This window comes from Pseudonocardia sp. OZ21 (assembly GCF_059359135.1).
This window is the reverse complement of the sequence record NZ_JCADBN010000005.1, coordinates 57255-284475: the sequence shown is the minus strand read 5'-3', so window position 1 is coordinate 284475 and position 227221 is coordinate 57255. Positions and strand designations below refer to the sequence as shown.

The 227221-nt window shown below is 72.2% G+C and carries 209 protein-coding genes, 1 tRNA gene and 1 pseudogene (2 of these 211 only partly in view); 137 read left to right on the top strand and 74 right to left on the bottom strand.

Going from position 1 to position 227221, the window contains the following annotated elements; all coding sequences use genetic code 11:
• From AC5L35_RS14320 to AC5L35_RS14290, 7 genes are all read left to right on the top strand, one after another.
• A protein-coding gene (locus AC5L35_RS14320; RefSeq protein WP_495060106.1) for an NAD(P)H-binding protein crosses the window boundary here: on the top strand, positions 1–257 show its 3' end. The gene continues 670 nt to the left of window position 1, outside the view; 257 of the gene's 927 nt are visible here — the last part of the coding sequence; the start codon falls outside the window, past its left edge; its stop codon occupies positions 255–257.
• The gene (locus AC5L35_RS14315) at positions 254–730 is read left to right on the top strand and encodes an anthrone oxygenase family protein (protein ID WP_495060105.1); all 477 of its coding nucleotides are present in this window, start codon (positions 254–256) and stop codon (positions 728–730) included. Before AC5L35_RS14320 ends, AC5L35_RS14315 begins: the two co-directional genes overlap by 4 nt.
• A 196-nt stretch (positions 731–926) precedes the next feature.
• Positions 927–1817, top strand: a complete 891-nt coding sequence (locus tag AC5L35_RS14310) for an ABC transporter substrate-binding protein (RefSeq protein ID WP_495060104.1) — start codon at positions 927–929, stop codon at positions 1815–1817.
• Positions 1818–1888: 71 nt separating this feature from the next.
• Entirely contained in the window at positions 1889–2785 is an 897-nt protein-coding gene (locus AC5L35_RS14305) for a LysR family transcriptional regulator (protein WP_495060103.1), read from the top strand.
• A gap of 301 nt (positions 2786–3086) precedes the next feature.
• Positions 3087–3845: an alpha/beta fold hydrolase gene (locus AC5L35_RS14300; protein WP_495060102.1), complete on the top strand. Its 759-nt coding sequence runs from the start codon at positions 3087–3089 to the stop codon at positions 3843–3845.
• Positions 3846–3888: 43 nt separating this feature from the next.
• Positions 3889–4761: an alpha/beta fold hydrolase gene (locus AC5L35_RS14295; RefSeq protein WP_495060101.1), complete on the top strand. Its 873-nt coding sequence runs from the start codon at positions 3889–3891 to the stop codon at positions 4759–4761.
• Between the two features lie 183 nt (positions 4762–4944).
• Complete coding sequence (locus AC5L35_RS14290; protein WP_495060100.1) at positions 4945–6360, top strand: MFS transporter; 1416 nt, start codon at positions 4945–4947, stop codon at positions 6358–6360.
• On the opposite strand, the gene AC5L35_RS14285 is transcribed toward AC5L35_RS14290, so the two are convergent.
• From AC5L35_RS14285 to AC5L35_RS14275, 3 genes are read right to left on the bottom strand one after another with little or no spacing between them, the layout of a single operon-like run.
• The gene (locus AC5L35_RS14285) at positions 6340–7275 is read right to left on the bottom strand and encodes a hypothetical protein (RefSeq protein ID WP_495060099.1); all 936 of its coding nucleotides are present in this window, start codon (positions 7273–7275) and stop codon (positions 6340–6342) included. The genes AC5L35_RS14290 and AC5L35_RS14285 overlap by 21 nt on opposite strands.
• A gap of 8 nt (positions 7276–7283) precedes the next feature.
• Positions 7284–8027: a CbtA family protein gene (locus AC5L35_RS14280; protein ID WP_495060098.1), complete on the bottom strand. Its 744-nt coding sequence runs from the start codon at positions 8025–8027 to the stop codon at positions 7284–7286.
• A 16-nt stretch (positions 8028–8043) separates the two neighbouring features.
• Entirely contained in the window at positions 8044–8262 is a 219-nt protein-coding gene (locus tag AC5L35_RS14275; protein WP_495060097.1) for a CbtB domain-containing protein, read from the bottom strand.
• 89 nt (positions 8263–8351) lie between these two features.
• On the opposite strand from AC5L35_RS14275, the gene AC5L35_RS14270 reads away from it, so the two are divergent.
• The gene (locus tag AC5L35_RS14270; RefSeq protein WP_495060096.1) at positions 8352–8963 is read left to right on the top strand and encodes a histidine phosphatase family protein; all 612 of its coding nucleotides are present in this window, start codon (positions 8352–8354) and stop codon (positions 8961–8963) included.
• A 297-nt stretch (positions 8964–9260) separates the two neighbouring features.
• Positions 9261–9803 (top strand): dihydrofolate reductase family protein, encoded by a 543-nt coding sequence (locus tag AC5L35_RS14265; RefSeq protein WP_495060386.1) that lies wholly within the window; start codon positions 9261–9263, stop codon positions 9801–9803.
• Positions 9804–9929: 126 nt separating this feature from the next.
• On the opposite strand, the gene AC5L35_RS14260 is transcribed toward AC5L35_RS14265, so the two are convergent.
• The 7 genes from AC5L35_RS14260 to AC5L35_RS14230 all read right to left on the bottom strand — a co-directional run bounded on the left by AC5L35_RS14260 (position 9930) and on the right by AC5L35_RS14230 (position 20278).
• The gene (locus AC5L35_RS14260) at positions 9930–10355 is read right to left on the bottom strand and encodes a hypothetical protein (RefSeq protein ID WP_495060095.1); all 426 of its coding nucleotides are present in this window, start codon (positions 10353–10355) and stop codon (positions 9930–9932) included.
• A gap of 178 nt (positions 10356–10533) precedes the next feature.
• The gene (locus AC5L35_RS14255) at positions 10534–12696 is read right to left on the bottom strand and encodes an eCIS core domain-containing protein (RefSeq protein ID WP_495060094.1); all 2163 of its coding nucleotides are present in this window, start codon (positions 12694–12696) and stop codon (positions 10534–10536) included.
• A gap of 117 nt (positions 12697–12813) precedes the next feature.
• Complete coding sequence (locus AC5L35_RS14250) at positions 12814–13068, bottom strand: hypothetical protein (RefSeq protein WP_495060093.1); 255 nt, start codon at positions 13066–13068, stop codon at positions 12814–12816.
• Positions 13069–13193: 125 nt separating this feature from the next.
• Positions 13194–14774 carry a hypothetical protein gene (locus tag AC5L35_RS14245; RefSeq protein WP_495060092.1) on the bottom strand — a complete coding sequence of 527 codons (1581 nt, stop codon included), beginning with the start codon at positions 14772–14774 and terminating at the stop codon, positions 13194–13196.
• A 226-nt stretch (positions 14775–15000) separates the two neighbouring features.
• Entirely contained in the window at positions 15001–17334 is a 2334-nt protein-coding gene (locus tag AC5L35_RS14240; protein WP_495060091.1) for a putative bifunctional diguanylate cyclase/phosphodiesterase, read from the bottom strand.
• A 395-nt stretch (positions 17335–17729) separates the two neighbouring features.
• On the bottom strand, positions 17730–19481 hold the full coding sequence (locus AC5L35_RS14235) for a sulfatase-like hydrolase/transferase (RefSeq protein ID WP_495060090.1): 1752 nt from the start codon (positions 19479–19481) through the stop codon (positions 17730–17732).
• Between the two features lie 38 nt (positions 19482–19519).
• Positions 19520–20278 carry a CDP-alcohol phosphatidyltransferase family protein gene (locus tag AC5L35_RS14230; RefSeq protein ID WP_495060089.1) on the bottom strand — a complete coding sequence of 253 codons (759 nt, stop codon included), beginning with the start codon at positions 20276–20278 and terminating at the stop codon, positions 19520–19522.
• A gap of 68 nt (positions 20279–20346) precedes the next feature.
• On the opposite strand from AC5L35_RS14230, the gene AC5L35_RS14225 reads away from it, so the two are divergent.
• From AC5L35_RS14225 to AC5L35_RS14200, 6 genes are read left to right on the top strand one after another with little or no spacing between them, the layout of a single operon-like run.
• A complete protein-coding gene (locus AC5L35_RS14225) occupies positions 20347–21327 on the top strand; it encodes a zinc-dependent alcohol dehydrogenase (RefSeq protein WP_495060088.1) in 981 nt (326 codons plus the stop codon).
• A gap of 21 nt (positions 21328–21348) precedes the next feature.
• Positions 21349–21747: a 6-pyruvoyl trahydropterin synthase family protein gene (locus tag AC5L35_RS14220; RefSeq protein WP_495060087.1), complete on the top strand. Its 399-nt coding sequence runs from the start codon at positions 21349–21351 to the stop codon at positions 21745–21747.
• Entirely contained in the window at positions 21744–22853 is a 1110-nt protein-coding gene (locus AC5L35_RS14215; protein WP_495060086.1) for a glycosyltransferase family 4 protein, read from the top strand. Before AC5L35_RS14220 ends, AC5L35_RS14215 begins: the two co-directional genes overlap by 4 nt.
• A 2-nt stretch (positions 22854–22855) precedes the next feature.
• The gene (locus AC5L35_RS14210) at positions 22856–23698 is read left to right on the top strand and encodes a class I SAM-dependent methyltransferase (protein ID WP_495060085.1); all 843 of its coding nucleotides are present in this window, start codon (positions 22856–22858) and stop codon (positions 23696–23698) included.
• Positions 23698–24756: a lysylphosphatidylglycerol synthase transmembrane domain-containing protein gene (locus tag AC5L35_RS14205; RefSeq protein WP_495060084.1), complete on the top strand. Its 1059-nt coding sequence runs from the start codon at positions 23698–23700 to the stop codon at positions 24754–24756. Before AC5L35_RS14210 ends, AC5L35_RS14205 begins: the two co-directional genes overlap by 1 nt.
• On the top strand, positions 24750–25367 hold the full coding sequence (locus tag AC5L35_RS14200; RefSeq protein WP_495060083.1) for a histidine phosphatase family protein: 618 nt from the start codon (positions 24750–24752) through the stop codon (positions 25365–25367). Before AC5L35_RS14205 ends, AC5L35_RS14200 begins: the two co-directional genes overlap by 7 nt.
• 7 nt (positions 25368–25374) lie before the next feature.
• On the opposite strand, the gene AC5L35_RS14195 is transcribed toward AC5L35_RS14200, so the two are convergent.
• Positions 25375–26142: an FkbM family methyltransferase gene (locus AC5L35_RS14195; protein WP_495060082.1), complete on the bottom strand. Its 768-nt coding sequence runs from the start codon at positions 26140–26142 to the stop codon at positions 25375–25377.
• Between the two features lie 46 nt (positions 26143–26188).
• Positions 26189–26647: a DUF2231 domain-containing protein gene (locus AC5L35_RS14190; protein WP_495060081.1), complete on the bottom strand. Its 459-nt coding sequence runs from the start codon at positions 26645–26647 to the stop codon at positions 26189–26191.
• Between the two features lie 338 nt (positions 26648–26985).
• Between AC5L35_RS14190 and AC5L35_RS14185 the strand changes: the two genes are divergently transcribed.
• The 9 genes from AC5L35_RS14185 to AC5L35_RS14145 all read left to right on the top strand — a co-directional run bounded on the left by AC5L35_RS14185 (position 26986) and on the right by AC5L35_RS14145 (position 40835).
• On the top strand, positions 26986–28566 hold the full coding sequence (locus AC5L35_RS14185; protein ID WP_495060080.1) for an ABC transporter substrate-binding protein: 1581 nt from the start codon (positions 26986–26988) through the stop codon (positions 28564–28566).
• 4 nt (positions 28567–28570) lie between these two features.
• Positions 28571–29563, top strand: coding sequence for an ABC transporter permease (locus tag AC5L35_RS14180; protein ID WP_495060079.1), 993 nt, complete (start codon positions 28571–28573; stop codon positions 29561–29563).
• A 3-nt stretch (positions 29564–29566) separates the two neighbouring features.
• A complete protein-coding gene (locus tag AC5L35_RS14175) occupies positions 29567–31504 on the top strand; it encodes a dipeptide/oligopeptide/nickel ABC transporter permease/ATP-binding protein (protein ID WP_495060078.1) in 1938 nt (645 codons plus the stop codon).
• Positions 31497–32498, top strand: a complete 1002-nt coding sequence (locus AC5L35_RS14170; RefSeq protein WP_495060077.1) for an ABC transporter ATP-binding protein — start codon at positions 31497–31499, stop codon at positions 32496–32498. The genes AC5L35_RS14175 and AC5L35_RS14170 overlap by 8 nt, the downstream gene beginning before the upstream one ends.
• Positions 32495–35866 carry a serine hydrolase gene (locus AC5L35_RS14165; RefSeq protein WP_495060076.1) on the top strand — a complete coding sequence of 1124 codons (3372 nt, stop codon included), beginning with the start codon at positions 32495–32497 and terminating at the stop codon, positions 35864–35866. Before AC5L35_RS14170 ends, AC5L35_RS14165 begins: the two co-directional genes overlap by 4 nt.
• Positions 35867–35944: 78 nt before the next feature.
• Complete coding sequence (locus AC5L35_RS14160; RefSeq protein ID WP_495060385.1) at positions 35945–37084, top strand: M20/M25/M40 family metallo-hydrolase; 1140 nt, start codon at positions 35945–35947, stop codon at positions 37082–37084.
• Complete coding sequence (locus AC5L35_RS14155; RefSeq protein ID WP_495060075.1) at positions 37081–37974, top strand: GNAT family N-acetyltransferase; 894 nt, start codon at positions 37081–37083, stop codon at positions 37972–37974. Before AC5L35_RS14160 ends, AC5L35_RS14155 begins: the two co-directional genes overlap by 4 nt.
• Positions 37971–39077, top strand: a complete 1107-nt coding sequence (gene menC / locus AC5L35_RS14150) for an o-succinylbenzoate synthase (protein ID WP_495060074.1) — start codon at positions 37971–37973, stop codon at positions 39075–39077. Before AC5L35_RS14155 ends, menC begins: the two co-directional genes overlap by 4 nt.
• Positions 39078–39179: 102 nt before the next feature.
• Positions 39180–40835: a PucR family transcriptional regulator gene (locus tag AC5L35_RS14145; protein ID WP_495060073.1), complete on the top strand. Its 1656-nt coding sequence runs from the start codon at positions 39180–39182 to the stop codon at positions 40833–40835.
• A gap of 19 nt (positions 40836–40854) precedes the next feature.
• Here AC5L35_RS14145 and AC5L35_RS14140 read toward each other — a convergent pair whose 3' ends face one another.
• Positions 40855–41637, bottom strand: coding sequence for a methyltransferase domain-containing protein (locus AC5L35_RS14140; protein ID WP_495060072.1), 783 nt, complete (start codon positions 41635–41637; stop codon positions 40855–40857).
• Between the two features lie 112 nt (positions 41638–41749).
• Here AC5L35_RS14140 and lexA point away from each other — a divergent pair, with 112 nt between their 5' ends.
• Entirely contained in the window at positions 41750–42412 is a 663-nt protein-coding gene (gene lexA / locus AC5L35_RS14135; RefSeq protein WP_495060071.1) for a transcriptional repressor LexA, read from the top strand.
• A gap of 5 nt (positions 42413–42417) precedes the next feature.
• Here the strand turns inward: lexA and AC5L35_RS14130 are convergent, their stop codons facing one another.
• Complete coding sequence (locus tag AC5L35_RS14130; protein WP_495060384.1) at positions 42418–42846, bottom strand: pyridoxamine 5'-phosphate oxidase family protein; 429 nt, start codon at positions 42844–42846, stop codon at positions 42418–42420.
• 32 nt (positions 42847–42878) lie between these two features.
• A complete protein-coding gene (locus AC5L35_RS14125; protein WP_495060070.1) occupies positions 42879–43715 on the bottom strand; it encodes an NAD(P)H-binding protein in 837 nt (278 codons plus the stop codon).
• 82 nt (positions 43716–43797) lie between these two features.
• On the opposite strand from AC5L35_RS14125, the gene AC5L35_RS14120 reads away from it, so the two are divergent.
• A complete protein-coding gene (locus AC5L35_RS14120; RefSeq protein ID WP_495060069.1) occupies positions 43798–44817 on the top strand; it encodes an AraC family transcriptional regulator in 1020 nt (339 codons plus the stop codon).
• Here AC5L35_RS14120 and AC5L35_RS14115 read toward each other — a convergent pair.
• Both AC5L35_RS14115 and efeU read right to left on the bottom strand, forming a co-directional pair.
• Positions 44757–45992, bottom strand: coding sequence for a Dyp-type peroxidase (locus AC5L35_RS14115; protein WP_495060068.1), 1236 nt, complete (start codon positions 45990–45992; stop codon positions 44757–44759). The genes AC5L35_RS14120 and AC5L35_RS14115 overlap by 61 nt on opposite strands.
• Positions 45993–46077: 85 nt before the next feature.
• Complete coding sequence (gene efeU, locus AC5L35_RS14110) at positions 46078–48258, bottom strand: iron uptake transporter permease EfeU (RefSeq protein WP_495060067.1); 2181 nt, start codon at positions 48256–48258, stop codon at positions 46078–46080.
• 248 nt (positions 48259–48506) lie between these two features.
• Between efeU and AC5L35_RS14105 the strand changes: the two genes are divergently transcribed.
• From AC5L35_RS14105 to AC5L35_RS14085, 5 genes are all read left to right on the top strand, one after another.
• Positions 48507–48740: a hypothetical protein gene (locus AC5L35_RS14105; RefSeq protein WP_495060066.1), complete on the top strand. Its 234-nt coding sequence runs from the start codon at positions 48507–48509 to the stop codon at positions 48738–48740.
• Positions 48741–48917: 177 nt separating this feature from the next.
• Positions 48918–49856 (top strand): alpha/beta hydrolase fold domain-containing protein, encoded by a 939-nt coding sequence (locus AC5L35_RS14100; RefSeq protein WP_495060065.1) that lies wholly within the window; start codon positions 48918–48920, stop codon positions 49854–49856.
• Between the two features lie 46 nt (positions 49857–49902).
• On the top strand, positions 49903–50652 hold the full coding sequence (locus AC5L35_RS14095; RefSeq protein WP_495060064.1) for an SDR family NAD(P)-dependent oxidoreductase: 750 nt from the start codon (positions 49903–49905) through the stop codon (positions 50650–50652).
• Between the two features lie 56 nt (positions 50653–50708).
• Positions 50709–51392 carry a TetR/AcrR family transcriptional regulator gene (locus AC5L35_RS14090; protein WP_495060063.1) on the top strand — a complete coding sequence of 228 codons (684 nt, stop codon included), beginning with the start codon at positions 50709–50711 and terminating at the stop codon, positions 51390–51392.
• Positions 51393–51414: 22 nt separating this feature from the next.
• Positions 51415–52209, top strand: a complete 795-nt coding sequence (locus tag AC5L35_RS14085; RefSeq protein ID WP_495060062.1) for an IclR family transcriptional regulator — start codon at positions 51415–51417, stop codon at positions 52207–52209.
• On the opposite strand, the gene AC5L35_RS14080 is transcribed toward AC5L35_RS14085, so the two are convergent.
• Entirely contained in the window at positions 52185–53159 is a 975-nt protein-coding gene (locus AC5L35_RS14080) for an aldo/keto reductase (protein WP_495060383.1), read from the bottom strand. The genes AC5L35_RS14085 and AC5L35_RS14080 overlap by 25 nt on opposite strands.
• A 260-nt stretch (positions 53160–53419) precedes the next feature.
• Between AC5L35_RS14080 and AC5L35_RS14075 the strand changes: the two genes are divergently transcribed.
• Positions 53420–53971, top strand: a complete 552-nt coding sequence (locus AC5L35_RS14075) for a P-loop nucleotide/nucleoside kinase family protein (RefSeq protein ID WP_495060061.1) — start codon at positions 53420–53422, stop codon at positions 53969–53971.
• Between the two features lie 145 nt (positions 53972–54116).
• Here AC5L35_RS14075 and AC5L35_RS14070 read toward each other — a convergent pair.
• The 3 genes from AC5L35_RS14070 to AC5L35_RS14060 all read right to left on the bottom strand — a co-directional run bounded on the left by AC5L35_RS14070 (position 54117) and on the right by AC5L35_RS14060 (position 55750).
• Positions 54117–54191 (bottom strand) — tRNA-Arg (locus tag AC5L35_RS14070).
• A gap of 36 nt (positions 54192–54227) precedes the next feature.
• Entirely contained in the window at positions 54228–54968 is a 741-nt protein-coding gene (locus AC5L35_RS14065; RefSeq protein WP_495060060.1) for a DUF305 domain-containing protein, read from the bottom strand.
• Positions 54968–55750, bottom strand: coding sequence for a thioredoxin-like domain-containing protein (locus AC5L35_RS14060; RefSeq protein ID WP_495060059.1), 783 nt, complete (start codon positions 55748–55750; stop codon positions 54968–54970). Before AC5L35_RS14060 ends, AC5L35_RS14065 begins: the two co-directional genes overlap by 1 nt.
• A 121-nt stretch (positions 55751–55871) precedes the next feature.
• Between AC5L35_RS14060 and argS the strand changes: the two genes are divergently transcribed.
• The 10 genes from argS to AC5L35_RS14010 all read left to right on the top strand — a co-directional run bounded on the left by argS (position 55872) and on the right by AC5L35_RS14010 (position 68405).
• A complete protein-coding gene (gene argS, locus AC5L35_RS14055) occupies positions 55872–57527 on the top strand; it encodes an arginine--tRNA ligase (RefSeq protein WP_495060058.1) in 1656 nt (551 codons plus the stop codon).
• Between the two features lie 224 nt (positions 57528–57751).
• Complete coding sequence (lysA, locus tag AC5L35_RS14050) at positions 57752–59194, top strand: diaminopimelate decarboxylase (RefSeq protein WP_495060057.1); 1443 nt, start codon at positions 57752–57754, stop codon at positions 59192–59194.
• A gap of 66 nt (positions 59195–59260) precedes the next feature.
• Positions 59261–60586 (top strand): homoserine dehydrogenase, encoded by a 1326-nt coding sequence (locus AC5L35_RS14045; RefSeq protein WP_495060056.1) that lies wholly within the window; start codon positions 59261–59263, stop codon positions 60584–60586.
• A complete protein-coding gene (gene thrC / locus AC5L35_RS14040; RefSeq protein ID WP_495060055.1) occupies positions 60583–61659 on the top strand; it encodes a threonine synthase in 1077 nt (358 codons plus the stop codon). The genes AC5L35_RS14045 and thrC overlap by 4 nt, the downstream gene beginning before the upstream one ends.
• Before the next feature lie 70 nt (positions 61660–61729).
• The gene (thrB, locus tag AC5L35_RS14035; RefSeq protein ID WP_495060054.1) at positions 61730–62632 is read left to right on the top strand and encodes a homoserine kinase; all 903 of its coding nucleotides are present in this window, start codon (positions 61730–61732) and stop codon (positions 62630–62632) included.
• Between the two features lie 327 nt (positions 62633–62959).
• On the top strand, positions 62960–65251 hold the full coding sequence (gene rho, locus AC5L35_RS14030; protein WP_495060053.1) for a transcription termination factor Rho: 2292 nt from the start codon (positions 62960–62962) through the stop codon (positions 65249–65251).
• Between the two features lie 128 nt (positions 65252–65379).
• The gene (gene rpmE, locus AC5L35_RS14025; RefSeq protein WP_169398733.1) at positions 65380–65601 is read left to right on the top strand and encodes a 50S ribosomal protein L31; all 222 of its coding nucleotides are present in this window, start codon (positions 65380–65382) and stop codon (positions 65599–65601) included.
• 79 nt (positions 65602–65680) lie between these two features.
• Positions 65681–66745 (top strand): peptide chain release factor 1, encoded by a 1065-nt coding sequence (prfA, locus tag AC5L35_RS14020; RefSeq protein WP_495060052.1) that lies wholly within the window; start codon positions 65681–65683, stop codon positions 66743–66745.
• A gap of 88 nt (positions 66746–66833) precedes the next feature.
• Positions 66834–67712 (top strand): N5-glutamine methyltransferase family protein, encoded by an 879-nt coding sequence (locus tag AC5L35_RS14015; protein ID WP_495060051.1) that lies wholly within the window; start codon positions 66834–66836, stop codon positions 67710–67712.
• A 45-nt stretch (positions 67713–67757) separates the two neighbouring features.
• Positions 67758–68405: an L-threonylcarbamoyladenylate synthase gene (locus AC5L35_RS14010; protein WP_495060050.1), complete on the top strand. Its 648-nt coding sequence runs from the start codon at positions 67758–67760 to the stop codon at positions 68403–68405.
• A gap of 9 nt (positions 68406–68414) precedes the next feature.
• Here AC5L35_RS14010 and AC5L35_RS14005 read toward each other — a convergent pair whose 3' ends face one another.
• Complete coding sequence (locus AC5L35_RS14005) at positions 68415–69110, bottom strand: TetR/AcrR family transcriptional regulator (RefSeq protein ID WP_495060049.1); 696 nt, start codon at positions 69108–69110, stop codon at positions 68415–68417.
• Between the two features lie 101 nt (positions 69111–69211).
• Here AC5L35_RS14005 and glyA point away from each other — a divergent pair, with 101 nt between their 5' ends.
• From glyA to AC5L35_RS13945, 12 genes are all read left to right on the top strand, one after another.
• Positions 69212–70522, top strand: a complete 1311-nt coding sequence (gene glyA, locus AC5L35_RS14000; RefSeq protein ID WP_495060048.1) for a serine hydroxymethyltransferase — start codon at positions 69212–69214, stop codon at positions 70520–70522.
• 28 nt (positions 70523–70550) lie between these two features.
• Entirely contained in the window at positions 70551–71699 is a 1149-nt protein-coding gene (locus AC5L35_RS13995; RefSeq protein WP_495060047.1) for a glycosyltransferase family 4 protein, read from the top strand.
• Positions 71696–72136 carry a Cg1360 family ATP-synthase-associated protein gene (locus AC5L35_RS13990; RefSeq protein WP_495060046.1) on the top strand — a complete coding sequence of 147 codons (441 nt, stop codon included), beginning with the start codon at positions 71696–71698 and terminating at the stop codon, positions 72134–72136. Before AC5L35_RS13995 ends, AC5L35_RS13990 begins: the two co-directional genes overlap by 4 nt.
• 477 nt (positions 72137–72613) lie before the next feature.
• Positions 72614–73408, top strand: a complete 795-nt coding sequence (gene atpB, locus AC5L35_RS13985; RefSeq protein ID WP_495060045.1) for a F0F1 ATP synthase subunit A — start codon at positions 72614–72616, stop codon at positions 73406–73408.
• Positions 73409–73474: 66 nt separating this feature from the next.
• Positions 73475–73681: an ATP synthase F0 subunit C gene (gene atpE / locus AC5L35_RS13980; RefSeq protein ID WP_433275534.1), complete on the top strand. Its 207-nt coding sequence runs from the start codon at positions 73475–73477 to the stop codon at positions 73679–73681.
• A gap of 39 nt (positions 73682–73720) precedes the next feature.
• Positions 73721–74281 (top strand): F0F1 ATP synthase subunit B, encoded by a 561-nt coding sequence (locus AC5L35_RS13975; protein WP_495060044.1) that lies wholly within the window; start codon positions 73721–73723, stop codon positions 74279–74281.
• A complete protein-coding gene (locus AC5L35_RS13970; protein WP_495060043.1) occupies positions 74281–75111 on the top strand; it encodes a F0F1 ATP synthase subunit delta in 831 nt (276 codons plus the stop codon). The genes AC5L35_RS13975 and AC5L35_RS13970 overlap by 1 nt, the downstream gene beginning before the upstream one ends.
• Positions 75112–75162: 51 nt before the next feature.
• Complete coding sequence (gene atpA / locus AC5L35_RS13965) at positions 75163–76821, top strand: F0F1 ATP synthase subunit alpha (RefSeq protein ID WP_495060042.1); 1659 nt, start codon at positions 75163–75165, stop codon at positions 76819–76821.
• Between the two features lie 12 nt (positions 76822–76833).
• Positions 76834–77856 carry a F0F1 ATP synthase subunit gamma gene (locus tag AC5L35_RS13960; protein WP_495060041.1) on the top strand — a complete coding sequence of 341 codons (1023 nt, stop codon included), beginning with the start codon at positions 76834–76836 and terminating at the stop codon, positions 77854–77856.
• On the top strand, positions 77856–79304 hold the full coding sequence (atpD, locus tag AC5L35_RS13955; RefSeq protein ID WP_495060040.1) for a F0F1 ATP synthase subunit beta: 1449 nt from the start codon (positions 77856–77858) through the stop codon (positions 79302–79304). The genes AC5L35_RS13960 and atpD overlap by 1 nt, the downstream gene beginning before the upstream one ends.
• A gap of 11 nt (positions 79305–79315) precedes the next feature.
• Complete coding sequence (locus AC5L35_RS13950) at positions 79316–79690, top strand: F0F1 ATP synthase subunit epsilon (protein ID WP_495060382.1); 375 nt, start codon at positions 79316–79318, stop codon at positions 79688–79690.
• 20 nt (positions 79691–79710) lie between these two features.
• Positions 79711–80157: a DUF2550 domain-containing protein gene (locus AC5L35_RS13945; protein ID WP_495060039.1), complete on the top strand. Its 447-nt coding sequence runs from the start codon at positions 79711–79713 to the stop codon at positions 80155–80157.
• 3 nt (positions 80158–80160) lie between these two features.
• Here AC5L35_RS13945 and AC5L35_RS13940 read toward each other — a convergent pair whose 3' ends face one another.
• The 5 genes from AC5L35_RS13940 to AC5L35_RS13920 all read right to left on the bottom strand — a co-directional run bounded on the left by AC5L35_RS13940 (position 80161) and on the right by AC5L35_RS13920 (position 85350).
• Positions 80161–80742 carry a cob(I)yrinic acid a,c-diamide adenosyltransferase gene (locus tag AC5L35_RS13940; protein ID WP_495060038.1) on the bottom strand — a complete coding sequence of 194 codons (582 nt, stop codon included), beginning with the start codon at positions 80740–80742 and terminating at the stop codon, positions 80161–80163.
• A gap of 147 nt (positions 80743–80889) precedes the next feature.
• A complete protein-coding gene (locus AC5L35_RS13935) occupies positions 80890–82137 on the bottom strand; it encodes an alpha/beta hydrolase family protein (RefSeq protein ID WP_495060037.1) in 1248 nt (415 codons plus the stop codon).
• An 83-nt stretch (positions 82138–82220) separates the two neighbouring features.
• Positions 82221–82886 (bottom strand): response regulator, encoded by a 666-nt coding sequence (locus AC5L35_RS13930; RefSeq protein WP_495060036.1) that lies wholly within the window; start codon positions 82884–82886, stop codon positions 82221–82223.
• Positions 82883–84514, bottom strand: coding sequence for a sensor histidine kinase (locus tag AC5L35_RS13925; protein WP_495060035.1), 1632 nt, complete (start codon positions 84512–84514; stop codon positions 82883–82885). Before AC5L35_RS13925 ends, AC5L35_RS13930 begins: the two co-directional genes overlap by 4 nt.
• Before the next feature lie 95 nt (positions 84515–84609).
• Positions 84610–85350 carry an SDR family NAD(P)-dependent oxidoreductase gene (locus AC5L35_RS13920; protein WP_495060034.1) on the bottom strand — a complete coding sequence of 247 codons (741 nt, stop codon included), beginning with the start codon at positions 85348–85350 and terminating at the stop codon, positions 84610–84612.
• A gap of 98 nt (positions 85351–85448) precedes the next feature.
• On the opposite strand from AC5L35_RS13920, the gene AC5L35_RS13915 reads away from it, so the two are divergent.
• From AC5L35_RS13915 to AC5L35_RS13900, 4 genes are all read left to right on the top strand, one after another.
• Positions 85449–86060 (top strand): TetR/AcrR family transcriptional regulator, encoded by a 612-nt coding sequence (locus AC5L35_RS13915; protein WP_495060033.1) that lies wholly within the window; start codon positions 85449–85451, stop codon positions 86058–86060.
• A gap of 31 nt (positions 86061–86091) precedes the next feature.
• Positions 86092–87360 carry a UDP-N-acetylglucosamine 1-carboxyvinyltransferase gene (gene murA / locus AC5L35_RS13910; RefSeq protein ID WP_495060032.1) on the top strand — a complete coding sequence of 423 codons (1269 nt, stop codon included), beginning with the start codon at positions 86092–86094 and terminating at the stop codon, positions 87358–87360.
• A 91-nt stretch (positions 87361–87451) separates the two neighbouring features.
• Positions 87452–88144, top strand: a complete 693-nt coding sequence (locus AC5L35_RS13905; protein WP_495060031.1) for a DedA family protein — start codon at positions 87452–87454, stop codon at positions 88142–88144.
• Positions 88145–88251: 107 nt separating this feature from the next.
• Positions 88252–89073 (top strand): DUF1206 domain-containing protein, encoded by an 822-nt coding sequence (locus AC5L35_RS13900; RefSeq protein WP_495060030.1) that lies wholly within the window; start codon positions 88252–88254, stop codon positions 89071–89073.
• A gap of 157 nt (positions 89074–89230) precedes the next feature.
• Here the strand turns inward: AC5L35_RS13900 and AC5L35_RS13895 are convergent, their stop codons facing one another.
• On the bottom strand, positions 89231–89557 hold the full coding sequence (locus AC5L35_RS13895; protein WP_495060029.1) for a hypothetical protein: 327 nt from the start codon (positions 89555–89557) through the stop codon (positions 89231–89233).
• Between the two features lie 165 nt (positions 89558–89722).
• On the opposite strand from AC5L35_RS13895, the gene AC5L35_RS13890 reads away from it, so the two are divergent.
• From AC5L35_RS13890 to AC5L35_RS13865, 6 genes are all read left to right on the top strand, one after another.
• Positions 89723–91720 carry a protein meaA gene (locus AC5L35_RS13890; RefSeq protein WP_495060028.1) on the top strand — a complete coding sequence of 666 codons (1998 nt, stop codon included), beginning with the start codon at positions 89723–89725 and terminating at the stop codon, positions 91718–91720.
• 195 nt (positions 91721–91915) lie between these two features.
• Entirely contained in the window at positions 91916–92911 is a 996-nt protein-coding gene (locus tag AC5L35_RS13885) for an ABC transporter permease (RefSeq protein ID WP_495060027.1), read from the top strand.
• A gap of 57 nt (positions 92912–92968) precedes the next feature.
• Positions 92969–94711 (top strand): ABC transporter substrate-binding protein, encoded by a 1743-nt coding sequence (locus AC5L35_RS13880; RefSeq protein ID WP_495060026.1) that lies wholly within the window; start codon positions 92969–92971, stop codon positions 94709–94711.
• Positions 94712–94810: 99 nt separating this feature from the next.
• Entirely contained in the window at positions 94811–95824 is a 1014-nt protein-coding gene (locus tag AC5L35_RS13875) for an ABC transporter permease (protein WP_495060025.1), read from the top strand.
• A 192-nt stretch (positions 95825–96016) separates the two neighbouring features.
• Positions 96017–97054, top strand: coding sequence for an ABC transporter ATP-binding protein (locus tag AC5L35_RS13870; protein WP_495060024.1), 1038 nt, complete (start codon positions 96017–96019; stop codon positions 97052–97054).
• A 38-nt stretch (positions 97055–97092) separates the two neighbouring features.
• The gene (locus AC5L35_RS13865) at positions 97093–98145 is read left to right on the top strand and encodes an ABC transporter ATP-binding protein (RefSeq protein ID WP_495060023.1); all 1053 of its coding nucleotides are present in this window, start codon (positions 97093–97095) and stop codon (positions 98143–98145) included.
• Between the two features lie 8 nt (positions 98146–98153).
• Here AC5L35_RS13865 and AC5L35_RS13860 read toward each other — a convergent pair whose 3' ends face one another.
• Positions 98154–99023 carry a hypothetical protein gene (locus AC5L35_RS13860; RefSeq protein WP_495060022.1) on the bottom strand — a complete coding sequence of 290 codons (870 nt, stop codon included), beginning with the start codon at positions 99021–99023 and terminating at the stop codon, positions 98154–98156.
• A gap of 197 nt (positions 99024–99220) precedes the next feature.
• Between AC5L35_RS13860 and ehuB the strand changes: the two genes are divergently transcribed.
• Genes ehuB through AC5L35_RS13840 form a run of 4 tightly spaced genes read left to right on the top strand, consistent with a single transcriptional unit; the run spans position 99221 to position 102260 of the window.
• Positions 99221–100120, top strand: a complete 900-nt coding sequence (gene ehuB, locus AC5L35_RS13855) for an ectoine/hydroxyectoine ABC transporter substrate-binding protein EhuB (protein WP_495060021.1) — start codon at positions 99221–99223, stop codon at positions 100118–100120.
• A 7-nt stretch (positions 100121–100127) separates the two neighbouring features.
• Positions 100128–100832, top strand: a complete 705-nt coding sequence (gene ehuC, locus AC5L35_RS13850; protein WP_495060020.1) for an ectoine/hydroxyectoine ABC transporter permease subunit EhuC — start codon at positions 100128–100130, stop codon at positions 100830–100832.
• Positions 100832–101491, top strand: a complete 660-nt coding sequence (gene ehuD, locus AC5L35_RS13845; protein WP_495060019.1) for an ectoine/hydroxyectoine ABC transporter permease subunit EhuD — start codon at positions 100832–100834, stop codon at positions 101489–101491. The genes ehuC and ehuD overlap by 1 nt, the downstream gene beginning before the upstream one ends.
• A 4-nt stretch (positions 101492–101495) precedes the next feature.
• Entirely contained in the window at positions 101496–102260 is a 765-nt protein-coding gene (locus AC5L35_RS13840; protein WP_495060018.1) for an amino acid ABC transporter ATP-binding protein, read from the top strand.
• Positions 102261–102345: 85 nt separating this feature from the next.
• Here the strand turns inward: AC5L35_RS13840 and AC5L35_RS13835 are convergent, their stop codons facing one another.
• Complete coding sequence (locus tag AC5L35_RS13835; RefSeq protein ID WP_495060017.1) at positions 102346–103026, bottom strand: response regulator transcription factor; 681 nt, start codon at positions 103024–103026, stop codon at positions 102346–102348.
• Positions 103014–104312, bottom strand: a complete 1299-nt coding sequence (locus AC5L35_RS13830; RefSeq protein WP_495060016.1) for a sensor histidine kinase — start codon at positions 104310–104312, stop codon at positions 103014–103016. Before AC5L35_RS13830 ends, AC5L35_RS13835 begins: the two co-directional genes overlap by 13 nt.
• 129 nt (positions 104313–104441) lie before the next feature.
• Between AC5L35_RS13830 and AC5L35_RS13825 the strand changes: the two genes are divergently transcribed.
• From AC5L35_RS13825 to AC5L35_RS13815, 3 genes are read left to right on the top strand one after another with little or no spacing between them, the layout of a single operon-like run.
• Positions 104442–105215: an ABC transporter ATP-binding protein gene (locus AC5L35_RS13825; protein ID WP_495060015.1), complete on the top strand. Its 774-nt coding sequence runs from the start codon at positions 104442–104444 to the stop codon at positions 105213–105215.
• Complete coding sequence (locus AC5L35_RS13820) at positions 105200–106921, top strand: hypothetical protein (RefSeq protein WP_495060014.1); 1722 nt, start codon at positions 105200–105202, stop codon at positions 106919–106921. Before AC5L35_RS13825 ends, AC5L35_RS13820 begins: the two co-directional genes overlap by 16 nt.
• Positions 106918–108090 carry a DUF418 domain-containing protein gene (locus AC5L35_RS13815; RefSeq protein WP_495060013.1) on the top strand — a complete coding sequence of 391 codons (1173 nt, stop codon included), beginning with the start codon at positions 106918–106920 and terminating at the stop codon, positions 108088–108090. Before AC5L35_RS13820 ends, AC5L35_RS13815 begins: the two co-directional genes overlap by 4 nt.
• Positions 108091–108145: 55 nt before the next feature.
• Here AC5L35_RS13815 and AC5L35_RS13810 read toward each other — a convergent pair whose 3' ends face one another.
• Positions 108146–108919 carry an enoyl-CoA hydratase-related protein gene (locus AC5L35_RS13810; RefSeq protein ID WP_495060012.1) on the bottom strand — a complete coding sequence of 258 codons (774 nt, stop codon included), beginning with the start codon at positions 108917–108919 and terminating at the stop codon, positions 108146–108148.
• Positions 108920–109078: 159 nt separating this feature from the next.
• Here AC5L35_RS13810 and AC5L35_RS13805 point away from each other — a divergent pair, with 159 nt between their 5' ends.
• Entirely contained in the window at positions 109079–109786 is a 708-nt protein-coding gene (locus AC5L35_RS13805) for a TetR/AcrR family transcriptional regulator (RefSeq protein WP_495060011.1), read from the top strand.
• Positions 109787–109822: 36 nt separating this feature from the next.
• The gene (locus tag AC5L35_RS13800; RefSeq protein ID WP_495060010.1) at positions 109823–111061 is read left to right on the top strand and encodes a cytochrome P450 family protein; all 1239 of its coding nucleotides are present in this window, start codon (positions 109823–109825) and stop codon (positions 111059–111061) included.
• Positions 111062–111065: 4 nt separating this feature from the next.
• On the opposite strand, the gene AC5L35_RS13795 is transcribed toward AC5L35_RS13800, so the two are convergent.
• The 5 genes from AC5L35_RS13795 to AC5L35_RS13775 form a co-directional block, all read right to left on the bottom strand.
• A complete protein-coding gene (locus AC5L35_RS13795; protein ID WP_495060009.1) occupies positions 111066–111680 on the bottom strand; it encodes a DUF302 domain-containing protein in 615 nt (204 codons plus the stop codon).
• Entirely contained in the window at positions 111677–112927 is a 1251-nt protein-coding gene (locus AC5L35_RS13790; RefSeq protein WP_495060008.1) for an MFS transporter, read from the bottom strand. The genes AC5L35_RS13795 and AC5L35_RS13790 overlap by 4 nt, the downstream gene beginning before the upstream one ends.
• Positions 112924–113445, bottom strand: a complete 522-nt coding sequence (locus tag AC5L35_RS13785) for a MarR family winged helix-turn-helix transcriptional regulator (protein WP_495060007.1) — start codon at positions 113443–113445, stop codon at positions 112924–112926. The genes AC5L35_RS13790 and AC5L35_RS13785 overlap by 4 nt, the downstream gene beginning before the upstream one ends.
• A 652-nt stretch (positions 113446–114097) precedes the next feature.
• Positions 114098–115261 (bottom strand): acyl-CoA dehydrogenase family protein, encoded by a 1164-nt coding sequence (locus tag AC5L35_RS13780; RefSeq protein ID WP_495060006.1) that lies wholly within the window; start codon positions 115259–115261, stop codon positions 114098–114100.
• A 61-nt stretch (positions 115262–115322) separates the two neighbouring features.
• On the bottom strand, positions 115323–115853 hold the full coding sequence (locus AC5L35_RS13775) for an NUDIX domain-containing protein (protein ID WP_495060005.1): 531 nt from the start codon (positions 115851–115853) through the stop codon (positions 115323–115325).
• A gap of 43 nt (positions 115854–115896) precedes the next feature.
• Here AC5L35_RS13775 and AC5L35_RS13770 point away from each other — a divergent pair, with 43 nt between their 5' ends.
• The 9 genes from AC5L35_RS13770 to AC5L35_RS13730 all read left to right on the top strand — a co-directional run bounded on the left by AC5L35_RS13770 (position 115897) and on the right by AC5L35_RS13730 (position 125896).
• The gene (locus tag AC5L35_RS13770) at positions 115897–116868 is read left to right on the top strand and encodes a helix-turn-helix transcriptional regulator (RefSeq protein WP_495060004.1); all 972 of its coding nucleotides are present in this window, start codon (positions 115897–115899) and stop codon (positions 116866–116868) included.
• 73 nt (positions 116869–116941) lie between these two features.
• Positions 116942–118264: an MFS transporter gene (locus AC5L35_RS13765; RefSeq protein ID WP_495060003.1), complete on the top strand. Its 1323-nt coding sequence runs from the start codon at positions 116942–116944 to the stop codon at positions 118262–118264.
• Between the two features lie 4 nt (positions 118265–118268).
• Positions 118269–119438, top strand: a complete 1170-nt coding sequence (locus tag AC5L35_RS13760; RefSeq protein WP_495060002.1) for an anhydro-N-acetylmuramic acid kinase — start codon at positions 118269–118271, stop codon at positions 119436–119438.
• Positions 119435–120373, top strand: coding sequence for a MurR/RpiR family transcriptional regulator (locus tag AC5L35_RS13755; RefSeq protein WP_495060001.1), 939 nt, complete (start codon positions 119435–119437; stop codon positions 120371–120373). The genes AC5L35_RS13760 and AC5L35_RS13755 overlap by 4 nt, the downstream gene beginning before the upstream one ends.
• On the top strand, positions 120364–121260 hold the full coding sequence (gene murQ / locus AC5L35_RS13750) for an N-acetylmuramic acid 6-phosphate etherase (RefSeq protein ID WP_495060000.1): 897 nt from the start codon (positions 120364–120366) through the stop codon (positions 121258–121260). The genes AC5L35_RS13755 and murQ overlap by 10 nt, the downstream gene beginning before the upstream one ends.
• A 110-nt stretch (positions 121261–121370) precedes the next feature.
• The gene (gene nucS, locus AC5L35_RS13745; protein ID WP_433275494.1) at positions 121371–122030 is read left to right on the top strand and encodes an endonuclease NucS; all 660 of its coding nucleotides are present in this window, start codon (positions 121371–121373) and stop codon (positions 122028–122030) included.
• A 153-nt stretch (positions 122031–122183) separates the two neighbouring features.
• Positions 122184–123683: an aldehyde dehydrogenase family protein gene (locus AC5L35_RS13740; protein WP_495059999.1), complete on the top strand. Its 1500-nt coding sequence runs from the start codon at positions 122184–122186 to the stop codon at positions 123681–123683.
• Between the two features lie 104 nt (positions 123684–123787).
• Entirely contained in the window at positions 123788–125572 is a 1785-nt protein-coding gene (locus AC5L35_RS13735) for a 3-hydroxyacyl-CoA dehydrogenase family protein (RefSeq protein ID WP_495059998.1), read from the top strand.
• Between the two features lie 15 nt (positions 125573–125587).
• A complete protein-coding gene (locus AC5L35_RS13730) occupies positions 125588–125896 on the top strand; it encodes an Rv1322 family protein (protein ID WP_495059997.1) in 309 nt (102 codons plus the stop codon).
• A 19-nt stretch (positions 125897–125915) separates the two neighbouring features.
• Here AC5L35_RS13730 and AC5L35_RS13725 read toward each other — a convergent pair whose 3' ends face one another.
• The 4 genes from AC5L35_RS13725 to mce all read right to left on the bottom strand — a co-directional run bounded on the left by AC5L35_RS13725 (position 125916) and on the right by mce (position 130537).
• Positions 125916–126788, bottom strand: a complete 873-nt coding sequence (locus AC5L35_RS13725; protein ID WP_495059996.1) for a helix-turn-helix domain-containing protein — start codon at positions 126786–126788, stop codon at positions 125916–125918.
• A gap of 480 nt (positions 126789–127268) precedes the next feature.
• Positions 127269–128576 carry a hypothetical protein gene (locus tag AC5L35_RS13720; RefSeq protein ID WP_495059995.1) on the bottom strand — a complete coding sequence of 436 codons (1308 nt, stop codon included), beginning with the start codon at positions 128574–128576 and terminating at the stop codon, positions 127269–127271.
• Between the two features lie 91 nt (positions 128577–128667).
• On the bottom strand, positions 128668–129999 hold the full coding sequence (ccrA, locus tag AC5L35_RS13715) for a crotonyl-CoA carboxylase/reductase (RefSeq protein ID WP_495059994.1): 1332 nt from the start codon (positions 129997–129999) through the stop codon (positions 128668–128670).
• A gap of 100 nt (positions 130000–130099) precedes the next feature.
• Complete coding sequence (mce, locus tag AC5L35_RS13710) at positions 130100–130537, bottom strand: methylmalonyl-CoA epimerase (RefSeq protein ID WP_495059993.1); 438 nt, start codon at positions 130535–130537, stop codon at positions 130100–130102.
• 140 nt (positions 130538–130677) lie between these two features.
• On the opposite strand from mce, the gene AC5L35_RS13705 reads away from it, so the two are divergent.
• Entirely contained in the window at positions 130678–131868 is a 1191-nt protein-coding gene (locus AC5L35_RS13705) for an acetyl-CoA C-acetyltransferase (RefSeq protein ID WP_495059992.1), read from the top strand.
• Between the two features lie 24 nt (positions 131869–131892).
• The gene (gene meaB / locus AC5L35_RS13700; RefSeq protein WP_495059991.1) at positions 131893–132864 is read left to right on the top strand and encodes a methylmalonyl Co-A mutase-associated GTPase MeaB; all 972 of its coding nucleotides are present in this window, start codon (positions 131893–131895) and stop codon (positions 132862–132864) included.
• Here meaB and AC5L35_RS13695 read toward each other — a convergent pair.
• Both AC5L35_RS13695 and AC5L35_RS13690 read right to left on the bottom strand, forming a co-directional pair.
• A complete protein-coding gene (locus tag AC5L35_RS13695) occupies positions 132851–133969 on the bottom strand; it encodes a helix-turn-helix transcriptional regulator (protein WP_495059990.1) in 1119 nt (372 codons plus the stop codon). The two genes, meaB and AC5L35_RS13695, sit on opposite strands and share 14 nt — an antisense overlap.
• On the bottom strand, positions 133966–134883 hold the full coding sequence (locus AC5L35_RS13690) for a pentapeptide repeat-containing protein (protein ID WP_495059989.1): 918 nt from the start codon (positions 134881–134883) through the stop codon (positions 133966–133968). The genes AC5L35_RS13695 and AC5L35_RS13690 overlap by 4 nt, the downstream gene beginning before the upstream one ends.
• Positions 134884–134994: 111 nt before the next feature.
• Here AC5L35_RS13690 and AC5L35_RS13685 point away from each other — a divergent pair, with 111 nt between their 5' ends.
• Positions 134995–135216: a hypothetical protein gene (locus AC5L35_RS13685; RefSeq protein WP_495059988.1), complete on the top strand. Its 222-nt coding sequence runs from the start codon at positions 134995–134997 to the stop codon at positions 135214–135216.
• Positions 135217–135240: 24 nt separating this feature from the next.
• Here the strand turns inward: AC5L35_RS13685 and AC5L35_RS13680 are convergent, their stop codons facing one another.
• Positions 135241–135744, bottom strand: a complete 504-nt coding sequence (locus AC5L35_RS13680; RefSeq protein WP_495059987.1) for a MarR family winged helix-turn-helix transcriptional regulator — start codon at positions 135742–135744, stop codon at positions 135241–135243.
• A gap of 73 nt (positions 135745–135817) precedes the next feature.
• On the opposite strand from AC5L35_RS13680, the gene AC5L35_RS13675 reads away from it, so the two are divergent.
• Positions 135818–136126, top strand: a complete 309-nt coding sequence (locus AC5L35_RS13675) for a thiamine-binding protein (protein WP_495059986.1) — start codon at positions 135818–135820, stop codon at positions 136124–136126.
• A 78-nt stretch (positions 136127–136204) separates the two neighbouring features.
• Here AC5L35_RS13675 and AC5L35_RS13670 read toward each other — a convergent pair whose 3' ends face one another.
• On the bottom strand, positions 136205–136498 hold the full coding sequence (locus AC5L35_RS13670) for a hypothetical protein (protein WP_495059985.1): 294 nt from the start codon (positions 136496–136498) through the stop codon (positions 136205–136207).
• A 267-nt stretch (positions 136499–136765) separates the two neighbouring features.
• Between AC5L35_RS13670 and AC5L35_RS13665 the strand changes: the two genes are divergently transcribed.
• On the top strand, positions 136766–137656 hold the full coding sequence (locus AC5L35_RS13665) for an SCO6745 family protein (protein WP_495059984.1): 891 nt from the start codon (positions 136766–136768) through the stop codon (positions 137654–137656).
• A gap of 158 nt (positions 137657–137814) precedes the next feature.
• On the top strand, positions 137815–138729 hold the full coding sequence (locus AC5L35_RS13660) for a tetratricopeptide repeat protein (protein WP_495059983.1): 915 nt from the start codon (positions 137815–137817) through the stop codon (positions 138727–138729).
• A gap of 110 nt (positions 138730–138839) precedes the next feature.
• On the opposite strand, the gene AC5L35_RS13655 is transcribed toward AC5L35_RS13660, so the two are convergent.
• On the bottom strand, positions 138840–139283 hold the full coding sequence (locus AC5L35_RS13655; RefSeq protein ID WP_495059982.1) for a MarR family winged helix-turn-helix transcriptional regulator: 444 nt from the start codon (positions 139281–139283) through the stop codon (positions 138840–138842).
• Positions 139284–139391: 108 nt separating this feature from the next.
• Between AC5L35_RS13655 and AC5L35_RS13650 the strand changes: the two genes are divergently transcribed.
• A complete protein-coding gene (locus tag AC5L35_RS13650) occupies positions 139392–140615 on the top strand; it encodes an FAD-dependent monooxygenase (protein ID WP_495059981.1) in 1224 nt (407 codons plus the stop codon).
• On the opposite strand, the gene add is transcribed toward AC5L35_RS13650, so the two are convergent.
• Together add and AC5L35_RS13640 are read right to left on the bottom strand one after the other, a co-directional pair.
• Positions 140612–141634, bottom strand: a complete 1023-nt coding sequence (gene add, locus AC5L35_RS13645) for an adenosine deaminase (protein WP_495059980.1) — start codon at positions 141632–141634, stop codon at positions 140612–140614. The two genes, AC5L35_RS13650 and add, sit on opposite strands and share 4 nt — an antisense overlap.
• Before the next feature lie 187 nt (positions 141635–141821).
• The gene (locus tag AC5L35_RS13640) at positions 141822–143201 is read right to left on the bottom strand and encodes a neutral zinc metallopeptidase (RefSeq protein ID WP_495059979.1); all 1380 of its coding nucleotides are present in this window, start codon (positions 143199–143201) and stop codon (positions 141822–141824) included.
• Between AC5L35_RS13640 and AC5L35_RS13635 the strand changes: the two are divergent.
• Positions 143113–144192, top strand: a pseudogene (locus AC5L35_RS13635) (glycosyltransferase family 87 protein); the annotation flags it as partial. The gene AC5L35_RS13640 and the pseudogene AC5L35_RS13635 overlap by 89 nt on opposite strands.
• A 200-nt stretch (positions 144193–144392) precedes the next feature.
• Here AC5L35_RS13635 and glgB read toward each other — a convergent pair.
• The 3 genes from glgB to treS all read right to left on the bottom strand — a co-directional run bounded on the left by glgB (position 144393) and on the right by treS (position 150207).
• Positions 144393–146960: a 1,4-alpha-glucan branching protein GlgB gene (gene glgB / locus AC5L35_RS13630; protein ID WP_495060381.1), complete on the bottom strand. Its 2568-nt coding sequence runs from the start codon at positions 146958–146960 to the stop codon at positions 144393–144395.
• Positions 146961–147061: 101 nt separating this feature from the next.
• Positions 147062–148459, bottom strand: coding sequence for a maltokinase N-terminal cap-like domain-containing protein (locus AC5L35_RS13625; RefSeq protein WP_495059978.1), 1398 nt, complete (start codon positions 148457–148459; stop codon positions 147062–147064).
• A complete protein-coding gene (gene treS / locus AC5L35_RS13620) occupies positions 148456–150207 on the bottom strand; it encodes a maltose alpha-D-glucosyltransferase (protein ID WP_495059977.1) in 1752 nt (583 codons plus the stop codon). The genes AC5L35_RS13625 and treS overlap by 4 nt, the downstream gene beginning before the upstream one ends.
• Before the next feature lie 283 nt (positions 150208–150490).
• On the opposite strand from treS, the gene AC5L35_RS13615 reads away from it, so the two are divergent.
• Positions 150491–151102, top strand: coding sequence for a hypothetical protein (locus tag AC5L35_RS13615; RefSeq protein WP_495059976.1), 612 nt, complete (start codon positions 150491–150493; stop codon positions 151100–151102).
• A gap of 31 nt (positions 151103–151133) precedes the next feature.
• Here the strand turns inward: AC5L35_RS13615 and AC5L35_RS13610 are convergent, their stop codons facing one another.
• Complete coding sequence (locus tag AC5L35_RS13610; RefSeq protein ID WP_495059975.1) at positions 151134–153113, bottom strand: alpha-1,4-glucan--maltose-1-phosphate maltosyltransferase; 1980 nt, start codon at positions 153111–153113, stop codon at positions 151134–151136.
• A gap of 225 nt (positions 153114–153338) precedes the next feature.
• Here AC5L35_RS13610 and glgP point away from each other — a divergent pair, with 225 nt between their 5' ends.
• Positions 153339–155897 (top strand): alpha-glucan family phosphorylase, encoded by a 2559-nt coding sequence (gene glgP / locus AC5L35_RS13605; protein ID WP_495059974.1) that lies wholly within the window; start codon positions 153339–153341, stop codon positions 155895–155897.
• Between the two features lie 23 nt (positions 155898–155920).
• On the opposite strand, the gene AC5L35_RS13600 is transcribed toward glgP, so the two are convergent.
• Positions 155921–156637 carry a TetR/AcrR family transcriptional regulator gene (locus AC5L35_RS13600; RefSeq protein WP_495059973.1) on the bottom strand — a complete coding sequence of 239 codons (717 nt, stop codon included), beginning with the start codon at positions 156635–156637 and terminating at the stop codon, positions 155921–155923.
• Between the two features lie 91 nt (positions 156638–156728).
• On the opposite strand from AC5L35_RS13600, the gene AC5L35_RS13595 reads away from it, so the two are divergent.
• Both AC5L35_RS13595 and AC5L35_RS13590 read left to right on the top strand, forming a co-directional pair.
• A complete protein-coding gene (locus AC5L35_RS13595; RefSeq protein ID WP_495059972.1) occupies positions 156729–157592 on the top strand; it encodes an NmrA family NAD(P)-binding protein in 864 nt (287 codons plus the stop codon).
• A 121-nt stretch (positions 157593–157713) separates the two neighbouring features.
• Complete coding sequence (locus tag AC5L35_RS13590; protein ID WP_495059971.1) at positions 157714–159075, top strand: FAD-binding oxidoreductase; 1362 nt, start codon at positions 157714–157716, stop codon at positions 159073–159075.
• 12 nt (positions 159076–159087) lie between these two features.
• On the opposite strand, the gene AC5L35_RS13585 is transcribed toward AC5L35_RS13590, so the two are convergent.
• The 3 genes from AC5L35_RS13585 to AC5L35_RS13575 all read right to left on the bottom strand — a co-directional run bounded on the left by AC5L35_RS13585 (position 159088) and on the right by AC5L35_RS13575 (position 161135).
• On the bottom strand, positions 159088–160089 hold the full coding sequence (locus AC5L35_RS13585; protein WP_495059970.1) for a DUF6454 family protein: 1002 nt from the start codon (positions 160087–160089) through the stop codon (positions 159088–159090).
• Positions 160090–160246: 157 nt separating this feature from the next.
• Positions 160247–160474, bottom strand: coding sequence for an FmdB family zinc ribbon protein (locus AC5L35_RS13580; protein ID WP_495059969.1), 228 nt, complete (start codon positions 160472–160474; stop codon positions 160247–160249).
• Between the two features lie 31 nt (positions 160475–160505).
• A complete protein-coding gene (locus tag AC5L35_RS13575) occupies positions 160506–161135 on the bottom strand; it encodes a TetR/AcrR family transcriptional regulator (protein WP_495059968.1) in 630 nt (209 codons plus the stop codon).
• 81 nt (positions 161136–161216) lie between these two features.
• Here AC5L35_RS13575 and AC5L35_RS13570 point away from each other — a divergent pair, with 81 nt between their 5' ends.
• Positions 161217–162056 carry an alpha/beta fold hydrolase gene (locus AC5L35_RS13570; RefSeq protein ID WP_495059967.1) on the top strand — a complete coding sequence of 280 codons (840 nt, stop codon included), beginning with the start codon at positions 161217–161219 and terminating at the stop codon, positions 162054–162056.
• 18 nt (positions 162057–162074) lie between these two features.
• On the opposite strand, the gene glgX is transcribed toward AC5L35_RS13570, so the two are convergent.
• Positions 162075–164078 (bottom strand): glycogen debranching protein GlgX, encoded by a 2004-nt coding sequence (gene glgX, locus AC5L35_RS13565; protein WP_495059966.1) that lies wholly within the window; start codon positions 164076–164078, stop codon positions 162075–162077.
• A gap of 155 nt (positions 164079–164233) precedes the next feature.
• Between glgX and AC5L35_RS13560 the strand changes: the two genes are divergently transcribed.
• The 6 genes from AC5L35_RS13560 to AC5L35_RS13535 all read left to right on the top strand — a co-directional run bounded on the left by AC5L35_RS13560 (position 164234) and on the right by AC5L35_RS13535 (position 169429).
• Positions 164234–164998, top strand: coding sequence for an ABC transporter ATP-binding protein (locus tag AC5L35_RS13560; RefSeq protein WP_495060380.1), 765 nt, complete (start codon positions 164234–164236; stop codon positions 164996–164998).
• A gap of 50 nt (positions 164999–165048) precedes the next feature.
• Positions 165049–165828, top strand: a complete 780-nt coding sequence (locus AC5L35_RS13555; protein WP_495059965.1) for an enoyl-CoA hydratase/isomerase family protein — start codon at positions 165049–165051, stop codon at positions 165826–165828.
• A 25-nt stretch (positions 165829–165853) separates the two neighbouring features.
• The gene (locus AC5L35_RS13550) at positions 165854–166810 is read left to right on the top strand and encodes a class I SAM-dependent methyltransferase (protein WP_495059964.1); all 957 of its coding nucleotides are present in this window, start codon (positions 165854–165856) and stop codon (positions 166808–166810) included.
• A gap of 41 nt (positions 166811–166851) precedes the next feature.
• Entirely contained in the window at positions 166852–168006 is a 1155-nt protein-coding gene (gene macS / locus AC5L35_RS13545; protein ID WP_495059963.1) for a MacS family sensor histidine kinase, read from the top strand.
• Entirely contained in the window at positions 168003–168668 is a 666-nt protein-coding gene (locus AC5L35_RS13540) for a response regulator (RefSeq protein WP_495059962.1), read from the top strand. Before macS ends, AC5L35_RS13540 begins: the two co-directional genes overlap by 4 nt.
• Before the next feature lie 86 nt (positions 168669–168754).
• The gene (locus AC5L35_RS13535) at positions 168755–169429 is read left to right on the top strand and encodes a response regulator transcription factor (RefSeq protein WP_495059961.1); all 675 of its coding nucleotides are present in this window, start codon (positions 168755–168757) and stop codon (positions 169427–169429) included.
• Positions 169430–169492: 63 nt separating this feature from the next.
• On the opposite strand, the gene AC5L35_RS13530 is transcribed toward AC5L35_RS13535, so the two are convergent.
• Genes AC5L35_RS13530 through AC5L35_RS13520 form a run of 3 tightly spaced genes read right to left on the bottom strand, consistent with a single transcriptional unit; the run spans position 169493 to position 171550 of the window.
• Positions 169493–170422 carry a nucleoside hydrolase gene (locus AC5L35_RS13530; RefSeq protein ID WP_495059960.1) on the bottom strand — a complete coding sequence of 310 codons (930 nt, stop codon included), beginning with the start codon at positions 170420–170422 and terminating at the stop codon, positions 169493–169495.
• Positions 170419–171255, bottom strand: a complete 837-nt coding sequence (locus AC5L35_RS13525; RefSeq protein WP_495059959.1) for a ribokinase — start codon at positions 171253–171255, stop codon at positions 170419–170421. The genes AC5L35_RS13530 and AC5L35_RS13525 overlap by 4 nt, the downstream gene beginning before the upstream one ends.
• 43 nt (positions 171256–171298) lie before the next feature.
• The gene (locus AC5L35_RS13520; protein ID WP_495059958.1) at positions 171299–171550 is read right to left on the bottom strand and encodes a hypothetical protein; all 252 of its coding nucleotides are present in this window, start codon (positions 171548–171550) and stop codon (positions 171299–171301) included.
• A 57-nt stretch (positions 171551–171607) separates the two neighbouring features.
• Here AC5L35_RS13520 and AC5L35_RS13515 point away from each other — a divergent pair, with 57 nt between their 5' ends.
• Together AC5L35_RS13515 and AC5L35_RS13510 are read left to right on the top strand one after the other, a co-directional pair.
• Positions 171608–172384, top strand: coding sequence for an acyltransferase (locus AC5L35_RS13515; protein ID WP_495059957.1), 777 nt, complete (start codon positions 171608–171610; stop codon positions 172382–172384).
• A gap of 107 nt (positions 172385–172491) precedes the next feature.
• Positions 172492–172650: a hypothetical protein gene (locus tag AC5L35_RS13510; RefSeq protein ID WP_495059956.1), complete on the top strand. Its 159-nt coding sequence runs from the start codon at positions 172492–172494 to the stop codon at positions 172648–172650.
• Here the strand turns inward: AC5L35_RS13510 and AC5L35_RS13505 are convergent.
• The gene (locus AC5L35_RS13505; protein WP_495059955.1) at positions 172628–173920 is read right to left on the bottom strand and encodes a glycosyltransferase family 4 protein; all 1293 of its coding nucleotides are present in this window, start codon (positions 173918–173920) and stop codon (positions 172628–172630) included. The two genes, AC5L35_RS13510 and AC5L35_RS13505, sit on opposite strands and share 23 nt — an antisense overlap.
• 10 nt (positions 173921–173930) lie before the next feature.
• Complete coding sequence (locus AC5L35_RS13500) at positions 173931–174428, bottom strand: MarR family winged helix-turn-helix transcriptional regulator (protein ID WP_495059954.1); 498 nt, start codon at positions 174426–174428, stop codon at positions 173931–173933.
• Positions 174429–174522: 94 nt separating this feature from the next.
• Here AC5L35_RS13500 and AC5L35_RS13495 point away from each other — a divergent pair, with 94 nt between their 5' ends.
• Positions 174523–175608, top strand: a complete 1086-nt coding sequence (locus AC5L35_RS13495; protein WP_495059953.1) for an epoxide hydrolase family protein — start codon at positions 174523–174525, stop codon at positions 175606–175608.
• Between the two features lie 12 nt (positions 175609–175620).
• Here AC5L35_RS13495 and AC5L35_RS13490 read toward each other — a convergent pair whose 3' ends face one another.
• The 5 genes from AC5L35_RS13490 to AC5L35_RS13470 all read right to left on the bottom strand — a co-directional run bounded on the left by AC5L35_RS13490 (position 175621) and on the right by AC5L35_RS13470 (position 179529).
• Positions 175621–177123 carry a 1,4-alpha-glucan branching protein domain-containing protein gene (locus tag AC5L35_RS13490; protein WP_495059952.1) on the bottom strand — a complete coding sequence of 501 codons (1503 nt, stop codon included), beginning with the start codon at positions 177121–177123 and terminating at the stop codon, positions 175621–175623.
• Positions 177120–177854 (bottom strand): class I SAM-dependent methyltransferase, encoded by a 735-nt coding sequence (locus tag AC5L35_RS13485; RefSeq protein WP_495060379.1) that lies wholly within the window; start codon positions 177852–177854, stop codon positions 177120–177122. The genes AC5L35_RS13490 and AC5L35_RS13485 overlap by 4 nt, the downstream gene beginning before the upstream one ends.
• A 157-nt stretch (positions 177855–178011) precedes the next feature.
• Positions 178012–178323 carry a hypothetical protein gene (locus AC5L35_RS13480; protein WP_495059951.1) on the bottom strand — a complete coding sequence of 104 codons (312 nt, stop codon included), beginning with the start codon at positions 178321–178323 and terminating at the stop codon, positions 178012–178014.
• A gap of 16 nt (positions 178324–178339) precedes the next feature.
• A complete protein-coding gene (locus AC5L35_RS13475; protein ID WP_495059950.1) occupies positions 178340–179317 on the bottom strand; it encodes a DUF302 domain-containing protein in 978 nt (325 codons plus the stop codon).
• 80 nt (positions 179318–179397) lie between these two features.
• The gene (locus AC5L35_RS13470; RefSeq protein ID WP_495059949.1) at positions 179398–179529 is read right to left on the bottom strand and encodes a hypothetical protein; all 132 of its coding nucleotides are present in this window, start codon (positions 179527–179529) and stop codon (positions 179398–179400) included.
• A gap of 255 nt (positions 179530–179784) precedes the next feature.
• Here AC5L35_RS13470 and AC5L35_RS13465 point away from each other — a divergent pair, with 255 nt between their 5' ends.
• From AC5L35_RS13465 to AC5L35_RS13405, 13 genes are all read left to right on the top strand, one after another.
• Entirely contained in the window at positions 179785–180570 is a 786-nt protein-coding gene (locus AC5L35_RS13465; RefSeq protein ID WP_495059948.1) for an electron transfer flavoprotein subunit beta/FixA family protein, read from the top strand.
• A gap of 29 nt (positions 180571–180599) precedes the next feature.
• Positions 180600–181547, top strand: a complete 948-nt coding sequence (locus tag AC5L35_RS13460) for an electron transfer flavoprotein subunit alpha/FixB family protein (RefSeq protein WP_495059947.1) — start codon at positions 180600–180602, stop codon at positions 181545–181547.
• A gap of 131 nt (positions 181548–181678) precedes the next feature.
• Positions 181679–182443, top strand: coding sequence for a GNAT family N-acetyltransferase (locus AC5L35_RS13455; protein ID WP_495059946.1), 765 nt, complete (start codon positions 181679–181681; stop codon positions 182441–182443).
• Entirely contained in the window at positions 182440–183342 is a 903-nt protein-coding gene (locus AC5L35_RS13450) for a lysophospholipid acyltransferase family protein (RefSeq protein ID WP_495059945.1), read from the top strand. Before AC5L35_RS13455 ends, AC5L35_RS13450 begins: the two co-directional genes overlap by 4 nt.
• A 90-nt stretch (positions 183343–183432) precedes the next feature.
• Positions 183433–184644: a cysteine desulfurase family protein gene (locus tag AC5L35_RS13445; protein ID WP_495059944.1), complete on the top strand. Its 1212-nt coding sequence runs from the start codon at positions 183433–183435 to the stop codon at positions 184642–184644.
• Positions 184641–185717 (top strand): tRNA 2-thiouridine(34) synthase MnmA, encoded by a 1077-nt coding sequence (gene mnmA / locus AC5L35_RS13440; RefSeq protein ID WP_495059943.1) that lies wholly within the window; start codon positions 184641–184643, stop codon positions 185715–185717. Before AC5L35_RS13445 ends, mnmA begins: the two co-directional genes overlap by 4 nt.
• 85 nt (positions 185718–185802) lie before the next feature.
• On the top strand, positions 185803–186612 hold the full coding sequence (locus tag AC5L35_RS13435; protein WP_495059942.1) for a DUF1206 domain-containing protein: 810 nt from the start codon (positions 185803–185805) through the stop codon (positions 186610–186612).
• A gap of 116 nt (positions 186613–186728) precedes the next feature.
• The gene (locus AC5L35_RS13430; protein ID WP_495060378.1) at positions 186729–187799 is read left to right on the top strand and encodes a uroporphyrinogen decarboxylase/cobalamine-independent methonine synthase family protein; all 1071 of its coding nucleotides are present in this window, start codon (positions 186729–186731) and stop codon (positions 187797–187799) included.
• Positions 187800–187836: 37 nt separating this feature from the next.
• Positions 187837–188937, top strand: a complete 1101-nt coding sequence (locus AC5L35_RS13425; protein ID WP_495059941.1) for a pyridoxal-phosphate-dependent aminotransferase family protein — start codon at positions 187837–187839, stop codon at positions 188935–188937.
• Between the two features lie 129 nt (positions 188938–189066).
• Positions 189067–191466 carry an NAD-dependent DNA ligase LigA gene (gene ligA / locus AC5L35_RS13420; protein ID WP_495059940.1) on the top strand — a complete coding sequence of 800 codons (2400 nt, stop codon included), beginning with the start codon at positions 189067–189069 and terminating at the stop codon, positions 191464–191466.
• Positions 191467–191579: 113 nt separating this feature from the next.
• Entirely contained in the window at positions 191580–192299 is a 720-nt protein-coding gene (locus tag AC5L35_RS13415) for a 3-keto-5-aminohexanoate cleavage protein (RefSeq protein WP_169394414.1), read from the top strand.
• Positions 192300–192388: 89 nt separating this feature from the next.
• Positions 192389–193462 carry a ferredoxin reductase gene (locus AC5L35_RS13410; protein ID WP_495059939.1) on the top strand — a complete coding sequence of 358 codons (1074 nt, stop codon included), beginning with the start codon at positions 192389–192391 and terminating at the stop codon, positions 193460–193462.
• A 10-nt stretch (positions 193463–193472) separates the two neighbouring features.
• The gene (locus AC5L35_RS13405; RefSeq protein ID WP_495059938.1) at positions 193473–194648 is read left to right on the top strand and encodes a fatty acid desaturase family protein; all 1176 of its coding nucleotides are present in this window, start codon (positions 193473–193475) and stop codon (positions 194646–194648) included.
• 184 nt (positions 194649–194832) lie between these two features.
• On the opposite strand, the gene AC5L35_RS13400 is transcribed toward AC5L35_RS13405, so the two are convergent.
• On the bottom strand, positions 194833–196092 hold the full coding sequence (locus AC5L35_RS13400) for a PucR-like N-terminal domain-containing protein (protein WP_495059937.1): 1260 nt from the start codon (positions 196090–196092) through the stop codon (positions 194833–194835).
• A gap of 14 nt (positions 196093–196106) precedes the next feature.
• On the bottom strand, positions 196107–196763 hold the full coding sequence (locus AC5L35_RS13395) for an ACT domain-containing protein (RefSeq protein WP_495059936.1): 657 nt from the start codon (positions 196761–196763) through the stop codon (positions 196107–196109).
• A gap of 324 nt (positions 196764–197087) precedes the next feature.
• Between AC5L35_RS13395 and gatC the strand changes: the two genes are divergently transcribed.
• From gatC to gatB, 3 genes are read left to right on the top strand one after another with little or no spacing between them, the layout of a single operon-like run.
• Positions 197088–197417 (top strand): Asp-tRNA(Asn)/Glu-tRNA(Gln) amidotransferase subunit GatC, encoded by a 330-nt coding sequence (gene gatC, locus AC5L35_RS13390; protein WP_495059935.1) that lies wholly within the window; start codon positions 197088–197090, stop codon positions 197415–197417.
• On the top strand, positions 197414–198925 hold the full coding sequence (gatA, locus tag AC5L35_RS13385) for an Asp-tRNA(Asn)/Glu-tRNA(Gln) amidotransferase subunit GatA (RefSeq protein WP_495059934.1): 1512 nt from the start codon (positions 197414–197416) through the stop codon (positions 198923–198925). The genes gatC and gatA overlap by 4 nt, the downstream gene beginning before the upstream one ends.
• Positions 198922–200454 (top strand): Asp-tRNA(Asn)/Glu-tRNA(Gln) amidotransferase subunit GatB, encoded by a 1533-nt coding sequence (gene gatB, locus AC5L35_RS13380; RefSeq protein WP_495059933.1) that lies wholly within the window; start codon positions 198922–198924, stop codon positions 200452–200454. The genes gatA and gatB overlap by 4 nt, the downstream gene beginning before the upstream one ends.
• A gap of 152 nt (positions 200455–200606) precedes the next feature.
• On the opposite strand, the gene atzF is transcribed toward gatB, so the two are convergent.
• Together atzF and AC5L35_RS13370 are read right to left on the bottom strand one after the other, a co-directional pair.
• Positions 200607–202304 carry an allophanate hydrolase gene (gene atzF, locus AC5L35_RS13375; protein WP_495059932.1) on the bottom strand — a complete coding sequence of 566 codons (1698 nt, stop codon included), beginning with the start codon at positions 202302–202304 and terminating at the stop codon, positions 200607–200609.
• Positions 202301–203035: a GntR family transcriptional regulator gene (locus AC5L35_RS13370; protein ID WP_495059931.1), complete on the bottom strand. Its 735-nt coding sequence runs from the start codon at positions 203033–203035 to the stop codon at positions 202301–202303. Before AC5L35_RS13370 ends, atzF begins: the two co-directional genes overlap by 4 nt.
• Positions 203036–203160: 125 nt before the next feature.
• On the opposite strand from AC5L35_RS13370, the gene AC5L35_RS13365 reads away from it, so the two are divergent.
• The 10 genes from AC5L35_RS13365 (at position 203161) to AC5L35_RS13320 (ending at position 215140) form a co-directional block, all read left to right on the top strand.
• Entirely contained in the window at positions 203161–203751 is a 591-nt protein-coding gene (locus AC5L35_RS13365) for a nitroreductase family protein (RefSeq protein WP_495059930.1), read from the top strand.
• A 106-nt stretch (positions 203752–203857) separates the two neighbouring features.
• Positions 203858–205072 carry an ROK family protein gene (locus AC5L35_RS13360; protein ID WP_495059929.1) on the top strand — a complete coding sequence of 405 codons (1215 nt, stop codon included), beginning with the start codon at positions 203858–203860 and terminating at the stop codon, positions 205070–205072.
• Positions 205073–205179: 107 nt separating this feature from the next.
• Positions 205180–207003 (top strand): peptide ABC transporter substrate-binding protein, encoded by a 1824-nt coding sequence (locus AC5L35_RS13355; RefSeq protein ID WP_495059928.1) that lies wholly within the window; start codon positions 205180–205182, stop codon positions 207001–207003.
• Positions 207000–207953 (top strand): ABC transporter permease, encoded by a 954-nt coding sequence (locus tag AC5L35_RS13350; protein ID WP_495059927.1) that lies wholly within the window; start codon positions 207000–207002, stop codon positions 207951–207953. Before AC5L35_RS13355 ends, AC5L35_RS13350 begins: the two co-directional genes overlap by 4 nt.
• Positions 207950–208849 carry an ABC transporter permease gene (locus tag AC5L35_RS13345; protein WP_495059926.1) on the top strand — a complete coding sequence of 300 codons (900 nt, stop codon included), beginning with the start codon at positions 207950–207952 and terminating at the stop codon, positions 208847–208849. The genes AC5L35_RS13350 and AC5L35_RS13345 overlap by 4 nt, the downstream gene beginning before the upstream one ends.
• Positions 208846–210552 (top strand): ABC transporter ATP-binding protein, encoded by a 1707-nt coding sequence (locus tag AC5L35_RS13340; protein ID WP_495059925.1) that lies wholly within the window; start codon positions 208846–208848, stop codon positions 210550–210552. The genes AC5L35_RS13345 and AC5L35_RS13340 overlap by 4 nt, the downstream gene beginning before the upstream one ends.
• A gap of 3 nt (positions 210553–210555) precedes the next feature.
• Positions 210556–211473: an ROK family protein gene (locus tag AC5L35_RS13335; protein ID WP_495059924.1), complete on the top strand. Its 918-nt coding sequence runs from the start codon at positions 210556–210558 to the stop codon at positions 211471–211473.
• A 68-nt stretch (positions 211474–211541) separates the two neighbouring features.
• Complete coding sequence (locus AC5L35_RS13330; RefSeq protein WP_495059923.1) at positions 211542–213047, top strand: M81 family metallopeptidase; 1506 nt, start codon at positions 211542–211544, stop codon at positions 213045–213047.
• 10 nt (positions 213048–213057) lie between these two features.
• Positions 213058–213804 (top strand): copper homeostasis protein CutC, encoded by a 747-nt coding sequence (locus AC5L35_RS13325; protein ID WP_495059922.1) that lies wholly within the window; start codon positions 213058–213060, stop codon positions 213802–213804.
• Between the two features lie 160 nt (positions 213805–213964).
• A complete protein-coding gene (locus AC5L35_RS13320) occupies positions 213965–215140 on the top strand; it encodes an esterase-like activity of phytase family protein (protein WP_495059921.1) in 1176 nt (391 codons plus the stop codon).
• A 15-nt stretch (positions 215141–215155) separates the two neighbouring features.
• Here the strand turns inward: AC5L35_RS13320 and AC5L35_RS13315 are convergent, their stop codons facing one another.
• Positions 215156–216307: a PQQ-dependent sugar dehydrogenase gene (locus tag AC5L35_RS13315; protein ID WP_495059920.1), complete on the bottom strand. Its 1152-nt coding sequence runs from the start codon at positions 216305–216307 to the stop codon at positions 215156–215158.
• Between the two features lie 81 nt (positions 216308–216388).
• Here AC5L35_RS13315 and AC5L35_RS13310 point away from each other — a divergent pair, with 81 nt between their 5' ends.
• Together AC5L35_RS13310 and AC5L35_RS13305 are read left to right on the top strand one after the other, a co-directional pair.
• Entirely contained in the window at positions 216389–217306 is a 918-nt protein-coding gene (locus tag AC5L35_RS13310) for a 2-hydroxyacid dehydrogenase (RefSeq protein ID WP_495059919.1), read from the top strand.
• A gap of 60 nt (positions 217307–217366) precedes the next feature.
• Positions 217367–217975 carry a DoxX family protein gene (locus AC5L35_RS13305; RefSeq protein ID WP_495059918.1) on the top strand — a complete coding sequence of 203 codons (609 nt, stop codon included), beginning with the start codon at positions 217367–217369 and terminating at the stop codon, positions 217973–217975.
• 69 nt (positions 217976–218044) lie between these two features.
• Here the strand turns inward: AC5L35_RS13305 and ilvD are convergent, their stop codons facing one another.
• Both ilvD and AC5L35_RS13295 read right to left on the bottom strand, forming a co-directional pair.
• A complete protein-coding gene (gene ilvD / locus AC5L35_RS13300) occupies positions 218045–219886 on the bottom strand; it encodes a dihydroxy-acid dehydratase (protein WP_495059917.1) in 1842 nt (613 codons plus the stop codon).
• Between the two features lie 5 nt (positions 219887–219891).
• The gene (locus AC5L35_RS13295) at positions 219892–220305 is read right to left on the bottom strand and encodes a PH domain-containing protein (RefSeq protein WP_495059916.1); all 414 of its coding nucleotides are present in this window, start codon (positions 220303–220305) and stop codon (positions 219892–219894) included.
• A 332-nt stretch (positions 220306–220637) separates the two neighbouring features.
• Here AC5L35_RS13295 and AC5L35_RS13290 point away from each other — a divergent pair, with 332 nt between their 5' ends.
• The 5 genes from AC5L35_RS13290 to AC5L35_RS13270 all read left to right on the top strand — a co-directional run.
• Positions 220638–222596 (top strand): acetolactate synthase large subunit, encoded by a 1959-nt coding sequence (locus tag AC5L35_RS13290; protein ID WP_495059915.1) that lies wholly within the window; start codon positions 220638–220640, stop codon positions 222594–222596.
• Positions 222596–223105, top strand: coding sequence for an acetolactate synthase small subunit (gene ilvN / locus AC5L35_RS13285; protein ID WP_169394448.1), 510 nt, complete (start codon positions 222596–222598; stop codon positions 223103–223105). Before AC5L35_RS13290 ends, ilvN begins: the two co-directional genes overlap by 1 nt.
• Before the next feature lie 27 nt (positions 223106–223132).
• Positions 223133–224137, top strand: a complete 1005-nt coding sequence (gene ilvC / locus AC5L35_RS13280) for a ketol-acid reductoisomerase (protein ID WP_495059914.1) — start codon at positions 223133–223135, stop codon at positions 224135–224137.
• Between the two features lie 262 nt (positions 224138–224399).
• On the top strand, positions 224400–226007 hold the full coding sequence (gene serA / locus AC5L35_RS13275; protein WP_495059913.1) for a phosphoglycerate dehydrogenase: 1608 nt from the start codon (positions 224400–224402) through the stop codon (positions 226005–226007).
• Positions 226008–226641: 634 nt separating this feature from the next.
• Positions 226642–227221 carry the 5' portion of a 3-isopropylmalate dehydrogenase gene (locus AC5L35_RS13270; protein WP_495059912.1) on the top strand. 464 nt of this gene lie beyond the right edge of the window, so 580 of the gene's 1044 nt are visible here — the first part of the coding sequence; it begins with the start codon at positions 226642–226644; its stop codon lies off the right edge, out of view.

Genomic DNA, 227221 nt, shown 5'->3' with positions numbered 1-227221 from the left:
TCGCCCAGGCCACTGCCATTCTCGGTGCGGCGATCGGCCGGCCCGACCTCGAGTACGTCCGGCTGCCCGACGCGGAGATGGTGGCGGCACTGACAGAGGCCGGATTCTCGCCCGACACCGCCGCACTGCACGTGGAGATGGGTCGGGCACTGTCCGATGGCACGATCGTCACGCGTGAGGGCCGGAATGCCGCGACGACCACCCCGACCCCGTTCGAGGCGGTTGTCGCGGGACTGGTCCAGGATCCGGTGGCATGACGATCGACGCGTTGATACCCGGTGCCACTCTGGTCGCCACTGTCGGATCCGGTCTGATGGCGGGGCTCTTCTTCGCCTTCTCGGTGGCCGTGATGCCGGCTCTGCGGCGGCTGCCACCAGCCGTCGGCGCCGCGACGATGCAGTCGATCAACAGCGCGATCCTCAACCCGTTGTTCGGCGTGGTGTTCGGGGGGACGACCGTGCTGTGTGTCCTGCTGGCCATAGGGGCGCCGTTCTCGGCGCAGCGCGGAACCGGGTGGATCATCGCCGGTGCCGTTCTCCATGTGGTCGGTTCGTTCCTCGTGACGGCGGCGCGGAACGTTCCCCTGAACATCCGACTGGCCGCCGTGGGCCCCGATGCTGCAGTTGCTGCCGGCACCTGGAGCGACTACCTCGTCCGCTGGACGGCGTGGAACCACGTGCGCACCGTCCTGTGCACGGCATCAACGGCAGCGCTGGCGCTGGCGGTGTGACAGTGGCACCGACGGGCGGGGACGGCTGAACGGTTCGAGCCGCATGTACCTGTGGGGCCGGGCTCGGCGGCTCTTTCCCTTTTGTCCCATAGGAAAGCGCGATACTGCCATCGATCGGGGCCCGTTGCTCGGGTCCGCTGCGGAACATAACGTGGGGTGCGGAAAACATTACACACGATCCGGCAGGAGGTCGACAATGGGAAAGTATGTGATCCAGCCCCATACCCGGCTACAGGAGTGGGTGGCGGAGGAGCACGGCTATTTTGCCGCCGAGGGCCTCGACTACGAATTCCAGGCCAACGGCCTGTCCGGCAGTTCGCGTACGACATCGGCGGTCCGTTCCGCGGACAGCGTCCCGGAGGAGGTCCGGTCCGGGGCGTTCGAGGACATGTCGGCCACGCGGTCCTGCGACATCTCGGCGGCCTGCCACTGGGCGGTGAACGCGGTGGCCGCGTCCGGTGCCGGCAAGATGTGGGGCAGCGCCTACTCGATCACTCCGTCGGCGGTTTTCGTCGCTCCGGGCTCCGACCTGGTCCGTCCCGAGGATCTCGCCGGTGTCGAGGTGGCCGTGGGCTACCACTCGGGCAGCCACTACGCCACGATTCAGGCGCTGGAGCCCTTCCTGTCGCCCGACCGGCTCACGCTCACCTTCCAGGGGCTGCCGAACGACCGCCTGCGGCGGCTCCTCCGCGGCGAGGTGCCTGCCGCGACCCTGTTCGGCCAGCAGTTCTACGTCGCGGAGCAACTGGGCTACCGGAAGCTCGTCGATGCCACTTTCGCGGTCGGCTTCCTGGTTGCCGAGGGCGCCGACCACGAGGAGACGAAGAAGTACTTCCGTGCCCTGGAGAAGGCTCAGCGGGACATCGACCTCCAGCCGCAGAGCTACCTGCGGTACTGGAACCGCGAAATGCCTGACGACATCGCGGCCCTCGTCGACGTCCGCCGCTTCGGGCCGGGCGAGCGGATCGTGTTCGAGCCCTACACTCAGGAGATGTACGAGACCACCCAGCGGTGGATGAGTGACCACGACCTCCTGGACTCGCGGCTCGAGAACACGTCGACGTTCGACAGCGTCGTCCTGGTCTGATCGGCCGGTCGAGCTGAGCCCGACGGAAACCGCCGCCGCAGGGGCACTCGCCTCAACGAGGGGTGTGGCGTGTGAATCTTGATCTGTACCGCCTTTCCGTCTTCGTCACCGTTGTCGATCGCAACGGGTACTCGGCGGCGGCCCGTCGGCTCAACCTCAGCCAGTCCACGGTGTCCCATCACGTCAGCGAACTGGAGCGGACCTGCGGCACCGAACTCCTGCGCTACCACGAGAGGGCCGTCCACCTCACCCCCGCGGGTCGGGAGGTCTACCTGACGGCGATCGCGATGCTCACGGAGCAGAACCGTCTGCAGGACTCGCTGGCCGACCTCAGGCAGGGCCGCCAGGGCCGGGTGCGGCTGGGCGTCAGCATGGCGTTCGAACAGCGATGGTTCTTCGACGAGGTGGTCGCGCCGTTCAGCCGGTCCCACGGGGGAACGCTGCTCTCGGTGCGGTTCGGGCACAGCGCGCGGGAGGCCCAGGCCGTGCTGGACCGCGAGTTGGACCTCGCCTACGTGATGCGTTGGCACCTGCCGGTCGAAGCGCGCTTCGAGCCGCTCCTGGACGTGGAGTTGACCTTCCTGGCGGCCCGTGGCCACCGGTTGGCCGGCCAGGAGTCCGTCACGGCCGACGAGATCGTCGAGGCGGGCCTCATCACAGCGCCCCTGACCGGCGACGAGGAGAACTTCTACCGCGCGGTCCTCCACGAGTTCGGCATGACGCGGTTGCGGTCGGTGCTCGAGGTCGGGGGGATGCAGACCAGGTTCCTCGCCGCCGCAGCGGGTCTCGGCGTGATCGCGACCTTCCTCCCGACGCGTCCGGGACCGGTGGACGCCGATCTCGTGGCACTGGCGGTGGCCGGGACGCCGATCAGGGTCCAGGCCGGGCTCGTCCGGCGCGCCGACGATCCACCGGCGAGTGGGACCGACGACCTCGCCACCTGGCTGCGGAGGGTCGCCGCCCGCTGACGGCGGCGGTCGGGTGTCGGCACAGATCAGGCGAATGTGGCGATAAGGATGTTCCGGTCGGTTCCGAAATCGGGATCGAGGAGTTCCTCTGACCGACAAATCCGGAGTTCGAACGGATCGCTTACGGATCCGGTGCCAGTGGAGAATCGACCTGGATCTGATCTGTCGGATTTGGTAGCGTCGGGCCGCGGATCTTTCCGCGGCCTGTTCGCGTTCGCCGGCACTCGCTTCCGAGGTGTTCTTGTTCATGCTGAATCGACGCATGTTTGGCAAAGCCATAGCGGCCACGGGGATGACGGCAATGGCCGGGGCAGCGACGTCGACCGCCGTGGCGTCGGCTGCCACCGGTGGGTCCGCCGCCGCTCCTGCCGCGGCGCCGGAGGACGGCCGCAGGGTGGTGCTGGTGCACGGCGCCTACGCCGACGGCTCCTGCTTCTCGGACGTCATCCCGCACCTGCAGGCGGCCGGCGTCACGGTCACGTCGGTGCAGAACCCGCTGACTTCGGTGGACGACGATGTCGCTGCGGTCCGTCGCATCCTCGACCTCCAGACCGGGCCCACGGTTCTCGTGGCCCATTCGTACGGCGGCACCGTGATCAGCCAGGCGGGTGACCACCCCAAGGTGCGCTCGCTGGTCTACCTGTCGGCCCGCGCACCCGAGGCGGGTGAGGACTACGCGGCACTCTCCAAGAAGTTCTCCGCTCCACCCGCGAACGCCGGCCTGACGTACGAGAACGGTTTCGGCCAGCTCACCGAGAAAGCCTTTCTCGACGACTTCGCCAATGGCGTGCCGGTGGAGCGGGCCCGGGTGCTCTATGCGGCCCAGGGCCGAATCGCCCAGACGTTGTTCACCACCAAGACGTCCGCGGCGGCCTGGACGTCGAAGCCGACCAGGTACGTGATCACCACCGAGGACCGCACGACAAATCCCGAGCTCCAACGTTTTCTCGCGAAGCGGATGAAGGCGAGGACCATCGAGGTCAAGTCCGGGCACCTCTCGTTCATCACCCACCCGAAGACGATCTCCACGTTCATCCTGGACGCGGTGAACAGCAAGTGACGGCTGGGGCTCGAGGGCTCACCGGAGCGGTACGTTCGCGATCATGACAGAGGTCGGTCTGCCCGACGGCAGAACGCTGGAGTACGTCACCGCGGGCCCCGCAGACGGAGTTCCGTTGGTGCTACACCACGGGACGCCCTCAGCGGCGGTGGTCTTCGGGCCATGGGAAGAGGCGGCGGCGAAGCACGGGTTCCGCCTCGTCATGTACTCCCGCCCCGGGTACGGGGGCTCCACCCCGAGGCACGGGCGCACGGCCGCCGACGCGGCGGACGACGTCGTGGCGGTGCTGGACGCGCTGGGAGCCGAGCGCTTCGTGACGGTCGGCTGGTCGGGCGGGGGTCCGCATGCGCTGGCGTGTGCGAAGTTGCTGCCGGAGCGGTGCCGGGCCGCCGCCCTGATCGCCGGGGTCGGGCCGTACGGCGTCGACGGGCTGGACTTCCTGCGTGGCATGGGCACCGAGAACCTCGAGGAGTTCGGGGCGGCTCTCGAGGGAGAGCCCGCCCTCACCGCCTACCTGAACGAGCACGGTCCGGCGTTCGCCACGGCGCAGGGTGCCGAACTCGCCGTCGCCTTCGGCGACCTGGTGTCCGAGATCGACCGGGCCCAGCTCACCGGCGAGTTCGCCGACTACCTCGCCGAGTCGATCCACGCGGCGTTGCGCCCCGGCATCGAGGGCTGGCGCGACGACGACCTCGCCTTCGTCACGGGCTGGGGCTTCGGGCTCGGCGACGGCCGGGTGCCGGTCGCGGTCTGGCAGGGCGGCGAGGACCGCATGGTGCCCTACTCGCACGGTGGGTGGCTGGCCGAGCACGTGGCCGGCGCGGAGGCGCACCTGTCTCCCGAGGAGGGCCACCTGTCCCTGGCGGTGGGTGGCTTCGAGTGGGTCGTCGCCGACCTGGCGCGCCTCGCCGGCTGAGCCGTCGCCCCCTCGGAGCGCGGCCGGAACGGAAGCGGGGGAGGATGACCTGGTGCGCCGTAGGGCCGATGCCGCCCCGATGTGCGCTTCCACCGCAACTCCCGTGATGAGCACATCGTCGGGACCCCACCGCGCACCGCGGGGGGCGGGGACCGTCGATCGACCTCTCTCCTGGAGCACGTGATGCGCAAGTGGTGGCCACTGATCGCGGTCGGTCTGGGCGCGTTCATGCTGCTCATCGACGTCACCATCGTCAACGTCGCGTTGCCGGACATGGCCACCGACCTCGGTGCGTCGTTCAGCGGCCTGCAGTGGGTCGTCGACATCTACGCGCTGACGCTGGCCGCGCTGCTGCTGGGCACCGGCACGATCGCCGACCGCTTCGGACACCGCCGCGTCTACATCGGTGGGCTCGGGCTGTTCGGGCTGGCGTCGCTCGGCTGCGCGCTGGCTCCGTCCACGGAGTTGCTGATCACCGGCCGGGCGGTGCAGGGCGTCGGCGCGGCGGCGATGTTCGCGGCCACGCTCGCGCTGCTCAGCACCACCTACCAGGGCCGGGACCGCGCCGTCGCGTTCGGCGTGTGGGGCTCGGTCAACGGCGCCGCCGCGGCGGCGGGGCCGATCATCGGCGGGTTGCTCACCCAGCACCTCGGGTGGGAGTGGATCTTCGCGGTCAACATGCCGGTCGCAGTCGTCGCCGTCGTGATCACCTGGCGCACCATCGCGCCGGACCACGCGTCCCGCTACCGCCGCTTCGACGTGCCGGGAATGGTCGCGTTCACGGTGTCGGCCGCAGGCCTGACCTACGGCCTCATCCACAGCGGGGAGGCTCCCTGGAGCGCCCCGGGCGTCTGGGGGCCGGTCGCGGCGGCAGCGGTGGCGCTGGTGGCCTTCGTGGTCATCGAGCGGCGTTCGGCGTCGCCGATGCTGGATCTCGCGCTCTTCCGGAACCGGACGTTCGTGGGCCTGGTGGTCGGTGGCGCGCTGCTGTCGCTGGCGGCCTGGTCGATGTTCCCGTACGCGTCGCTGTGGATGCAGAGCCGACTCGGCCTCGGACCGGTGGCCACCGGTCTGGTGATCATGCCGATGTCCGTCGTCTCGTTCGTGGTGCCCCTCGTCATGGGGCGGTTCGGGCACGCGATCGCGCCCCGGTACTCGGTGACGGTGGGGCTCCTCTTCATCGCGGCAGGCTCGTTCCTGCAGGCCCGCGTGCAGGTCGACTCCACGGCGGGCGTGCTGATCCCGGGGATGTTGTGCATCGGTCTCGGCGCCGGCCTGGCCCTGCCCCCGCTCTCGTCCGCGGTGATGGGTGCGGTGCCCGGCGAGCGGGCCGGCATGGCGGGCGGCGCGCTGAACTCGGCCCGGCAACTCGGTCTGGCGGTGGGAGTGGCGGTGCTCGGCGCGGTGTTCTCGGCCGCCGCGCCCGGTGGCGTCACCGGCACCGCCGCGTCGGTCGCGACCGCGCTCAACACCAGCTACACGGTGGCCGGCGTCATCGCCGTGGTGGGCGCGGCCGTGGTGTTCGTCCTGGTCCGGCCGAGCCGTCCCGCCCCACCCGACGTTGCAGCAAAGCCACGTTCACGCAACGTCGTTGCCTGAAAGTGGCTTTGCTGCAACGGGGGCGGCGGTGGTGGGGAGCGCCGCGCAGCCCGTGAGGAACAGGCCGACCCCGCCCCCGACGGTGACGACGGTGGTGGCGCGGTCGAGGTCGAAGGCCCAGCCGAACGCGAGCACGGCGCCGTGGAAGCCCGCGACGTCGAAGACCGTGACGAGGGCGGCGAGCGCGCCGGCGGCCGCGCACGTGGCCAGCCCCATCGGGTGCCTGGCGAGGGTCAGGGCGACCCCCAGCACGCCGAGCACCCAGCAGACGACGCCGATGCCCGCCGCGGCGAGGACGACACCGACGGAGGCGGGCCGGTCCAGCACCAGCGACGAGCCGATCACGTGCAGCACGTGCGCCCCCACCACCAGCAGGGTCACCCCGGCCACGGCGGTCGACGCCGTGCTGCGCCTGCCGCGTTCCGCAGCGGCGGCGCCGAGGCTGAAGGTGCCGAGGGCCGCGGCCACCGTGACCGACCACCACGGCACCGGAGCGGGCGGGGCCGGCCACGTCCGGTCGCCGTGCACCACCACCGGCTGGTCCCCGACGAGGAGCGGGATCAGCCAGGCCGACGTGCCGTCCGGGGGTGGTGACGCCGGTGCTCCGGCCAGCCGGGGGTCGGCCCACGCGGCGCTGTTGCCTGCCGGCACGAGCGGCTCCTGACCGCGGGCCGAGTCCGGCGGCGGCAGGACGTCCACCGTGACGCCGGTGTGGTTGTCGAGCCGCACCCTCGTGCCGCCGTCGATCACGACGAGCGCGAGCCCCGGTACGGCGGGCTCGACGGCGAGGACGCGGGGGATGCTCGTGCCGGGCGCCGCGTCGCCTCCACCGTGGGCCGCCGCGACCCCGGCGCCGAGCGGCAGGAACAGCAGCGCGAGGAGGAGCCCTGCAGCGACCCGCGCGACCGGGCCCATGGGGCCTCTCAGCTCGCCAGGGTGGGGACCGCCCCGGCCGACGTGGACGGCCGGGTGGCACGGTCGGCGAGGGTGGCGAACACGAGAGTGAGCGCGGTCCAGAGCACGACGTGACCGCCGAGCGAGGCCAGGCGGAAGTCGTAGAGCACGGCGGCCGGGAAGTCGGGCGGTGTCTCGGAGATCGCGGGCAGCAGGACGGCGGCCAGGCCGACGAGCACGACGTAGCCGCCCGCCGCGCTGAGCACCGCGTTCCACCAGCCGAGCCGGTCGGCCAGCCGCCGGCACAGGGCGGTGGCGGCCACCGCGCCCGCCACCGAGACCACGATCATGACGACGAAGAGGCCGGTGCGGGCGCCGATGGTGTCGTCGAGGCTCGACGCGGGAGGGTTGGCGGGGTACTTGAGGAACGGCACCAGCACCGCGGAGGTGAACCCGACGAGCGCCACGACGACGGCGGTGCCACGCACCCCGAGCCGCCCGAGCCTGCCCTGCGCCGTGGCGTGGACCAGCGCGAGGATGCCGCCGACGGCGACACCGTAGATCAGGTAGCCCACCGCGAGCCCGATGCTGCTCTGTACGCCCCGGCTCACCAGCGCGGGGCCGCCCTCCTCACCGGAGGCGGCGGAGACCATGTCCTCGTAGGCGATGCCACCCTCGAGCGCGGGCTCGCCGAACACCCACGCGAAGACGAACGCGATCAGGCCTGCGACCAGTCCGGCGATCATCCCGCGGACCAGCAGCGATCTCACCATCGTGTGCTGCGCCCGCTCAGTGGCAGGGGAAGCCGAGCAGGTGCCGGCCGTCGTGGACGAACTCGTGCAGCATCTCCCCCGAGAACACGGAGGTGGCGCCCTGGTCCATGCCCACCAGGTACAGCAGGGCCAGCAGGACGACCCCGGCGAAGATCGCCCACGGCGCGATCTCGCGCAGGGGGATCGGGGTGGGGGCGAGACCGGCGATCGGGGACTCGGCAGTTGCCTGCGACATCAACACTCCTCGGCCACACACATGCACATCTGATGAACTGCTCAGGTGAGTGTTCTGTCCGTACCCGGAGGTGTCAAGGTGAGGACGACGTGAGCGGGCGTGTCACGCTGATCACCTCCGCCCCGACCGCGGCGACGGCGGCCGCGGCCTTCTCCGCCGACGAACCGCTCGACGCGCGGGGCCGGGCGTGGGCCGGGGCCGCGCGCGAACACGTGCCGCGGGCCGACCGGGTCCGCCACGCGCCCGAGCAGGCAGCCCGGCAGACCTGTGAGGTCCTCGGCCTGGCCGGCGACGTGGATCGGTCGCTGCGCGGCTGGGACGTCGGGCGGTGGGCGGGTCGCAGGCTCGACGACCTCGCCGCCGACCGGCCCGACGACGTGGCCGCCTGGTTGGCCGACCCCACGGCCACACCGCACGGCGGCGAGGCGCTCACCGGGCTGCTGGACCGCGTCCGGCAGTGGCTGGCGAGCCTGGAGGCCGGGCATGTTCTGGCCGTGTGTGACCCGGCGTGCGTGCGTGCCGCGATCGTCTCGGTGCTGGACGCACCGGCCTCGGCGTTCTGGCGGGTGGACGTGGCGCCGATGACGCTCACCGATCTGCGGGGCGGTCCGGGCCGGTGGACGGTGCGCACCACGGCCGTCCCCCTCGGCAGAGGGGACCGAGATCACGCCGCGATGGCCAGTCGAATGACGGAGGGCTGACCGGGCGACTCCCACCAGCGTCCGGAAGGACGTGCCGAGCATCGGCTGGGTGCCCCTGACGTGACCGGAGGGAACGGCCACAGTGGGCCTCGAGATACCTGACTGGCTAGCACGCTCCGCCGAGTTCGAGGAACTCGCTCGCCGACTCCGTCACCACGCGCGGCCGGACGATTTCCGCCATCCGCCGGTTCGCCCGGACGGACTGTCGCGCTCCGAGTGATCCCCGGCGCCGCACTAGTATCGCCGCGCCGCGAGACACCGGGACGTCCGGAAGCGCGCCCACCAGGGAGGTCGGCCATCGCCAAGCTGCTGTACTCGGCCACGATGTCGCTCGACGGATTCATCGCCGGCCCGGGTGGTGACATGTCCTGGCTGGCCGAATACCTCGGACCGAACCCCGCGGTGGACGACCTCGTCCCCCAGATCGGCGCCTTCCTCGTCGGCAACAGCACATTCCGCGGCGACGATCCGTACAAGGACACGCCTGCGGAAGGCGAAGCGTTCGGCGGCGCGTGGACCGGACCGCAGTTCGTGCTCACCCACCACGCGCCGAGCAATCCGGTGCCGGGAGTGACGTTCGTCGGCGACCTCGACAGCGGCGTCGCCGCGGCGAAGGCGGCCGCCGGCGGGAGGTACGTCAACGTCCTGGGCGCGAGCATCGCTGCGCAGTGCCTCGACGCGGGTGTGCTCGACGAGATCTTCGTGTCGATCGCGCCGGTGCTGCTGGGCGACGGGGTCCGGCTCTTCGACCGGCCGGGCGGAGCCGACGTCACCCTCGAGCGCATCGATCTCACGGACGCGCCGCAGGCCACGAACATCTGGCTGCGCGTCGTCCGGTGAAAGCAGGGAACGGCCCCTCATCCGGTGAGCGATGAGGGGCCGTTCCTGCGGTCCCGCCGAGCCCTGGGGTGATCTCCCCTTCATCCCAGAGTTCGCAGCGGAGACCGGATGGGGTGGTGGCAGCGGTCAGGACGCCGCGGGCCGGGCCGGTGCAGGCTGGGACGGCGTGGCCGGGGTCGGTGTGGCCCGAGTGGCTGCGTTGTCGCCGATGAAGATCGAGACGGTCTTGCCGAAGCCGAGTGCGTTCAGGTCCGCCACATCGTGGTCGACGACGAGCGACTTGCCGGTGTCGCAGTTCGCTCCCGTCCACAGCGTCATGGTTCCGGTGACGAACTGAATCGACCCCGTGTTGCCCAGTTGCACCGCAATGCATTCACCCGGCATGCCGCTGATTCCCTGGGACCCGTCGGGCTCGGAGAAGTTGGTACCGGAGTCGAGAATCGCACTGGCGCCCGAGGGGGCGGGGGCCGCCTGGGCGACACCGATTCCGGTGAAGAGTGCGGCTCCCACCGCACCGATGGTGGCGAGGGACAGGACAGTCTTGCGCAGCATGGGATTCTCCGTTGCTTGAGCGGTTCCGGTGATTCGGAACCGACAGCGCATACACGGAGCGGGCTTCCCAGAGGGTTCATAAGGCGTACTGAGACGGCGATCACTCTCCAGAACCGCTGGCCAACGGTTTTCGGGAGTATGACGAAAACTGTTGGCGCGATGCGGTGTGCCGGAGGCGTCAGGGGATGCGACTGGCGCCGACGGCGTCGCGGTCGTCCTCGGTCAGACGATCCTCGATGCGCTTGGCCTTCACCACGTCGCAGAGTTGTTGGTAGATCTCGATGGTGTGCTGCAGCGCGGCGTAGAAGTCGGTCTTGAGCTGTTCCACCACCTGGGGGGCCGTGTTCGCGTCGGCGTTCTCCAGCGCGGCGCGCGCGTGGTCGCTCCGGGCGAGCGCCGCCGTGTAGTTGCCGAGGAGGGTGTCGGCCAACCGCTTGCGTCCGGTCTGTCGCATCGACCCCAGGAAGCGGGACTCGATGTCGCTCTTCATGCTCGCGACCGCGTTGCGGAGCGGCGAGACCTGGCTCCGCAGCTTGTCGCTGGTGCGCTTCGCCCGCCTGGCCACCACCTGCGGGTACTGGTTCGACGCACGCTGGGGGACCTTCATGTTGTACGCGAGCCCGAAGTTGGAGGCGATGTCGAGCACCTCGTGCAGGGTGTGGGCGGCGAGGTCGACGGTGTGGTCGTAGTCGATACGCCACAGGGCGAAGATGCTCAGGGCCATCGCGTTGAGCTCGTCGGCAGTCGCGCCTGCCTCCTTCCCGAGGTGGAGGAGGCGGGCGGCCGTGAACGACTGTCCGGCGGTCACGGGAATGCGGTTCTCGCGAGCCATCCGGGTGGACGGGGCGTTCTCGTCACGCACCGTCGTCTTCGAACCGCGATCCGAGCCCCCCACCTTCCGGGTCCCGTCGGGATTCATCTCCTGCGTGCTGATGAGCCTCGAGCTGTCCGGAGTATCGGGCAGCACACCCCGGCCTGCGGTGTCGGCCTCGTCTCTTCTGCTGGTGTTCTCGGGCTTGAAGTAGTCGGTCAGGTCGTGCAGCACGATGATCTTGTCGCGGACGGGATACCGGTCCGGGTGGTCGAGAACATCGAGGAAGTTGCCCTGGAACTTCGTCGGATTGGGTGAGAAGGCTCTGTCGAAGTGTTCCTGGTACCGGCCGAATGCCTTCGGGTTGCGGTTGAGCACCCCCATTCCGCTGGTCAGCTCGGACAAGATCCTGCCCTGGTTGACGGTCATGGTGGGGTCGTGCAGCTTGCTCGGATCGCTGCCGAGGGTGATGATCCAGGCCCGCACCTTGGTGAGCGCGCTGTCGAGATTCGCGGCCAGGTCGGGATCGTCCATCAACTGGTTCGCGAACTCCTTCTCCTCGTGCCGGCCGGGCTTCTGGAGCACCCACCCGACCAGGGCGCGCCCGGCCTCCTCGTACGTCTTGTAGACCCGCTTCTGCTTCTTCCTGCCATACGCGTGGGTGCTGAGCTTCTGGCTGCCCGGCCCGGACCACGTCCCCACCGACGAGTCGCCCACCCAGTTCTTGGCCTGCGCGTACACCTTGGCGCGGTTGGCGGTGAACTGTGCGATGAGCGCCCGGTCGTTCGACGCCTCGATCGCCCTGGTGACGTTCTGCATCAGTTCGTCGGCTGATCTCCGAGGGGTGCCCGACGGGCTCGGTAGGTCGCTGTAGGCCTCGACGTTGTTCACCGTGACGAGCCGTTGTACGGAGACGGACGCCGAGCGCTGCACGGCGTGTTCCTCGTCCATGGGTTCCGCCACCGGCACCGAGCCTCTGAGCGCCCGAGCGGCGTTCGCCTCGGCCGCGCGTTCGAAACGGTCCGACGGGTCGCTGATCGAGAGTCCCGATGCGTCCGTCGTGCCGGACACGGGGCCCGAGCGCTGCTGGATGACGTGGGTCAGTTCGTGGGCGAGCGTGTGCTTGTCGCGGCCCTGACGTCCGACGACGACATGCTCTCCCGAGGTGTAGGCGCGGGCCCCGATCTCCGCGGCGGAGCGATCCGCCGCCGCGGTGTCGTGCAGGCGCACGCTGCGGAAGTCCGCTCCGAGCCGGGCCTCCATCTCCGTGCGCAGGGAGTCGTCCAACGGGCGTCCCGGGGAGCCCAGGACGTCGTGCACGCCGGCGCGCCGAACGTCGGTGGAGACTGCGGGGACGTCGTCCTCCTGCTGCGCCAGCAACTGGACGACCGCCGAGTTGCCCGCGGTGCGTTGCAGGGCCGTGACCGGCGGCAATGCCGCGCCGGTCGGCGCGGCGGGCGGCCGTGCGGTGGTGCGCCGACCGTCCTGGCGCGCGTCGCTCCTGTCCGGTCGCCGTCCCTGCTCCCGCATCCGTTCCACCTCTCACGCATGGCGCGACCGGCCGAAGTCACACGTCCTCCGGGTCTACCCCAGTGACGGCGGGGCGGGGAAGGACCGCGAGGGCAGACGCGGAGGCAGTCCTGCAGGTCACCGGTCCGGTCCGGCAAGGGTGGGGGCGACCCAGCCGAGTGCTTCTCGCAGGACGTCGGCCAGCGGCCGGTCGGCGGCGACGACGAGGAGGGCGCCGCTCTCGGGATCCGACCGTCGGGGGTCGACCGCAGCCATCGAGGCGAGGGGCTGTTCGCACGCGGCAACCGTGTCGAGGAACTCGGCGCGTAGGCCGATGTTGCCCGTGAGGAGCGCGAGCGTGTCGCTGCCGGGTTCACCGCGCGCAGCGCCCACGCGCAATGCCCGCTCCGTCGTGATCGCGGCCAGGGCTTCGACGCGGCCACCGGTGAGTACAAGGACCTGATCAAGGCCGGGATCATCACCCCGCCAAGGTCACCCGCTCGGCGCTGCAGAGGCGGTCAGTCCCGCACCGGCGCCTCGTCCATGCGTTCCCGAGCGGTCGGCCGCCTGGGCCGCACCGTCCTGGCCGCCTCCTGCCGCGCGGACGGCCGTCGCCCGTACCGGACGGCGGGTTCGGGAGCCGCCTCACCGCGTTCGAGCGCGATCTCCTGACGCAGCGCGGCGAGGATCCGTTCCGTGCTGTCGCCGCTGCCGAAGAGCCGGTGCACGTTGTCCCGCTGCTGGGGCTGCAGGGGGTCCGGGTCGCCCGCGAGGAACGTCTCGGCCAGGCTGCGCACATCGTCGACGGTGTGCACGGTGTGGACGCCCGTGGCGACCTGCTCGCCGATGGCGTTGAACGGCCGGTGGCCGTCCCGCTCGAAGAAGATCACCGGCTTGTCGAAGAGCTGGTACTCCACGAGCATCGACAGCCCGTCCGTCACCATCAGGTCCGAGGCGGCGAGCGTCGGGCCGTAGTCCGCTTCGGACAGCACCGCGGTGTTGGGCAGCGCTGCCCACTTCTCCATCCAGGCGTCGAAGTCCGAGCGGCTGACCGGGGAGGCGTCCGACCCGGGGAACGGCAGCAGCGCCGGATGCGGCATGAACACGAACTGGACGTCGGAGCGCTGCGCGGCCCACGCGAGCATGTCCTCGCTCATCAGGTGGAAGGCGCCGAAGTCCGTCCACCCCTCCGCGATCGAGTGGTGTGCCGACCAGACGATGCGGCCGGGGCGGCCGGCATCCTTCTCCGGTGCGCGCACCGGCCACTCCGGCCGTGCCGCCAGCAGGTGGTCGGCCTTGGGGTGGCCGACCACCCGGAACTGCCCGCCGCCGCGCGCACCGTCGCGGCTCGCGGTCTCGAGCATCATCTCGTTGGTGCAGAAGACCAACCAGGCGGCGCGGTGGTAGTCGCTGTCGACAGCGGTGTTGGACGTCCGGGGGTTCGGGACGTTGACGACGATGTTCATCGTCTCGTACGGGACCAGGCAGGTGCGGGCGAAGCCGAGCCGGTCGGTGCCCAGCTCGTCGGGGATGTCGGCGTCCCACTGGGACTGCCGGAAGATCACGTCGGGTTCGATCGCCTTGATCAGCCGGAGGAGGTCACGCGGGTCGCCGTCGGAGAAGCGCAGGTGCGGAACCCCCCGCTCGCTCAGGCCGCGGTGCACGTCCTCCTCGCTGCCCAGCCCGTCCGAGCCGGGGAACCTCCGCGGGATCGACGCGACGATGGGCTCGAAGTCGTCAGCGGCGGCCATCTTCCGGACGAGTGCGTGGTAGGAGTCCCAGGCCCCGATCACGTGCACCAGGAACAGCACGCGGGTCGGCCGTCGCCGTAGCGCGGTGCGCCGGGCGGTGACGTGGACGGAGTCCCGCAGCTCGATGACACCCTCCCGGGACTCGCCGACGGTCTCGACGACCCGGTCGAGCCGGGACTGCACGGCGCCGACATCGTCACGGGTGGCGTGCAGCTCGGCGTCGATGGCCGTGAGCTGCTTGTCGAGTGCGTCCATCCGGTGCGGCAGCTCCTTCGCCGCCCACCGCAGCAGTTCACGCACCATGCCGATTCTGGCGCGGAGGATCTCGCTCCGCCGTCTGACCCCCATGACCACCCCTGTTCGCGTCCGACCGCCGGCGTCCTGCCGACCGGTGGCCGTCCTTGCCCGTTCGTCCGGCGAGGCGCCGCGCCGGCGTTCTGGCGGTGAACGACGGACGCACGCTGCCCGGCTTTTCGGTGACGAGTGCGTGAATCCGGGCCTCACGTTACGGCGGGTCGGAATCCGGCATCAGACGGGACCGTTGGTCACTCCGGTCACCTGGGCGGACGTGCCCTCAGCCGGTCCGGCGCGGACCGATCCGCGTGACGCCGTCGGCCTCTCGCCGTGCGGCGTTCTCCTGCTCCAGCCAGCTCCCGAACTGGGGTGCCGGCGTCGGGCGCAGGTGCAGGTAGCCCTGAGTGGCGTCGGCACCGGCGCTGCGCAGGAACTGCAGCTGCTCGATGCGCTCGACGCCCTCCGCCACGACCTTCAGCTTGAGCCGTCCGGCCATCTGGACGATGGCCTCCACGACCGCCTGGTCGGCGGCACGTGACGGGCCGGTCGACAGGAAGGACTTGTCGATCTTGACGATGTCCAGCGGCAGGGTGCGCAGCGTGCTCAGCGCGGAGTAGCCGGTGCCGAAGTCGTCGATGGCGATCGTGACGCCCAGGGCGGCGAGCGCCGCGAGCGCGGTGCGGATCGCCGGGGAGTCCAGCACCATGCCCTCGGTGATCTCCAGAACCAGCCGGTCCGGCGGCATCGCGAAGTCGGCGATGCAGGACCGCACGACCGCGGCGAAGTCCGGGTCGGTCAGCTGGGCGGCCGACACATTGACGTGCACCGCGAGCGGTCCGGACGGGCCGGACCACGAGACGGCGTCGGAGCAGGCGCGGCGCAGGACCAGCGCGCCGATGCCGACGATCGCCCCCGTGCGCTCGGCCGTGGGGATGAACTCCGCCGGCTGCAGCAGCCCGCGCGTCGGGTGCTGCCACCGCACGAGCGACTCGACCGCCACGCACCAGTCCTCGTGCACCGAGACGATCGGCTGGTAGTGCAGCACGAGCTCATTCGCCCCGGCGGCCGCCGCCAGCTCGGCCTCGAACTGGAGCCGGCCGTCGTCCTGCAGGAGGCTCGGGTCGTACATCTGCACCCGGTTCTTGCCCTTGGCCTTCGCCGCGTACATGGCGATGTCCGCTCGCTGCACGAGCTGCTCACCCGTGGAGTGTCCGCCGCCGGCGAAGGCCAGCCCCACGCTGGCGCCCACGTGCGCGAGCCGCCCCTTGATGGATACGGGCTCGGCGATCAGCTCGACGAGGCGCTGCCCCACCGCAGCCGCCTCGTGGTCGCGGTCGCGGAGCAGGACGGCGAACTCGTCGCCGCCGATCCGGGCGCACATGTCGTCGGAACGGACGCCGGCGCGGAGCCGGGTGGCCACGCTGCACAGCAGCTCGTCGCCTGCGGAGTGGCCCAGCCCGTCGTTCACGGTCTTGAAGTCGTCGAGGTCGAGGAACAACAGCGCGAGCCGTCGCTCGGGGTCGGCGATCCCCGCCGCCAGCGCGGCATTGAACGCGGCCCGGTTGGCCAGCCCGGTCAGGGGATCCTGGCTGGCCAGGGTGGAGAGATCGAAGTGCGCATCGCTGTTGCGCAGGGCCAGCGCCACCTGGTTGGCCATCGAGCGGACCGCCACCACCGCCTCCGTGGGGACCTGCGGCTCGGCCCCGAGCAGGATCCAGCCGCCGGTCTCGGGGAGCGGCACGCCGATCCACGTGCCGCTGATGCCGGTGAGCTCCGTCAGTGGGCCACTGTCGGGCAGCGGTTGCACACCGAGGTCGAGGTTCGCGGGGAGCACCGACATCGGCACCGTGCACGGGCTCTGCTCCGAGATTCCCGCGTGCCCGACGACCGCCGCCCTGTTCCCGGACGGGACGACGATCAGCAACTGCATGTCGGGGGTCGCTTCGCAGATCGCACGGGCGCACTCGCTCCCCGTCTCCTGGATCTCGCGGCGCTCGGTGACGCCGATGAGCCGGCTGCCCAGCCGGACGAGCGCGGCGGCGCGCTTCTGGGCCTGCTCACGGGCGAACAGGCTGAGAACCAGGTACCGCGCCACCCCGGCCGTCACGAACATCACGGGCACCACGCTGACGATGTTCGCGGCCGTGCTCGTCGGTTCGAGCCCGTCCCGGCCCGGGAGCAGGTGCCACACCTGCAGCGAGCCCAGGACGGCCGCGGCGAGGAACGCGGTGTGCAGGAGGACGCCGCGGGTGGAGCCGTACAACGCGTGCAGCCACAGCGAACCGAACATGAACGTGAAGACGGTGGCCGGGGTGGGCCCGGCGGCCGCCGCGACGAGGACCAGCGCCGCCTCCGCGATGCCCAGCAGGATGGGGGCGCGTCCGGACAGGTAGCGGTAGGTCCACACGACGAAGAGGCCGGCGAAGGCGGCGATGACCAGGAGCCAGGCGAGGAGACCCCGGGTGCCGATCATGCCGGGCAGCGACAGCAGGATCAGCGCCAGCACCATGATGGTGAACAGCCACCGCGTCTGCGCCACCAGATCCTGCGGGCGCCCGAAGCGCGCCCAGTTCGTCGGCGGCGCTGCGGTCGCCTCATCGCTGTATGCGTGCACGCCGCCATCCCGACCTCGGCCCCGGACTCGGGCCGGGGGCCTGCAGCCCACGAGCCCGCCCGGTACGGCCTAAGGGCACGTTCGGACCAGGCCGGGCCGCGTCGACATTCGGACGCAATAGCCGAGCCTACGGGTAAATGCCCCGTAACGGTGTGTCGACCTCGGCGAACGGGTTTCCCCGGCAGCCGGAGGAGATTCTACGGAATGACCTTGTGGACTTCCGGATCGACTTTCAGGCCCAGGTCGGGCAGCCCCAGCCAGTCCAGCCGAACTGCCGCCGTGTCCGCGCGCTCCGCCAGTTTCAGCTGCATTCCGTACACGGACAGCAGCAGGGACTGCAGGGAATCGACACCGAAAGAGGCCTCAGGCGGCCCCTCGCGGCGTTGGCCACCGCACTAGTTACTGAACTCGCCCTCCGGGCCGAAAGCGGTCAGGAACCGGTCGCGGAAGGCATCCATCCGCCACACCGGAGCGTCCGGCCCGGGCTTCAGGCCCTCCTGCCACTTCCAGCTGGAGATGCGGTTCAGCACCTTCTTGTCCTTGGCGACGATCGTGATCGGGACGTCGTGGCTCGCGCCCTCCCCGCTGACGAGCGAAAGGGGCTGGTGGTCGCCGAGGAAGACGAGCACCAGGTTGTCGTCGCCGTAGTTCTCCACGTACGAGACGAGGGTGTTGATCGCATATCCGATCGAGCGTGCGTACGCGTCGCGGACGGCGGGGGTGCCCTTCGCCCACACGGCGTCACGCGGCGGGGCCCCTGCCGCAAGGGCGGTGTAGACCGAGCCGTCACCGATGCTGTTCCAGTCGAGGACCGGTGGGATGAACGGCCACGGCGCGTGGCTGGAGACGGTGTCGATCTCCGCCATCACCGGGGTGTGGTCCGGAGCGTCGCGCTCGGCGCGGTGGAAGGCCGACAGGATGTACTGGTCGGGAACCGTCGCCCAGCCGAGGTCCGGTCCCTTGTAGGCGAGCTTCGGGAAGTCGTACACCTGGTCGAAGCCGTAGAACGCCGCCTCCGGCCACGCCCCGGTGGTGCCCGGCGCGACGGCGGCGGTGCGCCACTTCGCGCGGTGGAAGGCGCTGGTGAAGGTCAGGCGATCGCTGTCGACGAGGGTGTCGTAGCGCTGCTGGTTGTCGACCCAGAGGCCGGAGAGGAACGTGGCGTGCGCCAGCCAGCTGGAGCCGCCGAACGTCGACGAGGTGAGGAAGGCGCTCTCGGCCGAGAACCCGGCCGCGGCCAGGCGCCGCGTCCCGTCGTCGAGCACGGGGTCGACCACCGCCGCGAGATCCGGGTTCTCCACCGCGCTGCGCCCGTAGCTCTCGACGAACGTGAGGATGACGTCCTTGCCCCGCAGCCCGGTCAGCAGCTGGTCGGCAGGCGTGTCGCCGAAGGGGTCCGCGGCGACCTGCGCGGCGAACGCCCGCTGGTCCAGCAGGCCCGCCCGCACCTGGACGGCGTGGTCGTAGGCGAGTGTCGTCGCGCTCGTGCCGGCGACCGGCACACCCGGGACGAGCTGCGTGCCCAGCAGGGCGCAGGTGATCCAGACGACCCCCAGCCCCAGCGCGGCGCGGGTGGCGAAGACCCGGCGGCGCACCACGAGCCTGGTCAGCCGCACGACCGCCATCGTCATGAGGACGACCAGGGCGATCGCGAGAACCACGACCCCGACCACGGCGGCATCCGTGCCGACCTGGCCGATCGAGCCCCTGACGAACTCGAGGCCTGCGCTGAGCAGGGGCCAGTCGATCACCGGGTCGAACGGCCGGGCGAGCACCGCGACGAATCCGATGTCGAGGATCTTCAGGATGGTCAGGCCGCCCAGCGCGGCTCCGCCGAGCACTGCCACCACCCGGCGCGCCTTCGCCGGCAGGACGAGGAGGAGCGCGACGCCGACGAGCGCCTCGACGGGGATGCGCACGAACGCGGCGGGGGTGAGGTCGGTGAGCTCGTCCGGGGCGACGAGCGCGAGGAACACGAGCAGGGCGGCCAGCGCGGTGACCACCTGCGCCACGACCCGGCGGCCCGCTCCACGGCTCCCGGCGCCGGGCGCCACGTCATCCCGGACCTCGCCCGCCTCGTCGGTAGAGGGGGCGTCCTCCGGTGTGCGCGCCGGTCCGCCGTCCGTCGGCGGGTCGTCCTTCCGCAATGCTCTGTTCCTTCTGTTCGAATTGCCGTGGTCGCTGCTCACTCCCGCGGGAGCGGCCCGACCATCGCAGCGGCTCCCGAGCTTGCAGCAAGGCAGGAGTTGCGCCACAGCCACACCACGGATTCGCCGAACGACCAGGCCAGCAGGATCAGCGCCACCGCTACCAGCGCCACCGCGAGCAGGTACGGCAGAACCTCACTGGCGGCCACGACGAGGGCGATCCCCTGCAGCGCGGCCACGGTCTTGGCGGAGTACCTCGTGGGCAGAGCCGACCGCATCCACGGCGCCAGCCAGCTCGCCGCGACGAATACATACCGCATGGTGCCGATGGCCAGCACCCACGGGCCCAGCAGCAGCGAGACGTGGATGCTGAGCACCAGTACGAGGAACGCGTCGACCTCCATGTCGAACCGTGCACCCAGTGCGGAGACCGTGCCGGTGCGCCGGGCGACCTGCCCGTCGACCGCGTCGAGAGCCAGCGCCGTGGCGGCGATGACGACGAGCGGCACGACCGGAGCGTCCCCGGTCGCGAGGCCGTCCGCGACGAGTGCGGTGACGCCTCCGACGAGCCCGGCCCGCCCCAGCGTGACAAGGTCGGCCGGGCCGAGCGTGGTGGTTCCGGCGCGGCGGACGGCCGCGGCCAGAACCATCCAGAGCACCAGGATGTACGCGGTTCCGACGAGCCAGCCGACCTTGCCGAGGCCACCGCCCGCCCACAGTCCGACGAGCAGGACGACCTGGACACCTGCCCCGATGGCCTGCTGCTGCGTGATCCGCTGCCGGTCTACGGTCGACATCGAGCCTCTGCGCACACACTCAGCACGCGTCCGGAGCCGCGGAGGTTCAGCACGAATTGGAGGGATGTGTGGATCGCACCGCTCGCGCCTTTTGGCTCCGTGCCCCGGGTGAGGGCGAGATTCGCCCTGTCGAGGTGCCCCGACCGGGTCCCGACGACGTGGAGGTCCGAACGCTCTACTCGGGGGTCAGCCGCGGCACCGAGACCCTGGTCTTCCGCGGGGGCGTGCCGGAGAGCCAGTTCGCCACGATGCGCGCACCGTTCCAGGACGGCGACTTCCCCGCGCCGGTCAAGTACGGATATCTGAACGTAGGAGTGGTCGAGCATGGTCCTCCTTCGCTGCTCGGCCGTACCGTTTTCTGCCTCTATCCACATCAGACGCGCTACGTGGTTCCGGCCGCCGCTGTGACGCCGGTCCCTGACGGTATGCCGCCTGGACGTGCCGTGCTCGCTGGCACCGTCGAGACGGCGGTGAACGTGCTGTGGGATGCAGCGCCGCTGGTGGGGGACCGGATCGCCGTCATCGGGGCCGGGATGGTCGGGTGCAGCGTCGCCGCGGTGCTCGCGCAGTTCCCCGGGGTCGAGGTCCAGCTCGTCGATGTCGATCCCGCGCGCGCAGCCGTCGCCGACGCGCTCGGCGTCCGGTTCGCCGCTCCGGAGGAGGCCGTGGGGGAGTGCGACCTGGTGGTGCACGCCAGCGCCACGGAAGCGGGGCTCGCGCGAGCCCTCGAACTGCTCGCCGTCGAGGGCGAGGTCATCGAGATGAGCTGGTACGGCGACCGGCCGGTGCGCGTGCCGCTCGGCGAGGCCTTCCACTCGCGGCGCCTGGTGGTGCGCAGCAGCCAGGTGGGGGCCGTCGCGCCTGCCCGGCAAGGGCGTCGGAGTTTCTCCGATCGATTGAGTTTGGCACTGCGTCTGCTGGCAAACCCCGTGTTCGACGTGCTGATCACGGACGAGCGACCCTTCGAGGACCTGCCTCGGCTGATGCCGGAGCTCACGGGCGGTGAACTTTCCTCGCTGTGCGTCCGTGTCGTGTACGGACAGCAGTAGGAGACGCCGGAAGGGCAGGTCTTGTTCACCATCACCGTTCGGGATCACGTCATGATCGCTCACAGTTTTCAGGGAGAGGTGTTCGGTCCGGCCCAGCGCCTGCACGGCGCGACGTACGTCGTGGACGCCTCGTTCCGGCGTGCCGACCTCGACGCCGACGGCATCGTCGTCGACATCGGCCTGGCGACCGAGGAGCTCGGCGCCGTACTGGCCGACCTGAACTACCGCAACCTGGACGACGAGCCGGCGTTCGCCGGCGTCAACACGTCCACGGAGTTCCTCGCCAAGGTCATCGCCGACCGGCTCGTCGAGAAGGTGCACGCCGGTGCGCTCGGTGCCGGCGCCCGCGACCTGGCCGGGATCACGGTCGTGCTGCACGAGTCGCACATCGCCTCAGCGAGCTACGAGCGCTCCTTGTGAGACCGGGCGGCCTCACCGCAGGCCTCCGCTCCGTGCACGTCGTCGTCCCCGCTGACATCGACGACGCCACCGTGCCCAGCGGCGGCAACGCGTACGACCGGCGGGTCTGCCTCGGCCTGGTGGGCACCGGCTGGTCGGTGCACGAGTTCGCTGTCGCCGGGGCGTGGCCCCGACCCGACAGCGACTCGCGCGCGGCGCTGGCCCGTGCCCTGTCCGCCGTGCCCGACGGAGGCGTCGTCCTCGTCGACGGTCTCATCGCCTGCGGCGTGCCCGACGTCGTCGTCCCGCAGGCCCGCAGGCTGAAGCTCGTGGTTTTGGTGCACCTGCCCCTCGGCGACGAGCTGGGGCAGGCGCCTGCGCTCGCCGCGGAGCTGGCCGCGCTCGAGCGGGAGACCCTGCGCGCCGCGAGCGCGGTCGTGGCCACCAGCCCGTGGGCGGCGCGCCGGCTCGTCGCGCACCACGGGCTCGTCGCCGATCGGGTCCACGTCGTCCCGCCGGGCGTCGACCCCGCACCGATCGCCCCCGGCACGGACGGTGCGACCCGCCTGCTGTGCCTCGGGTCGATCACCCCGACCAAGGGCCAGGATCTGCTCGTCGAGGCGCTGGCCGCCGTCGCCGACCTGCCGTGGACGTGCGAGCTCGCCGGGCCGGTGCGCCGCGATCCCGCGCACGTGGCTGCGGTCCGGTCCACGATCGAGCGACACGGGCTCGGCGAACGGGTGCAGCTGACCGGTCCCCGGACAGCCGCCGAGGTCGCCACGTCCTACGCTGCGACCGACCTGCTGGTGCTGCCGTCCCGCGTCGAGTCCTACGGGATGGTCGTCACCGAAGCGCTGGCCCGGGGAATCCCGGTCCTGGCGGCAGCTGTCGGCGGAGTGCCGGGCGCCCTCGGCGACGCCCCGGACGGCGGAGTGCCGGGACTTCTGGTGTCCCCGGACGACGCCCCGGCACTCGCCGGGGAGCTGCGCCGCTGGTTCGGGGAGCCGGCGCTGCGGGACCGACTCCGCCGCGCCGCGAGAGGGCGCCGCAGAACTCTGAACGGATGGGAGGTGACGTCACGATGTCTGGCCGTGGTGCTGGAGCCGCTGAATGGGACGCTCGGTTGAGCGTGCCCGGATCGCCCGTCTGTGCGCCGGACTGGCTGACGCTGCGGGAGGGCGCCGACGCGTCGGCCCGGTCCACTGAGCTGGTCGAGCTGGTCCGCGCGCACCTGGAGGCCACCGCCCGGCCCGGTGTTCCCGCGGTGATCCGGGACCTCGGCTGCGGCACCGGCTCGATGGGCCGCTGGCTCGCCGGCCGCCTGCCCGGACCGCAGCTCTGGATCCTGCGCGACCGAGACACCGGACTCCTGTCCTACGCCGGGGCCAACACGCCGGGCGAGGCAGCCGACGGCGCTCCGGTCACCACGCGGACGGAGGAGGGGGACCTCACCGACCTGCGCGCCACCGAGCTCGACGGGACGTCGCTGCTCACCGCGTCCGCCGTGCTCGACCTGCTCACCTCCGACGAGGTGGACGGCCTCGCCACCACGTGCGTCGAGGCCGGATGTGCCGCGCTGCTGACGCTCACCGTCAGCGGGAGTGTCGACATCGCCCCCTTCGACCCGCTGGACGCCGTGTTCGCGGCCGCCTTCGACGCCCATCAACGGCGCCCCGTCGACGGCAGGCGACTGCTCGGGCCGGACGCCGGTTCCGCCGCGGCCGCCGCGTTCGCCGCGCGGGGAGCGGTGGTGGAGACCAGGCCCAGCCCGTGGCGTCTCGGTGCGGAGCAGGCCGAGCTCGCGGAGGAGTGGTTGCGGGGCTGGATCGCCGCAGCGTGCGAGCAGCAGCCGGACCTCGAGCGGCATGCCGCCGCCTACCTGCGGCGCAGGCTCGAGGCCTCCGTGGACGGTGAGCTGCTGGTCGAGGTCGGCCACGTCGACGTGCTCGCGGTCCCGGGTGGTGCGTCGTGATGGGGTGGCTCTGGCGCTACGTGCGGGTACTCGCGGGCATCGGCATCCTGGCCGCACTCGCGGCGCACCTCGGTACCGGCGCCGTCGTCGACGGACTCCGGTCGATCGGCTCCGGGTCGGTGCTCGCCGCACTCGGCATCGGCCTGCTGACCACGGTGTTCAGCGCCTGGCGATGGTGCCTCGTGGCGCGCGGTGTCGGCCTGCGGTTGCCGTTGGGCACGGCGGTGGCGGACTGCTACCGGGCCCTGTTCCTCAACTCCGTACTGCCCGCCGGTGTGCTCGGCGACGTGCACCGCGCGGTGAACCACGGCCGGCTGTCCGGCGACGTCGGGCGCGGCGTCCGTGCGGTGGTGTTCGAACGGGTCGTCGGTCTGGTGGTGCTGATCGTCGTCGGGATGGGTGTGCTGCTCGCGCAGCCGACCCTGCTCGCGGCCACGGTGGGCGGCCTGGACATCGGCCACGGAGCCCTCGTCTGGACGCTCGCCGCGCTCGCCGCCGTCGTCGCGCTCGGGATCTGGACGATGCGCGGGGCCCGCGCGTCGCGAGTCCGCGTCGCGTTGCGCACCGTCCTCGCGGACGTCCGGACCGGAGTGCTCTCCCGCGGCATCCTGCCCGGGCTGGTCCTGCTGTCCGTGGCCGCTCTGGTCGGCTACCTCGCGCTCTTCGTGGTCGCCGCCCGCGCCGCGGGATCCGAGGCGCCGCTCGGTGACCTGCTCCCGTTGCTGGTGCTCGCGCTGTTCGCCATGGCGCTGCCACTCAACGTCGGAGGCTGGGGTCCTCGCGAAGCCGTCACCGCGGTCGCGTTCGGCGCGGTGGGGTTCGACGCCACGCAGGGGCTCACCACCGCCGTGGTGTACGGGGTGCTCAGCCTGATCGCGTGTCTTCCCGGTGTCGGCGTGCTGCTGCTGCGGCGTCCGATCGTCCGGCTTCTGCGCTCGTCGTCGGCTCGCCGGCCCGAACTGGTTGCCGCTGAGGTGGTGGCAGCTGTGGAACCCGTGACGGAGAGCAGCGTCGAATGGACGCCGCGTCCCACGCGACTAGTGTGGCGCGAGTGCTGATCCTCGTCCGGCATGGACAGACGGACGCCAACGCGCAAGGGCTCCTGCTCGGCCGCGCCGACCCGCCGCTGAACGAGTTCGGGGAGCGGCAGGCACGCGCACTGGCGAAGGCGCTCCCGCGTCCGTCCCGGATCGTGTCCAGTCCGCTCGCGCGCGCCCGGCACACCGCCGCCGTGCTGGCCGGTGCCCCTCCCGGCGTCATGGACGCCGAGGACGTGGAGGTCGACGCGCGGTGGATCGAGATGGACTACGGCGAGCTGGACGGCAGGCCGGCCACAGCACTCGACGAGGGGTCGTGGCGGACCTGGCGGGAAGACGCGGAGTTCGTGCCCGCAGGCGGCGAGTCCCTCGCCACGGTGTGCGCGAGGGTGCACGAGGCCTGTGCCGAGCTCGTCGACGACGCCGCGCGCGGTGACGTCGTGGTGGTCAGCCACGTCTCCCCGATCAAGGCTGCTGTCACCTGGGCGTTGGGGGTGAGCCACGAGGTGGCCTGGCGGATGTTCCTCGGCGACGCCGCGATCTGCCGGATCGACACCAGCGGCCGGGTGCCACTCCTGCTGGCGTTCAACGACCCGTGTCCCTTCGACGGCCGCGACACGGCCGACTGCTGACGTCCGGTCAGGCCGCTGCGGCCGGCCGGACCAGGCGGGCGTACACGTCCCCGGACCGGCCCAGCGGCCGGAAGCGGTCGAGCAGCGACACCAGCTCGGCCGCGTCGAGCCAGCGGTCACCTGCGAACCGCATGGTCTCGATCGGCGAGTAGTTGTACTCGTACCCGCCCGCCGCGGTCCCGAGCTGTTCCACGAGGTCCAGCGCGGCGAGTGCGGCGTCGTGCGCGGGGGGCAGGTACTCGAAGGACAGCGCGCGCAGCGGCCGCGTGAGCCCACGGAGCACGTCGACCTCGAAGCCCTCGACGTCGATCTTGCAGAACGCCGGCAGGCCGTGGGTCTCGATGAGGTCGTCGAGGGTGGCCACCTCCACCTCGACCGCGCGGTCCCACCGGACCCGGGCGAAGCTGCTGTCGGTGGTGACCGAGTCGATCCAGTCACGTGACATCGAGGACACCGTGGGCGTGGCGGTGGACAGGCCCAGCTGCGCCCGCCCCGCCCGGGCCCCGACAGCCTCCGGCACGATCGTCACCCCGCGGTCGCGGCCGAAGAAGAGACGCAGGACGCGCAGGCAGTCGGGCTGCGGCTCGACCGCGATCACCCGCGCCCCCAGCTTCCGCCACGCGCGCACCCGGCTGCCCACGTGGGCACCGATGTCGAAGGCGATGTCACCCGGCCCGAGGAACTGGCCGTAGAACTGGACCATCCGTCGGTGCCTGCCCGGCACCCCGTGGTACATGGCCAGAGATCGCGCGATCCCGCGGACGCGGCGGAGCATGCGACGACCCTACTCGGAGCCCGCGAGGCGAAAGATCCAGAACGGGTCAGCCCGTGACCGAGCCCCAGACGGCTGCCGAACCCGAGTGCCCCGCGAGGACCGTGACGGTGATCGCGACCAGGCCCGACGCCGCCGACAGCGCCCCGACGACCCGCGCCGCCGCACCGCTCCTCCGGCGTCCCAGCGCGGCCGCCGCGGTCGCGAGCACCGCGAACGGCCACGCCGCAACGACCGTGAACAGGCCGAACTGCCCGTGCTGCGCGATCACCGGCGCGAACTCCGCGGTGACGTCGATCGCCGCCTCCAACTGGTCGCCCGCCAGCTTCGCGAGCGTCGCCGTCACGGCTCCCGCCAGTGCCACCGCGGCGACGAGCAGCCCGTACGGCCGGACCCACGCCGGTCGCACCGCGAGAACGACGGCGCCGAGCACGGCGAGCGGGATCAGGACCACCACCGCGTGGACGAGGAGCGGATGCGCTGGGACGCCTGCGACTGTGAAGAGCACGGCAGCATCCTGGACCATCGGCGGCCCCCCGTAACGGACGAAATCCCGTGCCCCGCGAGTCGCCCGTTTCGGGTGTGCGAGTCGCCCGGTTTGGGAGCGGGGGCCCGGTGATCGTTGCGAGATGCGGGTCTTGGCCCTCGCGGGGGCGAACGCGTGCGTCTCGGGGTGGTCCGGGGCCCGGCGGGCCATCTCGTCAGCCTGGGCGCCCTGGGCGGCGGAGCGGCGTGCGTGTTGGTTGTGGCGGACGAGAAAGACGCTTCCGGTTCGTGTCCCGGGACCAGGACAGCCGCGATCTGTCCCGGCATGCTCCGCATCCACCGATCTTGAGTGGAGGCACGATGCGATCTTCCGCGGCCCTCGCTGCTGCCGGCGCGCTGGCGCTGACCCTTGCCGCGTGCGGCAGCGGCGGCACGGCCACCGGAGGAGGGGCCGCGGCCGACGGCACGTTCGTGATGGTGCTGCCCGCCGACCCCGGCAACCTCGACCCGCACTTCACGTCGCTGTCGAGCGCGTTCCAGGTGGGCCAGTTCCTCTACGACTCGCTGGTCGACATCGACGAGAACGGCGAGATGGTGGCGGGCCTCGCCGAGAAGTGGGACGCGACCACGACCACGGCGACGTACACCCTGCGCGAGGGCGTCACGTGCTCGGACGGCAGCCCGCTGACGGCAACGGACGTGGCGGCGAACATCAGCTTCGTCGGCGACACGCGCAACGCGTCCACCCGCGTGGGCGTCTTCGTGCCGCCCGGTGCGAGCGCCACCGGCGACAACGCGACGCGCACCGTGACCGTCACGTCGCCGGTGCCGGACGCATTCCTCGGCCGCAGCGTCGGCGGCCTGCAGATCGTGTGCGCGAAGGGGATCGCCGACCGGAGCCTGCTCGCCCGCGGTGCCGTCGGCAGCGGGATGTACACGATGACCGAGGCCGTGCCCGGCGACCACTACACGCTGACCCGGCGCCCGGAGTACGCGTGGGGTCCCGGCGACTGGAGCCCCGCTCAGCCGGGGCTGCCGGACAAGGTCGTGCTGCGGGTGGTGGCCAACGAGACCACCGCCGCCAACCTGCTCGCCTCCGGCGAGGTGCAGGCCGCGGCGGTGCTGGGTCCCGACCGGCAGCGCCTGCAGGGCATGGGGTTGTTCGCGCGGGACGCGCTCGCCCCGGCAGGCGAGCTCTGGTTCAACCAGGAGGCCGGGCGGCCCACCGCCGACCCGGCGGTCCGGCGGGCGCTGACGCAGGCACTGGACCTCGGCCAGCTCGCGCAGGTGCTGACCAGCGGGGCGGGTCTGCCGTCCAGCGGGCTCGTGTCCACCGGCCGTGGCCCGTGCAGCACCGGCGCGGTCGCACAGAACCTCCCGGCGCACGACCTCGACGCGGCACGGGCAGGCCTCGACGCCGCCGGCTTCCCGGCCGGACCGGACGGAGTGCGCACGCGGGACGGCGTGCGGCTGTCGATGTCGGTCTTCTACCCGACCTCGGTGCTCCCGGGCATGCAGGCCACCGCCGAGCTGCTGCAGCAGGCCTGGGCCGCCGTCGGCGTGGAGGTCACGCTCCGGGGTGGCGCGGACGCCGAGACCGGCCAGCTCGTCTCCGGGCAGGCCGACTGGGACGCCGCCTTCCTCCCGTTGAGTGTGTCGCTGCCCAGCCAGCTGGTGCCGTTCCTCTCCGGTCCGACGCCCCCCGGCGGCACCAACTTCGCCGGCATCCAGAACGCCGGCTACACGGCCGAGGCCCAGGCGGCGGCCGCGATCCCCGGCGCGGACGGCTGCGACAGGTGGGCCGCGGCGGAACGGGAGCTGCTGCGGAACGTGGACCTCGTGCCGTTCGCGGACGCCACGAGACCGGTGTTCGGGAACGGCGTGACGTTCGAGCTGAGCGACGGCAGCGTCGCGCCTGCCACGATCCGATTCAGCGGCTGATCCGGTGACCAACGCGATCGCCGGAGCTCCTGGCGCTGCGTGCCGCACCGAGAACGTGTGGCTGCGCTTCGCACTCCGCAGGTCGGGCCGGTTGCTGGTGTCGGTGTGGGTGCTGGTCACCGCGGCGTTCCTGATGCTCCACCTGATCCCCGGCGACCCGGTGCGGGCCGCGCTGGGGCCTACCGCGTCCGCTGAGCTCGTGGCCGCCCGGCGGACCGCGTTGGGCCTCGACGCCCCGCTGTGGCTGCAGTACGGGAGGTACGTCCGGGGCCTGTTCACCGGGGAGATGGGCACGTCGCTGACCTCCGGGCTGCCGGTGTCGTCGATCATCGGGGACCGCCTGCTCGCCACCGTCGAGCTCGCGGTCTACGCGTTCGGGCTGGCCGTACTCGTCGCCGTCCCGCTCGGGCTCGGGATGGCGGTACTGACCCGCGGCGGCCGGCGGCACCGGGCCGAGCTGGGGTTCACCGCCACCAGCGTCGTGGTGGCGGCCGTTCCGGAGTTCCTGCTGGCCGTCGGGCTGGTCTACGTGTTCGGCGTCCGGCTCGGCTGGGTGCCGGTCGCGGGGCAGTCCGGCCCCGCCTCCTACGTGCTGCCGGTCGTGGCGCTCGCGCTCGGCCCGGCGGCGGTGCTCGCCCGGATCGTGCGGGTGGAGACGCTCACCGTGCTGCAGGCCGACTTCATCCGCACGGCGCGGGCGAAGCGGCTGCCGGACCGGCTCGTGCTGCTGCGGCACGCCCTGCCGAACGCGCTGACCGCGACCCTGACGCTCGGTGGGCTGATGCTCAGCGGGCTGGTCGTCGGCACCGTGCTGGTGGAGAGCGTCTTCGCGTGGCCGGGGCTGGGCAGCTCGATGGTCGCCTCGATCGTGGGCCGGGACTACCCGGTCGCCCAGGGCGTCGTGCTCGTCTACGGCGCGGGTGTGCTGCTGGTGAACCTCCTCGTCGACGTGGCGCTCGCGCTGCTCGACCCGCGTTCGACGATCCGGGAGGGCTGAGCGGTGGAGTCACGGTCGGCGGCCCGGTGGGCCGGGGCGCTGCGCAGCCCGTTGGGCCTGACCGCGGTGGTGCTGCTGGCGGCCGTGCTGCTGCTCGCCGTGGTGGCCCCGGTGCTCTGGTCCGGCGTTGCGGACGCCCCGGACACCACCCGGATCCTGCACGGCCCCTCCGCCGCACACTGGGCCGGCACCGACGCACTCGGGCGCGACATCCTGTTCCGGGTCCTCGTCGCGACCCGGCTGTCGATCGTGCTGGCGCTGCTCGCGACCGCGATCGGGGTGCTGGCCGGGATCCTGCTCGGGTCGGCGCCGGTGCTGCTGGGCAGTCGCGCGGGCCGCTGGGTCACCGCCGCGCTGAACATCGCCGTCGCCTTTCCCGGCCTGCTGCTCGCGCTGTTCTTCGCGGTGGTGTTCGGGGTGGGCACGAGCGGGGCGCTGCTGGCGATCGGGGTGGCGGTGGCGCCCGGCTTCGCCCGGCTCACCCAGACCCTGGTGGCCGGGGTCGCCGGTCGCGACTTCGTCGCGGCGGCGCGTCTGGCCGGCGTCGGGCGCGTCCGGCTGCTCACCCGGCACGTCCTGCCCAACATCGCCGAGCCGCTCGTGATCAACGCGACGATGACGGCGGGCGCGTGCCTCCTGGCGTTCGCGGGGCTCTCGTTCCTCGGCATGGGGGTGCAGGCCCCCGCCTACGACTGGGGACGGCTGCTGGGCGACGGGCTCACCGGTATCTACGCCAACCCGGCCGCGGCACTGGTCCCCGGCGCCGCGGTGGTGGTCGCGGGGCTGGCGTTCAACCTGTGCGGCGAGGCGATCGCGAAGGGTGTCGGGATGCGCGCCGCGGTCGTTCGGCGCGGCCGGGAGGTCGGCGCGGACCTCGGCCCGGACCTGGTGGCGCCGCCCGTGCCGGCGGCCGGGGACGAGGACGCCGTCCTCGTGGTGGAGAACCTGCGGGTCGGCTTCCCCGGCCCGGACGGCCCCATCACCCCGGTGCGCGGGGTGAGCCTCACGGTGCGGCGCGGCGAGGCCGTCGGGATCGTGGGGGAGTCGGGGTCGGGAAAGAGCCTCACCGCGCTGGCGATCGCCCGGCTCGTCGACGACCCGGGCCGGGTGCATGCCGACCGTCTGGAGTTCCTGGGTGAGGACCTGACGACGGCGACGCAGGTGCGGGAGGTGCGGCGGCTGCTCGGCACGTCGCTGGCGATGGTCTTCCAGGACCCGATGACCTCGTTCAACCCGGCGATGCGGATCGGGCGCCAGCTCGCCGAGGTGGCCGAGCAGCACCAGGGCATGGACCGCAGACGGGCGTGGGCGCACGCCGTCGACCGGCTGCGCGCCGTCCGGATCCCGGGGGCGCCGCGGCGCGCCGCGCAGTACCCGCACGAGTTCTCCGGCGGCATGCGGCAGCGGGCGATGATCGGGATGGGCCTGATGGGCAGCCCCGCGCTCCTCGTCGCCGACGAGCCCACCACCGCGCTCGACGCCACCGTGCAGCGGCAGGTGCTGGCGCTGCTGGACGCGGTCCGCGCCGCCGACGACGCCGCGCTCCTGCTCATCAGCCACGACATCGGCGTCGTCCGCGAGACCTGTGCCCGGGTGCTCGTGATGTACGCCGGGCGCATCGTCGAGGATCTGCCCGCCCCGGAGCTGCGCACCTCGGCCCGGCACCCCTACACGCGGGCCCTCCTCGCGGCGGTGCCGGACATGACGACCGACCGGGAGCGGCCGCTCGCCGTGATCCCCGGCCGGCCGCCCGACCCTGCCCGGTGGCCGGACGGCTGCGCGTTCGCCCCGCGCTGCGGCCTCGCCGACGACCGCTGCCGGGAGATCGAACCGCCTCTCCTGGCAGACGACCGCGGCCGGCGGGTCGCGTGCTGGCACGCCGACGTCGCGGGGCGTCCGGGCACGCCCGTCGCCGTGCGGATCGGCGGCGTCCATGAGTGAGCTGCGCCTGGAGGACGTCACCGTCCGGTTCGGCAGCCGCAGGCGTGGCCTGACCGCGGTCGACCACGTGGACCTCACGGTCCCGGCCGGGTCCGTCGTCGGGCTCGTCGGGGAGTCCGGGTCGGGCAAGTCGACGCTCGCGCGGGCCGCGGTCGGCCTCACCCCGATCGCGGGCGGTGCCATCCTGCTGGACGGGAAACCGCTGGGGCACCACGCCAGGGGGCGCCGCCCGCTCCAGATGGTGTTCCAGGACCCGTACTCCTCGCTGGACCCCCGCATGACCGTCGGTGCGTCGATCGCGGAGGCGCTGCCCCGCGGCAGCGTGCGCGGCCGGGCGGGCCGGCAGGCCGAGGTCATCCGGCTGCTCGACCTGGTCGCCCTGCCCGCCGACCGGGCCGGCGTGTACCCGGCGCAGCTGTCCGGCGGGCAGCGCCAGCGGGTCGCGCTGGCCAGGGCGCTGGCCGGGCGCCCGGACGTGGTCATCGCCGACGAGATCACCTCGGCACTGGACGTCTCCGTGCAGGGCACGGTGCTGAACCTGGTCCGCGACCTGCAGCGGCGGCTCGCGCTATCGATGTTGTTCATCTCGCACGACCTCGCCGTCGTGCGGTACGTCAGCGACTACATCGCGGTGATGCACCTCGGTCGCATCGTCGAGCACGGGGCCGCCGACGACGTGCTCCTCGACCCGCAGCACCCCTACACCCGCGAGTTGCTCGCCGCCGTGACCGGGCCCGTCGCGGAGCCGCCCGCCGGCCTCGACGGGGAGCCTGCCGACCCCCACCAGCCGCCGCCCGGGTGCCGGTTCCACCGCCGCTGCCCGCGGGGCCCGCTGGTGCTGGCCGACCGCGAGGTCTGCCGGACCACCGAGCCCGTGGCCGACGGCCACCGCCACCGCGCCGCGTGCCACTTCGCGGCGCCCGACACCACCGAGCACGCAGACCGCGTCGACGTTCCCGTCGACGCCGCCATCGATCCGAGGAGCACCCGGTGACCCGACGCCAGCTGATCGACGACCTCACGACGATCGCCGTGCCGGAGCAGCCCGCGCTGTCCCCGGACGGCAGCCGGGTCGTCTACGTCCTCCGCACGGTCGACGCCGACGCCGACCGCACCGTCCGGGGGATCTGGGGTGTCGGCACCCGCGAGGGGCGGCCCCGCCGGCTCACCCGTGGCCCCGCCGACACGGCGCCCGCGTGGTCGCCCGACGGCACCCGCATCGCGTTCCTGCGCGCCGCCGACGGCGCCCCGCAGGTGTGGCTGCTCGACGTCGAGGGCGGCGAGCCCGAGCCGCTGACCACGCTGCCGACGGGTGCCGGGGCGCCCGTGTGGAGCCCGGACGGCACGCGGATCGCGTTCGCCGCTGCCGTCGACCTCGCCGCCGACGCCGGGGAGAGCGACGAGGCGCGCGCCCGGCGGGACACCGCGCCCGTGGTGGCCGACCGCCTGGACCTCCAGGTCGACGGTGCCGGGCTGCTGCGCTCGGTGCGTACCCATCTGCACGTGCTCGACCTCGCCACCGGGCGGTGCCGCCGCGTCACCGACGGGGACTGGCACGCCGGGCGCCCGTCCTGGTCGCCCGACGGCACGCGGCTCGCGTTCTCCGCGGCGACCGCCCGGGATGCGGACCTGGTGCTGCGGGTGCCGGTGCACGTCCTCGACGTCACGGCAACCGCCGCCACCCCCGAGCCGGTCGGCCTGACCGAGGGGGTCGGCGGGCCGGTCGGGTGGACCGCCGACGGGTCGGCGCTGCTCGTCGTGGGCACGACCGGCGCACCGACCGGCCACAACCGGCTGCTGCGGCTGCCGCTCGACGGCGGCGAGCCGGTGGACCTCGCCGCACCGCTCGACCGCAACGTGATGCCGGGCGGCCCGGCCTACCCGGGAGCGCTTCCCCAGCTCGTGGACGAGGGCAGCACCGTGCTGTTCTGCGCCAGGGAGCGGGGCTGCACGCACCTCTACTCGGTGCCTGTCGACGACGGCGGTACCCCGCGGCCGGTGCTCGGCGGGGCCGGGCGCAATGTGCAGGGCCTCTCCGTCGCGGGCGGCGCGGCCGTGGTCGTGCTGGGCACCCCGACCTCCTTCGGCGAGATCGTGGCGGTCGACCTCGCCAGCGGTGTGGAGACCGTCCGGACCGAGCACGGCGCGGGCCTCGCGGACGTCGAGCTGTTCGCCCGGGAGGAGCGGGAGTTCACCATCTCCGACGGCACCGTCGTGCACGGGTGGCTGATCCGGGACCCGGCTGCCGAACCGGGGCCGCAGCCGCTGCTGCTGGACGTCCACGGCGGCCCGCACAACGCGTGGAATGCCGCTGCCGACGACGTGCACCTCTACCACCAGGAGCTGGTCGCCCGGGGCTGGACGGTGCTGCTGCTCAACCCGCGCGGCAGCGACGGCTACGGCGAGCGGTTCTTCGACGCGGTCCGCGGCGGGTGGGGCGTGGCCGACGCGAAGGACTTCCTGGAGCCGCTCGACGACCTCGTCGCCGACGGGACCGCCGACCCGCGACGCCTCGCCGTGGCCGGCTACAGCTACGGCGGCTTCATGACCTGCTACCTGACCAGCCGCGACGACCGGTTCGCCGCCGCCGTGGCGGGTGGCGTGGTCACCGACCTCACGAGCATGGCGGGCACCTCCGACGAGGGGCACTTCCTCAGCGAGTACGAGCTGGGCGCCCGCCCGTGGGGGGAGGACAGCGAGCGGTACGCCGCGATGTCCCCGCTGACCCACGTCGACCGGGTGCGCACGCCGACGCTGATCGTGCACGGCGGGGCCGACCTGCTCTGCCCGGTCGGCCAGGCCCAGCAGTGGCACACGGCGCTGCGGGAGCAGGGCGTCCCGACCCGGCTGGTGCTCTACCCGGAGGGCTCGCACATCTTCATCCTCGACGGCCGTCCCTCCCACCGGATGGACGTCAACCGCCGTGTCCTCGACTGGGTCGAGCAGTACGCCGGTGACGCCACCGGCCCGCGCCGTCCGCGCATCGACGCCGCGCACTGGCAACGGCGGCTCACCGCACTGGCCGCGCGCTACGGCGTCCCCGGCGCCACCCTCGGGATCCTGCGCCTGCACCCCGGCGGGGACGACGAGCTGGTCGAGGGCGCGCACGGCGTGCTGAACGTCGACACCGGTGTCGAGACCACAGCCGACTCGGTGTTCCAGATCGGGTCGATCACCAAGGTCTGGACGACGACCATCGTGATGCAGCTCGTCGACGAGGGCCTGCTGGACCTCGACGCCCCGATCGTGGAGGTGCTGCCCGAGCTGCGGCTCGCCGACCCCGACGCCACGAAGGGGGTGACGATGCGGCACCTGATGACCCACACCAGCGGGATCGACGGTGACGTCTTCACCGACACCGGGCGCGGCGACGACAACCTCGAGAAGTACGTCGCCCAGCTCGTCGACGTCGCGCAGAACCACCCGCTCGGCGCCACCTGGTCGTACTGCAACTCGGGGTTCTCGCTGGCCGGGCGGGTGATCGAGAAGATCATCGGCGGCACGTGGGACGAGGCGGTGCGCACACGGATCTTCGAGCCGCTGGGGCTGCGGCGCACGAGCACGCTGCCGGAGGAGGCGCTGCTGCACCGGGCCGCGGTGGGACACGTCGGCGAGCCCGGCGCCGAGCCCGTACGCGCCCCCGTCTGGACGCTCCAGCGGTCGGCAGGTCCGGCCGGGCTGATCAACTCGACCGTCGCGGACCTGCTCGGCTTCGCCCGCCTGCACCTGACCGGTGGCCTCGCGCCCGACGGCTCCCGGCTGCTCAGCGAGGCGGCCGCCGCGGAGATGGCGTCCAAGCAGGCCGACCTGCCCGACAAACACACGCTCGGCGACTCGTGGGGCCTCGGGTGGATCCGGAACGACTGGGGTGGCCACCGCGTCATCGGGCACGGCGGCAACACGGTCGGGCAGGCGGCGTTCCTGGAGCTGCTGCCGTCGAAGGGGTTCGCCGTAGCGCTGCTCACCAACGGCGGCAACAACCGTGACCTGCACGAAGATCTCTACCGTGAGATCTTCGCCGAGCTCGTCGACGTCGAGCTGCCCCGGCTGCCCACCCCACCGGCCGAGCCCGTGTCCGTGGACGTCTCCCGGCACCTGGGCACCTACGAGCGGGCGGGCGTCCGGGTCGAGGTCGCCGAGGCCCCCGACGGGCCCGTGATGCGGACGACGGTGATCGGCCCGCTCGCCGAGCTGGTCCCCGAGGAGACGCAGGAGTACCCACTGGTGGCGGTCGAGGAGAACGTGTTCCTGGTGCGGCTGCCCGGCTCGGAGCAGAGCTGGATCCCCGTGACGTTCTACGAGCTGCCCACCGGCCAGCGGTACGTGCACTTCGGTGCGCGCGCCACCCCGAGGGTGAGCTGAGTGCCGGGCTCCGAGACGGTGCGGGACGGTCCGGACCGCACCACGATCCTCGCGCGCATGCACGCCGCGCTCCCCGAGATGCTCGCCGACGTCGAGGAGCTGGTGACGTGCGAGTCGCCATCGTCCGACCTGGCCGCGGTCGCGGCGAGCGCCGACGCCGTGGCTCGGGTCGGCACGCGGCTGCTCGGCGTGGCGCCCGAGCGGCTCGTCTCCGAGGGCCGCACCCACCTGCGCTGGCGGCTGGGCGACGGCCCGCCGAGGGCGCTGCTGCTCGGCCACCACGACACCGTGTGGCCGGTCGGCTCGCTCGCCACCCACCCGTTCCGCGTCGACGCCGGGGTGCTGCGTGGGCCGGGCTGCTTCGACATGAAGGCCGGGCTGGTCATCGGGATGCACGCGCTGCGGCTGGCGGGGGCGACGGCGCCTGGACGTCCCGGGGTGACGCTCCTCGTCACCGGTGACGAGGAGCTGGGTTCGCCCACGTCGCGCGTGCTCGTGGAGGCCGAGGCGGCCGGGTGCGCCGCGGCGCTCGTGCTGGAGGCCGCGGCCGACGGGGGCGCGCTCAAGACGGAGCGCAAGGGCGTGTCGCTGTACCGGATCACCGTCACCGGCCGCGCCGCCCACGCCGGGCTCGATCCCGAACGCGGGATCAACGCGACCGTCGAGCTGGCGCACCAGGTGCTCGCCGTGCACGCACTGGCCGACCCGGGGCGGGGCACGACGGTCACCCCGACCCTCCTGTCGGCCGGCTCTGCGGCTAACACGGTCGCCGCGTCGGGCGAGCTGACGGTCGATGTCCGCGTCCGGGACACCGCCGAGCAGCGGCGGGTGGACGCCGGGATCCGCGCGCTGCGACCGGTGCTTCCCGGTGCGCGGGTCGAGGTGGCGGGCGGGCCGAACCGCCCGCCGCTCGCGGCCGCGGCGTCGGAGGAGCCGTTCGCGCGCGCGGTCCGGCTGGCCGCGGAGCTGGGGCTGCCGATGCCGGCCCGCGCCGCGGTGGGCGGCGGTTCGGACGGAAACTTCACCGCGGGCGCCGGCACCCCCACACTGGACGGGCTCGGCGCGACGGGCGGGGGCGCACACGCCGACGACGAGCACGTCCTCGTCGACGAGCTGCCGGGGCGCGCCGCGCTCGTCGCCGCGCTGGTGGACGACCTGCTCGCCGAGCCCACGAGCGGTGCGGAGCGCGGACGAGGACGGACACGGGCGGAACCATGACCATCGACCACGGAGAAGAAGACGGGGCCACCCGGGCGGGGGTGGCAGCCGAGGCCGCCGCGGCCACGGCCGGCGTGCGGATGCGGGAGATCGCCGACCTGACCGGGCTGGAGGCGGTCTACCGGCTCTACGACGCGATCTGGCGGCCGGACCCGGCCAACCCGCCGGTGACCACGGAGCTGCTGCGTGCGCTCGCGAAGGGCGGCAACTACGTCGCGGGCGCGTTCGACGGGGCGGAGCTGGTGGGCGCCTGCGTCGGCTTCTTCGGCGCGCCCGCTGACGGGATGATGCACAGTCACATCGCCGGCGTGGCCGCGTCCGGGCGCGGCCGCCACGTCGGGTACGCGCTGAAGCTGCACCAGCGCGCGTGGGCGCTGCGGCGGGGGGTCTCGGCGGTCACCTGGACGTTCGACCCGCTCGTCCGCCGCAACGCGTACTTCAACCTGGTCAAGCTCGCCGCCGATCCCGTCGAGTACCTGCCCAACTTCTACGGCGGTGTGCACGACAGCATCAACGGCGATGACGAGACCGACCGGCTCCTGCTGCGTTGGGACCTCGAGGACCCGGCCGTCGTCGCGGCCTGTTCCGGGTCGTTCCGGTGGTGCGACGCGCGGGCCGAGCAGGCCGCCGGGGCGGTGGTCGCGCTGGGCCGCTCGGAGCGCGACGGGCCGGTAGCCGGGTCGCTCGACGGAGAGACCCTGCTGGTGGCCGTGCCGCGCGACATCGAGGAGCTGCGGGCCGCCGACGCGGGTTCCGGTAAGGAGTGGCGGGTGGCGATGCGCGAGGTGCTCGCCCCGGCGATCGCGGGGGGTGCCCGCGTAGCGGGGTTCGACAAGACCGGGTGGTACGTCCTCACCCACAACCGTGACGCCGGGAGGGCGGTCCGATGAAGCTGACCGGGGTGGAGCTGCGCAGGGTCCGGATGCCGCTCGTGGCGCCGTTCCGCACGTCGTTCGGCGTCGAGACGACCCGCGATGTGCTGCTCCTGCGTGCCGTCACCGACGAGGCGGAGGGCTGGGGCGAGTGTGTGGCGCTGACCGACCCGCTCTACTCCTCCGAGTACGTGGACGGCGCTGCCGACGTGCTGCGCCGCTACCTCGTCCCGGCGCTGGCGGCGCACGAGCGGCTGGACGCGAACGCGGTGGCGCCGGCGCTGCACCGGTTCAAGGGCCACCGGATGGCGAAGGCGGCGCTGGAGATGGCCGTGCTCGACGCCGAGCTGCGGGCGGCGGGCCGGCCGCTGGCCCGGGAGCTGGGCGCCGTCCGCGAGCGGGTGCCGTGCGGGGTGTCGGTCGGGATCATGGGCTCGGTCGGTGAGCTGCTCGACGCCGTCGACGGGTACCTGGACGCGGGCTACGTCCGCATCAAGCTCAAGATCCAGCCGGGGTGGGACGTGGAGCCGGTGCGGGCCGTGCGCGAGCGCTTCGGTGACGACGTGCTGCTCCAGGTCGACGCGAACACCGCCTACACCCTGGCCGACGCACGCCACCTCGCCCGGCTCGACCCGTTCGGCCTGTTGCTGATCGAGCAGCCGCTCGACGAGGAGGACGTGCTGGGCCACGCGGAGCTGGCCAGGACCCTCGACACGCCGGTCTGCCTCGACGAGTCGATCACGTCGGCAAAGGCCGCGGCGGACGCGATCCGGCTGGGCGCGTGCTCGATCGTCAACATCAAGCCGGGACGCGTCGGCGGCTACCTCGAAGCGCGCCGCGTCCACGACGTGTGCGTGGCGCACGGCGTGCCGGTGTGGGCTGGCGGCATGCTGGAGACCGGGCTGGGCCGGGCGGCCAACGTGGCGTTGGCCGCGCTGCCCGGCTTCACGCTGCCCGGCGACACGTCCGCGTCCGATCGCTACTACCTCACGGACATCACTCCGCCGTTCGTGCTGGAGGACGGCCACCTGCCGGTGCCGACCGCGGCCGGTCTCGGCGTCGAGCCGCTTCCCGACGCGCTGGCCGCGGTCACCACGAGCACGGAATGGCTGACCCTGTGAGGTGCCGCGGTCACCGCGATGATCTTTCTCCGGCACGAGGAAGCAGCGCGATCTAGACTCCCCGACCGGCTCCCTATGTCGGCCCCGGGCGGTGCTGCTTCGATGGACCTGCGATCGCAGCGCGGCCTCGGCCGTGTGCTGGCCGACCTCGGCACGCTGCTGGAGCTCCTCCACGGTGACCCGGGCCGGGCCGGCCCGATCGGGGGCGTCGCGATCCACGACCCGTTCGAGGACCCGGTGCTGCCGCGGCACGCGCTCGTGCTGGGTGTGGGCGTCGGCGCGGCAGCGGAGATCGAGCAACTGCTGTGCACGCTCGGCGGCCACGGCGCCGCCGGGCTCGTTGTCCGCGGGCCCGTGACCGTGTCGCCCGAGGTCGCCGCCGCGGTCGAGGAGTCCGGTGTGGCACTGGTGGGACTGACCCCCGGCGCGTCCTGGGCGCAGCTCGCGGCGATGCTGCGCGCGCTGCTGGGAGAGGGCGACGTGGGCGACGCCGGCGCCGAGACCCTCGGCGGGATCCCGTCCGGTGACCTGTTCGCCCTCGCCAACGCCATCGCCTCGCTCATCGACGCGCCGGTGACCATCGAGGACCTCAGCTTCCGGGTCCTGGCGTTCTCCGGGCGCCAGGACGAGGCCGACGCATCGCGCGTGGAGACGATCCTCGGCCGCCAGGTCCCCGAGCGCTTCTCCCGGGTGATCGCCCAACGAGGGGTGTTCCGGGAGCTCTACGGCAGCGACCGGCCGGTGCTCGTCGAACCGCACCTCCTGGGCCTCGACGGGGTGGACCTGCCGCGTGTAGCGGTCGCTGTCCGCGCCGGTGACGAGGCGCTCGGCTCGATCTGGGCCGCCGTGCGCGCCCCGCTCAGCGCCGACCGCACCCAGGCACTGGCGGATGCGGCGCGGCTCGTGGCGCTGCACCTGCTGCGGATCCGGGCGGGCGCCGACGTCGAACGCAGGCTGCGCGCGGACCTCGTGAGCACCGCGCTCGAGGGCGGAGCAGGCGCCCGCGAGGCCCTCGACCGGCTGGGTCTGGCCGACCAGCCGGTGGTCGTTCTCGCGATGGCGACGCTCGGCCGCGCCGACGCCGACCGCTCCATCGCGGGCGACGCCGACCTGGCCACCGAACGGCAGCGGCTGGCCGACGGCCTCGCCGTGCACCTCAGCGCGGTACACCCGCGCTGTGCCGCTGCGCTCGTCGGGGACGTCGCGTACGGGCTCGTGCCCGTCGCCCCCGACGTCGACGGCGAGGCGCGGGCCGAGCGGATCGCCGCCGACTTCCTCGACCGGGTCGGCGACCGGGCCCGTCCCGTCATCGGCGTCGGTCCACCCGCGCAGGACGCCGCCGGCCTGGCCGGGGCGCGGGCCAGCGCCGACCGGGCGCTGCGGGTGCTCCGCGTGGAGGGCGGCCGCGGCCGCCGGGTCGCCCGGCTGTCCGACGTGCAAGTCGAGGCTCTGGTGCTGGAGCTGCGCGACCTCGTCTCGGCGCGCGGTGACCGCCCGACCGGCCCGGTGGCCCGGCTCTTCGCCTACGACCAGCACCACAACACGAACCTGGTGGAGACCCTGCGGGCGTGGCTCGAGGCCTTCGGTGACGTCGTCGCTGCCTCCGCAGCCCTCTACGTCCACCCCAACACCTTCCGCTACCGGCTGCGCCGCCTCACCGAGGTCGGCGGCATCGACCTGACGGACCCGGAAGCGCGGTTCGCCGCGATGCTCCAGCTGCGGGTCGTCATGCCGACGCCACCGCGCCGCCGGCCGTGACCACCGGCATGGAGTGAGGTCAGGCTGCGGTCGCCGAGAACAGGTACCGGTTGACGCTGAACAGGTAGTCGCCCTCGTCGCTGCGCGCGTGGAGGTCGGCGAGCCACGTCGCGGCGTCGGCCTCGGTCAGGCCCTGCCGGCCGGCGACGAACCGCGCGATCGTCTGCATCATGTGGGCGCTGTACGAGTCCTCCGTGGGCTGCGGGTTGAACATCACGTGCACGTCCTGCCCCGTGACGAGGAATCCGGCGCGGCGCAGCAGCCCGGCCAGCGTCTGCGGGAGGCGCGGGTGCACGAGGTGTTCATCCCAGGCCGTGAGGACCCGTCGACTCAGCTCGCGGTCGGCCGTGTGCCACACCAGCGAGTCGAAGTCCGTGTCGAGGATCAACGCCCGCCCACCGGGCCGCAGGACCCGCCGCAGCTCGCCGAGCGCCCCTGATATGTCGGCGACGTACTCGTAGACCTGGGTCGACACGACGGCGTCGAACGAGCCGTCGGCGTACGGCAGCGACACGGCGTCACCCTCGTCGAGGTGGACCCACGGCATCGCACCGGTGCGAGCAGCGGCGAGCGCGTGCATCGCCGGGCTCGGATCCAGGCCGTGCACCACACCCGCCGGGCCGACCGCCTCAGCGATCGACGCCAACAGATAACCCGGCCCGGATCCGACGTCGAGAACCCGCTCTCCTGGTTGCGGGGCAAGCAAGGACAGCACGTGTTCCCGTTGCGCCACGACGTCGGGGCTCGCATATGTTCGCTCGGTTCGTCGCGCCGCGTCCCCGTCGAACCGAAGCGTCGTCATGGACCGACCCTAGAAGTTGAGAAGCACCGGATGGGCCGTGGGCGCCATCTCCTGGGTCACGTCGTCGCCCACCGGGGCTCGACCCGCCTGCCCCCGCCTCTACCATCCGCAGGTGCCCGTCTCCGATGATCTTGATGTGTTCGAGCACCTGGACACCTCGACGCTGCCGCCGCGCCAGCAGCGGATCCTGGTCGCGATCCGGGACTGGGTGGTCCGGTACGGGTATCCGCCGAGCACGCGCGAGATCGGGGACGCCGTCGGACTGCGGTCACCGTCGTCGGTGTCGAAGCACGTGGCGAGCCTGGAGGAGAAGGGTTTCCTCCGGCGCGGCTCGGCGATGTGCCGGCCGATCGACGTGCGCGTCTTCCTGCAGGAGCCCCGAGCGCGGGAGGCCGTCGACGACTCGGTGGCCGTGCCGGTGGTCGGCGATATCGCCGCGGGGACTCCCATCGTGGCCGATGAGCACGTCGACGACGTTCTGACGCTGCCCCGCGCCCTCGCCGGGCGCGGCACCGTCTTCGCTCTGCGGGTCCGCGGCGACTCGATGATCGACGCCGCGATCTGCGACGGCGACACGGTCGTGGTGCGCCAGCAGTCCGAGGCCCATTCCGGTCAGATCGTCGCCGCGATGATCGACGGCGAGGCCACGGTGAAGGTGTACCGCCGCCGCAACGGGCACGTCTATCTCGAACCGCGGAACCCGGCTTACGACGTCATCGACGGCGACGAGTCCGTTGTGCTGGGCGTCATCGTCTCGGTGTTGCGCAGCGTGTGAAGAGGTCAGTACACGTAGCGGCTCACGGTCTCCGGGTGGATGACGAGGCGAACCTGCTCGGCGGCCAGGATCTCGGCGAGGTCGTCGGCTCGGGCCGGGTTGTCGAGTCCCCAGTAGTGGGCGGCGAGGCGGGCGGCCAGATCGTGCCCTCCGTCAGGCTCCACCGTGGTGGGGCCGGCGACCGACACCCAGCGCTCCCGTTCACCGACGGGGGCGGCGACGACGATCGAGGCGCGGGGGTCGCGGCGCAGGCGCCGGACCTTCAGCGAGTCCGGGGCGGTGAACAGCTGGATCGTGCCCTCGGCCGTGGCCTCGAACCACACCGGCCGGGGCTGTGGCGGGAGTGGCCCCCCGGCCACGGACAGGAACCCGTGCAGGGGGCGTCGGAGGAACTCGAGGTCCTGGGCGGTCAGTGAACTGGCGTCGGTGCTCATCACGGCCTTCCGGGAAGAGGGATCGGGTCCGGTCATCGTCGCCAGGCTCCCGCCGCTGCGGTCCGCACGACGTACTCCTCGAAGGTCCTGGGCGCCCGTCCCAGCACGGTGGCGAGGTCGTCCGTCGTCGCGGCGATCAGCCCGCGTTCCATCAGCACGAACATCTCGGCCACGTGGTGGGCGTCGCCCTCGCTCACGCCGTCCTCGATCAGGGCCGCGGTGTACTCGGCGGGGGAGATCTGCTTGTAGGTGATGGGCAGCCCGGACGCCCGGGAGATCAGGTCGACGGCCTCGGCGAAGGTGAGCGCGCGCGGTCCGGTCAGCTCGTAGATCCGTCCGGCGTGCCGGCCGGGCTCGGTCAACACCACGGCCGCGGCGTCTGCGACGTCGTCGATGTCGATGAACGGCTCGGGGACGGCACCGGCCGGGAGCGCCAGTTCGCCGGCGAGGAGCGGGGCGTGGAAGACGTCTTCGTCGAAGTTCTGGTCGAAGTTCGACGACCGAAGGACGGTCCACTCCAGCGCCGAGCCGCGTACGGCGTCCTCGGCCGAGCGCATGTCCAGCCCGAACGGGGAGTCGCCCCAGGTGTCGGCGCCGCGGCCGGAGAGCAGGACCAGGCGCTGCACACCGGCGGCCTCGGCCCGGGCCACGAACTCGTGCGCCGGACCGGGCTCGCGCGGGGCCACCACGTAGACGGCGGTGACGCCCTGCAGGGCTGCGTCCCAGCCGCCGGGTTCGGACCAGTCGAACCGAACCCGGCTGGACCGGGAGGCAGCGCGCACGGGTGTGCCGTGCACCCGCAGCCGGGGGAGGACGCGCCGGCCGGTCTTGCCGGTGGCGCCGAGGACGAGGGTGGTGCCGTTGCTCATGACACCGATTGAACGGGGCAGGCTCGGACGATTCCATAGGTGAGGAGCCGGATCGCCTGTCCATTCGTCTAACCTCGCGGAGGTGGACGTGTTCGACGACCTGATCCGAGGCGTGCGGGCCCAGGGCTCGCTGTTCGGCAGTTCGACGCTGACGCCGCCCTGGGCGCTGCACTTCGTGGACGGCCCGCCGCTGACCTTGTGCACCGTCCTGACCGGGGCGGGCTGGATCGTGCCGGAGCACTGCCCGCCGGAACCGCTCCGCGCCTACGAGACGGTCGTCGTGCGGGGACCGGGGACGTTCACCTTCGTCGACGAGGTCGGGACCCGGGCCGAGCCGGTTGCCTGCGGCGAGCACTGCGCGGCGCCCGAGCAGGGCGGCACCCGGCATCGGCGCGGTTGGAACGACTGCGGCGACGACGGCGACGGCGCGACGACCCTGATCGTCGGCGCCTACCCGGTGCGCGGCGAGATCAGCCGCCGGCTGCTGGACGCACTGCCCGTCGTGCTGCGCGTCGACCCGGGGGACACGGGCGACCCGGTGCTGGACCACCTCGCCGCCGAGGTCGCCACCGACACCCCCGGCCAGCAGGTGGTGCTGGACCGGCTGCTGGACTGGCTGCTGGTCTGCACGCTGCGCACGTGGTTCGACCGGCCCGGCGGCGAACCTCCGGCGTGGTGGGCCGCCCAGCGGGACCCGGTGGTCGGCGAGGCGCTGCGCCTGCTCCACGCCGACCCGACGGCGCCGTGGACGGTCTCCGCGCTGGCCGAACGCACCAGGGTGTCGCGGTCGACGCTGGCCAAGCGGTTCGCCGACCTGGTCGGAGAACCGCCACTGACGTACCTCACCCGCTGGCGCATGACACTCGCGGCCGACCTGCTGGTCGAGCGGAGGACGGCCACCGTCGCGGAGATCGCCCGCGCCGTGGGTTACTCCGACCCCTTCGGGTTCAGCGCGGCGTTCAAGCGGGTCCGAGGGGTCAGCCCGAGCGAGTTCCGGCGCACCGCGACCGCCGCCTCCCCGACGTCGACGGACGCCCTTTCCTATGAGAGCAGTTCGCGCGCGTACCAGTCACCGGGGTCGGCGACCCCCGGCAGCGCGTAGAAGTAGCCGCCGCCGAACGGCTGGACGTAGTCGACCAGTGGTTCGTCGACGAGCCGGGTCTGGATCGTCTCGAACTGGCGGTGCACGTCCTGCTGGTAGGCGACGAAGATGTGGCCGGACTGGAGGTCGCCGTTCGGGTCGACGCCGAGGTCGTAGTTGTAGGAGCGCCGGATGAGCCGCTGGTTCGCCGTCGCGTCGGTGCGCGGGTTGGCCAGGCGGATGTGCGCGTCGAGGGGGATGACGTCGCCCTGGGGGTCGGCCGCGTAGTCGGGAATGTCGAACTCGGCGTTGCCGTCGAGGGGAGCGCCGCTGTCGCGCCGACGACCGAACATGGTTTCCTGCTCGTTGATGGAGACCCGGTCCCAGAACTCCACCAGCATCCGGATCAGCCGGATCACCTGGTACGAGCCACCGCGGGCCCAGCCCGGCTCGGCGGGGTCGTCCACCCAGATGAGCTCGGCGGCCTGGGGGCCGACGGGGTTGGCGGTGCCGTCCTTGAAGCCCAGCAGGTTGCGTGGCGTGCCGGACGGTCGTGGCGGCGAGTTGTAGCCCTCGATCTTCCACCGCGGTTGCATGGCACCGCGGGTGTGCCTGGCGATGTCACGGATCGCGTGGTGGACGGTGTCGGGGTGGTTGGCGCACAACTGCAGCGACAGGTCGCCGTGCAACCAGGCCGGGTCGGGCGAGTCGTTCGGGAAGACCGTCATCGGCGTGAGCGAGCGCGGTTTCTGACCGGCCAGACCGAACCGGTCGTCGAACAGGCTCGATCCGAGCCCGACGGTGACGGTCAGGCCGTCGGCCGGCATGTTCGGGCCGAGCACGTCGCTGTCCGAGGGCGGTTGCGACACGCCCAGGTCTGGTGGCGGACCGCCGGCGGTGAGCAGCCGCGCCCGCCCCGTGAGTGTCTTCATCAGGCCCACGAGGTCCGGTTTCGCGGTGCCCTCCACGACGTCATAGGCGGCGACCACCGAGTAGCCCTGCTTGATCTGGGGACCCGGGGTGAGGATGCCGGCCTGGTGTTCACCGTGGAACGGGTAGGAGGCGTCGACCTGGGGACCGCCCGCGGCCGGGCGGGAGTCGACGTGCTCCCCTTCGAGCAGCACGCCGCCGACCAGCGCGCTGCCTGCCGCCCCCGCCGCGGCGCCCTTGAGAAAGTTCCGTCGGCTCACACTCACGCCGGTCCCCTGTCGTCCGTCACCACTGGTTTCACGACCCCTCCCATCTGTTCTCGTCGGTCGCCCTGGTCGGGCCACGGGTGTGTCAATGGCTCGGTGGAACCTCGAGCAGGTCCGGTTCGATCGACAGCGACTCCAGTACCGCGCCGATCGCGGCGTCCACGCGCCGGCGAGCCGCAGGCGGTACCGCGCTGACCGGTTGCCATCGGCCGTCCGCTCGGGTTGACAGCAAGGCGGTCTGCAGGGTGTCGAGCTGCGTGGTGATCGTCGGGACCAGCGACGGGAGGCGCGCGTCGATCAGCCCGGAGACCTCGCCCAGGACGGTGCGGGTCACGTGCAGGTCCGCGTCGGTTTCCGGATAGGCCATGCCGGACCCCTCGTCGTCGATCCCCGAGAGGTGGTCACGCAGGGCGTCCTCGAGGATCTCGTGGACTCGCAGCGTCAGGTTCGTCGGATCGCCGGCCTCGTCGTCGGTGGTGAGTTTCTGCTGCACGGTGCTCACGTCCGAGGCCAGCCGGTCCGCCACGGGCAGCAGCGATGCGGGGCTCTGGCCGTGGTAGAGGCCGAACTCGATCCTGTGCAGCCCGGTGAAGGCGGGGTCGTTCGCCCCTCCCGGCAGGCCGTCCGGGAGCCCGTCCACGGCGGTCCCCTCGTCGCCGAAGCTGTCGTAGGAGGCGCCGACGCGTTCCCAGTCCAGCTGCGCCGCCAGCCAGGCCGCCTCGGAGGTCGGCACGTTGCCGGCGGCGAGGTCGGCGCGCAGCGTTCCGACGTCGCGGGCCAGGGTGACCAGTTCCGCCGCGGCGTAGGCCTCGTACTGCGTGTTCGGTCCGGTCAGGTCGTCGAGGGTGACGGGCTTGACGGGCGTCGTGGTCGAGGCCTGCTGCCCGGCCACCTCGACCGGGCTGCCGTGGATCGTGCCCCCGGACATCAGGCAGACGAAGCTGTACTGCCCCGGCCCGAGCGTGGCCGACATGTCGGCGCTCGTGGCCGGTCCGATGGTCTCGATCTCGGCGACCACGCCGCCCGAGGCGTCGTCGAGGTTGATCTCGCCTGCCTCGCCGGACTTGTTGTCCACCTCGAACGTCTGGGTACCCGTGTGCCCGGACGTCCATCCCCGTCCGCAGTCCTCCTTCGTGACGGTCAGCGCCGTCGTCGACGCGGATGCGCTGCTCGTCGGCAGCGCGACGATCACCAGCACCGCGACCACCACGGGCACCGCCACCAGCACCCCGGCCACCGGCCACGGCCGCCGCGCCGCCACCCGCTCCCACCGGCTCGGACCTCGCGTGTCGGCTCCCGCCGGGGCGGTGGGGGCAGCGGGGTGCAGATCCGTGCGCAGGAACACGGGTATCACGATCGCCAGGTAACCGATCCATGCCACCACCTGTAGGACCGTCATCCTCGGCGCCAGATCGGTGACTCCACTGATGATCGAGACCCACCACGCGTTCGGATCCACGTGCCCGGTCAGGTCGAAAGCGATCCACTGCTGTCCCGGCAGCCAGCCAGCGTCCTGCAGATCGCCCAACCCGTAGGACAACACCCCGGCGGCGATCACGATCAGCACGATCGCCGTCCGGTTGAAGAACTTTCCGAGGTCGAGCCGAATTGCGCGCTCGTACAGCAGCCAGCACAACACCACCGCTGCGGCCAAGCCGATCGCGGCACCGATCACGGGGGCCACGGTCGACCCCGACGCCTTCACCGCCGTCCAGATGAAAAGGGTGGTCTCCAGCCCTTCGCGTCCCACCGCGAGGAACGCGGTGACCGTCAGTGCGCCCGCGCCGACCTCCACCGCGCGGGCGACCTCCCCTCTCAGCTGGGCCGTCAGCGTGCGGGCGGTGCGCCGCATCCACAGCACCATCCCTGTCACCAGGCTGACCGCCAGCACGCTCAGCAGGCCACCGACGGCCTCCTGGAGCGAGGACGAGAGCACGTTCGTCGCGTAGGTCAACACCGTGGCGAAGCCGGCGGCGACCATGACGGCACCGAGCACCCCGAGCCATATCGCCGACGAGGAGATCCGGTGCCCGGACGCGCCGGCGGCGTCGTTCGTCTGACGGAGCGCGGCCAGCAGAATGCTGATGACCAAACCCGCTTCCAGGCCTTCTCGGAGCCCGATCAGCAGATTCGGAATTGCATCGGCCCACATCACGACGTACAGGTTAGCCATTCCTAACTTGCGCAGTGGGCACAGTTTCGGTGACGTCGCACTCAGCGAGCGATGCGGTACGCGCGGAAAAGGCTCCGTCAGGAATATAGCCACATTCGGTCGGTTCTGTGGAGTTGGTCCGAGAACGGCGGATCGCTGTGTATTCGAGGCTGACGCGCCGGTTGGCCGGACTGGCTGACGAGGGCCGGCCGGGGCGTCCGGTTCGCGGGTGAGGACGGGGCGCCACCGGCGGCATGACGCTGCGCACCGTGCGGGTCAGGATGCCGTCGCGTTCGAGACCGCGCAGCGTGACAATGAGCATGCGTTCTCACGATGTCGACTTATCTGCTGGTACACGGCGCATGTCGGTGCTCTGCCTGCGGCAGCCGGTCCACCTGGACCGCCCGGCCGCCCGGCCGATCCCCCGAACCCACAGCCACAACACGGTCGCGCCCGACTCGGTAGTCCGCCGCCCGGTCTCGGCCCGGCAGCCCAATGGCGCCCCGACCGAGGTGTGGGAGCTGCCGACCGGCCACGACTGCATGATCACGATGCCGGTCGAGCTGAGCGAGCTGCTGCTCAAGATCGCCTCCTGACGCGGCTCGGACGCGTCGGATGGACAGGATCGGCCGCAGCGATCATGAGGCGGGCCTCATGTTGTGCTACTGTCCCGAACATGAGGCATGACTCGACTTCGTTTCCGGCGAGGGCGGTATGCCCGTGAAACCAGAGTCGTGCCGAGGCAACGAGAGACGCCGCATCGGAGGATCAGAGTGCTCGATATCGACGACGAACTGGCCCGCGTGGTCAGCGTGATTGCGTCAGCTGTGCCACCCACGCCACCCCCCGTGGGTGACTGGAAATCCCGGCGGACGACCATCGACGCCCTTTTCGAAGGGTTGTCCATCTCCGCGGAGCACCATGACGGCGTCGAAATGGTCGACTTCGCGGTGTCGTCCGCGGACGGCTATGCTGTCCCGCTCCGCCTGTACAAGCCGACGGTCGTGCCAAGCGTCCTCGTCGTCTATGTCCATGGTGGCGGTCTGATCGCCGGAAACATCGATCTCTACGATCACGTCTGTCGCCGCTACACGGCGGAGGCCGGGGTCGCTGTTGTCGCTGTCGACTACCGGCTGGCCCCTGAGTCGCGGTTCCCGGCGGCTGTCGAGGACTGTGTGGCGGCGGTCGAATGGACGATCGCACACGCGCGAGAACGGGCGCCCGGAGCGCGCGTCGCGATCATGGGCGACTCCGCGGGCGGCGGCCTCGCCGCTGCGACAGCTCTGACATGCCGTGATCGGGAGATCGGCCCGCTGGCCGCGCAGATCCTCATCTACCCGATGCTCGATGACCGGACGGCCCACGCCGACCCCCGCGTCGAGCCGTTCCTGACATGGTCGGTTGCCGACAACGTCACCGGCTGGCAGGCCTACCTCGGTGAAGAGTACGGCTCCGACGACCTGTCCGCTTCGGCATCGGTTGCCCGTGCGCGTTCCCTCGACGACCTGCCGAGTGCCTACCTCGAGGTCGGGCAGCTTGACCTGTTCTGTGCGGAGGCCGTTACCTACGCGACGCGGCTCATGGAGCACGGGGTGCCGGTGCAACTCTCGGTTCGGCCGGGCGTCTTCCACGGCTTCGATCAGTTCGCGCCGGGAGCGCTGGTGGCGCGCGACGCGTTCGCCGACCGCGTCACCTTTCTTCAACGCCTGTGACGCAGCCACGTATCGATTTCCGGACACAGTCGAAGAAGGAGAACAAGTGGTAGAGAAGACTGCCCTCATCACGGGGTCGACGAGTGGGATCGGGCGTGCCACCGCACTCAAGCTCGCCAATGACGGCGCACGTGTCGTCGTCTCCGGCCGTGACGCCGAGCGGGGTCTGGAAGTCGTGGAGCAGATCCGCGCTGCGGGCGGGAACGCCCATTTCGTCCGCGCTGATCTGCGCGACGCCCGGTCGGCGGCCGAGCTGGCGGCTGAAGCCACTGCAATCGCCGAGGAAGCCGGCGGGTCACTTGACATCCTGGTGAACAACGCCGGCATCGGGGCCGGCGGACCGACGGCCGGGACGGAGGAGTCGACTTTCGACGCGGTACTGGCCACGAACCTGAAAGCGCCGTTCTACCTGGTGGCCAATATTGCACCGGGAATGGCCGCACGTGGCCATGGCGCGATCGTCAACGTGTCGACGTTGGCGGCCGAGCGCGCGCTCCCGGGCCTGGCGGTCTACGGGGCGAGCAAGGCGGCCCTCGACCTCCTGACGAGGAGCTGGGCGGCCGAGTTCGGCCCCGCTGGAGTGCGGGTGAACTCGGTGAGCCCCGGCCCCACCCGCACGCCCGGAGCCGAGGCGGGCCTGGGGGAGATGCTGCAGCAGCTGGCGGAGCAGGCCCCGCTGGGCTTCGTCGCCGACCCCGAAGACATCGCCGCGGCCATCGCGTTCCTCGCCGGCGACGAGGCGCGGTTCGTCACCGGCACGGTGCTCGACGTGAGCGGTGGCCGCATGGTCGTCTGAGGTCGGCCGGGCGTCCACGCGGTGATGAGGGGTCCCTCACCTTGTAGGCTGGAGGTGTGGGAGGAACACGACAGGGCGCGGCCGATGCGCCGCCCCTGCGCCGCGACGCAGCGCGCAACCGTGAGCGAATCCTGCAGGCCGCGCGCGAGTCGTTCGCGGCGCAGGGCGTCGACGCCTCGTTGGAGCACGTCGCCAAGAGTGCCGGGGTGGCGATCGGGACCCTGTACCGCCACTTCCCGAAACGCATCGATCTGCTCCTGGCAGCCTTCGACGAGAAGTTCAGAACGTTCATGGCTGCCGCCGAGGCCGCGTTGAGAGCCGACGATCCCTGGGTCGGCTTGAGCTCCTACGTCGAGACGCTCTGCGGGATGCAGGCAGGTGACCGCGGGTTCAACGACTTCGTCTCGATGCGGTTCCCGTCCAGCGAGCGCACCGAGGCAATGCATGACCAGGTCTGTGAGGCGATGGAGAAGATCTTGGGGCGGGCGCAGGACGCCCGAGTCGCCCGGAGGGATCTCACCATCGGCGATCTCATCGCAGTGACGTGGGCGAACAGCCGGATCATCGAAGCCACCACCGGCATCGCCCCGCGTGCGTGGCGCCGCCAGCTGATGTTGACGCTCGAGTCCTTCCGCTACCGCGGCGAGGTCGAGTTGGACGAGCCGCCGCTCACCAGGCAGCAACTCTACGACGCGATGGCCCGGTTGGGCGCGCCGCATCGGGCCGCCGAGGGGTCATGAGCCGCCTGCCGACCGGTCGAACGTGAGTACGAGCCGCCGCCCCGTCGAGCGTGATGAGCGGGCCGTCATCGACAAGGCTGCCGACCTGCTCGCTGCGCTCGCCGGGGAGCCGGCTGGGGTCGGGGTCAGTGAGCTGGCCCGCCGCGCGAGACTGAGCAAGTCCACGACCTTCCGGGTGCTGGGCGCGCTGGAGCGCACCGGGATGGTCGATCGCGTCGGCACCAGCTACCGCGTCGGGAACGTTCTGCGCCGGCTGGGTCGCGACGCGGTGCTACCTCGGCCGGAACCCGTCCGCGACGCGCTCGTCCCGTACGTCGCGGACCTCTTCGCGCTCACCGGGCAGACCGTGCACGTCGCCGTGCTGGACGGGCCCGAGGTCGTGTACCTGACGAAGGTCTTCGGGCACCGCCAAGCGCCGACCCGTCCGTGCCCGGGGGACCGGTTCGCCGCACACGGTGTCGCCATCGGCAAGGCGCTGCTCGCCCACGACCGCGACGCCGAGAGCACCCTGCGTGCAACGCCGCTGCGCGCGTTCACCTCGCGCACCGTCACCGACCCCGCGACGCTGCTGACCGAGCTCGCCGGGGTCCGCTCGGCCGGGATCGCGTTCGACACCGACGAGGCCAGAGTCGGCGTCAGTGCCGTCGCCGTGCCCCTCCGTGGCCCGAACGGTGCCGGTGTCGCGGCGTTGTCGATCACGTACGCGAGCGCCGATCCGGCCGCGGCCCGCTACGCCGAGCACGTGCGCAACGCCGGAGCAGCCGCTGCTCCGGCGTTGCGGCGGGCGCTGGCTCAGCCGCGTCCGGTCTCGGGGTAGCGGCCGCCCGGTACCTGTGCCTGGTCGAAGAGCGCGCCCAGCTGGGCGACCTCGTCCACGCTCAACGCGACCCGGGTTGCGGCCGTGTTCTCGCGCAGGTACGACGCACGCTTCGTGCCCGGGATCGGGACGACGTCGAGCGGCTGGGCGAGCAGCCAGGCCAACGCGACCTGACCGGGGGTGACGCCCTTCTCCGCGCTGAACTTCTGCAGGACCTCCACGAGGTCGATGTTCCGATCCAGGTTCTCACCCTGGAACCGGGGGAGGGTCGAGCGGAAGTCGGTGGTGTCGAAGACCTGATTCCGCTCGATCCGGCCCGTCAGCATCGCGCGGCCGAGCGGGCTGAAGGGCACCAGCGTGATCCCGAGCTCCCGGCAGGTCGCCACCACCCCGCCTGCTTCGACCGAGCGTTCCCACAGCGAGTACTCGCTCTGCAGCGCCGAGAGGGGGAAGGTGGCGTGCGCGCGGCGCAGCTGGTCGGCGGGCAGCTCGCAGTGCCCGATCGCGCGCACCTTGCCCTGCGTGACCAGCTCGCCCATCGCGCCGACCGTCTCTTCGATCGGAACCGACGGGTCCTGTCGGTGGCAGTAGTACAGGTCGATGTGGTCGGTGCGCAGCCGCCTGAGACTGGCCTCGCACGCCCGGGCGACGTAGGCCGGATCGCCGACCAGCCGCACGTCGCCATCGGCGCTGATCTGTACGGCGAACTTGGTCGCCACAACCACCTCGTCGCGACGGCCCGCGACGGCCTCCCCGATCAGCTCCTCGTTGTGCCCGAAACCCTTGCTCGGCGCGCCGAACGCGGCGTCGGCCGCACCGTAGACATCGGCGGTGTCGAGCATGCCCACGCCGAGGTCGATCGCCTCGCGCACCGTCGCGATGCTCTCGTCGCGGTCAGCGGCCCCGTACGACTGGGACATCGTCATGCAGCCGAGCCCGATCGGCCGCATGACGATGTCCGAGTGCCCCAGGGTGACGCGGGCGTACGTCTGGTCGTCCAAATCCGTCATGCATACGACGCAATCAGGGGCGCTGTGCCCCGCTCAACGCATCGTGCCGAAGAACGGCACGCGCGTCGTGTGGAGAGCACCACCCGCCGTGGTCCCCCGGATCTCCGAGCGGTGCCGGGGTCGGGCGGAGCCCGGTTCTAGGCTGGTCACGTGCGTCGACAGTTCATCCGCTACGAGAGCCCGAGCGCACGGTGATGCCCGTGGGTTCACGGCCGACAATGCATCTCACGGTCGGCTTGCCTGGGGCGGGCAAGACCACCTTTGCTCGCGAGCTGGAGCGGGCCAGCGGCGCCTTGAGGCTGACACCAGACGAGTGGATGGTGCCCCTGTTCGGGCTGCGATGGGTTGACTCCGATGGAAAGCGCGACGTCCTCGAAGGCCGGCTCGTCTGGGTTGGACACCAGGTGTTGCGAGCGGGCGTCTCCGTAATCCTCGACTTCGGCTTCTGGTCCCCCGAGGAGCGATACGCCCTCCGTGCGATCGCCGATCTCGCCGGCGCCGACTTCCAACTGCACTACGTGACTCTTCCCGAGGATGAGCGGAGGAAGCGGGCGACAGCGCGGTGGCGCGAGGCTCCCCTGGAGACCTTCGAGATGACCCTCGACGACCACGAACGGTTCCGCGACCAGTTCACGCCACCCACGATCAACGAGGTCCAAGGCGGCCCACTTCCTCCGCCTCCGATGCCGTTCGAGAGCTGGCCCGCTTGGGCTTCTGATCGTTGGCCTTCGCTCCCGCGCCTGGACAGCTGACCGCGGCTTCTGCTGATGCGCTCTGAGCATGGGTGCTGCTCTGGTGGTTGGGCCGGGTAACCGGGCCGGGCACGACCGGACACAACAAGATCGGCCCCTCACCCTGTTGGCGCAGGTGAGGGGCCGTTTCCGCTGGTGATCCGGATGGTGCCCCCGGCAGGATTCGAACCTGCGCCACCGCCTCCGGAGGGCGGTGCTCTATCCCCTGAGCTACGGGGGCCCTTGCAACGCTGCAAACCCTAGCGCACGCCCAGAGCTAGCTCGGCAGGGGCTGCCCACCGCGTTCGGCGAGCAGTTGGCGCATGTAGCCGGCCTCGGTGGTCTGGGAGCTCAGCATCTGGGCGGCGAGGTTGCGGACCTGCGGCGTCTCGGCGTGCTGGGCGCCGTACTGCAGCATCGAGGCGCCTCCCTCGTGGTGGCGGAGCATCAGCTGCAGGAAGAGCACGTCGAGCTGGGGGCCCGTGGCGGCGCGCAGGGCGGCGAGGTCGGCGGTGCTGGCCATCCCGGGCATGGTGGCGACTCCGCCGCCGTCCATGGGGGCACTCATGTGGCCGTGGCCGTCGGGGGCGGACATCCAGGCCATGTGCCCGCCTACCGGGAGTGCTCCGGCTCCCCACATCTCGAGCCAGCCTTGCATGCGGCCGACCTGGGAGTTCTGGGTGGCCTCGATGTCGGAGGCGAGCTGGGCGAGCACGGGGTCGGTGGTGTGGTCGCGCTCCCAGGAGGCCATCTCCACGGCCTGCTGGTGGTGCACGGTCATGTCCTGGGAGAACCCGACGTCGACGGAGTCGGCAGCGGGGGTGGCGGGGGTGCGGGAGGAGCCGGGCAGCCCGACGAGGAGCCCGCCCGCGGCGCCGAGCAGGAGCAGGGCCACCGCAGCGGCGACGGCGAGCAGCGGCCGTACCCAGCGCGCCTCGCCGGGCGCCGCGTCGGGGGGCGTGGGAGGGCGGCCGCCGGCGTCGGCTGAAGGGGCGCTCGGCGTGCTCACCCTTTCCATCATGAACCCGTGTCGGGTGTGACCGCTGACCCCGGCGTCGTCTCCGGCTGCGAGCCCGGCGAGCCGGGTGCGGGGGCCGGGACGAACGGCGGCGGGTTGTCCTGGGAGAAACCGCCAGGGCCGATCTCGTTGCAGCTCGCGCCCGGCTCCGGGTACGTGTACTGGTTCAGGCGCAACGCGGCGATGAACTGGTCGACCCGCGGGTCGGCGGCGTCGGCCAGCTTGAGCTGGTGGCCCCACGACTGCAGCGAGATCGGCTGGTCGAGACCGGGGTAGGGCGACATCACCGTGTAGGGCTGGTTCTCGACCTTGCTCTGCAGCGCCTGGAGTGCATCCCCGGTGACCTGGTCGGGGTTGTAGGCGATCCACACCGCCCCGTGCTCGAGCGAGTGGACGAGGTTCTCGCTGCGCACCGCCTGCGGGTAGACGACGCCGTTGCACGCCGCCCAGCTGCCGTCGTGCGCGCCGCCGAAGGGCGGGCTGTGGGTGTAGGCGATGCGCACGTCCGGGGCGACGTGCTGACCACCGGCGTACCCCTGCCTCACGACGCCCGCGATCTGCGTCGACGGATCCTGGTTCTGCGCCGTCGGCGTGAACGGCGCGAGGGCCTCCACCTTCGCCGCGTTCTCCTGGTTGCGCAGGAACGCGTAGCCGAACACCGCGCCCGCGAACAGCACGATCGCCACCACGGCCGCGATCAGACCCCACGGTGTGGACTTCTGGCTGACGACGGCCTTGCGAGATCCGCTGCGAGCCGCCTTGCTCTTGTTGCCGCTGACCATGAACCGTCCAGACCTCGGGGCTGAGAGACAGCGCGGCCGTCACCCGGACGGCCCTTGCCGCAGGCGAGTGTAGGAGTGAGGCGTGAAAAGGCAGTGAGCAGTACCTCCTAGACTGGGCCGGGTGAATCCCGCCGTGCTCGCCGACCTGGTCCGTGCCACCGCGTCCGACGTGCTCGAGGACCGTGGCCTGGACCTCGCCGCGCTGCCCGACGACGTGGGCGTCGAGCGCCCGCGCAACCCCGAGCACGGCGACTACTCCACCAACGTGGCTCTGCGTACGGCGAAGAAGGTCGGTGTCCCGCCGCGGGACCTGGCCGGCTGGCTGGCCGACGCCCTCGCCACCCGCGACGGCATCGCGAGCGCGGAGATCGCCGGCCCCGGGTTCATCAACCTGCGGCTCGCCGCCGACGCGCAGGGCGCGATCGTCGGCGAGGTGCTCCGTGCGGGCGACGCCTACGGCACCGGCGACGACGTGGGCGGGAAGTCGATCAACCTGGAGTTCGTCTCCGCCAACCCCACGGGGCCGCTGCATCTCGGCCACACCCGCTGGGCCGCCGTCGGCGACGCGCTCGGCCGGGTGCTCGCCGCCCGCGGCGCCAAGGTCACCCGCGAGTACTACTTCAACGACGCCGGTGGCCAGATCGACCGGTTCGTCGACTCGCTGATCGCCGCGGCGAAGGGCGAGCCCACGCCCGAGAAGGGGTACGCGGGCGCCTACATCGGAGAGATCGCCACGCAGGTGACGGCGGCCGAGCCGGGGGCGCTCGACCTGGCCGGCCCGGAGCAGCGCGAGGTGTTCCGCCGGATCGGCGTCAACCTGATGTTCGACGAGATCAAGCGCTCGCTGCACGCCTTCGGCACCGACTTCGACGTGTGGTTCCACGAGAAGTCCCTGCACGACTCGGGCGCGGTCGAGTCGGCGGTGCAGCGGCTCAAGGACTCCGGCAACCTCTACTTCGCCGACGGCGCGTGGTGGCTGCGCTCCACCGACGAGGGCGACGACAAGGACCGCCCCGTCATCAAGAGCGACGGCAACCCGGCGTACATCGCCGGCGACCTCGCCTACTACCTGGACAAGCGCAAGCGTGGCTTCGACCTGTGCATCTACATGCTCGGCGCCGACCACCACGGCTACATCGCCCGGCTGCGGGCCGCCGCCGCGGCGTTCGACGACGACCCCGACACGGTCGAGGTCCTGATCGGTCAGATGGTCAACCTGTACCGCAACGGCCAGCCGGTGAAGATGAGCAAGCGGGCAGGCACCGCCGTGAGCTTGGACGACCTCGTGGACGCCGTGGGTGTCGACGCAGCGCGCTACACGCTGATCCGGTCGTCGGTCGACTCCACCCTCGACGTCGACCTCGACCTGATCGCGCGGCGCAGCAACGACAACCCCGTCTTCTACGTGCAGTACGCCCACGCGCGGCTCGCGTCGCTGGCCCGCAACGCCGCCGACCTCGGCGTCACCGTGCCCGACGAGCCCGACTTCGGGCTGCTCGACCACCCGCGCGAGGGTGACCTGATCCGGACGATCGGCGAGTTCCCCGCTGTGGTCGCGTCGGCCGCCGAGCTGCGTGAGCCCCACCGGGTGGCCCGCTACCTGGAGCATCTGGCGAGCGCGTACCACAAGTTCTACGACGCCTGCCGCGTGCTGCCGCTGGGCGACGAGGAGATCTCCGACCTGCACCGCACCCGGCTCGCACTGTCCGTCGCCGCGCGCCAGGTGCTCGCCAACGGCCTCGGCATGCTGGGCGTTTCGGCGCCGGAGCGGATGTGACCGCCGACGTGCTTCTTCCCGCGGAGGCGAGATCATGACCGCCGACGTGCTTCTTCCCGCGGAGGCGAGATCATGACCGCCGACGTGCTTCTTCCCGCGGAGGCGAGATCATGACCGCCGACGTGCTTCTTCCCGCGGAGGCGAGATCATGACCGCCGACGTGCTTCTTCCCGCGGAGGCGAGATCATGACCGCCGACGTGCTTCTTCCCGCGGAGGCGAGATCATGAGAGCGCACCCGGCCGGCCCGCTGCACGCCGGCATCCAGGTACCCCCGGAGACCGCGGGGCCCCGGCCCGTCGACGCCTCCGGGCTCGACGAGCTGGCCCCGTCGGTGTGGCCGCGCGGCGCCACCCGCAGCGCGGACGGTGCGGTCGAGATCGCCGGGGTCGACGTGCGTGAGCTGGCCGAGACGTACGGCACGCCGCTCTTCGTCGTGGACGAGGCGGACTTCCGGTCCCGCGCCGCGGAGTTCGCCGCCAGCTTCGGTGCGGGTTCAGTGCACTACGCGGCCAAGGCGTTCCTGTGCACCGAGGTCGCCCGCTGGGTCGCCGAGGAGGGGCTCAGCCTCGACGTGGCCAGCGGAGGAGAGCTCGCCGTGGCGCTGCGCGCCGACTTCCCGCCCGAGCGGATCGCGATGCACGGCAACAACAAGTCCGTCGCCGAGCTCGTCGCCGCCGTCGAGTCCGGGGTCGGCCGGGTGGTGATCGACTCGTTCCACGAGATCGCGCGCCTGGACGCCATCGCGCGCGAGCGTGACGTCGTCGTGCCGGTGATGATCCGGGTGACGGTGGGCGTCGAGGCACACACCCACGAGTTCATCGCCACGGCCCACGAGGACCAGAAGTTCGGGTTCTCCATCGCGGGGGGCGAGGCGAGCGCCGCGGCGGAGGCGGCCCGGCGCGTGTCCGGGTCCCGCGGGCTGCGGCTCGTCGGGCTGCACAGCCACATCGGGAGCCAGATCTTCGACACCGAAGGCTTCCGGGTGGCCGCCCACCGGGTGGTGCGGTTCCTCGCGCAGCTGCACAAGGAGCACGGTGACGAGGCTCTGGACTCGGTCACCACGCTCGACCTCGGCGGCGGTTTCGGCATCGCCTACCGGGCCGCCGAGCGGCCGCTCGACGTGGCCGAGCTGGCCGAGGAGCTGCGCGGGATCGTCAAGTACGAGTGCCACGAGGCCGAGCTGGACGTCCCCGAGATCGCCGTCGAGCCCGGGCGGAGCATCGCAGGCCCCGGCACCGTCACGCTCTACGAGGTGGGCACGCTCAAGGACGTGCCGCTCGGCGGCCACGCGCAGCGCCGCTACGTGAGCGTCGACGGCGGCATGAGCGACAACATCCGCACCGCCCTCTACGACGCGGTCTACGACTGCCGGCTCGTGTCCCGCTCCTCGGAGCGGGACGGCAGCGGCCAGGCCGTGCTGTCACGGGTGGTCGGCAAGCACTGCGAGAGCGGCGACATCGTCGTGCGCGACTGCTGGCTCCCCGCCGACATCGCGCCCGGCGACCTGCTCGCGGTGGCCGCCACGGGGGCGTACTGCTACTCGATGGCGAGCTCCTACAACCGGCTCCCGCGCCCCGCGGTGGTCGCGGTCCGCGACGGTGTCGCCCGCGTCCTGCTGCGCCGGGAGACCCTCGAGGACCAGTTCCGGCTCGAGGTGACCGCGTGAGGCCGCCCACCCGGGCTTCGTCCACGTCCTGCCAGCAGCGATGATCGGGGCCGTGATGACGGGAGTATGGCTGTGACACCGATCCGCGTCGCGATGCTGGGGTGCGGCACCGTCGGCCGTGAGGTGGTGCGGCTGCTGCGCGACCACGCCGACGAGCTCGCGGCGCGTGCCGGTGCGCCCGTCGAGCTGGCCGGGGTGGCCGTGCGCCGTCCCCACAAACACGCCGACCTGGGGGATCTCCTCACCGGCGACGCGGCCGGCCTGGTCACGCGCGACGACGTCGACGTGGTCGTCGAGGTGATCGGCGGGATCGAACCGGCGCGCACGCTGCTGCTGGAGGCGCTGAAGGCCGGCAAGTCGGTGGTCACGGCCAACAAGGCCCTGCTCGCCGAGGACGGTCCCGCGCTGGCCGAGGCGGCCGACGCGTCCGGCGTCGACCTCTACTACGAGGCGGCCGTGGCCGGGGCGATCCCGTTGCTGCGCTCGCTGCGTGAGTCGCTGGCAGGCGACCGGATCACCCGGGTCGCCGGCATCGTCAACGGCACCACCAACTTCATCCTCTCCGCGATGACGGCGTCCGGGGCGAGCTTCGCCGAGGCGCTGGAGGAGGCCACCCGGCTCGGCTACGCGGAGGCCGACCCGAGCGCGGACGTCGACGGCTACGACGCCGCGTCCAAGGCCGCGATCCTCGCCTCGCTCGCGTTCCACACCCGGGTCACCGCCTCCGACGTGCACTGCGAGGGGATCCGCTCGGTCACCTCGTCCGACATCGCCGCAGCGGCGGGGATGGGCTGCGTGATCAAGCTGGTGGCGATCTGCGAGCGGGTCCCACCGGACGGCGACACCCCGGAGTCGGTGTCGGCCCGCGTCTACCCGGCGATGATCCCGGCGGTCCACCCGCTCGCGTCGGTCGACGGCGCGTTCAACGCGGTGTTCGTCGAGGCCGAGGCGGCAGGCCAGATGATGTTCTACGGCCAGGGCGCGGGGGGTGCGCCCACGGCGAGCGCAGTGCTCGGCGACCTGGTGGCGGTGGCGCGCAACCGGGTGGGCGGCGGGCGCGGCCCGCGCGAGTCGGCCTATGCCAGCCTGGCCGTTCGGCCGATGGGCACCGTGCGGACGCGCTACCACGTCAGCCTCGACGTCGACGACCGCGCCGGCGTGCTCGCGGCGATCGCGGGGGAGTTCTCCCACCGCGGGGTGAGCATCGCGGCGGTCCGGCAGACCGGCGGCGGCAACGGGGGAGAGGCGGCGCGGCTGGTAGTCGTCACGCACGCCGCACCGGAGGCGGCCCTCGCCGCCACGGTGGAAGTGCTCGCAGGACTGGACGTCGTACGCGGCGTCGACAGCGTGCTCCGGGTCGAGGACCTGGGCCGGAAGGGTGTTGCCGGGTGAGCTCTGCCACGAAAGCGACCCGATGGCCCGGGGTGATCGAGGCCTACCGGGATCGGATGCCCGTGGAGCCGGGCTGGACGATCGTCACGCTCGGGGAGGGCGGCACGCCGCTGCTGCCCGCGCCGCACCTCTCGCGGCGCACGGGCTGCGAGGTGTTCCTCAAGGTCGACGGCGCCAACCCGACGGGTTCGTTCAAGGACCGCGGGATGACGATGGCGGTCACCGACGCGCTCGCGCAGGGCAAGAAGGGGGTGCTCTGCGCCTCCACCGGCAACACGTCGGCGTCGGCCGCCGCCTACGCGGCCCGTGCCGGTCTGAGCTGCGCCGTTCTGGTGCCGCAGGGCAAGATCGCGCTCGGCAAGCTCGCTCAGGCCGTGGCGCACGGTGCGCGCATCCTGCAGATCGACGGCAACTTCGACGACTGCCTCGAGCTGGCCCGAAAGACCGCGGCCGACTACCCGGTGGCCGCGCTGGTCAACTCCGTCAACCCCACCCGGATCGCCGGGCAGGCGAGCGCCGCCTACGAGATCTGCGACGAGTTGGGGCGCGCGCCCGACGTGCACTGCCTGCCGGTCGGCAACGCGGGCAACATCACGGCCTACTGGGCGGGTTACCGCGCCTACCGCACCGACGACCTGATCACCGAGACCCCGCGGATGTTCGGCTACCAGGCGGCGGGCGCCGCTCCGCTCGTGCACGGCGCGCCCGTGCGGCATCCCGAGACGATCGCCACGGCGATCCGGATCGGGGCGCCGGCCTCGTGGGCGGCCGCGGTCACCGCCCGCGACGAGTCCGGCGGGCAGTTCGCCGCGGTCACCGACGACGAGATCCTCGCGGCGTACCGCCTGCTGTCCGCGCAGGAAGCCGTGTTCGTGGAACCGGCCTCCGCGGCGAGCGTGGCCGGGCTGCTCCAGTCGGCGGCCGACGGCACGCTCCCGCGCGGCTCGCTCGTGGTCTGCACCGTCACCGGGCACGGGCTGAAGGACCCCGACACCGCGCTGCTCGCGGCACCCGACCCCCGGGTCGTGCCGATCGATCCTGGTGCCGTCGCCGACGCGCTGGAGCTGCGATGACGGCCGCCGCCGACATGGATGACGTGACATCGCCGATGTCCGAGCCGGCGTCCGCGCACGGGACGGGCTGATGGGGCGTCCCGGCGAGGTCCGGATCCGGGTGCCGGGATCCTCGGCGAACCTCGGGCCCGGATTCGACTCGCTCGGCCTCGCTCTCGGGCTCTACGACGACGTCGAGGTGACCGTCGCGGCTCACGGCGTCGAGGTCGAGGTCGAGGGGGAGGGCGCCGGGCAGGTGCCCTGCGACGAAGCCCACCTCGTGGTGAAGGCCATGCGCGCCGCGTGGGCCATCGTCGGTGACGCGCCACCCGGCATCCGGATGCGCTGCCGCAACGCGATCCCGCATTCGCGGGGCCTCGGCAGCTCCGCCGCCGCGGCAGTGGCGGGTGCCGTGGCCGCCGTGGTGCTCTCCGGGCGAGATCTGGAGCTGGAACGCGACACCGTGCTGCAGGTCACCGCAGGCATGGAGGGCCACGCCGACAACGCGGCGGCCAGCCTGCTCGGTGGCTTCGTGGTGGCCTGGGAAACCGTGGGGAATACCTCGGAGCGGTTCCACGCTGTACGGCTCGAGTTGCACCCGGGGATTCGCCCGGTTGTGCTCGTCGCGGGAACGGAATCTTCCACCAGCGCCACTCGGGGCCTGCTGCCCGACCGGGTGCCTCTCCAGGACGCGGCCTTCACCGGCAGCCGTTCCGCACTCGCGGTGCTGGCCTTCACGCAGCGGCCCGACCTGCTGTTACCCGCCACCGAGGACCGCCTGCACCAGGGCTACCGGCGACCGGCATACCCGGAGTCGGCCGATTTGGTGGACGCGCTCCGCGCCCGGGGTGTCCCGGCCGCCATCTCCGGTGCCGGCCCCTCGGTACTGGCTCTGACCACGGACGGAACGGTGCCCGGCGATCTGGACCTGAACGGGTTCACGGCCGTCGCGTTGCCCGTCGATCTGGGCGGAGCCAGGGTGGAGGTCGGATAACCCCTTCCGTCGACCGCCGTCCGGCGCGTCGAACAGGGGGGTTGTTGCCGCACCGTGGGGTGAACGTCTACTCTCGTCACCGCAACGGCGATCCACGCGTCATCCGCGTGGCCACTCGAGCCGGAATCTGCGCATCCATTGGATCAGTTCTGATTTCGACTCGGGCGGCCTTCAGTCGCGACCGTCGCGCCGATCGCCCCCCTTGCCTGTCGGGGCGGCCGCTCTTCCCGCGACCCGTTGACCGACATGTCGTCCGGCACACCGTCCGGGCGAGTGTGTGAATCCAGCTGACCAGGGACAGACCCGGGTTGGTCAGGAAGGACATCAGTGAGCGAGACCGATCTCGTCAGCACCGAATCAGCTCCTGCGCCGCGCAAGCGCGGTGGCCTGACCGGCATGGTGCTGGCGGAGCTCCGCCAGCTCGCCGGGGAGCTGAACATCCCGGACACCTCCGGGATGCGTAAGGGCGATCTCATCGCCGCCATCAAGGAGAAGCAGGGTGCCGCCCCCACCCGTAAGCCGGCTGCCGCGCAGCTCTCGCTTCCGGAGAACGGCACGTCCTCCACCTCCACCTCCGCCCCCGCCCCCGCCCCCGCCGAGAAGCCGACCGTCACCGACGGTCCGCCCACCAACGGTTCCGCGCCTGCCGCCCCCGCGGCCGAGGCCGCTCCCGCCGCCACCACGCCCACCCGGCGTCGCCGCACGGCGTCGCGCCCGGCCGGTGCGCCCGACGTCGTCACCGCTGTGGAGACACCCGCGCCGAGCGGCAGCCCCACGGTGAACGGCTCGCCGGCCCCCGAGGTGGCTCCGCCGGTCGACACGGCCCCCACCAGTGTCGCGCCTGCCGTCGACTCCGCGCCTGCCCCGAGCAGCGCTCCCGAGGCACCTGCGCCCGACGCCGAGCCCGAGCAGGGCAGCCGCCGCACGCGGCAGAGCCGCCGGAACCGCGCCGAGCAGTCGTCCGCCGATACCGCCACCGACTCCGGAGCGGGCGAGAGCCCCTCGGAGGACCGGCAGCGGGGCCGCACCCGCGGCGAGAGCCGCGACGACCGCGCGGACAACCGCAACGGCGACACGCGCGCCGAGCGCGCCGACCGCGGCGAGAGCCGCAACGACCGGGCCGAGCGCAACGACCGCGCCGACAACCGGGCCGAGCGCAACGACCGTGCCGACAACAGGGCCGAGAACCGCGCCGAGCGCAACGACCGGACGGACAACCGTCCCGACAACCGCCAGGACGGCAACCGTTCGGGCGGCCGCCCCGACAACCGTTCGGACAACCGCGCCGACAACCGCGCCGACAACCGCGCCGACAACCGCGGTCCTCGCGACAACCGGCCCGACGACGATGACGACGAGGGCGACGGCCGTGGCCGTCGTGGCCGTCGCTTCCGGGACCGCCGCCGGGGCCGCGACCGCGAGCGCCCGGCCGGTGGCCAGGGTGGTGGCCAGGGCAACGTCGACACCGAGGTGCGCGACGGCGACGTGCTGCTGCCCGTCGCCGGCATCATCGACGTGCTGGACAACTACGCGTTCGTCCGCACCACCGGGTACCTGTCGGGCCCCACCGACGTCTACGTGTCGCTGTCGATGGTCCGCAAGTACGGGCTGCGCCGCGGCGACGCGATCACCGGCGCTGTGCGCGAGCCCCGCGAGGGCGAGCAGTCGCGGCAGAAGTTCAACCCGCTGGTGCGCGTCGACTCGATCAACGGGCAGGACCCGGAGAACTCCCGCAACCGCCCGGAGTTCACCAAGCTCACGCCGCTGTACCCGAACGAGCGGCTGCGCCTGGAGACCGAGCCGTCGAAGCTCACTCCGCGCGTGATCGACCTGGTCATGCCGATCGGCAAGGGCCAGCGCGCACTGATCGTCTCGCCGCCCAAGGCCGGCAAGACCATGATCATGCAGTCGATCGCCAACGCGATCACCACCAACAACCCGGAATGCCACCTCATGGTCGTCCTCGTGGACGAGCGGCCGGAGGAGGTCACCGACATGCAGCGGTCGGTGAAGGGTGAGGTCATCGCCTCCACGTTCGACCGTCCGCCGTCGGACCACACCACGGTCGCCGAGCTGGCCATCGAGCGGGCCAAGCGCCTGGTCGAGATGGGGCACGACGTGGTCGTGCTCCTCGACTCGATCACCCGCCTCGGCCGGGCCTACAACCTGGCCGCGCCCGCGTCGGGCCGGATCCTGTCGGGTGGTGTCGACTCCACGGCGCTGTACCCGCCGAAGCGCTTCCTCGGCGCGGCGCGCAACATCGAGGACGGCGGCTCGCTGACGATCTTCGCCACCGCGCTCGTCGAGACCGGGTCCACGATGGACACGGTGATCTTCGAGGAGTTCAAGGGCACCGGCAACGCCGAGCTCAAGCTGGATCGTCGGATCGCCGACAAGCGGGTGTTCCCCGCCATCGACATCGACGCGTCCGGCACCCGCAAGGAGGAGCTGCTGCTCTCGCCCGACGAGCTGGCGGTCACCGTCAAGCTCCGCAGGGTGCTCTCGGCGCTGGACGACCAGCAGGCACTCGACCTGGTGCTCACCCAGCTCCGCAAGACGCGCACCAACATCGAGTTCCTGATGCAGGTCGCGAAGAGCACTCCCGGCTCGGACGACTGAAAGACCGACCACTCGGGCCGCCCGCGGGAATCCGCGGGCGGCTCGGGTGGTTGAATGAACTGTCACGCTCCGGTTCCGGTTCACCTCGCAGTAGCGAGGACCCGGCGCCACATCGAGAGGAATCCACCGTGCGCTCCGGTATCCACCCCGAATACGTCGAGACGCAGGTCACCTGCGGCTGCGGCAACCAGTTCACCACCCGCAGCACCAAGACCAGCGGCACGATGACCGTTGAGACCTGCTCGGCCTGCCACCCGTTCTACACCGGCAAGCAGCGCATTCTCGACTCCGGCGGTCGCGTCGCCCGGTTCGAGGCGCGCTACGGCAAGCGGGCCGGCAAGAACTCCTAGCTTCGTCGACGGCGCCCACCGATCGTGGTGGGCGCCGTCCGCATGTCCGGGACAGCACAGGGAGCAGCGAGGGAGTGCGATGAGTGCACCAGCGGTTGAGGCGGTGCTCGCGGAGCACGCCGACCTGGAGTTGCGCCTCGCCGACCCCGAGATCCATGCCGACGCGGCCACCGCGCGCAAGCTCGGCCGCCGCTACTCGCAGATCGGGCCGATCGTGGCCGCCGCCCGTGAGCTCGCCGCGGCCCGCGACGACGAGGCCGCGGCCCGTGAGCTGGCCGCGGAGGACCCGAGCTTCGCCGCGGAGGCCGCCGCACTGGCCGAGCGGCTCCCCGAGCTGGAACGGCGCCTCGCCGACCTGCTGGTGCCCCGGGATCCGCACGACGGCGACGACATCGTGCTCGAGGTCAAGTCGGGTGAGGGCGGCGAGGAGTCCGCGCTGTTCGCGGGCGATCTCGTGCGCATGTACCTGCGTTACGCCGAGCGCCGGGGCTGGACCACCGAGGTCCTCGACGCCGTGCCGTCGGACCTCGGCGGCTACAAGGACATCACGCTGTCGGTGCGTTCGCGCACACCGGCGGCCGACGGGGTATGGGCGGCGCTGAAGTTCGAGGGCGGTGTGCACCGCGTGCAGCGCGTTCCCGTCACCGAGTCGCAGGGCCGCGTGCACACCTCCGCCGCGGGCGTGCTCGTGTACCCCGACACCGGCGAGGACGCCGCGGTCGAGGTCGACGAGAACGACCTGCGGGTCGACGTGTTCCGTTCCTCGGGCCACGGCGGACAGAGCGTCAACACCACCGACTCCGCGGTCCGGATCACGCACCTGCCCACCGGCATCGTCGTGAGCTGCCAGAACGAGCGGTCACAGCTGCAGAACCGGGCCAGGGCGATGGAGGTGCTGCGGTCGCGGCTGCAGGCACTCGCCGAGGCGGAGGCGGCCGCGCAGGCCTCGGCCGACCGGCGCTCGCAGGTGCGCACGGTCGACCGCAGCGAGCGGATCCGCACCTACAACTATCCCGAGAGCCGCATCTCCGACCACCGCGTCGGCTACAAGGCCCACAACCTCCCCGCCGTCCTCGACGGCGACCTCGACGACCTCCTGGCCGCGCTCGCCACCGCCGAGCGTGCGGAGACGGTGGGCGCGTGAACGGCCTCCCGCATTGCAGCAAAGCCACTTTCATGCCATCTCGTTGCGTGAAAGTGGCTTTGCTGCAACCGGGGGGAGGGGGCACCGCGTGAGCCGGCAGCCGCTGCGGTTGGCGATCCTCGAGGCCGAGCGCACGCTCGCGGCCGCGGGCATCGGCTCGCCGCGGGTCGACGCCGAACTGCTCGCCGCCCACGTCGTCGGGGTCGAGCGCGGCCGGTTGATGCTCCAGCCGCTGGTGGACCCGCCCGTGGTGGACGCGTTGCGCCACCTCGTGGAGCGGCGCGCCGCCCGCGAGCCGCTGCAGCATCTGCTCGGCACCGCCGTGCTCGGCCCGGTCACCGTCGCCGTCGGACCGGGGGTGTTCACCCCGCGCCCGGAGACGGAACTGCTGCTCGAATGGGGCCTGCACGCGATCGACGGCATCCCGTCGCCGCTGGTGGTGGACCTGTGCACGGGATCGGCGGCCCTCGCGCTCGGAGTGGCGGCGAGCCGTCCGGACGCGGTGGTGCACGCCGTCGAGGTCGACTCCGTAGCGCTGACGTGGGCGCAGCGCAACATCTCCGACCACGTCTCCGCCGGTGGCACGCCGGTCACGCTGCACGCGGCCGACGTCCGGTGGACCGACCTCCTCGTCGAGCTCGAGTCGCACGTCGACCTGGTGCTCTGCAACCCGCCCTACGTCCCCGACGGCACGCCGCTGCCCCCGGAGGTCGTCGACTGGGACCCGCCCGACGCCGTGTACGGCGGCCCGGACGGCCTGGAGATCATCCGTGGGGTCATCGCCGCCTCGGCCGGACTGCTGCGCTACGGCGGCTACCTCGGCATCGAGCACGACGACACCCACGGCGAGGTGGTGCCGGCGCTGCTACGCCGCCGGCGCGTCCTCACCGACGTCGAGGAGCATCACGACCTCGCCGGCCGCCCCCGGTTCGCCACCGCACGGCGGCGGGACACCGCGCCGTCGTAGGTACCGGCGCCGTCGGAGGTTTCGGGTCCCTCGTACGCTCGTGGCGTGGCCTTCACCTACGACTGCAGCGATCCGGACGCCCGGGTCGAGGGACTCGCCGCCGCGGCCCGCTCCGTACGGGCCGGGCGACTGGTCGTACTTCCCACCGACACGGTCTACGGGATCGGCTGCGACGCGTTCAGCAGCACCGCGGTCCGCGGCCTGCTCGCGGCGAAGCGGCGTGGTCCGGACATGCCCGTGCCGGTGCTCGTCGGCTCCTGGTCCACGATCGACGGTCTGGTGCTGGGGGTGCCGAAGACCGCACGTGACCTGATCGAGGCGTTCTGGCCAGGTGGGCTGTCGCTGGTGCTCCCGCACGCGCCGTCCCTGGACTGGGACCTGGGGTCCACCAAGGGCACGGTGATGCTGCGGATGCCGCTGCACCCCGTTGCGCTGGAACTGCTGCGTGACGTCGGGCCGATGGCGGTGTCCAGCGCGAACGTCTCGGGGTCGCCGCCTGCCGCGGCAGCCGACGAGGCGCATGCCCAGCTCGGCGACTCGGTGTCCGTCTACCTGGACGGCGGTCCGTCGGGCGAGCCGATCGCGTCCACGGTGGTCGACCTCACCGGCGACCAGCCCCGGGTGCTGCGCGAAGGCGCGGTGAGCACGGCAGCCGTGGCCGAGGTGCTGGGCCGCGAGGTCCTCACGGTGTAGCCGGGTGCCCTACGGCAGGCCGACCATCGTGGCCAGGCGCCCCACGGCATCGTCGAAGTAGCGCCCGTTGTCGGCCACCACGTTGTGGCTGTGGCCGAAGAGCTCGAAGCTGATCATCCCGAAGAGCGTGGTCCAGGCCAGGACCGTGCGCGCGGCCAGCGACGAGCCCGGGTCGTCAGCGGGCAGTCCGACGCGCACGGCGAGACCGGGGGCCAGGGTGGTGTCGGCGCCCGTGGCGTCGGCGGTGGGATCGACCGTCCCGGCGGCCACGCCGTCGGCGATCACCCGGCTGAGCGCTTCCCCGACGCGCGCCGCAGGCCCGGTGGTGGCCTCGGGCGCCGCGTAGCCCGGCACGGGCGAGCCGTAGATGAGGGCGTACTCGTGCGGGTGGGCCACGGCCCACTCCCGGGTGGCGGAGCAGACGGCCAGCCAGCGCGCCCGGAGGTCGGTGCGGGGGACAGCGGTCTCGGCCTGCTCGGCGGCGGCTCCGAGCGCGTCGTAGGCGTCGACGATCAGCGTGGTGAGCAGGTCGTCGCGGCTGGGGAAGTACCGGTACACGGCGGACGACGCCATCCCCAGCTCGCGGGCCACGGCCCGTAGCGAGAGCGCGGCGGCTCCTTCGGAGGCTAGGTGCCTGCGGGCGACGTCCGCGATCTCGCGGGTCAGTTCGGCGCGCACGCGGGCGCGGGTACCGGCGGCGGTCATGGCGGAAGTCTGGCACGAACGCAGAGCATCGGCAACAATAGCGAGCAGTGCTCTTGATGCCCTGACCGGCTAATAGCCCGGCCCGGGTACCGTTGTCCAGCGTGAGCGAGTCCATCGAGCAGAGCCGTGAGCAGCACACCCCGTTCTGGGGCCCGGACTTCGGCGCGCTGCAGCACCAGGATCCCGAGATCGCGGGAGTGGTGCTCGACGAGCTGGCCAGGTTGCGCGGCGGCCTGCAGCTCATCGCCAGCGAGAACCTCACCAGCCCCGCGGTGCTTGCCGCACTCGGCTCGACGCTGTCGAACAAGTACGCCGAGGGCTACCCGGGGCGCCGCTACTACGGCGGTTGCGAGGTGGTCGACCGCGCCGAGGAGATCGGCAACGCCCGCACGAAGGAGCTCTTCGGTGCGGAGCACGTCAACCTCCAGCCGCACTCCGGCGCGTCGGCCAACTTCGCGGTGTACGCGGCCTTCACGCAGCCCGGCGACACCGTGCTCGCGATGGACCTCAAGCAGGGTGGCCACCTCACCCACGGCAGCAAGGTCAGCTTCTCCGGCAAGTGGTTCAACGCCGTGTCCTACACGGTGCGCGAGGACTCCGAGCTGATCGACTACGACCAGGTGCGCGACCTGGCCCGTGAGCACCAGCCGAAGATGATCATCGCCGGCGCCACGGCGTACCCGCGGCTGATCGACTTCGCGGCCTTCCGGGAGATCGCCGACGAGGTGGGCGCCAAGCTCGTGGTCGACGCCGCACACTTCATCGGCCTGGTGGCCGGGAAGGCCATCCCGTCGCCGGTGCCGTTCGCCGACGTGGTCACGGCCACCACGCACAAGGTGCTGCGCGGTCCGCGCGGCGGCATGATCCTCGCCCGCGCCGAGCACGCGAAGGCGATCGACAAGGCCGTGTTCCCGTTCTCCCAGGGTGGCCCGCTCATGCACGCCGTCGCCGCCAAGGCGGTGGCGATGAAGGAAGCCGCTGCACCGGAGTACCAGGCCTACGCCGCTCAGGTGATCGCCAACGCGCAGGCACTGGCCAAGGGCCTGGAGGCGGAGGGCATGCGGGCCGTGTCCGGCGGCACCGACACCCACCTCGCGCTCGTCGACCTGCGGCCCATCGGCGTCACGGGCGACCAGGCCGAGACGCGCTGCGACGCCGCGCGCATCACGCTCAACAAGAACGCCATCCCCTACGACCCGGCCCCGCCGCTGAAGCCGTCGGGTCTGCGCGTGGGGTCGCCGAGCGTCACCACGCAGGGCATGGTCGAGTCCGACATGGCCGAGGTCGCCACCCTGCTGGGCAGGGCCGTGCGGGCCGAGCACGGCACCCCCGCGGGCGACGCCGAGCTCGCCGACGTGGCCGAGGCCGTGTCGACGTTGGTGGCCCGCGCCCCCGCGTACCCGCGGCCCTGATCCACATCGGCTGACCGAGAAGATCGTCGTGGTCCCCACGTTCGTCCTACCCATCCGGGAGTACCTGCTCACGGGACTGACGGCGGCAGTGGTCACGTTCCTGCTCGTCGGTCCGGTGCGGGTGCTGGCGCTGCGCCTCGGCGCGGTGGCCTGGCCCCGCGGCCGCGACGTGCACGTGACGCCGACTCCCCGGTGGGGCGGCCTGGCGATGCTCGGCGGGGTGCTGGCCGGGGTCGGGATGGCCTACCAGCTACCCGCGCTGCGGCTGGCGTTCGACAACAACGCCTACGAGGTGCTCGGCGTGTTCGGCGCCGCGGTGCTCTTGGCCGGTGTCGGCGCACTCGACGACCGGTACGAGCTCGACGCGCTCACGAAGTTCGCAGGCCAGACCACCGCGGCCGGCATCCTGGTGATCTTCGGCGTGCAGTGGACCGTGTTCTACGTCCCGTGGGGCGGCGGCGGCACGGGGGTCTCCGGGTCGTTGCTGATCCTCGGCCAGGAGCAGGGCGTGGTGCTCACCGTGCTGGTCACGGTGGCGCTGGTGAACGCGATGAACTTCGTCGACGGCCTGGACGGGCTGGCGGCCGGCATCGGCCTGATCGCCGCGGCCGCCACGGGCCTGTTCGCGATCGGGCTGGTGCAGCGGGTGGGCAACGACCCGTCGGCGTACTCGCCCGCTCTCATCGCGGCCGTGCTCGCCGGAGCGTGTCTCGGCTTCCTGCCCCACAACTTCAACCCGGCCCGGATCTTCATGGGTGACTCGGGGTCGATGCTCATCGGCCTGTTGCTCGCCGCCGCCACCACGAGCGCCTCCGGGAAGATCTCGATCATCGGCGCGGACGGCAGCGACGTGCTGGCCCTGTTCGCTCCGCTCCTGGTGCTCGCCGCGGTGGTGTTCGTCCCGCTGCTGGACCTGCTCATGGCGGTGGTCCGGCGCACCCGCAAGGGCATGAGCCCGTTCTCGCCCGACAAGATGCACCTGCATCACCGGCTGCTCGAGATCGGCCACAGCCAGCGGCGTGCGGTTCTGCTGATCTACCTGTGGGCCGGTGTGCTGGCGTTCGGTGCGGTGGCACTGGCGCTGATCGACGACCCGTCCGTCGTGTTGTGGGCGGTGGGGATCGGCCTTGTCGTGGCCGTGCTCGCCACCGCCATTCCGAGAGTGAGGGCCAGATGACAGACCCGGACCCCCCGGTGAAGGACGCTCCGCACGTCGCATCGGTGCTCAAGCTGGCGGCCGCCATGCAGCGCACCGCCGCGATCCTGTCGGTGGTCGTCGCCGTCGTGGCGATCGTCGTGGCGTTGGTGCTGCGCGGCACGCCGGGAGCGATCGGCGCGGTGGTCGGGAGCGTGATCGGCGTTGCGCTGGGCTGGCTCGGCACGTTCGTGATGGCGAAGACGGCCAGGGCCACGCCTGCGGGGGTGATGATCGGGGCGATGACCGCGTTCACCGGGAAGATCGCGTTCCTCCTGGTGTTCCTGCTGCTCTTCCGCGGCACCACGCTGTTCGACAACCAGTCGTTCGCGTTCACGATGCTCGCCGTGACAGCAGCGTGGATCCTCGGAGAGGTGATCGGCTTCGTGCGCACCCGCATCCCCGCGGTGGATCTCTGACCGTCACCGGACCGGGTGACACGATGGTGTGATCAGCGTCTCTCTGAGGTGCAGGTCACTCGTCGTTAAGGTTCTACACGCGATAGAGCCATGTCGGCGTGGTTTCCGGGACACCGGAGTGGGGGCTCCCGCGACGAGCGGTCGTCCGCCGAGGTCATCCCTGGTAAACCAGCGCTAACACTCCTGATATGGTCCTGTGCAATGGAGCCGGGCCAGTCGCGTGGGGGCGGCACTCAACCGCCACCCCCGAGCGACGCGTGGACCGCTCTGTCCTACCTGCTGTCCGGTTTCTTCCTCTTCGGGGGGATCGGCTGGGGGTTGGACGCACTGCTGGGTACACGAGTGTTCACGCCGGTCGGTTTGCTGTTCGGCGGGGCGGCCTCGATGTACTTGATCTACATCAGGTACGTTAAGTCCTGATCGTCACGATTCTGCCGACCCGGACCGCCCGGTCGACGGAACCGGAAGGAGCATTGGGTGACCATCCTGGCCACCGCCCCACCACCTCCGGCCCCCAATCCGGGGTTCGAGTCACCGGGTGTCGCCGACTTCCAGCTGCCACCGATCTTCGGTCCCGTCACGAAGCCGGTTCTGGAGCTCGTGCTCGCCGCGATCATCGTGTACGCGTTCTTCGCCTACACCACGCGGCGTCCGCAGCTGGTGCCGAGCAAATCGCAGTTCCTCGGCGAGTCCTTCCACGGCATCGTGCGGAACAGCATCGCTCGCGACAACATCGGGCCGGAGTTCCTCAAGTACGTCCCGTTCCTCACCACGCTGTTCGCCTTCATCCTGGTGAACAACCTGTTCGGGATCATTCCGTTCATCCAGTTCCCCACGTTCGCGCACCCCGGTGTGCCCTACGCCCTCGCCGGCGTGGTGTGGCTGATGTACAACATCATCGGCCTCCGCAGGCACGGCTTCGTCGGATATCTGCGGATCTCCACCTGGCCACCGGACGTGCCGTGGTGGGTGCGGATCGTGCTCACGCCGATCGAGTTCCTGTCCAACATTCTGCTGCGTCCGGTCACGCTGTCGCTGCGACTCTTCGGCAACATGTTCGCCGGCCACCTGCTGCTGCTGGTGTTCATCCTCGGCGGCGAGTACATGCTGCTGCACTCGCAGTCGGTGTTCCTCGCGGTTCTCTCCCCGGCGGCCTTCGGGCTCGGCATCGTCTTCACGTTCTTCGAAGCCTTTGTGCAGGTGGTGCAGGCCTATATCTTCACCATCCTCACCGCCTCCTACATCGGCGCCGTGCTCGCCGACGACCACTAGGTCGCCCCGCCCCACGAACTGACGGGTCCGCGGGACGTACCGCGGACCGGACGAAAGGAAAGTGCAATGGTCACCGGTAACCTGAACGTCATCGGGTACGGCCTGTCCGCCATCGGCCCGGGTATCGGCGTCGGCATCGTCTTCGCTGCCTTCATCAACGGTGTTGCCCGCCAGCCGGAGGCTCGCGGTCAGCTGCAGGGCATCGCGTTCATCGGGTTCGCGCTGTCCGAGGCGCTGGCGATCCTGGGCCTCGTGCTCGCGTTCGCCCTCTAGTCACATGCCGAGCGCCGGCAAGGCGAGGAGACACATCCCATGAACACCGTGATCGCGGCGGAGGAGCTGAACCCGCTCACACCCCACCCGGTCGAGATCATCGTCGGTCTGATCGCGTTCGGATTGCTGTACCTGCTCCTGCGGCGCACGGCCTTCCCGCAGTTCGAGCGGGTCTACGCCGACCGCAAGGACAAGATCGAGGGCGGGTTGAAGCGGGCCGAGGAGGCTCAGCAGCAGGCCGACGACCTCAAGCGGCAGTACGAGGAGCAGCTCGCCGGCCTGCGTGCCGAGGCGGCTCGCATCCGCGACGACGCTCGTGCCGAGGGCCAGCAGATCAAGGCAGAGCTGCGGGCCCAGGCCGAGGAGGAGGCCGCGCGCATCCGCCAGCGGGGCGAGGAGCAGATCGCCGCGCAGCGGGAGCAGGTGGTGCGCCAGCTCCGTGGGGAGATCGGCGGGCTGTCCGTGCAGCTGGCGGAGCGCATCATCGGCGACTCGCTCGCCGACGACACGCGCCGCTCGTCCACCGTCGACGCGTTCCTGTCCGAGCTCGACGGTCTCGCGGAGCGCCGTGAGGCCACCCCGGCGAGCGGGGCGAGCTGATGGCCACCGTCCTGCAGGCGGCCAGCCGGGAGGCGATGGCTGCGGCCCTCGGCCGGCTGAACGCCTACGTGGACAGCGCCGACGCTCGCGCGCTCACCACCCTGGGCGACGAGCTGTTCGCGTTCACGCGGCTCGTCGCCGGCGAGAGGGCACTGCGGCGCATCCTCGCCGACCCCTCCACTCCGGAGTCGGCACGTGCGGGGCTCGCCGAGCAGGTGCTCGGCGGGCAGCTGTCGGAGTCCGCACTGGACTTCGTGAAGCTGCTGGTGACCTCCCGCTGGTCACAGGCGTCCGACCTGGTCGGGGCCGCGGAGACGCTGGCCCGCCAGGCCACGCTCGCCGTGGCCGAGAAGAACGGCAAGCTCGACGACGTCGAGGACGAGCTGTTCCGGTTCGGCCGGATCCTCGACCGCGAGCCCCAGCTGAACACGCTGCTCTCCGACGCGAGCACCCCTGCCGACGGCCGCATCAAGCTGCTCGACCAGGTGATCGGCAAGCGGGTCTCCCCGGTCGCCGCCTCGTTGCTGCGTCAGACGGTGCGGCTGCCCCGCAGCAGGCACCTGGACATCGTGGCCGAAGAGCTGGCGGAGATGGCGGCGGAGCGCCGCGACCGGTCGGTCGCGCGGATCACCGCACCCATCGCGCTCACTCGGGTACAGGAGCAGAAGCTCACCGACTCGTTGAGCCGGCTCTACGGACGGCCGATCTCCCTGCAGGTCGAGCTGGACGAGCGCCTGCTGGGCGGACTGGTCGTGCAGGTCGGCGGCGAGGTCATCGACGGCAGCGTCGCGGGCAAGCTGGCCGCCGCGCGGCGCACGCTGCCGAGCTGACCCCCGCCCAGAGACGTTTAACCGACCGAAAAGAAGGAACAGACGACAGCCATGACAGAGCTGACGATCTCCTCCGAGGAGATCCGGAGTGCGATCTCCAGCTACGTCTCCTCGCTGGAGACGGAGACCTCCCGCGAAGAGGTGGGACACGTCTCCGACACCGGCGACGGCATCGCCCACGTCGAGGGACTGCCTTCGGCGATGACCAACGAACTCCTCGAGTTCCCCGGTGGCGTGCTGGGTGTCGCCCTGAACCTCGACGTCCACGAGATCGGCGCGGTGATCCTGGGCGACTACGCCCACATCGAGGAAGGCCAGCCGGTCAAGCGCACCGGCAACATCCTCTCCGTGCCGGTCGGGGACAACTTCCTGGGCCGGGTCATCGACCCCCTGGGCACTCCCCTGGACGGGCTCGGCGACATCGAGGCCGAGACGCAGCGTGTGCTCGAGCTGCAGGCGGCGTCCGTGATGCAGCGCCAGAGCGTCAGCGAGCCCCTGCAGACCGGCATCAAGGCCATCGACGCCATGACGCCCATCGGCCGCGGCCAGCGCCAGCTGATCATCGGTGACCGCAAGACCGGCAAGACCGCGGTCTGCGTCGACACGATCATCAACCAGAAGCAGAACTGGGCCAGCGGCGACCCGAAGCAGCAGGTCCGCTGCATCTACGTCGCCATCGGGCAGAAGGGCTCCACGATCGCCGGTATCCGGCAGTCGCTGGAGGACGCCGGCGCGCTGGAGTACACGACGATCGTCGCGTCCCCGGCCAACGACCCTGCCGGCTTCAAGTGGCTCGCGCCCTACACCGGTTCGGCGCTGGGCCAGCACTGGATGTACCAGGGCAACCACGTCCTGATCGTCTTCGACGACCTCTCGAAGCAGGCTGAGGCGTACCGCGCGATCTCACTGCTGCTGCGCCGCCCGCCGGGCCGCGAGGCCTACCCGGGCGACGTCTTCTACTTGCACTCCCGGCTGCTGGAGCGCTGCGCGAAGCTGTCCGACGATCTCGGCGCGGGGTCGATGACGGGCCTGCCGATCATCGAGACGAAGGCCAACGACGTCTCGGCCTACATCCCCACCAACGTCATCTCGATCACCGACGGCCAGGTGTTCCTCGAGTCGGACCTGTTCAACCAGGGTGTCCGGCCGGCGATCAACGTCGGTATCTCGGTCTCCCGAGTCGGTGGTTCGGCGCAGGTCCGGGCCATGCGCACGGTGTCCGGCTCACTGCGGCTGGACCTCTCGCAGTACCGCGAGCTGGAGGCCTTCTCCGCCTTCGGTTCCGACCTGGACGCGGCGTCCGCGGCGGCGCTGGGCAGGGGCGCCCGGCTCGTGGAGCTGCTCAAGCAGTCGCAGTACCGGCCGCAGCCCGTCGAGGAGCAGGTCGTCTCGATCTTCCTCGGCACGCGCGGGCACCTCGACTCGGTGCCGGTGAGCGACATCCGCCGCTTCGAGTCGGAGTTCCTCGACCACGTGCGGCGCAACCAGGAGGGCATCCTCGCCGAGATCCGCGACACCGGAAAGCTGTCCGACGAGCTGGCCGAGCGGATCACCGGGGTCGTGAAGGAGTTCAAGGACAACTTCACCGCGTCCGACGGGTCGTCGGTGGTGCCGAAGGAAGCCCAGGCCGAGGCGCTCGACGAGGAAGACGTCGACCGCGAGTCGGTGAAGGTCAACAAGCCTGCTCCGGCCGGCAGCTCCTCAGAGTAGGCGAGTAGATCAATGGCGGCACAGATTCGCGTGCTGCGGCGGCGGATCCGGTCGACGCAGTCCATCAAGAAGATCACCCGGGCGATGGAGCTGATCGCGACCTCCCGGATCGCGAAGGCCCGTGCCCGGGTCGACGAGGCCAAGCCCTACGCCGAGCAGATGACCGCGGTCCTCACCGAGCTGGCCAACAACTCGGCGCTGGACCACCCACTGCTGGTCGAGCGGGAGAACGCCAAGCGCGCCGCGGTCCTGGTGGTCACCAGCGACCGTGGCCAGGCCGGCGGCTACAACGCCAACGTGCTCAAGGAGGCGGAGCAGCTGCAGTCCCTGCTCCGTGAGCAGGGCAAGGAGCCGGTGCTCTACGTCATCGGCCGCAAGGGTGTGAACTACTTCCGGTTCCGGCACCGCAAGGTCGAGGCGTCCTGGACGGGGTTCTCCGAGCAGCCGAGCTACGCCGACGCCGCGGAGGTGGCCCGCACGCTCGTCGCGGCCTTCATGGCAGGCGTGAGCGACTCCGACGGGGAGCAGGGTGCCGAGGGCACCGACGGCGAACGCGACACGGACGACGTGCAGGCCGTCGACGAGCTGCACCTCGTGTACACGCAGTTCAAGAACATGGTCACCCAGACGCCGCAGGCGCGGCGGATGGCGCCCATGGAGGTCGAGTACTCGGGGAGCGAGACCGAGCGGATCGCCGAGGGCGAGACCGTCGGCCGTACCGCGGAGGAGACTGCGACCCAGGCCGCGTCGGACGTCCGTCCCCTGTACGAGTTCGAGCCGGACGCCGACACGCTGTTCGATGCGCTGCTGCCCAAGTACGTCGGGGCGCGGCTGTTCGCGGCCCTGCTCGAGTCGGCAGCGTCGGAGTCGGCCGCTCGCCAGCGGGCGATGAAGGCCGCAACGGACAATGCGAACGAACTGATCCGTACCCTGACACTGGAGGCCAACCAGGCCCGTCAGGCTCAGATCACCCAGGAGATCAGTGAGATCGTCGGTGGCGCCGACGCTCTCGTGAGCGTAGGAAGTGAGAACTGATGACCGCCACCGCTGATACCGGCACCCCATCCGCTCCGACTGAGGCCAGGACCGGGCGGGTTGTGAGGGTCACCGGCCCGGTCGTCGACGTCGAGTTCCCACGCAACGAGGTTCCGGAGCTCTACACGGCGCTCACGGTCGACGTGTCGATCGGTGACCTCGCCAAGACGCTGACCCTGGAGATCGCCCAGCACCTCGGCGACAACCTGGTGCGCACCATCTCCATGCAGCCCACCGACGGTCTCGTCCGCGGCCAGGAGGTCACCTCCCTCGGCCGTCCGATCTCGGTGCCGGTCGGCGACCAGGTCAAGGGCCACGTGTTCAACGCGCTCGGGGAGTGCCTGGACAAGCCCGACCTGGAGATCACGGGTGACCTGTGGGGCATCCACCGCTCGGCGCCGTCGTTCGACAAGCTCGAGGGCCGCACCGAGATGCTGGAGACCGGCATCAAGGTGCTGGACCTGCTCACCCCGTACGTGGTCGGCGGCAAGATCGGCCTGTTCGGTGGCGCGGGCGTGGGCAAGACCGTGCTCATCCAGGAGATGATCCAGCGTGTCGCCCAGAACTTCGGTGGCACCTCGGTGTTCGCCGGCGTGGGTGAGCGCACCCGTGAGGGCAACGACCTCATCACGGAGATGACCGAGAGCGGCGTCATCGAGAACACCGCGCTGGTGTTCGGTCAGATGGACGAGCCGCCGGGCACGCGTATGCGGGTGGCCCTGTCCGCTCTCACCATGGCGGAGTTCTTCCGCGACGAGCAGGACCAGGACGTGCTGCTCTTCATCGACAACATCTTCCGGTTCACGCAGGCCGGCTCCGAGGTGTCCACGCTGCTCGGCCGCATGCCGTCCGCGGTGGGGTACCAGCCCACCCTGGCCGACGAGATGGGCGAGCTGCAGGAGCGGATCACCTCGACCCGTGGCCGCTCGATCACCTCGATGCAGGCGATCTACGTGCCCGCCGACGACTACACCGACCCGGCGCCCGCCACCACGTTCGCGCACCTCGACGCCACCACGGAGCTCTCCCGCCCGATCTCCCAGAAGGGGATCTACCCGGCGGTCGACCCGCTGACGTCGACGTCCCGGATCCTCGACCCGCAGTACGTCGGCGAGGAGCACTTCCGGGTCGCCAACGAGGTGAAGCGGATCCTGCAGAAGTACTCCGACCTGCAGGACATCATCGCGATCCTCGGTATCGACGAGCTCTCCGAGGAGGACCGCCAGCTCGTGGGCCGCGCACGGCGCATCGAGCGGTTCCTCTCGCAGAACCTGCTGGTCGCCGAGCAGTTCACCGGCCAGCCGGGCTCCACGGTGCCGCTGAAGGAGACCATCGAGGCCTTCGACAAGATCGCGAAGGGCGAGTTCGACGACGTCCCCGAGCAGGCGTTCTTCCTCTGCGGCGGCCTCGATGACCTCGACAAGAACCGCAAGAAGCTCGAGGGCTGACCGTGGCGGACATGACGGTAGAGCTGGTCGCGGTCGAGCGGCGGATCTGGTCGGGTCAGGCCAGCTTCGTGCTCGCCCGCACCACCGTCGGCGAGATCGGTGTGCTGCCGGGGCACGAGTCCACGCTCGCGCAGCTGGAGGAGGCCGGCGTCGTGCGCATCGACGGCACCGACGGCACCTCCACCACGCTCGCGGTGCACGGCGGCTTCCTCTCGATCACACCGGATAACGTCACGGTGCTGGCCGAGTTCGCCGAGAAGGCCGAAGAGATCGATGTGTCCCGTGCTCGCTCCGCACTGGATCGGGCCGACACGTCCGAGCCAGAGGGTGCAGCTGCCGCTGCCCGCGCCAACGCGCGGCTGAAAGCCGCCGGCGCGGCTGAGTAGCTGGGGCCGCGTTGGGAGCAATGGCGCTGGTCGTCGGAATCCTGCTCCTGATCGCCTGTCTCGGCCTGGGATACCTGGCCTTTCGGCGAGTACGACTCATGCGGGGCGGTGGCGTGGACGTTTTTCTGCGCCGCCGCCCCGCTGTCGGTTCCCAGAAGAAGGACGACTCCGCGGGATGGCACTTCGGTGTCGGGCGCTACCGGGGCAATGAGCTCGCGTGGTTCCGCCTGACGTCCTTCCGGCTCGGGCCCACCGCCGTCGTCGACCGGACGCACCTCGAGATCGTCGACCGGCGCAGCCCGTCCGGTGGCGAGATCTACCTCCTGCCGCCGACGGCATCGGTGCTGCGCTGCCGGGTGCAGGGGGAGGACCTCGAGATCGCCATGGGGCAGGGGGTGCTCACCGGTTTCCTGTCATGGCTGGAGGCGACCCCACCCGGGCGCACCGGGTACCGCCAGGCCTCCTGACGCTCAGCGCTGCGCCTGCGGGCCGCCGGGCCGCCAGAGCACGTCACCGCCGGGGTTGGCGACCCGGCCGAGGATGAACAGCAGATCCGACAGCCGGTTGAGGTACTTCGCCGTGAGCGGGTTGGTGCGCTCGGCGTCGGCTTCGAGCAGTGCCCACACCGATCGTTCGGCCCGGCGGGTGACGGTGCGCGCGACGTGCAGGTACGCCGCCCCCGGGGTGCCGCCCGGGAGCACGAACGAGTCGAGCTTCGGCAGCCCCTCGTTGAACTCGTCGCACCAGCCCTCCAGCCGCGTCACGTAGTCCTCGGTGACGCGCAGCGGCGGATACTGCGGATTCTCGACGATCGGCGCGCAGAGGTCCGCCCCCACGTCGAACAGGTCGTTCTGCACCTGACGCAGCGGTACCAACAGCTCGGTGGCGAGGTCGCCGACCGTGACCGCCACTCCGAGCGCGGCGTTGCACTCGTCGGTGTCGGCGTACGCGGCGAGCCGGACGTCGGTCTTGGGGACGCGGCTGAAGTCGCCGAGCGCTGTGGTGCCGTCGTCGCCGGTCCTGGTGTAGATCCTGGTCAGGTGCACGGCCATGGGCCCAGCCTAGGGGCGGGGTGCGTGGAGTGTTCGCGGAGGCGCTGTGCTGATGATTCGCTCGCACGCCCGCTCATCGCACGCCCTCGCTGCGCTCGGCCGGCGCTTCGCGGAGGCGCTGTGCTGATGATTCGCTCGCACGCCCGCTCATCGCACGACCTGGGCGTCCGGGTGCGCGGGGGAGTCCCCGTCGAACAGTGCGGAGGCGCGTCCTTCGAGGTGGTGGTCGAAGAATGCGGTGAGGTACGCGCGCTGTGCGGCGAGGCTGCGTTCCGGATCGACGGTTCCGATCGTCCTCGCGACAGCGCCGTCGAGGAGCGGTAGCGCCGCGTCGATCTGGGGCAGCAGCATCTGCTGGTCGGTGAAGCTCATGTGCTCGGCGTCCGGGAGGTGGACATCCCGCTTCCAGCCCGTGGAGTGCTGCCAGAAGTCGGCCCAGTCCGGGCTGTGGAGGTGGTTGTGGGGGTGCGCGTCGTCACCGCTCGTTCCACCACCCATCAGGAGGAAGGGACGGCTGCTGCCCCGGCGCGCGGCCTCGCCGTAGTCCGGGTCCATGCTCCCGTCGAGGTTCGCGCCTGCGTCGATCCGCTCGTCGACGGTCATGGCCTCGGCAGCGGTGAAGCCACCGGCCGAGTGGCCGAACATGCCGATGCGCGACAGATCGAGTGCGGTCGCGAGACCCGCGGGCAGGCGGTGTCGTTGCGCGTCGGTGCCGGCGCGGATCCCGGCGAGGTGGTCGATGACGAAGCCGACGTCGAGGACCCGGTCGCGCATCATCCGCGCCAGATCGGCCGGGGGTCCGGGTACGTCTGCGCGGTCGGGGAACGCGATGGGCCCGCCGGCCGGATGGTCGATCGTGACGACGACGTAGCCACGGCTGGCGAGCTCCTCCACCAGGGTGGTACCCATCGCGCGCGACTGCCCGCCGCCGGGGGAGTACAGGAGCACGGGAAGACCGAGGGCGTCGGCCGCCACGGGGGCGTCTGTGGCGGCATGGGTGCGCGTCCCGGCGAAGTCGACCGTGCCACGGGGGCTCCCGAGCGTGCGGGCCGCCAACTCGTCGTAGAACGCCGCTATGCCGGGCCGGAGATACGGTGCCACGGCACCATCCGTGCCCGGCGCCGCCGGGTACCAGAGCGACACCATGAGCTCACGCCGCCGGTCCGGTGAGCCCGACGGGTCGGGACGGGTCTGGTCGACGAGGTGCAGCTCCCGGGTCCCGATCTGGTGCGGGCCCGTGGGCGCCGGGAGCGTGAGTGGGACGGCGTGCCCGGCGGGGGCCGGGTGCGCCGCGGGGGTTACCTCTTGCGCCGGGGCGGCGCACGCAGGTCCGGCCGACAGCAGTGCGCCGAGTGCGATGGCGGTGGCGGTCCGGCGGAGGGGTGTTCGTGTCATGGGCCCACGTTCGCGGCCGGCCCGGCGGACATCATCCGACGATCGCTATGGACGGGCGTGCCGAAAGTGATAGACGCCGGGCGTCAGGCCCGGTCGACCAGACCCGCCTCGTACGCGACGATCGCGGCCTGAACCCGGTTCCGGACCTCGAGCCCGCGCAGCACCGCGCTCACGAAGACCTTCACGGTGCCCTCCGCCACATGCAGCCGCCGTCCGATCTCCGCGTTCGACAGGCCGCCTCCGACCAGGGAGAGCACCTCCTGCTCTCGGGACGTCAGGCCCTCGATCTGCTTGCGGGCGCGCGCCGCGCTGGACATCCGGTCCGCGCCGCGGCTGCCGAGCTGGCGGATGACCCGCTGGGCGACTGTCGGCGACAGGAACGCCGCACCGGCGGCGACGGCCCGGATGCCGCGGAGCAGCTCGAGCGGATCGCCCGACTTGACCAGGAAGCCGCTCGCGCCGTCGCCGAGAGCACGCGCGATGTGCTCGTCCTCGGAGAAGGTGGTGAGCATGATCACCGCGGTGACCGGCACGGTGCGGGTGATCTCCGCCCCGGCGGACAGCCCGTCCAGGCCGGGCATGACGATGTCGAGCAGCGCGACGTCCGGCCGGTGCGCCTGCACCTGCGTCAGTGCCTCGCGCCCGTCCGACGCCTCGGCGACCACCACGATCCCTGGATCGGCGCTCAACACGGCCCGAATACCGGCCCGGGTGAGCGGCTCGTCGTCGGCCAGTACGACCCGGATCACGGCACGTCCTCCTCGGGTGGCGAGCCGGAGAGCGCGGCGCGCTCCACCGCCTCCTTGGCCACCAGCCGTTCGCCCTCGAAGCACAGCCGGAAGACCAGCCGGTGGTCTGTCGGTTCGCTCGACCAGTAGTACCGGCACCAGCCGTTGCGCGGCGGCGGGGCGAGAGCGCGGCCCGGTTCGCCCAGAACCTGGAACGGGGGCAGCTCCGCCTCGACGGCCGCGCGGGCCGCCCCGGTCGGCAACCGTTCGAACGTCCCCGGGTCGAGCCGGTTGGCTGTGCCGACCAGGAGGAAGAGCGCGAGCGCCAGCACGGTGACGGCGGTGCCGGCGAGTACGGGAACCCGCACGGCGACGACGACGCTGCGCCGCACCTCCCCACGGGCGCGCGCGAGGTCTCGCGCCGACTCGCTGCGGGGCTCGTCCGGCGTGGGGTCGGCCGGCCTGCCGTCGTGCGGCAGGACGGCGACGACGGTGAAACCCGTCCCGGCCGGAGCTGCATGCAGCGTGCCGCCGAGCAGCCGCACGCGCTCGCGCAGGCCGACGAGTCCGCTTCGAGCACCGCGCGGGGCTGCCGGTGGGACGGTGCAGGCAACCCCGTTCGTGACGGTGACGGTCGTAGCCCCCTGCCCGTGCTCGACCCCGACGGTGACCTCGGCGCCCGGAGCGTGCTTCGCCGCGTTGGTCAGCGCCTCCTGGACGACGCCGTGGACGGCGCGCTGCACCAGCACGGGCAGGGCCACGGGCTCGGGTTCGGCGTCCCACTGGACCCTCATACCGGCGGTGGTGGCGCGTTCGACCAGCGCGGCGAGGGTGTGACCCTCGCCGGGGTCGGCCTCGGCGTCCGGCCGCAGCACCCCGATGACGTCGCGGAGCCGCTCCGTGGCGACGGCGACGCCGGAGCGCAGGTCCCGCGCCGCGGCGCGGGTGTCGTCGTCGAGCTGCGGGGACACCTCCAGCGCGGCGGCCCGCAGGGCGATCAACGTCCACTCGTGGCCGAGCGAGTCGTGCATGTCCCGAGCGATGCGAGCGCGTTCCGCCAGGCGCGCCTGGTCGGCCTCGAGCCTGTGCTGGCGCTCCAGCAGCGCGGCGCGTTCCCACCCGGCCGCGACGAGCGCTGCCCGCTGCCGCCGGTAGCGGCCCAGTAGCCAGGGAAGCGCGACCGCCAGCAGCAGGACGAGCACCAGCGCGGACCAGTCGTAGACGGCGGACAGCAGACCGAAGCCGCCGCGGCTCCCCCCATCGACGACGAGGCCGGCGACCAGAGCGACCGGCAATCCGGCGACGGCTACCCCGGCGAGCGCTGCAGGTACCGGCTGCGCATCGGGGATCCTGCGGCCCGCGACGCAGGCGAACACCGCGATCGCGGCGAAGGGCCAGATGCGAACGGGGCTGAACGTCGTGGGCGCGAGCACGACCTCGACCGCCACGGCCGTTGCCACGGTTGCGCAGAGCACGGCCAGCGGGGCGCGGCCACTCAGCGCAACCAGGGTGGCGAGCAGCGCGGCGCCACCGACCAGCTCGGCAACGCGTGGGCCGTGCCCCGACGATGTGTCCATGACGAGCGGGATCAGCAGGCCACCCCAGAGCACCGCCGCCTGCCGGAGCTGCGACCACGACGGCGTCCGCACCGGCCGATGCTATCGGCTGTTCAGCACTCGCCCGATCCGAGCGACACCCTGCCGCGGCCGTCCAGGGAGTGGCACCCTCCCCGCTCCGGGGGCCGTCAGGCGTTCGCCCCGGAGTCGACGAGCAGCGCGGCGCCGGTGATCGTGCGCCCGTCGTCGCCCGCCAGGTGGGCCACGGTGGCGGCGACGTCGTCGGCGGACTGGAACCGGCCCAGCGCGGTGATCGCGCGCTGGTGGTCGGCTCCGGGGGCGCCTGCCGGGTTCATGTCGGTGTCGGTGGAACCCGGGTGCACCACGTTGACGGTGATACCGCGCGGGCCGAGCTCGCGGGCCAGCCCGCGCGTGAGACCGGTGAGGGCCGACTTCGTCATCGCGTAGAGGGTGACGCCCGGGCGTCCCACGAGCTCGGCGAGGTTGCTGCCGATGCTGATGATGCGTCCGCCCGGTCCGAGGTGGGGCGACGCGGCCTGTGCGGCGACGAACGCGGACCGGACGTGCACGGCGAGGGCGCGGTCGAGCTCGTCCGCGCCGACCTGTTCGAACGGGCCGAACGGGAAGATGCCCGCGTTGTTCACGAGGATGTCGAGACGCCCGAGCCGTTCGACGGTGGTGTCGACCGCGGCCGTGACGGCGGCGGAGTCCGCGCTGTCGGCCCGCACCGCGAGACCGCGCCTGCCGAGTGCCTCGATCTCCCGCACCACGGCGGCCGCGCGGTCCTCCGCGGCGAGGTAGGTGAGGGCGACGTCGGCGCCGTCGCGGGCGAGCCGCAGTGCGATCGCCGCCCCGATACCGCGGCTGCCGCCGGTCACGAGGGCCACCCGGCCGGTGAGATCACTCATCGATGAGTCCATTCTGTAGTAGTCGCTCAAGAAGTCTGGAGGACGGCTCGCGCGTCGGTCAAGAGGTATATTTAGGGAACGCTACAGAAAGGGCGGCGATGACTGAGCGAGGACGGCCGCGCGGTTTCGACCGCGCCGAGGCACTCCGCCGGGCGATGGAGACGTTCTGGGAGCACGGCTACGAGGGCACGTCCATCGGCGACCTGACCGCCGTGATGGGCATCCGTCCGCCCAGCCTGTACGCCGCGTTCGGCAGCAAGGAGACCCTGTTCCGGGAGGCCGTGGCGCTCTACGAGGAGCGTGAGGGCGAGCCGACGCTGCGCGCCATGTGCGACGCGCCCACCGCGGTGGGGGGCATCGAGGCGTTGCTGCGCGCCAACGTGGTGGCCTACACCGACCCGACGAAGCCGAGCGGCTGCATGATCGTGCTGGCCGCCACCACGTACACGCCCAGCACCGCCGGGATCCGCGACTTCCTCGCCGAGCAACGGCGCGCCGCCACCGCGGAGGTGCGCGACCGGTTGGTCAGGGGACAGGCCGACGGGGACGTGCCGCCTGGCGCCGACATCGGCGCGTTGGCAGCGTTTGTGAGCTCCGTGCAGTTCGGGATGTCCCTGCAGGCCCGCGACGGCGCGACCCGCCAGGACCTGTCCGCCGTGGTGGACCAGGCAATGATGGCGCTCGATCGGCTGGCGCGGCCCACCGAGTAGTCCCCGGCCCCAGGGGATAGCGTCGGTGCTCGTGGCAGAGCATTTCGCGGTCAACGGTGGCGCCCGGCTCCTCGGCGCCGTCGATGTGGTGGGGGCGAAGAACAGCGTCCTGAAGCTGATGGCAGCAGCGTTGCTGGCCGAGGGGACGACGAGGATCCGGAACTGTCCGGAGATCCTCGACGTCCCGCTCATGGCGGACGTGCTGCGCAGTCTCGGCTGCACCGTCAGCATCGACCACGACACCGTCACGATCGACGTCCCGGCGGAGCCCGGTGCGCAGGCCGACTACCGGTCGGTGTCGAAGCTACGGGCATCGGTCTGCGTGCTCGGCCCGCTGGTGGCCCGGTGCCGGCGTGCGATCGTGCCGCTGCCGGGCGGTGACGCCATCGGCTCCCGCCCGCTCGACATGCACCAGGCCGGGCTGCGCAAGCTCGGTGCCACCACCGAGATCGAGCACGGCCGGGTGGTCGCCCACGCCGAGGAACTGCGCGGGGCGCAGATCTGGCTCGACTTCCCCAGCGTCGGCGCCACGGAGAACATCCTGATGGCCGCCGTGCTCGCCGACGGCACCACGGTGATCGACAACGCCGCCCGCGAGCCGGAGATCGTCGACCTCTGCACGATGCTGCAGCAGATGGGCGCCAAGATCGACGGCGTCGGCACCTCCACGCTCACCGTGCACGGCGTCACCGGGCTGCAGCCCACCGAGCACCGCGTGATCGGCGACCGCATCGTCGGCGCCACCTGGGCGTTCGCCGCCGCGATGACTCGCGGGGAGGTGACCGTGCGCGGTGTCGACCCGCACCACATCGACCTGGTGCTCGACAAGCTGCGTACGGCCGGCGCCGACACCACGATCGGCCCCGACGAGTTCACCGTCCGGATGGACGGGCGCCCGCGGGCCGTGGACTTCGTGACGCTGCCCTTTCCCGGTTTCGCCACCGACCTGCAGCCCATGGCGATCGCACTGTCCGCCGTTGCCGACGGCACGTCGATGATCACGGAGAACGTGTTCGAGGCGCGGTTCCGGTTCGTCGACGAGATGGTCCGGCTCGGTGCCGACGCGCGCACCGACGGGCACCACGCGGTCGTGCGGGGTGTCGAGCGGCTGTCCAGCGCGCCGGTCTGGGCCAGCGACATCAGGGCAGGGGCGGGGCTCGTGCTCGCCGCGCTGTGCGCCGACGGGCAGACCGAGGTGTGGGACATCGAGCACATCGACCGCGGCTACCCGCGTTTCGTGGAGAACCTGCGCGACCTCGGCGCCGAGATCCAGCGCGTCGAACGCGAGCCCGACCGCTGAGCCCGACCCAGGGTGACCCGGGGGGCATCCCCACCCGGGTTCAGGGGTTGTCCGGATGGGCGTGGAGCGCCCGCCGGACCACTCTGGACCGGTGATCAGCGACTGGCTCGGTTCCTTCTTCGCGATGCTCGATGCTCTGCCCGCCTGGCAGCTCTACGCCGTGGTCGGCGTGCTGCTGGTGCTGGAGACCACCGTGCTGATCGGTCTCGTGACGCCCGGGGAGGTCGTCCTGCTCGCGGCGGCCACCACGGTGGGCAGCGCCGGTGAGTACGCGGCGCTGGCCGGCGTCGCCGCCGGCGCGAGCCTCGTCGGGCAGACCGGTGGCTACCTGATCGGGCGGCGCTTCGGACCGCGCCTGCGGGTGAGCCGGGCGGGCCGGTGGATCGGCGAACCGAACTGGGCCCGTGCGGAGGCGGTGCTGCAAGGCGGCACCGGCCGGGCGATCGCGGGCTCCCGGTTCCTCGCCGTGGCGCACTCGCTGGTGCCCGTGCTGGCCGGGACGCTGCGGATGCCCGTGCGCCGGTTCGCCCGCTACACGGCGATGGGCGCCGTGCTCTGGGGCCTGGTCTACGTGGGGCTCGGGAGCGCGGCGTCGGCGGCACTGCGGCAGGCCGCCCACCTCGTCGGCCCCACCGTCACCGGCGTCGCGGTGGCCGCGGTGGTCGTCGTCCTGGTCGTTCGGGCCGTCCGGCGGCGGCGTGCGGAGCAGGCTGCCCGGACGGCCGAGACGACCGTGCTCGACGGGGTGGAGCCGGGCGGGCGCCCGGTGGGGCCCCGCCGCTAGGGGCAGACGACGGTTCGCCGCCGCCCGATCGGGGGACAGAGCAACAGCGGCTGCGGCGCGGGGACTTCCGTGCGACGGTGCGCCCGCACGTACGGAGAGGATCAACCATGACGAGTGCCGCCGAGTCGGCCAACCGGTCCGCGAAGCAGGCCGCCGACAGCCAGCCGTTCAAGATCGGTGTGAGGGTGGGGATCGGGGCCTATGGGGTCACCCACCTCCTGATCGCGGTGCTGGCCCTGCAGGTCGCGTTCGGCAACAGCGGTGAGCGCGCCGACCAGACCGGCGCGTTCCAGGACCTCGCGCAGCAGCCGTTCGGCCAGGTGCTGCTGTGGGTGCTCGTCGTCGGGTTCGTCGCCGTGGCACTGTGGCGGCTCTCGCAGGCGCTCTGGGGCTTCGGCTACGAGTCCGACAGCAAGAAGAAGATCCGCAAGCGGGTGACCAGCGGGGGCAACGCGGTGGTCTTCGTGGCGCTGGCCGTGCTGGCCGGGACAACGGCGGCGGGCGGCGGAGGCGGCGGGGGCGGCCAGCAGAGCGCCACCGCCGGGGTGCTGGGACTACCCGGCGGCCAGTTCATCGTCGGGGCGGTCGGGATCGGGATCCTGGTGGCGGGCATCGTCAAGATCGTTGAGGGCTACCAGAAGAAGTTCCTCGAGGACATGAGCGCTCCGTCGGACCGCCACGCGCGGCAGACCCTCGAGCGCACCGGGCAGTTCGGCTCCGTCGCGAAGGGCGTCACCATCGGGCTCATCGGGGTGCTCGTCGTGATCGCGGCCATCCGGTTCCGGCCGGACGAGGCGTCCGGGCTCGATGTGGCGCTCAAGACGCTCGCCGCCCAGCCGTTCGGGCCCTACCTGCTGATCATCGTCGCCATCGGGCTGGCCGCCTACGGCGTGTTCTCCTTCTTCGACGCGCGCTACCACCGCGTCTGACGCTGTGCGGGCGACTCGCCCACCGAAACGGGGCGACTCGCGGGTACGGATCGGGCGACTCGCGGGCGGAAACCGGGCGACTCGCGGGGCAGTGGTCGCGCGGCCCCGCGAGTCGCCCGGTTCGGGTGCGCGAGTCGCCCGGCTCACGGCCGCCTGATCAGTCGAGGGCGCCTCTGCTCAGCACCACCCGGGCGTTGACGGCGTCCGAATGGAAGACGAGCAGGCGGTAGACGCCGTCGGCGCGGCCGACCGTCGCGCGGATGCCCGCGCTGCCGAGGCGGGACCGGAGCACCAGGGCGGCCGCCTCGGTCGGCACCCGGGCGACCTCCTCGAGCAGGCCGTCGCCGGTGGGGTCGTCGGGGTCCGGGAGGAGCGGCGCGGGCTGGTTGCGGCCCGTGCCGAACGTCCAGCGCAGCGCCAGGAAAAGGACTGCACTCATCAACAGCGCGCCGATGAGGGCGACGGCCGGTGTCCCCTCGAGCATGTCGGACATTGTGCGCCACGGACGTCCCAACCGCGCCCCCAGCGACTCTGGATCGATCCCTCGTCGCTGTCCGGTGTGACGCCGCGCCGTTCGTCCTCTCGGGAAAGCTACGCGCCAGTAGGCTGGGCCGGTCCGCCCGCCGGATCCACGACGCGGAGGTGTCCGGTGCCCTACCCGACCGACCGTCAGCGCGACCGTCCCTGGGTGATCAGGACCTACGCCGGCCACTCCTCGGCGGAGCGGTCCAACGAGCTCTTCCGGCGCAACCTCGCCAAAGGGCAGACCGGCCTGTCGGTGGCGTTCGACCTGCCGACCCAGACCGGCTACGACCCCGACGACGAACTGGCGGCGGGTGAGGTCGGCAAGGTCGGGGTGCCGGTGAGCCACATCGGCGACATGCGCGCGCTGTTCCACGACATCCCCGTGGCCGAGGCCAACACCTCGATGACGATCAACGCGCCCGCCATGTGGCTGCTCGCGCTGTACGTGGCGGTGGCCGACGAGCACGACGCCCCGCGGGCGACGCTGGCCGGGACCACGCAGAACGACATCGTGAAGGAGTACCTCTCGCGCGGGACGTACGTGTTCCCGCCTGCGCCGAGCATGCGCCTGATCACCGACATGATCGCCTGGTCGGTGGCCAACATCCCGAAGTGGAACCCGATCAACATCTGCAGCTACCACCTGCAGGAGGCGGGGGCCACGCCGCCGCAGGAGCTCGCCTACGCGCTGTCCACGGCGATGGCCGTGCTGGACGCGGTGCGCGACTCCGGCCAGGTGCCGCCGGACCGGTTCGGCGACGTGGTCGCGCGCATCTCCTTCTTCGTCAACGCTGGCCTGCGGTTCGTCGAGGAGATGTGCAAGATGCGGGCTCTGGGGCAGCTCTGGGACGGGATCACCCAGGAGCGCTACGGCGTGCAGGACCCCAAGCAGCGGCGCCTGCGCTACGGCGTGCAGGTCAACTCGCTCGGGCTCACCGAGGCGCAGCCGGAGAACAACGTCCAGCGGATCGTGCTGGAGATGCTCGCGGTGACGCTCTCCCGCGACGCCAGGGCCCGCGCGGTCCAGCTTCCGGCGTGGAACGAGGCACTGGGCCTGCCCCGGCCGTGGGACCAGCAGTGGGCGCTGCGCATGCAGCAGGTGCTCGCGTACGAGACCGACCTGCTGGAGTACGAGGACCTGTTCGCGGGCAGCCATGTGGTCGAGGCGAAGGTCGCCGAACTCGTGGCCGACGCGCGCGCGGAGATCGAGCGGGTGCGGGAGATGGGTGGCGCCGTCGCCGCCGTCGAGTCCGGCTACATGAAGGGCAGGCTGGTGGGCTCGCTGGCCGAGCGCAGGCGTCGGATGGAGTCGGGCGAGGACGTCGTCGTCGGTGTGAACAGGTTCGACACCACCGAGCCCAGCCCACTGCAGGCGGAGGGCGCGGCAGCGATCGAGACGGTCGACCCCGCGACCGAGGCCGCGGCGGTCGAGGCGATCCGGGCCTGGCGCGCGTCGCGTGACGCCCCGGCCGTCGAGAGCGCGCTCGCCGCGCTGCGCGACGCGGCCAAGACCGACACCAACCTCATGGACGTCTCGATCACCTGCGCCAAGGCGGGCGTCACCACCGGGGAGTGGGCCGGGGTGCTGCGGGAGACCTTCGGCGAGTTCCGGGCGCCGACCGGCGTGTCCGCAGCGCTCGCGTCCGGCGACGCGGCAGGCGAGCTCGGGGTGGTGCGCGAGCGCGTCCGGGCCACGGGGGAGGAGCTGGGCTCCCGCCTGCGCATGCTCGTGGGCAAGCCCGGGCTCGACGGCCACTCCAACGGCGCGGAGCAGGTGGCCGTGCGTGCGCGCGACGTCGGCTTCGAGGTGGTCTACCAGGGCATCCGGCTCACGCCTGCGCAGATCGTGGCTGCGGCCGTCCAGGAGGACGTGCACGTCGTCGGGTTGTCGGTGCTGTCGGGCTCGCACCTGCAGGTGGTGCCTGCCGTGGTGGAGGGCCTGCGGGCCGCCGGAGCCGACGACGTGCCGGTCGTGGTGGGCGGCATCATCCCGCCCGACGACGCTGCGACGCTGCGGGAGAAGGGTGTGGCCGCGGTGTTCACGCCGAAGGACTATCGGCTCACGGCCATGATGGACGAGATCGTGACGCTGATCCGGAAGGTGCATCAACTCGGCGATTGAGCGCTTCTCATGATCTGAACAAGGCAATTACGCCAGCTATGTCCGGTTTATGTGCACTGGCTTACGAAATCGTTACCGTTCGTAGGCGTACCCATCGGTAGTCCACCCGATAGTGTTCGCGAACCCAGGTCGCCCGGCCCCGAATCGGCAGCGATCTGGATAACGACGTGAAGGTGGACGCATGCCGGTGCGGCAATGACGGCCCCCAGCGACGTACCCGGCTCGGCGGTGCACGCCGAGCCCGAGGCCGTCACGGTGGGCATGGGAACGACGATCCAGGGACGGTCGCTCGGCGCGATCGCGTGGCGCCGTCTGCGTCGCGACAAGGTCGCGCTCGGCGGGGCGGCCGTGATCGTGCTGCTGGTACTCGTGGCGATCTTCGCGCCGCTCATCGTGGCGTTGCTGGGGCACCCCCCGCTCGACTTCCACTACGAGAAGATCGACCCCGACCTGCAGGTGGCCAACGGCCCCTCCGGCGGGATCAGCCACGACTTCCTCTTCGGGGTCGAGCCGGTGAACGGCCGTGACATCTTCAGCCGGGTCGTCTACGGCTCCCGGATCTCGCTGCTCATCGCGTTCCTCGCCACCCTGCTCGCGGTGCTGATCGGGGCCGTGCTGGGCGTGGTGGCGGGGTACTTCGGCGGCTGGGTCGACACCCTGATCAGCCGCACGATGGACGTCTTCCTGGCGTTCCCGATCCTGCTGTTCGCCCTGGCGCTGGCCGGCATCATCCCGGACAAGGCCTTCGGCCTGGAGGGCGACGCGCTGCGCATCGCGCTCATCGTGGTGATCATCGGCTTCTCCAGCTGGCCCTACATCGGCCGCATCATCCGGGGCCAGACGCTGTCACTGCGCGAGCGGGAGTTCGTCGACGCCGCCCGCAGCCTCGGCGCCCGCAGCCCCCGGATCCTGTTCACCGAGATGATGCCCAACCTGGTGGCACCGATCCTGGTGTACGCCACGCTGCTGATCCCGACGAACATCCTGTTCGAAGCCGCGCTGTCGTTCCTCGGGGTCGGTATCCGGCCCCCTACCCCGAGCTGGGGCGGAATGCTGTCGGATGCCACGCACTGGTTCCAGATCGCCCCGAACTTCATGCTCTTCCCCGGGCTCGCGATCTTCGTAACGGTCCTCGCCTTCAACCTGTTCGGCGACGGCCTCCGCGACGCGCTCGATCCGCGTTCGCGGTAATTGGTCCCATTTTCCCGGTACGACCGGGAGCTCCCCGATGAGAAGTAGGCGGAAAGCGTGAGAAGTAGGAAAGTGGCGGCGGCCGCGGTCATCGCGGTCGCGGCGCTGGCCCTGGCGGCCTGTGGAGGCGGTAGCTCGGGCGGGAGCTCGTCGAGTGGCGGCGGGAGCGACGCGGGCGGCGTCCACAACGTCTCGGACGTCACGGGCGGCACGATCCGGTACGCCAACTCGGGTGACTGGGACTCGCTGGACCCGGGCGACACGTACTACGCGTACTCCTGGGACTTCGCCCGGCTCTACGCCCGTGCACTGGTGATGTTCAAGTCGGCCCCGGGCAAGGAGGGCGCCACCCTCGTGCCCGACCTGGCCGAGTCGCTCGGCAAGCCCAGCGACGACGCCAAGACGTGGACCTACACGCTGCGCCAGGGCGTGAAGTTCGAGGACGGCACGCCGGTCACCAGCAAGGACGTCAAGTACGCCGTCGAGCGGTCGCTGGACAAGACCACGTTCCCCAACGGGCCGACCTACTTCAACGACTTCCTCGACCTGCAGGGCTACACGAGCCCGTACGCGGACTCGGACCCGAACAAGCTGGGCCTCAAGGCGATCGACACCCCGGACGACCGGACGATCGTGTTCCACCTGAAGCAGCCGTTCAGCGGGTTCGACTACTTCGCGCAGATGCCGAGCACCGCGCCGGTGCCCGTCGCCAAGGACACCGGGTCGAAGTACAAGGAGCACGTGGTCTCCACGGGCCCGTACATGTTCGACACCAACGACCTCGGCAAGAGCTTCACGATGAAGCGCAACCCGAACTGGGACCAGGCGACCGACCCGAACCGCAAGCCGCTGCCCGACCGCATCGAGGTAGCGCTCAATGTGAACTCCGACGACATCGACAACCGGCTGCAGTCCGGTGACCTCGACGTCGCGATCGAGGGCACGGGCGTCGGCCCGGCCGCCCAGGGCAAGGTACTGGCCGACCAGACGCTCAAGGCGAACACCGACTCGGCCATCAGTGCGCGGCTCTGGTACACGTCGATCAACTCTGACGTCGCACCCCTGGACAACATCCACTGCCGCAAGGCGGTGGAGTACGCGGCCGACAAGACCGGCTACCAGCGCGCCTACGGCGGGGCGACCGGCGGCGAGATCGCGACCAACCTGCTGCCCCCGGTGATCCCCGGTACCGAGAAGTTCGACACCTACGCGACCCCCGGCAACGCCGGTGACGCGACGAAGGCCAAGGACGAGCTCGCCCAGTGCGGGCAGCCGAACGGCTTCACCACGGGCATCTCCTACCGCGCCGAGCGGCCGAAGGAGAAGGCCACGGCCGAGGCCCTGCAGCAGTCGCTGGCCAAGGTCGGCATCAACCTGGAGGTCAAGCCCTACCCGCTCGGTGACTACGCGAAGCTCTACGCCGGCAAGCCGGACTTCGCGAAGGCCAACTCGCTCGGGCTGAACGTCTTCGGCTGGGCCGCCGACTGGCCCGACGGGTACGGGTTCCTCGCCCAGATGGTCGACAGCCGCGTGATCCGCGCCTCCGGGGGCAACACGAACTTCGGCGTCAAGGACCCCGAGGTCGACGCGATGCTCGACAAGGCGCTGGTCACGACCGACACCACGGCCCGGGAGCAGCTCTGGGTCGACATCGACAAGAAGGTCATGGACGACGCCTACATCCTTCCGGGCGTCTGGGCCAAGGGCCTGCTGTACCGACCGCCGAACCTGACGAACGTGTTCATCACCGACGGTTTCCAGATGTACGACTACCTGGCGCTGGGCACCACCCGCAAGTAGGTGTTCCCCGCGGACCGACCTGGAGGTAGGTGAAGGCACGTGGTGGGCCGGTGGGCCGCACCCGACCGGTGCGGCCCACCGGCCACCGAGCCGTAAGTGATGGCCATCTACATCGTGCGGCGGCTGGTCGCGGCAGTGATCCTGCTGCTGATCGTCACGGCCGCCGTGTTCGCGATCTTCTTCCTGGTGCCCCGGCTCGCCGGGGCCACCCCCGAGGATCTCGCGTCGCGCTACGTCGGCAAGACCGCGGACGCCGAGCAGATCCACGTGATCGCGGTGAAGCTCGGCTTCACCGACCCGATCTGGGTGCAGTACGGCCGGTTCCTCAAGGGGCTGGTGGCCGGCGCCGACTACAGCACCGGTCCGACGACCGTGCACTGTCCGGCGCCGTGCTTCGGGTACTCGTTCCTCACCCAGAACCCCGTGCTGCCCGACCTGCTCGACCGGCTCCCGGTGACCCTCTCGCTGGCCGCGGGGGCCGCCCTGATCTGGGTGGTCGTCGGCGTCGCCACCGGTGTGGTGTCGGCGCTGCGTCCCGGCAGCATCTTCGACCGCGCCGCCATGGGCGTTGCGCTCGCCGGGGTGTCGCTGCCGATCTTCTTCACCGGCCTGCTGTCACTGGCGGTCTTCAGCTACGCACTCGGCATCACCGCGCCCGGCGGCAGCTACACGCCGATCGAGGACAACCCCTTCCTCTGGGCGTACGACCTGATCCTGCCGTGGATCACGCTCGCGTTCCTGTACGCCGCGGGCTACGCCCGGCTGACCAGGGCGGGAATGCTCGACACGATGGGCGAGGACTTCATCCGCACCGCCCGCGCCAAGGGCCTCCCGGAGCGGACGGTCGTGGTCAAGCACGGCCTGCGCTCGGCCCTCACTCCGATCCTGACGATCTTCGGACTGGACCTCGGGCTGCTGCTGGGCGGCGCGATCCTCACCGAGAGCACCTATTCACTGCCCGGTATCGGCAAGTACTCGGTGGACGCCGTGGTCAACAACGACCTGCCGAAAGTGCTCGGCGTCGTCATGATCGGGAGCATCTTCATCATTCTCGCCAACCTGCTCGTGGACCTGTGCTACGCCGTCGTCGACCCACGGGTGAGGTACTCATGACATCCACCGCCGACGTGCTCTTCCCCGCGGAGGCGACATCATGACCGCCGACGTGCTCTTCCCCGCGGAGGCGACATCATGACCGCCGACGTGCTCTTCCCCGCGGAGGCGACATCATGACCGCCGACGTGCTCTTCCCCGCGGAGGCGACATCATGACCGCCGACGTGCTCTTCCCCGCGGAGGCGACATCATGACCGACGCGCCCCCGCCCGCCTTCCTGGACGTGCGTGACCTGCGGGTGCACTTCCCGACCGACGACGGTGTGGTCAAGGCCGTCGACGGGCTGTCGTTCAGCCTCGAGCGGGGCAAGCGGCTGGGCATCGTGGGCGAGTCCGGCTCGGGCAAGAGCGTGACCAGCCTGTCGATCATGGGTCTGCACAAGGCAGGCGCTGCGAAGATCTCGGGCGAGATCTGGCTGGGCGGCCAGGAGCTGGTCTCGGCCGGCCCCGAGCAGGTCCGCAAGCTGCGGGGCCGGACCATGGCGATGATCTTCCAGGATCCGCTGTCGGCGATGCACCCGTACTACTCGGTGGGCCAGCAGATCGTCGAGGCGTACCGGCTGCATCACGACGTGAGCAAGCGCGACGCCCGGACCAGGGCGGTCCAGCTGCTCGACCGCGTGGGGATCCCGCAGGCGGCGTCGCGCTTCGACGACTACCCGCACCACTTCTCCGGCGGGATGCGCCAGCGCGCGATGATCGCGATGGCGCTGTCGTGCAACCCGGAACTGCTCATCGCCGACGAGCCGACGACGGCGCTGGACGTCACGGTGCAGGCACAGATCCTCGACCTGATCCGCGACCTGCAGGCCGAGTTCAACTCCGCGGTGATCATCATTACGCACGACCTGGGCGTGGTGGCCGAGCTGGCCGACGACATCCTGGTCATGTACGGCGGCCGCGCGATCGAGACCGGCTCGGCTGCGAGCGTCTTCGAGACGCCCCAGCACCCCTACACGTGGGGCCTGCTGGGTTCGCTGCCCCGCTGGGACCGCGAACGCTCCGACCGGCTGATGCCCATTCCCGGCAGCCCCCCCAGCCTGATCAACGTGCCGTCGGGCTGCGCCTTCCACCCTCGATGTGCCTACGACGAGCTCACCGACGGCCTGGCCACCACCGTGCGCCCCGAGCTGCGGGCGGTCGGGACGAACGGGCACCGGGTCGCCTGCCACCTGTCCGACGAACGGCGGCGGCAGATCTTCGACGACGAGATCAGGCCGAAGCTGTGAGCCGACCGATGAGCACCGACCGAACGGGTACCGAACCGATGACGACCGGATCGACCATCACGGGGTCGACGCCCGACCCGGAGTCGGCGGAGCCGGCCCCGACCGAGCGCGAGGTGCTGCTCAGCGCGTCCGGGCTGCAGAAGCACTTCCCGGTGCGTCGTGGCCTGCTGCAACGCCAGGTGGGTGCGGTGCAGGCCGTGAGCGGCCTCGACTTCGAGGTGTTCCGCGGCGAGACGCTGTCGCTGGTGGGCGAGTCCGGCTGCGGCAAGACCACCACCGGGCGCCTGCTCACCCGGCTCATCGAGCCCACCGGCGGCTCGATCGTCTTCGACGGGCGCGACATCAGCCACCTGCCGCAGCGGGCGATGCGACCGTTGCGCCGGGAGATCCAGATGATCTTCCAGGACCCGTACTCGTCGCTCAACCCGCGGCACACCGTGGGGACGATCGTCGGGGCTCCGTTCCGCATCCAGGGGATCGAGCCGCCCGGCGGGGTCCGCAAGGCCGTGCAGGAGCTGCTGCAGCTGGTGGGGCTGAGCCCCGAGCACTACAACCGCTACCCCCACGAGTTCTCCGGCGGCCAGCGCCAGCGCATCGGCATCGCCAGGACGCTGGCGCTGCGGCCCCGGCTGATCGTCGCGGACGAGCCGGTGTCGGCGCTCGACGTGTCGATCCAGGCGCAGGTGGTGAACCTGCTCGAGGACCTGCAGGACGAGCTCGGGCTGACCTACGTGCTGATCGCGCACGACCTCTCGGTGGTGCGGCACGTGTCCGACCGCGTCGCGGTGATGTACCTGGGCAAGATCGTGGAGCTCGGCGAGAGCGACGCCGTCTACACCCGCCCGATGCACCCCTACACGGTCGCGCTGCTCTCGGCGGTGCCCGTGCCGGACACGCAGCGGCGGACCAAGCGGGAGCGCATCCTGCTCACCGGGGATGTCCCCAGCCCGCTGAACCCGCCGCCCGCCTGCCGGTTCCACACCCGCTGCTGGAAGGCGAAGGACATCTGCGGCACCCAGGAGCCACCGCTGGTGGAGCTGGCGCCCGGGCAGCGGGTGGCCTGCCACTTCCCGGAGAACGTCCCCGCGTAGCCCAGGAGTCAGCCGCCGTTCTCGGCGTCCTCGCGCTCCCCGCGCCTGCGGAAGTACCCGAGGCCGGGGATGCCCTGGATGGCCTGGCGCATCTCCTTGAGCTGCTCGAGCAGCTCGTGGACGTCCGGGCCGACGCGGTCGAGCGTGGCGAGGATCGGCATGATGTCGGTCTCCATGTGCTCGGTGAGCTGGGGGAGCTGGTCGATGAGCCGGATCGCCGCCTGCACCTCCTCCTCGGAGAACTCCTCGACGAAGCGCCGGGCCAGCGGCGCGGCCTGACGGGCGATCGGCTGGTAGACGGCGAGCAGCTCCGAGGCGCCGTCGGCGGCGCCCGCCGCCTGGTCGACCACGGTGGTGGCCCGCTCGGCGACCGCGGTGGCCTTCTCGATCACGCCGCCCGCGCGGTCGGCGACGCTGCCCGCTCCGGCCACGAGCTCCGCGGCTCCCTCGGCGACCTCTCCCGCGCGTCCGACGAGTCCGGCCGCGTCGTCGGCCACCACGCGGGCGTGCGTGACGAGCTCGGCGGCGCCGCCCGCTGCGGTGCGCACCTCGGCGAGCAGCGGGTCGATCCGCCGGACGAGACCGTCGGCGTCGGCCAGCACCGTGTCGACCCTGGCGACCGCGGTGCGCACACCGACGAGCACCTCGTCGACCGAACCGACGATGACGTCGGCCCGGTCCGCGATGACCTCCACTCGGTCGGCGACCGCGGAGATCCTCGCGACGAGGGCCTCGACGTCGTCGAGCAACGCGGACGCCCGCGCGGGCAGCGACGCCGCGACCTCGACGGCCTCCTCCGTCCAGCCCATCACCGCTCTGGCCCCGGCGACGACGTCGGAAGGGCCGACCAGCACGGGGAGCCCGGCGATGCGCAACATGCGGCCGATCCTCGCGCATGGGCCGCCGGTCGGCTCGGGGGACCGGCGTACCGGACACCGAGGCTGATTGCGTTCGGATAACGAGTGGCCTCCGCCCCCTGCAGACACCGATCCGTCAGGAGGGGTTGACCTACGTTCGACTGGCGACGTCGGTGACCGACGAAGGTCCCGACGGTTCGATCCGGAAGGGAACCACCATGAAGCAGCGATCATGGAGCAGGCGTGACTTCCTCCGCCGCACCGCCGCCGCAGGCGCGGTGGCATTGGGAGGAACAACGGCGCTCGCGGCTTGTACCAGCACGAACGCGGGCGGCGGCAGCGTGCTGGAGAGCGCGCGGAGCAGCGGCACCATTCGCATCGGGATTGCGGGCGAGGAGCCCTACGGCTTCACCGGCACAGACGGGAGGGTCACCGGCGAGGCGCCCGAGGTGGCCCGTGCGGTCCTGCAGGGCATCGGCATCCGTGACGTGCAGGCAGAGCAGGTCGACTTCGGCTCGCTCATCCCTGCGCTCAACGCCAACCGTTTCGACATGGTCTGCGCCGGCATGAACATCACGCCACAGCGGTGCCAGCAGGCGGCGTTCTCCGTCCCGGACTACACCGCCCTCACCGCGTTCCTCGTGCCGAGGGGCAACCCGGAAGGCGTCACCACGTTCTCGGACATCGCGGCGAAGAACCTGAAGCTCGCCGTGCTCGGCGCGGCCGTCGAGCAGGGTTACGCCGAGGCGGGCGGCGTCCCGGCAGGCAACATCAGCCCCTTCGACGACCAGAACGCGCTGCTGCAGGCCGTCACCGCGGGCCGGGTCTACGCCGCGGCGCTCACCGACATCTCGCTGAAGTGGCTGGCAGGCAAGAACCCGGAGGCGGGTGTCGAGGTCACCCCCGGGTTCACCCCCACCCAGGACGGGCGCCCCGTCGTCTCGGCGGGCGGCTTCGTGTTCCGGCAGGGCGACAACGACCTGCGGCAGGCGTTCGACACCGAGTTGCAGAACCTCCACGGGAACGGGCGCTGGGTGCAGATCGCGAGCCCGTTCGGGTTCTCCGACGCCAACCTGCCCGCCGCCGGGCTGACCACCGAGCAGCTCTGCGCGGCCTGAGGCGGCGGTGGACAACCTCACAACATTCCTGTCCGTCCTCGCCCAGGGCCTCCCCGAGACCCTGGGCGCCACCGTCGGCGGTATCGCACTGACGATCGTGCTCTCGTTCGCGGCCGGGCTCGCGCTGCTGTCGTCGTCGCGGACGGTGCGCGTGATCAGCCGGATCTACGTGGAGGGCCTGCGCGGCACGTCGGAGGTCGTGCAGCTGTTCTGGATCTTCTTCGCGTTGCCGGTGCTCGTCGGGTTCGAGATCGTGCCGATCTGGGGCGGCATTCTCGTGCTGGGCCTCAACCATGGCGCGTACGGAGCCGAGATCGTCCGCGGTGCGATCCAGTCGGTGCCGCGGGCGCAGTACGAAGGTGCGCTGGCGCTCAGCCTCTCCCCGGCGCAGCGGATGTTCCGGGTGATCCTCCCGCAGGCGGTGGTCGAGATGATCCCGCCGTTCAACAACCTATTCATCCAGTTGCTGAAGAGCACCTCGATCCTGTCGTTCGTCTTCATCAGCGAGATCACCCGGCAGGCGACGCAGATCCTCGTCCCGCGGTTCAACCCGCAGGTGCTGCAGATCTTCCTGCTCCTGCTGCTCTTCTACCTCGTGCTGTCGCTGGTCATCACCGCGGTGATGCGGTTCCTGGAACGGAAGGCCGCGGCCCGGCTCGGCCGGGTCGCGTCCGTGCGCGCCCGGCGCAGCGCCGTCACGGGAGCCGTCTGATGCCACAGCAGATCTGGGACTGGAACTACGCCTTCTCGATCCTGCCCGCGCTGCTCGAAGGGCTGGGCCTCACCCTGGTGGCGACGGTGCTCGGCTCGATCGTCGCGATGATCCTGGGCCTGGTGCTCGCGGTGCTGCGGCGCGGCCCGCGGCTGCTCGCGATCGCGGTGGGCGGCTTCGTCGAGTTCGTGCGCAGCACGCCGCTGCTCGTGCAGATCTTCTTCCTGTACTTCGTGCTGCCGCAGTTCGGCATCGTGCTGAGCGCGCTGACGGTCGGCGTGATCGCACTCGGCGTGCACTACGCGTGCTACACGTCGGAGGTCTACCGTGCCGGTATCGAGGCCGTTCCGCGCGGGCAGTGGGAGGCGGCCACGGCCCTGAGCCTCCCGCGCTCGCGGGTCTGGACCGGCGTGGTGTTGCCGCAGGCGGTTCCGCGGGTCGTCCCCGCGCTCGGCAACTACGTCATCTCGATGTTCAAGGAGGTGCCGTTGCTCACCGCGATCGGGCTGCTCGACGTGGTCGGCCGCGCCCAGGAGGCGGGCGACACCTACTTCCGCTACGTCGAGCCGTACACCATCGCGGGGCTGCTCTTCCTGCTGCTGAGCTACCCCGCCTCGCTGCTCTTGCGGAGATTGGAGCGCCGTGTCGGAACCATCTGATCCGATGATCGTCTTCGACGGGGTGGAGAAGCGGTTCGGCGACAACGTCGTGCTCTCCGACCTCGACTTCACCGTCGCCCCCGGTGAGCACGTCACGCTGATCGGTCCGTCGGGATCGGGCAAGACCACGATCCTGCGGCTGCTCATGAGCCTGGAGGCGGTGAACGCAGGCACCATCACCGTCGCCGGGCGCTACCTCTCGCACATGGAGAAGGGCGGCAAGCTCGTCCCCGCCGACGAGAAGCACAACCGGGAGGTGCGCAAGCACATCGGGATGGTGTTCCAGCAGTTCAACCTGTTCCCGAACATGACGGTGCGGGGCAACCTGATCGAGGCACCCACCCGGGTGCTCGGCCTGTCGAAGGACGAGGCGAACACCAGGGCCGAGGAGCTGCTCGACCTGGTCGGGCTGCAGGAGAAGATCGACGAGCACCCGTCACGGCTCTCCGGTGGGCAGCAGCAGCGGGTGGCCATCGCGCGGGCGCTCGCGATGCGCCCGGACGTCCTGCTGCTCGACGAGGTGACCTCGGCGCTGGACCCCGAACTCGTCGCCGGGGTGCTCGCCCTGCTGCGGGACATCGGCGAGACCACCGACATCACCATCCTCTGCGTCACGCACGAGATGGGGTTCGCGCGCGACTTCTCCCACCGGGTGATGATGTTCGACGGCGGGCAGGTGATCGAGGACGCCCCGCCGCAGCGGCTGTTCAGCGAGCCGGAGCACCCGCGCACGAAGGAGTTCCTGAAGGCGGTGCTGGAGCGGGGATAGCGACCCGGTCCGCGAGATCGACGCCAGAGTTGTCCGTCGCGCGTGGAACAACTCTGGTGTCCATCTCGCGGTGCCGTGCGCCGGCTCAGCGTCCGGATTCGTGGGCCAGGATCGCGAGCTGGATGCGGTTGGTCAGGTCCAGCCTGGTCAGGGCGCTGGAGAGCGTCGCCTTGATGCTCGACGCTGACAGGTGCAGGCGTTCGGCGATCTCGGCGTTGCTCAGCCCCTCCGCCACCGCCAGCGCGACCTGGCGCTCGCGGGCGGTCAGCAGGCTCATCCGGGCGACGGCGTCCGAGTGGCTCGATGCGCCGTGGCCCGGCAGGCGGGCGGCCATGGCGATCACGCTGCGGGCGACGCTCGGGGAGAGCACGGGGTCACCCGCGGCTGCGCGACGTACGGCGTCGACGATCTGGGCGGGCGCGGTGTGCTTGAGCAGGAAGCCCGCGGCGCCCGCTCGTAGTGCGGCGAGCACCGTCTCGTCCGTGTCGAACGTCGTCAGCATCACGACGGCGGGGCGGGGGGCGTGGTCGTCGCGGCGGCGGTGGAGAGCGGCCGTGGCGGCGACGCCGTCGAGCACCGGCATCCGGACGTCCATCAGCACGACGTGCGGGGCGGACCGGGCCACCGCGTCGACCACGTCGGCGCCGTCGGCGGCCTCGCCCACGACCTCGATGTCCCCCGCGCCGCCCAGCATCATCGTGAGCCCGCTGCGGACGAGGGGATCGTCGTCGACGACGAGTACCCGGATCACGGTCACTGCGTCCACGGCATTCTCGCGCGCAACCGGAACCGACCGTCGGTGATCTCGTGGGTGAGCGTGCCTCCGTGCAGGGCGACGCGCTCGGCGAGCCCCGTCAACCCCGACCCGGCTCCCGGGATCTCGCTCGTGGTCACCCCGAGCGGCACGGGGTTGTCCACCTGCACCACGACGTCCCCGCCCGGCCCGCCCCGCACGGTGACGTGGACGGCGGCGGCGGGAGCGTGCTTGCGGGCGTTGGTGAGGCCCTCCTGCACGATGCGGTAGACGGTGCGCTGCAACTGCGGACGCAGGGCGGCGAGGTCGCCGGCGAGATCCGTGTGCACCTCCTGGCCGCTGCGGCGCGCCTCGTCGACGAGCGCGGGGAGCCGTTCCGCGGTGGGCTGCGGCGCGGCCCTGATCTCCTCCCGGTCGACGTCGGCCGTCGCGGCCGGGTCGCGCAGCAGGTGGAGCACCTCGCGGAGCTCGTCGAGGGCCTGGTTCGCGTTGGACCGCACCACGCTCACCGCGCTGTGCACCTCCGCCGCGGTCGGTGGCGGCGCGGTCCCGCTCTCCGCCATGGCGGTGCGGTACTCGAGGGCGCCCGCGTGCACCGACAGCAGGGAGATCCGGTGCGCGAGCACGTCGTGCATCTCCCTGGCGATCCGCTGCCGCTCGGTGTGGCGGCTCTCCTCCAGCTGTCTCGTGTGCTCGCGCCGTTCGGCGTCGGCACGCATCCCCAGCGCGAGCACGAGCCGGCGGCGGGCGCGGACGCCGAGCCCTGCGGTGACCACCAGCGCCCCCAGCAGCAGGAGCACGAGGACCCACGGAACGGGCGGGCCGAACACGGGCGGGAAGTACGTGGCCATGTACGGCACGCCGAGCAGCACCATGCCGAAGCTGACCGGCACCGCGTACGTCCAGCCCCGGTGCAGGGCGAGCGAGAACAGCAGCAGGAACACGGCGCCGGTCGCCGTGTTGGACATGGACGCGGCGACGGCGGCCAGTATCCCGGTGGCCACCGGGAACCGCCTGCGCCACCACAGCGCTAGGCACGCCGCTGCGCCGAGGAGCGGATCGACGATCCGGAGCCAGGTGGGCAGGCCGAACAGGTCGGGCAGCAGCACGAGCGTCTGCTCGGACGCCCCGGCGAGTACGGCCACCAGGAACATCGCGAGGTCGACGGCCCAGTCGCGGGGCGTGCGCCTGGCCGAACCCGTGGTGGTGCGGCCGTCCGGGTCGACGGCGCGGGCCAGCTCCCCGGGAAGCATCCAGCGGTCCACCGGGGGCGCGTCCGGCCGGGCGGTGTCGACCATGGGACGAACTGTACGGAAGGGACGTATACCCGAGTGGCTTGATTTTCCGGCCGGACGCGGGCCGATCGGCCAGGGGGACTGTCCGGTCGGCCGCAGTACGGGGCGTGCCGGCCGGGCAGCGTTGCGGCCATGTCGATCGACACCCCGGTGGCCCTGCACCTGGACGGGCTCACGAAGGTCTTCTCCGGGAAGCCGGCTGCCGACCAGGTGAGCCTGACGGTTCCGGTTGGCTCGCTGACCGGGCTCGTCGGGCCCAACGGCGCCGGCAAGACCACCTCGCTCGCGATGACCGTCGGCCTGCTGCGCCCGGACGCCGGTACCGCCGCGGTCCACGGCGTCGACGTCTGGACGGATCCCACCCGCGCGAAGGCGCTGCTCGGCGTGCTGCCCGACGGTCTCGCGCTCCCGGAGCGGCTCACCGGCGGTGAGCTGCTCACGTACTGGGGATTGCTGCGCGACATGCCCGCTGACGTGGTGCGCGCCAGGGCCGTCGAGCTGATGCGCATCCTCGAGCTCGACGAGGCCGAGGACCGGGGGTTGCAGGTCATCGAGTACTCGACGGGCATGCGAAAGAAGATCGGGCTGGCCACCGCACTGCTGCACGCACCGAAGGTGCTGGTGCTCGACGAGCCGTTCGAGGCGGTCGACCCGGTCTCGGCCCGCGTGCTGCGCGGCATCCTGTGCCGTTTCGTCGCTGCCGGGGGGTCGGTGGTGATCTCGTCGCACGTGATGTCGCTGGTCGAGGACCTCTGTGACCGGGTGGCCATCATCGCGGCCGGGCGGGTGCTGACCGCAGGAACCCTGGCCGACGTCCGCGGCGACTCGACGCTCGAGGACACCTTCGTCCGGCTCGTCGGGGAGCGCGAGATCGGGGAGGAGGAGCTGGCGTGGTTGGCGAGCTGATCCGGCTCAAGTTCGCGATCCAGCGGCACACGCTCAGCTGGAAGCGGGTGCTCGGTCTCGTGCTGGGCGTGGTGGGCGCGCTCGCCACGTGGGTGGCCGTGCTGGTCGCGGCCCCGTCGGCCCGGTCCGACGTGCTGCTGTTCATGCTCGCCGCCTGGCTGGTCGGCTGGCTGGTCGGGCCGATACTGACCTCGGGCGCGGCCGTGCTGCGGCCGGAGTACTTCACGCTGCTGCCGCTGTCCCCGCGGCGGCTGGGGGTCGGGCTGCTCGCGTCGGTGTTCGTCGGCGTCGGTGCCGCCGTGACCGCGGCGGCCGTGCTCGCGCTGGTCGGCTACGCGGTCGTGACGGCCGTACCGGACGTCGCGTCCGTGGCGGCCGCCGTCGGTATCGCGGTGGTCGGGGCGGCGCTGCTGCTCGTGTTCACCGTGGCGCTCTCGCGGGTGGCGTACGCCCTGCTCGGCGCGGCCATGCGCACCCGGATGGGCGTCGAGATCGCGGCGATCCAGTACGGGCTGCTGCTCGCGTCGATGTTCGTCGGGTGGGTGATCGTCTCGCCTGTGGTGAGCGCCCTGCCCGTGTTCCTGCGCGACGGGTTCGGCGCGTCGGGGGTCTCGGGGGTGCTGGCCCTGTTCCCCAGCAGTTGGCCCCTGCTGGCCGTCGACGCCGTGGCCGCGGGCGACCTTGCGTCGGCCGTGGGGCTGATCGGCGCGCTGGCGCTGGTCACGGCGCTGGCGGTGCTGGCCGCCGTCGCACTCCTGACGCCCTACGTGGGCAACCGCACCGTCCGCCGCCGCACCCGCCCGTGGGGGAGCCGGGTGCTGACCCGGGGACGGCTGCTGCCCGGCACGCCGCTCGGTGCCGTGGTGGGCAAGGAGCTGCGCACCTGGTGGCGGGACCCGTGGCGGAGCCTGGAGGTCCGCTCGTCCATCTGGTTCGGGATCTTCGTCGCGATCTACGGTGTGATCGCCGGGATCCCGCAGCTCGCCGGTCTGGCCGGCATCGCCGTCGCGCTGATGGTCGGCCTCAGCGGGGCGAACCTGTTCGGCCAGGACGGCACCGCACTGTGGCTGCTCATGGTCGGGCAGAGCCCCCGTGCCGTGCGGGCCGACATCCGGGGCCGTCAGATCGGGCTGGTCGTGGCGCTGGGTGTGCCCGCCTTCGGCCTGTCGACGCTGATGATGGCGCTGACCAGGGTGTTCGAGTTCGCGGTGCCGATCTACGCGGCCATCCTGGCCACGCTCGGGGTCGGCAGCGCCGTGGCCGTCGTGATGTCCGTGGTCGGCGTGACTCCGGGGGTCGACCCGCACCGCCGGGTCAACGCCACCGACGCCGGGGAGAACGGCTTCGCCATCCAGGTGGCGCTCTGGGCGGTGCTGCTCTTGATCGCGCCGACGGTGGCGGTGGCGGTGCCGCTGGCGTTCGGTGCCCACCCGCCGCTGTGGCTCGCGGTGGTGACTCTCGCGGTGGCGCTCGGGAACGCCGTGGCCGCCGGCTGGGCGGGTGGTGCCGTGGCGGTCCGTCGCCTGGAGTCCCACCTGCCCGAGACCTTCGCCCGGCTGCGCTACCCGGGCACGACGATGGCGAAGGGCCGCGGCGGCGGGTTCCTCGACTACCTGTCCGGCCACGCCGAGAGTGCCGCGCTCGCCGCCGCGGCGGCAGCCAAGGGCGAGAAGCCCGCCGAACGGACGAAGGAGACCGTCGGATGACCGCGACCGGCCCCCTCGCAAGTGCCGGCTACGGCGCCACTCCGCCCTCGGAGCGCAAGCTCGCCCCCGACCTGGCCCGCGGGGTGATGCTCCTGCTGATCGCGATGGCCTACGCCGGGGTGTACGCGGGGGTCGCGTTCGGTGGCCGGCTCCCGGACGGGACCTCCGCGGCCGACACCGTGGCGCGGTTCGTGGTGATGCTCGTGCTCGACAACCGCGCGTTCCCGATGTTCGCGATGCTCTACGGCTACGGGCTGGCCTGGATGGTGGCCCGCAGGCGCCGGGCGGGCGTGCCGGACGCCGAGACCCGTGGCCTGCTGCGCCGGCGCAGCCTGTGGCTCCTCGCCTTCGGCGCCGTGCACGCGTTCCTGGTGTTCCCCGGCGAGATCCTCGCCTCCTACGGGCTGGCCGGGCTCGTGCTCGGCGGTCTGCTGTTCCGTTCCGACCGCGCCGTCACGCGCACGATCGCGGTGCTCGTGCCCTGCTACGCCGTCACCGTGACGCTGGCGATGGTCTCCCTCGCGGCTGCGCCCGACGTCGCCGCGGTCGCGATGCCCGGGTACACCACCGCGGCGGACTGGCTGGCGCGCGCGGTCGCCGTGCCGTTCAACCCGATTTTCGTCGCCCTGGCCTTCCCGCTGTTCCTGCTCGTCGTGCTGGGTTTCCGGGCCGGGCGCATCGGGCTGCTCGACGAGCCGGCCCGCCACCGCCTGCTCCTGGTCCGCATCGCGGTCGGCGGGATCGCCACGTCGTTGCTCGGCGCGTTGCCCGCGGCGCTGATCGCGGTCGACGCCCTACGGCCCGGCGTCGTGTCCACCGGCGCTCTGCTCGCCCTGCAGGTGCTGACGGGCGTGCTCGGCGGCGCCGGCTACGCGGCGGCGTTCGGCCTGCTCGCCCTGCGCCTGGACGAGCGGCGCGGCCCGATCACCCGTGCCGTGGCCGCGGTGGGACAGCGGTCGCTGACCTTCTACCTGCTCAACTCGGTGCTCGTCGCCGTGGTGCTGCACCGCGGCCTGCTGGGTCTCGGGGAGCGGGTGGACAGCCTCGGCGCGCTGGCCGTCGCCCTCGCCGTCTGGCTCGTCGCGCTGGCCGTGGCGGCCTGGATGGACCGCACCGGGCGTCCCGGTCCGATGGATGCGCTGCTGCGCCGGCTCGTCTCCAAGCGCTGAACGCATGATCAACGCGCACTGGTTCACCCGCGATCATGAACCACTGCGCGTTCGGTCAGTCCGGCCAGACGGGCGCGCGCTTCTCCAGGAACGACGCCATCCCCTCCCGCGCGCCGGGGCTCTGTGACAGCGACGCCATCACCTCCACGGCGATCGCGTACGCGTCGGCCTCCGGCCGGTCCAGCTGGGCGTAGAGGGTCTGCTTGCCCACGCCCTTGCCGAAGCGGCTGCCGCGGGTGGCCCGCGCCAGCAGGTCGTCGACCCGGGCGTCCAGCTCGGCGTCCGGCACCGCGTAGTTGACCAGCCCCCACTCGGCGGCGGTGGCCGCGTCGACCGCGTCGCCGGTGAGGGCCATCTCCATCAGCCGCTTGCGTCCGATGGTGCGGGCCACCGGGACGGCAGGCGTGTGGCAGAACCAGCCGCCCTTGCCCCCGGGCAGCGCGAACGCGGCCGACTCCGCCGCCACCGCCAGGTCGCAGGACGCCACGAGCTGGCAGCCCGCCGCGGTCGCGATGGCCTGCACCCGCGCGATCACGACCTGCGGCACCTCCTGGACGGTCTGCATGACGCGGGTGCAGAGCTTCAGCAGGTCGCGCACCCCGCCGAGGTCCCGGGCCGCCACGTCGGAGAAGTCGTGGCCCGCCGAGAACGCCTTGCCCTCGGCGCCGAGCACGATGCCCGTGGCGCTGCTGCGCCCTGCCGTCTCGAACGCGTCGAGCAGCTCGCGCAGGTGGCCTTCCGACAGTGCGTTGCGCCGGTCCGGCCGGTTCATCGTGATCCGGACGGTGTCGCCCTCGTGCTTGACCAGCAGATGTTCGTAGTCGGCCATGCCGCAACGGTAGTCCGGGACGGGGGTCGTGGCACTCGGGTGAGTCCGACGAACCGGGCTTGTCGGACGCTGCCACCCCGCGTACGGTGACCTCGTGACCGGATCGGGAGATCTGGTCACAACGTCAGATGGTCAGGGCGTCACGACGAGGAGGTCGGCGTGGCCGCGCCGGAGTTCGCGAGCAGCCGCATGGAGCGGGTCCTCGACACCGCAGCCGAGCTGCTCGTGCGATGGGGCTACCAACGGGTCACCATCGACGAGGTCGCGCGGCACGCCGGAATCGGCAAGGGCACGGTCTACCTGCACTTCCGCACGAAGGAAGCGCTCTTCCTCACCGTGCTGCTGCGTGCCAACCGCCGGATCGTCACGGCCATGGCCGACCGGATGGAGGCCGAGCCCGCGCACGTCCTGCCCTCCCGGCAGCTGAGCTCGCTCTACCTGGAGCTCGCGGCCGACCCGATGTCCCGCGCGCTGTACCTGGCCGACGCCGAGGTGCTCGGCCGGCTCGCACACGAAGCAGGGGAGACCCTCGGGGGGCTGGCCGCCGCCCGTGCGGAGACGCTGACCGAACACCTGCGGCTGCTGCGCGACGCGGGATGTGTGCGCACCGACCTCGACATCGACGCGCTGCTCTACATGTTCGGGGCGATCGGGGCCGGGTTCTTCTTCGTGGGCGGTGCGCCGGGGAGCCGTCCCGACCTCGACGTGGACACCCGCGCCGGTCTCCTCGAACGGGCCATCGCCTCCGCCGTGCAGGTGCCGGACCCGCCGTCCGCCGAGCTCGAGCGCCTGGCGCCCGTCATCGCCGAGCTCTACCGATCACTCATCGAGCACATCGACAACGAGTGGCGCCGCCGCGTCCGGTGAACCCGGACGGACGGCACCGGAGAGAAGGAGCCAGGAATGACCACGACACCGTCGTCCGTCGAACCGAACCTGATGGACCCTGCCCTCATCGCCGATCCGTACGGGGGCTACGGACGCCTGCGCGAGCAGGGCCCGGTGCTGCGCGGACGCACGATGGACGGCGGAAGCGCCTGGTACGTCACGCGTCAGGCGGACGTGCGCGTGGTGCTGGGTGATCCGCGTTTCGTGAACGACCCGGCGTCGGTGCCGGATGTGGAGGTGAACAACGTCCGCGAGAAGATGCTCGAGGAGGCGCTGGGCCTCCCGCCGGAGCTCTCCCGCTACGTCATCACCTCGATCCTCGACAGGGACGGAGCCGACCACACCCGGCTGCGCAAGCTGGTGTCGCGGGCGTTCACGGTTCGGCGGGTCAACGACCTGCGCCCCCGGGTCGAGGCGATCACCGCGACTCTGCTCGACGGCCTCGCGTCCCCCGCCGAACTGATCGAGCAGTTCGCCTATCCGCTGCCGATCACGGTGATCTGCGAGCTGGTCGGTGTGCCCGAGGCCGACCGGCCCGCCTGGCGGGAGTGGGGCGTCGGCCTGGTGTCGATGGACCCGAAGATCTTCCCGGTGGTGATCCGCGAGATGGTCGCCCACGTGCAGGACCTCATCGGGCGCCGCCGGGCAGAGCCGGCCGACGACCTCCTGACCGCCCTCATCCAGGCGCAGGAGGCGGACGGCGACCAGCTCAGCGACGACGAGTTGGTCACGATGGTGCTCACGCTGGTGCTCGCGGGCCACGAGACGACCGCCCACCTGATCGGGAACGGCATCGTCGCCCTGCTCACCCACCCCGACCAGCTCGACCTGCTCCGTCACGACCCGAGCCTGTGGCCCGGCGCCGTGCACGAGCTGATGCGGTTCTGCGGGCCGGTGCACATCACGAGACTGCGCTACGCCGCGGAGGACGTCGATCTCGGCGGGGTGCGGATCCGAACGGGTGAAGCCGTCCAGGCCGTGCTGGTGTCGGCCAACTTCGATCCCCGGGAGTACACCGACCCCGAGCGGTTCGACGTGACCAGGCGGCCGGTCGGGCGCGGGGAGGGGCACGTGGGGTTCGGGCACGGATTCCACTACTGCCTCGGTGCGGCGCTCGCCCGTCAGGAGGGGGAGGTGGCGTTCCGCGCTCTGTTCGAGCGGTTCCCCGACCTGGCACTGGTCAACGAGGAGCAGGAGTGGGCGCGGTTGCCGGGGTCGCGCAGGCTCACGCGGCTGCCGGTGCGGCTCGCCTGACGCGTCACGGCGTGGTGACGCCGAGGAACTCCAGGAGCGCGTCGAGCCTGTGGTCGAGATCCTCGCCGTAACGCACGATCCGGGGGTCACCGAGGCTCGCCAACCGCGCGCTGGGCCGGTCGGTCACGAATCGCACCTGCCCCGCCACGTCCTCGTGGATAGCCGCGCGCAATGGCGCGCGGAACAGAACTGCCGGGCTGTCCAGCAGGTACGCCCGGCACCGGCGGCAGTTGCTCTCGGGGCACAGCATCGAGCTGATGTCGCGGCTCCAGTGAGTGACGAAGCCGTGGGGAGCCTTGTCCGCCACCGCGCGGACAAGGGCGTCCCAGTTCGCTTCCGCTCTCGTGAACTGCGTGAACCCTGGTGTGTCGAACCGCGGCACGGCCTGCTCGAACCGGGCCCGGAACTCGGCGAAGGACGTGTCGACCACAATCCTGTGCACCTTGCGGGCCGCCACATCGATCTCGCGTCGTTGCGGTGGTGTCATGGCTTCTCCCTGGGGAGGAACCTTAAACCCGCCGTCCGTCATTTCAATACAGATCCTGACGGCGGATCGCCTGTCCGCCAAATGCCGACGAATCTGGAGAACGATATCGACCGGGCCGAGAATGGTGATCAAGCTCGGGGCGCCGCCGACGTCTCCCGTGGGCTCCAGCGCCGCAGCGCGGGGTTGGTGACGGCCAGTGCGACCACCACGAGGGCGCAGGCGAGGCCGCCCGTCACCGCGGCCGTCGACGCCGAGGTGAGAGCGGCCACGGCCCCGGCCCTGGCGTTGCCGATACCCGGGCCGCCGACGCCCACGACGTTCTCGACGGAGCTGACGCGGCCGAGGTAGGTGTCCGGGGTGGCCAGCTGGACCAGGGTGCCGCGGGAGATGACGGAGATGGTGTCGGCGGCCCCGGCCACGGCGAGGCACGCGAAGGTCGGCAGCAGCGTGTCGGAGAGGCCGAAACCGGCGAGCGCCAGACCCCAGGTGGCCGCGGCGACCAGGGAGACCATCCCCGGTCTGCCGACGCGGACCATGAGACCGGAGGTGAGGCTGCCGGCGATCCCGCCCACCGCGATCGCCGACAGGAACAGGCCGAGGGTCTCCGGGTTCCCCCCGAACCGTTCCTGGTTGATCATCGGGAAGAGCGCGATGGGCATCGCGAGCACGGTGGCGGCGAGGTCGGTGGCCATGGCGCCACGCAACGCCGGGCGCCGCACGAGGAACCGCCAGCCGTCCCAGGTCGAGCGCAGGCCGAACCGCGCCGCGCCGTCCGCGGGCCGCATGCTCGGCAGCCGGGCCACCCCGTACAGAGAGACCGTGATGGCCGCGGCGTCGAGGACGTAGGCCCAGGTGAGGCCCCAGCGGGCCAGAACCAGACCGGCGACGGCCGGCCCGACCAGCATCGCGGCCTGGAAGCTGACGTGGTTCAGGGCGATGCCGGCCGGAACCTGGTCGCGCGGGAGCAGCCGGGCCACGAAGGTGCGGCGGGCTGACGACCCGAGCGCTCCGCACGACGTCTGCGCAGCCACCAGAAGCAGCACGAGTGGCAGTGACTGCATACCGACGGCGGCCTGGACGGCGAGCAGCGCGGCCGCGGTCACCGCACCCGCACCGGAGATCATGACGAGCGTGCGTCGGTCGACGGCGTCGGCCAGCGCGCCACCGAGCAGTCCGAACACGATCGTCGGCACGGCCGTGGCGACTCCGATGGCGCCGACCCACACCGGGCTGTGCGTGAGCTCCCAGACCTGGTAGAGCACCGCGACCACGGCGACCTGGCCGCTGAAGCTCGACGCCGTCGTGCCGACCCAGAGGCGGCGGAACGCCGGGTGCGACCGCAGCGGGCGGGTGTCGACGATGCCGTCCAGCACGCTCACGCCCCGTGCCCCGGTCCGTGACCCTCGAGCTGCTGCGTGATGCGGTCGAGGAAGGAACGACGCTGCAGAGCCGCTGTGATGTCGTCGACGACGCGGGTGAGGGGGTAGGGCAGCTCCTCCTCCAGCTCCGCCAACGCGCGTTCCGTCGCGCGCCACTCGTCTTCGAGAAACGGCACGAGCTCACGGCCGCGATCGGTCAGCGAGACGGTGCGGGTGCGGGCGTCGGAGCCGGGTGAGCTCTCGACGAGCCCGTCCCCGCGCATGGCGGTGACGGTCTGGCTCATGGCCGAGTGCGTCACGTCGACCTGTTCGGCCAGCTCCTTGACACTCATCGGGCCGAGGTGGTGCAGGCGGATCAGCGCCATGCTGAACCGGGTGCGGACGGGCACGCCGCGCTGCGCGTACAGCCTGCCGATGTCGTCATCCATCGCCGAGAGCAGAACCCGCAGGGGCCGGATCGCGCTCTCGAGGGTCGGGTCGGCGCCCCGGGCCGGCTGGGGCTGATCAGGGGATGTCACAGCGCTAATGTAACAGCGCTGATATGACAGTGCTCACGGGTTTTAGACCGGCGCCGGGCCGGGCGCGGCAGCCGGTGACCGCAGCCGGTCGAACGCCTCCCGGAAGGCCGCCTGGTCGCACGGGACGACCAGGACGAGCGTCCGGGAGAGCCGGCTGGCAGCGGAGACCCCACCCCCTGCGAGTCGCCCGAATTACGCCCGCGCGGGGTGATCGCTATGAGATGCGGCTGTTGGCCCCGCGGAGAGCGAACACCTGCATCTCGGAACGATCAAGCGCACCGCGCGCCCCGCCCCTGATGGTCCTCGCAGAGGGGGTGGGTTCCTCGCAGGTGCTGTGGGGTCTGCGAGGAGCACGCGCGGTTTGCGAGGACGCGCCTGGTCCCGCGAGTCGCCCGGTTTGGGGGCGCGAGTTGCCGGGTTCTCGTTGTGGCGCGACCCGTGGCGCGACTCCTGCGTGGGCGCGTGGGCGCGTGGGTGCGTGGGTGCGTGGGAAACGGGCGACTCGCGCCCGCGATCCGGGCGACTCGCGCGCTGGAACCGGGCGACTCGCGGGCACAGCGGGGGGTGATCGCTGTGAGATGCGGCTGTTGGCCCCGCGGGGGGCGGACCCGTGGATCTCGGAACGATCAACCGCGCCGCGCCCCGCCCCCGTCTAGTACGACCGGGGGAGGCCGAGGGAGTGCTGGGCGATGTAGTTCAGGATCATCTCCCGGCTCACCGGGGCGATCCGGGTGGCGCGGACGGCGCCGACCAGCGTGCCCACCCCGTACTCGACCGACATCCCGTTGCCGCCGTGCGCCTGCACCGCGGCGTCGACGGCGTTGATCGCGGCCTCGGCGGCGGCGTACTTGGCCATGTTCGCCGCCTCGCCCGCGGCGGCCTGGTCGCCCTCGTCGTAGAGCCAGGCGGCGCGGGTGGTGGCGAGGCGGGCGAGCTCGACCTCGACGTGGGCCTTGGCGAGCGGGTGGGCGATCGCCTGGTGGCTGCCGATCGGCGCCTGCCACACGGTGCGGTCCTTGGCGTAGGCGGCGCCCTTGCGCAGGGCGTAGCGGGCGAGGCCGTTGACGTAGGCGGCCACGGTGATCCGCTCCGGGTTGAGGCCGGCGAACAGCGCTGCCAGGCCGGCCTCCTCCCCGCCGACCAGCGCGTCGTCGGGCACGAACGCGTCGTCGAAGTAGATCGTGAACTGCTTCTCGGGGCTGTGGATGGCCATCTCGATCGGCTGGTAGGTCATGCCCGGTGTGTCGGTGGGCACGATGAACATCGCGGGGCGGAGGGTGCCGGCTGCCGCGTCCTCGAGGCGGGCGACCACGAGCGTCGCGTCCGTCTCGTCCACGCCGGAGATGTAGTACTTGGTGCCGCTCAGGCGCCACCCGCCGCCGTCGGGGTCGCGGCGGGCGGTGGTGGTGATCCGGTGCGAGTTCGATCCCGCGTCCGGCTCGGTGATCGCGAACGACATCCGGACGGAGCCGTCGGCGAAGCGGGGGAGCCAGCGCTCCTTCTGGTCGGCGGTGCCGGACTTCGCGATCACCGAGGCGGCGATCGCGGGCGAGACCACGATCAACAGCAACGGGCAGCCCGCCGCGGCGATCTCCTCGGCGACGATCGTGAGCTCGACCATCCCAGCGCCGCCGCCTCCGTACTCGGCGGGTACCGCCACGCCGAGGTAGCCGGCCGCGGCGGCGTCGGCCCACAGCTCGGTGGTCTTCGCGCCGGTACGCGCCTTGTCCATGAGGTAGTCGTGGCCGTACTTCGCCGCCATCGCGGCGACGGAGGACCGCAGCAGCCGTTGCTCGTCGGTCTCGCGCAGGTCCATGCGGTGGTCCCTTTCCGGTCCGGTCGGTCGCGTTGGGGCAGATCATGCCCCGTCGCCGAGCTCAGGCCCGATCGTGCAGCTGCAGGAGCAGGTAGGCGGCGAGGCTCTGGGAGTCCGTCATCTCGCCGGACCGGGCCATCGCCTCGAACTCCGCCGTGGTGAACCAGGCGGCGCGCATGTCCTGTTCGGTGTGCTCGCGTTGCGTGGGTCCCTCGTTGAGCTCGGTGGCCAGCCAGACGGTGCCGGTCTGGCTCGACATCCCGGGCGCCACCTCGAGCCTGCCGATCAGCTCCATCCGGCCGGCCACGAGGCCGGTCTCCTCGCGCAGCTCCTGCACCGCCAGGTCGGCGGTGTCGACCTCCGTCCGGCCGGGGGCCGTGCCTGCCGGGAACTCCCAGCGGCGTCGGCCCACCGGGTAGCGGAACTGTTCGACCATCTGGAGCCGGTCGCCGTCACGCGGGATCACCAGTGCGAAGGTCGGCTTGTCGATCACGCCGTAGATGCCGTTCGAGCCGTCGGGGCGGCGCACGGCGTCCTCACGAACGGACATCCAGTTGTTGGCGTAGACCTGGCGGGTGCTGAGCGTCTCCACCTGACCACCGTGCCGGTTTGCGGGGATCGGGCACGATCCGGGGGTGCGCGCGTCCCGGTTGGTCACCCTGCTGTTCACGCTGCAGCGCCTGCGCGGGGCGACGGCGGCCGAGCTGGCGCGCGAGCTGGAGGTCTCCGAGCGGACGATCTACCGGGACGTCGCTGCACTTTCCGCAGCGGGGGTGCCGCTGTTCGCCGAGCCCGGCCGCGGCGGCGGCATCCGGCTCGTCGAGGGCTGGCGGACCCGGCTGGACGGGCTCACGGCACAGGAGGCGGCTGCGCTCTTCGCGGTGGGCGCCCCGCAGGTGCTCGCCGAGCTGGGTATGAGCGCCGCGCTGGCCGGGGCGCAGGCCAAGCTGCTCGCCACCCTGCCCGCGGAGCTGCGGGAGCACGCCCGGATCGTCGCGGAACGGTTCCACCTCGACGCGCCCGGCTGGTTTCACACCCCGCAGCAGGTGACGCAGCTCGCCGCTGTCGCCGAGGCGGTGTGGGAGCAGCGGCGGCTGCGCATCTCCTACCGCCGGCGCTCCGACGTCGTGGAGCGGACGGTCGACCCGCTCGGGCTCGTGCTGAAGGCGGGGACGTGGTACCTCGCCTCGCGGAGCGCGGAGGCCGTGCTCACCTACCGGGTCGACCGGATCGCCGCGGCGGAGCCGACGGGCGAGGGTTTCGCCCGGCCGGACGGGTTCGACCTCGCGGAGTGGTGGGCGGGGGCGGCGAGCCGGTTCGAGAGCCGGATGCTGCGCGAGACGGTGCGGTTGCGGCTCGGGCCGCGGGGGCTGAAGTGGTTGTCGCACGTCGCCGACCCCGACGCGGCGGTCCGTGCCGTGGCGCACGCCGGCCCGCCGGACGCCGAGGGCTGGCGCGAGGTGGAGCTCGACGTGGAGGACGTCCCGGTCGCGGCGGGCCAGCTCACGGGGCTCGGCGGGGAGGTGGAGGCGCTGGAGCCGCCCGAACTGCGGGTTGCGCTGGCGGCCGCGGGTGCCGCGCTCGCGGCCCGCAACGCGCCGATGTGACGCGCGTGTCAATCGTTGACATCCATGCGGTCCGATTGTGAGCATTATTGCCATCGAGGGAGGCGAGGTCCGGATGACCACCACGCGCAGCGCCGGCGAGACCGGCACCGGGAGTTCCCGGCGGGCGGTCGTCGCGGGCACGGTCGGCAACTTCATCGAGTGGTACGAGTTCGGCGTCTACGGTTTCTTCGCCACGATCATCGCCGCCAACTTCTTCAGCCCCGACGGGGCAGGCGGCCTGGAGAGCCTGATCAAGACCTACGCGTCGTTCGCGCTCGCCTTCTTCTTCCGGCCGATCGGGGCCGCGCTCTTCGGCCGGGTCGGCGACCGGATCGGCCGCAAGCCCACTCTCGTGCTCGTCCTGCTGCTGATGACCGCGGCCACCTTCCTGATCGGCGTGCTGCCCACCTACGCCACCGTCGGTGCCGCGGCCCCGTGGCTGCTCACGCTGGTCCGGGTGCTGCAGGGCCTCTCCGCGGGCGGCGAGTTCGGCGGCGCGGTCTCGGTGATGACGGAGTTCGCGCCCGCCGGGAAACGCGGGCTCTACGGCTCGTGGCAGTCGTTCACCGTGGCGCTCGGGCTGCTCGCCGGCGCCGGGCTCGCGGCGATCATGGGCGCGGTGCTCACCGCGGACCAACTCGCGCTGTGGGGGTGGCGGGTGCCGTTCCTGCTCGCCCTGCCACTGGGCCTGGTGGCGCTCTGGCTGCGGCTGCGGCTGGAGGAGACGCCGTCGTTCCGGCGGGCGGCCGCGGCCCCGGAAGCAGCGGTGGGGGGCGAGCCCGTCGCGGTGCCCGGTGCCGCTGCCACCGCGCGTGCCATCGGGGTGGGGGCCGCCCGGTTGATGGGCTGGTCGGCGGCGGGCTACACGTTCCTCGTGGTGATGCCCGCCTACCTGCAGTCGTCGCTGGGTGCCTCGTTCCAGCAGGCGCTGGTGGCCACGGTGCTGGCGAACGCCGGGTTCGCGCTGACGATCCTGCCGGCGGGTGTGCTCAGCGACCGGATCGGGCGGCGCCCGGTGATGCTCACCGGCACCGTGCTGATCGTCGTGCTGGCCCTGCCGTTGCTGAACATCCTGCAGGACCGCGGCAGCGGCACGTTCCTGCAAGGCCTCGCCGTGCTGGTGGCGGGCGCGGTCGTCGGCCTCATCGCCGGACCGGGACCGGCGATGCTGTCGGAGATGTTCCCGACCGGCGTCCGCTACACCGGGCTCGGCCTGGCCTACTCGTTGTCCAACGCGGTCTTCTCCGGCTCCGCCGGGCTGATCATCACGGCGCTGATCGCCCAGACGTCCGATGTGGACATCCCTGCCTACTACGTGATGGCCACCTGCGTGGTCAGCGCCGTCGCACTGGCCACGCTGCGCCGGGACAGCCACCGCAGGCCGCTGGGGGAGTGAGCGCGTGCGGGTGATCGGGATGATGTCCGGGACGTCCTTCGACGGGATCGACGCTGCGGCGGCCGACCTCGAGTTCGACGGCGACCGGATCGTGCTGCGCCTGCTCGGCGGGGTCAGCACGCCCTACCCGGACGACCTGCGCGCCCGGATCGCCGCGGCGCTGCCCCCGGCCGCCACGACTATGGAGGAGGTCTGCCGCCTGGACGCCGGCATCGGGCAGGCCTTCGCCGGGGCCGCCGCCGAGGCGAACGCGCAGCTGTGTGGCGGGCGTGCGGACCTCGTCGTCGCACACGGTCAGACCGTCTTTCACTGGGTCGACGGCGGCACCGTCCGCGGCACGCTGCAGATCGGTCAGCCCGCCTGGATCGCCGAGCGCACCGGCTGCGCGGTGGTGGCCGACCTGCGCAGCCGCGACGTCGCGGCAGGCGGCCAGGGCGCCCCGCTGGTGAGCATGGTCGATGTGTTGTGGCTGCGCGGACGGCCCGGCGTGCCGGTGGCGCTCAACCTCGGCGGCATCGCCAACGTGACGGTCGCCCCGCCCGGTGCGGACCCGATCGCGTTCGACACCGGTCCGGCCAACGCGCTGCTCGACCTGGCGGTGTCCGACCGCACCGGCGGCAGACTGACCTGCGACGTCGACGGGGCGATGGCCGCGCGTGGCCGGGTGGACGCCGCCCTGCTGGGGCGCCTGCTCGACGAGCCCTACTACGCGCGCGAAGCGCCGAAGACCACCGGCAAGGAGCTCTTCCACCGCGGGTACCTGGACGCCGCGTTGGCGGGCCGCCCACCCGTCGCCGACGACGACCTGGCGGCCACCCTGACCGCGCTGACCGCCCGCACGGTCGGGGACGCCGTTCGTACCGTCGGGGGCACCGAGGTGATCGCCGCGGGCGGCGGCACCCGCAACCCCACGCTGATGCGCATGCTCGCCGGGGAACTGCCCGGCGTTGCGGTGCGCACCTCGGACGAGCTCGGCCTCCCCGCGCTGTGGAAGGAGGCCTACGCGTTCGCGTTGCTGGGCTTCTGCACGGTGCACGACATCCCTGCCACCGTGGCGAGCTGCACCGGGGCGCGGCACCCGAGCGTCCTCGGCGCGATGCTGCCCGGCCGGGACGGGTTCCCCTGGCGGCAGCGGCCCGAGCGGCTGCCCCGGATGCTGGAGCTGGCGTCGTGACCGACCTCGCCGCCCGGATGCGGGCCGTGCTTCCGGAGCTTTCACCGGCCGAGGCCACGGTCGCCACGCGCCTGGGCGCCGATCCGGTTGCCGCTGCCCAGCTCACGATCACCGAGCTGGCCCGGGAGACCGCGACGAGCACGGCGACGGTCGCCAGGGTCGCACGGCGGCTCGGTTACCCGGGCTACCCCGCGTTGCGGCTGGCGCTGGCCGCGCTGGCCGCGCTGGACAGCGGCCAGGGTGCCGGGCTGCCGCTGGACTCGGGTGTCGCCGACGACGACCCGATGCCCACGGTGCTGCGCAAGCTCGCGGCGTTCGAGGGCGAGCAGCTCGCCGGCACCGCCGAGCTCGTCGACGGCGACGCGCTGGAGGCGGTGGTGGCGGCCATCGCCAGGAGCGGGCGGATCGACGTCTACGGGATCGGAGCCTCCGGCCTGGTGGCACAGGACCTCGCGGCCAAGCTCGGCCGGATCGGCGTGCTGTGCCTGGCCCGTCCCGAGCACGACGCCGCCGTGGTGAGCGCGGCCCTGCTCCGCCCCGGCGATGTCGCGATCGGCATCTCGCACTCCGGGGAGACGGCGGGGGTCGTGCGGCCCCTGCAGGCCGCGCGGTCGGCGGGTGCGGTCACGGTGGCGGTCACCGGGGCGTCGCGCTCCGGGCTGGCCAGGGCCGCGGACCACACGCTGCTCACCGCGGGCCGCGAGTTCGGGTTCCGCTCCGCGGCGATGGGCAGCCGCACGAGCCAGCTGTTGGTGGTCGACACCGTGTTCGTCGGCGTCGCCTACCGCACGCCGGGGGCGCTCGCCGCGCTGGAACGCACGCACCGGGCGGTCTCGGGTGGCAAGGGGGGTCCGGCGCGGGAGCGTGTCGAGCCGCCCGACGGCGCCGGACCCGGCCCGGATCGATCCGATGTGGATGGACAACCATGGACCTGACGACGCTCACCACCGAGGCCCCGAACCCGGCCACCACAGACCTCGACCGGATGCCCGTGGCCGACCTGCTCGCGCTGATGAACGCCGAGGACCGGCGCGCCCCCGAAGCCGTCGCCGCGGCACTGCCGCAGGTGGCCGAGGCCGTCGAGCTGATCGTCGCGGCGCGGGCGCGGGGCGGCAGGCTGGTCTATCTGGGCGCAGGCACCAGCGGCCGGCTCGGTCTGCTCGACGCCGTGGAGTGCCCCCCGACGTTCGACGTCGACCCCGCCGAGGTGGTCGGGCTGATCGCGGGCGGGCGCCGGGCGTTCACGGAAGCCGTCGAGGGCGCCGAGGACGATCCCGCGCTCGCCGCCGAGGACCTGCGCGGTATCGGGCTCGGGCCCGACGACGCCGTGGTCGGCCTGACGGCGAGCGGGCGCACCCCGTACGTGGTCGGCGGGCTCGACCACGCGCGTTCGGTCGGTGCGGCGACGGTGTCGGTGGCCTGCAACGTCGGTGCCGTGGTCAGCGCTCACGCCGACGTCGCGATCGAGCTCGACACCGGCCCCGAGGTGCTCACCGGGTCCACCCGCCTCAAGGCGGGTACGGCGCAGAAGCTCGTGTGCAACATGCTCTCGACCGCCGCGATGGTGCGCGACGGCAAGGTGTTCGGGAACCTCATGGTGGACGTCCGGCCGACCAACGCCAAGCTCGTCGACCGGGCGCGGCGGATCGTGGCCGCCGCCGCGGGCACCGACGCCGCCACCGCCGCGGCCGCGCTCGAGGCCGCGGGCGGCCAGCCCAAGGTCGCGGTCGTGATGCTGCTGGCCTGCTGTTCGCGCGTGGCGGCGCTCGACCGGCTCGCCGAGGCGGGAGGACGGGTGCGCGAGGCCGTCGGGATGTCCTGACGGCCGGCGTCGCACCGGCGCGGGGTCCTCGCAGAGGCCGGGGGGCTCTGCGAGGACCGGCGTACTGCCCGGGCGCCGTCCCCCGATTTCGGGGCACTAGGGTCGCCCTGGTGCGTCTCGTCATCGCCCGCTGCCAGGTGGACTACGTCGGCAGGCTCACCGCACATCTTCCGATGGCCCCGCGCCTGCTCCTGGTCAAGGCCGACGGATCGGTGAGCATCCACGCCGACGACCGCGCCTACAAGCCGCTCAACTGGATGAGCCCTCCGTGCTGGCTGGAGGAGCAGCCCGGCGTGTGGACGGTGCGCAACAAGGCCGACGAGTCGCTCGTGATCACCATCGACGAGGTGCTGCACGACTCGAAGCACGAGCTGGGCGTCGATCCGGGCCTGGTGAAGGACGGTGTGGAGGCGCACCTGCAGGAGCTGCTGGCCGCCCACCCCGGCGTGCTGGGCGAGGGCTACACGCTCGTGCGGCGGGAGTACATGACCGCGATCGGCCCGGTCGACCTGCTCTGCCGGGACGCCGACGGGCGCAGCGTCGCGGTGGAGATCAAACGCCGCGGCGAGATCGACGGCGTCGAGCAGCTCACCCGGTACCTGGAGCTCATGAACCGGGACCCGCTGCTCGCGCCGGTGGCCGGGGTGTTCGCCGCACAGCAGATCAAGCCGCAGGCCCGCACGCTGGCCGAGGACCGCGGCATCCGGTGCGTCGCCGTCGACTACGACGCGCTGCGCGGAACCGAGAGCAAGGACCTGCGCCTCTTCTGAGCCGCCCCGCCCCCGCCCGCCCGCCCGTTGCAGCAAAGCCACTTTCATGCAATCTCGTTGCCGCAAAGTGGCTTTGCTGCAACTTGCTGGGCCCCGGACCCCGGGGGCGTGAGGGTCCTGCAGGCTTGGTGCTGCTGCCCCTACTCTTGAGTAATGACCGCCACCGACACGCCCGCTCCCGGCGTCAGCGGGGCCTCGGCCACGTTCGAGTCGCTCGACCCGCGGACGGGCGACGTGGTCGGCACGCACCCGGTGCACGACGCCGCCGCCGTCGAGGCCGCCGTGGCGCGGGCCGCCGGCGCCGCGCAGTGGTGGGCCGAGCTGGGCTTCGCCGAGCGCCGTCGCAGGCTGGGTGAGTGGCGCAAGGCGCTGGTGCGCCGCATCGACGACCTGGCCCAGGTCGTGTCCGACGAGACGGGGAAGCCGCTCGACGACGCGCGCCTCGAACTCGTGCTGGCGATCGACCACCTGGACTGGGCGGCGAAGCACGCCGAGAAGGTGCTGCGCCGCCGCACGGTGTCGGCCGGGCTGTTGATGAGCAACCAGGCCGCCAGCATCACGTACGTGCCGATCGGGGTGGTCGGCGCGATCGGCCCGTGGAACTACCCCGTGTTCACCCCGATGGGTTCCATCGCCTACGCGCTGGCGGCCGGGAACGCGGTGGTCTTCAAGCCCAGCGAGCTGACGCCCGGCGTGGGCGTGGCGCTGGCCGACACCCTCGCCGAGATCGTGGACGGTCAGCCCCTGCTGCAGGTGGTCACGGGCTTCGGCGAGACGGGTGCCGCGCTCTGCCGGGCCCCGGGGGTCGGCAAGATCGCGTTCACGGGCTCCACCGCCACGGGCAAGCGCGTGATGGCCACCTGCGCCGAGACGCTCACCCCGGTGGTCATCGAGTGCGGCGGCAAGGACGCGCTGATCGTCGACGCCGACGCCGACCTGGGGGCGGCTGCCGACGCCGCGGTCTGGGGCGCCATGTCCAACGCCGGCCAGACCTGCGTGGGTGTGGAGCGCGCGTACGTGCTCGACGCGGTCGCCGACGCGTTCACCGAGAAGGTGGTGGCCGCGGCGCGCGGCCTGCGTTCCGGGTCGACCGGGGACTTCGGGCCGATGACGATGCCGTCCCAGGTGGACGTGGTGCGCCGCCACGTGGATGACGCGCTCGCCCGCGGCGGACGTGCGGTGGTGGGTGGGGCGGAGTCCGTCCAGCGGCCGTTCGTGGAGCCGGTGGTGATCGTCGACGTGCCCGAGGACAGCTCCGCGATCACCGAGGAGACGTTCGGGCCGCTGCTCGTCGTCAACCGGGTGCCCGACGTCGACGAGGCCGTGCGCCGGGCCAACGCCACCGGGTACGGCCTCGGCGCCACGGTGTTCTCGAAGAGCCACGGCGAGGAGATCGCGGCGCGGCTGCGCTGCGGGATGGTGTCGATCAACGGGGTGATCTCGTTCGCGGGCATCCCCAGCCTGCCCTTCGGGGGTGTCGGCGACTCCGGTTTCGGACGCATCCACGGTGCCGACGGGCTGCGCGAGTTCACGCGCCCCCAGGCCGTGGCGCGCCAGCGGTTCGCGCTGCCCATCCGCGTCACCAGCTTCCGGCGCACCTCGCGCGGGATGAAGGCACTGCTCGGGATCGTGCGGCTGCGACACGGCCGGTAGGCGGCAACCGGTGCGCCCGGGTCGGGGCAGTCACACGGCCGCCCGTGCGCGCCCCTGTAATGCGAGGATCCCGGGGATTGTCCTCGGTGAACGGGAGGTGGACGGTGGCACGGGAGTTCCGGACGGTCGGCGTGGTCGGTCTGGGCACGATGGGTGCGGGCATCGTCGAGGTGTTCGCTCGCAGCGGGCTCCACGTGGTCGCCGCGGAGGTGGACGACGAGGCGGTCCAGCGGGGCCGCACGCACCTGGAGACGTCCACCGCGCGCGCTGTCGGCCGCGGCAAGCTGACGCAGCAGGACGCCGACGAGCTGCTCGCCCGGATCGCCACCACCACGTCACTGGCCGACCTGTCCGACGTCGACCTCGTGGTCGAGGCGGTGCCGGAGCACCTCGACCTCAAGGCCACGCTGTTCGCGGAGCTGGACGCGGTGTGTCGCCCCGACGCGATCCTCGCGTCCAACACCTCGTCGCTCTCGATCACCGAGCTGGCGGTGCGTACCGGGCGCCCCGGCAAGGTCATCGGGATGCACTTCTTCAACCCGGCACCCGTGCAGAAGCTCGTGGAGCTGGTGCGCACCGTCGTCACGGAGCAGGACGTCGTGGACGACGCCAGGGCGTTCGCCGCCACGCTCGACAAGGTGCCGGTCGTCATCGGTGACCGTGCCGGGTTCATCGCCAACGCGCTGCTGTTCGGGTACCTCAACCACGCCGCGCAGATGTACGAGGCGCACTACGCGAGCCGCGAGGACCTCGACGCCGCCATGCGGTACGGCTGCGGCTACCCGATGGGCCCGCTGGCCCTGCTCGACCTGATCGGGATCGACACGAGCTACGAGATCCTCGACACGATGTACCGGGAGTCGCGCAACCTGATGCACGCGCCCGCCCCGGTGCTCCGGCAGATGAGCACCGCCGGCCTGCTCGGTCGCAAGACCGGCCGTGGCTTCTACTCCTACGCCAAGCCGCACAGCTCCGAGGTCGTGCCCGACGCCCTCACCCCGTCCGGTGCCGCTGCGCCCGACGTGGCCGGCCGCGACGTGCAGCGTGTCGGCGTGGTCGGCACCGGCACCATGGCCACGGGGATCGTCGAGGTCTTCGCCAGGGCCGGGTTCGACGTGATCGTGCGGGGGCGCTCGAAGTCGAAGATCGACAACTGTGTGGCCACGGTCCGCAAGTCGCTGGACAAGGCGGTGGTGCGCGGCCGGGCCACCGAGGCCGACCGCGACGCCGCGCTGGCCCGGATCACCGGCACCACGCACCTGGAGGGCCTCGCCGACGTCGACCTGGTGGTGGAGGCGATCGCCGAGGAACTCGACGTCAAGCGGGCGGTGTTCGGGGCGCTCGACGAGGTGTGCAAGCCGGGCGCGATCCTCGCCACCACCACGTCGTCGCTTCCGGTGGTGGAGTGCGCCGCCGCCACGTCCCGCCCGCAGGACGTCGTCGGGCTGCACTTCTTCAACCCCGCGCCGCAGATGAAGCTCGTCGAGGTGGTCTCGACGATCACCACCGCCCCCGAGGTGGCGACCTCGGCGCGCGCTCTGTGCGAGCGGCTGGGGAAGGTGCCGGTGTCGTGCGGTGACCAGGCCGGGTTCATCGTCAACGCGCTGCTGTTTCCCTACCTCAACGACGCGGTGAAGATGCTCCAGGCCCACTACGCCACCGCCGACGACATCGACGCCGCCATGAAGACCGGCTGTGCGCTGCCGATGGGGCCGTTCGAGCTGCTCGACGTGGTGGGGCTGGACGTCTCGCTGGCCATCCAGCGTTCGCTCTACCAGGAGTTCCGGCTCTCCGGTCTCGCCCCGGCCCCGCTGCTGGAGCACCTGGTCACCGCGGGAAGGCTGGGCCGCAAGACCGGGCACGGCTTCCGGGACTACGCGGCGCGCTGAGGCTGTTGCGTCGCCGTGCCCAGATCCAACCGTCCGCGACGTCCGACGCCGGGGCGCACCGAACACGTCCCGCTGCGGTCGGCGTCCCTCACGAGGATCGAGAGCGCAGCCGACGGCGAGTGGATGGTGCGCAGCGTCCCGGGTTCGTCGTCGGCGAAGACCTACCGCTGCCCCGGCTGCGACCATCTGATCCCGGCAGGCGCCCCGCACGTCGTGGCGTGGCCCGCCGCCGAGTTCGGGTCGGTGGAGGAGCGCAGGCACTGGCACGCCCCCTGCTGGCAGGCCCGGGACCGGCGCGGCCCGGGCCGGCGGCGATGGCGCTGACGCCGGCCGTCGCTCGAGATCAGCGAGGCCCCTTCGGGGAGGGGAGAGCGGACATGATCTTCTCGAGCAGGTCCCGCGACTCGTCGGGGCCGTGCGCCAGGTGGCACAACCCGTCGAACATCCGCAGATACTCCTGGACGCTCGCTTGTTCCTTCAGGTAACGCTGCCCGGAATGGGTCTCGATCGCGACGATGTCGCGGTCGATGTCGTCGGCGAACTGGAAGACGGTGAACATGCCGAACAGGCCCGCGTGCACCCCGGCGTCGAAGGGCAGGATTCGGATGGTGATGTTGCGGTGCAGGGAAAGGCGATGTAGCTGATCGAGCTGCGCGCGCATCTCCTCGGGGGATCCGACCTCACGGTGCAGCGCGCCTTCGTCGATCACGGTGATGAGCCGGGTGCGGTTCCGTGAGGCCAGCAGCAGTTCCTGTCGCCGCCCGCGGATCTCGATCAGCCGCTGGATCTGCTCGACAGTTCTCGGCGGCGGCAGTTTCCCGAGAAGGTGGCCGGCGTGCTCCGGCGTCTGAAGCAGGCCGGGAATCAGCGAGAGAGCGAACGCCCTGATCGTCGACGCTCCCGACTCGAAGTCGAGATAGGCGTTGAGCGGCGGCGACACGACGTCGGAGTACTGCTTCCACCAGGCCTGCCTCCGGCCTGCCCCCGTCCACTGCCGCAGCCGGTCGGCGGTGGCGGTGTCGACGCCGTAGAACACGATGAGGTCGCGGATGTCGCGGAGCTGAGGGGCTCCCTGCCCGTTCTCCAGCCTGCTGAGCTTGGACGTGGAAATGAGGGTGGCGTCGGCGACCTCGTCGAGAGTGCGGTGGCCCCGGATACGGCGAAGCTCCGCACCGAGTCGTCGGCGGGGCAGCAGGGGACCCTCGTCCGGCGCCATTTCCCGCCTCCGATCATGTCCGGATGCGGAGTGTCCACTCTGGCGGTCCAATGATGACAGCGCCGATCAGGTACTTGCGTTTTGGAATCCCATCGGAGGGTGACGTACGGGTGCGGCGTACAGGTGGAACGGTGTGGGATTCCCAGTATTGCCTTGCAACTGGAGGATTCCGAAGCGCAACCTGGATCTGCGGCTCCCGACCCGGACCCGGGGCGGGCAGCGGGGTCGCCCCTCGACGAAGGGGGCACGTACCATGTTGACCATGATGGCGGTCGTTGGAATCGCCGCACTGGTAGGAATTGCCCTGATCATCGGGCGAATGGACACCGTGGCGCGGCACGGGGCGTGGAGGAGAATCGCCGCCGCCCGCCACCAGGTGTGGCTCGACGAACAGGATCTTCGGAACTCGGCAGACCAGCCCAGGTGCGCGGACTGCCCGACGAACCGGCCGGGAGGTCAGCGGCTGGGCCGCTGACACGCTCAGCGGCGGCCGGCAGCCGCCCGGGTGCGGCGACCAGAGCGCGCACCGTTGGCGTCGTCGCTGTTGGTGTCGCTGCCGGTGTCCCTGTTGGTGTCCCTGTTGGTGTCGCTGCCGGCGTCGCTGCCGGCGTCGCCGGCAGGGCCCGGGTCCGAGCCGTTCTCGGCGGTAGCGGCAGCGGCCGCGGGATCCCGAGGCGCAGGCACCACACCGTTGTCGGACCTGCCCGGATCCACGGCAGGCTGTTCCCGCGGGGCGGTCAGGGTGACGAGCGCGCGGTCGAGGACCACGCGCGCGTCGCCCAACTGCTCACTGATCCGCTTGCGCAGCTCGATGAGCTCGCCGAGCCGGTTCTCCGCGTCGCCGACGACAGCGCGGCCGATCGCCTTCGCCTTCGCCTCTTCCTCGCGGTAGCGCTCTGCGGCCGCTGCGCGCAGCTCCTCCGCCTGGCGGTGGGCTTCCTTCCGTTCCGCGGCGATCGCGGCCAGGGCCTCGGTGCGGCGCTGGTCCAGGGCGATCACGAAGTCCTCTTCGGCCACGGCGCGCCGTGCCTCCGACTCGGTCCAGGCGCGGGCCCTGTCCTGCTCTGCCCTCGCGACCTCGTCGGCGAGCGTCTGCTGCGCATCGCGTCGCTCCGCGGCGAGCTGCTCCTGGGTCATCCTGCGCTCGAGCTCGAACTCGGTGCGGGCCTGCGCGAGATCCTGGGTGAGCACCTCGGCCTCGGCCTTCGCCGCGGCGACGATCGCCTCCGCCTCGGTCCGGGCGTCGGAGAGGATCTGCGTCCGCTCCGCCGTGATCTCCTCCGCCTCGGCCTGGGCGGCGCCGATGATCTCCGACCGCTGCGCCGTGATCGCTTCCGCCTCGGCCTGCGCCTCGGCGAGGGCCTGCGTTCGCTGCGCCTCGATCGTCTCCGCCTCGGCCTGCGCCGCGGCGATGATCTGTGTCTTCTGCGCCTCGGCCTCCGAGATGCGCCTGCTGACCTCGGTCTCGGCCCGGCCGAGCATCTCGGCGACCTCGTCCTGGGCCAGCCGCAGCATCGTGCGCATCCGCTCGCTCATGCCCTGCACGTTGTGCCCCGGGCTCACCAGCGTGCGGACCTGCGCGCGCAGTTTCTCCGCCCGGACCCGCGCCTCGTCGAGCTCCCTGGCGAGCTGGCCCGCCTGCTCGAGCGCTGCGTTCCGGTCGGTGACGAGGATGCTGACGTGCGCGTCCAGAGTGCGCAGGTGAGTGTCGACCTGACCCTGGTCATAACCCCTTCGCACGACCTCGAAGCCGGTGTCGGTCGAGGGCGGAACGGGGTCTGCGGGCATGGAGGTCACCGTACCGGGCACACCTGGGAGCGTCCCCAGGTGCAACCACGATGGTGAATGCCCTCACCCGCTCGTGCGACGGACGTTGCAATCAGACGCCGCGGAAGCGGTTGATCGCGTGGAGGTGCTTCGCTCGCTTCTCCGGGTCGGTCACGCCGAGTCCTTCGGAGGGGGCGAGCGCCAGCACCCCGACCTTGCCCTGGTGGCTGTTGGTGTGGACGTCCATCGCGGCCTGGCCGGTCTCCGCGAGCGGGTACACCTTGGACAGCGTCGGGTGGATGAGGCCCTTCTCGACCAGCCGGTTCGCCTCGAACGACTCCCGGTAGTTGGCGAAGTGCGAGCCGATGATCCGCTTGAGGTTCATCCAGAGGTACCGGTTGTCGAAGGTGTGCTCGTAGCCGGTCGTGGACGCGCAGGTGACGATCGTGCCGCCCCGGCGGGCGACGTAGACGCTGGCGCCGAACGTCTCCCGGCCCGGGTGCTCGAAGACGATGTCCGGGTCGTCGCCACCGGTCAGCTCACGGATCCTGGCCCCGAGCCGCTTCCACTCCGTCGGGTCCTGGTTGTGCTCGTCCTTCCAGAACCGGTAACCCTCCGCACTGCGGTCGATGATCAGCTCGGCGCCCATCGCGCGGCAGATCTCGCCCTTCTCCGGCGAGGAGACGACACAGACCGGGGTGCCGCCGCCGTTCAGCGCGAACTGCGTGGCGTACGAGCCGAGCCCGCCGGACGCCCCCCACACGAGCACCGTGTCGCCCTGCTTCATGCCGGCGCCGTTGCGGGAGACGAGCTGTCGGTAGGCCGTGGAGTTGACGAGCCCGGGGCTCGCCGCCTCCTCCCACGTCAGGTGCCGGGGCTTGCGCAGGAGCTGGTTGGACTTGACCAGTGACAGCTCGGCCAGGCCGCCGAAGTTCGTCTCGAACCCCCAGATACGTTGCTGGGGGTCCATCATCGTGTCGTTGTGCCCGTCGGAGCTCTCCAGCTCCACCGACAGGCAGTGGGCCACCACCCGGTCGCCGGGCTTCCAGAGGTTGACGCCGGGGCCCACGCGCAGCACGACACCGGCCAGGTCGGAGCCGACCACGTGATAGGGCAGGTCGTGCCGCTTGGTGAGCGGCGAGAGCCTGCCGTAGCGGCGCAGGAAGCCGAAGGTCGGCATCGGCTCGAAGATCGAGGTCCAGACCGTGTTGTAGTTGATGGCGCTGGCCATCACGGCCACCAGCGCCTCGCCGGGTCCCGGTTGTGGGGTCGGCACGTCGTCGAGGTGGAGGCTCTTGCGGGGGTCCTTCTCGCGTGCCGGGATGCCCGCGAACATCTCCGTCTCGTCGGCGTGCACGGTGATGCCGCGGTAGTGCTCCGGGACGTCGAGCCCGCCGATGGCGGCGTCCTGGTCGGCGAGTATCGCGTCGAGGATCTCCTGCACGGCTGGCCTCCGTTGGTCGCGAGTGCGTGGTATCCCAAAGGTTACTGCGCGGTATGGTACCCGGCGGTCCCGTTCGGCAGGAGTGACCAGCGCCACTCCGTCAGTGGCTGTCGGCCGCCGCCTGCTCCACGAGCTCGACGAGCACGCCTCCCGCGTCCTTCGGGTGGACGAAGTTGATGCGGGAGCCCGCGGTGCCCCGGCGGGGCTCGTCGTACAACAGGCGCATGCCCTTGTCCCGCAGCGCCGCGCAGGTGGCCTCGATGTCCGCCACGCGGTAGGCCATCTGCTGGATCCCCGGGCCGCTGCGGTCGAGGAACTTGCCGATCGCGGAGTCGTCGCGCAGCGGGGCGAGCAGTTGCACCGCGGCCCCGGCGTCGCCGGGCGCGGACAGCATCGCCTCGCGCACCCCCTGCTCCTCGTTCGTCTCCTCGTGCGTCGCGACCAGTCCGAACGTGTCGGCGTACCAGGCGATGGCCTCGTCCAGGTCGGCAACGGCGATCCCGACGTGGTCGACCGCGAGGACGGTGTGCTCTCCCATGGCGGGAATGTAACGCGGCGCGGCCTTGACGTGCGGTTGTGCGGGGCGTCACCACTCCTGCGGTGTCGCGAACCGGAATCATCGGTGTGGGTCCGGGTATCGTCTGTTGCCCGCGCCGTCGCAGCCGCTGGAGGTCGATCGTGTCCGGATCCGTGATCGTGGCAGGTGCCCGCACCCCGATGGGAAAGCTCTTGGGCGGGCTGAAGGACTTCAGTGGTGCCCAGCTCGGGTCGTTCGCCATCAAGGCGGCGCTGGAGCGGGCGGGTGTCGCCCCGGAACAGGTCCAGTACGTGATCATGGGCCAGGTGCTCACAGCGGGTGCCGGCCAGATCCCGGCCCGGCAGGCGGCCGTCGGTGCGGGCATCCCGATGGACGTTCCCGCGCTCACGATCAACAAGGTGTGCCTGTCGGGGCTCGACGCCATAGCGCTGGCCGACCAGCTCATCCGGGCGGGTGAGTTCGACATCGTGGTGGCGGGCGGCCAGGAGTCGATGACGCAGGCTCCCCACCTGCTGCCCAAGTCCCGTGCCGGGTTCAAGTACGGCGACGTCACGATGATCGACCACATGGCCCACGACGGGCTCTTCTGCGCCTTCGACCAGGTGGCGATGGGCGCGTCCACGGAGAAGTACAACTCCCGCTACGACGTCACGCGCGAGGAGCAGGACGAGTTCGCCGCCCGTTCGCACCAGCTCGCGGCCAAGGCCTCGGTGGACGGGACGTTCGCCGAGGAGATCACTCCCGTCACCGTGCCCCAGCGTAAGGGCGATCCCATCGTCGTCGACACCGACGAGGGCATCCGCGGCACCACCACGGCCGAGGGCCTCGGGAAGCTGCGCCCCGCCTTCTCCTCCGACGGCACGATCACCGCAGGCTCGTCCTCGCCGATCTCCGACGGCGCCGCCGCGGTGGTGGTCATGAGCCGGGCGAAGGCCGAGGAGCTCGGGCTGACCTGGATCGCGGAGATCGGGGCGCACGGCGTGGTCGCAGGCCCCGACGCGAGCCTGCACGAGCAGCCTGCCCAGGCCATCAGGGCCGCGTGCGCCAAGGAGGGCATCGACGTCTCCGACCTCGACCTCATCGAGATCAACGAGGCGTTCGCGGCGGTGGGCGTGGTGTCCACGAAGAAGCTGGGCGTCGACCCCGAGAAGGTCAACGTCAACGGGGGCGCGATCGCATTGGGCCACCCGATCGGGATGTCCGGCGCCCGCCTCGCGCTGCACCTGGCGCTGGAGCTCGGGCGCCGCGGCGGCGGTGTCGGCGTGGCGGCGCTCTGCGGCGGCGGCGGGCAGGGCGACGCCCTGGTCATCCGCGTGCCGGCGGCGAGCTGACCCCGCGAGCCGACCTCCACTGCCATGGCGCGCCGGGTGGCGGTGGCCGACCTGGTCGGCCGGGCCCGGCGTGGTGAGCAACTCGCCGTCGCGCGGCTGATCTCCCTGGTGGAGGACGGCGGTGACGTCGGCAGGCTGCGTGCGGTGGCCGCCGCGCTGTCCCCGTACACCGGGCGAGCCCACGTCGTGGGGTTGACCGGGCCACCGGGTGTCGGCAAGTCGACCTCGACATCGGTGCTGGTACGCGCACTGCGCGCCCAGGGCAGGCGGGTCGGGGTGCTGGCCGTCGACCCGTCCTCACCCTTCTCCGGCGGCGCGCTGCTCGGCGACCGGGTGCGGATGGGGGAGCACGCCACCGACGACGGGGTGTTCATCCGCTCGATGGCCGCCCGGGGGCACCTGGGCGGCCTGGCGTGGTCCACCCCGCAGGCCCTCCGGGTACTCGACGCGGCGGGCTGCGACGTGGTGCTGATCGAGACCGTCGGGGTGGGGCAGTCCGAGGCGGAGGTGGTGTCGCTCGCCGACACCACGGTGGTCCTGCTCGCCCCCGGCACGGGTGACGGCATCCAGGCGGCCAAGGCGGGGATCCTCGAGGTGGCCGACGTGTTCGTGGTGAACAAGGCCGACCGCGACGGCGCCGACCAGGCGATCCGCGACCTCCAGCACATGCTCTCGCTCGGGGAACCCCCGGCCGACCGTGGCTGGACGCGGCCGGTGGTGCGCACCGTCGCCGCGCGCGGGGACGGCGTCGACGACCTGGTGGCTGCGCTCGACGCCCACCGCGACTGGCTCGACGCGGTGGGCGAGCGGGAGCGGCGGCGGCTCCGGCGCGCCGAGGCGGAGATCGAGGCCATCACCCTCGAGCAGGTGCGCGCGCGGATCGGCGACCTCCGGGGGGCGCGCGGGCTCCGCGAGCTGGCGCAGCGGGTGCTCGCCGGCGAGCTGGACCCCTACCGCGCAGCCGACGAACTGACGACCGAGGTCACCCCGACCTGACGCGCGTGGCCAGGCGGGCAGTGGTCTGCTCCGATCCGATGCGGCGCGCGATCTCCCTGGCCCGGCGCGCGTGGTCGGCCGCGTCGAGCGGCCGGACGGGCCCGAGCGCGAGCGCGAGGTCGGCGTGGACGGCGGCCCGATGGCGGACCGACCGAGCGGCGGCGAGTGCCCGTTCCAGCGGCCCGACCGCCGTGGCGTCGCCGAGCTCGACCAGGGTGCGGCCGTGCCAGCGGTGCAGGTCGGCCAGCTCGACGACCGGGACGCCGCGGGGAGCGATGACGTCGACCGGTGTGCGCCGCAGCCGCCGCTCGGCCGCCGCGATGGCCCGGCGGGCGGCGGCGTCGTCACCCGCTGCGGCGCGGGCGACGGCGCGGGCGGCCTCCAGGCGCACCTGGGCGGGTTCGGAGGTGTCAGGCACTGCCCGGTCGAGCAGCCCGACGGCGGCTCCTGGCTCACCGACCTCGACCAGCACGGCGGCCTGCCCGGCCACGGCGACGGCCTCCGGCAGGCCGGCCTCCCGCGCCGCGGTGCGGGCGCGGTCGTAGCGGCGCCAGGCGTCGTCGGGGCGGCCGCTGTCGAGCTCCTGGGCCCCGGCCAGCGCCGCGGCACCCGCCAGCACGGCCGCCACCTCCGCCCGCCGGGCGCCCACCAGGGTGTGGACGAGCGTCTCGTCGAGCTGCTCCACCAGCGCGCGCACCAGCTCACCCGCACCAGCGGCACCCAGCTCGTCGTCGAGCCGCCCGGCGACCGCGAGCTGCTCCCACCACAGCTCGAGGCCGGTGTCGCCGACGGCCGCGGCCGCGGCGACCGCCGCCCGGAGCCGGGCGGGAGCCGTGGACGTGGCGTCGGCCGTGGGCGGCCCCGCGATTCCCAGGTCGGACGGGGAGCGGCCGTACAGCTCGGCGAGGAGCGACCGGTAGTGCGGCTCGGGCAGGGCGTGGCCGTTCTCCCAGCGGGAGAGGAGTGTCTTCAGGCTCGCCGCGGCCGCGACGGGGGTGCCCGTGGTGCGGCCGAGCGCCGCCAGCTGCCTGGCCGCGTCGGCCTGGGACCAGCCGCGCGCCGCCCTGGCGGCCCGCAGGCTCGTGGACCCCACGCCGCTGGTCATGCCGGTGTGGGGTCGAGCGGCCAGCTCGACCGGTCGCCGGCCACCCTGGTGCCGTCGGCGACGGTGAGGACACCGGAGTGCCGTTCCGGTGGCGTGGCGTCGACGTCGACGAAGGCGGCCGCGGTGGCGCCGTGGAGGACCGTCTCGCCGCCGAAGGTGGTGTCCCGGAAGGACACTCCTCCGCCGAACCGGGAGTCGTGCATGTCCACCTTGCCCAGGAAGGAGGCGCCGGAGAACAGCGCGGGTTTGCTCGCCTCGACGCCGCCGAGCCGGGTGATGCCGTAGAACCGCGTGCGCCGCGCCGTGAGCCGCCCGATCCTCCTGCCCTCCAGCCGGAAGTACTCGAGGCTCGCGCCCGTGAGATCGAGATGGTAGGCGCGTGGGTCGTGGTTCGTGCCCCACGGCAGCAGGTCGGTGATCAGCCGTTGGGCGGTGAGCCGTACCTGTCGTTCCAGGTCGGCGTCCGGGGCGTCCCCGGTGGCGGGTGCCCGGTCGGGGTCGTCAGCCCGCAGCGCGTAGCTGGGATGCGAGAAGGGCCTGCGCAGGTACGCGCACAGCACGTCGAGCACCGTCTGCTTGTAGCGGGGAGTGGACTCGGCGAGCCACGCCAGCGCGTGCAGTGCGCCGACACGCACCTGGTCGGCCTCGTTGCCCAGGAGCTCGACCGACCGCGCGAAGCGCTCGTCCGCCACCTTCTCGTTCTCGAGCTCGTGGCGCGCCTCCTCGGTGCGTCGCCTGCGGTCGTTGAGCCAGAGCGCGTACAGGGCGACGACGGCGCCACCGCTCAGGCCGCCGGTCTTGATCGCCTCGGCCTTGGACGCGGTGGGCTCGACCAGCAGCAGCACCACCGTGGTGCACACGGTGACGACGAGGGCCGCGACCACACTGGCCCCCAGGAGGATCCGGCCTCGCACGTCAGCTCCTCGCTGTCGATCTCCCCGTCGTCGCTCAGACTGTCGGGGTCGCCACCTACTGTCAACGCTGTTGCCGCAACAGGCGACAACAGCGCTGAGGAGGGATGGACGATGGATCTGACGACGTACTCGGTCTGCGTGCTCGCGGGGTCGGCCGGGGGAGCGGTCAGCGGCTACTACGCGGGAGGGCGGCGCCGGGCAGGCCGCCGCACGGCCACCCGGTCCACGCGCAGTCGCACCATGCGGTCGTGGCCCGGCGGTCGTCGGCGCCACCGGCGGCGGCCGGGGGCCGGTCGGGGCGCCGGAGGCGCCGTGGGGCCGCCGTCGCCGTGAGGGGCTCCGCGGTGGCGGCCCGCCTCAGTCGAAGTCGCCCGCTGCCCTGCGCACCTTGGCCAGCAGGTCGGTCAGTTCGGTCTCCTGCTCCGGAGCGAGGCCGCTGAGGCCGAACTCGATCGCTGTCACCGACTTCGTGGCGTCCTCCAGGATGGCGGTGCCGGCGTCGGTGATCTCCACCAGCGTCGCGCGCCGGTCGGTCGGATGTGGGATGCGCCGCACGAGTCCGTCGGCCTGCAGTCGATCCACGATGTTGGTCACGCTCGTGGGGTGCAGTTGGAGGCGTTCCCCCATCACCCGCATCGGCAACCGGCCGGTACGGGAGAAGCTGAGCAGCACCAGAGCCTCGTAGCGGGCGAAGGTCAGACCGTGCGGGCGCAGTGCCCCGTCCACCGCGGAGAGGAGGATCTGCTGCACCCGCATCACGCTGGTCACCGCGGCCATCGTGCGCGCAGGTCCGATCCGCTCGTCCCAGATCGCCGCCGCCCGCAGGATCGGGTCGAACGGAAGCGGGTCGTGGCTGGCCATGACCGGCGACGCTAGCAGTGAGGTGCGCGGTCGGGGTCGCGGTCGTCGCCTTTGCTGCGGCAGGCTGGCGACCATGCTCTTCGCATTCAGTATCGCCCCGGCCGGAGGCAACTCCGGCACCGACAGCGTGAGCGAGGCGGTCGCGGCGGCCGTCCGCGTCGTCCGCGAGTCCGGACTGCCCAACGAGACCACCTCGATGTTCACCACGATCGAATCCGAGACGTGGGACGAAGGCATGGAGGTGGTGAAGCGGGCCGTCGAGGCGGTCCAGGCTCACGCCCCCCGGGTGAGCCTGGTGCTGAAGGCCGACATCCGGCCGGGTCACTCCGGCCAGTTGACGGCCAAGGTGGAGCGGGTCGAGGCGGCGCTCGACAAGGGCTGAACCGAGTCCGGGCCGAACGGGCAGGCGCCGCAGCGCCGGCCCGTTCGGCCCAGAACCGGAGGAACTACGAGGAACTACTCAGCCCCGGGAGATGACCAGGGTGAAGAAGAAGACGCCGAGAAGAATGGCGGCCGTACCGAGAAGCATCGCGATCTTGGCCCGCTTCGCCGACACGGGGCGGCGAGAGGCGGCACTACCGAGGCCCAGTGCCGTGGCGCCGATGATCCAGGCGAGGAGTGGCACCGGACTGACGATCACGGCGACCACGCCCACGATCAGGGCCGCCTTTCCGAGCTTCGGGCTCTCACTCTTGGCTGTCCTCCTGCGGGCGTCCTGGAGGAGGCGGTCGGCAACGGTGTTCTCCGTGCTCATGCGGGTTCCTTGGAGGGGGAGGCCGCGTACCCGCGGCATTGGATTCGACGCAGAGCGACCATTGATCACTCGTACCCTTCTCAACGATTGCCCCGGCGTCCCCGGTGTTCTGCCAGTCCGGTGACCAGGTGGCTCCCAGGGATGACGGGGTCGGGAATTTCGACTGCACAGAGTCACCAGAACGACCGGACCGGTGAATCTCCGCGCGAGTTCCTCCCCGTCCTGACGCCGGGCGGGAATGTCGATCAACCAGCTGCGAGGAGTGCGATGAACGAGAATTCGGGCGCCCCCGACGATCACCGGTCCCGCCGGCTGTGGCGGGCACTGGAGCCCGTGCACGCGGTCGTGTACTTCGCACCGGAGTGCCAGGCGGCGTGTGAGGCACTGGGCACCGAGGGCTACTGGATGAGCTACTTCGCGCTACGGGCCGCGCCGCTCGGAGCGGCGCCTGCCGAGCTCGTCGCGGCTCTCTTCTACAACTTCCATCCGGGGCTCGTCGCGAGGGCGGTGCCTGCCGTGTGGGAACTGGCGGGTCCCGAGCGCTATCTCGACCTCCGCCTCGAGGCGGTCGACGCGGCACTGCGGCGGCTGCTCGGTGCCGAGGTGCTCGGCTCCCCCGAGGTGGCAGCGGCGGCCGCGATCGCGCGTGACGCGGCGCTGGCCGCACCCACGGCAGGCCGCGCCCTCGCCGCCGCGAACCTCGCCCTGGAGTGGCCGCAGGCGCCGCACCTCGTGCTCTGGCACGCCCAGACCGTCCTGCGGGAGCAACGGGGCGACGGGCACGTCGCCGCCCTGCTCATGGCCGGGCTGGATCCCGTCGAGGCGCTCGTCCTCTTCGCGGCCGACCACGCGATGGACGCGGAGTGGTTGCGCAGGCGCCGTGGCTGGTCGGAGGTGGAGTGGGCGGATGCGGCACACCGGCTCTCCGAACGCGGCCTGCTCGAGGAGGGGGCGCTGACGCCGGCCGGACGCGCCGTGCGGGCCGAGGTGGAGGCAAGCACCGACGCGCTCGCCGACCCACCGGTGGCCGCGATCGGGGCCGCGGCGGCCGAGCGGCTGGTGGATCTGGTCGCGCCCGTGGTCACCGCCATCGTCGGAGCCGGTGGATTCCTCGCCGCCAACCCGATGGGGCTGCGTCCGCTCGTGCCGGTGACGTGAGCGCGAACCGCTCACCACCGGCCACCGCGCGCTACGACCGGGAGTCGGGCAGAGGGGTGCCGGTCGGGGCACACGGCGGATGCGGCCGGTGGCAGGATGAACACGTGTCCCGACCCGATCCTCGTCAGGCGGCCAGAACGGCCGCACTGTCGTCCGCCATGGCCGGTGCGGTCGACCTGTCCGCCCTGAAGGCCCGCTCGGAGGCCGCGGCCCGGCCGCAGCAGGCGTCCGGGGGAGCGGAAAGCGCTGGCAGTAGCGCGTTCGTCATCGACGTCACCGAGCAGACCTTCCAGACCGACGTTCTCGAGCGGTCGATGCAGGTCCCCGTCGTCATCGACCTGTGGGCCACCTGGTGTGGCCCGTGCAAGCAGCTCTCGCCGGTGCTGGAGCGCCTCGCCGAGGCCGGCAACGGCGCGTGGATCCTGGCGAAGGTCGACGTCGACGCCAACCCGCGGATCTCGCAGGCCTTCGGGGTCCAGTCGATCCCCATGGTGGTGGCCGTCGTCGGGGGCCAGCCGGTGGACGCGTTCAACGGGGCGTTGCCCGAACCCCAGGTCCGCCAGTGGATCGCCGCGCTGCTCGACGCCCTGCGTGACCGGATGCCCGCCATCGCCGAGGCGGAGGCAGGCGCCGGGGCGGTGGACGAGCCGGCGGAGGAGCCGGAGGACCCGCGCTTCACGGCAGCGGAGGACGCGCTCGAACGCGGCGACTACGTGGCCGCGGAGGATGCCTACCAGCAGATCCTGGCCGTCGAGCCGGCCAACGAGCAGGCCGCTGCTGCCCTGTCGCAGGTGCGCTTCCTGGCCCGTGCGGAGAGCGCCGACCCGTCGGCCATCGCCCGCGCGGACGCCGCTCCCGACGATGTCGACGCCCAGATCGCCGCGGCGGACGCAGAGGTGGCCACCGACAGCGTCGAGGCGGCCTTCTCGCGGCTCGTGGCCACGGTCGCGCGCACCGCAGGCGACGACCGCGACCGGGTCCGCGAGCACCTCGTGGGGCTGTTCGAGCTGTTCCCGGCCGACGACCCCCGGGTCACCGCGAGCCGGCGATCCCTCGCGCGCGCTCTCTTCTGAGCCGCAGCCACCTGTCACGCGCGCTCGGCCCCGTCCTCGCACCGTCCACGGACCCTGTGAGGACCGGGCCCGGCGCCCGGCGCCCGTCGCGCCGGTGCGCTCGGGCCGAGCTACCGGTCTGCCATCGCGGCCACGACGCGACGCAGGTAGTCCAGCACGACGGTGCGCTCGGCGGGGTGCAGGGAGTCGGACACCTCGTCGATCGCGGAGATGACGGGGTGCCAGGCCTCGGCACTCGTGCACCGGGCGTCGTCGGTGATCGCGACGGTGACGCGACGCCGGTCGTGCGCGTCGTGGGCGCGGCGGACGTGGCCGGCCCGCTCGAGCCGGTCGAGCATCGCGCTTCCTGACGCCGCCCGGATGCCCAGCCGTCGCGCGAGGTCCACGACCCCCATCGGCCCGTGCTGCTCGAGCAGGTAGAGCGCGGTCATGTCGGTGGTGTTCATCCCGAGCTCGCGGGCCTTGCGCGCGTTCAGCTCCCGCGATGCGTCGCCCAGCCGCCGCACGGCGACGGTCAGCTCGTCCAGATCTCCGCCGCCCGAGGTCCCGCCCATCCCGCTCCCGTCCGCCGAGCGCCCGGTCGAAACATGGTTAGACAATCTACATACTAGATGGTCGAACTTTTCGTCCGAACCGGCCACGAGCCGAACCGAAGGTGCCTCATGTCCTCTCGCCGCATCCTGGTCTCGGGTGCCAGCATCGCAGGGCCCGCCCTGGCCTACTGGCTGCATCGGGCCGGCTGGGCGGTGACGGTCGTGGAGCGGTTCGCCGGCCTGCGCGAGGCCGGCCAGAACATCGACATCCGCGGGGCCGGCCGCGAGGTCGTCCGCCGCATGGGCCTCGAGGAGCAGATCCTGGCCGCGCGCACCGGCGAGCGGGGCAGCATGCTCGTCGACGGGCACGGCCGGTCGGTCGCGTCCTTCGCGGCAGGCACCTCCGACGGCGACGGCCTGACCGCCGAGATGGAGATTCTGCGCGGCGACCTCTCGCACATTCTCCACGAGCGCACCGCCGGCGACGTCGAGTACGTCTTCGGCGACCAGATCACCGCCCTCGACGACACCGGCGACGCGGTGACGGCGTCGTTCCGGAACGGAGGGGCGCGCACCTTCGACGCCGTCGTGGTGGCCGAGGGCCTGACCTCGCGCACGCGATCGCTGGTGCTCCCCGACGCCGAGGTCACCGAGCTCGGCCTCTACATCGCCTACCTGACCATCGAGCGCACCGCCGCCGACGACGACTGGTGGCGCTGGTACTTCGCCCCGGGCGGGCGCCAGGTGACGCTGCGTCCCGACAACCACGGGACGATCCGGGCCACCCTCTCGGTCGCCTCACCGGTCCGCGGGCTGGAGGACCTCGCCCCCGCCGACCAGGCGAGCGTCCTCCGCCGGACGTTCCGGGGTGCGGGCTGGGAGACCGAGCGGGTGCTGGCAGCACTCGACCGCGGCGAGTTCTACTTCGACGCGGTCGGCCAGATGCGGACTCCCCGCTGGAGCCGCGGGCGGGTCGGGCTGGTCGGCGACGCCGCCTACTGCCCGTCGCCGCTGAGCGGGATGGGAACCAGCCTGTCCATGGTCGGCGCCTACCTGCTCGCGGGGGAGCTGGCGAGCGCCGCCGATCCGCTTCGGGCCTTCGCGCGGTTCGACACGCTCATGCGGCCCTACGTCGACCGGGCCCAGAAGCTCGCTCCAGGGGTCCCCGCGATCGCCTACCCGCGATCCCGCGCGGGGATCGCCGCCCTGCGGACCGCGGTCCGGCTGGCCGGCAGCCCGCCGGCCCGGCGGTTCGGCGGCATCGCCGGCCGGCTCATCGCCCCGCCGGCGGACGCGATCGAGCTGCCCCGCTACCCGGTCCTGCGCGATGCCGGAGAGGTCGTGGCCCGCTAGGCCGCGGCGGCCACGACGGCGTCGATCTCGGCGAGGATCCGCGTGCGCAGCTCGTCCGAGCAGAACGCGGCACGCGCGCCGGTCCTGGCGATCTCGGCCAGCTCCGGGATGCCCATGCCGAACACGTCGTGGCACAGCCGGTACTCGGTGTCGAGGTCGGTCTGGAACATCCCGGGGTCGTCGGTCGCGAGCGTGACCGGTACGCCCGCGGCCACCAGCGCGGGCAGCGGGTGGGCGGCGAGCGAGGGCGCCGCGCCCGTCAGGAGGTTGGACGTCGGGCACACCTCCAGCGGGATGTGGTGAGCGGCAAGGTGCTCGAGCAGCCGCGGGTCCTCCGCAGCGGCGATGCCGTGGCCGATCCGCTCGGCACCCAGCTCGGTGAGGGCGGCCCAGATCTCGCTCGGCCCCACGGTCTCGCCTGCGTGGGGCACGCTGTGCAGCCCGGCGGCCACGGCCCGGCGGAACGCCGGCGCGAAGTCGGCCCGGCTGACCCCCAGCTCCGAGCCGCCCAGCCCGATGCCGACGGTGCCCTCCGGACGGTGGCCGACGGCGAAGTCGACGGTCTCCTCGGCGCCCGCCGGGCCGAGGATGGCGTCGGCGTCGAAGACCCAGCCCAGCTCCACGCCGTGTCTTTCCCGCGCGAGGGTCCGGCCGTCGACCAGGGCCTGCGCGAGCTCGTCGTAGTCCACCCCGCCCATCCGGTGCCGGACCGGGGTGACCTGCACCTCGGCGTAGCGCACGGTGCGGGCGGCGAGGTCCGCCGCCAGCTCGGTCACCAGCGTCACGACGTCCGCCGCTGTGACCAGCAGGTTCACCTGGCGGTAGACGTCGAGGAAGTGCGGGAAGTCGGTGAACGTGTAGAAGCGACGCAGGGCGTCGAGCTCAGTGGGGACGCCGCCGTCGGGGTGGCGTCGCGCGAGGGTCAGCACGGTGTCGAGCGAGGCGGATCCGACGAGGTGCAGGTGCAGCTCGACCTTGGGCAGCGCGGCGACGAAATCCGCCACGGTGGACGTGGACATGGCAGGACGACCTTCCGGGAACGACGGGTACGGGGACGGGCGCGCACGGCCCGAATCACCAGTCGGTGTCGCCCCGGTCGTAGCACTCGCCGTAGAGGGGGTGCCGGAGCAGCGCCGCTCTGCGGAGATCCACCCAGCAACCTTCCCCTCCGCACGCGGGGGCGTCAAGCGTGCCCGCTCGCGCCCGTCAGTGGTTCGGCAGGCAGCCGTCCGGGCCGCTGAGCAGGCCGTCGCGGAACCGGCTGACGCGGTCGAAGCCGCTCTCGCTGGTGTCGACACCGCCGGCGGAGTCGCGGGCGGCCCAGTCGTGGGTCAGCAGCACCTGCACGGACTCGTCGAGGTCGCCGGGCGAGAGGGTGAACCCGCCGTCGGGCTCGACCAGCGCGCCCGTGTACGCGCCGGCCATACACACCGCGGCCGCCCCCGCGGCCGGACCCTCGGTCTCGGCGCCGAGCGCCCCCAGCAGGGCGATGCCGTACCGGCTCGCCAGCAGTGTGGCGCCCGCGTAGTCGCCCACCTCGCGATGCAGGGTGGCGAGGGCGTCCTGGTCGACGGACAGCACTCCGTCGGCCGCGCAGAACCGCACCGGCCCCTGGGTCACCGGCTCGTGCGCCGGGCAGCTCGCACCCCCGATCGGGGGGACCCGCCAGCCGGGGGACAGCGCGCCGAACCACTGGTCGGCGTCCTGCTGCACGGCCTCGAGCAGCACCGGCAGCGGGAGGTCACCGCCGCGGTCCCGGTCGGCCGTCGATCCGAACCGGCGCTGCGTGAACGCGCGGTTCTCGACGGTCATCCCGGAGCATCGACCGGCGCCGTCCCGGAATCCGTCCTGGAACGCCGAGACCCGGTCGAACGCGTTGCCGTGTGCGCTGTCGTTGCCGGGCAGGACGCCGAGGGGGTCACGGAACCCGACGAGCGCCAGCAGCGCGGCGTCGCGGGCCTTCGGATCGGCGGCCAGCCCGGCGACGGGCCGTTCGGCCAGCCGCGCGAAGGCGACTCCGGCGTAGCAGTCGGCCATGGTCTCCAGCAGGACCGTCGGGTACCGCCCGGGGTCGCGGGCCTGTGCCGCGTCGATCCCGAGCCGGGACTGCACGGCGTGGCCCACCTCGTGGGCCAGCGCGACCATGACCCCGGCGCTCCCGAACCGGCGGTGCAGGTCGGACAGCAGGGTGTCGGAGTCCCACACCACCGCGTCCGCGGTGGGGCAGTAGAACGCCTGGCCGACGAGGTCGGCGACCCGTTCGACGCACGGCGGCCTCGATGTGCCGGGGTGGGCGGTCCGGACCGGCGCGAACGTTCGGATGTCGGTCCACGGGCGCCCGAACGCCGCAGGGAAGGCGCCGCGCCAGACGTCCTGGATGGCGCCCGTGGCCGCCGTCGCCACCCCGTCCGGTGACAGCGGAACCGGGGCCTCCGGCGACGGCGAGGGAGCGGCGGAGACGGTGACCGGCGGCTGGGCGGCATCGGGCCGCCCCGGGATGGCCTGCGTGCATCCCGTGACGAGTACGCCCATGGCGACGGCGAACACTGCGGTGGCAGACGGTCGGGGCCGTGACTGGGCGCGCACGGCGAACATCATCGCGCGACGGCGCGCTCCGGGGGAGCGGTTCGGCCCGACACGACCGGGCGGGATAGCGTCAGGCACCGTGTCGTTGATGAGGGGGATCCACGTCCACCGGGCGGGGGTCGTGCGGTGGGGGATCGCCGGTCTGCTCGTGCTGGCGTCGATCGTCACGGCGGTCGTGCTGACCGTGCGGCATCCCGATGCCCTGGTCACCCTGCTGCCCTCTCCCGACATGCGCGAGCTGCACGTCGACTTCGACACCTTCTGGCACTCGGCCGTCGCGCTGACCCACGGCGCCGACATCTACAAGACCCCGGCCAAGCTCACCAACCTCAACCCGCCGCTGCTCACACTGCTGCTCACGCCGCTGACCGGGTTCTCCTCCCTCACCGCGTACCGGATCTTCGCGACGTTCACCCTCGTGCTCGTCGTGGCCGCGGTGCTGGCCGTGGCCCGTGAGCTGCGCCTGCGCCGGGGGGTCACCGCGCTGGCCGTGCTGGCGGTGCTGGCGTCGTCGCCGCTGCACGGCACGCTCGTGCTCGGCCAGATCTATCCGTTGCTGCTCGTCGGGCTGGTGGCGGGCTGGATCGCCGAACGACGGGGACGGCCGGTGCTCGCCGCCGTGATCTTCGGGATCACCGTGGCGCTGAAACCGTCGCTGGCCCCGTTGCTGCTGCTCCCCGCGGTGCAGCGGCGGTGGGTGCCGATGCGGGCCGGGCTGATCGCAGCGGCGGCCGCCACCCTGCTGGGAGTGCTCGTGGCCGGGCCGTCGAGCGGCCTGGAATGGCTGCGCATCGCGGTCTCGGAGCCGGTGCCCGACACCGTGGACAACGCCTCGCTGCCCGGGCTCGCCGTCCGGTTCGGCGTGCCGTCGGTGCTGGGCACCCTGCTCGGTGCCGTCGTCCTCATCGGCACCCTCGCCTGGGTCGGGCGGCACCGCGAGCGGATCGACCCGGCGGGAACGGTGCCGTGGGCCGTGGTCGCCGCGGGGCTGCTCGTCTCCCCGATCTCCTGGCACAACTACCTGATGCTGCTCTGGCCGGGCGTGCTCGTGCTGATCGCGCTCCGGCAGGGTGCGATCGCGGCCGTCGCGCTGTCGGTGATCGTGATCCCGGTGTCGTGGAACGCGGAGTGGCCGCCCGCCGGCTTCTGGCCGGACGTCGGGCGGTCCCTCTACTGCGCGATCCTGCTCGGCTACTGGACGGTGTTGTTGCGCGCTGTGTTGTTGCGCCCGCCCTCGGCGGACCCGGTGGCGCCCGACGGCTCGGACGTGGCGGACGGCACGGCGATCTCCGACGGCTCGACGACCAGCACGCCGATCTCCGCACCCTCGGTGCCGTCCTCCGGCGCCTGAGTCACTCGCTCGGCGGCCAGGACGTCCTCGACGGAGATGTCGGGGACGGGCGGCGCCACCTCGGGAAGCTCGTCGGTGACGGGCGCCGCCGGAGCCTGGTCGACCGCGTCGTCCTCGCCGGCCGCGGCGGCGGCGGCCGGCGCAGCAGAGGCGATGACCTCCACCGCCGGAGCGTCGGCCGCAGCGATACCGCGCCTGCGCACCGCACCCTCGAAGGGCTCGGGCACCAGCCACAACACACCTGACGGCGGAAGTTGCAGCACGGCGGACGCCGGCCTGCCGTGCCACATCGCCGACTCGGCCTCCACCGCCCCGAGGTTGCCCACACCCGAGCCGCCGTAGATCTGCGCGTCGGTGTTGAGCACCTCCCGCCAGCGACCGGCGAAGGGCAGCCCGACCCGGTAGTCCGGCTTCGGAGTGCCCGAGAAGTTCGCCACGCAGGCGAGCACGGTGGGCTTGCCGTCGGTGTCGACGCCGTGGCGCAGGAAGCTCAGGACGTTGCCCGACGCGTCGTTGGCGTCGATCCAGGAGAAGCCCTCGGGGGTGGCGTCCTTCGTCCACAGGGCGGGGGTGGCCCGGTAGGTGCGGTTCAGGTCACCGACGAGCGTCTTGATGCCGTGGTGGAGGGGGTCCTCCAGCAGGTGCCAGTCCAGCGACCGCTGCTCGGACCACTCCCTCTCCTGCCCGAACTCGCCGCCCTGGAACAGCAGTTGCTTGCCCGGGTGGGCCCACATGTAGGCCAGCATCGCGCGCAGGCCCGCGGCCTTGTTCCACTCGTCGCCCGGCATCCTGGTCCACAGCGAGCCCTTGCCGTGCACCACCTCGTCGTGCGACAGCGGCAGCACGAAGTTCTCGCTGAACGCGTACATGAGCGAGAACGTCATCTGGTTGTGGTGGTAGCCCCGGTAGATCGGGTCGCGCCCGACGTAGTCGAGCGTGTCGTGCATCCACCCCATGTTCCACTTGAAGCCGAAGCCGAGGCCCCCGAGGTGGGTGGGTCGCGTGACGCCCGGCCACGCCGTGGACTCCTCGGCGATCGTGATGACGCCGGGGTGGTTGCGGTAGACGGTCGCGTTCATCTCCTGCAGGAACGCGACGGCGTCCAGGTTCTCCCGGCCGCCGTGCACGTTGGGCAGCCACTGACCCTCGGGGCGGGAGTAGTCGAGGTAGAGCATGCTCGCCACGGCGTCGACCCGGAGGCCGTCGACGTGGAACTCCTCGAGCCAGTACAGCGCGTTGGCGACGAGGAAGTTGCGCACCTCCGTGCGCCCGAAGTCGAACACGAGCGTGCCCCAGTCGGGTTGCTCCCCGCGGCGGGGGTCGGCGTGCTCGTAGAGCGGTGTGCCGTCGAACTTCGCCAGCGCCCACTCGTCACGCGGGAAGTGGGCGGGCACCCAGTCGACGATCACGCCGTAGCCGTGGCGGTGCAGGTGGTCGACGAAGTACCGGAAGTCGTCGGGGCCGCCGAACCGTGCTGTCGGCGCGTAGTACGACGTGACCTGGTAGCCCCACGACCCGCCGAAGGGGTGCTCGGCCACCGGCAGCAGTTCGACGTGGGTGAAGCCGGTCTCGCCGAGGTACTCGACGAGCTCGCGGGCCATCTCCCGGTAGGTGAGGCCCTGGCGCCACGAGCCGAGGTGCACCTCGTAGACGCTCATCGGCTCGACGTGCGCCTGGCGCAGCCCGCGGGCCGCCATCCACTCCTCGTCGCCCCACTCGTACTCCGACACGTCGACGACCGACGCCGTGGCGGGCGGGATCTCGGTGCGGAACGCCATCGGGTCGGCCTTGTCGCGCCACCGGCCGTCCTTGCCGAGGATGCGGAACTTGTAGCGGACGCCCGCGGTGATGCCCGGGACGAACAGCTCCCACACCCCGGAGCTGCCCAGCACGCGCATGGGGTGCGCCCAGCCCGTCCAGCCGTCGAAGTCGCCGGTGACGCGGACGCCCTGCGCGGTGGGGGCCCATACGGCGAAGCTCGTGCCGGTGACCGGTCCCGCGGGGGTCTCGTAGTGGCGCACGTGGGCGCCGAGCACGTCCCACAGCCGCTCGTGGCGGCCCTCGCCGATCAGGTGCAGGTCGATCTCACCGAGGGTGGGCAGCCAGCGGTACGGGTCGTCGACGATGTCGACGCGCTCGCCGTAGCGCACCGCAAGGCGGTAGTCGGCGGGCGGCCCGGGCACGACGCCCGAGAACAGCCCGGCCTCGTGCACCTTGACGAGCGGGTGGCCCTCGCCGCCCTCGCGGACGACGTGCACCTCGTCGGCGTGCGGGCGCAGGACCCGGACGACCGTGCCGTCCGGGTGCGGGTGGGCACCCAACACCGAGTGCGGGTCGTGGTGCGCTCCACCGAGTAGGCGGTCGATCGTCTGCGCGTCCGGTGGGAACGGCTCCGTCGCAGGGTCGATCGTCTGGGTCGGGTTCTCCTCGCGATCCACTCGCGCACCCTATTGCCATCGCGGCTCTGTCGCCGAGCGTGGGCACAACGATTGGGTGTGCGTTGCGGTGATCAGCCGGCGGGGTTGGACTCCATCGTGAGCCGCCGGATCGAGGCCAGCGGGATCTGCGCCCACGTGGGGCGGCTGCGGGTCTCGTACAGCACCTCGTACACCGCCTTGTCGAGCTCGAACGCCCGCAGCAGGGTGGCCTGCTCGCGGGGGTCGGCACCGGCGCGGATGGTGTAGCCGTCGCAGAACGCCGAGCGGTTGCGCTCCGCCCACTCGCGCGCCCGCCACGCCATCTGCGAGTCGTGGTACGGGTCGGCCCAGTCGCCGGCCGGCTCCCACTTGGACAGCTGGTGGAACGCCGCGTAGTCGAACGAGCGAAGCATCCCGGCGATGTCGCGCAGCGCCGAGTCGGGCTTCACCCGTTCCGCGAGCGGCGCCGCGGGCTCTCCCTCGAAGTCGATCACGAGCCAGCCGAACGGCGTGCGCAGCGTCTGCCCGAGATGCAGGTCACCGTGTACGCGCTGGGTGGCGATGGAGCCCTCCAGCGCGGCGACCGCGTCGTAGACGTCGCGGATCGGCTGCACGTACTCGGCCAGCGCGGGCACCTGTGTGGCGACGGTGGTGAGCCGGTCGTGCCAGGTGGCGGCCAGTGCCCGTGGGTCGCCCTCGTCCGCGCCGAGCGCCTGGCGCAGCTCGGCATGGACCACCGCAACCGTCTCACCGAGCCGCGACGCCTCCCCCGCGAAGTCGCCGCCCACCTCGTCGGCGCGCAGGTCGGCCTCGGCCAGCAGGTCGCGGACACTCGCGAGCGCCATGGACCAGCCGTCGGCCGAGTTGGCCGCGAAGTCCTGCAGCATGCCGAGGGTGACCGGCCGGCCGTCGAGCTCACCTTCGATGGCGCCCTGCAGGGCGGCGACCTCGTTGCTGTTCACCGACCGCAGGGCCCGGTGGAGCTCCAGGTCGGGGTTCAGCCCGGGGGCCACCCGCCGGAACATCTTCAGGATCGACTGGTCGCCCCACGACACCGAGGTGTTGGACTGCTCGACCCCGAGCACCCGCCCGATGGCCCCCTCGGCGATCTTCGCCCCGGGCTCGGGCACGAACCGCACGTCGCCGATCGTGCGCCCGTTGCGCACCGACTCGAGCAGCCACTCGGTGACCGCCGGGTCCCACAGCCCGTCGTAGGCCAGGCAGTTGCCGATCTGCCCGATGCACACGTGCTCCAGGTCGCCGCGCAGGTGTTCCCTCCGGGCGACGAGGAGCTGGTAGTGCTGCACCGGGGAGTCGTCGTCGAACGTCACGGCGACCAGTACCAGGTCGAGGAGCGGTTCACCCTCGGTCACCAGCGAGGTCACGGCGGCCACCGCCACCTGCCGAACCGGTCGGCCCTTCGCGGCGAACCAGCGCTGCTGAGGCAGCCACTCGGGCAGCAGGGTCGGAAGCTCCTCGGCAAGACTCACGCAGACTCCTCCGCAGGGGTGATCGAGAACCAGTAGAAGCCGTGGCCCGGGAGCGTCAGAAGATAGGGCAGCTCACCGATCCGCGGGAACGGCACGCCTCCAGTGAGTTCGTGCGGTGCGCACCCCTGCCACGGCGACAGGTCCAGCTCCACGGGCTGCGGGAACCTCGACATGTTGTTGACGCACAGCACGACGTCGTCGCCATGGCTGCGCACGTACGCCAGCACCGACGGGTTGGTGCCCCCGAGCTCGTGGTACTCGCCGAGCCCGAACGCGTGGTGGCGCTTGCGGATCTCGATCATGTGGCGGTTCCAGTGCAGCAGCGACGTCGTGGAGTTGCTCTGTGCCTCGACGTTGACGGCCTGGTAGCCGTAGAGCGGGTCCATGATGATCGGGAGGTACATGCGTCCCGGGTCGCACGTGGAGAAGCCGGCGTTGCGGTCGGGGGTCCACTGCATGGGGCTGCGCACCGAGTCGCGGTCGCCGAGCCAGATGTTGTCTCCCATGCCGATCTCGTCACCGTAATACAGAACGGGTGAACCTGGCAGGGACAGGAGCAGCGCCGTGAACAGTTCGAGCTGGTTGCGGTCGTTCTCCAGCAGCGGGGCGAGCCGCCTGCGGATGCCGATGTTGGCCTTCATCCGCGGGTCCTTGGCGTACTCCGCGTACATGTAGTCGCGCTCTTCGTCGGTGACCATCTCGAGCGTGAGCTCGTCGTGGTTGCGCAGGAAGATGCCCCACTGCGCGCCCGACGGGATCGCCGGCGTCTGGGCCAGGATCTCCGAGATCGGGAAGCGGTTCTCGCGGCGCACCGCCATGAAGATGCGCGGCATCAGCGGGAAGTGGAAGGCCATGTGGCACTCGTCGCCACCCACCTCGGCGTCGCCGAAGTACTCGACGACGTCCGACGGCCACTGGTTGGCCTCCGCCAGCAGCACCCGGCCCGGGTACTCGTCGTCCATCACCTTCCGGCACCGCCTGAGGAAGGAGTGCGACTCCGCGAGGTTCTCGCAGTTGGTGCCCTCCCGCTCGAACAGGTACGGCACAGCGTCCAGCCGGAAGCCGTCGATCCCGAGGTCGAGCCAGAAGCGCAGCACCTCGAGCATCGCTTCCTGGACCGCGGGGTTGTCGTAGTTCAGGTCGGGCTGGTGGGAGAAGAAGCGGTGCCAGTAGAACTGGCCACGCACCGGGTCGTAGGTCCAGTTCGACGTCTCGGTGTCGACGAAGATGATCCGGGCGTCGGCGTAGCGGGAGTCGTCGTCGGACCAGACGTAGTAGTCGCCGTAGGGACCTTCGGGGTTGCGGCGGGACTCCTCGAACCACGGGTGCGTGTCGGACGTGTGGTTCATGACGAGGTCGGTGATCACCCGGATCCCGCGCTTGTGGGCCTCGTCGAGCAGCACGACGAAGTCCTCGACGGTGCCGAACTCGGGGAGCACGGCACGGAAGTCGCGGATGTCGTAGCCACCGTCGCGCAGGGGGGAGTCGTAGAAGGGCGGGAGCCAGAGGCAGTCGACGCCCAGCCATTGCAGGTAGTCGAGCTTCTCCGTGAGGCCACGCAGGTCGCCCGTACCGTCCCGGTTGGAATCGGAGAACGCCCTGACCAGCACTTCGTAGAAGACTGCCCGCTTGAACCAGTCGCGGTCGACATCGAGTGTCCGCGCATGGCCGTACTCGTCGGAGGAGCTCTCAACCAGCTGGTCGTCGGCGTTGAGCTGGGCGTCGGCGGCCGAGGTGTCGATTGACATAGGGGTATCGCGTTCCTACCGGGCGGGGACGGATGGCGGAAGGAGCACCCGGCCAGTCTTACCGGGCGTGGTGCCCGGGCGCAGGACGTGGCTCGGTGGCTGAGATGAGGGTATCTGCTGCACCCGTCGCAGCAACGACCGCGCTCACCTTTGGGTGCGCGGCAGATCGTGAAGATCTGACAACGGACAGTCGTCGATCGCGTACCGATCCGGCTCTGGCCGAGCTGTGTGCCCGGGAGGACCCTGGGCGCCCCCTCGAACTCCGGAGGAGGAAGGAGACGACATGTTCATCCAGGTTTTCCAGGGGCCCGTGTCCGACCGCCGGGAAGCGCGCCACGGGCTCGACGAATGGGTCGAGCGCCTCGCGCCCGGTGCGGAGGGCTGGCTCGGCAGCACGTCGGGCGTCACCGACGACGGGACGTTCGTCGGCATCGCCCGGTTCGCCTCCGCGGCGGCGGCACGGCACAACAGCGGCCGCACACTGCAGGGCGAGTGGTGGTCCGGGATGTCGAAGGTCTTCACCGGCGAGGTGAGCTTCCACGACTGCAGCGAGGTGCACGCCGGCCGCGGCGGTGGATCCGACCGCGCCGGGTTCGTGCAGGTGATCCAGGGCCGGACCACCGACCTGGCCCGCATGCGCGCGACGATGACCGTGTTCGAGGAACGGTTCCCGCACATCCGGCCCGACCTCATCGGCTACCTCGTGGCCGTCCACGACGGGCAGGACGGGGCGTTCACGCAGGCCGCCTACTTCACCTCGGAGCAGGAGGCGCGCGCGGCGGAGGCGCAGCAACCTCCCGCCGAGACGGCGGAGGTGCTGGAGGAGGAGATGGACCTCATGCGTGACCTCCGCTACCTCGACCTGCATGAGCCCTGGTTGCACTCGCCGCTCTGACGGGAGTGGGCCCGCGCCGGGACGGGCCCGCTCAGGCGGTGGGCCGCTCCACGCGGAAGATGTGGGCCACGTGGGTCCAGGGCTCCAGCCGGACGTAGTTGAACTGGCTCCACTGGTAGACCTCGCCGCTGACCTCGTCGTGCACCGTGATGGTGTCGTCCCAGTCCACGCCGAGCGCCGGCATGTCGAGGGCCGTGTTGCCCGACTGGGCCACGCGCGGGTCGAGGGTGCACACCACGAGGACGGTGTCGCCCGTGGCCGGCTCGGTCTTCGAGTAGGCGATGATCGCGTCGTTGTCGACGTGGTGGAAGTGGATGTCGCGCAGCTGCTGCAGCGCGGGGTGGGCACGCCGGATCTCGTTGAGCCGGGTGATGTAGGGCTCCAGCGAGTTGCCGATCGCCGCTGCGCCCTCGAAGTCGCGCGGGCGCAGCTCGTACTTCTCGGAGTTGAGGTACTCCTCGCTGCCCGGCTTGGCCGGCTCTCCCTCGTAGAGCTCGAAGCCGGAGTAGACACCCCAGGTGGGGGCCATCGTGGCCGCGAGCGTGGCGCGGATGGCGAACATTCCGGGGCCGCCGGTCTGCAGCGACTCGTGGAGGATGTCCGGGGTGTTGACGAACAGGTTGGGCCTCGCCTCGTCGGCCCGCTCAGCGTGCATGAGCGCGAACTCGGTGAGCTCGGCCTTCGTGGTGCGCCACGTGAAGTAGCTGTAGGACTGGGTGAACCCGAGCCGGGCCAGCCCGAACAGGCGCGCGGGGCGCGTGAAGGCCTCGGCCAGGAACAGCACGTCCGGGTAGCGGGCCTTGACCTGCCAGATCAGCCAGTGCCAGAAGTTCGGCGGCTTGGTGTGCGGGTTGTCCACCCGGAAGATGCGCACTCCGTGCTCGACCCAGTGCAGCACCACGCGGAGCGACTCGGCGTAGATCCCGGCGGGGTCGTTGTCGAAGTTGATCGGGTAGATGTCCTGGTACTTCTTCGGCGGGTTCTCCGCGTAGGCGATGGTGCCGTCGGGACGGACGGTGAACCACTCCGGGTGCTCGGCCACCCACGGGTGGTCGGGGGCGCACTGCAGCGCGAAGTCGAGCGCGACCTCCATCCCGAGGTCGTGGGTGCGCGCGACGAAGGCGTCGAAGTCGTCGATGGTGCCCAGCTCGGGGTCGATCGCGTCGTGCCCGCCCTCGGCGGAGCCGATGGCCCACGGTGAGCCGACGTCGCCGGGGCCCGCGTTCACCGAGTTGTTGCGGCCCTTGCGGTGCACGGTGCCGACCGGGTGGATCGGCGGGAGGTAGACGACGTCGAAGCCCATCGCCGCGACCCGGTCGAGCTCCTTGCCGGCGGTGACGAACGTGCCGTGGACGGCCCGGCCGGTCTCGTCCCGGCCACCGGTGGACCGGGGGAAGAACTCGTACCAGGACCCGTAGAGGGCCCGCTCGCGGTCGACGTAGATCTGCTGCGCGTGGCCGCGGGTGATCAGCTCCCGGACGGGGCGCTCGGTCATGATCGTCTGGACGGCCGGGAACAGCGCGGGCGCGACCCGGGCGTGCAACGGCATCGCGGTGTCGCGCAGGGCGTTGGCGGCGCCGAAGAGCAGGTCGCGGTGGCCCCGCTCACCGGGGCGGCGGCCGACCCGCTGCAGCAGCCGGGCGCCGACCTCGAGGTCGTTGGCCAGCTCCTCCGCACTCTGCCCGGCCTCGACCTTGACCGTGACGGCGTGCCGCCACGTGGACCACGGGTCGCTCCACGCGTCGACGCGGAACGTCCACAGGCCGGGCTCGTCGGCGACCACGATCGCCGCGAAGCGGTCGGTGCCGGCACCCGTCGGCGTCATCCGGACATGGTGGGCCGGACCGCGGCTGCCCACCTTCTTCCAGACCACGTTGGCCGCGACGGCATCGTGGCCCTCGCGCCACACCGTGGCACCGATCGGAACCACCTCGCCGACGACGGCCTTGCTGGGATGGCGGCCGCCACTTACCGAGGGGCTGACGTCATCGATACCCAGCCGACCGGTCATCGGCTCACCCCCAGCTGCATGCCCGTCGCGGAAGTCACAAACCTATCTACCCGCTCTACGCCTGATCAGAACGGGTAGTTGCCGTTCACGTGATCGTGACCTGATGTCCTCCGTACGGACGCAGGCCGGCGTACTCCGGTCGTGGAGAGAGCCCGCGAGCGCGGCTGCGCGGAGGCAGCCCCGCGCTTGACCGATCACGGGATCCATTCATCTATGGTTCCCGCCGTGAGAGCTCTCCGGCGGTTCACCGTTCGTGCCCAGCTGCCCACGCCGCTGGCACCGCTGCAGACACTGGCGACCAACCTCCGGTGGAGCTGGCACGCTCCCACCCAGGATCTGTTCGCCGCACTCGACCCCGAGGCGTGGGAGCGGGCAGGCCACGACCCCGTCCGGCTGCTGGGGGAGATCTCCTCGGCCCGGTTCGGTGAGCTGGCCAAGGACGCCGACACGGTCGTCACGGTCCGGGAGCTCGCCGACGACCTGGCGAGCTACCTCGACGAGCCGCGCTGGTACCAGATGGAGCGCGAGGACGACCAGAGCCTGCCCGCGGCCATCGGCTACTTCTCCATGGAGTTCGGCGTCAGCGAGGTACTGCCCAACTACTCCGGCGGCCTCGGCGTGCTGGCGGGCGACCACCTCAAGGCCGCCTCCGACCTGGGTGTGCCGCTGATCGGGGTGGGGCTGCTCTACCGCTCGGGGTACTTCCGGCAGTCGCTGTCGCTGGACGGGTGGCAGCTCGAGCACTACCCGGTGCTCGACCCGCAGGGACTCCCGCTGCAGCTGCTCACCGACACCGCGGGCGAGCCCGTGCTCGTCGACGTGGCCATGCCGGCCGGGCGCACGCTGCGTGCGCGGGTGTGGCAGGCGGCGGTCGGGCGCGTACCGCTGCTGCTGCTCGACTCCGACATCGAGGAGAACGAGCCCGACTACCGCGGCGTCACCGACCGGCTCTACGGCGGAGACCAGGACCACCGCATCCGGCAGGAGATCCTCGTCGGCATCGGCGGGGTGCGCGCGGTGCGGGCGTTCTGCGCCGCCACCGGGCACCCCGAGCCCGAGGTGTTCCACACCAACGAGGGCCACGCCGGCTACCTCGGCCTCGAGCGCATCCGCGAGCTGCTGAACCGCTCGCCGGACGGGTCGACGCCGCTCAGCTTCGACGAAGCCGTGGCCGCGGTGCGCGCAGGCACCGTGTTCACCACCCACACCCCGGTGCCGGCCGGTATCGACCGCTTCCCCGTCGACATGGTGCGCCACTACTTCTCCGACACCGTGCTCCCCGGCGTGCCGATGGACCGGATTCTGGCGCTGGGCGCCGAGGAGAACCCCAACATGTTCAACATGGCGCACATGGGGCTGCGGCTCGCCCAGCGCGCCAACGGTGTCTCCCGCCTGCACGGGGCGGTGTCGCGCAGCATGTTCGGCGGGCTCTGGGAGGGCTTCGACGCCGACGAGGTGCCGATCGGTTCCGTCACCAACGGCGTGCACGGCCACACCTGGGAGGCCAGGGAGGTCACGGCGCTGCTCGGCGACCCCGGGCCGGGCGCCACCCAGCCCTCACAGGAGCCGGCGTCCGACGAGACGCTCTGGGAGCTGCGCCGCGCGCTGCGCGCCCGGCTGGTCACGGAGGTCCGGCGCCGGGTGCGCGAGGCGTGGCTGCAGCGCGGGGCGTCCACCCCCGAGCTGGGCTGGACCGACCAGGTGTTCGACCCGGAGGTGCTGACCGTCGGGTTCGCCCGCCGCGTCCCCACCTACAAGCGCCTCACGCTCATGCTGCGCGACAAGGGCAGGCTGCGTGACCTGCTGCTCGATCCGCACCGGCCCGTCCAGCTCGTCGTCGCAGGCAAGAGCCACCCCGCCGACGACGGTGGCAAGGCGCTCATCCAGGAGATCGTCCGCTTCGCCGACGACCCCGCCGTGCGCCACCGCATCGTCTTCCTGCCGGACTACGACATGTCGATGGCCCGCTACCTCTACTGGGGCTGCGACGTGTGGCTGAACAACCCGCTGCGCCCCCTGGAGGCCTGTGGCACGTCCGGGATGAAGTCGGCGCTCAACGGCGGGCTCAACCTGTCGATCCGCGACGGCTGGTGGGACGAGCTCTACGACGGCGCCAACGGCTGGGCCATCCCCACCGCCGACGGGATCGACGACCCGGTCAAGCGCGACGACCTCGAGGCCAACGCGCTCTACGAGCTGCTGGCCACCCAGGTGGCGCCGGCGTTCTACGAGCGCACCGACGGCGTGCCGCTGCGCTGGACCGAGCTGGTGCGCCACACGTTCACCACGCTGCGCCCGCAGGTACAGGCCACCCGCATGGTGCGCGAGTACGTCGAGGACTGGTACGCGCCCGCCGCCCGCGCGGCCGCGCGGATCGTCGCCGACGACTTCGGCCCGGCGCGTGAGCTGGCCGACTACCGCGCCCGGCTCAACGCGGCGTGGACCCACGTGGAGGTCACCGGGGTGGACGCCTCCGGCCTGCCGGACACCCCCGAGGTCGGGGCGCCCATGACCGTGCGCGCCGCCGTGCAGCTCGCGGGCCTGCGCCCGGAGGACGTCACCGTGGAGGCCGTCGTGGGGCGCGTCGGCCACACCGACGACCTGGCCGATGCGGTGACGGTGGCCATGCAGCACGTCGGCGAGGCCGACGGGGCCGGGGACCGGTTCGAGGCCGTGGTGAAGCTCCCGCACGCCGGGCTCACCGGTTACACGGTGCGGGTCCTGCCCGCCCACCCGCTGCTCGCCACGGCGGCGGAGCTGGGCAAGGTCGTGCTGGCCCACTGAGCCCGCACCCGGTGGATCCGGGCTCAGCTGCCGGAGGTGAGGCGGTCCAGCCATTCCCTCAGTAGCTGCTCCTCCGCGGCGCTGAGGGTCGTCTGTTCGGGCAGTGCGGCGCGCAGGGCGCGGGCGGCGCCGGCCGCGCCCGCGTCCTCGACGGCCGGCTCCTGGGTGGTCACGGCGGCAACCATGGACTCGCGAAGAATGGTCAGCAGGGCACGGTTGCGCCGGTCTTCGGGCAGGGACAGCCAGGTGAGGACCGCGCCGCGTCCGGTGGCGTGGATGAGCGTGGCCGCAAGTTCCTCGTCGACGCGGAGCCAGCCGCCGGCGGCGAGGTGCCGGATACGGCCCCTCAGGATCTCCATGCCGGCCTGGAAGGCGGTCGATGTGACTCCGGCGGGCTCGCTGTACATCAGCGTGTACAGGGCGGGATTGGCAAGGCCGAACTCGACCGCCAGGTCCCAGCCGGCCCTCAGGTCCTCGATGGGGTCCTGCGGGTGGGGGTCGACGTGCTTGGTCGCGAGGAACGCGGCGAAGCCGTGCTCGGCAAGGGCTTCGAGCAGCCCGTCCTTGTCGCCGAACAGGCGGTAGATGGCCGGCGCCTGCACGCCTGCCGCGGCCGCGACCGCGCGGGTGGTGACCGCGTCGCGGCCATCGCGCGCCAGCAGTTCGGCGGCGGCCTCGATGATGCGCTGCCGGGCCTGCTCGCGGCCCATGGCTGTGGTGTCGGAGTCGACGGGGGGCATGGTATCAACGATACCGCACGGGTGCTGGCATCGTTAGTATCGATGATACGCTAGTTCTGATTCCACTGGAACTAGATCGCTGGAGCGCGTAATGATCATCGTGACCGGAGCCACCGGACTGCTCGGACGCCAGATCGTCGAACAGCTGTTGACCCGCGTGCCGGCGGACCAGGTCGGCCTCAGCGTCCGCGACCCGAAGAAGGCGCAAGCGATCGCCGACCATGGCGTACGGGTGCGCCAGGGCAGCTTCACCGACGCCGGCAGCCTGGCTCACGCCTTCGAGGGCGCCACCCAGGTGCTGATCGTCTCCGTCGACAAGATGGGCGACGAGGCTGTGCGGCAGCACCGTGCCGCGATCGACGGGGCCGTCGCGGCGGGAGCCCGCCGCATCCTCTACACCAGCCACATGGGCGCCAGCGCCTCGTCGCACTTCCAGCCCTGCCGCGACCACGCCGCCACCGAGGAAGCACTGCGCGCCTGCGGCGTGCCGTTCACCTCGCTGCGTAACGGCTTCTACGCCGCCAGCGCGGTGCAGTTCCTGGGCCACGCCATGCAATCCGGCGAGGTCGTCCTCCCCGCGGACGGGCCGGTCAGCTGGACCGCGCACGCCGACCTCGCCGCAGCAGCCGCCGCCATCCTGGCGGACGAAGGCCGCTTCGAGGGCCCCACGCCGTCGCTCACCGCGGCACAGGCGCTCACCTTCGACGGCATCGCCCGCATCGCCACCGACATCACGGGCCGCACCATCACCAGGACCACCGCGTCCGACGACCAGTTCCGCAACCACCTGGTGGGCCGCGGCGTGCCCGCCGAGACGGCCGACCAGTTGCTCGGCGTCTTCGTCGCCAGCCGCGCCGCCGAATTCGCCGCTGTCGACCCGACACTGGCCGGCTTGCTCGGCCGCGAACCCACCGCCGTGGGCACGGTGCTGCGCGAACAGCTGCCCAGCGACTGACCGGGTGGCTCGGCGCCGAATGCCGTAAGCGTGCAAATCGTGGAACGGCGACATTTCTGTGGAATTCCCCGTGAAATGAATCGGCCCATGAACCGGTGGGGCGCGGGGTAGCGTCGGTTCAATGCCGGATGATTTCACTGCGCGGGCATTACGGGCGGCCGAGGAGTTGGGTCCCCAGCTCAAAGGTCACGTTCTCCTGCCCGCCGACAGCGGGTACGCCCACGCCCGCGAGATCTGGAACGGCGGTGTGGAGCATCGGCCCGCGTTGTTCGTGATGTGCGAGAACACCGAGGACGTGCAGGCGGCCGTGCGTACGGCCCGCTCCTGCGGCCTGCCGCTCTCGGTGCGCGTCGGCGGCCACGACTGGGCGGGCAGAGCCCTGCGGCACGAGGGTCTCGTGATCGACCTGACCAGGATGAACGCCGTCGAGATCGATGCAGGCGCCCGGGTCGCCGTCGTGGCGGGGGGCGCGACGTCCGCCGACCTCGCCGGCGCTGCCGCAGCCCACGGGCTCGCCGCGGTTCTCGGCACGGTCAGCATGGTCGGCGTCGCCGGGTTCACCCTCGCCGGCGGCTACAGCCCGCTGAGCCCCCGCTACGGCCTCGCGCTCGACAACCTGGTCGGGGTGGAGGTCGTGCTCGCCGACGGCGCCGTGGCCACCGCCGACGAGTCCCACAACACCGACCTGTTCTGGGCGCTGCGCGGTGGCGGGGGCAACGTCGGAGTGGTCACCGCGATGCGGATCCGGCTCCACCCGGTCCGCACCGTGCTCTCCGGGCCGATCGTGTTCCCGTGGTCGCAGGCGGAGGCGGTGCTGCGCGGCCACGCCGAACTGGCGGCATCGGCACCCGACGAGCTGGGCGTGGTGGGAGCCATCTCCTCGGGGCCGGGGGGCGCCCCGGCGCTCCTTCTCGCGCCGGTCTGGTCCGGCGACCCGGCGGAGGGCGAGCACGTGCTGGCCCGGTTCGCGGAACTGGGTGACCCGGTGGTGCACCAGGTGCGGCCCATGCCGTTCCTGGACACCTTCGGCCCGGCCGACTCGCGGGTCGTGAACGGCCGCCACATCGTGTTCCGCACGCGCTCGCTGGCCGCGCTGCGGCCCGAGGCGGTCGCGGCCATCGTCGCGGCGGTCGACGCGCGGTCGTCGGAGTTCTCCGTGATCTCCTGGCAGTACCTGCGCGGCGCCGCGGCGCGCGTGCCGGTGGCCGCCACCGCGTTCGCACAGCGCAGCGACCACTTCATGCTGCAGATCATCGCCACGTGGGAACCGTCGGAGGACGCGACTCCCCACGAGACGTGGGCCGACGGGCTGAGCCGCGCGCTGGCCCCGTACTCGCTGCCCGGCGGCTATCCCAACGTGCTCGGGCCTGAGGCCACCGACCAGATCGCGGAGGCCTACGGCGCCAACCTGCCCCGCCTGCAGCGGCTGAAGCGGGAGTTCGACCCGGACGGGGTCTTCTCCGCGACGCCGCTTCCGGCCTGAACCGGGCGGTGGTCAGCTCCGCTTCGGGACCGTTGCCTGCCAGGTGTAGATCTGGGTGCCTGCGCTCTCCTCGCCGTTGTCCGGGGCCGCCCACATCGTGATGCCGTCCCCGTCGGCGCTGAGCTTCAGCGGGTTGCGGGTCATGACGTGGCCTGCCGCGGACCACTGCTGGAACGGGAACTCGTTGACGACGGAGTGCGTCCGCAGGTCGAGCAGCGCGATTCCCCCGAGCTCGTAGGTGGCTTTCGCACCGCCTGCGCTCGGCGTCTGAGGGAGGTTCGTGATGCCTCCGCAGGCCATCTTCCCCTTCGGGACGTACTGGCAGTCCTGGAAGTCCACCAGGTTCTCCGGGTTCTTCCAGGTGGTGACGGGCTTGCCGCTCGGCGTCCACTCGTAGAACGTGCGCGAGCCCCAGTTGTTGCCGACGAGATGACCGGTGGAGGCGTCGTAGACGACGCCACCGATGTGGTCGTCGACCGTGAACTCCCGGGTGACCTCGAGGGTCCGCACGTCCACGCGGTCGATCTCGGCCGTGCTGCCCGGCCGGTACTGCGCCACGGGCACCCACAGGTCGTTGCCGTGCAGGTCGATGCCGCCCGGGTGGTAGACGTCGCCGTGGCCGAGCACGACGTCCTTGAGGAGCTTCCCGGTCCGGTCGATGACGAACAGGTGGCCGATGCCCTTCCCAGGTGTGCGGTCGAACCCGTCGACGGGCGCGGGGTAGGTCTGGGTGGGTTCGATGATCTGTGTCGAGCTGAGGTAGAACCGGTCGGCCGTGACGACGAGACCTTCCGGGTGGTAGGTCGGGAAGTTCAGCTTCACCGTCGACAGCTGCGTCCACGCCGTCGACCGGTCCACGGCCGCGAGGTCCGCCGCCAGATCGCCGTCGGAGCTCGTGGCGCCCGGGCCCGGACTCGGCGCCGCGATGGCGCCGCCGGCACCCGGGAGAAGTGCCAGGACCGCGAGTACCGCGGCAGCGGCCCCCCGTCCGACCAGACGCGAACGCCGACCCATGAACGCCTACCTCTCCCGCTGCCATCGCCGTGCCGCGGCCGCCGGGGCCGCGGCTGGAGAAGTTAGTGATCGATACCGGCTTCGTGCCCGAGTCGAGGTGAACGGAGCCGGACAACCACCAGAACTCCCGCGCGGGTCGTCCGACGGGTGGGCGGGCTCAGCCGCCGCAGCAGCCGCCCCCGCAGCACCCGCCGCCGCCTCCACCGACGCGGGCGGGCGCGGCCTGCGAGCCGGAGCTCAGTCCGCCGACGGCCACGGTGGTGAGCAGCTTGACCGTGTCGTCGTGGCCGGCGGGGCAGCGGGCGGGGTCGCTCGCCGCGCTCATCGGACGGCTGACCTCGAAGGTCGAACCACAGCCGCGGCAGCGGAAGTCGTAGCGGGGCACGCGGGCAGCGTAACCACTGCGACGGGCCGGGTCAGGCGGTCGAGGCCACCTCTTCGGGCGCGCTCACGTCTGTGTGCGCGGCGAGCGCGGCAAGCGCCCTGTCCACGGCACGAGTGAGGCGCTGTGGGTCCGGATCGGACTTGACCAGGACCTGGAGGCCCTCGAGCAGCATGGTCAACATGGCGGCCGAGGCCGGCAGGTCCACGTCGGGCCCCACCTCGCCCTCCTGGGCGGCCTTGCGCAGGCCCTGCAGGAACCCGTCCTCGACGAGCGCGAGGATCTCCGCGAGATGCGCGGACACGGCCGCGTCACCGGGAAGCCGCTCGCCTGCCGTGTTGGCGATCAGGCAGCCGCGCGGGGACGGCCGTTGCTGGGCCGCCAGATCGAGATAGCCCACGAGTACCGCCCGGATCCGCGGCAGGACGGGACCGCCTGCCAGCAGGAAGGGGGCGAGGGTTCGGGCCTGCGAGTCGCGGTAGTGCTCGAGGGCACGCAGGAAGATCGCCTGCTTGTCACCGAAGGCCCGGTAGAGGCTGCCCGGGTGGAGACCGACGTGCGTCGTCAGGTCGGTGTACGAGGTGGCCTCGTACCCCTGGGTCCAGAAGATCTCCATGGCGCGTTCGACGACCTCGGTCTCGTCGAAGCTGCGTCGGCGTGGCACGCGCGCAGCCTAGTTCATCTTGAGCGGGCGTTCACGAACGTGCTAGGAATGTGAATCACTGTTCAACTATGGGGGAGCGGCATGCTCGACGGGTTCGAGGACGGTTACGCCGAGGTCAACGGGATCCGGCTGCACTACGTCAGCGGCGGGGAGGGAACGCCACTGGTGCTGCTGCCCGGGTGGCCGAGGACGTGGTGGCAGTTCCGCAAGGTCATGCCGATCCTGGCGAAGCGGCACCGCGTGATCGCCGTCGACATGCGGGGCATGGGCGAGTCGGACAAGCCCGACGGCGGCTACGACAAGAAGACGATGGCCTCGGACATCCACGGGCTCGTGCGCTCGCTGGGCTATGACCGGGTCGGCATCGCCGGTGAGGACATCGGCTCGATGGTGGCGTTCAGCTTCGCGGCGAACCACCCCGAGGCCACCACGAAGCTGGCCCTCTGGGAACCCGGGCATCCGGACGAGTCGTTCCGCTCGTTCCCGCTGCTGCCCACCGCGGACGGACCCAACCTGTGGTGGTTCGCCTTCAACCAGGTCGAGGACCTGCCCGAGAAGCTGCTCGCCGGTCGGTTCCGCCTGGTCGTGGACTGGTTGATCGACTACATGGGCACCCCGCCGGAGGCGATCGACGAGCGCAGCCGGGCCATCTACGCCGAGGCCTACGACCAGCCGGGCGCCGTCCGGGCGAGCAACCGCTGGTACCAGACGTTCTACGACGACATCGAGGACGCGAAGAAGTACCCGGTGCTCCGGATGCCGGTGCTGGGAATGGGGGGCATCTACTTCCCCTTCGTCAAGGCGCTCACCGAAGGACGGGCGTCGGACACCCGCTTCGTCGAGTTCCCGGGTGCGGGCCACTACCTGTCCGAGGAACGGCCCGAGGACCTCGCCCGCGAGCTGATGGCCTTCTTCGGCTGAGCGGAGACCCTCCCGCCGTCAGGCGCGCAGGAGCAGCAGCGACCGGGGCGGGAGGGTGATGGTCGTGCTGCTGGGGAGCGGGCGCCGGCTCACCGGGACCCCGTCCGGCCGGGTGCTGTCCAGCACGGGCGTGTACGGGCCTCCCTTGGGCAGCGTCGCGGCCAGTGCCGGGTCGCCCGCGTGCAGGAACAGCAGCCACTCCCCACGCAGCAGGCCGAGGCTGTGCAGGCGGCCGTCGTGCCAGTCGTGCCCACCCATCCGGCGCCCCGACGGATGCCACCAGAGCACCTCGCCGTCCCGGTAGAAGCGGTCCCGGTGCAGCGCGGGTGAGCTGCGCCGGATCTCCGCCACCCGTGCGGTGAACGCGGAGAGCGAGTCCGCCCCCGCCCCGCCCGTCCAGTCCACCCACGACGTCTCGTCGTCCAGGCAGTAGGCGTTGTTGTTGCCCCGCTGGGTGCGCCACAGCTCGTCGCCGCCGAGCAGCATCGGGGTGCCCGTCGACAGCAGCAGCGTGGCGAGCATCGCGCGGGCCGTGGCCAGCCGGCGGGAGACGAGCACCGGAGAGGACGTCTCGCCCTCGACGCCGAAGTTCTGGGAGCGGTTGTCGTCGGTGCCGTCGCGGTTGTGCTCGCCGTTGGCCTCGTTGTGCTTGCGCTCGTAGGACACCAGGTCACGCAGGGTGAACCCGTCGTGCGCTGTGACGAAGTTGACCGACGCCCACGGGCGGCGGCCGGACAGCCGGTACAGGTCCGAGCTGCCGGTCAGCCGGGACGCGACCTCGCCGATGCCGCCGTGGCCGCGCCAGAAGTCGCGCACCGCGTCGCGGTAGCGGCCGTTCCACTCCGACCAGGCCACGCCGAACCCGCCGACCCGGTAACCCTCGCCGGTGGCGTCCCACGGCTCGGCGATGAGCTTCACCCGGGACAGCACCGGGTCGACCGCGATCGCGGTCAGCAGGGCCGAGTGCGGGTCGAACGCCCCCGACCGCGGCCTGCCGAGCACGCTGGCGAGGTCGATGCGGAAGCCGTCGACGCCGAAGACGGTGACCCAGTGCCGCATCGCGTCGCACACCAGCCGGATCACGGTGGGCGAGCCGGCGTCGAGGGTGTTGCCGGTGCCGGTGATGTCGGCGTCGTGGCCGTTGCCGCCCAGCGAGTAGTACGCGGGCGCGTCGAGGCCGCGGTAGGACAGCGTGGTGCCCCCGACCCCACCCTCCGCGGTGTGGTTCGGGACGAAGTCGAGGATCACCTCGATGCCCGCGGCGTGCAGCGCGGCCACCATGGTGCGGAACTCCTCGACCTCCGCACCCGGCCTGCTCGCGTACCCGGCGTGCGGGGCGAGGAAGCCGAGCGTGGCGTAGCCCCAGTAGTTGGTGCGGCCGCCCTGCAGCAGCGGTGGCTCCTCGGCGATGGACGCCACCGGCAACAGCTCGACGGCCGTGACACCGAGCCTGCTCAGGTGCTCGACCACGGCCGGATGCGCGAGCCCGAGGTAGGTGCCGCGGTGCTCGGGCGGCACCTCGGGGTGCAGCTTCGTGTAGCCGCGGACGTGCAGTTCGGTGATCACGGTCTCCGACCACGGCACGTCCGGCCGGGGGCCGCCCGCGAGGACGTCGGGCTCGCTCACCACCGAGAGCGGCACGTGCCCGAGCGAGTCGACGGTGCTCAGCAGGCCCGTCATCGGGTCGTCCACCCAGCCGCGGGCGGCGTACAGATCGGTGACGCGGCCGGTGATCCGCCGCGCGTAGGGGTCGGCGAGGATCTTCGCGGGGTTGGCCCGCAGCCCGTCCCACGGCCGGTACGGGCCGTGCACGCGGTACCCGTAGCGCTGCCCGGGTGTCACCCCGGCGAGGTACCCGTGCCAGACGCCGAACGTGCGTTCCGTGAGCGCGACCCGCTTCTCGGTCAGCCCGTCGTCCGGACCGTCCACGAGACACACTTCTACGGCGTCCGCGCTGGTGGAGGCCACCGCGAAGCGGACCCCGCCGTCGTCGGCATGGGCACCCAGTGGGAAGACCGGCACGATCGGCGAGGATAGGGCCCGTGGCAGCGCCGGGATCGCAATCTGAGTCCTTCCTCACCGCAGGCAACAACCCACGGAGCGTCAGCCCACGCAGCGTCGTTGGAGACGGGGCGCGGACCGACACCGACCTCGACGGCACCGACCTCGTCATCGGGATGGAGGGCGTCGTCGTCCGGAGGGGCAAGTCGACCTTGCTGCACGACGTCGACTGGGCCGTGGAGCTCGACGAGCGCTGGGTGGTGCTCGGGCCCAACGGGGCGGGCAAGACCACCCTGCTGCGGCTCGCCGCTGCGGAGCTGCACCCGACGGCGGGCACGGTGCACGTGCTGGGCGAACGGCTGGGCCGGGTCAACGTGTTCGAGCTGCGCACCCGGATCGGCCTCAGCTCGGCCGCGCTCGGGATGCGCGTCCCGGGCGACGAGACGGTGCAGGACGTCGTGGTCAGCGCCGGGTACGGGGTGCTGGGCCGCTGGCGGGAGCAGTACGACACGACCGACACCGAGCGGGCGGAGCAGCTCCTGGACGCGCTGGGGGTGCGCGGCCTGGCCGAGCGGACCTTCGGGACGCTGTCGGAGGGCGAGCGCAAGCGCACCCTGATCGCCAGGGCGCTGATGACCGACCCCGAGCTGCTGCTGCTCGACGAACCCGCCGCCGGGCTCGACCTCGGCGGCCGTGAGGACCTCGTCGGGCGGCTCGCGACCCTGGCCGCCGACCCGGACGCGCCGGCGTCGGTGCTGGTCACCCACCACGTGGAGGAGATCCCGGTCGGCTACAGCCACGGCCTCCTGCTGCGTGAGGGCGGGGTGGTGGCCGCCGGGCTGCTCGACGACGTCCTGACCGACGAGAACCTGACCGCCACCTTCGGCATCCCGCTGAAGGTGCAGCGCCGCCGCGGCCGCTACACGGCCTGGCTGCGGTAGGGCCTCCCCGGAACCCACGGGCTGCACACCCCCTGATCTAGGGTCGGCCCGTGAGCGAATTCGTGAGCCTCGAGGTCGACGGCGGTGTGGGGACGATCCGGCTGGATCGGCCCCCGATGAACGCGTTCAGCCGGCAGGTACAGGAGGAGCTGAAAGCCGCTGCCGAGGAGGCCACGCGGCGGGCGGACGTCCGTGCCGTGGTCGTGTACGGCGGGGAGAAGGTGTTCGCGGCGGGCGCCGACATCAAGGAGATGACGGCCATGTCGTACTCCGACGTCGCCCCGGTCGCGCGCAGGCTCTCCGCCTGCTTCGGGGCGATCTCGGAGATCCCCAAGCCGACGGTCGCGGCGATCACCGGCTACGCGCTCGGCGGCGGGATGGAGGTGGCACTCGGCTGTGACCGGCGGGTGTGCGGCGACAACGCGAAGCTCGGCCAGCCGGAGATCCTGCTGGGGATCATCCCCGGTGGCGGCGGCACCCAGCGGATGGCCCGGCTGATCGGGCCGTCGCGGGCGAAGGACCTGATCTTCACCGGCCGGATGGTCGGGGCGGAGGAGGCGCTGGCGATCGGTCTCGTCGACCAGGTCGTGCCGGCCGACGAGGTCTACGCAGCGGCCCGGGCCTGGGCCGAGCAGTTCGCCACCGGTCCGGCCGTGGCGCTGGCGGCGGCCAAGAAGGCGATCGACGGAGGCCTCGACGTCGACCTGCGCAGCGGCCTGGACCTGGAGGCGGAGCTCTTCGCGGCGCTCTTCGCCACCGAGGACCGGACGGCCGGTATGACGTCGTTCGTGGAGAAGGGTCCGGGAAAGGCGACGTTCAGCGGACGCTGAAGCGCGCCCCATATGCTCCCTACCCATGAGTACGGACCCGGCCCCGAACCCGCACGCCACCGCTGAACAGGTGGCGGCTGCCCAGCACGATCGGAAGCTGGCCAACGTCCTCTATCACGACTGGGAGGCGGGCTCGTACGACGACAAGTGGTCGATCTCCTACGACGAGCGCTGCATCACCTACGCCGCCGACCGGTTCCGGCTGGTGGCCGGCGAGGGGGACCGGCCCTACGAGCGCGCGCTGGAACTGGGCTGCGGCACCGGCTTCTTCCTGCTCAACCTCATGCAGGCGGGCGTCGCGAAGCGCGGGTCGGTCACGGACCTCTCGCCGGGCATGGTGCAGGCCGCCCTGCGCAACGCCGGCGGCCTCGGGCTCGACGTCGACGGCCGGGTGGCCGACGCCGAGCGCATCCCGTACGAGGACGAGACGTTCGACCTGGTGGTCGGGCACGCCGTGCTGCACCACATCCCGGACGTCGAGCTTGCGCTGCGCGAGGTGCTGCGGGTGCTGAAGCCGGGCGGCCGGTTCGTGTTCGCCGGGGAGCCCACCACGATCGGTGACGCCTACGCTCGCCGCCTCGGCGCGCTCACCTGGAAGGCGGCCACGACGATCACCCGGTTGCCCGCCCTGCGGGGGTGGCGGCGCCCGCAGGCGGAGCTGGACGAGTCGTCCCGGGCCGCCGCGCTGGAGGCCGTGGTCGACATCCACACGTTCGACCCGGCCGCGCTCGAGGACATCGCCCGCCGGGCCGGGGCGGCGGACGCCCGCGTGGTCACCGAGGAGTTCACCGCGGCGATGCTGGGCTGGCCGGTACGGACGTTCGAGGCCGCGGTGCCGCCGGGGAAGCTCGGCATGGGCTGGGCGATGTTCGCCTACCGCTCCTGGCAGCGGCTGTCGTGGCTGGACCAGCGCGTGCTCACCCGGGTCGTGCCGAGGGCGTGGTTCTACAATGCGCTCGTCACGGGGACGAGATCCCGGTAGTTCGCGATCACCGATCGCGCCGCGTCGGCCAGGATGGGACCGTGACGACGCCGACAGCCGCCGACACCGAACAGCCGCTCGCACCGCTGTGGCGCGGCCTGCTGGTCTACCGGGTGCTGGCGCTGCTGACCACCTCGGGCGGCGTCCTGTTCTCGCTGGACAGCTACGCCCGGCCGGCGACCGCGGTGGCGGTGCTCGTGGTGATGGCGGTCTGGACGGCGGTCAGCGGCGCCGGCTACCTCGGTGCGCTGCCGGGGTTGCGGGACCGGTGCGGCCTGATCGCGGTGGTCGACGTCGCGGTCACCGTCGCGGTGATGGCGACCACCCCCTTCGTGCAGACCCCGGCCCAGTTCGCCGCGGACGCGCCGGTGATGGGTTCGATCTGGACGCCGGGCGCGGTGTTGGCCTGCGCGCTCGTCTACGGGGTGCGCGGTGGGCTCGCGGGCGCCGCGACCATGTCGCTCGCGCTGGTGGCGTTCCAGGCCCACTGGCGGGACGAGCTGCACGACATCCAGCTGCTCTTTCTCGTCGCGGTGACGATCGGTTTCGCGTCCGCGGTGCTGCGGCGTGCCGCCGAGCGGCTGCGGCTCGCCGTCGCCGCCGAGGCGGCGATGGCCGAACGGGAGCGGTTGACGCGCGCGGTCCACGACGGCGTCCTGCAGGTGCTCGGGTACGTGCGGCGGCGGGGCGCCGAGCTGGGCGGCCCCGCGGGGGAGCTGGGTGAGCTGGCCGGGAAGCAGGAGTTCACGCTGCGGACGCTGCTGACCACCGGGGCGGCGCCCGTCGACGTCAACGGCAGGCGTGACCTCGCCGCGGCCCTGCGGGTGCTCGCCTGCGAGTACGTCAGCGTGTCGACGCCGGCGCACCGGGTCGAGCTGCCCGCGCACGTCGTCGACGAGCTGGTGGCGGTGGCCGGTGCCGCGCTCGCGAACGTCGAGGTCCACGTCGGCCCGCAGGCGCCGGCCTGGGTGTTGCTCGAGGACACCGGTGACGGCGTGCAGATCAGCGTGCGCGACGAGGGCCCCGGCATCCCCGACGGCAGGCTGGACGCGGCGGAGGCCGAAGGGCGGTTGGGCGTGGCCCGCTCGATGCGGGGCCGGGTGCTCGACCTCGGAGGCACGATCTCCTGCGACACCGGGCCGGACCGGGGCACGGACTGGACGATCAGGCTCCCGCAGCGGAAGGTGCCGGCATGACGGAGGAGAGCGACGCGATCACGGTGATGGTCGTGGACGACCATCCGATCTGGCGGGAGGGCGTGGCGCGCGACCTGACCGAACGCGGGCTGACGGTGATCGCGACCGCCGCGGACGCGGACGCGGCGGTGCGGATCGCGTTCGCCACCAGGCCGCGCGTGGTGCTGATGGATCTCAACCTCGGCGCGTCGTCGGGGGTGCGGGCGATCGAGGGGATCCTCGGGAAGCTCCCCGAGACCCGGATCCTCGTGTTGTCGGCGAGCGCCGAGCACAGCGACGTGCTGGAGGCGGTGAAGGCCGGGGCCAACGGCTACCTGCTGAAGTCGGCGGGGGCCGACGAGCTGCTCGCCGCGGTCCGGCGCACCGCCGAGGGCTTTCCGGTGTTCACGCCCGGCCTGGCGGGGCTGGTACTGGGGGAGTACCGGCGGCTGGCCGGCGAGCCGGGCGCCACCGGCGGCGAGGCGCCGGTGCTCACGGAACGGGAGACCGAGGTGCTGCGGCTGGTGGCCAAGGGCCTCACGGCCCGCCAGATCGGCGAGCGCCTGGTGCTGTCGCACCGCACGGTGGAGAGCCACGTGCAGAACACACTCCGGAAGCTGCAGCTGCACAACCGGGCGCAGCTCGTGCGTTACGCCATTGAGCGGGGTCTGGCCGACGGTTGATCACTCGACGTGATCTTCACGCGGCGAACGGGTGGTCCTCTGCGAACGGTTTCCTCCCGGCGTAACTCCTTGGGAGGATCCGCCTCATGATCGTGGGCGCCGCGGACGGGCGGGCGGGCAGCGAGGAGGAGGCCGGTCGTCCGGCCACCGCCGTGCTCGTCGGTGCGTTCGCGGGAGGCGCGTACCCGGCTCCGGTGCTCGCCAGCCGGGGCGTCGACCTGCTCGGCACGGTCGCGCCCCGCGACGCCGTGCAGCTGGTGTTCGGGCTACGCCCGCAGGTGGTCGTCGTGGATCTCGCCGAGGGCCGGGCCGCGCTCGCGGTGATCGGGTCCGTCACCGCGGCGGTCCCGCAGGCCGCGATCCTCACCCTGACCGCCACCCCCGACCACGCTGCCGTGCTCTCCGCCGTACAGGCCGGTTCCACCAGCCATCTCGTCGCGCCCGTCACGGCGGAGGACCTGGCCGACGCCGTGCGCCGCACCGCGGCCGGGCACGCCGTGTTCAGCCCCGGGCTCGCCGACGTGGTGCTGGACGAGGTCGGCAGGCCCGTTGATCCGCAGGAAGGGGCCCGGCGGCTCACCGAACGGGAGGCGGACGTGCTGCGCCTCGTGGTCGACGGGCTCACCGCCCGCCAGATCGCCACCCGGCTGGTCCTGTCGCCGCGCACGGTGGAGAACCACGTGCAGAACGTGCTGCGCAAGCTGCGCCTGCGCAGCCGCGCCGCCCTGGTGCGCTACGCCATCGAGAACGGGCTGGCCTAGGAGGGTGCTGAACAGCACCGCGCAGTAGGGCCGAGTTGTTCAGCGCGCTCCTAGGAGTGCACGTCAGCCCAGGCGCAGTAGGCGGGCCAGTATCTCGGCCAGCACGGCCTGCGGATCGGCGTCGAGAGCGACGCGCACCGGCTCCCCGGCGGCGTCCGGCACGGCGACGGTGGCTCCTCTGGCCGGTCCGAGGTCGCAGGCCACGTGGATCGGGAGCGCGGTGGTCACCAGCGTGCCCGGCACCGCCGCCTCCAGCACGGCGAGTGCGTCGTGGAGCGCGACGGCGTCCACGCCGTACCGGGTGCGGTAGGCCGCGTGGTAGTGGCCGACCACCTCCGCGAGCTCGGCGCACCGGGGACCTCCGGCCGCGAGCGCGCCGAGCCAGTCGGCGGTGGCGGTACACCGTTGCGTGAGGTCGAGCGGCACCATCGTCACGGGCACGTCGGTCTGGGTGAACACCCGGTGCGCGGCCTCCGGGTCGCAGTGGACGTTGAACTCGGCGACACCTCCGGTGTTGCCCGCGCCCAGCGAGCCACCCATCGCGACGATCCGCCCGATCCGCGGTGCCAGCTCCGGATGCACCGCGAGCAGCAGCGCGATGTTGGTCAGTGGCCCGATCGGCACGATCGTCACCGGTTCGGTGGCCGCGGCCAGCACCGACGCCATCAGCCCGACGGCACCTCGCGGGTCCGGTTCTGCGGCAGGGGCGGGTAGCGCGTCGGCGCGGCCGCCGATCCCGTCGCCGCCGTGCCACGCCTCGGCGCGCTGGCGCTGCGGGTGCACGAGAGGGCGGTCGGCGCCGACACCGAGCGGAACGTCGGACCGGTCGCAGAGGGCGAGGAGCCGCCCGGCGTTCTCCGTGGTCCTCCGCAGCGGCACGTTGCCGAACACGGTGGTCACGGCCCGCAGATCGACCTCCGGCGAGGCGAGCGCCAGCATGATGGCCACGGCGTCGTCCACACCCGGGTCGGTGTCGATGATCAGCGGAGTCACAGGACGGCCGCCAGTTCGGCGGCGGTGGGCAGGGACGGCTGGGCCCCGGGCCGCGTCACGGTCAGCGCCCCGGCCGCGCACGCCCGGCGCAGCGCGTCGGCATCGGACGCGCCGTCGAGCAGGGCCACCACGAGCGCGGCGGTGAAGGTGTCGCCTGCCGCGGTACCGTCGACGACCGTGACCGGTGGGGGCTGAGCACGGGCCACCTCCCGGCCGCCCCGGCGCAGCACGGCGCCGGCGGCGCCCGACGTGACGGCCACGGCGCCCGCGGCGTCGAGCCCGTCGATCGCGGCGTACTCCGAGGTGTTGACGACCACCAGGTCGACCTTGCGGAGCAGTGCGGGCGGGAGCGCCCTGGCGGGCGCGGCGTTGAGCACCACGAGCCCGTCGGCCTGCTCCACGGTGGCCGTCACCGCGGCGTCAGGGATCTCCAGCACGGTGAGGACGGCGTCGGCGCCGCGGACGTCGTCCGGCGTGACCTGCAGGGCCGCGTTGGCGCCTGCAGCGACGACGATCGTGGTCTCACCGGAGTCGTCCACCGTGATCAGCGCGTGTCCGGTGGGGTGCGCGGGCTCCCGGCGCAGCCTGTCGAGCCGCACGCCGTCGCTGTGCAGCAGGGCGAGGGCCTCCTCGGCGGCGGGGTCGGCACCGACCGCGGCCACCAGGGTCACCTCAGCGCCGAGGCGCCGCGCCGCGAGCGCCTGGTTGGCGCCCTTGCCGCCGGGCACCCGCTGCAGGTCGCCTGCGGCGAGCGTCTCGCCGGGAGCGGGCAACCGGGGGACCCGGGCCACGAGGTCGAGGTTGACGCTGCCGACGACCGCGATCCGGGACACCTCGCGGACGATGTCCGATCACGCGGGCCGGCGCAACCGCACCTCACTCGGAACGGGTCGGCTCGCTCTCGTCGTCGGCGTCGAGGTCGTGGTCGGCGCGCTCGGCGGTGCTTCCCTCACCCCCGCTCGACCGGTCGGGCCCGGACGGGTCCGACCCGGCATCGGCGGCCTCGTAGGCGTGCTCGTCGTCCGGGCCTGCCCCCGTCGGGTTGTCGACCCGGCGGGAGACGACCCGGTCCTCCCCGGTGCCGGCGGGCGCCTCGGCGCCGATCGTGTTGGAGCTGTCACTGGTCACCCGCGCGACTACCCGGGCGGCGGCGCAGGCGAAACGCGGCAGCCCTATCGTCGGGTCATGACCAGCATGTGGGGCGCACCCCTGCGTGACCGCTGGGGGCGCGCCCCGCGTCGCGACCCACGGCAGGCCCGGTTCCTGACGATCGCGTCGCTGCGCTGGGTGATCCGCAACCGCGCCTACACGCCCTGGTACCTGGTCCGGTACTGGCGCCTGCTGCGTTTCCGGCTGGCCAACCCGCACGTGATCCTGCGCGGCATGGTGTTCCTCGGCAGGCGCGTCGAACTGCACGCCCGCCCCGGCTACGGCCGCCTGGAGATCGGCCGGTGGGTGCACATCGGCGACGGCAACTCGCTGCGCTGCCACGAAGGGTCGCTGCGCATCGGCGACAAGGTCGTGTTCGGAAAGGACAACACGATCAACTGCTACCTCGACGTCGAGGTCGGGGCGGCCACGATCGTCGCGGACTGGGTGTACATCACCGACTTCGACCACCGCACCGAGGACGTGCACGTCCCCATCAAGGACCAAGGCATCGTCAAGACACCGGTGCGCATCGGGCCCGACTGCTGGATCGGGGTGAAGGTGTCGGTGCTGCGCGGCACCCGGGTCGGGCGCGGCTCGGTGCTGGGGGCGCACGCGGTGGTGCGGGGGGACATCCCGGAGTACTCCGTCGCTGTCGGCGCCCCGGCCAGGGTGGTGCGGAACCGGGTGGCCGACTACGAGGCGGCGGCCGAGCGCAGGGCGGCACTCACCGATATCGCCCGTAAGACGGAAGCGGCCGTCCGAGAGCGAGTGGAGCAAACTTCCGGTAGTGCGTCCCCCAAGAAAAGTTAACAGGATCTGAATCGATGTGACCTGCCGCAACCTGGGTAACAAAGGCGGCCCTTCTCGCGTTGGATAGGGCGTCGGATACAAACCGCCAGCCAGGAAGTGGTGCCCCCATGAAGGACGACACCGTGCGCCGCCTCAACGCGCTCGACGAGGAGTACACGGCAGCCGTCAACGCTGCCGTCGCCGAGGACCGCGATGACCTCATCCACCAGCTCGTCGAGGAGTACCCCGACGCCGCGCTGGAGATCATGAGCAACGAGGCGGCCTGATCCTCACCCCGGGCGCCGAGCGCCCGAACACGTTGCCGGTCGGGATCTTCGGCCGGCCGAGCTGGACCGGCACGCCCGCCGGTGCTGCCGCGTACACCGCAGCAGTCTCCGCGGCGATGCGGGCCCAGTCGAAGTCGACAGCGAGCCGTGCGCGTGCCGTACCGGCCCGCCGCGCTGCCGCCGTCGGGTCGCCGAGCACGGCGCCGACGGCCCGCGCGAGCGCCGCGACATCGCCGGGTGGGAACGACACCCCGGTGGCCCCGTCGACCACCACCTCTCCGAGCCCGCCCGCAGTCGACGCCACGAGTGGCGCGCCTGCCGCGGCGGCCTCCAGCGCCACGATCCCGAACGGCTCGTAGCGACTGGGCAGAACCACGGCGTCGACCGCGGCGAGCAGCGCGACCAGATCCTCGTCGGGCAGGTGGCCGAGGAACTCGACGCTCCGCCGTACCCGGTGCGTCCGTGCCGACTGCACCAGCAGGTCCGCCGCGGTTCCCGTGCCGGCGACCAGCACCTTCGTCCCCGGGTGTGCCCTGCGGATCCGCGGGAGCGCCGCGATCAGGTCCTGCACCCCCTTCTCGTACTCCAGCCGCCCGAAGTAGAGCAGAAGAGGCTCCCCGGCCGGGGCGTACCGTTTCCCCGCTGCGGCGACCCTGGCCCGGTCCGCGCGCCAGCGCCGGGGGGCGATCCCGTTGTGCAGCACCGCGACCCGCGCGGGATCCAGCTCGAACAGTTCGGCCACCTCGTCGCGCATCGCGGCCGAGCAGGTGATCACCCGGTCGGCGCGGTTCGCCAGCCACCACTCCGTGGAGTGCACCTGACGGCTCAGGGGCGCGGACAGCCAGCCCGCGTACCGCCCCGCCTCGGTGGCGTGGATCGTGGCGACGAGCGGCACTCCCAGTACGTCGGCCAGCGCGATCGCCGGATGCGCCACGAGCCAGTCGTGGGCGTGCACGACGTCGGGGCGCCACCCGGCGAGCCGGGTGAGCGCGGCACGCAGGAGCGCGTGTCCCATGGCCAGGGTCCAGGCCACCATGTCGCGTTCGAACTCGAGATGCGCCGGGTCCTCGGCGACGCGCAGCACGCGCACCCCGTCGACGACCTCGTCGAGCGTCGGATGCGTGACGGCGTCGGTGCCGGCGGGCTGCCGCGACAGGACGACGACCTCGTGCCCGGCCGCCGCCAGCTCCGTCGCGAGGGCGTGGACGTGCCGGCCCAGGCCCCCGACCACCACCGGTGGGTACTCCCAGGACACCATCAGCACCCGCATCCCCCGGAAACTACCCGGCGGTAATTCCGGGCTCCCATGCCGCTCCGGCCGGCGGCGAGCCGGTGTGGTGATCGAGGACGCGGCTCAGGAGCTCGGTCAGCTCGCTGCGCTCGGCTGGTGAGAGCGGAGCGAGCAGCGCCTCCTGCACTCCGTCGAGTGTGGTGCTGAGCCGCTCGAGGTGGTGCAGCCCGGCCTCGGTGATCGTGATGACGTTGCGCCTGCGGTCGGCGGGATCCGGGGCGCGGACCACCAGTTCCTGCTCGGCGAGCTCGCTGATCGCCTCCACGACGTAGCTGCGGTCGATCCGGCAGCGCCGTCCCAGTGCCGCTTGGCTCGCGGGCCCGAACTCCTCCAGCGCGGCGAGCAGGGCGTAGTGGTAGCGGCGCCAGTGTCCGGCGTCGAACGCCTCCCCCAGCAGCCGCCCGGTGTGTGTGCCCAGCTGTGAGATGAGCCAGCTCGGCGTGGAGCGCAGCCGGGCTGGAGTGCGGCGGTCGCCTGGGGTCTCCACGCGGCGAGGTTACAACTGTTGGCCCTACCCACGATTAGGTCTATCGTGGTCCTGACCAACGTTGGCCCAGCCAACAATCACTCAGGAGGCGCCCGTGATCACGCCGTTCCGCATCGACGTCCCTCAGGCGGATCTCGACGACCTGGCCGAGCGGCTGGCTCGTACCCGCTGGCCCGACGCCCTTCCCGGCGTCGGCTGGGACCACGGCATTCCGGTGGACCGGGTGCGGGAACTGACCGACCACTGGCGCACGGCGTACGACTGGCGCCGCCCCGAGGCCGAGCTGAACCGGTACCCGCAGCTCGTCACGGAGATCGACGGCCAGCGCGTCCACGCCCTGCACGTGCGGTCCACCGACCCGGACGCGCTGCCGCTCGTCCTCACGCACGGCTGGCCGGGGTCGATCGTGGAGTTCCTCGACGTCATCGCCCCGCTGTCGGAGGACTTCCATCTCGTGATCCCGTCGATCCCCGGTTTCGGCTTCTCCGGTCCCACCCGGGAGCGCGGCTGGGACGTGCCCCGCGTCGCCAGGGCCTGGGCCGAGCTGATGCGCAGGCTGGGCTACGACCGCTACGGCGCCCAGGGCGGCGACTGGGGGTCCGCGATCTCGCGCACGCTGGGCGCCGTCGCTCCCGAGCACGTCGTGGGCGTCCACCTGAACTACCTGCCCACCCCGCCGCCTGCGGCGGGGGAGGAGGACGCCCGCCTGTCCGAGTCCGATCTCGCGCGGCTGGCACGGACCCGGCTCTACCTCGCCCACCAGCCGGGGGTCCGGGTGCTCAACGGAACCCGTCCGCAGGTGCCGGCGTACGGGCTGTCCGACTCGCCGGTCGGACAGCTGGCCTGGCTGGCCGACACGTTCGCGGAGTGGGGCGATCCGGGCTGCACGATCGATATCGACCGCCTGCTCACGAACGTGATGCTCTACTGGCTCACCGGCACGGCCGGGTCGGCGCCGCGCATGCACCGCGAGAGCACGGCCGGACCGCTGCCCTGCCCGGTGCCGGTGGGCGTGGCCGTCTTCGCGCACGACGTCACCCTGCCCGTACGGGTGCTCGCCGAGCGGCTCTACCGGATCACCCGCTGGACCGAGTTCGACCGCGGCGGTCACTTCGCCGCGCTGGAGGTGCCCGACCTGTTCGCGAACGACGTCCGCGCGTTCTTCCGGAGCCTGTGCTGACGGCCCCCTAGCCTAGAGCGCGCGGGCGTCCACGTGGCCGAAGGGGCGGCCGGGCCAGGACGCGATGCGGCGGGTGGCCGCCGTCCGGCTTCCGTCCGTGAGGAGGCCGGCCAGCTCCTCCACCCGGCCGGCGTGCCCGTACGCGCGCGACCGTGCGTAGTCGGCCGCCGAGTCCTTGCTGACCATGAAGGCCCAGTCGCTCGACAGCGCGAGGAGCGCCTCCTGCGCGAGCACGTCGCGCACCGGGTCGCGCGCCAGGCCCGGTGCGACGCTGCTCAGCAGCGTCTTCTGCACCTGTTCGTTCAGCCCCACGAGGTCGGCCACCTGGTCGCCCGCCCACACACGCCAGTCCTTGCCCGACCCCCATGACGACGGCGGCAGCTCGACCGGCTCGCCGACGAGCCCGGCGTCGGCGGCACCGCGCAGCGTGGTCACCCGCACGCCCGCTTCGGGCAGAGCCCGCAGCACCGCCTCCAGCCAGGCAGGCCCCTCGTGCCACCAGTGCCCGAACAGCTCGGTGTCGAAGGCGGCGACGGTGAGCGCGGGGCGTCCCAGCCGTTCCCGCAGGCCCAGGAGGCGTTCCCGGACGACCGACACGAAGTCGGCGGCGTCGCGGGCCACGGCAGCGGCGGCACGCGCGGGGTCGTAGGGCTGCTTGTCCTCGGGAGCCACCTTCCGCCCCGTGACGCGGGCGGGCTTGAGTCCTGACGGGTGGTCGAACGTGTGGAAGTCGCGGTAGTCGCGGTCACCGGGATATCCCGAGCGGGGCGACCACACCCGGTAGGTCACGTCCAGATCCCGGCCGAAGGCGAGCACGTCCGAGCCTCCGGCCGGGCGCGCGAGCGCGGTGTCGCCGTGCAGCGCGGGCCCGTCGACGAGGAAGCGCCGCACACCGGCTGCGGCGTACCCCTGTTCCATGCCCGGCGCGTAGCCGCACTCGGGTGCCCAGATGCCTGCGGGCCGCGAGCCGAGCCGGATGGCGGTGTCGGCGAGCCCGGTCTCGAGCGCGAACGCGCGGACCTCGGGCAGCAGCAGCGGGCCGAACGGATGCGTCGCGGGCCCGCCGAGCAGCTCCAGCGCCCCGGCGTCGGCGAGGCGGCGCAGCACCGGCGACGCGCCGTGGAGCCAGCGCGACTCGAACAGCGCGAGAGCCGCGGTGGCGGCGCGGTGTTCGTGGGTGACCAGCTCCGGGAGCCGCGGGGCGGCCCCGTGGGCGCGCAGCAGCCAGCCGCCGAGCCAGTCGTGCATGCCGCGCAGGCAGTGCGGGTCGTCCAGCTGCGCGGCGAGCACGGGCGTGACCCCGAGCGTCAGCTGGTCGCGGAAGCCCTCGGCGGCGAGCCGCTCCACGACGTCGAGCACCGGGAGGTAGGCGTGCGCCCACGCCTGGTAGAGCCACTCCTCCCCGACCGGCCAGCGCCCGTGGTGGGCCAGCCACGGCAGGTGGCTGTGCAGGACGAGGCAGAACGTCCCCACCGGCTCGCGCTGTGACAATGATTCGCTCGCTGGCTCACTCATGGCAGACGCACCGCGACGGCGACGAGGTCCAGGCTCGCGTCGAGATCGTCCGCGGTGAGCTCGAAGTCGGCGCACGTCACCGAGGTGACGTCGCCGAGCAGGGCCGGGGGCCAGTCCGTGGCACCGACTGCCACCGCGACCTGCGCGCCGACGATCGAACCGCCGTGGCGGGTGTCGAGCTCGCGCAGCCGCGGACCGTGGTGCAGCCCGAGTACCTCGACGTCGGCGAACCCCGCGTCGCGAACCAGCCCGGCCAGCTCCGCCCCCGAGAGCTCACGGGTGTGGAAGGGGTTGAGCGGCGTGTCACGCCCGGGGGAGAAGGTGATCCGGTTGGGGGTGGAGACGAACAGCGCACCTCCGGGCCGCAGCACGCGGTGGCACTCGCGCAGGAACCGTTCCTGCTCCCAGAGGTGCTCGATCACCTGCAACGACACCACCGCGCCGCAGCTCCCGTCGCGCACCGGGAGCGCCACGAGGTTGGCCCGCGCGGACCCCACACGCGGATAGCGTCGGGCCACGTGCGCGGCCGTTGCCGCGTCGTAGTCCAGCGCCAGCACGGCGGCCGCACCGTCGGCCAGCAGGTCGGCGCCGTAGCCCTCCCCGCATCCCGCCTCCAGCACGACGGCGCCCGAGCAGCGCGGGAGCAGCTCCCGGTAGACCACCTCGTGGCGGCGGAACCAGTAGTTCTCCTGCGGTATGCCGGGTACGGTCCGCTCGCCCGTCAGGGGCAGGCCGGCGACCGGGACCTGATGCTCGCGGAGGGGTGGCCGCTCGCCTGCTCCGGCCGATCGTGCATGGGTCCTCACGCCGGGGACGGTCTCACGGCGGCCCGGCACCACTCGACGCGACCGCCGCGTCGCTGATGTTGCGGCGCCGCCCTCGGGAGCGTCAGCCCGACGCCCTCGGGTGCGGGGCGGGCGCGCCCCGGACGGTGAGCACGCCCCCCACGTCGTACCTGAGCCAGGCGAGCAGCGTGGTGTCGTCCAGGGTGAGGGGTACCCGTGGGCCCGACCAGCTCAACAGCGCCGTCGGCCGGTGGGCCAGCGCATCATTCAGCAGCGCGGCCAGCTCGGGGGTGGCCAGCACCGACACCCCGTTGTGGCTGACCGGCTTGCCGCCGGGCAGGCCCTCGGCTGCGTCTGGCCCGGTGCTGAGGACATAGCCGCAGCCCTGCCGGTCGTCGTACCCGGTCACGATCACCGTGTCGCTCCGTACTTCATTCGATGAGGCCGGCCGCGAGTCGCGCGAGCCGGTCGGAATCGGCGGCCATCCGCACGACATTCGGGTCGTCGGCCGCCACGCCGTGCCGGGCGGCGAGCCGGGCCACGTCGGGATAGCCGATCTGGGTGAGGTTCTGCTCGTCGAGCCACACGACGAAGCGCAGGGGCAGGTCGAGTCCGATGGACGGTGCGGCAGCGAGCAGCGGAGCCTCGGCCGCCGGGTTGCTGACGAAGACCACGGAGGTGGGCCGGATCGGCGGACCCGAGGCGGCCGATCCGGCGGCCAGGTCGACCACGGCGAGCGAGCGGGCGGGGGTGCGGTCGGCCTCGCGGCGCAGCCGCTCGACGGTGGCGGGGACGTCGACGCTGCCGAAGACGGTGACGAGGTGCCCGGACGGTGTGACGCCGACCAGCGGGGACCCCACCGGGATGCGGGCGCCCGGCACCGCATCGGTGAGGACGGCGGTGGTGGAGTCCCGCAGCGCATCGCGCGCGACGAGGTCGCCGATGCCCGACACCGCGGCGACGTAGTCGGCGCTGTCGACCGTGACGCTCACCGAGCCGTCGGCGGCCTGGCGCACCAGGTAGCGCTGCGGGAGTTCGGCGCCGGCGCGCTGGTCGATGCGCAGCAGCGGCCACTGTCCGGCCGGGGATCCTCCGATGACCAGCGTGGCTGCCGGGATCGTCACCCCGGCCTGCCGGGCCGCGGCGGTGTGGTCGACCACCGTGGCCACCGCGCCACCACCATCGGTGATCGCGCCCTGCACCCGCTGGACGGTGCCGGCGAAGTCGGTGCCCGCCGCCAGCAGGAACGTTCCCGGCGGCTGACCCGGTGCTGTGTGCGGTTCGAGCTCGACCTCGCCGTTGCCCGGGTTGCCACATGCGGCCGCGACGACGGCCAGCGTCATCGCCGCCCCCCATGTCCGGATCGTGTCGGATCTCCGGCTCGGGTGGGCTCGGACCAGGACGGACATGGCAGCTCCGCGTGTCGACGGGTGCCCGACCCTATCCGGGCTTCAGCGGCTCCGGGCGGCTGAAGCGTGGGGGCCGCCGGTCAGCGGCGGCGCAGACGCGCCAACAGGCCGCGGGCACGGTCCCGGTTGCGGGGGTCGGACGCCATGCGGCGTCCCTGGTCGGTGACGCGCCGGCCCTGCGGGCTGGCGAGGAAGCTCTTGATGCGATCCATGATGGGCATTTTGTCGGATACCCGGTCGAGTGGATCGCCACACGACGAACCGGCACCGATGCTCGCTCGGGTGAGGAGTTTCACCCGAGGGTCCGTTTGCGGGCTGGCTACTCGCCAGTAACAATTGCGCGATCCGGCTGGCCACGGCGCGGATCCGCGGGCGTGGCAGAGTCGGGCAGATGGACGCCGAACGCGAGCGTCCCCCGTGAGACCCACCGCGGCTCGTCCGCACCGGCAGGAGGTCGAAGAGGTCCGATGAACATCGTCGTGCTGGTCAAGCAGGTGCCGGATACCTACTCGGAGCGCAAGCTCAACTCGTCCGACGGCACCCTGGACCGGGACGCCACCGACGCGGTGCTCGACGAGATCAACGAGCGCGCGGTGGAGGCGGCCCTGCAGTTGAAGGAGGCCCACGACGGCGAGGTCACCGTCCTGACGATGGGGCCAGGCCGCGCCACCGACGCGATCCGCAAGGCGCTGTCGATGGGCGCGGACAAGGCGGTGCACCTGTCGGACGAGGCCCTGCACGGCTCGTGCGCGGTGCAGACCGCGCGGGCGCTGGCGAAGGTGCTGGGCACCGTCGAGGGCGGGTTCGACCTGGTGGTGGCCGGCAACGAGGCGTCCGACGGCCGGAGCGCCGCGGTGCCCGCGATGGTGGCCGACGTGCTCGGCCTGCCGGCGCTGACGCACGCCCGTGAGGTCACCGTCGACGGGTCCACGGTGACCGTCAGGCGCGAGACCGACGACGGCGTCACCCACCTCAGCGCGGAGCTTCCCGCGGTGGTGAGCGTGGGAGAGAAGATCAACGAGCCGCGCTACCCGTCGTTCAAGGGGATCATGGCGGCCAAGAAGAAGCCGGTGGCCACACTCTCGCTGGCGGATGCGGGGATCGACCCCTCCGAGGTGGGGCTGGCCACCGCGCTCACCACCGTGGCCTCGTCCCAGCCCAAGCCGCCGAAGAGCGGCGGGGAGAAGATCGAGGACGAGGGTGACGGCGGCGCGAAGGTGGCCGCGTTCCTGGTCGCCCAGAAGCTCATCTGAGAAGCGTTCGACGGGAAGAGGAGAAGCTCATGGCCGAGGTGCTGGTCCTCGTCGACCACCTCGAGGGTGAGATCAAGAAGAGCACGTTCGAACTGTTGACCGCCGCCCGCGCGCTGGGCGAGCCGTCGGCGGTGGTGGTCGGTGCCGCGGGCACGGCCGCCAAGCTGGCCGACGTGCTGAAGGAGCACGGCGCCGAGAAGATCTACGTCGCGGAGACCGACTCCGCCGACTTCCTCACCCCCGAGGTGGGGGTGCTGGCGTCGCTGGTCGAGTCGAAGGACCCGGCGGCCGTGCTGATCGCGGTGTCGGCCGACGGCAAGGAGATCGCCGGGCGGCTCGCGGTGCGCACCAACAGCGGGCTGCTCGGTGACGTCGTCGCCGTGTCCGCCGACGGCGTCACGCACTCGGTGTTCGGTGGCGCCTACATCGCAGAGGCCAAGGCCACCACCGCGCACCCCGTGATCACGCTGCGCCCGGGGTCGGTGGAGATCGAGCCCGCCGCGGGCGCGGGCGTGGAGGAGAGCGTCCCGGTGCCGGCGAGCCAGGGCAGGGCCGCCACCGTCGCGAGCCGGGAACCGATCGTGGGCGGGGACCGTCCGGAGCTCACCGAGGCGTCGGTCGTGGTGTCCGGTGGCCGCGGCGTGGGCTCGGCCGACGACTTCCAGGTCGTCGAGGCGCTGGCCGACTCGCTCGGCGCCGCGGTCGGGGCGTCCCGCGCCGCGGTCGACTCCGGGTACTACCCCCACCAGTTCCAGGTGGGGCAGACCGGCAAGACGGTGTCGCCGCAGCTGTACATCGCACTGGGCATCTCGGGGGCGATCCAGCACCGGGCCGGGATGCAGACGTCCAAGACGATCATCGCGGTGAACAAGGACGCGGACGCGCCGATCTTCGAGATCGCCGACTTCGGCGTCGTGGGTGACCTGTTCAAGGTGGCCCCGCAGCTCAAGGACGAGATCGCCAAGCGCAAGGGCTGATCTTCCCGCGCGGTCAGTGCCCCGGACGGTGAGCGCCGTCCGGGGCACGATCGGCGCTGTTCATCGGGTTGCCACCACCGGTCGACTCCCGCGGGGTTCGGCGTTCGCCCACGTCCCGTACCAACACCGGCGTGACCTCATCGCAGGTTCTGGCGCGTACTCCGCAGGCCGCAACCTCACGCTACTCGCTGTTGATCACCACTGACCCTGACGAGGTACGCGAGGCCCAACGGCTGCGTCACCGCGTCTTCGCCGGAGAGCTCGGCGCCGTGCTGCACACCCCGGAGCCCGGCCTCGACATCGACCACTTCGACGAGTTCTGCGACCACCTCGTGGTCCGCGACGACGTCACCGGCGAGATCGTCGGTACCTACCGGATGCTGCCGCCCGACCGGGCGCGCGCGGCGGGCGGGCTCTACATGGAGTCCGAGTTCGTGATCGACGAGCTGGCGCCGCTGCGGTCGTCGCTCGTGGAGACCGGACGGTCCTGCGTGCATCCCGACCACCGCGACGGGGCGGTCGTCGGGCTCGTCTGGGCCGGGATCGCCCGGTACATGCTGCTGACCGGGAACCGGTGGCTCGGCGGCTGCGCCAGCGTCCCGCTGGGCGACGGGGGCGGCCTCGCCGCCGGCGTCCGGGACCGGGTGCGCGCACGGCACCTCTCGCCGCAGCCGTACCGCGTGCAGCCGCTGCGGCCGTGGGACCCGACCGGGGCCGCGGCGCCGCGGCGGGTCCAGCTGCCCCCGCTGCTGCGCGGCTACCTGCGTCTCGGGGCGTGGGTGGCCGGTGAGCCCGCGCACGACCCGGACTTCGACTGCGCCGACTTCATGGTGCTGCTCGGCCTGGACCACATGGACGAGCGGTACGTCCGGTTCTTCCTGGGTGACGCGGAATGAGTGTCCCCGTGGCGCTGCCGCACCCGGCGCAGCCGACGGCGGGCTGGGCACCCTCGTCGCCGTGCGGACCGGGCTGCCTGCAGGACGACGACGGGGACCCCGCCTCCGGGCTGCGCATGGCCGCGCGACTGGTCCGGCTGGTCGGGCTGCTGCTCGTCGCCGTGCTGGTGGGCGCCGTGCTGGCCGTGCCGCTGCTGCGCGGCCCCGTGCGGGGTCACGCGCTGCGCGCGGGCTGCCGGGCCGCCCTGCGTGCGGTGGGGGTGCGGCTGCGCGTCAACGACGGTTTCTCCACCGACCGGTCGGGCGTGCTCGTCGTCGCCAACCACCTGTCCTGGATCGACGTGCTCGCCATGGGCGCCGTGCAGCCCGTGCGGATGCTCGCCAAGCAGGAGCTGCGGGACTGGCCGGTCATCGGAGGGCTGGCCGCGCGCACCGGCGCCCTGTTCGTGGACCGCGCCGGGCTCCGCTCGCTCCCCGCCACCGTCGCCGCCACGACGCAGGCGCTGCGCTCCGGGGCCGTCGTCGGCGTCTTCCCGGAGGGCACCACGTGGTGTGGCGCCGCGGCGGGGACGTTCCGGCGGGCGGCGTTCCAGGCGGCCGTCGACGCGGGGGCTCCGGTGCGACCGGTGGCGATCGAGCTGCGGCGCCCGGACGGGAGCCAGGACCGGTCGTCGGCGTTCGTCGGGGACCAGACGCTCTGGGACTCGCTCTCCCGGGTCCTGCGGCTGCCCGCCCTGGTCTGCGAGCTGACCGTGCTCCCGGTGATCCCGCCCGGCGCGGCGGCCGACCGGCGGGAGCTGGCCCGCCTCGCCGCGGAGGCGGTCGGGGCGCACACCGGCGTGACGCATTCGCATGCGCGGTACCACCCGTCCTGCGCCGCCGCCCCGGTGGCCGCATAGCCCGGGGGTGGCCCACTGCGCGGCGACTACTCTGGGGGCGCGTTCAATGACCGGGACGGGTAGCCGACCTGAATGGCAGCGTAGAGCTCAGTGACACCTCCAGCGATCTATCTCGACCACGCCGCCACCACCCCGATGCTCGACGAGGCGGTGGCGGCGATGACCGATGCGATGCGTCGCACCGGCAACGCCTCCTCGCTCCACACCGCGGGTCGGCGGGCCCGGCGCGCTGTCGAGGAGTCCCGCGAACGGATCGCGGCCGCGGTGGGCGCGCGCCCGTCGGAGGTCGTGTTCACCACCGGTGGCACCGAGAGCGACAACCTGGCGGTCAAGGGCCTGTACTGGACGCGCCGGGCCGCCGATCCGCGCCGCACCCGCGTGCTGGTCTCGGCGATCGAGCACCACGCGGTGCTCGACTCCGCGGAGTGGCTCGCCCACCACGAGGGCGCCGAGGTGGAGCTGCTGGAGGTCGACGAGGTCGGCAGGGTCCGCCCCGAGACGCTGCGGGCCGCGATCGCCCGCGACCCCGAGCGGGTGGCGCTGGTCTCGGTGATGTGGGCCAACAACGAGGTCGGCACCGTCAACCCGGTCCGCGAGCTCGCCGCCATCGCCCACGAGTTCGGCGTGCCGATGCACAGCGACGCCGTGCAGGCCGTCGGCGTCCTGCCGGTGGACTTCGCGGCCTGCGGGGCCGACGCACTCACCCTCACCGGCCACAAGCTCGGTGGCCCGATCGGAGTCGGCGTGCTGCTGCTCGGGCGGGAGGTGGCGCTCACCCCGCTCCTGCACGGTGGCGGCCAGGAGCGGGACGTGCGGTCCGGCACCCTGGACACCCCGGCCGTCGTGAGCCTGGCCACCGCCGTCGAGGTCGCGGCCACCGGCTCGGCCCGACGGGCGGCCACGATCGCCGGGCTGCGCGACGACCTCGTCGGCAAGATCCTCGCCGCCGTCCCGGACGCCACGCTCAACGGCGACCCGGGCGCCGGCGTCGTCGAGGGTGGCCCGTCGCGGCTGCCGGGCAACGCCCACCTGTCCTTCCCCGGCTGCGAGGGCGACAGCCTGCTCATGCTGCTCGACGCCCACGGCATCGAGTGCTCCACCGGCTCGGCGTGCACCGCGGGGGTGTCGCAGCCCAGCCACGTGCTGCTCGCGATGGGTGCCGACGAGGCCACCGCGCGCGGCTCGCTGCGGTTCTCCCTCGGCCACACCTCCACCCCCTCCGACGTCGACGCCGTGGTCGCGGTGATCGGTGCCGTGGTCGAGCGGGCGCGTCGCGCAGGGCAGCCAGCGGCCGTCCGATGAGGGTTCTGGCCGCGATGAGCGGCGGGGTCGACTCCGCCGTGGCGGCGGCCCGCGCCGTCGAGGCCGGGCACGACGTCGTCGGGGTGCACCTGGCGCTGTCGGAGACCCCGGCGGCGCTGCGTGGCGGGTCCCGGGGGTGCTGCTCACGGGAGGACGCGTCCGACGCCCGGCGGGCCGCCGACGTCCTCGACATCCCGTTCTACGTCTGGGACTTCGCCGCGCGCTTCACCGCCGACGTGGTGGACGACTTCGTCGCGGCGTACGCGGCGGGGCAGACCCCCAACCCGTGCCTGCGGTGCAACGAGAAGATCAAGTTCTCGGCCCTGCTGGAGCGGGCGCTCGGGCTCGGCTTCGACGCGGTCTGCACCGGGCACTACGCGCGTCTCACCGCCGGTGAGCTGCGCCGCGCCGTCGACGACGGCAAGGACCAGTCCTACGTGCTCGCCGTGCTCACGCGGCACCAGTTGGCACACGCGATGTTCCCCATCGGCGACACCGAGAAGCCCGCCGTGCGCGCCGAGGCCGCCGCCCGGGGCCTGCGGGTGGCCGACAAGCCCGACAGCCACGACATCTGCTTCATCCCCTCCGGCGATACCCGCGCGTTCCTCGGGGCCCGCGTCGGCGCCCGGCCGGGCGCGGTGGTCGACCACGCCACCGGCGAGGAGCTGGCCCGCCACGACGGCGTACACGGGTTCACGGTCGGGCAGCGCAAGGGCCTCGGCATCGACGCGCCGGCAGGCGACGGCCGCCCCCGCTACGTGCTGGGGATCGAGCCGGTCAGCGGCACCGTCCGGGTCGGGCCGGCGTCCGCGCTCGACGTCCGCACGATCGACGCCGCGCGTCCGGTGTGGAGCGCGGGAAGCGCCCCGGGCGACCGGTTCCCGTGCGTGGCCCAGGTCCGGGCCCACGGCGGGCTGGCCGCTGCGGTGGCCGTTCCGGCGGCCGACGGGCTGCGCGTGGAGCTCGACGAGCCGCTGCGCGGCGTCGCCCCTGGCCAGGCGGTCGCCCTGTACCGTCCGGACGCCGCGGGCGACGTGGTGCTGGGCAGCGCCACGATCACCGGGGCGCACTGAGCTCGCGCCATCCGTTCGCAGTTCTCCCGCCGAGTGGCGGTGCCGCCCGGCCCGCGGGACGCTTCGCGCGCACGAGGAGGTGCGCATGGTGTCCGACACCACCGGAGCGGCGGCGCGGGACGTGGTCCGCAGTGCACCCGTGGTCGTGCTCGGCCGCGTCGGTCTGGTCGCGTACGGGGTGGTGCATCTGCTGGTCGCCGCGCTCGCCGTGCAGGTCGCGCTCGGTGATCGGGAACGGGTCGACAAGAAGGGCGCGCTCCAGGCGATCGCCGAGCAGGGGGCAGGCGTGGCACTGCTGTGGGTGATCACGGTCGGGCTGGTCGCGCTCGTGGTCTGGCAGCTCGCCGAGGCCGTGTGGGGGCACCGCGGAGAACCGGTCGGGAACCGCGTGCTGCGGACCGCCGTCAACCTCGCGGAGGCGGCGCTGTTCGGCGTTCTGGCCTGGTCGGCCGGATCGGTCGCCGCGAGCGGAGGCGCACCGTCGCAGAAGCCGTCATTCGCCACGGTCGTCTTCGGCCTGCCCGGGGGCCCGCTGCTCGTGGGGCTCGCCGGCGTCGGGCTCGTCGTCGGGGGCGGCTACGCGGTGCACCGTGGCGTCATCCACGCGTTCCTGCGCGAGCTCGACCTGCGGGGCGCGGGGCTCAACCGGTCGCTGCTGGTCACCCGCATCGGGCAGCTCGGCTGGACCGCGCTCGGGCTGGTCTACGGGATCCCCGGCGTGCTGCTCCTCGTGGCCGCGGTGCGGTTCGACCCGGCACAGCCGACCGGCCTCGACGCCGGGCTGCAGGTCGTGGCCGACCAGCCGTACGGGCCGGTGGTCCTGATGGTCCTGGCTCTCGGACTGGTCGCGTTCGGGGTCTACTGCTTCTTCGACGCCCGGTACCGGAAGGCATGACCGCGCACGGCGGGTGGTAGACACCGGCCGTGAGTACCGATGACGCCCTCGAGGCCGCGATCGCAGCGGCCGGCCTGGCCGGGGCCACCCCGGGACAGACGGCGGGCGGCGGCGCGATGGTCGTGCCGGACCCGGTCGACGAGACCCAGGACGCCGCGCCGCTGCCGCGGTGGCCCGACGGCGCCGCCACGGGGGTCGGCTCGCTGCCCGGCACCGACCCGCGTGAAGCCGCCGCCGCGGTCGTGGGTGAGCTGCCCCTGTTGCCCTTCCTGCCGGAGCTACCCGCCCGCGGTGTCGGCGCCGACATGATCGGCCGTACGGCGGCGCTGCTCGTGGACATCGCCGTGGAGGTCGTGCCCAGCGGCTACCGGGTCACGGCCCGGCCGGGCGGCGACCACCGGCGCGCCGTCGACCTGCTGCGCACCGACCTCGACGCGCTCGACGAGGCCTGCGAGGTCGCCCGGCCGGGCTGGGTGAAGGTGCAGGTGGCCGGCCCGTGGACGCTCGCGGCGGCCGTCGAGGTGCACTCGGGACACCGGGTGCTCACCGACCACGGTGCGGTCAGCGAGTTCGCGGCGAGCCTGCTGGACGGGCTGCGGGTGCACATCGCGGAGGTGGCCGCCCGCACCGGCGCCCAGGTGCTGGTGCAGCTGGACGAGCCCACCCTGCCCGCGGTGCTGGCCGGCACGCTGCCCACCGCGTCCGGCTACGGGACGGTGCGCTCGGTGGGGCGGAACGAGGCGCAGGACGCGCTGCGCGACCTCGTCGCAGGCCTCGGGGTGCCGGTGGTGGTGCACTGCTGCGCGGACCGCCCGCCCGTGCGGCTGCTCGCCGACATCGGCGCCGCAGGCATCGGGATCGACGCCACCCGGCCCGTCTTCTCCGGCGGCACCGCGCTGCCCGCGGCGCTCGACACGCTCGGTGAGGTCTGGGACAGCGGCACGCCGCTGCTGCTGGGACTGGTGCCGGCGCTCGACCCCGGACGGCCGGTGACGTCGCGGCAGCTCGCCCGCCCCGCCTTCGACCTCGCGGACCGGCTGGGCTTCGACCGCTCGCGGCTCGCGACCCTCGCCGTACCCACCACGACCTGCGGGCTCGCCGGCGCGACCCCGACCTGGGCCAGGCACGCGCTGGCCCTGTCCCGGGAGCTGGGTGACGCATTCCTCGATCCGCCCGAGGAGTCCTGAGTCTTTTGTCCCTCCGGCCGCGCGTACCGTGCCAGGCATGCACGGTGACCGTCTGCTGCTCGGCCCGGGACCATCGACCCCGTACCCGGAGGCTGTCGAAGCGCTGGCCCGCCCGGTGCTCGGCCACCTGGATCCGGAGTACCTCGCGCTGATCCACGAGACCGGCGACCGGTTGCGCCAGGTCTTCCGCACGGAGAATCCGTTGACGCTCCCGGTCAGCGGCACGGGCTCCGCCGGCATGGAGGCCTGCCTCGCCTCGCTGCTGGAGCCGGGCGAGACGGTGATCGTCGGTGTCAACGGCTACTTCGGCGAGCGGCTCTGCGAGGTCGCGCACCGCGGCGGCGCGCGGGTGGTGCGGGTCGAGGCCCCGTGGGGCACCGCGCTCGACCCGGCCGACGTCCTCGCGGCGCACCGGGCCCACCCGCAGGCCGCGGTCGTGGCGGTCGTGGCGGCGGAGACCTCCACCGGCGTGCGCAACGACGTCGCCCCGCTCGGACCGGAGCTCGCGCAGACCGACACCCTGCTGCTCGTCGACGCCGTCACCGCGTTGGGCGGCACCCCGCTCGAGGTCGACGCCTGGCAGATCGACGCCTGCTACTCCGCATCCCAGAAGTGCCTCGGTGCCCCGCCCGGGCTCGCTCCGGTGACGCTCGGCCCGCGCGCCGTCGCGAAGATGCGGAACCGCACCACCCCGATCCACTCCTACTACCTGGATCTCGGCCTGCTCCACGACTACTTCCTGGCGAGCCCGCCGCGCTACCACCACACGGCGTCGTCCACGCTCGCGTACGCGCTGCACGCTGGGCTGGGACGGCTGCTGGAGGAGGGCGTGGAGTCGGTCTGGGACCGGCACGCTCGGGTCGGTGCGCTGCTGCAGTCCGAGCTTCCCGAGCTGGGCTTCTCGCTGGTGGCGCCCGACGGTGCCCGGCTCCCGCAGCTCACCACCGCGGTGCTGCCCGAGGGCCTGGAGGACGGACCGGCGCGCACGCGCCTGCTGGCCGAGTACGGGATCGAGGTCGGGGGCGGGCTCGGGGCGTTCGCCGGCCGGGCCTGGCGGATCGGCCTGATGGGCCACGCGGCCACGGAACGCTCCGTGGTGACCCTGCTGGGCGCGACAAGAGAGCTCCTGAAGGTCTAGACCCTCCGGGGATGAGTTCAGGAAAGCCACTTTGCTGCCCTCTGCGGGCCTGAAAGTGGCTTTCCTGAACTTCCTGACCTGGGGCGTCGGTATCTGAGACTGTCGGTTCGGCTCGGTAGCCTCACGGGCGTGAGCCCAGAACCTGCCCCCTCTGCCCCGCCGGTAGAGGCCCGTGAGCGGCACTCCCGGTTGGCGGCCGAGATCGCCGACCACCAGTTCCGGTACTACGTGCTCGACTCGCCCGTGGTCTCCGACGGGCAGTTCGACACGCTGTGGCGCGAGCTGGTGGCGCTGGAGGAGCAGTACCCCGAGCTGGCCACGCCGGAGTCGCCGACGCAGAAGGTGGTCGAGCGGTTCTCCACCGACTTCACCGCACACGACCACCTCGAGCGCATGCTCAGCCTCGACAACGCCTTCAGCGCCGACGAGATGCGCGGCTGGGCGGAGCGGGTCGCCCGCGAGGTGGGTGCGGAGAAGCTCCACTACCTGTGCGAGCTCAAGATCGACGGGCTCGCCGTCAACCTGCTCTACGAGAACGGCAGGCTCACCAGGGCGCTCACCCGCGGCGACGGCCGCACCGGTGAGGACATCACGCTCAACATGCGCACCCTCGAGGAGGTGCCCGTCCGGCTCACCGGCACCGCCGAGTTCCCGGTGCCGGCGGTGATCGAGGTACGCGGCGAGGTCTACTTCCGGCTGGAGGACTTCCAGGCGCTCAACGCGTCGCTGGTGGAGGCGGGCAAGCCGCCGTTCGCCAACCCGCGCAACACCGCGGCCGGGTCGTTGCGGCAGAAGGACCCGAAGGTCACCGCATCGCGCCATCTCCGGCTGATCTGCCACGGCTTCGGCAAGCGCGAGGGGTTCGCGCTGGAGCGCCAGTCCCAGGGCTACGACGCGCTGCGGGCGTGGGGGCTGCCGGTGTCGGACCGCACCGTGGTGCTCGACGGCGTCGCCGAGGTGGTCGCCAACGTCGAGTACTGGGGCGAGCACCGCCACGACATCGAGCACGAGATCGACGGCGTCGTCGTCAAGGTCGACGAGGTGGCGCTGCAGCGGCGGCTCGGGTCCACCTCACGGGCGCCTCGCTGGGCCATCGCGTTCAAGTACCCGCCGGAGGAGGCCACCACGAAGCTCCTCAACATCGAGGTCAACGTGGGCCGCACCGGGCGGGTCACCCCGTTCGCGCAGATGGAGCCGGTCGTCGTGGCCGGGTCCACCGTCTCGCTGGCCACGCTCCACAACGCCGACGAGGTGCGGCGCAAGGGCGTGCTCATCGGCGACCACGTCGTCATCCGCAAGGCGGGCGACGTCATCCCCGAGGTGCTGGGGCCGGTGGTCGATCTGCGCGACGGCTCGGAGCGCGCGTTCGTCATGCCCACCCACTGCCCCGAGTGCGGCACCCGGCTGGTCCGGCAGAAGGCGGGCGACGTCGACCAGCGCTGCCCCAACGCCCGCTCCTGCCCCGCGCAGCTGCGAGAGCGGCTCTTCCACGTGGCCGGGCGGGGCGCGTTCGACATCGAGGGGCTGGGCTACGAGGCGGCCACGGCCCTGCTCGCCTCCGGCGTGATGCAGGACGAGGGCGACGTCTTCACCCTCACCGCCGACGACCTGCTGCGCGTCGACCTGTTCCACACGAAGGCGGGGGAGCTGTCGGCCAACGGCCACAAGCTGCTGGCCAACCTGCAGGAGGCGAAGGACCGCCCGTTGTGGCGGGTGCTGGTCGGGTTGTCCATCCGGCACGTCGGGCCCACGGCCGCACAGGCCCTCGCCCGCGAGTTCGGCTCGATGGACGCGATCGAGGAGGCGGCGGAGGCCGCGGCCCGCGACACCGCCGCCGCGGGGATCCCGATCACCTCCGACGGCTCGGTCGCCGACCCCGACGATGCGGCCACGTCTGCCCTCATCCGCGAGGACCCGGTGGCTGTCGACCAGGTGGCTGTCGACCCGGTGGCTGTCGACGGTGCGGGTGCCGAGGGTGCGGGGGCGGACGGGGCCGCCTCGGCGGGCGGGGAGGACGTGCCGGAGGTCTCCGCCGAGGAGCGGGCCGCCGCGGTGGAGCGGGCTGCCCGGGTGGCGGCGCGGGCACAGTCGAAGGCCCTCACGGCGGCGCTGGCGCCGATCGCCGGTGTCGAGGGCGTCGGGCCCACGATCGCCGCCGCGGTCCGCGACTGGTTCACCGTCGACTGGCACCGGGAGGTCGTCGAGAAGTGGCGTGCTGCGGGCGTCCGGATGGTCGACGCGGTCGACACGTCGGTTCCGCGCACGCTCGACGGCCTGTCCATCGTTGTCACCGGCTCGATGGAGGGGTACTCCCGCGACGAGGCCAAGGAGGCCATCACGGCCCGCGGCGGCCGGGCGGCGGGCTCGGTCTCCAAGAAGACGGCGTTCGTGGTGGCGGGCGACGCCCCCGGCTCGAAGTACGAGAAGGCGCTGGAGATCGGCGTGCCGGTTCTCGACGAGGCCGGCTTCCGGGTGCTGCTGGAGCGCGGGCCGGATGCGGCGCGGGAAACGGCGACCGTTGAGGGATGAGCCCCCGATCGTGTCAGCCGTGAGTCCGTATGATCGATGTGCCGAGGGCCTCAGGTAGGGCCTCTCGGCTGTCGATCGTTGTACGACTCGGTTTTCGGTTCGGGGGTGGGAGTGTGCTGCAGGCCGTTCTGAACGGATCGCGGCCCGCGGACGCGCATCCGGCACTCCCGGTTCTCGCCCGGCATCTCGCCCGCGACGCCCGCGACGTGGCGCAGTTGGGGATCACCTCGGTGCACGTGCACCCCCGCGGGCCCGACCAGCAGGAGACGCTCGACCCGATCTACGTCGGCGACACCGTGGCGGCCATCCGGGCGCAGGTGCCCGGCATGGAGATCGGTGTCACCACCGGCCGCTGGATCCAGCCCGACCCCCTCAAGCGCATCGAGGCCGTGCTCGCGTGGGGGCACCTCGGGGTCGGCAAGCCCGACGTCTGCTCGGTCAACGTGCACGAGAAGGGCTGGGTCGACGTCTGCGCCGCGGCGGCCTCGGTGGGGATCGGTGTCGAACTCGGCGTCTGGACCAGCGGCGACGCCGTCACACTGCGCACCACCGGCGTGCCCCGGGGCACCACCCGCGTGCTGGCGGAGTCCACCGTCTCCGACCCGGAGACGGCCGTGGCCGAGGCGGTGCGCATCCTCCGCGCTCTGGGCACGCTCCCGGTGCCGATCCTGCTCCACGGCGAGGAGGACGGCGCCTGGCCCGTGCTGGAGTACGCGATGCGGATGGGCATCGACACCCGCATCGGCTTCGAGGACGTCCTCGTCACCCCCAGGGGATGGCTGGCCACGGGCAACGACCACCTCGCCGAGCTCGCGCTGGAGATCCGCGTCTGATCACGGTTTGGCTTCTGCAACAGAAGGGGCCGATCAGACGTGGTCGAGGACGTGGCCGACTGTGGGAAGCGCGCAATACCGTCGAGTACATGGGAGTTCTGGGCGAAATCGGACGGCGGGCGCGAGTGGCGGCCACGTGGTTCACGCAGCCGCTGCTGCCCGATGACCTGCTCGGCACGCTGAACCCACTGTGGTCCTCCCGGGAGCCGCACGCCCGCGTCGTGGGGCTGCGCCAGGAGACCGCCGACACCACCACCCTGCTGCTACGCACCGGGCCGGGTCGTCCGCGGCACCGCCCGGGTCAGTTCGTCGGTGTGGGTACGAGGCTCGACGGCGTCTGGCACTGGCGCACCTACTCGGTGACGTCCTGTCCCGGCGACCCGCTGCTCGCCGTCACCGTCACGGCGCTGCCGGGCGGCACCGTCTCTGGCGCACTCGCGCACGGCACCCCGGTGGGGACGCTGCTGCGGATCGGGCCGCCGGCCGGTGAGTTCGTGCTGCCGGAGCCGGTGCCGGAGAAACTGCTGTTCCTCACCGCGGGGAGCGGGATCACCCCCGTCATGGGGATGCTGCGCGACCTGGCGGCCACCCGGCCGAAGTCGCTGAGCGGGGCGGTGCTCGTGCACTGCGACCGCACGCCGTCCGACCTCGTCTTCGGCCCGGAGCTGCGGAAGCTGGCAGCCACCACCGGCTTGACGCTGGTGGAGCGGCACACCGCCGTGCGGGGGCGGCTCACCCCGGACAACCTCACCGACGACGTCCCCGACTGGGCGGCCCGCCAGGCGTGGGCCTGCGGGCCTGCCGCCATGCTCGACGCCTTCACCGAGCACTGGGCCAGGGCGGGCGATCCCGCCGCGCTGCACGTCGAGCTGTTCACACCCCCCGTGCCCGTCGCGACCGATGCCACCGGCGGCCGCGTCTCCTTCACCACCAGTGGGATCGAGGCCGACGCCGCCCCCGGCACGCCGCTCATGGTGGCGGGCGAGGCGGCGGGGGCGCTGCTGCCCAACGGCTGCCGCATGGGCATCTGCCACACCTGCGTGGGCCGGCTGCGCTCCGGCGCCGTCCGCGACCTGCGCACCGGCGACCTGCACGACACCCCCGGCGAACCCGTCCGCACCTGTGTCTCCGGTGCCGCGGGCGACGTCGAGATCGAACTCTAGGAGCATCCCCATGGCCACTCAGACCTTCGGTCCTTCCCTGACCCCCAGCGCCGCCGCGCACCTCACCGACGAGCAGGTCGAGGCCCTCGGTGCCGAGCTCGACGCGATCCGCGCCGAGGTGGTCGGCAGCCTCGGCGAGGCCGACGCCCGCTACATCCACCGCGTCATCGCGGTGCAGCGGGGTCTCGAGGTCGGCGGCCGCGCCGCACTGATCTTCTCCCGGTTCCCGCCGGCCTGGGTTGCCGGCACGGCCGCGCTGGCGGTGGCCAAGATCCTCGACAACATGGAGATCGGCCACAACGTCCTGCACGGGCAGTGGGACTGGATGCGTGACCCGAAGATCCACTCGACCACGTGGGAGTGGGACCACGCCTCGCCCGCGGCGTCGTGGAGGAAGTCGCACAACTACGAGCACCACACCTTCACCAACATCCGCGGCAAGGACCGTGACCTCGGCTACTCGATCATGCGGATCACTCCCGAGCAGGAGTGGAAGCCGGCCGACGTGTTCCAGCCGCTGGTGAACCTCGGCCTCTCGATGATCTTCGAGTGGGGCATCGCGATCTACGACGTCGAGTTCGAGAAGGTCAAGAACGGTACCAAGCCGTGGCCGGAGGCGAAGTCCGAGCTGATGGGCCTCTGGCGAAAGGCCCGGCGGCAGCTCGCGAAGGACTACGTGCTGTTCCCGCTGCTGTCCGGCCCCGGGTTCCTCAGCACGGTGGCCGCGAACGCCACCGCCAACGTCGCGCGGAACATGTGGTCGCACGCCGTGATCTTCTGCGGACACTTCCCCGACGGTGTCGAGACGTTCGAGGAGGAGCGGCTCGACGGTGAGACGAAGGGCCAGTGGTACGTCCGGCAGATGCTGGGGTCGGCCAACCTGTCGGGCAGCAAGCTGTTCCACCTGATGACGGGCAACCTGAGCCACCAGATCGAGCACCACCTGTTCCCCGACGTCCCGAGCAACCGGTACGCGGAGATCGCGCCGAAGGTGCAGGAGATCTGCAAGCGCTACGGCCTGCCCTACACCACCGGGTCGCTGCCGCGGCAGTACGGCAAGGTGCTCCGCAAGATCACCCGGCTGGCGTTCCCCGGTGGCGGCCCGAAGCACCCCGTGGCCCAGCCCGCCCGGCTGCCCGCCCCCGCCGGCCGCAAGCCCTCGGCCGCGGTACGCCTGGCCTCCTGACGCCGGACCACCCCCGCGAGTCGCCCGTTTCTGGTGGCCGAGTCGCCCCGCGGCGGAGGCTCCCGCGAGTCGCCCGCTTTTGGTGGGTGAGTCGCCCCTCGGCGGGGCGGCCGGTCGCGGAAGCTCCCGCGAGTCGCCCGTTTCGGGTGGGTGAGTCGCCCCTCATCGGACCCGCCCGTAGGCGTCAGGTCTCGGACGGCGGCTCGGCCCCGGCGCAGGAGTCCGTCGACATGCGCAGGGCCACCGCCAGTTCCAGCCGGGCGGCCGGGTCGTCCAGTGCTCCGCCGAACGTGTCCCGCAGCCCGGCGAGCCGGTACCGCACGGTCTGCGGGTGCACGTGCAGCGCCGCCGCGGTGGCGGTGATGTCGCCGTGCGCGTCCAGCCACGCCCGCAGCGTCTCCTCACCGCGGGCCGCGGCGCCGACCGGGAGCGCGCGCAGGGGAGCGACGGCCCGTTCGTAGATGTCGGCGGCGATCTGGGGTTCGGCCGCGAGGAGCAGCGCGAGCAGATGCTCGTCGGCACGGGCCAGCGTCTCGTCGGACCCCGGGTGGAGCAGGCCCGCGACGTGCAGCGGCCACGCCGCCTGCGCGCGGGCGACGGAGCGGTGGGCGTGGGCCGGGTCGACCACCGGGCCGAGCACAGCGCGCCGCCCGCCCAGGCCGGCGCGTACCCGGTCGAGCCAGCCGGGCCCGTCGGGTGCCGGGTCGGCGCGGAGCCCGTTGGCGTTCGCGGTCTGGCCGGTGCGCCCGCCTCCGCCGACCACTCCCACGGTGACGATGACGAGGCCCACCGGGTCGAGGTCGGCGGCGATCGCCGCAGGCAGCCGGGCCGCCACCGCCACGGCGTCGTCGACGATGAGTGCCGCGAGCCGCGCGGGCAGCACCCAGCCGGCGGCCGCGGCGACGCGTTCGACCTCGGCGGCTGCCGCCGGGGGGTGCCGGGCGAGCAGTTCCACGAGTGCGTGGCGGCGGGCCTGCAGCGAGCCCGCGCGGCTCGCCTCCTCGTCGGCCCAGCCGGCCACCGACGCCGCGGTGATCTGCTCGATGTAGCCGAACAGCGCCTCGGCCAGGCTGAAGATCACCTCCGGAGGCAGCTGCCGGGCGGTGGTGCTGGAGCCGAGCCTGCGCCACATCGTCCGCGTGCCGACCTGGTAGGCCGACTGCAGCGCCGCCAGCGTGCGGCCCTCGCGGTGTTCGAGCTGGCCGAGCGCCCGGTAGACCCTGGTGTCCCCGAGGGGCTCGTCCCGGCCGAGCAGGTCGATGAACTGCCCGAGCGCCACCGAGACGCCCTCGGTGATCCGCGTGCCGAACCGCCCGGTCAGTGGCCGGGCGTAGTCCGCCACCTCCGCGCGCACCGCGGCGATGATCTCGTCGGTCGTGCCGGCGAGCTCCGGCCGCAGTGCCGCGCCCACCCAGCTGGGTACCCGGGACCACGGCCGGTCCACGGGTCAGCTCCCCATCACTGGCTGCCGAGCACCGTCGTGACGATCCCGGCGAGGTGCGTCAGCCGGGCCAGCTCCGACGGCCGGAACGCCGGGCCGCCCGGCCTGCCGACCACCAGCGCGCGCGGGCCAGGTCCGAACGGAGCCGCCGCGAGCTCCGTGTCGAGAGCACTCCACGGGTCGGGCACCCAGTGCGCATCGGGATCGACGACGATCGCGCGGCGCAGCGGGAGCCACGGGAGGTCGCCCGCGCGCGTCTCCGGTGCCGCCGCGCTCTCGGCCAGCCGGTAGGACCGCGTGCCGTCGCGCTCGGCGACGAGCGCCCAGCCGGCCCGGAAGATCCGCGGGACGCCGTCGGCGAGCAGTTGCAGGCCGCGAGCCGGATCGACGGTGATCTCCTCGATCAGCTCGAGCTCCCGGTGCGTCTCGAGCTTGCCGGAATGGGGCCGCACCGACTCGACCTCGACGCCGGGCACGGACTCGGCCGCGGTGATCAGGACGTCCGGCGGCCGACCGGCAGGAAGCTCGACGGCCAGGTCGTCGACAGCATGTCCGTGCGCCCGCTCGACGACGTCGACACCGAGGATGTCGGCACCCGCGTTGCCCAGTGCCGTGGCGACGGCTCCGAGACTGCCCGGCTTGTCCGGCAGCACCACCCGGAGCAGGAACGACACACTTCACGTCCTCTCGCGAAAAGCCCCTTGAGCCGCACGGGACCGGCGCCACTCGGGTGGGCCGCCGCGGCACTCCGGGCGAGATTGTGTCAGGGTGCGCCCCCTCCGGCGCAACATCTGGCGGGGGCATCTGGATCAGCGCAGATCCGGCGGTCGCCGGGCGGCGGATCCGGACGGAAGCCCGGTTGCCGGACGACTAAGCTGGACGGTGAACGCCTGCGCCGGTGCCGCTGCGCCTGCCCGGCGCGCGGGGAGCAGGCCGCAGTGCACGCCGACACCACCCCGCAAACGCACCCTGAGCAGCATGCAACGCCCTGGAGGGACATGTCCGCCGATCCCGTGACCCCGGGTGGCGACACCGGGATCACCCGGGACGAGGTCGCGCACCTCGCCCGGCTGTCCCGGCTCGCCGTCACCGATGCGGAACTCGATGTCTTCGCCGGTCAGCTCGAGGTGATCCTCTCCGCGGTCCGCCGCGTGGGCGAGGTCGCCGCCGACGACATCCCGCCCACGTCGCACGCGGTCCCGCTGCAGAACGTGTTCCGGCCCGACGAGCTGCGCCCCGGTCTCACCCAGGAGCAGGCGCTCGCGTGTGCCCCCGCCGCCGAGGACGGGCGCTTCCGGGTGCCCCAGATCCTGGGGGAGGAGGCATGAGCGCGGAACTGACCCGCCTGACGGCAGCAGAGCTCGCCGAGAAGATCCACACGCGCGAGGTGTCGGCCGTCGAGGTCGCGCAGGCCCACCTGGATCGCGTCGCTGCCGTCGACGGCGAGGTGCACGCGTTCCTGCACGTTGCCACCGACGCGGCGCTGGCCTCGGCCGCGATGGTCGACGAGGGCCTGGCCGCTGGCACCGCGCCCGCGTCGCCGCTGGCGGGCGTTCCGCTGGCGCTCAAGGACGTGTTCACCACGCTCGACATGCCCACCACGGCAGGGTCGAAGATCCTCGACGGATGGCGCCCGCCCTACGACGCCACGGTGACGTCGCGGCTGCGCGCCGCGGGGATCACGATCCTCGGCAAGACCAACATGGACGAGTTCGCCATGGGCTCGTCCACCGAGTACTCGGCCTACGGCGTCACCCGCAACCCGTGGGACACCAGCCGTGTCCCCGGCGGGTCCGGCGGTGGCTCGGCTGCGGCGCTGGCGTCGTTCCAGGCGCCGCTCGCGATCGGCACCGACACCGGTGGCTCGATCCGGCAGCCCGCGGCGTTCACCGGCACGGTCGGCGTCAAGCCCACCTACGGCGGCGTCTCGCGCTACGGGCTCATCGCCTGCGCCTCGTCGCTCGACCAGGGCGGCCCGTGCGCGCGCACGGTGCTCGACGCGGCGCTGCTGCACGAGGTGATCGGCGGCTACGACCCGCTCGACTCCACCTCCATCGACGAGCGCGTCCCGTCGGTCGTCGAGGCGGCGCGGCTCGGGGCGTCGGGCGACCTGTCGGGGCTGCGCGTCGGCGTGGTGCGCGAGCTCGGTGGCGAGGGCTACCAGGCCGGCGTCCGTGCCTCCTACGAGGAGGCGCTGCGGCAGCTGGAGAAGCTCGGCGCCGAGCTCGTGGAGGTGTCGTGCCCGCACTTCGAGTACGGGCTCGCGGCCTACTACCTGATCCTGCCGAGCGAGGTCTCCTCGAACCTCGCCCGGTTCGACGCCATGCGCTACGGCCTGCGCGTCGACAAGGGCGCGTCGGCGGAGGAGGTCATGGCGGCCACCCGCGAGGCGGGCTTCGGGCCCGAGGTCAAGCGGCGGATCATGCTCGGCACGTACGCGCTCTCGTCGGGCTACTACGACGCCTACTACGGGCAGGCACAGAAGGTGCGCACGCTCATCTCGCGCGACTTCGCCGCGGCGTTCGGGCAGGCCGACGTGCTCGTCTCACCGGCCACCCCCACCACGGCGTTCCCCATCGGCGACAAGGTCGACGACCCACTCGCCATGTACCTCAACGATCTGGCCACGATCCCCACCAACCTGGCGGGCACCGCGGCGCTGTCGGTGCCGTCCGGGCTCGCCGACGGGCTGCCCGTCGGGCTGCAGGTGATGGCCCCCGCACTCGGGGAGGCCGTCATGTACCGGGTGGCGGCGGCGTACGAGGCCGCCCGCCAGGCCGAGGACGGTGGCCCGCTGATCAACCGTGTTCCATCGCTTCCGGGAGGTGCGGCATGAGCGAGCTTGCGAGCGAATCATCGACGCGGCGCGCCCCTGCCCTGGTCGACTTCGACGAGGTCGTGGAGCGTTTCGACCCGATGCTCGGGCTCGAGGTGCACGTCGAGCTCAACACGAACACGAAGATGTTCTGCGGCTGCCCCACCACGTTCGGCGCCGAGCCGAACACGCAGGTCTGCCCCACGTGCCTGGGCCTGCCGGGGTCCCTGCCGGTGGTGAACCGCACGGCGGTGGAGTCGGCGATCCGGATCGGGCTGGCGCTGAACTGCGAGATCGCGCCGTGGGGCCGGTTCGCGCGCAAGAACTACTTCTACCCCGACATGCCGAAGAACTTCCAGACGTCCCAGTACGACGAGCCGATCGCCGTCAACGGGTACCTGGACGTGCTGCTCGACGACGGCACCACCGTCCGCGTCGAGATCGAGCGCGCCCACATGGAGGAGGACACCGGCAAGTCCCTGCACGTCGGCGGGGCCACCGGCCGCATCCACGGCGCCGAGTACTCGCTGCTCGACTACAACCGGGCCGGCGTGCCGCTGATCGAGATCGTCACGAAGATGATCCCGGGCACGCGGGAGCGGGCGCCGGAGGTGGCGCGCGCCTACGTCACGGCGCTGCGCGACCTGCTGCGCGCGCTCGGCGTCTCCGACGTCCGGATGGACCAGGGTTCGATGCGCTGCGACGTGAACCTGTCGCTGTCCCCGCGCGACTCCGGGATCCTCGGCACCCGCTCCGAGACGAAGAACGTCAACTCGCTCCGCTCGGTGGAGCGCGCCGTCCGCTACGAGATGATGCGCCAGGCGGGCGTGCTGCTCTCGGGCGAGCCGGTCATCCAGGAGACGCGGCACTTCGAGGAGGCAGGCGGCAGCACCCGGGCCGGGCGCCGCAAGGAGACCGCGGAGGACTACCGGTACTTCCCGGAGCCCGACCTGGTGCCGATCGCCCCTCCCGCCGAGTGGGTGGAGGAGCTGCGGGGGACGCTTCCGGAGCCGCCGTGGGAGCGCCGCCGCCGGCTGCAGGCCGAGTGGTCGCTCACCGACGAGGAGCTGCGCGACCTGGTCAACGCCGGGGCGCTCGACCTCATCGAGGCCACGGTCGCCGCTGGTGCTCCCGCGGGGGAGGCCCGCTCGTGGTGGGTGGCCTACCTCGCCCAGCAGGCCAACTCGCGCGGCGTCGAGCTCGCCGGGCTGCCGATCACCCCGGAGCAGGTGGCGCGCGTGATCGACCTCGTCGCGTCCGGGGCGTTGAACAACAAGCTCGCCCGCCAGGTCGTCGACGGGGTGCTGGCCGGTGAGGGGGCGCCTGACGACGTCGTCGCTGCCCGCGGGCTCGCGGTCGTCTCCGACGAGGGTGCTCTCGTCACGGCTGTCGACGAGGCGCTGGCAGCCCAGCCGGACGTCGCGGAGAAGATCCGCGGCGGCAAGGTGCAGGCCGCCGGTGCGATCGTCGGGGCCGTCATGAAGGCGACGAAGGGCCAGGCCGACGCCAAGCGTGTCCGGGAGCTGATCATCGAGCGCGTCGGCGCGTAGCAGCGCCCCGCGGAAACCAGGCGACTCGCGCGACCTAACCGGGCGACTCGCGAGACAGAATCGGGCGACTCGCGGGCCGGGATCGGGCGACTCGCGGGGGCGGGGTCGGGTGGCCCCGGGCCCGTGGCCCGGGGCAGCCTCGGTGGGGTGGGTCAGTCGGCGGCACTCGCGGCGCGGTAGGCGCGCCAGCCGCCGTGCTCGGAGATGTCCCTGGCGTGCTCGGTGGCGCCGCGGTCGCAGAGGAAGCCGGTCACCGTCTCGCCGCCTGCGAGGGTGAGCGGCCCGAGCACGAGGGGGGCGGGCAGGGACGCGAGGAGTTCGCCCAGCACCGCAGGCGGTAGTGACCACAGCTCGCCGTCGATGTGACGACCGCTCGGGCCGGTGCGCACGAGCCCTGGCCGGGCCGGGGTGGTGCCGAGGTCGAACAGCCGGTAGTCGGGCGAGGTGCGCTCGGGTCGGATCAGCCGCGCGCCGGACAGCTGCCCGTTGAGGGGCTGGCCGGACAGGTGCGCGCCGACCACGAACAGGGGCAACCCGGCCGGCGCCGGGGCGGTGTCAGCGGGCTCGCCGGTGACGAGCCGGGCGATGTCCCCGACGACCCGGTCGCCGAAGGCCGGGGCCAGCACCGAGACGCCGAACGGGCCACCGTCCGCGGTCCCGGCAGGCACGGCGATCGCGGCCATGTCCAGGAGGTTGGCGAAGGTGGTGAACCGGCCGAGCCGGGTGTTCACCCCGATCGGGTCCTGCGCGACCTCGGCCAGGCTCGGGTGCTCCGGCGCGGTCGGCAGCAGCAGGGCGTCCACGCCGGCCAGCCGCTCGGCTGCCGCCACCTTCAGCTGGTCGAGCCGTTCGAGGTCGGCGACCAGCCGGTGGGCGGGGATCGTGCGTGCCGCGCCGATGATGGTGCGCACGCTCGGGTCGATCTCGTCGCCGCCGGACTCGACCGCTCTTCCGACCGCGGCGTACCGCTCGGCCACCAGCGCCCCGTCGTAGAGCAGCCGGCCGGCCGCCAGGAACGGTTCGATGTCGGTCGGGACGATCGTGACGCCGTGGGCGGCGAGCCGGTGGCACGCCGCGTCGAACGCCGCGAGCCGCTCCGCGGACATGCTGCCCAACTGGCCCGGCAGCGGCACGGCCACCGTCGGGCGGGCCGGTGCGGCGAGCGGGGCGTCGGAGGGGATCGGCCGCCACGGCCGGTCCGGCGCGGGCCCGGACATCGTGGCGAGGGCGTGCTCGGCTGCGCCCACGCTGGTGGCGAAGACGCTCACGCAGTCGTAGGAGCGGGCCGCGGGGACGACGCCGCTGGCGGGGATCAACCCGAAGGTCGGCTTGAACCCCACGATGCCCTGGAACGCCGCGGGGACCCGGCCGGAGCCCGCCGTGTCGGTGCCGACCGCCAGATCGACGATGCCGAGTGCCACGGCGACCGCGGAGCCCGAGCTCGACCCGCCGGAGACGCGGTCGGGCAGACCGGCGCACCGCACCGCGCCGTACGGGCTCCGGGAGCCGGTCAGCCCGGTGGCGAACTGGTCGAGGTTGGTCTTCCCGAGCACGATCGCGCCCCGCTCGGTGAGCCGGGCGACCGCAGGCGCGGACACCTCCGGGAGACGGACGAACGACGGGCAGGCCGCCGTGGTGGGCAGACCGGCGACGTCGATGTTGTCCTTGACCGCCACGAGCACCCCGTGCAGCGGGAGGTCGTCGCCGTCGGCCGCCCGGGCGTCGAGCGCCGCTGCCTCGTCGAGCACCGCCTCGGGCTCCCGCAGGTGGATCCACACCTCGGGCCGGTCGAGCCGGTCGATGAGGGCGTAGGCGGCCGTCACGCGGTCCGTGGCCTTCCTGCCCGTCATGACCTGCCCCGGTGCAGCGTCATCTGCGTCAGCGCGCGCACCACGCGCTGCTCGACCACGTCCAGGGACTCGCCGACGTGGCGGTGCAGCGCGGCGAGCGCGTCGGTCAGGCGGCCCCGCAGCACCAGCTCGGCGATCTCGATGTGCTCGGCGATCGTGGACTCGATCCGGTCGGCGGTGAGGAAGTCGTACATCCGCACGGGCCGGATCCGCGTGTTCACCGTCTCGAGCGCCGCCACCAGTGCGAGGTTGCCCGACGAACGGCACAGGACGATGTGGAAGTCCTCGTCGAGCAGGACGAACCGGGGATCGGCGGGCGGCGGGTCCTCGAGCATGTCCCGCCAGCCCTGCAGCAGCGGCTCGAGCAGCCCGGCGTCGTGCACGATCGACCCGGACTCCAGCGCTCGGGAGAGGCCGCGCAGCTCGATGGTGATCCGCAGCTCGTAGAGGTCACGCAGCTCGGGCAGGTCCGGGAGCACCGGGTAGTACCCGCCGTCCATCCGGACCAGCAGGCCGTCGACGGCCAGCCGGATCAACGCCTCGCGGACCGGCGTGCGGGAGACGCCGAGTTCGGCGGCGAGCCGCTCCTCGCGCAGCCGGGTCTGTGCGCCGAACTCGCCCGTCATCAGCCGGTGCTGCAGGTCCGCGTACACCTGCTCGCCCAGGGAGCTGCTCTTCCGCTCCCGTGCGCCACCGCCCGGCGACGCTCTCGTATACCGATCCGTATCCACGTCCGTCGACGGTAGGAACGCGGGATTTCCGAACGATGGCGGCGGTGTTACGCACGCTCACCTCGCCGGCGGCGAGAAGATCACGATCGCTTCCCGGGCCGGGGGTGGGGCGGTAGGACATCCGGATGGAGTTCAGTGAGGTCGTCCGCAGGCGGCGCATGGTCCGCGACTACGACCCCGACCGGCCGGTACCGGCCGAGAGCCGGGACCGCATCCTGGCCAACGCCCTCCGGGCCCCGTCCGGCGGCTTCACCCAGGGCTGGGCGTTCCTCACACTGGAGACCCCGCAGGACCGGGAGCGGTTCTGGGTGGCTGCCGCCGAGGACGAGCCCGAGGAGAAGTCCGCGTGGGTCCTGGACGGCCTGCGGCACGCCCCGTTGCTGATCATCCCGTTCGCGCACAAGGACGCCTACCTCTCCCGGTACGCGGCACCGGACAAGGGCTGGACCGACCGGGACGAAGCGCGCTGGCCCATGCCGTACTGGTACATCGACACCGGGATGGCGGCGCTGCTGATGCTCCAGACGGTCGTGGACGAGGGGCTGGGAGCGTGCTTCTTCGGGCTCTCACCCTCGCGCGTCTCCCCTGTCACCGTGGAGTTCGGCGTGCCGGACGGGTACGAGCCGATCGGCGTGCTCTCGATCGGTTACCGCGCCCCGGACACACCCTCCCCACCCCCGCCCCCGCCCCGCACTATGGAGCCGTACTGCTGCTGAGACCGGCCGCCCACAGCACTACGGCTCCCAAGTGCACGCGCGCCCGCCGTCTGGTCGGCCGGGCGGCCTGTACCGTCACTTGGTACAAGGCGAGGAGGAAGTGGCGATGGTGGACGCTCCCGGGCGGTCGCGCGGCGACGGCAGGCCCGGCGATCCGGCGTTGACCTCCCGCATCGTGGCCCTGATCTCGTCAGGGGCGGCCGCGTCGCGCACCGAGCTGGCGCGCGGGCTGGGACTGGCCGCCTCCACGGTGTCGCTGCGGGTGCAGGAGCTGATCGACCTCGGGGTCATCCGGGAGACCGGGGCCGGGCCGTCCCGAGGCGGCAGGCGCCCACGTCTGCTGGAGCTGTGTTCCGGTGGCGGTTTCGTGCTCGTCGCCGACGTCGGGGGCACCCACGCGCGGGCCGGGGTCGTCGACTTCACCGGCGCGCTGTCCGACGTCGAGGAGATCCCGGTGCCGGTGGCCTCCGGCGCCGGCCCGGAGGCGACGCTCGACCTGCTCTGCGGGGTGTTCGACGACCTGGTGCGCAGGCGCTCGGGCGGCGAGGCGGAGACGGGGGGCATGGGCGCCAGCGGGATCGGGATCGCACTGCCGGGGCCGGTCGACCTCGAGCGGCGGTGTGCCGACAGCCCGTCCCGCATGCCCGGGTGGGACGGCTTCCCGGTGGGTCAGTGGCTGGAGGACCGGTTCGGCGTGGTCACGGTGGTGGAGAACGACGCCAACCTGATGGCGCTCGGCGAGCACGTCAGCAGCTCGCACCCCGTGCGGCACAGCGTCACGGTCAAGGCCGGCTCGGCGATCGGCAGCGGGATCGTGGTGGACGGCGTGGTGTACCGGGGCGCCGACGGGGCGGCAGGCGACTTCTCCCACGCCAGGGTGCCGGCGGGGGGCGACATCCCGTGCTCCTGCGGCAACACCGGCTGCCTGGAGACGATCGCCAGCGGGGCGGCACTCGTGCGGGTGCTGCAGGAGGCGGGCCGGGACGTCACCGACACCGCGCAGGTGATCCGGCTGGCCCGCTCGGGCGATCCCGAGGCCACCACGCTGGTGCGCACCGCGGGCCGCCACCTCGGCGAGGTGCTCTGCACGGTGGTCAACTTCTTCAACCCCGGCGCGGTCTTCCTGGGGGGCGGGCTGTCCACGGTCGAGCCGTTCGTGGCCGCCGTGCGCAGCCAGCTGTACGAGGGCTGCCACCCGCTGGTGACGCAGCGGCTGCTCATCGCCAGGGCCGGCGCGGGGGCGGACGCCGGTCTCGTCGGCGCCGGGCGGTCCGTCCTGGACCGGGTGCTCGCCCAGCCGCTACCGATGGCCGCGAGATAAAACTTGCTTCGATGGCGAAGCAAGATTGGCCACTTAAGATTTCTCTTCGGTTAACTTCTTCCGCTACCTCTACTTGAAAAGATCCATCTCGTCCTACCTTGCGCTGCATGACTTCCGCGCGACTTCGAGGCCTCCCCGCGGCCGCCGCTCTGCTCTGCGCGGGCCTCGTGCTCGCCGCGTGCGGCGGCGGTGGAGCGGGCCAGCAGGCCGGCACCGGCGGCGGCGAGCCGGTGGAGGGCGGCACGGCCAGCTACGCCCAGCCGGCCGGCTCCACCCCGAACTGGATCCTGCCGCTGGGGGTCTCGGGCAAGACCGCCACGTACAACCAGTCGATCCGCAACTCGCTGTGGCCGCCGCTGCTGTCCTACACCGCGGAGAGCGGCAAGCTCGGTCTGGACGTCAAGGGCGGCCTCGCCACCGCCGCCCCGGCCTGGTCGGCCGACGGTCGCACGGCCACGATCACGCTGGGCGGCCTGAGCTGGAGTGACGGCAAGCCCGTCACGTCCCGCGATGTCGAGTTCTGGTTCAACCTGATCAAGGCCAACACCTCGAAGTGGGCGTCGTACGTCAAGGGCAACCTCCCCGACAACGTCACGGCGTTCACCACGGTCGACGACAAGTCGTTCAGCCTCACCTTCGACCAGGCCTACAACCAGCAGTGGGTCGAGGCCAACCAGCTCAGCCTGATGTACGCGATCCCCCAGCACGCCTGGGACAAGGACTCGGCCGCCGGTGCCGTCGGTGACCTCGACCGCGACCCGGCAGGCGCGCAGCGCGTCTGGACCTATCTCACTGACGAGGCGGCGTCGCTGGACACCTACGCCACCAACCCGCTGTGGAAGGTGGTCGACGGGCCGTTCACGCTGGACGCCTTCAGCACCACCGGCCGCGTCACGCTGAGGAAGAACCCCGCCTACACGGGCCCCGACGCCGCGCACCTCGACACCGTCGACCTGCTGCCCTTCACCTCAGAGGACGCCGCGTTCAACGCGGTGCTGGCCGGTGACGTCGACTACGGCTACCTCCCCATCGCCTCGCTCGCGCAGAAGCCGCGCGTGGAGGGGCTGAAGTACCGCGTGCAGAACTGGGACGGCTGGGCGATCAACTTCGCGCCTTACAACTTCAACGACGCCACGGCGGGCCCGCTCTTCCGGCAGGACTACATCCGGCAGGCGATCCAGCGCTCGGTCGACCAGGACGGGATCTCGAAGGTCATCTGGAAGGGCACGGCACAGCCGGACTACGGGCCGGTGCCCCAGCAGCCCGCCAGCGACTTCCTCTCCGACGCGCAGAAGACGAACCCGTATCCCTTCGACACCGCGGCGGCCCAGGCGCAGCTCACCGGCCGCGGCTGGCAGCCCGGCGCCGACGGGATCGTCGTGTGCGCCCGCCCCGGCACGGGGGCCGACCAGTGTGGCGACGGGATCGCGGCGGGCACCCGGCTGCAGTTCGAGATGTACAGCCAGAGCGGCTCCAGCGAGACCGACGCCATGATGCAGGAACTGCAGTCCTCGCTGGCCAAGGCCGGGATCGCCATGACGATCCGCACCGCGCCGCTCAACACCGTGCTCGCCGACACCAAGCCCTGCGCCCCGGGCGCTGCATGCGGCTGGCAGGCGTCGTTCTTCGGTGCGCGCGGTGCCTGGTACCTGAACCCCTACCCGCTCACCGACCGCCAGTTCAGCACGCCGGGCACCGGCAACTTCGGCAGCTACAGCAACCCGGAGACCGACTCGCTGGAGCTCGCCGCCCGGGTGAGCAACGACCCCAGCGCGATGCAGGCCGTCAGCCGGCAGCTGGCCACCGACCTGCCCGGGATGTGGCTGCCGGAGCCGGTCTACCAGGTATCGGCGATCAAGCAGGACCTGCAGGGCGTGTCGCAGGACCCGCAGGCCGTCATCCACCCGCAGCGCTGGTACCGCACGAAGTGACGCGGTACGTCGCCGGCCGCCTGCTGCAGGCCGTGGTCGTGGTGCTGATCGTGACGGTGATCGTGTTCGCCCTGCTGCACTCCCTGCCGGGGGGTCCGGCCCGGGCGATCCTCGGCATCGACGCCACACCGCAGCAGATGGCCGACTTCAACCACCAGCAGGGCTTCGACCAGCCACTCGTCGTGCAGTACCTGCAGTACCTCGGCAGGTTGCTGCACGGCGACCTGGGGCGGTCCTTCGCGCTCAACCAGGACGTCTCGGCCGTCGTCGCCCAGCGGTTGCCCAAGACATTGCTGCTGACGGGGGTCTCGACGCTGGTCGCGATGGCCGTCGCGGTCCCGCTGGGCGTGTGGCAGGCCGTCCGGCGCAACCGGGCGGGCGACTACGTGGTGACCACGCTGACGTTCCTGGCCTACTCGACGCCGGCGTTCTTCCTCGCCTTCCTGGCGATCCTGCTGTTCTCCCAGGCCATCCCGCTGTTCCCGGCGCAGGCGCCGCAGGCCGACACGCTGGCCGGGATCCTCGCCGAACCCGCCGCGCTGGTGCTCCCGGTGGCGACGGGCGCCGTCGCGGCCATCGCGTCGTTCAGCCGGTACATGCGCTCGTCCACACTCGACAACCTCGCCGAGGACTACGTGCGCACCGCGCGGGCCAAGGGCACGGTCGAGCGCCGGGTGATCTGGCGGCACGTGGGGCGCAACAGCCTCACGCCGGTGATCACGATGCTCGGCTACCACATCCCCGTCCTCTTCGGCGGAGCGCTGGTCACCGAGTCGATCTTCAACTACCCGGGCATGGGCCTCGCCTTCTGGAACGCGGCGCAGGTCTCGGACTACCCGGTGCTGCTCGGTGTCGTCCTGGTCATCGCGACCGCCACCGTCATCGGCTCCCTGCTCGCCGACCTGTTGCAGGCGCTGATCGACCCCCGCGTCCGAGGAGCCAACCGATGACCGCCGTCGCTCAGCCCCCACCGGTACCCGAGGTGCCGGCCACGGTTCCGGCGCCGCGGGCGGCGTCGGTGCTGCGCAGGCTCGTCCGCCACCGGCTGGCCGCCGCCGGCCTCGTGGTCGTCGGCCTGCTGGTGGTGTTCAGCTTCCTGGGGCCGCTCGTCTACCCGGCCGACCAGAGCGTCACCAACCTGCAGGAGGCGAGCCTCCCGCCGGGCAGCCCCGGGCACCTGCTCGGCACCGACGGCGTCGGTCACGACGTGCTCGGCCGCCTGATGATCGGGGGCCGTACCTCGTTGATCATCGGGATCGCCACCGGGTTGCTGGCCACCGTGATCGGCACCGTCTACGGGGCCGTGTCCGGGTACTTCGGCGGCCGGGTCGACGCCGTCATGATGCGCGTGGTCGACGCGGGCATCGCGATCCCCGCGCTCTTCCTGCTCCTGACGGCCGCAGCGATCATCCGGCCGAGCGTCACCAGCATGGTGCTCATCCTCGGGTTCGTCTCCTGGCTGGTGCCTGCCCGGCTGGTGCGGGCCGAGGCGCTGTCGCTGCGCACCCGCGACTACGTGGCCGCGGTGCGGGCGGTGGGCGGCAGCGGCACGCGGATCATCCTGCGCCACATCGTGCCGAACACGGTCGGGACGATCACCGTGAACGCCACCTTCCAGGTGGCCGACGCCATCCTGTTGATCGCCTACGTCAGCTTCCTCGGCCTCGGTGTCCCACCGCCTGCCACGGACTGGGGCGGCATGCTGAGCGACGGGGTCACCAACATCTACTCCGGCGCGTGGTGGCTCATCTTCCCGCCGGGGCTGGCCATCGTCCTGGTCGTCTGTGCGTTCAACCTCATCGGCGACGGGCTCCGCGACGCCTTCGAGATCCGGAGGAGCCGATGACCGAGGCCGCCGCTGACAGCGCCACCGACACCAGCGGTCCGGTACTCACCGTCCGCGACCTGCGCGTCAGCTTCCCCGGCGGGGAGTCGCGTATCGACGCCGTCCGCGGGGTGGATCTGGAGCTACGCCGGGGTGAGGTGCTCGCCCTGGTCGGCGAGTCCGGCTCCGGCAAGAGCGTGACCGCGCTGGCCGCGATGGGGCTGCTGCCCCCGAACGCCCAGGTGGCGGGCAGGCTGCTCGTCGGGGACAGGGACGTCACCCGGCTCGGTACCGCCGAGCTGCGGGACATGCGTGGGCGCGAGATCGGCATGGTGTTCCAGGAACCGACGACCGCGCTGAACCCGGTGCTCACGGTGGGCGACCAGATCGGTGAGGCCCTCACCAACCACGAGAACCTGACGTCGGCGCAGGTGCGTGAGCGCACCCTGGAACTGCTCGAAGCGGTCGGGATCCCCGAGCCCGCCGAGCGGATGCGGGCCTACCCGCACCAGCTGTCCGGCGGCCTGTGCCAGCGCGTGGTCATCGCGATGGCGGTGGCCTGCAACCCGGCCGTGATCATCGCCGACGAGCCGACCACGGCACTGGACGTGACCGTGCAGGCGCAGATCATGCGGCTGCTGCGCGAGCTGCGGGACTCCCGCGGCACGGCCATCCTGCTCATCACCCACAACATGGGTGTGGTCGCGGACCTGGCCGACCGGGTCGCGGTGATGCGCGACGGGGTCGTGGTCGAGGTCGGCTCAGCCGAGCAGGTGCTCTCGGCTCCGCAGCACGAGTACACGACGGCGCTGCTCGCCGCGGTGCCGCGCCTGGGCAGCGGTTCCCGGGCCGCGGCGGCGGACGAGCCGGGACCGGATCAACCGCCGACGGTGCTCGACCTCGAGGAGGTCCGCGTCGAGTACCGCACGCTCGGACGGCCCGCGGTGCGCGCGGTCGACGACGTCACGCTCGCGGTGCGCCGCGGCGAGGTCGTCGGGCTGGTGGGGGAGTCCGGCTCGGGCAAGTCGACCATCGGTCGCTGCGCGCTGGGCCTGGTCGCGGCGACGGCGGGGCGCGTCACGCTGCTCGGTGTCGACCAGCGCAGGCTGCGCGGTTCCCGCGGCCGCAAGGTGCGCCGGGGCGTGGGCGTCGTCCTGCAGAACCCGGCGTCCGCCCTCGACCCACGTATGACGGTCGGCGACAGCATCGCGGAGCCGATGGTGATCCACCGGGTCGGTTCGCGCGCGGAACGGCAGCAGCGGGTGCGGCAACTGCTCGACGACGTCCGGCTCCCCGCGTCCGCCGCGGACCGCTACCCCCACGAGATGTCGGGTGGGCAGCGCCAGCGGGTGGGGCTGGCCAGGGCGCTGTCCCTGGGGCCGGACCTGGTGATCGCCGACGAGCCCACCAGCGCGCTGGACGTCTCGGTGCAGGAGACGGTGCTGCGCCTGCTCACCGAACTGCAGGCCGTGCACGGCTTCGGGTGCCTGTTCATCAGCCACGACCTCGCGGTCGTGGAGGCCGTCGCGCACCGCGTCGTGGTGCTGCTCGGCGGCCGGATCGTCGAGGAAGGCGCGACGCAGGACGTGCTGCACCGGCCCCGTGAGCACTACACCAAGCTCCTGATCAGCTCCGTCCCCGTTCCTGACCCGGTCCAGCAGGCGGCCCGCCGGGCCGCGGCCGACGCCGTGCTGCGGGAGTCCGCCCGCGCTCTGGCCGGCTGACCCATGTCCTTCATCGGGTTGGACATCGGGGGAACCACCACGCACGCCGTCCTGTGCGACGACGAGCTGCTGGTGGGAGCGGAGGCGAGCGCTCCGACCCCGGCGCGCAGCGGCGCCGCCGCGATGCTGGACGGCGCCGCGCGGCTGGTCCTGCGGCTGCGTGGGCAGGCCGTCGACACCGTGCACGGCGTCGGGGTGGCCGCCGCCGGCATGCTCGACCCGCGGTCGGGCCGGATCGTGCGGGCCAGCGACTCGTTCCGCGGCTGGGAGGGCACACCTGTCGCCGCCGGCCTCGGTGAGCGGGTCGACCTGCCGGTCGTGGCCGACAACGACGTGAACTGCTTCCTCATCGGCGAGGTGGCGGCCGGTGCGCTGCGCGGCGTCGAGGACGGGGTGGGCATCACGCTCGGCACCGGCGTCGGCGGGGCACTGTGGTCGGGTGGGCGCATCCTGCACGGCCGCGACGGCGGTGCCGGTGAGCTCGGGCACCTGCCGGGCTACGGCGACGAGCCGTGCAGCTGCGGGCGGCGGGGTCACCTGGAGACCCTGGCCGCCGGGCGTTCCCTGCTCCGCCGCTACCTCGAGCGCGGTGGGACGGCGGCGTCGGCGGCGGACGTCGCGGCGGCGGCCCGGGCGGGCGACGGACGGGCCGTCGAGGTCTTCACCGACGCGGCACACGCGCTGGGCATGACGATCGTGCAGGCCACCCGGCTGCTCGCCGCGGACAGGGTGGTGGTCGGGGGCGGCGTGACGGGCGCGTGGGACCTGCTCGCGCCCGTCGTGCACGAGGTGGTGGCCGCGCACCCGCCGCTCTTCGGGCCGCTGCCCGACATCCGGCTGACCGCGCTCGGTGCCGCCGCAGTGGCGGTCGGCGCGGCCGCGCTGGCCCGGCTGGGCTGTGGCACCGAGGTCCCGGCCTGACCGATCACGATCCGACAACCGACCACACCCGGCAGCGCCGGGCTCGTCAGCACGGAAGGGCTCCCGTCGTGACCGACCAGTCCCCATCCCCGGCGGATCGCAGGCTCCGCATCGCGATCACCGGCATCGCCATCGAGAGCAGCACGTTCTGCCTGCACCGCACCACGCTCGAGGAGTTCCACGTCGTGCGCGACAAGGAACTGCTGGACCGCTACGACTTCCTCCGCAGGCCCGATGTCCCCGAGCACGCCTGGGCGCGCGACGTGGAGTGGGTGCCGCTGGTGCACGCCGCCGCCATGCCGGGCGGCCCGGTGGTGCCCGAGGCCTACGACACCCTCGAGGCCGAGACGCTGGAACGGCTCGCGGCAGCAGGTCCGCTCGACGGCGTCTTCCTCGACATCCACGGCGCCATGACGGTGGTGGGCAGGCGCGACGCCGAGGCCCGGCTGACCCGAGAGGTGCGCTCCGTCGTCGGGCCGGACGTACTGCTGTCGGCGTCCATGGACCTGCACGGCAACGTGTCGCGGGAGCTCGCGGCCACCGTCGACCTCATCACCTGCTACCGGATGGCCCCTCACGAGGACGCGTGGGAGTCGCGCGCCCGCGCCGCCCGCAACCTCGTGTCCCGGCTGCGGGCAGGCGGCCGGCCGAAGAAGGCGTGGGTGCAGGTGCCCGTGCTGCTCCCCGGTGAGCGCACCAGCACGCGCGTGGACCCGGCCAAGAGCATCTACGCCAGGGTTCCGCAGGTCGAGGCGCTCGACGGCGTGCTCGACGCCGCCGTCTGGGTCGGCTACGTCTGGGCCGACGAGCCGCGCAACCGCGCCGCCGTGGTGGTCTCCGGCGACGACGAGGACACCCTGCTGGCGAGCGCCAGGGAGCTGGCCGGCAGCTACTGGGACGCCAGAGCCGACTTCGGGCTCGCCGCCCCGTCCGCCCCGCTGGCCGAGTGCGTCCGCGCCGCGCTCGCGAGCCCGCAACGGCCGTTCTACATCAGCGACTCCGGCGACAACCCGACGGCGGGAGGGGCCGGGGACGCTTCCTACGCGCTGCGGGAACTGCTGGCCGACGAGGACCTGACGGCCAGTGGCGCCGCGGTGATCTACGCGAGCATCGCCGACGCCGACTCGGCCAGGGCGGCCGCCGCGGCGGGGGTGGGCGCCACCGTCTCGCTCAGCGTGGGCGGCAAGATCGACACGGCGTCCGCGCCGCCTGCCGACGTGACGGGGACGGTCACGGCCGTGGTTCCCGACGACCCGCGGGGCGGCGTCCTCGTGGTCGTCGCGGTCGGGGCGGTCTCGGTGATCATCACCGAGCGGCGGCGCCCGTTCCACGACGAGGTGGACTACACGCGCCTCGGCCTCGACCCCCGCCACGGGGCGGACATCGTGGTGGTCAAGATCGGGTACCTGCAGCCGGAGCTGTTCGAGATGTCCGCAGGCTGGATGCTCGCGCTCACCCCGGGCGGCGTCGACCAGGACCTCCTGCGGCTGGGGCACCGCGACCTCGACGGGCCGGTCTACCCGTTCCAGCCGCTCATGGACCCGCCCGCGCTCGAACCGGAACTGATCCCGTGACGGGTGAGCCGTGACGGTCGTGGAGGTGTGCCTGGACGACGTCGCCGGTGCGCGGATCGCCGAGGACGCCGGCGCGGACCGCCTCGAACTGTGCGCCGGGCTGGCCGAGGGAGGCACGACGCCCAGCATCGGCACGGTGGAGGCGGTGCTCGGCGCGGTCCGCCGGATCGGCGTCAACGTACTGGTGCGACCGCGCGGCGGCGACTTCGTCCACACACCGGACGAGGTCGGCGTCATGTGTGCGGACATCCGGGCGGTGGCGCGGCTGCGGGCGGCATCACCGCTGCCGGTGGGGTTCGTCCTCGGCGCACTGACACCGGACGGCGAGGTCGACGTCCCCGTGCTGCGGACGTTGCTGGAGGTGTGCGGTGACGCGCCCGTGACCTTCCACCGGGCGTTCGACGCGACCCGGGACCTGGCGGCCGCACTCGACGTGCTGAGCGGGCTCGGCCTGGCCCGCGTACTCACCTCCGGCGGCCGGGCCACCGCGCTCGACGGTGCCGCCGTGCTCGCCGACCTCGTGGGACGCGCCGAGGGGCGCATCACCGTGATGGCGGGTGGGTCCGTCCGGGGCGGGAACGTGGTCGAGATCGTGGACCGCACCGGCGTGCCCGAGGTGCACCTGCGGGCTGCCGCCGTGGTCCCCGGCCGGAGTCGTCACCGCAACCCGCACCTCGGTTACGACACGGGCGAGCGCACGGTCACCGCCGCCGCACCGATTCTCGACGTGCGGCGCAGGTTGAAGCGCGCGTTGTGAACCGGTGACGTGCCGGGGCCGTCGGTATTGCGGTAATTCGAATATCCCGATATCGGGCCCGCGTGGATGTGATTCCGTCCACGTTCATGTGTCGACGGCACCCCCGCATCCGTTGGAGTTGGCGTGACCGCGGAAAACCCGCGCTGCACACGAGCCACGAATGCTGGGGGTACCGATGGAGGAGAAGTGCCGCGCCGGGTGGCAGCGGACCAGGTGCCGTTATGGCCCGGTTCGTCTGCTCGGCGCCCGTATCCTGCCGCACCACCTGCAGTTTCGCGGTACGACGGTCGGCGGGTTGTCCGGCATCGACTACGACACCCGGACCGCTCGATACCTGCTCGTGAGTGACGACCGGTCCGTTCTCGCGCCGGCGCGCTTCTACACCGCGCAGATCGAACTCGACGCCGCCGGACTGCACGACGTCGTCCTGACGGGAGTGACATTCTTCCGTCGGCCGGACGGAAAGGCATATCCGTCCCTCGACGAATGGGGGCCTGAGCAGTTCGGCTTCACTCCGGCCGACCGTGCCGTCTTCGGGACCGTGGACCCCGAGGAGATCAGGGTGGACCCGCGCACCGGCAACATGCTGTGGAGCCAGGAGGGGATCCTCGCCGAGTCCGGTGCGGGGGAGCACATCGTGGTCGACCCGGCGCTGCGCGTCTCGACGCCGGACGGGTGCTTCGTCCGCGACCTCCCGATGCCGCGCACCGAGCTGTACTCGGGTGGACCGGGCCCGAGGCAGGACCACGTCATCGAGAGCGTCACGTACGCCGGCCACGGCGACCTGGTCGTCTCGGTCCTGGAGGACCCGCTCCTGATCGACGGCCCCGACCCCACGGTGCTCGCGGGCGGTCTGGCGAGGATGACCGTGCAGGCGTCGGAGGGGGAGCTCCTGGCGCAGTACGCCTACGAGCTGGACCCCCTTCCCCCGGGACCCGACGGCACGGCAGCCGACGGCAACACCGGGGTGGCGTCGATCGTCGCCTGCGACCCGGGGACCTCCACCCGTTTCCTCGTCCTCGAGCGGGCTTTCGTGGCCGGCAGTGGCAACAGGATCCGCGTCTACGAGGCCGACGTCTCGCGCGCCACCGACGTGCTCGCGGTGCCGTCGCCGGCCGGGGCTCCGATCACGCCTGCGCGCAAGACACTGCTCGTCGACCTCGCCGACATGGGGCTGGACCACCTCGAGAACATCGAGGGCATGACGTGGGGACCGGACGTGTGCACCGGCGAGCGGACCCTGGTCCTGGTCAGCGACGACAACTTCGCCGCCACCCAGCGCACGCAGGTCATCGCCCTCGCCATGCCCCGCGCGGGAGGCACCCGGCCGGCCTGACGCCCCGGTGCGCCGTCAGGTGCGGCTCTCCCCGCCACCTGACGGCGGCTGGATGCGGATCACCCGGTCGTCGCTGGGCACGGGAGCGCCACCCGCCTTGTTGACGGTGCCCAGCCAGAGCAGACCGTCCGGGGCCAGCGCGGCCGCCGAGAGCCGGCCGTAGGTGCCGGTGAGCATCTTCTCGGGAGTGCCGGTGAACACCGCGTTCTCGCCGGGATGCAGCACGAACAGCGCGGCGGCTCCGGTCAGTGCGATCGCGACCATCCCCGGCTGGGCCACACACCCGGCGACGCCGGGGCGGTCGGGCCAGGTCCAGGCCGGGGCGGGCAGCGGCCCCGGCATCACCAGGTGCAGCACGTCCTGGGTGCCGGTCCGGTCGGTCACCCAGGCCATCGTCGTCACGGGGTCGGTGCAGATCCCGGCGGGCGCCCGCAGCCCCGAGCTGAGTACGCGCGATCCGGGGTCCGGGTTGCCCGGGGCCGGCCGGCCCAGCGTGTCGATGCGCAGCAGCTTGCCCGCGAGCGAACCCGGTGCCGCCGAATCGCCCCCCGCGTCGCCCGTGGCCACCAGCAGCGACCCGTCGACGTCCACGCCGAGCGCTCCGCTGTTGTTGCGGGAGCCACGGGGGATGCCGGTGAGCACGGGTTTGGGCGCTTCCCCCGGCGCGATCCGCACCACGCGGTTGTCGTCGCGCGTGGTGGCGTAGGCGTAGACGAGCTGGTCCTCCTTGTACGACGGCGAGAGCACGAGGCCGGTGAGGCCACCGCCGCCGCTCGCGTCGACCGGCACGGTGGTGACCAGCACCGGGTCGGAGCCCCGCTGCACGCGCAGCACGCGCCCGGTGGCCCGCTCGGCCACGAGCGCCGACCGGCCGTCGGGCAGCACCGCGATCGCGCCGACGGGCTCCAGGCAGGTGGCCACGACCTGCGGGTCGGGGTCGACACACCCCCCGGGCGGCTGGGGCGAGCCGGGCTGGCCCGCGCTACCCCCCGGTGGCGGAGCAGGCGGCTGGGAGGGTTCGGGCACCACGGGCGGGCCGCCGAGCTCACCCGCGCCCTCCACCTGCTCCCGCCACTCCCGCGGCCCCTGGTCGGGAAACGTCGCACACCCGGCCAGCAGCAGGCCGAGCAACGCCGTTGCCGCCGCGCGCCGCACCCGTCCTCCCACACGGCCCAGGCTATGCGGCACGGAGTGAGCGGCCCGTGAACGGTGCCTGCCACCGGTCCGGCGCAACACTAGGGTCGGCACATGAGCGACATCGTTGTTCTGGTTCCGCACGACGAGGGGATGGGCGCTCTCGCCGACGTCCCCGGCATCACCCCGGTGAGGTACGACGTCGACGGCGAGCTTCCCGAGGCCGCCGAGACCGCGCAGGTCCTGGTCCCCGACTTCCTGGCGACCCAGGAGGCCGTGGGCATGACCACGAAGCTGCCGAACCTGCAGCTCGTCCAGCTCCTGTCGGCGGGGGCGGAGAACTGGGTCGGCAGGCTTCCCGACGGCGTCGCGCTGTCGGACTGCCGGGGCGCCCACGGGGGCGCCACCGCGGAGTGGGTCGTCGCGGTCCTCCTCTCGGTGTACCGCGACCTCCCGCGCTTCGTCCGCGCGCAGGACGAGCGACGCTGGGACTACCACTCCACCGACGAGCTGGCCGGCAAGCGCGTGCTCGTGGTGGGGGCGGGGGACGTCGCCGAGAACACGGCACGCCGCCTCGCGCCGTTCGACGTGGACGTCACGCTGGTGGGCCGCACGGCCCGGCCGGGCGTACACGGCATCGACGAGGTGCTCGGCCTGCTGCCCCACCACGACGCCTGCGTGGTGATCGTGCCCCTGACCGACGACACCCGCGGGCTCGTCGACGGAGAGTTCCTCGCCGCGATGCCCGACGGGGCGGTGCTGGTCAACGGGGCGCGCGGCCCCGTCGCCGACACCGACGCGCTCACCGCCGAGCTGGCCACCGGGCGGCTGCGCGCCGCGCTCGACGTGACGGATCCGGAGCCGCTGCCCGCCGATCATCCACTGTGGACGGCCCCGGGCGTGCTGATCACACCGCACGTCGGCGGCAGCGTCCCGAACACGAGACGGCGCGCCTACGCGGTGGTGGCCGAGCAGCTCGCCGCGTACGGGCGGGGGGAGCGCCCGCCCAATCTCGTCGAGAACGGGTACTGATCCACGAATCCGCCGTCGCCACCTGGGCGAACGTGCCATCGGGGGCTAATCTCCCGGGGCATGACCGACCAGCCGACGTCGATACTCCCCGGTTCGGGCCGCAGCGGTTTCGGTGGGTCGGAGCCGGGCGACACCCGCCCCACCCGCAGGCCACTGACGTGGAACGGCGGCACCGACGTCGGGCTGCTGATCCTGCGGTTCGCCGTGGGGGGCACGTTCTTCGCCCACGGCATGCAGAAGGTGTTCGGGATGTGGGACGGGCCGGGCGTCGCGGGGTTCGCCCGCATGCTCGACCGGTTCGGCTACCAGCAGACCACCACCCTGTCCTGGGTCACCGGGATCGTCGAGGTGCTGGCCGGGGCGTTCGTCGTGCTGGGGGTGATCACACCGCTCGCGGCCGCCGCCCTGCTCGCCATCAAGATCAACGCGGTGCTGGTGAAGATGGCGAGCGGGTTCTTCATCGCCTCGGCCGCGGGCGCCGACGCCGTGGAACTGGACGTCGTCCTCGGGCTCGCGGCCGCCGCGCTCATCTTCACCGGGCCGGGCCGGATCGCGCTGGACAACGGCCGCACCTGGCACCGCCGCCCCGCCCCGTGGGGCGTGCTGGCGCTGATCGTGGGCGTGGCGGCGAGCGTGCTGGTGTACCTCCTGCTGCGCACCCCTGTGTGACGAGTTCAGGAAAGCCACTTTCCTGCCCTCTGCGGGCCTGAAAGTGGCTTTCCTGAACTTCGGGAGCCGCTACGGGACCCGGCGGACTGCTCCTGTGTGGGCGCTCGTGGCCAGTGCCGCGTAGGCGCGCAGCGCCTTGCTCACCTGCCGGTCGCGGTCCTTCGGCTGCCACGGCTGCTCGGAGGCGTCCATCTTGGCGCGGCGCTCGGCGAGGACCTCGTCGGCGACCTGCACCTCGAGCGTCCGGCTCCGGACGTCGATGAGCACCGTGTCGCCGTCCTCGATCAGCCCGATGACACCACCCGCGGCCGCCTCGGGGGAGATGTGCCCCACGGAGATGCCGCTCGAGCCGCCGGAGAAGCGGCCGTCGGTGATCAGGGCGCACTTCGCGCCGAGGCCCGCCCCCTTGAGGAACGCGGTGGGGTGCAGCATCTCCTGCATCCCCGGCCCGCCGGCGGGGCCCTCGTAGCGCACCACGAGCACGTCGCCGGGCTGGATCTGCTTGGTGAGGATCACCGACACGGCCTCCTCCTGGCTCTCCACCACGCGGGCGGGGCCGGAGAAGCGCCAGATGTCCTCGGGGATGCCTGCGGTCTTGATGACGGCACCGTCCGGCGCGATGTTGCCGCGCAGCACCGCGAGGCCGCCGTCGGCGGTGTAGGCGTGCTCGGCGTCGCGGATGCAGCCGCCTGCCGCGTCGGTGTCGAGCGAGGACCAGCGGTTCTCCGTGGAGAACGCCTCCGTGGTGCGCACCCCGCCCGGAGCGGCGTGGTACAGCTCGACGGCCTTCTCCGACGGAGACTCGGCGCGGACGTCCCACTCGGAGAGCCACTCCTGCATCGACGGGGAGTGCACCGTGTGCACGTCCTCGTTGAGCAGCCCGGCCCGCCACAGCTCACCCAGGATGGCGGGGATGCCGCCGGCCCGGTGGACGTCCTCCATGTGGTAGTTCGAGTTGGGCGACACCTTCGACAGGCACGGCACCCGCCGCGACACCGCGTCGATCGCCTCCAGGTCGAAGTCGATCTCGCCCTCCTGCGCGGCGGCGAGGATGTGCAGCACGGTGTTGGTGGAGCCCCCCATGGCGACGTCGAGGGCCATCGCGTTCTCGAACGCCGCGCGGGTGGCGATGGACCGCGGCAGCACGGAGGCGTCGTCGTCGGCGTACCAGCGCTTCGCGAGCGCCATCACCGTGCGGCCCGCCTCGAGGAACAGGTCGCGACGGGCGGCGTGCGTGGCCAGGGTGGAGCCGTTGCCGGGCAGGGCGAGCCCGAGTGCCTCGGTGAGGCAGTTCATCGAGTTGGCGGTGAACATCCCGGAGCAGGAGCCGCAGGTCGGGCACGCCGAACGCTCGACGAGCTCCAGGCCGCTGTCGTCCACCTGCGGAGAGGCGGACGCCGAGATCGCGGTGATGAGGTCGGTGGGCGCCTGCGCCACCCCGTCGACGACGACGGCCTTCCCGGCCTCCATCGGGCCGCCGGAGACGAACACGGTGGGGATGTTCAGCCGCATCGCGGCGTTCAGCATGCCCGGGGTGATCTTGTCGCAGTTCGAGATGCAGACCAGCGCGTCGGCGGCGTGGCCGTTGACCATGTACTCGACGGCGTCGGCGATCACCTCGCGGCTGGGCAGCGAGTAGAGCATGCCGCCGTGGCCCATGGCGATGCCGTCGTCGACGGCGATCGTGTGGAACTCCCGCGCCACGCCACCCGCCTCGCGGATGGCTCCCGCGACGAGGTCGCCGAGGTCCTTGAGGTGCACGTGACCGGGCACGAACTGGGTGTAGGAGTTGGCGATGGCGACGATCGGCCTGCCGAAGTCGTCGTCGGTCATGCCGGTGGCGCGCCAGAGCGAACGTGCTCCGGCGGCGTTGCGGCCGTGGGTGGTGACGCGGGAACGCAGAGCCGGCATCGGGCTCACTCTCCAGCCGGGTCGGGCAGCCTGCCACCGCTGACGGCGGCGAGCTGGGGCAGGTCTCGGACTCCGACGGCCGGGAGCGGTAACTCGGCACCGTCGGACAGCACCGCGCTGACCCCGGCGCGACCCCGCAGTCGTGAGCGGCGGCCGAGGCGCAGCGAGCTGATCTCAGGCCACGGTACGCGCCGGCCGCCGATGATCCGGCGGATGGTCAGTGCGTCGGGATCGGCGACGGTGCGCACCCGCACCGTCCACACGATGATTCCGATCGGGACGAGGTACACCAGCCACAGGTACGGCCCGGAGGCGGCGAACGGTGTGGCGCACACGGCGATCCCGATCGCCGCGAGGATGGTCAGCGGCGAGATGCGGAAGACAGCGCGGGGGACGGGCTCGTCACCGGTGGTGCTCACCCGGCCATCGTCTCACCCGGGACGGATCCCCACCTGCGGGTGGGCGCGGGAGTCCGACCACACCGGGCATCCGGACAACCGGCCCAGAGCGGCCGGAACAGCTGCAGCATGTCGCCGACGTCCCACCATCTGGTACCTCGGTCCCAGGAAATTTGACGCCTCGACCGGCGGGCGTCTAGCGTCCCGGTCATGTCAGCCGTCCGGGTGCTCGTACTTCGCAGGCGCGTCCACGCCTGAGCGAGTCCTCGGTCGTCGACGCGCCACCCTCGTTCCGCCTCCCGGCGGTCGGGGGTTTTTTCATGTCTGGCCCCAACTCCCGGAGCTGACCGCAGATGACCACCGCAACGCCCCGTTCCGGCCCGGTCCCCGGACCGTCGGGACCGAAGCCGGCGCCGCCACCCGGCCGTCAGGGCTCCCAACCCGGCTCGAGCCCTGCCCAGCAGGCGCCGGTGCAGGCCGTTCCCGGCCTGCGCTTCGACCGGGTGCCCATGACCGGCGCCCAGTCGCTCGTCCGCTCGCTCGAGGAGGTGGGCTGCGAGGTCGTCTTCGGTATTCCGGGCGGCACCATCCTCCCCGCCTACGACCCGCTACTCGACTCCACGCGCGTGCGGCACGTACTGGTCCGCCACGAGCAGGGCGCGGGGCACGCGGCCACCGGGTACGCGCAGGCCACCGGCAAGGTGGGCGTCTGCATGGCGACGTCGGGGCCGGGTGCCACCAACCTCGTCACCCCGATCGCCGACGCCTACATGGACTCCGTCCCGATCGTCGCGATCACCGGTCAGCAGACGCGTGCGCTGATCGGCACCGACGCGTTCCAGGAAGCCGACATCACCGGCATCACCATGCCGGTGACCAAGCACAACACCCTCGTGACCGACGCCGCGGAGATCCCGCGCGCCATCGCCGAGGCGTTCCACCTGGCGTCCACGGGCCGACCCGGCCCGGTGCTGGTGGACATCCCGAAGGACGTGCTGCAGGAGCGCACCACGTTCTCCTGGCCGCCCGAGCTGCAGCTGCCCGGCTACCGGCCCACCACGCGGCCGCACGGCAAGCAGATCCGGGAGGCCGCCAAGCTGATCAGCTCGGCGCAGCGGCCGGTGCTCTACGTCGGTGGCGGCGTGCTCAAGGCGGAGGCCTCGGCCGAGCTCCTGGAGCTGGCGGAGCTCACCGGTATCCCGGTGGTCACCACGCTGATGGCCCGCGGCGTCTTCCCCGACAGCCACCGCCAGCACGTCGGGATGCCCGGCATGCACGGCACCGTCACCGCGGTGGCCGCCATGCAGGAGTCCGACCTGCTCGTCGCGCTCGGGGCACGGTTCGACGACCGGGTCACCGGCCATCTCGCCAGCTTCGCGCCCGACGCGGCGGTCGTGCACGCCGACATCGACCCGGCCGAGATCTCCAAGAACCGCAGGGCGGACGTCCCGATCGTGGGCGACGCCAAGGAGGTCATCGCCGAGCTCATCGACGCGCTGCGCATCGAGCGGGCCGAGCGCGGTCACACCGACCTCACCACGTGGTGGTCGAGGCTCGACGGGCTGCACTCCACGTACCCGCTGGGCTACGACTGGCCGGCCGACGGCTCGCTGTCACCCGAGTACGTGATCGAGCGGATCGGTCAGATCGCGGGCCCGGAGGCCGTGTACGTGGCGGGCGTCGGGCAGCACCAGATGTGGGCAGCGCAGTTCGTCAGGTACGAGAAGCCGCGCACGTGGCTCAACTCCGGCGGTCTCGGCACGATGGGCTACGCGGTGCCGGCCGCGATGGGCGCCAAGATGGGCCTTCCGGAGGGCGTCGTGTGGGCCATCGACGGCGACGGCTGCTTCCAGATGACCAACCAGGAGCTCGCCACCTGCGCGCTCGAGGGCATCCCGATCAAGGTCGCCATCATCAACAACGGCAACCTCGGCATGATCCGGCAGTGGCAGACGCTCTTCTACTCGGAGCGCTACTCGCAGAGCGACCTCGGCACGCACAAGCACCGCATCCCGGACTTCCTGCTCCTCGCCGAGGCGATGGGCTGCGTCGGCCTGCGCGCCGAGTCCAAGGACGAGGTCGACAAGGTCATCCAGCAGGCGATGGAGATCAACGACCGCCCGGTCGTGATCGACTTCGTGGTCGGCGCCGACGCCCAGGTGTGGCCCATGGTGGCCGCGGGCACCGGCAACTCCGAGATCATGGCGGCCCGCAACATCCGGCCGCTCTTCGACACCGACGAGATCGTCGCCGACGACGCCGGCACCGGCGCCGTCGCGGCGGAGGCCATGAGGCAGGGTGAGGAGTCGTGATCCAGCGGCACACGCTGTCGGTGCTCGTCGAGGACAAGCCGGGTGTGCTCGCCCGGATCTCGGGGCTGTTCTCCCGGCGGGGCTTCAACATCGAGTCCCTCGCCGTCGGGCCCACCGAGCATCCAGACATCTCGCGCATGACCATCGTCGTGGCGGTCGACGACTTCCCCCTCGAGCAGGTCACCAAGCAGCTCAACAAGCTCATCCACGTGATCAAGATCGTGGAGCTCGAGCCGGCCGCATCCGTGCAGCGCGAGCTCCTGCTGGTCAAGGTGCGCGCCGACCCCGGCGTGCGCAGCCAGGTACTCGAGATCGTCAACCTGTTCCGGGCCAAGGCGGTGGACGTCACGCCGGAGGCGCTCACGATCGAGGCCACCGGCACCGCCGACAAGCTCAGCGCCCTGCTCAAGAACCTCGAGCCGTTCGGCATCCGCGAGATGGTGCAGTCCGGGATGGTGGCCGTCGGCCGCGGTCCCCGCTCGATCACCGCCGCTGCTGCCATCCGTTAAGAATCCCGAAAGGACCCTTCACCAGTCATGGCTGTGAACATCTACTACGACGACGACGCTGATCTCTCGATCATCCAGGGCCGCAAGGTCGCGGTGATCGGCTACGGCAGCCAGGGCCACGCGCACGCTCTCTCGCTGCGCGACTCGGGGGTCGACGTCCGCATCGGGCTGCCCGAGGGCTCGAAGAGCCGCGCGAAGGCAGAGGACGAGGGCCTGCGGGTGGTGACGCCCGCCGAGGCGTCCGCCGAGGCCGACCTGATCATGATCCTGGCGCCCGACACCAAGCAGCGCCACATCTACGCCGACGACATCGCGCCCCACCTCGAGGCGGGCGACGCGATCTTCTTCGGGCACGGCTTCAACATCCGCTACGAGCTGATCAAGCCCCCTGCCGACGTCGACGTGGCGATGGTCGCCCCGAAGGGGCCCGGCCACCTCGTGCGCCGCCAGTTCGTCGACGGCAAGGGCGTGCCCTGCCTGATCGCGGTCGAGCAGGACCCCAGCGGCAACGCGAAGGCCCTCGCCCTCTCCTACGCCGCGGCCATCGGCGGCGCCCGCGCGGGCGTCATCGAGACCACGTTCAAGGAGGAGACCGAGACCGACCTGTTCGGTGAGCAGGCCGTGCTCTGCGGTGGCGCCGCCGCGCTCGTCCAGACCGGGTTCGAGGTGCTCACGGAGGCCGGCTACGCGCCGGAGATCGCATACTTCGAGTGCCTGCACGAGCTCAAGCTGATCGTCGACCTGATGTACGAGGGCGGCATCGCGAACGAGCGCTTCTCGATCTCCGACACGGCCGAGTACGGCGACCTCACCCGCGGCCCGCGCGTGATCACGCCCGCCGTCAAGGACGAGATGCGGAAGATCCTCGCCGAGATCCAGGACGGACGCTTCGCGCAGGAGTGGGTGGCCGAGGACGAGGCAGGCCGCCCGAACTTCACCCGCCTCCAGAAGGAGGGCGCCGAGCACCCGATCGAGCAGGTCGGCGAGAAGCTGCGCGGCCTCATGAGCTGGGTCGGCTCGAAGGCCACCTGAGCCGCAGGAGCCGTTCGCGCGAGCGGCGCTCTCGACCGGTGGATCCGGTCGGGAGCGCCACTCGCGCGCCGGAGCCCTGGTAACGCAGCCCGGCCCCGGTGCGAGTGCGATCGTGCCGATGGTTCGTCCCGAGGGTGGGCAGCGTCTACCGTTCGTCCTGTTCAGCGTGTTGCACCGCCCACGCCGCCGGCCCACCGGTCGTGGAGCGCAACTACCATCGGGCACGTACCCAGCCGCCGATCCGGGGAGCACTGCAACCGCCGTGAGCATCGCCGCCGCCCGCCCTGTCGTACTGCTCGCCGAGAAGCTCGCCCCCTCCGCGGTGGCGCTGCTCGGTGACGACGTCGAGATCCGCCACGTGGACGGCACCGACCGCCCAGCTCTCCTGGCCGCGATCGCCGACGCCGATGCCGTCCTCGTCCGCTCGGCCACCAAGGTCGATGCCGAAGCACTCGCCGCGTCCACGCGTCTGAAGGTCGTCGCCCGCGCGGGCGTCGGCCTGGACAACGTCGACGTACCGGCCGCCACGGCCCGCGGCGTCATGGTCGTGAACGCCCCGACCTCCAACATCGTCTCCGCCGCCGAGCACGCCGTCGCGCTGCTGCTGTCGGCCGCGCGCCACATCCCCGCGGCCGACGCGAGCCTGCGCTCCGGGCAGTGGAAGCGCAGCTCGTTCACCGGTGTCGAGCTCAACGGCAAGCTCGTCGGGATCGTCGGACTGGGCAAGATCGGTCAGCTGGTGGCCCAGCGCCTCGCCGCGTTCGGTGTCGAGCTGATCGCCTACGACCCCTACGTCGCCCCGGCCCGGGCCGGCCAGCTCGGCATCGAGCTGGTGAGCCTCGACGACCTGCTGCGGCGCGCCGACGCGGTCTCGATCCACCTGCCCAAGACGGCCGAGACCCTCGGGCTCATCGGCAAGGACCAGCTCGCGCTCACCAAGCCTGGTGTGATCATCGTCAACGCGGCGCGCGGCGGCCTGGTCGACGAGGACGCGCTGGCCGAGGCCGTGCGCAGCGGCCACGTCGGCGGCGCCGGGATCGACGTCTACGTCACCGAGCCCACCACGTCGAGCCCGCTGTTCGAGCTGCCGCAGGTGGTCGTCACTCCGCACCTGGGCGCCTCCACCGACGAGGCCCAGGACCGCGCAGGCACCGACGTCGCCCGCTCGGTGCAGCTGGCGCTCGCCGGCGAGTTCGTACCGGACGCGGTCAACGTGCAGGTCACCGGCGTGGTGGGCGAGGAGGTCCGGCCCTGGCTGCCGCTCACCCAGAAGCTCGGCACGGTGCTCCACGCCGTCGCGGGCCGGCTGCCCAGCTCGGTCACCGTGGACGTCGCCGGTGAGCTCGCGGCCGAGGACGTCTCGGTGCTGGCGCTGGCCGCGCTGCGGGGCGTCTTCACCCACGTCGTCGAGGACCAGGTCACGTTCGTCAACGTGCCGGGGATCGCGGCGGAGCGTGGCGTCGAGGTCGAGGTCACCACCGCGCCCGAGAGCGAGAACCACCGCAGCGTCGTGCAGCTGCGTGCCGCCATGCCCGACGGCACGTCCATCACGGTCTCCGGCACGCTCACCGGGCGCGCCCAGGTGGAGAAGCTCGTCGAGGTCAACGGGCGCCACTTCGACCTGCGCGCCGAGGGCGACGTGGTGCTCCTCGAGTACTCCGACCGGCCCGGCGTCATGGGCCGCGTGGGCTCGCTGCTGGGCGAGGCCGCGGTCAACATCGAGGCGGCGCAGATCAGCCAGACCACCGACGGCACCGACGCGATCATGCTCCTGCGCGTCGACCGGCCCGTCGACCCGGGCGTGCTGGAGCCGATCGGTGCCTCGGTGGGCGCCCGCACCACGCGGTTGATCTCCTTCGACACGGACTGACCCGTTCGGGTAGCCACTGCGCACCGTGTCGCGTCCGTCCGGTGGTACGGGTGACGCCGCCGGATCCGGTGAATCCGGAGCCCGGCCGCGTCACCCGTCGCGGTCGTCGACCCCCTCCCCGCAACGCCGTCACGCGTGCGTGGGGAGGGCGCGCGGTGCGTCGTCCGTCACGTCGACTGCTGCGCTGACCTCGTATGGAGCCCGAAATCGACCCCGAGCGACGCCGCCTCCTCGCCGTGGCGCCGTGCCCGCCCAGGCGGCGCGTCGCGTCGCCCGATGAGCGATCACGGGAGCTTCAGCGGAAGCGCCGGGCAACCGGTGCCGATGGCTGTGAGCAGCGTTGCCTCGGCGAACGGGTGACGCTCTGACCTGCGAGGACACGTCCGAGGCGACATCAGCCACAGGCATCCGGGTGAGGGCATGCGGGGGTGGCGCGCAACCCGGCAGATGGGCGGGGGCAGAATGGCCCGCATGGGGGCGTGTCGCACCAGGGGAGGTCCCGACTGCCTCGCTTCCGCATCAGTTCCATCCGATGGGGTGACCACGATCGGATGGCGGAGAGCTTAGCGGCATCGTTGCAGCGGGTAACGTGCGCCCGGCTGTTTCGGGGTCAACTGGAGAGAGGACATCGGTAATGCGCCTTGCGGTCATTCCCGGAGACGGCATCGGGCCGGAGGTCATCGACGAGGCGCTGAAGGTCCTCAACGAAGTCGAGCCCGGTACGGCGACGACGACCTACGACCTCGGTGCGGCGCGCTGGCACTCCACCGGCGAGCTGCTGCCGGAGTCGGTCCTCACGGAGCTGCAGGAGCATGACGCGATCCTGCTCGGCGCCGTGGGCGACCCGTCCGTGCCGAGCGGCATCCTGGAGCGCGGGCTCCTGCTGCGCCTGCGTTTCGAGCTCGACCACCACGTGAACCTGCGCCCGGCCCGGCTCTACCCCGGCGTCCGCGGCCCGCTCGCCGGCAACAACGAGATCGACCTGCTGGTGGTGCGGGAAGGCACCGAGGGCCCGTACGTCGGCACCGGTGGACTGCTGCGCAAGGACACGCCGAACGAGATCGCCACCGAGGTGAGCGTCAACACCGCCTTCGGTGTGGAGCGCGTCGTCCGTGACGCCTTCACCCGCGCCTCCCGCCGTTCCCGCAAGCACCTCACGCTCGTGCACAAGACCAACGTGCTGAGCTACTCCGGGCGCCTGTGGTCGCGGCTCG

What these genes read in the sequence shown, in the direction of transcription:
- AC5L35_RS13970 (WP_495060043.1), top strand. Translation starts at nt 74,281, where the DNA reads ATGGCCACCGTCCTGCAGGCGGCCAGCCGGGAGGCGATGGCTGCGGCC.
- AC5L35_RS13860 (WP_495060022.1), bottom strand. Translation starts at nt 99,023, where the DNA reads ATGTTGCGCATCGCCGGGCTCCCCGTGCTGGTCGGCCCTTCCGACGTC.
- AC5L35_RS13360 (WP_495059929.1), top strand. Translation starts at nt 203,858, where the DNA reads ATGGTGGACGCTCCCGGGCGGTCGCGCGGCGACGGCAGGCCCGGCGAT.
- AC5L35_RS13535 (WP_495059961.1), top strand. Translation starts at nt 168,755, where the DNA reads ATGATCGTGGGCGCCGCGGACGGGCGGGCGGGCAGCGAGGAGGAGGCC.
- AC5L35_RS13655 (WP_495059982.1), bottom strand. Translation starts at nt 139,283, where the DNA reads ATGGGCGGGACCTCGGGCGGCGGAGATCTGGACGAGCTGACCGTCGCC.
- AC5L35_RS13975 (WP_495060044.1), top strand. Translation starts at nt 73,721, where the DNA reads ATGAACACCGTGATCGCGGCGGAGGAGCTGAACCCGCTCACACCCCAC.
- AC5L35_RS13950 (WP_495060382.1), top strand. Translation starts at nt 79,316, where the DNA reads ATGACGGTAGAGCTGGTCGCGGTCGAGCGGCGGATCTGGTCGGGTCAG.
- AC5L35_RS13405 (WP_495059938.1), top strand. Translation starts at nt 193,473, where the DNA reads ATGGCCACTCAGACCTTCGGTCCTTCCCTGACCCCCAGCGCCGCCGCG.
- AC5L35_RS14255 (WP_495060094.1), bottom strand. Translation starts at nt 12,696, where the DNA reads ATGCGGGAGCAGGGACGGCGACCGGACAGGAGCGACGCGCGCCAGGAC.
- AC5L35_RS13900 (WP_495060030.1), top strand. Translation starts at nt 88,252, where the DNA reads ATGACGAGTGCCGCCGAGTCGGCCAACCGGTCCGCGAAGCAGGCCGCC.
- AC5L35_RS13885 (WP_495060027.1), top strand. Translation starts at nt 91,916, where the DNA reads ATGACGGCCCCCAGCGACGTACCCGGCTCGGCGGTGCACGCCGAGCCC.
- atpA (WP_495060042.1), top strand. Translation starts at nt 75,163, where the DNA reads ATGACAGAGCTGACGATCTCCTCCGAGGAGATCCGGAGTGCGATCTCC.
- atpE (WP_433275534.1), top strand. Translation starts at nt 73,475, where the DNA reads ATGGTCACCGGTAACCTGAACGTCATCGGGTACGGCCTGTCCGCCATC.
- mce (WP_495059993.1), bottom strand. Translation starts at nt 130,537, where the DNA reads ATGGGAGAGCACACCGTCCTCGCGGTCGACCACGTCGGGATCGCCGTT.
- AC5L35_RS14060 (WP_495060059.1), bottom strand. Translation starts at nt 55,750, where the DNA reads ATGGTCAGCGGCAACAAGAGCAAGGCGGCTCGCAGCGGATCTCGCAAG.
- AC5L35_RS13935 (WP_495060037.1), bottom strand. Translation starts at nt 82,137, where the DNA reads ATGACACGAACACCCCTCCGCCGGACCGCCACCGCCATCGCACTCGGC.
- AC5L35_RS13570 (WP_495059967.1), top strand. Translation starts at nt 161,217, where the DNA reads ATGCTCGACGGGTTCGAGGACGGTTACGCCGAGGTCAACGGGATCCGG.
- AC5L35_RS14145 (WP_495060073.1), top strand. Translation starts at nt 39,180, where the DNA reads ATGGACCTGCGATCGCAGCGCGGCCTCGGCCGTGTGCTGGCCGACCTC.
- AC5L35_RS13595 (WP_495059972.1), top strand. Translation starts at nt 156,729, where the DNA reads ATGATCATCGTGACCGGAGCCACCGGACTGCTCGGACGCCAGATCGTC.
- AC5L35_RS13460 (WP_495059947.1), top strand. Translation starts at nt 180,600, where the DNA reads ATGGCCGAGGTGCTGGTCCTCGTCGACCACCTCGAGGGTGAGATCAAG.
- AC5L35_RS13815 (WP_495060013.1), top strand. Translation starts at nt 106,918, where the DNA reads ATGACCGCGACCGGCCCCCTCGCAAGTGCCGGCTACGGCGCCACTCCG.
- AC5L35_RS13650 (WP_495059981.1), top strand. Translation starts at nt 139,392, where the DNA reads ATGTCCTCTCGCCGCATCCTGGTCTCGGGTGCCAGCATCGCAGGGCCC.
- ehuD (WP_495060019.1), top strand. Translation starts at nt 100,832, where the DNA reads ATGCCACAGCAGATCTGGGACTGGAACTACGCCTTCTCGATCCTGCCC.
- AC5L35_RS13515 (WP_495059957.1), top strand. Translation starts at nt 171,608, where the DNA reads ATGACCAGCATGTGGGGCGCACCCCTGCGTGACCGCTGGGGGCGCGCC.
- AC5L35_RS14195 (WP_495060082.1), bottom strand. Translation starts at nt 26,142, where the DNA reads ATGCTCCGCCGCGTCCGCGGGATCGCGCGATCTCTGGCCATGTACCAC.
- AC5L35_RS14140 (WP_495060072.1), bottom strand. Translation starts at nt 41,637, where the DNA reads ATGACGACGCTTCGGTTCGACGGGGACGCGGCGCGACGAACCGAGCGA.
- AC5L35_RS13945 (WP_495060039.1), top strand. Translation starts at nt 79,711, where the DNA reads ATGGCGCTGGTCGTCGGAATCCTGCTCCTGATCGCCTGTCTCGGCCTG.
- AC5L35_RS13305 (WP_495059918.1), top strand. Translation starts at nt 217,367, where the DNA reads ATGACCGACCAGCCGACGTCGATACTCCCCGGTTCGGGCCGCAGCGGT.
- AC5L35_RS13550 (WP_495059964.1), top strand. Translation starts at nt 165,854, where the DNA reads ATGAGTACGGACCCGGCCCCGAACCCGCACGCCACCGCTGAACAGGTG.
- add (WP_495059980.1), bottom strand. Translation starts at nt 141,634, where the DNA reads ATGTCCACGTCCACCGTGGCGGATTTCGTCGCCGCGCTGCCCAAGGTC.
- AC5L35_RS13875 (WP_495060025.1), top strand. Translation starts at nt 94,811, where the DNA reads ATGGCCATCTACATCGTGCGGCGGCTGGTCGCGGCAGTGATCCTGCTG.
- AC5L35_RS13470 (WP_495059949.1), bottom strand. Translation starts at nt 179,529, where the DNA reads ATGGATCGCATCAAGAGCTTCCTCGCCAGCCCGCAGGGCCGGCGCGTC.
- ehuB (WP_495060021.1), top strand. Translation starts at nt 99,221, where the DNA reads ATGAAGCAGCGATCATGGAGCAGGCGTGACTTCCTCCGCCGCACCGCC.
- AC5L35_RS13725 (WP_495059996.1), bottom strand. Translation starts at nt 126,788, where the DNA reads ATGGCGCCGGACGAGGGTCCCCTGCTGCCCCGCCGACGACTCGGTGCG.
- lysA (WP_495060057.1), top strand. Translation starts at nt 57,752, where the DNA reads ATGAGAGCGCACCCGGCCGGCCCGCTGCACGCCGGCATCCAGGTACCC.
- ilvC (WP_495059914.1), top strand. Translation starts at nt 223,133, where the DNA reads ATGGCTGTGAACATCTACTACGACGACGACGCTGATCTCTCGATCATC.
- AC5L35_RS13660 (WP_495059983.1), top strand. Translation starts at nt 137,815, where the DNA reads ATGGCCGGTGCGGTCGACCTGTCCGCCCTGAAGGCCCGCTCGGAGGCC.
- AC5L35_RS13920 (WP_495060034.1), bottom strand. Translation starts at nt 85,350, where the DNA reads ATGAGTGATCTCACCGGCCGGGTGGCCCTCGTGACCGGCGGCAGCCGC.
- AC5L35_RS14310 (WP_495060104.1), top strand. Translation starts at nt 927, where the DNA reads ATGGGAAAGTATGTGATCCAGCCCCATACCCGGCTACAGGAGTGGGTG.
- gatA (WP_495059934.1), top strand. Translation starts at nt 197,414, where the DNA reads ATGAGCGCGGAACTGACCCGCCTGACGGCAGCAGAGCTCGCCGAGAAG.
- AC5L35_RS13800 (WP_495060010.1), top strand. Translation starts at nt 109,823, where the DNA reads ATGACCACGACACCGTCGTCCGTCGAACCGAACCTGATGGACCCTGCC.
- AC5L35_RS13310 (WP_495059919.1), top strand. Translation starts at nt 216,389, where the DNA reads ATGAGCGACATCGTTGTTCTGGTTCCGCACGACGAGGGGATGGGCGCT.
- AC5L35_RS13675 (WP_495059986.1), top strand. Translation starts at nt 135,818, where the DNA reads ATGCTCTTCGCATTCAGTATCGCCCCGGCCGGAGGCAACTCCGGCACC.
- AC5L35_RS13340 (WP_495059925.1), top strand. Translation starts at nt 208,846, where the DNA reads ATGACCGAGGCCGCCGCTGACAGCGCCACCGACACCAGCGGTCCGGTA.
- AC5L35_RS13765 (WP_495060003.1), top strand. Translation starts at nt 116,942, where the DNA reads ATGACCACCACGCGCAGCGCCGGCGAGACCGGCACCGGGAGTTCCCGG.
- AC5L35_RS13320 (WP_495059921.1), top strand. Translation starts at nt 213,965, where the DNA reads ATGCTGGGGGTACCGATGGAGGAGAAGTGCCGCGCCGGGTGGCAGCGG.
- AC5L35_RS13865 (WP_495060023.1), top strand. Translation starts at nt 97,093, where the DNA reads ATGACGACCGGATCGACCATCACGGGGTCGACGCCCGACCCGGAGTCG.
- AC5L35_RS13435 (WP_495059942.1), top strand. Translation starts at nt 185,803, where the DNA reads ATGGTGTCCGACACCACCGGAGCGGCGGCGCGGGACGTGGTCCGCAGT.
- AC5L35_RS14170 (WP_495060077.1), top strand. Translation starts at nt 31,497, where the DNA reads ATGAGTGAGCTGCGCCTGGAGGACGTCACCGTCCGGTTCGGCAGCCGC.
- AC5L35_RS13940 (WP_495060038.1), bottom strand. Translation starts at nt 80,742, where the DNA reads ATGGCCGTGCACCTGACCAGGATCTACACCAGGACCGGCGACGACGGC.
- AC5L35_RS13430 (WP_495060378.1), top strand. Translation starts at nt 186,729, where the DNA reads ATGGTCGTGCCGGACCCGGTCGACGAGACCCAGGACGCCGCGCCGCTG.
- AC5L35_RS14275 (WP_495060097.1), bottom strand. Translation starts at nt 8,262, where the DNA reads ATGTCGCAGGCAACTGCCGAGTCCCCGATCGCCGGTCTCGCCCCCACC.
- AC5L35_RS13680 (WP_495059987.1), bottom strand. Translation starts at nt 135,744, where the DNA reads ATGGCCAGCCACGACCCGCTTCCGTTCGACCCGATCCTGCGGGCGGCG.
- AC5L35_RS14315 (WP_495060105.1), top strand. Translation starts at nt 254, where the DNA reads ATGACGATCGACGCGTTGATACCCGGTGCCACTCTGGTCGCCACTGTC.
- AC5L35_RS14300 (WP_495060102.1), top strand. Translation starts at nt 3,087, where the DNA reads ATGGCCGGGGCAGCGACGTCGACCGCCGTGGCGTCGGCTGCCACCGGT.
- AC5L35_RS13425 (WP_495059941.1), top strand. Translation starts at nt 187,837, where the DNA reads ATGCACGGTGACCGTCTGCTGCTCGGCCCGGGACCATCGACCCCGTAC.
- AC5L35_RS14130 (WP_495060384.1), bottom strand. Translation starts at nt 42,846, where the DNA reads ATGAGCACCGACGCCAGTTCACTGACCGCCCAGGACCTCGAGTTCCTC.
- gatC (WP_495059935.1), top strand. Translation starts at nt 197,088, where the DNA reads ATGTCCGCCGATCCCGTGACCCCGGGTGGCGACACCGGGATCACCCGG.
- atpD (WP_495060040.1), top strand. Translation starts at nt 77,856, where the DNA reads ATGACCGCCACCGCTGATACCGGCACCCCATCCGCTCCGACTGAGGCC.
- AC5L35_RS13465 (WP_495059948.1), top strand. Translation starts at nt 179,785, where the DNA reads ATGAACATCGTCGTGCTGGTCAAGCAGGTGCCGGATACCTACTCGGAG.
- AC5L35_RS13290 (WP_495059915.1), top strand. Translation starts at nt 220,638, where the DNA reads ATGACCACCGCAACGCCCCGTTCCGGCCCGGTCCCCGGACCGTCGGGA.
- AC5L35_RS13505 (WP_495059955.1), bottom strand. Translation starts at nt 173,920, where the DNA reads ATGCGGGTGCTGATGGTGTCCTGGGAGTACCCACCGGTGGTGGTCGGG.
- AC5L35_RS14005 (WP_495060049.1), bottom strand. Translation starts at nt 69,110, where the DNA reads ATGACCGCCGCCGGTACCCGCGCCCGCGTGCGCGCCGAACTGACCCGC.
- AC5L35_RS13600 (WP_495059973.1), bottom strand. Translation starts at nt 156,637, where the DNA reads ATGCCCCCCGTCGACTCCGACACCACAGCCATGGGCCGCGAGCAGGCC.
- AC5L35_RS14230 (WP_495060089.1), bottom strand. Translation starts at nt 20,278, where the DNA reads ATGTCGACCGTAGACCGGCAGCGGATCACGCAGCAGCAGGCCATCGGG.
- AC5L35_RS13895 (WP_495060029.1), bottom strand. Translation starts at nt 89,557, where the DNA reads ATGCTCGAGGGGACACCGGCCGTCGCCCTCATCGGCGCGCTGTTGATG.
- AC5L35_RS13345 (WP_495059926.1), top strand. Translation starts at nt 207,950, where the DNA reads ATGACCGCCGTCGCTCAGCCCCCACCGGTACCCGAGGTGCCGGCCACG.
- AC5L35_RS13490 (WP_495059952.1), bottom strand. Translation starts at nt 177,123, where the DNA reads ATGAGTGAGCCAGCGAGCGAATCATTGTCACAGCGCGAGCCGGTGGGG.
- AC5L35_RS14285 (WP_495060099.1), bottom strand. Translation starts at nt 7,275, where the DNA reads ATGGGCCCGGTCGCGCGGGTCGCTGCAGGGCTCCTCCTCGCGCTGCTG.
- AC5L35_RS13685 (WP_495059988.1), top strand. Translation starts at nt 134,995, where the DNA reads ATGGATCTGACGACGTACTCGGTCTGCGTGCTCGCGGGGTCGGCCGGG.
- AC5L35_RS13870 (WP_495060024.1), top strand. Translation starts at nt 96,017, where the DNA reads ATGACCGACGCGCCCCCGCCCGCCTTCCTGGACGTGCGTGACCTGCGG.
- AC5L35_RS13825 (WP_495060015.1), top strand. Translation starts at nt 104,442, where the DNA reads ATGTCGATCGACACCCCGGTGGCCCTGCACCTGGACGGGCTCACGAAG.
- AC5L35_RS14185 (WP_495060080.1), top strand. Translation starts at nt 26,986, where the DNA reads ATGCGATCTTCCGCGGCCCTCGCTGCTGCCGGCGCGCTGGCGCTGACC.
- AC5L35_RS13670 (WP_495059985.1), bottom strand. Translation starts at nt 136,498, where the DNA reads ATGAGCACGGAGAACACCGTTGCCGACCGCCTCCTCCAGGACGCCCGC.
- AC5L35_RS13510 (WP_495059956.1), top strand. Translation starts at nt 172,492, where the DNA reads ATGAAGGACGACACCGTGCGCCGCCTCAACGCGCTCGACGAGGAGTAC.
- AC5L35_RS14105 (WP_495060066.1), top strand. Translation starts at nt 48,507, where the DNA reads ATGTCGGTGCTCTGCCTGCGGCAGCCGGTCCACCTGGACCGCCCGGCC.
- mnmA (WP_495059943.1), top strand. Translation starts at nt 184,641, where the DNA reads ATGAGGGTTCTGGCCGCGATGAGCGGCGGGGTCGACTCCGCCGTGGCG.
- AC5L35_RS13590 (WP_495059971.1), top strand. Translation starts at nt 157,714, where the DNA reads ATGCCGGATGATTTCACTGCGCGGGCATTACGGGCGGCCGAGGAGTTG.
- AC5L35_RS13810 (WP_495060012.1), bottom strand. Translation starts at nt 108,919, where the DNA reads ATGGCCGACTACGAACATCTGCTGGTCAAGCACGAGGGCGACACCGTC.
- AC5L35_RS13830 (WP_495060016.1), bottom strand. Translation starts at nt 104,312, where the DNA reads ATGGTCGACACCGCCCGGCCGGACGCGCCCCCGGTGGACCGCTGGATG.
- AC5L35_RS13450 (WP_495059945.1), top strand. Translation starts at nt 182,440, where the DNA reads ATGAGTGTCCCCGTGGCGCTGCCGCACCCGGCGCAGCCGACGGCGGGC.
- AC5L35_RS13365 (WP_495059930.1), top strand. Translation starts at nt 203,161, where the DNA reads ATGGAGTTCAGTGAGGTCGTCCGCAGGCGGCGCATGGTCCGCGACTAC.
- AC5L35_RS13720 (WP_495059995.1), bottom strand. Translation starts at nt 128,576, where the DNA reads ATGCCCGCAGACCCCGTTCCGCCCTCGACCGACACCGGCTTCGAGGTC.
- AC5L35_RS14245 (WP_495060092.1), bottom strand. Translation starts at nt 14,774, where the DNA reads ATGGGGGTCAGACGGCGGAGCGAGATCCTCCGCGCCAGAATCGGCATG.
- AC5L35_RS13840 (WP_495060018.1), top strand. Translation starts at nt 101,496, where the DNA reads ATGATCGTCTTCGACGGGGTGGAGAAGCGGTTCGGCGACAACGTCGTG.
- prfA (WP_495060052.1), top strand. Translation starts at nt 65,681, where the DNA reads ATGAGTGCACCAGCGGTTGAGGCGGTGCTCGCGGAGCACGCCGACCTG.
- meaB (WP_495059991.1), top strand. Translation starts at nt 131,893, where the DNA reads ATGGCGCGCCGGGTGGCGGTGGCCGACCTGGTCGGCCGGGCCCGGCGT.
- AC5L35_RS14290 (WP_495060100.1), top strand. Translation starts at nt 4,945, where the DNA reads ATGCGCAAGTGGTGGCCACTGATCGCGGTCGGTCTGGGCGCGTTCATG.
- AC5L35_RS14155 (WP_495060075.1), top strand. Translation starts at nt 37,081, where the DNA reads ATGACCATCGACCACGGAGAAGAAGACGGGGCCACCCGGGCGGGGGTG.
- AC5L35_RS13665 (WP_495059984.1), top strand. Translation starts at nt 136,766, where the DNA reads ATGAACGAGAATTCGGGCGCCCCCGACGATCACCGGTCCCGCCGGCTG.
- AC5L35_RS14125 (WP_495060070.1), bottom strand. Translation starts at nt 43,715, where the DNA reads ATGAGCAACGGCACCACCCTCGTCCTCGGCGCCACCGGCAAGACCGGC.
- AC5L35_RS13695 (WP_495059990.1), bottom strand. Translation starts at nt 133,969, where the DNA reads ATGACCAGCGGCGTGGGGTCCACGAGCCTGCGGGCCGCCAGGGCGGCG.
- murQ (WP_495060000.1), top strand. Translation starts at nt 120,364, where the DNA reads ATGGACCTGACGACGCTCACCACCGAGGCCCCGAACCCGGCCACCACA.
- AC5L35_RS14205 (WP_495060084.1), top strand. Translation starts at nt 23,698, where the DNA reads ATGGGGTGGCTCTGGCGCTACGTGCGGGTACTCGCGGGCATCGGCATC.
- ilvD (WP_495059917.1), bottom strand. Translation starts at nt 219,886, where the DNA reads ATGCCGGCTCTGCGTTCCCGCGTCACCACCCACGGCCGCAACGCCGCC.
- menC (WP_495060074.1), top strand. Translation starts at nt 37,971, where the DNA reads ATGAAGCTGACCGGGGTGGAGCTGCGCAGGGTCCGGATGCCGCTCGTG.
- AC5L35_RS13615 (WP_495059976.1), top strand. Translation starts at nt 150,491, where the DNA reads ATGTTCATCCAGGTTTTCCAGGGGCCCGTGTCCGACCGCCGGGAAGCG.
- AC5L35_RS13780 (WP_495060006.1), bottom strand. Translation starts at nt 115,261, where the DNA reads ATGGACCTGCGCGAGACCGACGAGCAACGGCTGCTGCGGTCCTCCGTC.
- AC5L35_RS13610 (WP_495059975.1), bottom strand. Translation starts at nt 153,113, where the DNA reads ATGACCGGTCGGCTGGGTATCGATGACGTCAGCCCCTCGGTAAGTGGC.
- AC5L35_RS13915 (WP_495060033.1), top strand. Translation starts at nt 85,449, where the DNA reads ATGACTGAGCGAGGACGGCCGCGCGGTTTCGACCGCGCCGAGGCACTC.
- AC5L35_RS13990 (WP_495060046.1), top strand. Translation starts at nt 71,696, where the DNA reads ATGACAGACCCGGACCCCCCGGTGAAGGACGCTCCGCACGTCGCATCG.
- AC5L35_RS13355 (WP_495059928.1), top strand. Translation starts at nt 205,180, where the DNA reads ATGACTTCCGCGCGACTTCGAGGCCTCCCCGCGGCCGCCGCTCTGCTC.
- AC5L35_RS14080 (WP_495060383.1), bottom strand. Translation starts at nt 53,159, where the DNA reads ATGCGGCCGATCGGGCTCGGCTGCATGACGATGTCCCAGTCGTACGGG.
- treS (WP_495059977.1), bottom strand. Translation starts at nt 150,207, where the DNA reads ATGTCAATCGACACCTCGGCCGCCGACGCCCAGCTCAACGCCGACGAC.
- AC5L35_RS14260 (WP_495060095.1), bottom strand. Translation starts at nt 10,355, where the DNA reads ATGCTGCGCAAGACTGTCCTGTCCCTCGCCACCATCGGTGCGGTGGGA.
- AC5L35_RS13540 (WP_495059962.1), top strand. Translation starts at nt 168,003, where the DNA reads ATGACGGAGGAGAGCGACGCGATCACGGTGATGGTCGTGGACGACCAT.
- atzF (WP_495059932.1), bottom strand. Translation starts at nt 202,304, where the DNA reads ATGACGGGCAGGAAGGCCACGGACCGCGTGACGGCCGCCTACGCCCTC.
- AC5L35_RS14280 (WP_495060098.1), bottom strand. Translation starts at nt 8,027, where the DNA reads ATGGTGAGATCGCTGCTGGTCCGCGGGATGATCGCCGGACTGGTCGCA.
- AC5L35_RS13475 (WP_495059950.1), bottom strand. Translation starts at nt 179,317, where the DNA reads ATGTCCGTCCTGGTCCGAGCCCACCCGAGCCGGAGATCCGACACGATC.
- AC5L35_RS13335 (WP_495059924.1), top strand. Translation starts at nt 210,556, where the DNA reads ATGTCCTTCATCGGGTTGGACATCGGGGGAACCACCACGCACGCCGTC.
- AC5L35_RS14045 (WP_495060056.1), top strand. Translation starts at nt 59,261, where the DNA reads ATGGCTGTGACACCGATCCGCGTCGCGATGCTGGGGTGCGGCACCGTC.
- AC5L35_RS14295 (WP_495060101.1), top strand. Translation starts at nt 3,889, where the DNA reads ATGACAGAGGTCGGTCTGCCCGACGGCAGAACGCTGGAGTACGTCACC.
- thrB (WP_495060054.1), top strand. Translation starts at nt 61,730, where the DNA reads ATGGGGCGTCCCGGCGAGGTCCGGATCCGGGTGCCGGGATCCTCGGCG.
- AC5L35_RS13960 (WP_495060041.1), top strand. Translation starts at nt 76,834, where the DNA reads ATGGCGGCACAGATTCGCGTGCTGCGGCGGCGGATCCGGTCGACGCAG.
- AC5L35_RS14160 (WP_495060385.1), top strand. Translation starts at nt 35,945, where the DNA reads ATGCTCGCCGACGTCGAGGAGCTGGTGACGTGCGAGTCGCCATCGTCC.
- AC5L35_RS14065 (WP_495060060.1), bottom strand. Translation starts at nt 54,968, where the DNA reads ATGGAAAGGGTGAGCACGCCGAGCGCCCCTTCAGCCGACGCCGGCGGC.
- AC5L35_RS13585 (WP_495059970.1), bottom strand. Translation starts at nt 160,089, where the DNA reads ATGGGTCGGCGTTCGCGTCTGGTCGGACGGGGGGCCGCTGCCGCGGTA.
- AC5L35_RS13410 (WP_495059939.1), top strand. Translation starts at nt 192,389, where the DNA reads ATGGGAGTTCTGGGCGAAATCGGACGGCGGGCGCGAGTGGCGGCCACG.
- gatB (WP_495059933.1), top strand. Translation starts at nt 198,922, where the DNA reads ATGAGCGAGCTTGCGAGCGAATCATCGACGCGGCGCGCCCCTGCCCTG.
- AC5L35_RS13740 (WP_495059999.1), top strand. Translation starts at nt 122,184, where the DNA reads ATGACCGCCACCGACACGCCCGCTCCCGGCGTCAGCGGGGCCTCGGCC.
- AC5L35_RS13560 (WP_495060380.1), top strand. Translation starts at nt 164,234, where the DNA reads ATGGAGGGCGTCGTCGTCCGGAGGGGCAAGTCGACCTTGCTGCACGAC.